211 protein-coding genes, 7 tRNA genes and 2 pseudogenes (2 of these 220 running past the window's edge) are annotated in these 230,686 nt (G+C 38.1%); 96 read left to right on the top strand and 124 right to left on the bottom strand.

Annotated elements, in window-relative coordinates; all coding sequences use genetic code 11:
- From R2Q70_RS08605 to R2Q70_RS08590, 4 genes are all read right to left on the bottom strand, one after another.
- A protein-coding gene (locus R2Q70_RS08605; RefSeq protein WP_316807199.1) for a TIM-barrel domain-containing protein crosses the window boundary here: on the bottom strand, nucleotides 1-3,062 show its 5' portion. It extends 787 nt beyond the left edge of the window; only the first 3,062 of its 3,849 coding nucleotides appear in the window; the start codon lies at nucleotides 3,060-3,062; the stop codon falls past the left edge of the window.
- A gap of 155 nt (nucleotides 3,063-3,217) precedes the next feature.
- Nucleotides 3,218-5,086: a RagB/SusD family nutrient uptake outer membrane protein gene (locus tag R2Q70_RS08600; protein WP_316807198.1), complete on the bottom strand. Its 1,869-nt coding sequence runs from the start codon at nucleotides 5,084-5,086 to the stop codon at nucleotides 3,218-3,220.
- A gap of 17 nt (nucleotides 5,087-5,103) precedes the next feature.
- Nucleotides 5,104-8,244 carry a TonB-dependent receptor gene (locus tag R2Q70_RS08595; protein WP_316807197.1) on the bottom strand — a complete coding sequence of 1,047 codons (3,141 nt, stop codon included), beginning with the start codon at nucleotides 8,242-8,244 and terminating at the stop codon, nucleotides 5,104-5,106.
- A gap of 250 nt (nucleotides 8,245-8,494) precedes the next feature.
- Nucleotides 8,495-9,979 (bottom strand): PLP-dependent aminotransferase family protein, encoded by a 1,485-nt coding sequence (locus R2Q70_RS08590; protein WP_316807196.1) that lies wholly within the window; start codon nucleotides 9,977-9,979, stop codon nucleotides 8,495-8,497.
- Between the two features lie 63 nt (nucleotides 9,980-10,042).
- Here R2Q70_RS08590 and R2Q70_RS08585 point away from each other — a divergent pair, with 63 nt between their 5' ends.
- The 5 genes from R2Q70_RS08585 (at nucleotide 10,043) to R2Q70_RS08565 (ending at nucleotide 14,351) form a co-directional block, all read left to right on the top strand.
- Nucleotides 10,043-11,908, top strand: a complete 1,866-nt coding sequence (locus R2Q70_RS08585; protein ID WP_316807195.1) for a TonB-dependent receptor — start codon at nucleotides 10,043-10,045, stop codon at nucleotides 11,906-11,908.
- 42 nt (nucleotides 11,909-11,950) lie between these two features.
- Entirely contained in the window at nucleotides 11,951-12,748 is a 798-nt protein-coding gene (map, locus tag R2Q70_RS08580; protein WP_010599437.1) for a type I methionyl aminopeptidase, read from the top strand.
- 232 nt (nucleotides 12,749-12,980) lie between these two features.
- Nucleotides 12,981-13,358 (top strand): VOC family protein, encoded by a 378-nt coding sequence (locus R2Q70_RS08575; RefSeq protein ID WP_316807194.1) that lies wholly within the window; start codon nucleotides 12,981-12,983, stop codon nucleotides 13,356-13,358.
- Nucleotides 13,359-13,394: 36 nt separating this feature from the next.
- Nucleotides 13,395-13,835: a VOC family protein gene (locus R2Q70_RS08570; RefSeq protein ID WP_316807193.1), complete on the top strand. Its 441-nt coding sequence runs from the start codon at nucleotides 13,395-13,397 to the stop codon at nucleotides 13,833-13,835.
- A gap of 69 nt (nucleotides 13,836-13,904) precedes the next feature.
- On the top strand, nucleotides 13,905-14,351 hold the full coding sequence (locus R2Q70_RS08565; protein ID WP_316807192.1) for an SRPBCC family protein: 447 nt from the start codon (nucleotides 13,905-13,907) through the stop codon (nucleotides 14,349-14,351).
- A gap of 283 nt (nucleotides 14,352-14,634) precedes the next feature.
- Here R2Q70_RS08565 and R2Q70_RS08560 read toward each other — a convergent pair whose 3' ends face one another.
- From R2Q70_RS08560 to serC, 5 genes are all read right to left on the bottom strand, one after another.
- Entirely contained in the window at nucleotides 14,635-15,633 is a 999-nt protein-coding gene (locus R2Q70_RS08560; protein ID WP_316807191.1) for a formylglycine-generating enzyme family protein, read from the bottom strand.
- Nucleotides 15,634-15,663: 30 nt separating this feature from the next.
- A complete protein-coding gene (locus R2Q70_RS08555) occupies nucleotides 15,664-17,343 on the bottom strand; it encodes a DUF4091 domain-containing protein (protein ID WP_316807190.1) in 1,680 nt (559 codons plus the stop codon).
- 28 nt (nucleotides 17,344-17,371) lie between these two features.
- Nucleotides 17,372-18,910 carry a sulfatase gene (locus tag R2Q70_RS08550; protein WP_316807189.1) on the bottom strand — a complete coding sequence of 513 codons (1,539 nt, stop codon included), beginning with the start codon at nucleotides 18,908-18,910 and terminating at the stop codon, nucleotides 17,372-17,374.
- A gap of 457 nt (nucleotides 18,911-19,367) precedes the next feature.
- Nucleotides 19,368-20,534, bottom strand: coding sequence for a DUF1015 family protein (locus R2Q70_RS08545; RefSeq protein WP_316807188.1), 1,167 nt, complete (start codon nucleotides 20,532-20,534; stop codon nucleotides 19,368-19,370).
- Nucleotides 20,535-20,548: 14 nt separating this feature from the next.
- Complete coding sequence (gene serC, locus R2Q70_RS08540) at nucleotides 20,549-21,649, bottom strand: 3-phosphoserine/phosphohydroxythreonine transaminase (protein ID WP_316807187.1); 1,101 nt, start codon at nucleotides 21,647-21,649, stop codon at nucleotides 20,549-20,551.
- 310 nt (nucleotides 21,650-21,959) lie between these two features.
- On the opposite strand from serC, the gene R2Q70_RS08535 reads away from it, so the two are divergent.
- The gene (locus R2Q70_RS08535) at nucleotides 21,960-22,430 is read left to right on the top strand and encodes an Lrp/AsnC family transcriptional regulator (RefSeq protein ID WP_316807186.1); all 471 of its coding nucleotides are present in this window, start codon (nucleotides 21,960-21,962) and stop codon (nucleotides 22,428-22,430) included.
- Between the two features lie 152 nt (nucleotides 22,431-22,582).
- Here R2Q70_RS08535 and R2Q70_RS08530 read toward each other — a convergent pair whose 3' ends face one another.
- On the bottom strand, nucleotides 22,583-23,836 hold the full coding sequence (locus tag R2Q70_RS08530; protein ID WP_316807185.1) for an NAD(P)/FAD-dependent oxidoreductase: 1,254 nt from the start codon (nucleotides 23,834-23,836) through the stop codon (nucleotides 22,583-22,585).
- Between the two features lie 292 nt (nucleotides 23,837-24,128).
- Here R2Q70_RS08530 and R2Q70_RS08525 point away from each other — a divergent pair, with 292 nt between their 5' ends.
- The 4 genes from R2Q70_RS08525 to R2Q70_RS08510 all read left to right on the top strand — a co-directional run bounded on the left by R2Q70_RS08525 (nucleotide 24,129) and on the right by R2Q70_RS08510 (nucleotide 25,611).
- The gene (locus R2Q70_RS08525) at nucleotides 24,129-24,311 is read left to right on the top strand and encodes a hypothetical protein (RefSeq protein WP_316807184.1); all 183 of its coding nucleotides are present in this window, start codon (nucleotides 24,129-24,131) and stop codon (nucleotides 24,309-24,311) included.
- 85 nt (nucleotides 24,312-24,396) lie between these two features.
- Nucleotides 24,397-24,642, top strand: coding sequence for a DUF3253 domain-containing protein (locus R2Q70_RS08520; RefSeq protein WP_316807183.1), 246 nt, complete (start codon nucleotides 24,397-24,399; stop codon nucleotides 24,640-24,642).
- A 113-nt stretch (nucleotides 24,643-24,755) separates the two neighbouring features.
- Nucleotides 24,756-24,920, top strand: a complete 165-nt coding sequence (locus R2Q70_RS08515) for a hypothetical protein (protein WP_316807182.1) — start codon at nucleotides 24,756-24,758, stop codon at nucleotides 24,918-24,920.
- 1 nt (nucleotide 24,921) lies between these two features.
- Entirely contained in the window at nucleotides 24,922-25,611 is a 690-nt protein-coding gene (locus R2Q70_RS08510) for a type 1 glutamine amidotransferase domain-containing protein (RefSeq protein ID WP_316807181.1), read from the top strand.
- A 140-nt stretch (nucleotides 25,612-25,751) separates the two neighbouring features.
- Here R2Q70_RS08510 and R2Q70_RS08505 read toward each other — a convergent pair whose 3' ends face one another.
- Nucleotides 25,752-26,120, bottom strand: coding sequence for a DoxX family protein (locus tag R2Q70_RS08505; RefSeq protein WP_316807180.1), 369 nt, complete (start codon nucleotides 26,118-26,120; stop codon nucleotides 25,752-25,754).
- A 12-nt stretch (nucleotides 26,121-26,132) separates the two neighbouring features.
- Complete coding sequence (locus R2Q70_RS08500) at nucleotides 26,133-26,579, bottom strand: nuclear transport factor 2 family protein (RefSeq protein WP_316807179.1); 447 nt, start codon at nucleotides 26,577-26,579, stop codon at nucleotides 26,133-26,135.
- Nucleotides 26,580-26,670: 91 nt separating this feature from the next.
- Here R2Q70_RS08500 and R2Q70_RS08495 point away from each other — a divergent pair, with 91 nt between their 5' ends.
- On the top strand, nucleotides 26,671-27,072 hold the full coding sequence (locus tag R2Q70_RS08495) for a helix-turn-helix domain-containing protein (RefSeq protein WP_316807178.1): 402 nt from the start codon (nucleotides 26,671-26,673) through the stop codon (nucleotides 27,070-27,072).
- 39 nt (nucleotides 27,073-27,111) lie between these two features.
- Here the strand turns inward: R2Q70_RS08495 and R2Q70_RS08490 are convergent, their stop codons facing one another.
- On the bottom strand, nucleotides 27,112-28,005 hold the full coding sequence (locus tag R2Q70_RS08490) for a helix-turn-helix domain-containing protein (protein ID WP_316807177.1): 894 nt from the start codon (nucleotides 28,003-28,005) through the stop codon (nucleotides 27,112-27,114).
- Between the two features lie 159 nt (nucleotides 28,006-28,164).
- Here R2Q70_RS08490 and R2Q70_RS08485 point away from each other — a divergent pair, with 159 nt between their 5' ends.
- From R2Q70_RS08485 to R2Q70_RS08460, 6 genes are all read left to right on the top strand, one after another.
- Nucleotides 28,165-28,620: a cupin domain-containing protein gene (locus R2Q70_RS08485; protein ID WP_316807176.1), complete on the top strand. Its 456-nt coding sequence runs from the start codon at nucleotides 28,165-28,167 to the stop codon at nucleotides 28,618-28,620.
- Nucleotides 28,621-28,640: 20 nt separating this feature from the next.
- The gene (locus R2Q70_RS08480) at nucleotides 28,641-29,105 is read left to right on the top strand and encodes a nuclear transport factor 2 family protein (protein ID WP_316807175.1); all 465 of its coding nucleotides are present in this window, start codon (nucleotides 28,641-28,643) and stop codon (nucleotides 29,103-29,105) included.
- Nucleotides 29,106-29,115: 10 nt separating this feature from the next.
- Nucleotides 29,116-30,189 (top strand): alpha/beta fold hydrolase, encoded by a 1,074-nt coding sequence (locus tag R2Q70_RS08475; protein ID WP_316807174.1) that lies wholly within the window; start codon nucleotides 29,116-29,118, stop codon nucleotides 30,187-30,189.
- Nucleotides 30,186-30,905 (top strand): carboxymuconolactone decarboxylase family protein, encoded by a 720-nt coding sequence (locus R2Q70_RS08470; RefSeq protein WP_316807173.1) that lies wholly within the window; start codon nucleotides 30,186-30,188, stop codon nucleotides 30,903-30,905. The genes R2Q70_RS08475 and R2Q70_RS08470 overlap by 4 nt, the downstream gene beginning before the upstream one ends.
- Before the next feature lie 18 nt (nucleotides 30,906-30,923).
- Nucleotides 30,924-31,397: a cupin domain-containing protein gene (locus R2Q70_RS08465; protein WP_316807172.1), complete on the top strand. Its 474-nt coding sequence runs from the start codon at nucleotides 30,924-30,926 to the stop codon at nucleotides 31,395-31,397.
- A gap of 137 nt (nucleotides 31,398-31,534) precedes the next feature.
- Nucleotides 31,535-32,506 carry a DUF4932 domain-containing protein gene (locus tag R2Q70_RS08460; protein WP_316807171.1) on the top strand — a complete coding sequence of 324 codons (972 nt, stop codon included), beginning with the start codon at nucleotides 31,535-31,537 and terminating at the stop codon, nucleotides 32,504-32,506.
- A 132-nt stretch (nucleotides 32,507-32,638) separates the two neighbouring features.
- Here R2Q70_RS08460 and R2Q70_RS08455 read toward each other — a convergent pair whose 3' ends face one another.
- The 33 genes from R2Q70_RS08455 to R2Q70_RS08295 all read right to left on the bottom strand — a co-directional run bounded on the left by R2Q70_RS08455 (nucleotide 32,639) and on the right by R2Q70_RS08295 (nucleotide 63,902).
- Nucleotides 32,639-35,020 carry an outer membrane beta-barrel family protein gene (locus R2Q70_RS08455; protein ID WP_316807170.1) on the bottom strand — a complete coding sequence of 794 codons (2,382 nt, stop codon included), beginning with the start codon at nucleotides 35,018-35,020 and terminating at the stop codon, nucleotides 32,639-32,641.
- A gap of 268 nt (nucleotides 35,021-35,288) precedes the next feature.
- Nucleotides 35,289-35,368: transfer RNA gene (locus tag R2Q70_RS08450), tRNA-Leu, on the bottom strand.
- Nucleotides 35,369-35,448: 80 nt separating this feature from the next.
- Entirely contained in the window at nucleotides 35,449-35,754 is a 306-nt protein-coding gene (locus R2Q70_RS08445; protein WP_316807169.1) for a DUF3817 domain-containing protein, read from the bottom strand.
- A gap of 324 nt (nucleotides 35,755-36,078) precedes the next feature.
- Entirely contained in the window at nucleotides 36,079-36,615 is a 537-nt protein-coding gene (hscB, locus tag R2Q70_RS08440; protein ID WP_316807168.1) for a Fe-S protein assembly co-chaperone HscB, read from the bottom strand.
- An 82-nt stretch (nucleotides 36,616-36,697) separates the two neighbouring features.
- Entirely contained in the window at nucleotides 36,698-38,086 is a 1,389-nt protein-coding gene (gene rseP / locus R2Q70_RS08435) for an RIP metalloprotease RseP (protein WP_316807167.1), read from the bottom strand.
- 29 nt (nucleotides 38,087-38,115) lie between these two features.
- Nucleotides 38,116-39,297 (bottom strand): 1-deoxy-D-xylulose-5-phosphate reductoisomerase, encoded by a 1,182-nt coding sequence (locus tag R2Q70_RS08430; protein WP_410478366.1) that lies wholly within the window; start codon nucleotides 39,295-39,297, stop codon nucleotides 38,116-38,118.
- An 81-nt stretch (nucleotides 39,298-39,378) separates the two neighbouring features.
- A complete protein-coding gene (locus R2Q70_RS08425) occupies nucleotides 39,379-39,756 on the bottom strand; it encodes a four helix bundle protein (protein ID WP_316807166.1) in 378 nt (125 codons plus the stop codon).
- Nucleotides 39,757-39,812: 56 nt separating this feature from the next.
- Nucleotides 39,813-41,312, bottom strand: coding sequence for a GH3 auxin-responsive promoter family protein (locus tag R2Q70_RS08420; RefSeq protein WP_316807165.1), 1,500 nt, complete (start codon nucleotides 41,310-41,312; stop codon nucleotides 39,813-39,815).
- Between the two features lie 47 nt (nucleotides 41,313-41,359).
- Nucleotides 41,360-42,148 carry a hypothetical protein gene (locus tag R2Q70_RS08415; protein ID WP_316807164.1) on the bottom strand — a complete coding sequence of 263 codons (789 nt, stop codon included), beginning with the start codon at nucleotides 42,146-42,148 and terminating at the stop codon, nucleotides 41,360-41,362.
- A 99-nt stretch (nucleotides 42,149-42,247) separates the two neighbouring features.
- Complete coding sequence (locus R2Q70_RS08410; protein WP_316807333.1) at nucleotides 42,248-43,225, bottom strand: glycosyltransferase; 978 nt, start codon at nucleotides 43,223-43,225, stop codon at nucleotides 42,248-42,250.
- A 66-nt stretch (nucleotides 43,226-43,291) separates the two neighbouring features.
- Nucleotides 43,292-44,242, bottom strand: a complete 951-nt coding sequence (locus R2Q70_RS08405) for a glycosyltransferase family 2 protein (protein ID WP_316807163.1) — start codon at nucleotides 44,240-44,242, stop codon at nucleotides 43,292-43,294.
- A 116-nt stretch (nucleotides 44,243-44,358) separates the two neighbouring features.
- Nucleotides 44,359-44,520 (bottom strand): hypothetical protein, encoded by a 162-nt coding sequence (locus tag R2Q70_RS08400; protein ID WP_316807162.1) that lies wholly within the window; start codon nucleotides 44,518-44,520, stop codon nucleotides 44,359-44,361.
- Nucleotides 44,517-45,086, bottom strand: coding sequence for a zeta toxin family protein (locus R2Q70_RS08395; protein WP_316807161.1), 570 nt, complete (start codon nucleotides 45,084-45,086; stop codon nucleotides 44,517-44,519). The genes R2Q70_RS08400 and R2Q70_RS08395 overlap by 4 nt, the downstream gene beginning before the upstream one ends.
- A gap of 83 nt (nucleotides 45,087-45,169) precedes the next feature.
- Nucleotides 45,170-45,739, bottom strand: coding sequence for a DUF4199 domain-containing protein (locus R2Q70_RS08390; RefSeq protein WP_316807160.1), 570 nt, complete (start codon nucleotides 45,737-45,739; stop codon nucleotides 45,170-45,172).
- Nucleotides 45,740-45,749: 10 nt separating this feature from the next.
- Entirely contained in the window at nucleotides 45,750-46,418 is a 669-nt protein-coding gene (locus R2Q70_RS08385) for a hypothetical protein (protein WP_316807159.1), read from the bottom strand.
- A 122-nt stretch (nucleotides 46,419-46,540) separates the two neighbouring features.
- The gene (locus tag R2Q70_RS08380) at nucleotides 46,541-47,797 is read right to left on the bottom strand and encodes a dihydroorotase (protein WP_316807158.1); all 1,257 of its coding nucleotides are present in this window, start codon (nucleotides 47,795-47,797) and stop codon (nucleotides 46,541-46,543) included.
- On the bottom strand, nucleotides 47,794-49,833 hold the full coding sequence (locus R2Q70_RS08375; protein ID WP_316807157.1) for a BatA domain-containing protein: 2,040 nt from the start codon (nucleotides 49,831-49,833) through the stop codon (nucleotides 47,794-47,796). The genes R2Q70_RS08380 and R2Q70_RS08375 overlap by 4 nt, the downstream gene beginning before the upstream one ends.
- A 60-nt stretch (nucleotides 49,834-49,893) precedes the next feature.
- Nucleotides 49,894-50,298 carry a hypothetical protein gene (locus R2Q70_RS08370; RefSeq protein ID WP_316807156.1) on the bottom strand — a complete coding sequence of 135 codons (405 nt, stop codon included), beginning with the start codon at nucleotides 50,296-50,298 and terminating at the stop codon, nucleotides 49,894-49,896.
- 103 nt (nucleotides 50,299-50,401) lie between these two features.
- The gene (locus R2Q70_RS08365) at nucleotides 50,402-51,406 is read right to left on the bottom strand and encodes a TerC family protein (protein ID WP_124913533.1); all 1,005 of its coding nucleotides are present in this window, start codon (nucleotides 51,404-51,406) and stop codon (nucleotides 50,402-50,404) included.
- A gap of 16 nt (nucleotides 51,407-51,422) precedes the next feature.
- Nucleotides 51,423-52,931 carry a serine/threonine-protein kinase gene (locus tag R2Q70_RS08360; protein ID WP_316807155.1) on the bottom strand — a complete coding sequence of 503 codons (1,509 nt, stop codon included), beginning with the start codon at nucleotides 52,929-52,931 and terminating at the stop codon, nucleotides 51,423-51,425.
- A gap of 9 nt (nucleotides 52,932-52,940) precedes the next feature.
- Nucleotides 52,941-54,356 (bottom strand): PP2C family serine/threonine-protein phosphatase, encoded by a 1,416-nt coding sequence (locus R2Q70_RS08355; protein WP_316807154.1) that lies wholly within the window; start codon nucleotides 54,354-54,356, stop codon nucleotides 52,941-52,943.
- A gap of 2 nt (nucleotides 54,357-54,358) precedes the next feature.
- Nucleotides 54,359-55,411 (bottom strand): TerY-C metal binding domain-containing protein, encoded by a 1,053-nt coding sequence (locus tag R2Q70_RS08350; protein WP_010601228.1) that lies wholly within the window; start codon nucleotides 55,409-55,411, stop codon nucleotides 54,359-54,361.
- A gap of 252 nt (nucleotides 55,412-55,663) precedes the next feature.
- Nucleotides 55,664-56,152 carry a hypothetical protein gene (locus R2Q70_RS08345; protein WP_316807153.1) on the bottom strand — a complete coding sequence of 163 codons (489 nt, stop codon included), beginning with the start codon at nucleotides 56,150-56,152 and terminating at the stop codon, nucleotides 55,664-55,666.
- Complete coding sequence (locus R2Q70_RS08340) at nucleotides 56,153-56,788, bottom strand: vWA domain-containing protein (protein ID WP_316807152.1); 636 nt, start codon at nucleotides 56,786-56,788, stop codon at nucleotides 56,153-56,155. It lies immediately after the preceding gene.
- A gap of 9 nt (nucleotides 56,789-56,797) precedes the next feature.
- The gene (locus R2Q70_RS08335) at nucleotides 56,798-57,436 is read right to left on the bottom strand and encodes a vWA domain-containing protein (protein WP_316807151.1); all 639 of its coding nucleotides are present in this window, start codon (nucleotides 57,434-57,436) and stop codon (nucleotides 56,798-56,800) included.
- Nucleotides 57,437-57,442: 6 nt separating this feature from the next.
- On the bottom strand, nucleotides 57,443-57,871 hold the full coding sequence (locus tag R2Q70_RS08330; protein WP_316807150.1) for a hypothetical protein: 429 nt from the start codon (nucleotides 57,869-57,871) through the stop codon (nucleotides 57,443-57,445).
- Nucleotides 57,871-58,530: a TerD family protein gene (locus R2Q70_RS08325; RefSeq protein ID WP_316807149.1), complete on the bottom strand. Its 660-nt coding sequence runs from the start codon at nucleotides 58,528-58,530 to the stop codon at nucleotides 57,871-57,873. The genes R2Q70_RS08330 and R2Q70_RS08325 overlap by 1 nt, the downstream gene beginning before the upstream one ends.
- A gap of 15 nt (nucleotides 58,531-58,545) precedes the next feature.
- On the bottom strand, nucleotides 58,546-59,097 hold the full coding sequence (locus R2Q70_RS08320) for a TerD family protein (protein WP_316807148.1): 552 nt from the start codon (nucleotides 59,095-59,097) through the stop codon (nucleotides 58,546-58,548).
- 42 nt (nucleotides 59,098-59,139) lie between these two features.
- Nucleotides 59,140-59,805 (bottom strand): TerD family protein, encoded by a 666-nt coding sequence (locus R2Q70_RS08315; RefSeq protein ID WP_316807147.1) that lies wholly within the window; start codon nucleotides 59,803-59,805, stop codon nucleotides 59,140-59,142.
- 15 nt (nucleotides 59,806-59,820) lie between these two features.
- Nucleotides 59,821-60,396, bottom strand: coding sequence for a TerD family protein (locus R2Q70_RS08310; protein WP_316807146.1), 576 nt, complete (start codon nucleotides 60,394-60,396; stop codon nucleotides 59,821-59,823).
- 285 nt (nucleotides 60,397-60,681) lie between these two features.
- Entirely contained in the window at nucleotides 60,682-61,251 is a 570-nt protein-coding gene (locus R2Q70_RS08305) for a L,D-transpeptidase family protein (RefSeq protein WP_410478365.1), read from the bottom strand.
- A 39-nt stretch (nucleotides 61,252-61,290) separates the two neighbouring features.
- Nucleotides 61,291-62,232, bottom strand: coding sequence for a hypothetical protein (locus R2Q70_RS08300; RefSeq protein WP_316807145.1), 942 nt, complete (start codon nucleotides 62,230-62,232; stop codon nucleotides 61,291-61,293).
- A 104-nt stretch (nucleotides 62,233-62,336) separates the two neighbouring features.
- Complete coding sequence (locus tag R2Q70_RS08295) at nucleotides 62,337-63,902, bottom strand: L,D-transpeptidase family protein (RefSeq protein WP_316807144.1); 1,566 nt, start codon at nucleotides 63,900-63,902, stop codon at nucleotides 62,337-62,339.
- Between the two features lie 274 nt (nucleotides 63,903-64,176).
- Here R2Q70_RS08295 and hisG point away from each other — a divergent pair, with 274 nt between their 5' ends.
- The 10 genes and pseudogenes from hisG to R2Q70_RS08245 all read left to right on the top strand — a co-directional run bounded on the left by hisG (nucleotide 64,177) and on the right by R2Q70_RS08245 (nucleotide 73,121).
- Entirely contained in the window at nucleotides 64,177-65,028 is an 852-nt protein-coding gene (gene hisG / locus R2Q70_RS08290; protein ID WP_316807143.1) for an ATP phosphoribosyltransferase, read from the top strand.
- Nucleotides 65,029-65,088: 60 nt separating this feature from the next.
- Complete coding sequence (gene hisD / locus R2Q70_RS08285; protein ID WP_316807142.1) at nucleotides 65,089-66,366, top strand: histidinol dehydrogenase; 1,278 nt, start codon at nucleotides 65,089-65,091, stop codon at nucleotides 66,364-66,366.
- A gap of 78 nt (nucleotides 66,367-66,444) precedes the next feature.
- Nucleotides 66,445-67,485 carry a histidinol-phosphate transaminase gene (gene hisC / locus R2Q70_RS08280; RefSeq protein WP_316807141.1) on the top strand — a complete coding sequence of 347 codons (1,041 nt, stop codon included), beginning with the start codon at nucleotides 66,445-66,447 and terminating at the stop codon, nucleotides 67,483-67,485.
- A gap of 3 nt (nucleotides 67,486-67,488) precedes the next feature.
- Nucleotides 67,489-68,622 (top strand): bifunctional histidinol-phosphatase/imidazoleglycerol-phosphate dehydratase HisB, encoded by a 1,134-nt coding sequence (gene hisB / locus R2Q70_RS08275; RefSeq protein WP_316807140.1) that lies wholly within the window; start codon nucleotides 67,489-67,491, stop codon nucleotides 68,620-68,622.
- Between the two features lie 80 nt (nucleotides 68,623-68,702).
- Nucleotides 68,703-69,293, top strand: coding sequence for an imidazole glycerol phosphate synthase subunit HisH (gene hisH, locus R2Q70_RS08270; protein ID WP_316807139.1), 591 nt, complete (start codon nucleotides 68,703-68,705; stop codon nucleotides 69,291-69,293).
- A 36-nt stretch (nucleotides 69,294-69,329) separates the two neighbouring features.
- The gene (gene hisA / locus R2Q70_RS08265) at nucleotides 69,330-70,079 is read left to right on the top strand and encodes a 1-(5-phosphoribosyl)-5-[(5-phosphoribosylamino)methylideneamino]imidazole-4-carboxamide isomerase (RefSeq protein WP_316807138.1); all 750 of its coding nucleotides are present in this window, start codon (nucleotides 69,330-69,332) and stop codon (nucleotides 70,077-70,079) included.
- A gap of 53 nt (nucleotides 70,080-70,132) precedes the next feature.
- Nucleotides 70,133-70,519: pseudogene (locus tag R2Q70_RS08260) on the top strand (endonuclease domain-containing protein); the annotation flags it as partial.
- 9 nt (nucleotides 70,520-70,528) lie between these two features.
- Nucleotides 70,529-71,329, top strand: coding sequence for an imidazole glycerol phosphate synthase subunit HisF (gene hisF, locus R2Q70_RS08255; protein ID WP_316807331.1), 801 nt, complete (start codon nucleotides 70,529-70,531; stop codon nucleotides 71,327-71,329).
- A 229-nt stretch (nucleotides 71,330-71,558) separates the two neighbouring features.
- Nucleotides 71,559-72,146 (top strand): bifunctional phosphoribosyl-AMP cyclohydrolase/phosphoribosyl-ATP diphosphatase HisIE, encoded by a 588-nt coding sequence (hisIE, locus tag R2Q70_RS08250; RefSeq protein WP_316807137.1) that lies wholly within the window; start codon nucleotides 71,559-71,561, stop codon nucleotides 72,144-72,146.
- 75 nt (nucleotides 72,147-72,221) lie between these two features.
- A complete protein-coding gene (locus R2Q70_RS08245) occupies nucleotides 72,222-73,121 on the top strand; it encodes a WD40 repeat domain-containing protein (RefSeq protein WP_316807136.1) in 900 nt (299 codons plus the stop codon).
- A gap of 88 nt (nucleotides 73,122-73,209) precedes the next feature.
- Here R2Q70_RS08245 and R2Q70_RS08240 read toward each other — a convergent pair whose 3' ends face one another.
- Both R2Q70_RS08240 and R2Q70_RS08235 read right to left on the bottom strand, forming a co-directional pair.
- Nucleotides 73,210-79,077 carry an alpha-2-macroglobulin family protein gene (locus tag R2Q70_RS08240; RefSeq protein WP_316807135.1) on the bottom strand — a complete coding sequence of 1,956 codons (5,868 nt, stop codon included), beginning with the start codon at nucleotides 79,075-79,077 and terminating at the stop codon, nucleotides 73,210-73,212.
- A gap of 371 nt (nucleotides 79,078-79,448) precedes the next feature.
- Nucleotides 79,449-80,234 carry a C40 family peptidase gene (locus R2Q70_RS08235; protein WP_316807134.1) on the bottom strand — a complete coding sequence of 262 codons (786 nt, stop codon included), beginning with the start codon at nucleotides 80,232-80,234 and terminating at the stop codon, nucleotides 79,449-79,451.
- Nucleotides 80,235-80,344: 110 nt separating this feature from the next.
- On the opposite strand from R2Q70_RS08235, the gene R2Q70_RS08230 reads away from it, so the two are divergent.
- Together R2Q70_RS08230 and R2Q70_RS08225 are read left to right on the top strand one after the other, a co-directional pair.
- Nucleotides 80,345-80,800 carry a universal stress protein gene (locus tag R2Q70_RS08230; protein ID WP_316807133.1) on the top strand — a complete coding sequence of 152 codons (456 nt, stop codon included), beginning with the start codon at nucleotides 80,345-80,347 and terminating at the stop codon, nucleotides 80,798-80,800.
- Nucleotides 80,801-80,812: 12 nt separating this feature from the next.
- Nucleotides 80,813-82,063 carry a serine hydrolase domain-containing protein gene (locus R2Q70_RS08225; protein ID WP_316807132.1) on the top strand — a complete coding sequence of 417 codons (1,251 nt, stop codon included), beginning with the start codon at nucleotides 80,813-80,815 and terminating at the stop codon, nucleotides 82,061-82,063.
- Nucleotides 82,064-82,157: 94 nt separating this feature from the next.
- Here R2Q70_RS08225 and R2Q70_RS08220 read toward each other — a convergent pair whose 3' ends face one another.
- Entirely contained in the window at nucleotides 82,158-82,508 is a 351-nt protein-coding gene (locus R2Q70_RS08220) for a 4Fe-4S dicluster domain-containing protein (protein ID WP_047797572.1), read from the bottom strand.
- Nucleotides 82,509-82,586: 78 nt separating this feature from the next.
- On the opposite strand from R2Q70_RS08220, the gene R2Q70_RS08215 reads away from it, so the two are divergent.
- From R2Q70_RS08215 to R2Q70_RS08190, 6 genes are all read left to right on the top strand, one after another.
- On the top strand, nucleotides 82,587-83,600 hold the full coding sequence (locus tag R2Q70_RS08215; RefSeq protein ID WP_316807131.1) for an acyl-CoA reductase: 1,014 nt from the start codon (nucleotides 82,587-82,589) through the stop codon (nucleotides 83,598-83,600).
- A gap of 53 nt (nucleotides 83,601-83,653) precedes the next feature.
- A complete protein-coding gene (locus tag R2Q70_RS08210) occupies nucleotides 83,654-83,857 on the top strand; it encodes a fructose-6-phosphate aldolase (protein ID WP_316807330.1) in 204 nt (67 codons plus the stop codon).
- A 1-nt stretch (nucleotide 83,858) separates the two neighbouring features.
- The gene (locus R2Q70_RS08205; protein WP_316807130.1) at nucleotides 83,859-84,542 is read left to right on the top strand and encodes a cell division ATP-binding protein FtsE; all 684 of its coding nucleotides are present in this window, start codon (nucleotides 83,859-83,861) and stop codon (nucleotides 84,540-84,542) included.
- 227 nt (nucleotides 84,543-84,769) lie between these two features.
- Nucleotides 84,770-85,351 (top strand): nucleotide exchange factor GrpE, encoded by a 582-nt coding sequence (locus R2Q70_RS08200; RefSeq protein WP_316807129.1) that lies wholly within the window; start codon nucleotides 84,770-84,772, stop codon nucleotides 85,349-85,351.
- 90 nt (nucleotides 85,352-85,441) lie between these two features.
- Nucleotides 85,442-86,608: a molecular chaperone DnaJ gene (gene dnaJ, locus R2Q70_RS08195; protein WP_316807128.1), complete on the top strand. Its 1,167-nt coding sequence runs from the start codon at nucleotides 85,442-85,444 to the stop codon at nucleotides 86,606-86,608.
- A gap of 159 nt (nucleotides 86,609-86,767) precedes the next feature.
- Complete coding sequence (locus tag R2Q70_RS08190; RefSeq protein WP_316807127.1) at nucleotides 86,768-87,337, top strand: 2'-5' RNA ligase family protein; 570 nt, start codon at nucleotides 86,768-86,770, stop codon at nucleotides 87,335-87,337.
- Nucleotides 87,338-87,339: 2 nt separating this feature from the next.
- Here the strand turns inward: R2Q70_RS08190 and R2Q70_RS08185 are convergent, their stop codons facing one another.
- On the bottom strand, nucleotides 87,340-89,754 hold the full coding sequence (locus R2Q70_RS08185) for a BamA/TamA family outer membrane protein (protein ID WP_316807126.1): 2,415 nt from the start codon (nucleotides 89,752-89,754) through the stop codon (nucleotides 87,340-87,342).
- Between R2Q70_RS08185 and R2Q70_RS08180 the strand changes: the two genes are divergently transcribed.
- The 3 genes from R2Q70_RS08180 to R2Q70_RS08170 all read left to right on the top strand — a co-directional run bounded on the left by R2Q70_RS08180 (nucleotide 89,745) and on the right by R2Q70_RS08170 (nucleotide 90,839).
- Nucleotides 89,745-90,491, top strand: coding sequence for an RNA methyltransferase (locus R2Q70_RS08180; protein WP_316807125.1), 747 nt, complete (start codon nucleotides 89,745-89,747; stop codon nucleotides 90,489-90,491). The genes R2Q70_RS08185 and R2Q70_RS08180 overlap by 10 nt on opposite strands.
- Before the next feature lie 69 nt (nucleotides 90,492-90,560).
- Nucleotides 90,561-90,634, top strand: a tRNA-Cys gene (locus R2Q70_RS08175).
- Nucleotides 90,635-90,668: 34 nt separating this feature from the next.
- Nucleotides 90,669-90,839, top strand: coding sequence for a hypothetical protein (locus tag R2Q70_RS08170; RefSeq protein WP_010602219.1), 171 nt, complete (start codon nucleotides 90,669-90,671; stop codon nucleotides 90,837-90,839).
- Between the two features lie 374 nt (nucleotides 90,840-91,213).
- Here the strand turns inward: R2Q70_RS08170 and xerA are convergent, their stop codons facing one another.
- Nucleotides 91,214-92,038: a site-specific tyrosine recombinase/integron integrase gene (xerA, locus tag R2Q70_RS08165; RefSeq protein WP_316807124.1), complete on the bottom strand. Its 825-nt coding sequence runs from the start codon at nucleotides 92,036-92,038 to the stop codon at nucleotides 91,214-91,216.
- 214 nt (nucleotides 92,039-92,252) lie between these two features.
- Here xerA and R2Q70_RS08160 point away from each other — a divergent pair, with 214 nt between their 5' ends.
- The 14 genes from R2Q70_RS08160 to R2Q70_RS08095 all read left to right on the top strand — a co-directional run bounded on the left by R2Q70_RS08160 (nucleotide 92,253) and on the right by R2Q70_RS08095 (nucleotide 104,122).
- Nucleotides 92,253-92,789: a DUF4303 domain-containing protein gene (locus R2Q70_RS08160; RefSeq protein ID WP_316807123.1), complete on the top strand. Its 537-nt coding sequence runs from the start codon at nucleotides 92,253-92,255 to the stop codon at nucleotides 92,787-92,789.
- Nucleotides 92,790-92,984: 195 nt separating this feature from the next.
- Nucleotides 92,985-93,920: a DUF6892 domain-containing protein gene (locus R2Q70_RS08155; RefSeq protein WP_316807122.1), complete on the top strand. Its 936-nt coding sequence runs from the start codon at nucleotides 92,985-92,987 to the stop codon at nucleotides 93,918-93,920.
- A gap of 209 nt (nucleotides 93,921-94,129) precedes the next feature.
- A complete protein-coding gene (locus R2Q70_RS08150) occupies nucleotides 94,130-94,540 on the top strand; it encodes a DUF4259 domain-containing protein (RefSeq protein WP_316807121.1) in 411 nt (136 codons plus the stop codon).
- Nucleotides 94,541-94,757: 217 nt separating this feature from the next.
- Entirely contained in the window at nucleotides 94,758-95,741 is a 984-nt protein-coding gene (locus R2Q70_RS08145; protein ID WP_316807120.1) for a hypothetical protein, read from the top strand.
- A gap of 209 nt (nucleotides 95,742-95,950) precedes the next feature.
- Complete coding sequence (locus R2Q70_RS08140; protein ID WP_316807119.1) at nucleotides 95,951-96,628, top strand: hypothetical protein; 678 nt, start codon at nucleotides 95,951-95,953, stop codon at nucleotides 96,626-96,628.
- Nucleotides 96,629-96,870: 242 nt separating this feature from the next.
- Nucleotides 96,871-97,497, top strand: a complete 627-nt coding sequence (locus R2Q70_RS08135) for a hypothetical protein (protein WP_316807118.1) — start codon at nucleotides 96,871-96,873, stop codon at nucleotides 97,495-97,497.
- Nucleotides 97,498-97,575: 78 nt separating this feature from the next.
- A complete protein-coding gene (locus R2Q70_RS08130; protein WP_316807117.1) occupies nucleotides 97,576-98,406 on the top strand; it encodes an ankyrin repeat domain-containing protein in 831 nt (276 codons plus the stop codon).
- Between the two features lie 159 nt (nucleotides 98,407-98,565).
- Entirely contained in the window at nucleotides 98,566-99,468 is a 903-nt protein-coding gene (locus tag R2Q70_RS08125; protein WP_316807116.1) for a hypothetical protein, read from the top strand.
- A 145-nt stretch (nucleotides 99,469-99,613) separates the two neighbouring features.
- Complete coding sequence (locus tag R2Q70_RS08120) at nucleotides 99,614-100,630, top strand: leucine-rich repeat domain-containing protein (RefSeq protein ID WP_316807115.1); 1,017 nt, start codon at nucleotides 99,614-99,616, stop codon at nucleotides 100,628-100,630.
- Between the two features lie 167 nt (nucleotides 100,631-100,797).
- Nucleotides 100,798-101,145 (top strand): hypothetical protein, encoded by a 348-nt coding sequence (locus tag R2Q70_RS08115; RefSeq protein WP_316807114.1) that lies wholly within the window; start codon nucleotides 100,798-100,800, stop codon nucleotides 101,143-101,145.
- 505 nt (nucleotides 101,146-101,650) lie between these two features.
- On the top strand, nucleotides 101,651-101,830 hold the full coding sequence (locus R2Q70_RS08110) for a hypothetical protein (RefSeq protein WP_316807113.1): 180 nt from the start codon (nucleotides 101,651-101,653) through the stop codon (nucleotides 101,828-101,830).
- Between the two features lie 184 nt (nucleotides 101,831-102,014).
- Nucleotides 102,015-102,392, top strand: a complete 378-nt coding sequence (locus R2Q70_RS08105; protein ID WP_316807112.1) for an AraC family transcriptional regulator — start codon at nucleotides 102,015-102,017, stop codon at nucleotides 102,390-102,392.
- Nucleotides 102,393-102,479: 87 nt separating this feature from the next.
- Nucleotides 102,480-103,235 (top strand): SDR family oxidoreductase, encoded by a 756-nt coding sequence (locus R2Q70_RS08100; protein WP_316807111.1) that lies wholly within the window; start codon nucleotides 102,480-102,482, stop codon nucleotides 103,233-103,235.
- Nucleotides 103,236-103,732: 497 nt separating this feature from the next.
- A complete protein-coding gene (locus tag R2Q70_RS08095; RefSeq protein ID WP_316807110.1) occupies nucleotides 103,733-104,122 on the top strand; it encodes a DUF1398 domain-containing protein in 390 nt (129 codons plus the stop codon).
- Nucleotides 104,123-104,164: 42 nt separating this feature from the next.
- Here the strand turns inward: R2Q70_RS08095 and R2Q70_RS08090 are convergent, their stop codons facing one another.
- The 4 genes from R2Q70_RS08090 to nudK form a co-directional block, all read right to left on the bottom strand.
- Nucleotides 104,165-105,196, bottom strand: a complete 1,032-nt coding sequence (locus tag R2Q70_RS08090; protein WP_316807109.1) for a quinone-dependent dihydroorotate dehydrogenase — start codon at nucleotides 105,194-105,196, stop codon at nucleotides 104,165-104,167.
- Nucleotides 105,197-105,468: 272 nt separating this feature from the next.
- On the bottom strand, nucleotides 105,469-106,119 hold the full coding sequence (locus tag R2Q70_RS08085; RefSeq protein ID WP_316807108.1) for an NAD(P)-dependent oxidoreductase: 651 nt from the start codon (nucleotides 106,117-106,119) through the stop codon (nucleotides 105,469-105,471).
- Nucleotides 106,120-106,236: 117 nt separating this feature from the next.
- Nucleotides 106,237-106,647, bottom strand: a complete 411-nt coding sequence (locus tag R2Q70_RS08080) for an Rrf2 family transcriptional regulator (RefSeq protein WP_316807107.1) — start codon at nucleotides 106,645-106,647, stop codon at nucleotides 106,237-106,239.
- Between the two features lie 130 nt (nucleotides 106,648-106,777).
- Nucleotides 106,778-107,365 carry a GDP-mannose pyrophosphatase NudK gene (gene nudK / locus R2Q70_RS08075; RefSeq protein WP_316807106.1) on the bottom strand — a complete coding sequence of 196 codons (588 nt, stop codon included), beginning with the start codon at nucleotides 107,363-107,365 and terminating at the stop codon, nucleotides 106,778-106,780.
- A gap of 463 nt (nucleotides 107,366-107,828) precedes the next feature.
- Between nudK and R2Q70_RS08070 the strand changes: the two genes are divergently transcribed.
- Nucleotides 107,829-109,736 carry an ABC-F family ATP-binding cassette domain-containing protein gene (locus tag R2Q70_RS08070; RefSeq protein WP_316807105.1) on the top strand — a complete coding sequence of 636 codons (1,908 nt, stop codon included), beginning with the start codon at nucleotides 107,829-107,831 and terminating at the stop codon, nucleotides 109,734-109,736.
- A gap of 28 nt (nucleotides 109,737-109,764) precedes the next feature.
- On the opposite strand, the gene R2Q70_RS08065 is transcribed toward R2Q70_RS08070, so the two are convergent.
- A complete protein-coding gene (locus R2Q70_RS08065) occupies nucleotides 109,765-109,920 on the bottom strand; it encodes a hypothetical protein (RefSeq protein WP_316807104.1) in 156 nt (51 codons plus the stop codon).
- A 511-nt stretch (nucleotides 109,921-110,431) separates the two neighbouring features.
- On the opposite strand from R2Q70_RS08065, the gene R2Q70_RS08060 reads away from it, so the two are divergent.
- The 5 genes from R2Q70_RS08060 (at nucleotide 110,432) to R2Q70_RS08040 (ending at nucleotide 116,096) form a co-directional block, all read left to right on the top strand.
- On the top strand, nucleotides 110,432-111,706 hold the full coding sequence (locus R2Q70_RS08060; protein WP_316807103.1) for a DUF5103 domain-containing protein: 1,275 nt from the start codon (nucleotides 110,432-110,434) through the stop codon (nucleotides 111,704-111,706).
- A gap of 124 nt (nucleotides 111,707-111,830) precedes the next feature.
- A complete protein-coding gene (locus tag R2Q70_RS08055) occupies nucleotides 111,831-112,796 on the top strand; it encodes a formylglycine-generating enzyme family protein (RefSeq protein ID WP_316807102.1) in 966 nt (321 codons plus the stop codon).
- A 29-nt stretch (nucleotides 112,797-112,825) separates the two neighbouring features.
- Complete coding sequence (locus R2Q70_RS08050; protein ID WP_316807101.1) at nucleotides 112,826-114,145, top strand: Gfo/Idh/MocA family oxidoreductase; 1,320 nt, start codon at nucleotides 112,826-112,828, stop codon at nucleotides 114,143-114,145.
- 6 nt (nucleotides 114,146-114,151) lie between these two features.
- On the top strand, nucleotides 114,152-115,144 hold the full coding sequence (locus R2Q70_RS08045; protein WP_316807100.1) for an FAD:protein FMN transferase: 993 nt from the start codon (nucleotides 114,152-114,154) through the stop codon (nucleotides 115,142-115,144).
- A gap of 25 nt (nucleotides 115,145-115,169) precedes the next feature.
- Complete coding sequence (locus tag R2Q70_RS08040) at nucleotides 115,170-116,096, top strand: hydroxypyruvate isomerase family protein (RefSeq protein WP_316807099.1); 927 nt, start codon at nucleotides 115,170-115,172, stop codon at nucleotides 116,094-116,096.
- 329 nt (nucleotides 116,097-116,425) lie between these two features.
- On the opposite strand, the gene R2Q70_RS08035 is transcribed toward R2Q70_RS08040, so the two are convergent.
- The 3 genes from R2Q70_RS08035 to R2Q70_RS08025 form a co-directional block, all read right to left on the bottom strand.
- The gene (locus R2Q70_RS08035) at nucleotides 116,426-117,916 is read right to left on the bottom strand and encodes an alpha-amylase (RefSeq protein ID WP_316807098.1); all 1,491 of its coding nucleotides are present in this window, start codon (nucleotides 117,914-117,916) and stop codon (nucleotides 116,426-116,428) included.
- A 171-nt stretch (nucleotides 117,917-118,087) separates the two neighbouring features.
- The gene (locus R2Q70_RS08030; RefSeq protein ID WP_316807097.1) at nucleotides 118,088-118,720 is read right to left on the bottom strand and encodes a Uma2 family endonuclease; all 633 of its coding nucleotides are present in this window, start codon (nucleotides 118,718-118,720) and stop codon (nucleotides 118,088-118,090) included.
- A gap of 28 nt (nucleotides 118,721-118,748) precedes the next feature.
- Nucleotides 118,749-120,722: a heavy metal translocating P-type ATPase gene (locus tag R2Q70_RS08025; RefSeq protein WP_410478363.1), complete on the bottom strand. Its 1,974-nt coding sequence runs from the start codon at nucleotides 120,720-120,722 to the stop codon at nucleotides 118,749-118,751.
- A 519-nt stretch (nucleotides 120,723-121,241) separates the two neighbouring features.
- Between R2Q70_RS08025 and R2Q70_RS08020 the strand changes: the two genes are divergently transcribed.
- Together R2Q70_RS08020 and R2Q70_RS08015 are read left to right on the top strand one after the other, a co-directional pair.
- Complete coding sequence (locus R2Q70_RS08020) at nucleotides 121,242-123,278, top strand: M13 family metallopeptidase (protein ID WP_316807096.1); 2,037 nt, start codon at nucleotides 121,242-121,244, stop codon at nucleotides 123,276-123,278.
- A 205-nt stretch (nucleotides 123,279-123,483) separates the two neighbouring features.
- The gene (locus R2Q70_RS08015; RefSeq protein ID WP_316807095.1) at nucleotides 123,484-124,260 is read left to right on the top strand and encodes a DUF2625 family protein; all 777 of its coding nucleotides are present in this window, start codon (nucleotides 123,484-123,486) and stop codon (nucleotides 124,258-124,260) included.
- Nucleotides 124,261-124,295: 35 nt separating this feature from the next.
- Here the strand turns inward: R2Q70_RS08015 and R2Q70_RS08010 are convergent, their stop codons facing one another.
- Nucleotides 124,296-124,634 carry an MmcQ/YjbR family DNA-binding protein gene (locus R2Q70_RS08010; protein WP_316807094.1) on the bottom strand — a complete coding sequence of 113 codons (339 nt, stop codon included), beginning with the start codon at nucleotides 124,632-124,634 and terminating at the stop codon, nucleotides 124,296-124,298.
- 193 nt (nucleotides 124,635-124,827) lie between these two features.
- On the opposite strand from R2Q70_RS08010, the gene mnmD reads away from it, so the two are divergent.
- On the top strand, nucleotides 124,828-125,496 hold the full coding sequence (gene mnmD / locus R2Q70_RS08005) for a tRNA (5-methylaminomethyl-2-thiouridine)(34)-methyltransferase MnmD (RefSeq protein ID WP_316807093.1): 669 nt from the start codon (nucleotides 124,828-124,830) through the stop codon (nucleotides 125,494-125,496).
- Nucleotides 125,497-125,770: 274 nt separating this feature from the next.
- Entirely contained in the window at nucleotides 125,771-126,718 is a 948-nt protein-coding gene (locus R2Q70_RS08000) for an aldo/keto reductase (protein WP_316807092.1), read from the top strand.
- Between the two features lie 51 nt (nucleotides 126,719-126,769).
- On the opposite strand, the gene R2Q70_RS07995 is transcribed toward R2Q70_RS08000, so the two are convergent.
- Nucleotides 126,770-127,285, bottom strand: a complete 516-nt coding sequence (locus R2Q70_RS07995; RefSeq protein WP_316807091.1) for a hypothetical protein — start codon at nucleotides 127,283-127,285, stop codon at nucleotides 126,770-126,772.
- Nucleotides 127,286-127,426: 141 nt separating this feature from the next.
- On the opposite strand from R2Q70_RS07995, the gene R2Q70_RS07990 reads away from it, so the two are divergent.
- From R2Q70_RS07990 to R2Q70_RS07970, 5 genes are read left to right on the top strand one after another with little or no spacing between them, the layout of a single operon-like run.
- A complete protein-coding gene (locus R2Q70_RS07990) occupies nucleotides 127,427-128,536 on the top strand; it encodes an AI-2E family transporter (RefSeq protein ID WP_316807090.1) in 1,110 nt (369 codons plus the stop codon).
- 3 nt (nucleotides 128,537-128,539) lie between these two features.
- On the top strand, nucleotides 128,540-128,836 hold the full coding sequence (locus R2Q70_RS07985; protein ID WP_316807089.1) for a hypothetical protein: 297 nt from the start codon (nucleotides 128,540-128,542) through the stop codon (nucleotides 128,834-128,836).
- Between the two features lie 36 nt (nucleotides 128,837-128,872).
- Entirely contained in the window at nucleotides 128,873-129,322 is a 450-nt protein-coding gene (locus tag R2Q70_RS07980; protein WP_316807088.1) for a hypothetical protein, read from the top strand.
- A 10-nt stretch (nucleotides 129,323-129,332) separates the two neighbouring features.
- Nucleotides 129,333-130,139: a nucleoside triphosphate pyrophosphohydrolase gene (mazG, locus tag R2Q70_RS07975; RefSeq protein ID WP_316807087.1), complete on the top strand. Its 807-nt coding sequence runs from the start codon at nucleotides 129,333-129,335 to the stop codon at nucleotides 130,137-130,139.
- 2 nt (nucleotides 130,140-130,141) lie between these two features.
- Nucleotides 130,142-130,549, top strand: a complete 408-nt coding sequence (locus R2Q70_RS07970) for a hypothetical protein (protein ID WP_316807086.1) — start codon at nucleotides 130,142-130,144, stop codon at nucleotides 130,547-130,549.
- Here the strand turns inward: R2Q70_RS07970 and R2Q70_RS07965 are convergent.
- Nucleotides 130,546-130,920 (bottom strand): YchJ family protein, encoded by a 375-nt coding sequence (locus R2Q70_RS07965; RefSeq protein ID WP_316807085.1) that lies wholly within the window; start codon nucleotides 130,918-130,920, stop codon nucleotides 130,546-130,548. The two genes, R2Q70_RS07970 and R2Q70_RS07965, sit on opposite strands and share 4 nt — an antisense overlap.
- Nucleotides 130,921-130,996: 76 nt before the next feature.
- Here R2Q70_RS07965 and R2Q70_RS07960 point away from each other — a divergent pair, with 76 nt between their 5' ends.
- Together R2Q70_RS07960 and R2Q70_RS07955 are read left to right on the top strand one after the other, a co-directional pair.
- The gene (locus tag R2Q70_RS07960) at nucleotides 130,997-131,803 is read left to right on the top strand and encodes a tRNA pseudouridine synthase A (RefSeq protein ID WP_316807084.1); all 807 of its coding nucleotides are present in this window, start codon (nucleotides 130,997-130,999) and stop codon (nucleotides 131,801-131,803) included.
- 46 nt (nucleotides 131,804-131,849) lie between these two features.
- Nucleotides 131,850-132,260 carry a hypothetical protein gene (locus R2Q70_RS07955; RefSeq protein WP_316807083.1) on the top strand — a complete coding sequence of 137 codons (411 nt, stop codon included), beginning with the start codon at nucleotides 131,850-131,852 and terminating at the stop codon, nucleotides 132,258-132,260.
- A gap of 89 nt (nucleotides 132,261-132,349) precedes the next feature.
- Here R2Q70_RS07955 and gyrB read toward each other — a convergent pair whose 3' ends face one another.
- On the bottom strand, nucleotides 132,350-134,308 hold the full coding sequence (gene gyrB / locus R2Q70_RS07950) for a DNA topoisomerase (ATP-hydrolyzing) subunit B (RefSeq protein WP_316807082.1): 1,959 nt from the start codon (nucleotides 134,306-134,308) through the stop codon (nucleotides 132,350-132,352).
- Nucleotides 134,309-134,888: 580 nt separating this feature from the next.
- Here gyrB and R2Q70_RS07945 point away from each other — a divergent pair.
- Nucleotides 134,889-135,488: an OmpH family outer membrane protein gene (locus tag R2Q70_RS07945; RefSeq protein ID WP_316807081.1), complete on the top strand. Its 600-nt coding sequence runs from the start codon at nucleotides 134,889-134,891 to the stop codon at nucleotides 135,486-135,488.
- A 63-nt stretch (nucleotides 135,489-135,551) separates the two neighbouring features.
- A complete protein-coding gene (locus R2Q70_RS07940) occupies nucleotides 135,552-136,031 on the top strand; it encodes a nucleoside deaminase (protein ID WP_316807080.1) in 480 nt (159 codons plus the stop codon).
- Between the two features lie 40 nt (nucleotides 136,032-136,071).
- Here R2Q70_RS07940 and R2Q70_RS07935 read toward each other — a convergent pair whose 3' ends face one another.
- Nucleotides 136,072-137,991, bottom strand: coding sequence for a redoxin domain-containing protein (locus R2Q70_RS07935; protein ID WP_316807079.1), 1,920 nt, complete (start codon nucleotides 137,989-137,991; stop codon nucleotides 136,072-136,074).
- 107 nt (nucleotides 137,992-138,098) lie between these two features.
- Between R2Q70_RS07935 and R2Q70_RS07930 the strand changes: the two genes are divergently transcribed.
- Complete coding sequence (locus tag R2Q70_RS07930) at nucleotides 138,099-138,869, top strand: EcsC family protein (protein WP_316807078.1); 771 nt, start codon at nucleotides 138,099-138,101, stop codon at nucleotides 138,867-138,869.
- Here the strand turns inward: R2Q70_RS07930 and R2Q70_RS07925 are convergent.
- The gene (locus R2Q70_RS07925) at nucleotides 138,866-139,267 is read right to left on the bottom strand and encodes an RNA-binding S4 domain-containing protein (RefSeq protein WP_316807077.1); all 402 of its coding nucleotides are present in this window, start codon (nucleotides 139,265-139,267) and stop codon (nucleotides 138,866-138,868) included. The genes R2Q70_RS07930 and R2Q70_RS07925 overlap by 4 nt on opposite strands.
- Before the next feature lie 242 nt (nucleotides 139,268-139,509).
- Between R2Q70_RS07925 and R2Q70_RS07920 the strand changes: the two genes are divergently transcribed.
- Both R2Q70_RS07920 and R2Q70_RS07915 read left to right on the top strand, forming a co-directional pair.
- The gene (locus R2Q70_RS07920) at nucleotides 139,510-140,328 is read left to right on the top strand and encodes a 2,3,4,5-tetrahydropyridine-2,6-dicarboxylate N-succinyltransferase (protein ID WP_316807076.1); all 819 of its coding nucleotides are present in this window, start codon (nucleotides 139,510-139,512) and stop codon (nucleotides 140,326-140,328) included.
- 15 nt (nucleotides 140,329-140,343) lie between these two features.
- On the top strand, nucleotides 140,344-141,549 hold the full coding sequence (locus tag R2Q70_RS07915) for a glycosyltransferase family 1 protein (RefSeq protein ID WP_316807075.1): 1,206 nt from the start codon (nucleotides 140,344-140,346) through the stop codon (nucleotides 141,547-141,549).
- Here the strand turns inward: R2Q70_RS07915 and R2Q70_RS07910 are convergent, their stop codons facing one another.
- Together R2Q70_RS07910 and R2Q70_RS07905 are read right to left on the bottom strand one after the other, a co-directional pair.
- On the bottom strand, nucleotides 141,550-142,119 hold the full coding sequence (locus R2Q70_RS07910) for a DUF4136 domain-containing protein (RefSeq protein ID WP_316807074.1): 570 nt from the start codon (nucleotides 142,117-142,119) through the stop codon (nucleotides 141,550-141,552).
- A gap of 178 nt (nucleotides 142,120-142,297) precedes the next feature.
- A complete protein-coding gene (locus R2Q70_RS07905; protein ID WP_316807073.1) occupies nucleotides 142,298-143,059 on the bottom strand; it encodes a GLPGLI family protein in 762 nt (253 codons plus the stop codon).
- 94 nt (nucleotides 143,060-143,153) lie between these two features.
- Between R2Q70_RS07905 and R2Q70_RS07900 the strand changes: the two genes are divergently transcribed.
- From R2Q70_RS07900 to miaA, 4 genes are all read left to right on the top strand, one after another.
- Nucleotides 143,154-143,720, top strand: coding sequence for an L-threonylcarbamoyladenylate synthase (locus R2Q70_RS07900; RefSeq protein ID WP_316807072.1), 567 nt, complete (start codon nucleotides 143,154-143,156; stop codon nucleotides 143,718-143,720).
- Nucleotides 143,721-143,832: 112 nt separating this feature from the next.
- Nucleotides 143,833-145,239 (top strand): CCA tRNA nucleotidyltransferase, encoded by a 1,407-nt coding sequence (locus tag R2Q70_RS07895; RefSeq protein WP_316807071.1) that lies wholly within the window; start codon nucleotides 143,833-143,835, stop codon nucleotides 145,237-145,239.
- A 98-nt stretch (nucleotides 145,240-145,337) separates the two neighbouring features.
- On the top strand, nucleotides 145,338-145,982 hold the full coding sequence (locus tag R2Q70_RS07890) for an IS1096 element passenger TnpR family protein (protein WP_316807070.1): 645 nt from the start codon (nucleotides 145,338-145,340) through the stop codon (nucleotides 145,980-145,982).
- A 76-nt stretch (nucleotides 145,983-146,058) separates the two neighbouring features.
- Nucleotides 146,059-146,964: a tRNA (adenosine(37)-N6)-dimethylallyltransferase MiaA gene (gene miaA, locus R2Q70_RS07885; RefSeq protein WP_316807069.1), complete on the top strand. Its 906-nt coding sequence runs from the start codon at nucleotides 146,059-146,061 to the stop codon at nucleotides 146,962-146,964.
- Nucleotides 146,965-147,013: 49 nt separating this feature from the next.
- On the opposite strand, the gene R2Q70_RS07880 is transcribed toward miaA, so the two are convergent.
- The 21 genes from R2Q70_RS07880 to rpsU all read right to left on the bottom strand — a co-directional run bounded on the left by R2Q70_RS07880 (nucleotide 147,014) and on the right by rpsU (nucleotide 165,639).
- Nucleotides 147,014-148,288, bottom strand: coding sequence for a G-D-S-L family lipolytic protein (locus tag R2Q70_RS07880; RefSeq protein WP_316807068.1), 1,275 nt, complete (start codon nucleotides 148,286-148,288; stop codon nucleotides 147,014-147,016).
- Nucleotides 148,289-148,299: 11 nt separating this feature from the next.
- Nucleotides 148,300-149,526 carry an OmpP1/FadL family transporter gene (locus R2Q70_RS07875; RefSeq protein ID WP_316807067.1) on the bottom strand — a complete coding sequence of 409 codons (1,227 nt, stop codon included), beginning with the start codon at nucleotides 149,524-149,526 and terminating at the stop codon, nucleotides 148,300-148,302.
- 87 nt (nucleotides 149,527-149,613) lie between these two features.
- Complete coding sequence (locus tag R2Q70_RS07870; protein WP_010601099.1) at nucleotides 149,614-149,925, bottom strand: DUF3467 domain-containing protein; 312 nt, start codon at nucleotides 149,923-149,925, stop codon at nucleotides 149,614-149,616.
- Between the two features lie 81 nt (nucleotides 149,926-150,006).
- Nucleotides 150,007-150,252: a hypothetical protein gene (locus tag R2Q70_RS07865; protein WP_316807066.1), complete on the bottom strand. Its 246-nt coding sequence runs from the start codon at nucleotides 150,250-150,252 to the stop codon at nucleotides 150,007-150,009.
- A gap of 91 nt (nucleotides 150,253-150,343) precedes the next feature.
- Nucleotides 150,344-154,630, bottom strand: a complete 4,287-nt coding sequence (gene rpoC, locus R2Q70_RS07860) for a DNA-directed RNA polymerase subunit beta' (RefSeq protein WP_316807065.1) — start codon at nucleotides 154,628-154,630, stop codon at nucleotides 150,344-150,346.
- A 100-nt stretch (nucleotides 154,631-154,730) separates the two neighbouring features.
- Entirely contained in the window at nucleotides 154,731-158,534 is a 3,804-nt protein-coding gene (gene rpoB / locus R2Q70_RS07855) for a DNA-directed RNA polymerase subunit beta (RefSeq protein WP_116169850.1), read from the bottom strand.
- Nucleotides 158,535-158,691: 157 nt separating this feature from the next.
- Nucleotides 158,692-159,069 (bottom strand): 50S ribosomal protein L7/L12, encoded by a 378-nt coding sequence (gene rplL, locus R2Q70_RS07850; protein WP_010601097.1) that lies wholly within the window; start codon nucleotides 159,067-159,069, stop codon nucleotides 158,692-158,694.
- Between the two features lie 66 nt (nucleotides 159,070-159,135).
- Nucleotides 159,136-159,657, bottom strand: a complete 522-nt coding sequence (rplJ, locus tag R2Q70_RS07845; RefSeq protein WP_010601096.1) for a 50S ribosomal protein L10 — start codon at nucleotides 159,655-159,657, stop codon at nucleotides 159,136-159,138.
- A 2-nt stretch (nucleotides 159,658-159,659) separates the two neighbouring features.
- Complete coding sequence (gene rplA / locus R2Q70_RS07840; RefSeq protein ID WP_025143259.1) at nucleotides 159,660-160,358, bottom strand: 50S ribosomal protein L1; 699 nt, start codon at nucleotides 160,356-160,358, stop codon at nucleotides 159,660-159,662.
- Between the two features lie 20 nt (nucleotides 160,359-160,378).
- The gene (gene rplK, locus R2Q70_RS07835; RefSeq protein ID WP_010601094.1) at nucleotides 160,379-160,822 is read right to left on the bottom strand and encodes a 50S ribosomal protein L11; all 444 of its coding nucleotides are present in this window, start codon (nucleotides 160,820-160,822) and stop codon (nucleotides 160,379-160,381) included.
- 234 nt (nucleotides 160,823-161,056) lie between these two features.
- The gene (gene nusG, locus R2Q70_RS07830) at nucleotides 161,057-161,596 is read right to left on the bottom strand and encodes a transcription termination/antitermination protein NusG (RefSeq protein WP_010601093.1); all 540 of its coding nucleotides are present in this window, start codon (nucleotides 161,594-161,596) and stop codon (nucleotides 161,057-161,059) included.
- A 9-nt stretch (nucleotides 161,597-161,605) separates the two neighbouring features.
- Entirely contained in the window at nucleotides 161,606-161,803 is a 198-nt protein-coding gene (secE, locus tag R2Q70_RS07825) for a preprotein translocase subunit SecE (RefSeq protein ID WP_010601092.1), read from the bottom strand.
- 108 nt (nucleotides 161,804-161,911) lie between these two features.
- A tRNA-Trp gene (locus R2Q70_RS07820) sits at nucleotides 161,912-161,982 on the bottom strand.
- Between the two features lie 59 nt (nucleotides 161,983-162,041).
- Complete coding sequence (tuf, locus tag R2Q70_RS07815; RefSeq protein WP_010601091.1) at nucleotides 162,042-163,229, bottom strand: elongation factor Tu; 1,188 nt, start codon at nucleotides 163,227-163,229, stop codon at nucleotides 162,042-162,044.
- A gap of 119 nt (nucleotides 163,230-163,348) precedes the next feature.
- Nucleotides 163,349-163,420, bottom strand: a tRNA-Thr gene (locus tag R2Q70_RS07810).
- 72 nt (nucleotides 163,421-163,492) lie between these two features.
- Nucleotides 163,493-163,568 (bottom strand) — tRNA-Gly (locus tag R2Q70_RS07805).
- 43 nt (nucleotides 163,569-163,611) lie between these two features.
- Nucleotides 163,612-163,697, bottom strand: a tRNA-Tyr gene (locus R2Q70_RS07800).
- 39 nt (nucleotides 163,698-163,736) lie between these two features.
- Nucleotides 163,737-163,809 (bottom strand) — tRNA-Thr (locus tag R2Q70_RS07795).
- Nucleotides 163,810-164,039: 230 nt separating this feature from the next.
- Nucleotides 164,040-164,387 (bottom strand): ribosome hibernation-promoting factor, HPF/YfiA family, encoded by a 348-nt coding sequence (hpf, locus tag R2Q70_RS07790; RefSeq protein WP_010601090.1) that lies wholly within the window; start codon nucleotides 164,385-164,387, stop codon nucleotides 164,040-164,042.
- 14 nt (nucleotides 164,388-164,401) lie between these two features.
- Nucleotides 164,402-165,286: a tyrosine-type recombinase/integrase gene (locus tag R2Q70_RS07785; protein WP_316807064.1), complete on the bottom strand. Its 885-nt coding sequence runs from the start codon at nucleotides 165,284-165,286 to the stop codon at nucleotides 164,402-164,404.
- 158 nt (nucleotides 165,287-165,444) lie between these two features.
- The gene (rpsU, locus tag R2Q70_RS07780) at nucleotides 165,445-165,639 is read right to left on the bottom strand and encodes a 30S ribosomal protein S21 (protein WP_010601088.1); all 195 of its coding nucleotides are present in this window, start codon (nucleotides 165,637-165,639) and stop codon (nucleotides 165,445-165,447) included.
- A gap of 166 nt (nucleotides 165,640-165,805) precedes the next feature.
- On the opposite strand from rpsU, the gene R2Q70_RS07775 reads away from it, so the two are divergent.
- Nucleotides 165,806-166,180, top strand: a complete 375-nt coding sequence (locus tag R2Q70_RS07775; RefSeq protein WP_316807063.1) for a hypothetical protein — start codon at nucleotides 165,806-165,808, stop codon at nucleotides 166,178-166,180.
- A gap of 238 nt (nucleotides 166,181-166,418) precedes the next feature.
- Here the strand turns inward: R2Q70_RS07775 and R2Q70_RS07770 are convergent, their stop codons facing one another.
- Both R2Q70_RS07770 and R2Q70_RS07765 read right to left on the bottom strand, forming a co-directional pair.
- Complete coding sequence (locus tag R2Q70_RS07770) at nucleotides 166,419-167,570, bottom strand: acyl-CoA dehydrogenase family protein (protein ID WP_316807062.1); 1,152 nt, start codon at nucleotides 167,568-167,570, stop codon at nucleotides 166,419-166,421.
- A 276-nt stretch (nucleotides 167,571-167,846) separates the two neighbouring features.
- Complete coding sequence (locus R2Q70_RS07765; protein ID WP_316807061.1) at nucleotides 167,847-168,686, bottom strand: ComEA family DNA-binding protein; 840 nt, start codon at nucleotides 168,684-168,686, stop codon at nucleotides 167,847-167,849.
- A 153-nt stretch (nucleotides 168,687-168,839) separates the two neighbouring features.
- Between R2Q70_RS07765 and R2Q70_RS07760 the strand changes: the two genes are divergently transcribed.
- Nucleotides 168,840-170,591: a lysophospholipid acyltransferase family protein gene (locus R2Q70_RS07760; protein ID WP_316807060.1), complete on the top strand. Its 1,752-nt coding sequence runs from the start codon at nucleotides 168,840-168,842 to the stop codon at nucleotides 170,589-170,591.
- Nucleotides 170,592-170,799: 208 nt separating this feature from the next.
- On the opposite strand, the gene R2Q70_RS07755 is transcribed toward R2Q70_RS07760, so the two are convergent.
- The gene (locus R2Q70_RS07755; protein WP_316807059.1) at nucleotides 170,800-171,321 is read right to left on the bottom strand and encodes a GNAT family N-acetyltransferase; all 522 of its coding nucleotides are present in this window, start codon (nucleotides 171,319-171,321) and stop codon (nucleotides 170,800-170,802) included.
- A gap of 324 nt (nucleotides 171,322-171,645) precedes the next feature.
- On the opposite strand from R2Q70_RS07755, the gene R2Q70_RS07750 reads away from it, so the two are divergent.
- A complete protein-coding gene (locus R2Q70_RS07750) occupies nucleotides 171,646-172,836 on the top strand; it encodes a hypothetical protein (protein ID WP_316807058.1) in 1,191 nt (396 codons plus the stop codon).
- A gap of 126 nt (nucleotides 172,837-172,962) precedes the next feature.
- Nucleotides 172,963-173,238, top strand: coding sequence for a hypothetical protein (locus R2Q70_RS07745; protein WP_316807057.1), 276 nt, complete (start codon nucleotides 172,963-172,965; stop codon nucleotides 173,236-173,238).
- Here R2Q70_RS07745 and R2Q70_RS07740 read toward each other — a convergent pair.
- A complete protein-coding gene (locus R2Q70_RS07740; RefSeq protein ID WP_316807056.1) occupies nucleotides 173,235-173,393 on the bottom strand; it encodes a hypothetical protein in 159 nt (52 codons plus the stop codon). The genes R2Q70_RS07745 and R2Q70_RS07740 overlap by 4 nt on opposite strands.
- 145 nt (nucleotides 173,394-173,538) lie before the next feature.
- Here R2Q70_RS07740 and R2Q70_RS07735 point away from each other — a divergent pair, with 145 nt between their 5' ends.
- The gene (locus tag R2Q70_RS07735; protein WP_316807055.1) at nucleotides 173,539-173,850 is read left to right on the top strand and encodes a hypothetical protein; all 312 of its coding nucleotides are present in this window, start codon (nucleotides 173,539-173,541) and stop codon (nucleotides 173,848-173,850) included.
- Nucleotides 173,851-173,912: 62 nt separating this feature from the next.
- Here the strand turns inward: R2Q70_RS07735 and R2Q70_RS07730 are convergent, their stop codons facing one another.
- The 7 genes from R2Q70_RS07730 to pheT form a co-directional block, all read right to left on the bottom strand.
- A complete protein-coding gene (locus R2Q70_RS07730) occupies nucleotides 173,913-175,112 on the bottom strand; it encodes a hypothetical protein (RefSeq protein ID WP_316807054.1) in 1,200 nt (399 codons plus the stop codon).
- A 101-nt stretch (nucleotides 175,113-175,213) separates the two neighbouring features.
- Nucleotides 175,214-178,030: a TonB-dependent receptor gene (locus R2Q70_RS07725; RefSeq protein ID WP_316807053.1), complete on the bottom strand. Its 2,817-nt coding sequence runs from the start codon at nucleotides 178,028-178,030 to the stop codon at nucleotides 175,214-175,216.
- A 111-nt stretch (nucleotides 178,031-178,141) separates the two neighbouring features.
- Entirely contained in the window at nucleotides 178,142-178,657 is a 516-nt protein-coding gene (locus tag R2Q70_RS07720) for a DUF962 domain-containing protein (RefSeq protein ID WP_316807052.1), read from the bottom strand.
- A gap of 493 nt (nucleotides 178,658-179,150) precedes the next feature.
- Complete coding sequence (gene rny, locus R2Q70_RS07715) at nucleotides 179,151-180,722, bottom strand: ribonuclease Y (RefSeq protein WP_010602424.1); 1,572 nt, start codon at nucleotides 180,720-180,722, stop codon at nucleotides 179,151-179,153.
- 296 nt (nucleotides 180,723-181,018) lie between these two features.
- Entirely contained in the window at nucleotides 181,019-181,309 is a 291-nt protein-coding gene (locus R2Q70_RS07710; protein ID WP_010602423.1) for a cell division protein ZapA, read from the bottom strand.
- Between the two features lie 33 nt (nucleotides 181,310-181,342).
- Entirely contained in the window at nucleotides 181,343-181,633 is a 291-nt protein-coding gene (locus R2Q70_RS07705; protein WP_124913462.1) for a hypothetical protein, read from the bottom strand.
- Nucleotides 181,634-181,664: 31 nt separating this feature from the next.
- Nucleotides 181,665-184,064 carry a phenylalanine--tRNA ligase subunit beta gene (gene pheT / locus R2Q70_RS07700; RefSeq protein WP_316807051.1) on the bottom strand — a complete coding sequence of 800 codons (2,400 nt, stop codon included), beginning with the start codon at nucleotides 184,062-184,064 and terminating at the stop codon, nucleotides 181,665-181,667.
- A 162-nt stretch (nucleotides 184,065-184,226) separates the two neighbouring features.
- Here pheT and R2Q70_RS07695 point away from each other — a divergent pair, with 162 nt between their 5' ends.
- On the top strand, nucleotides 184,227-184,538 hold the full coding sequence (locus R2Q70_RS07695) for a nucleotidyltransferase family protein (protein ID WP_316807050.1): 312 nt from the start codon (nucleotides 184,227-184,229) through the stop codon (nucleotides 184,536-184,538).
- 105 nt (nucleotides 184,539-184,643) lie between these two features.
- Nucleotides 184,644-184,796: a DUF86 domain-containing protein gene (locus R2Q70_RS07690; RefSeq protein WP_316807328.1), complete on the top strand. Its 153-nt coding sequence runs from the start codon at nucleotides 184,644-184,646 to the stop codon at nucleotides 184,794-184,796.
- 170 nt (nucleotides 184,797-184,966) lie between these two features.
- Here the strand turns inward: R2Q70_RS07690 and R2Q70_RS07685 are convergent, their stop codons facing one another.
- The 3 genes from R2Q70_RS07685 to rpsT all read right to left on the bottom strand — a co-directional run bounded on the left by R2Q70_RS07685 (nucleotide 184,967) and on the right by rpsT (nucleotide 186,905).
- On the bottom strand, nucleotides 184,967-185,803 hold the full coding sequence (locus tag R2Q70_RS07685; protein ID WP_316807049.1) for an endonuclease/exonuclease/phosphatase family protein: 837 nt from the start codon (nucleotides 185,801-185,803) through the stop codon (nucleotides 184,967-184,969).
- Nucleotides 185,804-185,876: 73 nt separating this feature from the next.
- Complete coding sequence (gene radC / locus R2Q70_RS07680; RefSeq protein ID WP_316807048.1) at nucleotides 185,877-186,575, bottom strand: RadC family protein; 699 nt, start codon at nucleotides 186,573-186,575, stop codon at nucleotides 185,877-185,879.
- A 75-nt stretch (nucleotides 186,576-186,650) separates the two neighbouring features.
- On the bottom strand, nucleotides 186,651-186,905 hold the full coding sequence (gene rpsT, locus R2Q70_RS07675; RefSeq protein ID WP_010603296.1) for a 30S ribosomal protein S20: 255 nt from the start codon (nucleotides 186,903-186,905) through the stop codon (nucleotides 186,651-186,653).
- Between the two features lie 243 nt (nucleotides 186,906-187,148).
- On the opposite strand from rpsT, the gene purN reads away from it, so the two are divergent.
- Nucleotides 187,149-187,727, top strand: coding sequence for a phosphoribosylglycinamide formyltransferase (gene purN / locus R2Q70_RS07670; protein WP_316807047.1), 579 nt, complete (start codon nucleotides 187,149-187,151; stop codon nucleotides 187,725-187,727).
- A 151-nt stretch (nucleotides 187,728-187,878) separates the two neighbouring features.
- On the opposite strand, the pseudogene R2Q70_RS07665 reads toward purN, so the two are convergent.
- Together R2Q70_RS07665 and R2Q70_RS07660 are read right to left on the bottom strand one after the other, a co-directional pair.
- Nucleotides 187,879-188,208 (bottom strand): annotated as a pseudogene (locus tag R2Q70_RS07665) (OmpA family protein); the annotation flags it as partial.
- Nucleotides 188,148-188,426 (bottom strand): hypothetical protein, encoded by a 279-nt coding sequence (locus tag R2Q70_RS07660; protein WP_316807046.1) that lies wholly within the window; start codon nucleotides 188,424-188,426, stop codon nucleotides 188,148-188,150. The pseudogene R2Q70_RS07665 and the gene R2Q70_RS07660, both read right to left, overlap by 61 nt.
- A gap of 1,043 nt (nucleotides 188,427-189,469) precedes the next feature.
- On the opposite strand from R2Q70_RS07660, the gene R2Q70_RS07655 reads away from it, so the two are divergent.
- From R2Q70_RS07655 to rodA, 7 genes are all read left to right on the top strand, one after another.
- A complete protein-coding gene (locus R2Q70_RS07655) occupies nucleotides 189,470-191,242 on the top strand; it encodes a mechanosensitive ion channel family protein (protein ID WP_316807045.1) in 1,773 nt (590 codons plus the stop codon).
- Nucleotides 191,243-191,422: 180 nt separating this feature from the next.
- Entirely contained in the window at nucleotides 191,423-192,949 is a 1,527-nt protein-coding gene (gene purH, locus R2Q70_RS07650; RefSeq protein ID WP_316807044.1) for a bifunctional phosphoribosylaminoimidazolecarboxamide formyltransferase/IMP cyclohydrolase, read from the top strand.
- Between the two features lie 160 nt (nucleotides 192,950-193,109).
- Nucleotides 193,110-194,132: a rod shape-determining protein gene (locus R2Q70_RS07645; protein ID WP_010601761.1), complete on the top strand. Its 1,023-nt coding sequence runs from the start codon at nucleotides 193,110-193,112 to the stop codon at nucleotides 194,130-194,132.
- Nucleotides 194,133-194,206: 74 nt separating this feature from the next.
- A complete protein-coding gene (mreC, locus tag R2Q70_RS07640) occupies nucleotides 194,207-195,046 on the top strand; it encodes a rod shape-determining protein MreC (protein ID WP_316807043.1) in 840 nt (279 codons plus the stop codon).
- Entirely contained in the window at nucleotides 195,039-195,554 is a 516-nt protein-coding gene (locus tag R2Q70_RS07635) for a rod shape-determining protein MreD (RefSeq protein ID WP_316807042.1), read from the top strand. Before mreC ends, R2Q70_RS07635 begins: the two co-directional genes overlap by 8 nt.
- The gene (gene mrdA / locus R2Q70_RS07630; RefSeq protein WP_316807041.1) at nucleotides 195,554-197,560 is read left to right on the top strand and encodes a penicillin-binding protein 2; all 2,007 of its coding nucleotides are present in this window, start codon (nucleotides 195,554-195,556) and stop codon (nucleotides 197,558-197,560) included. The genes R2Q70_RS07635 and mrdA overlap by 1 nt, the downstream gene beginning before the upstream one ends.
- A 1-nt stretch (nucleotide 197,561) precedes the next feature.
- Nucleotides 197,562-198,827, top strand: a complete 1,266-nt coding sequence (rodA, locus tag R2Q70_RS07625; protein WP_316807040.1) for a rod shape-determining protein RodA — start codon at nucleotides 197,562-197,564, stop codon at nucleotides 198,825-198,827.
- Nucleotides 198,828-200,217: 1,390 nt separating this feature from the next.
- On the opposite strand, the gene R2Q70_RS07620 is transcribed toward rodA, so the two are convergent.
- On the bottom strand, nucleotides 200,218-201,399 hold the full coding sequence (locus R2Q70_RS07620) for a hypothetical protein (protein WP_316807039.1): 1,182 nt from the start codon (nucleotides 201,397-201,399) through the stop codon (nucleotides 200,218-200,220).
- A 123-nt stretch (nucleotides 201,400-201,522) separates the two neighbouring features.
- Between R2Q70_RS07620 and R2Q70_RS07615 the strand changes: the two genes are divergently transcribed.
- Nucleotides 201,523-202,104: a thymidine kinase gene (locus R2Q70_RS07615; protein ID WP_316807038.1), complete on the top strand. Its 582-nt coding sequence runs from the start codon at nucleotides 201,523-201,525 to the stop codon at nucleotides 202,102-202,104.
- Between the two features lie 80 nt (nucleotides 202,105-202,184).
- On the top strand, nucleotides 202,185-202,973 hold the full coding sequence (locus R2Q70_RS07610; protein ID WP_316807037.1) for an SDR family oxidoreductase: 789 nt from the start codon (nucleotides 202,185-202,187) through the stop codon (nucleotides 202,971-202,973).
- Between the two features lie 289 nt (nucleotides 202,974-203,262).
- Here R2Q70_RS07610 and R2Q70_RS07605 read toward each other — a convergent pair whose 3' ends face one another.
- Complete coding sequence (locus R2Q70_RS07605; protein WP_316807036.1) at nucleotides 203,263-206,640, bottom strand: DEAD/DEAH box helicase; 3,378 nt, start codon at nucleotides 206,638-206,640, stop codon at nucleotides 203,263-203,265.
- Nucleotides 206,641-206,853: 213 nt separating this feature from the next.
- Between R2Q70_RS07605 and R2Q70_RS07600 the strand changes: the two genes are divergently transcribed.
- Nucleotides 206,854-207,621, top strand: coding sequence for a DeoR/GlpR family DNA-binding transcription regulator (locus R2Q70_RS07600; RefSeq protein WP_316807035.1), 768 nt, complete (start codon nucleotides 206,854-206,856; stop codon nucleotides 207,619-207,621).
- On the opposite strand, the gene R2Q70_RS07595 is transcribed toward R2Q70_RS07600, so the two are convergent.
- From R2Q70_RS07595 to R2Q70_RS07510, 18 genes are all read right to left on the bottom strand, one after another.
- Complete coding sequence (locus R2Q70_RS07595) at nucleotides 207,618-208,547, bottom strand: endonuclease/exonuclease/phosphatase family protein (RefSeq protein WP_316807034.1); 930 nt, start codon at nucleotides 208,545-208,547, stop codon at nucleotides 207,618-207,620. The genes R2Q70_RS07600 and R2Q70_RS07595 overlap by 4 nt on opposite strands.
- A 4-nt stretch (nucleotides 208,548-208,551) precedes the next feature.
- On the bottom strand, nucleotides 208,552-209,949 hold the full coding sequence (locus R2Q70_RS07590) for an FAD-dependent oxidoreductase (RefSeq protein WP_316807033.1): 1,398 nt from the start codon (nucleotides 209,947-209,949) through the stop codon (nucleotides 208,552-208,554).
- Nucleotides 209,950-209,969: 20 nt separating this feature from the next.
- The gene (locus R2Q70_RS07585) at nucleotides 209,970-211,211 is read right to left on the bottom strand and encodes an MFS transporter (protein WP_316807032.1); all 1,242 of its coding nucleotides are present in this window, start codon (nucleotides 211,209-211,211) and stop codon (nucleotides 209,970-209,972) included.
- 17 nt (nucleotides 211,212-211,228) lie between these two features.
- A complete protein-coding gene (locus R2Q70_RS07580) occupies nucleotides 211,229-212,176 on the bottom strand; it encodes a glycerophosphodiester phosphodiesterase family protein (RefSeq protein WP_316807031.1) in 948 nt (315 codons plus the stop codon).
- A 5-nt stretch (nucleotides 212,177-212,181) separates the two neighbouring features.
- Nucleotides 212,182-212,781, bottom strand: coding sequence for a histidine phosphatase family protein (locus tag R2Q70_RS07575; protein WP_316807030.1), 600 nt, complete (start codon nucleotides 212,779-212,781; stop codon nucleotides 212,182-212,184).
- Nucleotides 212,774-214,225 (bottom strand): FGGY-family carbohydrate kinase, encoded by a 1,452-nt coding sequence (locus R2Q70_RS07570; RefSeq protein ID WP_316807029.1) that lies wholly within the window; start codon nucleotides 214,223-214,225, stop codon nucleotides 212,774-212,776. The genes R2Q70_RS07575 and R2Q70_RS07570 overlap by 8 nt, the downstream gene beginning before the upstream one ends.
- A complete protein-coding gene (locus R2Q70_RS07565) occupies nucleotides 214,225-215,679 on the bottom strand; it encodes an FGGY-family carbohydrate kinase (RefSeq protein WP_316807028.1) in 1,455 nt (484 codons plus the stop codon). Before R2Q70_RS07565 ends, R2Q70_RS07570 begins: the two co-directional genes overlap by 1 nt.
- A 4-nt stretch (nucleotides 215,680-215,683) precedes the next feature.
- A complete protein-coding gene (locus R2Q70_RS07560) occupies nucleotides 215,684-216,661 on the bottom strand; it encodes a 2-hydroxyacid dehydrogenase (protein ID WP_316807027.1) in 978 nt (325 codons plus the stop codon).
- 24 nt (nucleotides 216,662-216,685) lie between these two features.
- Complete coding sequence (locus R2Q70_RS07555) at nucleotides 216,686-217,969, bottom strand: MFS transporter (protein ID WP_316807026.1); 1,284 nt, start codon at nucleotides 217,967-217,969, stop codon at nucleotides 216,686-216,688.
- Between the two features lie 794 nt (nucleotides 217,970-218,763).
- Nucleotides 218,764-219,405 (bottom strand): DUF2461 family protein, encoded by a 642-nt coding sequence (locus R2Q70_RS07550; RefSeq protein WP_316807025.1) that lies wholly within the window; start codon nucleotides 219,403-219,405, stop codon nucleotides 218,764-218,766.
- Between the two features lie 88 nt (nucleotides 219,406-219,493).
- Nucleotides 219,494-219,676 (bottom strand): YtxH domain-containing protein, encoded by a 183-nt coding sequence (locus R2Q70_RS07545; protein WP_316807024.1) that lies wholly within the window; start codon nucleotides 219,674-219,676, stop codon nucleotides 219,494-219,496.
- A 166-nt stretch (nucleotides 219,677-219,842) separates the two neighbouring features.
- A complete protein-coding gene (locus R2Q70_RS07540) occupies nucleotides 219,843-220,874 on the bottom strand; it encodes a GntR family transcriptional regulator (protein ID WP_316807023.1) in 1,032 nt (343 codons plus the stop codon).
- Between the two features lie 160 nt (nucleotides 220,875-221,034).
- Entirely contained in the window at nucleotides 221,035-222,420 is a 1,386-nt protein-coding gene (locus R2Q70_RS07535; protein WP_316807022.1) for an FGGY-family carbohydrate kinase, read from the bottom strand.
- A 14-nt stretch (nucleotides 222,421-222,434) separates the two neighbouring features.
- A complete protein-coding gene (locus tag R2Q70_RS07530) occupies nucleotides 222,435-223,715 on the bottom strand; it encodes a sugar isomerase (RefSeq protein ID WP_307292605.1) in 1,281 nt (426 codons plus the stop codon).
- A 259-nt stretch (nucleotides 223,716-223,974) separates the two neighbouring features.
- A complete protein-coding gene (locus R2Q70_RS07525; RefSeq protein ID WP_316807021.1) occupies nucleotides 223,975-226,095 on the bottom strand; it encodes a bifunctional aldolase/short-chain dehydrogenase in 2,121 nt (706 codons plus the stop codon).
- A 27-nt stretch (nucleotides 226,096-226,122) separates the two neighbouring features.
- Nucleotides 226,123-227,217 (bottom strand): L-rhamnose/proton symporter RhaT, encoded by a 1,095-nt coding sequence (rhaT, locus tag R2Q70_RS07520; protein WP_316807020.1) that lies wholly within the window; start codon nucleotides 227,215-227,217, stop codon nucleotides 226,123-226,125.
- Nucleotides 227,218-227,290: 73 nt separating this feature from the next.
- The gene (locus R2Q70_RS07515) at nucleotides 227,291-230,314 is read right to left on the bottom strand and encodes a glycosyl hydrolase (RefSeq protein WP_316807019.1); all 3,024 of its coding nucleotides are present in this window, start codon (nucleotides 230,312-230,314) and stop codon (nucleotides 227,291-227,293) included.
- Between the two features lie 10 nt (nucleotides 230,315-230,324).
- Nucleotides 230,325-230,686, bottom strand: partial view of a glycoside hydrolase family 78 protein gene (locus R2Q70_RS07510; RefSeq protein ID WP_316807018.1) — the 3' portion only. Its footprint extends 2,380 nt past the window's final position; only the last 362 of its 2,742 coding nucleotides appear in the window; the start codon falls outside the window, past its right edge; it ends in the stop codon at nucleotides 230,325-230,327.

Genomic DNA, 230,686 nt, shown 5'->3' with positions numbered 1-230,686 from the left:
ACGCTGCCTTTCATTAATGTTCCGTTTCCTCCACCCTGACGTGGCAAATAGCTTAATCGATCCAATTTGTTCACCCCCTTTAAATCAATAATCATTTCAAAAGGATCTGATTTTACACCCCATTTCGTATGCCAGATATTTGATTCATCGAAATCAAAAAATTTGGAGATACCTTCTCCACCCTGATTTTCAGCTGTGGTTTTTGCGCTGATACCTTTGATTGCATATTTCAAGGGGTTGGCATTGGTGGTCACATCTAGCATCGTCCAATCCGAATGCCCATCTTTATTCACAGCCCTTAACTTGAGCGTGTATTTCGTTTCCGGAGTGAGACCATCAAATAAAAGTGTGGTATCTTTTATCGTAGAATAAAGCATCTCCTGAAAAAGAATTTCATAATAATCAGCATTCTTAACTTTATCCCATCCTGGTTTAAAACTAAAAGCTGCCCGATTACCCTCGTTAACTTTGAAATTTTGTGGAGCACCAAGCGATCCCTTTGAAACCAAAAGCTGATCATTCTGCTCAGATTTAAATCCTTTAACCTCGAGAACGATATCATTCTTTGAAATATTTGTAGCAGCAAGCTTCAATAAAACAAGTGGATTTTTTATGATTTGAACTTTCTCAAAAGCTGATCCTTTAGTGCTAAATTGGTTTAGATTTGGTTTCTCCTCATAAAAAAACACATTTTCGTTTCTAATAAATTCTTCTTTAGAAAATACTTCAGTTAATTTTATTTTACTTCTTCCAATCTTTGCAGATAAACGCTTTGGCTTTGCTGTTACATTAACATGCACTTCTGTCGTTTTTTCGGAAACAAACCCATCGAAATTACCCCTTGTTGCGTAGATATGAATCATCGCCGCATCTCCATCAACAGTAGATTCAATTAAGGTACTTGTCCCTTTTCCTAATTTATAAGCTTCAGTTGATCCATCATCATCATATTCTAAAAAAGAACTCTTTTCAAAAGGATAAACTTCATAAATACGGGCATTGCTTTTGATCTGCTTAACATTATTGTTTGCTTTAGTTACCGGAATAATGGAACCTGCCTTCACAAAAACTGGCAGTTTCCACAATGGTGCATCGATATTGTTGATCACACGGTCTCCAAGATATTGATTGCCGGAAAAATAGTCGATCCAGATTCCTTTTGGCAGATAAATACCATTTCTGCTGTCATTACCATCCTTATCCATTTTAGTTTCCTGGTAAATCGGCGCCACCAAAAATGCCGAACCATACATAAACTGATACTGGGTAGCAGTGCCATGTGTGTATGCATTGGGATAGGCCAAAAACATTGCCCTGATGATTGGAAGTCCATCTACTGCTTCTTTGGCAATACTATAGCTGTAAGGCAAAAGGGATGATTTCAGTTTCAAATAATTCCGGTTGATGGAGGTAACTGGCTCACCTAAAGCATGCGGGTACTTCTCATTCGAACCCCACCCATCCATGTTCAATTGCATGGGTGTAAAAGTTTTCCATTGAAAATCGCGTGTATTTACCGTTAGATTTTTGCCTCCAAAAATTCCATCCATATCCGAGGTAATATTCGGCTGACCAGAAAGGCCTGAGCCGATATAAGTTGGAATGTGAAATCGGATATATTCCCACAAGCCACCGGTTTGGTCGCCCGACCAAATGGTAGCATAACGTTGTGTACCTGCCCAGCCATCAAGCGAAATGATAAATGGCCGGTCATTGTTTCCATAGTAAGGCATCGTTTTGGCTACATCGGCTACGCCATTTAAACCAAATGAATAGCCGGCACCCACCCAGGCCACATCGGTTTTTAAAACCCTAACGCCAGCATCTCTCACCTCACGAACAATATCGCGTTGCAACAATGGGCTAATCCCTTCTTTTGGATGTAAATCAGACTGTGTCCAGAGACCGATTTCTACGCCTTTCTTCCGGGCATAATCTCCTAAATCTTTTAAATTCTGAACATTCCCTTCCAAACTTTGTGTTTGTCCGTAACCTGCACCGTAGCCATCGTTGGGTAAAATCCATCCGAAGGGCATATCATGTTTTTCGTATCGATCAATCACTGCCCGGGCAGAAAACTGATAATTATTCTTCTCACCATTGAGCGATTCACGAATACCGCCGTTATCTTTCTGGCTTTCTTTATATCTTTTGCCATCCTCAAAGAGAATTCCCTTTTCATCTTCTTTCCAAAAATCGCGGTTGTACGCATTAAGGTGCCCTTCATAGAAACCAAATTTCGGGAGCAAAATCGGGTTTCCGGTAAGTTGATAATAATCATTCAGAAGTTCCTTCGCTCCAGCATCAACCATGATAAACAAATCCAAATAGCTGGTTTCATGAGAAAGATTAACGATACCATTTTCTTTTGAACCAAAGTCGTACTTTCCTTTCGCAAAAGTATACCACATGATTCCATATCCTTTTGTAGACCAATAAAATGGCGTTGGAGAGGCTACACCGCCATCTGTCCAACTGTTCTGATTTTCAATTGAAATTGCCTTCCCTTTATGTGAGAATCTGCCATTTTGAACACCTCCACCATAGAAATATTCATCTGCATGTTCTTTCAAAGCAATGCTTGCCGAATTTTTATCAAGTAAAATCGATGAGCTTTGTTCAAGTACCAGCAAACTGTCTTTTAAGTTTATAACTTTTATCAGATTGCTTTTTTTATCAATCTGAATTTCAATTTTTGAGGTTCTGATATTAATTAGGCCATCTTCATCTTTAAAAAAAAGTTTGGCAATGGCTTTTCTTGGATTTTCAACAAGTATTTCAGCAACAGGTTTTGCTTCAGGACTGCGGATAAAACCCTCCTCTCGATCCTGAAACATTCTAAAGATATTTTCTCCATAGAAATCAATGGTTAAACGTTGTTTATTAGCTAACTGGAGTTCGATGGTGGTTCCATTAATTTGTTTGGCGCTTAATACCTCTCCGGCTGAACAAGTGAGTTTTTGCTGGTCTCCAAAATTTCCAAGCGCAACAGCCATTTCAGTTTGAAGTATAAAAAATAAAGTTGTTGCAATTAAAAGTGTTTTTAGGGATCTTAATTTCATAAAAATTTAAACTTATCATAAAAGTAAGGCGCTCGGGAATAAAAATCGAACGCTATTATTGCGCAAACGGTTGACTATGGAAATTTGTTACAAAAAGAAAGCCGCAGCAATTTAATTGCTACGGCTTACATGTATGTTAGAATTAAATTCGGGGACTAATAACCGTTGTTTCCAAATTCTGATGCATTGGTAATGGCATCTAAAAAGTATTGTGGAATTGGCCTAACCGTATGTTTTTTTGGATCAAAATTAGGTGCGATGATTGGATTGGTTTGCTGAAAATAAGCGGTCGATAAATTTCCCGTTCTTTTCAAATCAATCCAGCGGGTGTGCTCACCAGCCAATTCGCGACCTCTTTCCTTTAAAATATAAGCTACGTTCATTTCAGCTGGTGTTGCCAACATTTCGTTTTCACGGCTTGTGATTGCAGCACGTTTACGGATTACATTTACATAGTTACTGGCTTTCAAAAGATCGTTATTGGCCAAAATAGCAGCTTCGGCGGCAATTAAGTAAACTTCGCCGAAGCGGATAATTGGAATATCACCCAACCAGTTTTGATTAGATTGCGCATACATTTTACCTGAGAATTTTTTAAATGCCGGGAAAATATTAATCAAACTCGGCTCATTCGGAAAGGCAGCTGGCAGCTTATAATTATTCGATGCGTCGAAAAGATCACTTGGATCTGCAACTAAAGCCGGAATTTTCTTTTTATCAGCCACTGGAATGGTCCAGTTTGGTGTAAAAACCGAAAGGCCTACATCATTTGTCATGTTTTTTTCCTCTTCAAAAGTACCGCCTGAAGCCAGAAAATAATCTGGTCCGGTGTAAGCCTGTCTGGTACTTAAAATGGTTTTACCAACAATAGACGGATCTTTTTGATAAGCCGTTGCCAATGCAGCAGTAATTACTTTATCGGCACTTGCATAAAACTTGTAGGTGAAGGTATTTGCAAACCTCGTATCTGGTGTATTTTCTCTCGGATCGAAAATATTGGTTAACAGATATTTTGTTGGCTTGTACTGTTTTGAATTAGACCGGCCGTAAAGCACAGTAGTTTCAATTGTTCCCCATTCTGCACCCCTACCGCCTAAATCTGGCAAATAGTATTGGCGGGTTCTACCTCTGTTAAACCCTTCAGGGTTTAAACCAGAAACATCAATTGCCTGAAGAAAAAGAAATTCGGTATTACTTTTATTGTTTTTCAAATCAAACGCTTTGGCAAAACCAGAACGTGTAGCATCACTTAAGTACAATGCTGCGTTGTATTTTGCCGGGTTGTTAATCAATTCTTCAGCTGTGGTTAGGGCTAATTGCGCATATTGCTCCTTTTCGCCTAAACGTGTACGTTGCAGGTATACTTTTGCGAGCATCGCATAGGCAGCTTTTCGGGCAATGCGACCTCTTAAAGCGCCCTGGGTAATTGGCAATTTTTCGCAGGCAAATTTCAGATCAGAGATAATCACATCATAAATTTCTTTTTCTGTACTTCTTGTTGGCTGTATGTTGTTACCTTCCGTAGCCGCTGATTTTGTAGTGAGGTAAACGGGGCCAAACTGCTCTACCAGATTAAAATAAGCCCAGGCTCTCCAAAAATAAGCTTCAGCAACTTTTGCATCGATGTCGGCCTGTGAGCTGTAACCCTTAACTTTCGAGCTAAATTCAATCGCTGTATTGGCAAGGCCGATCGCAGAGTAACAACCACCCCAAACAGTTTTCAACGTTCCTAAATTTGTATTTAAGGTATTATCATAAGTGGTAATACCGATATCGGAACCAGCATAGTTGATCCACAAATCGGTGCCCATTTCTGATGGACCAATGAAATCTACCTTGCCATAGAAGAAGTAATTATCAACGTAAATGGTATTGATTAATCCCTCCCAACCAGATTTGTTGGTATAGGCAGTTTCTAAGGTAGTTGCTCCAGGATTTACTTCATCAAGGTATTTTTTGCATGAAGTGGTGCTAAGCGAAAACACAACGATTAAGCCTAACGAATATTTATATAATGTTTTCATTTCCTTTTTATTTAAAATTAAAATGAGGCGTTCAAACCAAAAACCATTTGTCTGTACAATGGAAAGCTATCGTTTCCGGCAGTTTCAGGATCAATATTTTTAAGTAGATCGCTTTTGGCAAATACGAAGCTATTGTAAGCGGTGCCGTAGAATCTAATACGGCTAAATCCAGCTTTGCTGCTAATTTTTCCAGGTAAAGTGTATCCCAGGGTGATGTTTTTAACCTTGAAATACGATCCGTCTACAATTGATAAAGCGCTGATGAAAGTATTGCTTAAACTCGTTCCGGTAGTTGGTCTTGGAAAATCGTTCGTAGGGTTTGATGGTGTCCAGTAATTGTAAGTTTCGGGTTGTGCAACTGTATTCCAGTAACCCAATAATTGCGCATTAATGGTTTGTCCGTAACGCATCGTCATAAATACGGTTAAATCAAATCCTTTGTAAGCAAAAGTATTTTGTAAACCCAAACTAAAGTCTGGCGTATTATGCCCAAGAATCATCCGATCGGAAGCTGAATAAGGATGTACACCATTATCACTTACACCAGAAGCATCAGTTCTGGGTACTGTGGCCAATTTAACATCACCAGGTTTTGCACCATATTTCGCCGCTTCAGTTTCCTCTCCCAACTGCCAGATTCCTAATTTTTTATAACCATAAATTACCGTTTGAGGCAATTGACTACCAACAAAAAGGTTATTGGTAATTAAGGCTGTAGCGGCAACTGAATTGCCTAAATCAAGTTTCGTAAGTTCCTCTGTAGCTCTGGTAAAAGTAAATGCCGAATTCCACCTGAAATCTTTGGTATCAATATTTCGGCTGTTGATGGTTAACTCAATACCCTGATTCTTTGTTTCCCCGATATTGGCATAAATAAAATATTGATTTTTCGCATCGTAACCTCCATCTGTTGGTGGTAAATTTCTTGGATATAAAACGCCCTTTGATTTGGTGTGGAAATACTCTCCGGCAAAATCAACCCTTCCGTTAAATAAAGTAAAATCTAAACCTAAGTTGAAATTGTAAGAACGTTCCCAGGTTAAGGCTTCGTTACCTAAAGCACGGTTGGTTGAATACAATGGCAACGCTGTTGAACCGCCTAAAGTAAGTGGAAAATCTCCTGATCTTGAAGCTACCAAAGTACTGTTATTGTAAGCAGGGATGTTTGGATTTCCGGCCACACCATATCCCGCTCTCAACTTAAGATTGGTTACGTAAGCTTTGCTAAACTCCATAAATTTCTCATCGCTAATGCGCCATGCAGCGGAAACCGATGGAAAGGTTGACCATTTATCAATCAGCTGAGAAACGCCATCCCAACGGTTGGAAGCCTGAAAGAGATATTTGCCTTTGTAGCTGTAGTTAATTCTTCCGGCAAACGACATTCTGTTCTGTTGCGTATAACCTGTTGCCTTAGTGGTAGATAATGTGGCTGCTGCCAGGTTATAGAATTGATAATCATCAAATTCAAGTCCGGTACCAAAAATGAAAGAACGTTCTCCTCTTCTATCTTCGAATGAGGTGATACCCGTTACAGTAAATTGATGATCATTGGCAAGGGTTAAATTATAATTGATGATGTTTTCCCACAAATAATTGTAAGCGATATTGTTTTCGTAACTGGCCTCTTTTGCGGTCCTACCTTCTGAAAGAATGTTATAAGATCGCTCATTTGCGAAAGTACCTTGGCGATTAGCAGAAAGTGTTAAACCCAGGTTTGAACGAATGGAAAGATTTTTAACAGGCGTAAATTCTACATAAGGGTTTACGGCCAGGAAAAGGCTTTTTGTATTATTGATGAATACACCGTCAGCATAATTGGCTATCGGACTTACTGCCGAAACACCTGCAAGTGGCAATGCATTTACCGATCCATCCGCATTGTAAGCGGAACCTAAGGGATAAACGCCGAATGCTTTATTGATACGACTATTCGTTTGATCACCATTTCTTAGGTTAACCGTAGTTTGCAATCCGGCTTTAAAGTATTTGTTAAAATTCACGTCAACGCCACCACGAACATTGTAGAATTTAGATTCATCACCCTGATAAATACCCTTTTCCTGAATGTAACCCAAAGACATATAGCCCTGAACTTTTTCTGAACCTCCTCGAATGGAAATGTGATGGTTTTGTTGCGATCCATTACGTAAGGTTTCATCAACCCAATCAATCCATTGGTTATTATTAATTGCTGTAATTCCGGCAGCCGGTACACCTGCATCAGTTAAACTGGCAGGATAGCGGTTATTCGCTGTAAAATATCGTTCATTAATATACGTTAGCCAGGCATCGCCCATTAATGCTTTTGGAAATTCTGCCCGACCATTGGTACCATAATAAGTATCTACATCTACCTGAACCTTGCCCGCTTTTGCTTTCTTGGTGGTAATCATAATTACCCCATTGGCACCTGCTACACCATAAATTGCGGTAGATGAGGCGTCCTTTAACACATCAATCGTTTCAATATCATTGGGATTTAAACTGTTGATATTTCCAATAATCCCATCAATAACATATAAAGGATTTTGTGAAGCGCCAGGAATTGAACCGACGGTAATGGAGCGGTTACCCCTTAGCAAAACGTTTGGCGATTGCCCGGACTGTCCGCTGGTACGCTGAATATCCAAACCGGCAACCCTGCCCTGCAAGGCCTCCATTGGGCTGCTCACCGGATTTAAAGTGATGTCTTCGCTTTTTACACTCGAAACAGCACCAGTTAAATCCTTCTTCTTCACGGTGCCATAACCTACCACCACTACATCCTCTAGGTTGGCGATGTCTTCATTCATTACTACTCTAACCTCGCTTTTTCCATTTACATGAAATTCGGCTGATTTAAAACCAACTAAACTCAAAACCAAGGTTTCATTACCGGTTTCCAGGTTGAGGCTAAACCTTCCATCTGCGTCTGTAGCAACTGCAGCTCCACCACCTTTAACTTTAACAACCACACCAGGAAGTGGACCGCCTTTCGAATCTACTACACTTCCTTTTACCGGAAATACTTTTGTTTGTTTAATTTTCGATAGAGAAGTTAATGGTTTTGGTGATTCCACGGCAAGAGATAAGAGCGGTAGCAATGCTATCCCTCCCGCTAAGCCGAGAACACCAAACGTCTTGAACAGACGATTGTGATGTAAATTTTTGCTCATGGGTTATAATATTGGTTAGGTTTGGTTAAAAATTGATTTAAAAAAACTATAACCGTTGAAAGTACAGTTATAATTTCAATCCAAAAAAAACGCATCATATTTTTTACAAATGAAAATCGTATTCTCTGGTAAATTTTTAGCTAAACAAATCTATAGTAGGATGAGATGTAAAGATTGTAGCATATTTACAATAAACTATATCATATTATCAAGAAATTGATCTTAAAAAACTAACAATAAGTCCTTTACACTAATTCTGAAGTAATAACTCGTTTAACGACGCTGATAAAATAGTTAATGCTTTATCCATTTCTTTCAGATCCATACTTCCAAAACCTAAACGACTGGCGGTTAAATTTTTATTTTGATAAAGAATCGTTTTTGGGAGGAACAATCCATTCTCCATGCATTTCTTACGTAGTTTGATTAAATTAAACTGGCCCAGCCAATTCACCCAAACAGCTAATCCGCGGTGCGGAATGTGAAAGTCTATCTTACCCTTAAATTTTTCTTCCAATAATTTTATAAAGTAGTCCCGGCGTTCTCTATAATTTTTCTTATTTTTTTTAGATAGACGGTGTACCTCTCCTTCCTGAATCCAGTCGGCAAGCACTTGTTCCTTAATTACATCTACTCCTGGAGATAAAATACGCTGATGTTTTTCCAGTTCTTCAATAAAACTTGCTGGCGCTGAAACAAAACCATAACCAAAACCCGATGGTAAAGATTTTGCAAACGATCCAATATAAACCACTACACTGTTTGAATCAATTGCTGCTAAAGGAAGTATGGTATTGTTATCAAAATGAAAATCAAAATCGTAGTCATCCTCAACAATAATAAATCCGAATTGACTGGCCATTTCCAGTATTTCGATTCTGCGTTTAGCACTCAACGCAATTGTTGTAGGGTAATGAAAAACAGAAGTGAGGTAAAGTATCCTGATGGTATTTGTTTCACATATTTTTCTGAGCTGAACCGTATCAATACCATCCTGATCAACAGGAACTGAGATAATTTCAGCACCGCTATCCAGAATACTCATATTGGATTGGTAATAACCCGGCGAGGCAATCACAACTTTATCGCCAGCTGAAATCAATAGCTTTAATACCAGGTATAACCCTATCTCATGATTTGTTGTCGTTAATAAATTTGCCTCGGCAATCTTCAGTCCCCTGGTTACATTCAAATAGTTGGAAAACTGCTTTTTAAAATTTGCACGTGTTTGTTGCTGCACCTGCCCCCACACTTTCTTGTTTTTGTTTCGTTTGAGTTTAGATACATACAAACCGGCCAGCACATCGGTATGTACCAACCTTGCATCTGGCAAGCCATCGTTAAATTGAAGCGGCAGTTCGCTCACTTCAATCGGATCCTCTAGAATTGTAGATCGCTTGAAATTAAAATGGGGAGTAGTTGAAGCACGAGACAAAACTCCTATCTCTTTTTGATGCGCTTGTTTTTGACTAGACAGAATGAAAGTACCTTTACTTGGCGAAATAGCAATAAAACCTTGCGATTCTAAGTCTTGAAAGGCCTTAATCAGCGTATTCCGGTTCACGTTCAACAGTTTGCACAGCATTCGGGTACCTGGAAGCTTTGTACCTTCTGGCAAAAGACCGAGTTGTATCGCTTTAATAAATTCAAATACAATTTGTAGATAAATTGGTGTTGAGGCACTTGAATCAAGTTGAATAAAACTTTTGAAAGGAATTTGAACCGGACTATCCATTATCTTAAAACTGGTATACTTTAGTGGTACGGCAAGATACTACTTTTGCAAAAAAATTAACAAGTGAGAAAATTTTATTTTACCATGATGATGTTTTTGACTGCAAATTTATATGCGCAGCAAAAACAAGATACAGTGATTAAGATTAACGATGTGGTGATTACCGAAAACGGTTTTAAAACACCAATCTCCAAACAAAACAGAAATGTTTACATCATTGATAAGGAAATGATTGCCAAACTGCCTGCCCGCAGCATTCAGGAATTATTGCTATACGCAAACGGGGTTGATTTAAGACAAAGAGGTCCGTTTGGTGCACAGGCCGACATCAGTATTGATGGTGGCAGTTTTGAACAAACCGTGGTACTGTTAAACGGAACCAAAATAATCGATAGCCAAACGGCACATAACATGTTAAACCTGCCAATTCCTGTCAAAGCGATTGAAAGAATTGAAGTGGTACGCGGACCGGCAGCGAGAATATATGGCATTAATAGTTTGACCGGCGCCATCAACATCATTACCAAAAGACCAACTCAATCAGGTGTATTGGTTGATGCGCATGCAGGCTCCAATTTTGAAAAAGACACTGAAGGAACAGGCAAAACCTTTTATAATGGCGGTGTGCAGTTAGGTGGAGTGCTTGCCAAAGAAAAACAGCAACATTCGCTTTTTGGTTCGCATGATCAGAGCAACGGTTATCGCTTCAACACACAATTTGAAAACACCAAATTGCTTTATCAGGGAAATTTTCAGTTTGATGATTCGAATGAACTGAATGCTTCTTTCGGTTATACTAAAAACGAGTTCGGAGCCAACGGATTTTATGCCGCTCCAGGAGATAAAAACTCGATAGAAACCGTACAAACTACCTTGGCTGCTATTCAATCCAAACATATTTTATCAAATCGCTGGACATTATTGCCTCGTTTGAGTTATCGATATAACTTTGATAACTACCGCTACTTTGGCAATGTGAACCCAAATGCCGGGGTAAGTAAACACAGTACAAATTCATTTGCCGCCGAAGTGACCAGCACTTATAAAACCAACGATGGTGAATTAGGCATCGGTGCGGAAATTAGAAGTGAAGACATCAATTCATCAAATATTGGCAATCATCGCCGTGAAAATGCTGGTTTCTATGCCCAATACCGCACAAGCTTTTTCGAGAAACTAAATGTAAATGCTGGAGCTTACCTCAATTATAATTCTTCTTACAAATGGCAAGTTTATCCGGGTATTGATGCAAGTTATGCACTTACAGATGAATTTAAGTTTATCGGAAGCCTCGGAACCAGCCAGCGTATTCCGTCATTTACCGATTTGTACCTCAACCAACGCCCTGGTAACATTGGTAACCCTGACGTGAAGCCAGAAAACGCCTTTCAAAGTGAAATTGGCTTAAAGTTTATTCAAAGAAAACTAACATTCAATGCCAGCTTTTTCTATAGAAGCATAGATAACTTTATCGATTGGACCAGACTGGCTGCTACCGAACCTTTCCAGGCAAACAATGTCGGTTCGATGATTACCCGTGGCATCAGTTTCCGTTCAAATTATAGCATTGACATTAATGACTACTCAAAGTTCAACATCAATTTAGCTTACTCTTATCTCGATTCGAGATTTAAAAATATGACACAGGTATTGGCTTCAAAGTATCAGCTTTCTGCTTTGAAACACCAGGTTACCAATACCCTTGATTTTAAGTACCGCAACTTTTCTGTGTTATTGGCTACCCGGTTTAACCAGCGTATGACCAGTAAATCATACTGGATCAATGATTTCCGATTGAGCCAGTCGATCGATAAATTCACCATTTATGTAGATGCACAGAATATTTTCGATACACAATATTTCGAAATCGGCGCCATTCCGCTTCCTTCGCGTTGGTTCAGTTTGGGTGTAAAGCTTGTAACGCTTTAAATGCACTAAGCAATTAAAAAACTTATTCGTAATTTTGCGGCAATGATTTTCTACAAAACTGACGAACAAGTGGAACTGATGCGAATCAGTGCTCTTTTGGTAAGCGAAACCCTATCTGAAATCGCTAAAATATTACGCCCAGGTTTGGCCACCATAGAAATTGACAAATTGGCCAATGAATTTATTTTAGATCATGGTGCTGTGCCATCTTTCTACAATTATAGTGGTTTCCCTCATCACATCATCACCTCAGTAAATGATGTGGTGGTTCACGGTTTTCCAGGTAAAGAAATATTGAAAGATGGCGATATTATTTCTGTTGATGTAGGTGTGATTAAAAATGAATACCATGGCGATCATGCTTATACGTTTATCATCGGTGAAGCAAGCAAAGAAATTGTTGATTTGGTTAGAACCACTAAAGAATCGCTTTTTGTGGGCATAAATGAAGCTGTGGTTGGTAAACGACTAGGCGATATTGGTTTTGCCATTCAAAATCATAACGAAAAACAAGGCTACGGCGTGGTTCGCGATTTTGTTGGTCATGGCCTCGGTAAAAGCATGCACGAAGATCCGCAGGTGCCTAATTACGGAAAGAGAGGTTCGGGTTTGATGCTTAAAGAAAATCTTGTCTTAGCCATTGAACCGATGATTAACATGGGTAAAAAAGATGTTTATATCGAAAAAGATGGGTGGACGGTAAGAACTAAGGATGGCAAACCTTCGGTTCATTTTGAACATGATGTTTGTGTGAAAAAAGGCAAAGCACTAATTTTATCTGATTATGCACCAATTGAGGCCGCAGAAAAAAGCAATCCAAATTTGAAATCAGATTACTAAGCAGTCGAAACATATAAATTATTAAATCGAAGCGCCAACCAAATAAGTTGGCGCTTTTGTTTTTTAATCCATTTGCAATTATTCACATCGTAGTGTTAGCATGAATAATTTCTAAACCTGAAATCTGCTGCCGCTTATTTGCGCTAAGCCTTACTTGCTTATTCAAACAAAAATTGGAATACAAACACTTATTTGTTAATTTGGCTTTGAAACCAAATCCTTAAAACTATTTATGAGTAATTTAAATTTAGGCGCATTTTGCATGAGCCTTACCGTGAAAGATATTCACGCTTCCAAAGCATTTTACGAAAAACTGGGCTTTGTTGAAACTGGTGGTAACATCAGTCAAAACTGGGTTGTATTGAGAAATGAGGATAAGGTGATTGGCCTTTTTCAGGGCATGTTTGAGAAGAATATGCTAACGTTCAACCCCGGTTGGGATCAACAGGCACAGCCCACAGCAGCATTTACAGATGTTCGTGAAATTGCTAAACAACTCACCGCTAATGGTTTGGAACTAAATGAAACTCCTAAAGGTGAAAGCGGACCGGCGTATATTACCTTAACTGATCCGGATGGCAACCCGGTATTGATCGATCAGCACCGTTAACTTTAACTAAAACCTTAAATCAAACAACAAACAATAATGGCAACAACAAACACTTACTTAAATTTCAATGGAAATTGCGAAGAAGCATTCAATTTCTATAAATCAGTGTTCGGGGGAGAATTCACTTACCTCGGGCGCTTTGGCGATATTCCGGATAGCGATGAGTATAAAGTTCCGGCAGGCGATAAAAACAAAGTAATGCATGTTTCACTACCAACTGGTGCATCCGTTTTAATGGGTAGCGACAATGGTGAACAATATGAATCATCATTTGTAAAAGGCAATAATTTTTCAGTTTCCATCAATGCAGACAGTAAAGAAGAAGCTGATCAACTTTTTAACGGTCTTTCAGCTGGCGGACAAGTAACAATGCCTATGGCCGATACTTTTTGGGGTGCTTATTTCGGGATGTTTACGGATAAATTCGGCATCAATTGGATGGTAAATTACGATGATCCGGCTAAAATGCAGTCTTAAATTTCACAAAGAACAAAGGTTATTTAAGAAATCAGATAACCTTTGTTCATCACCAAAAGATAAATCACAATGACAAAAAATACTGTAAACTTACATCGGGTAATTAAGGCTCCCGTAAACAAAGTATTCAAGGCATTTTCTAATCCGGATGCAATGGCATTTTGGTTACCACCTTATGGTTTTTTGTGCCAGGTGCATCAAATGGACTTTAAATTGGGCGGGAGTTTCAAAATGTCATTCTACAATTTTACCACAGATAAAAGCCACTCATTTGGGGGAAATTATCTCGAAATAAAACCAAACGAAATCTTAAAGTATTCGGATAAATTTGATAATCCACAAATGCCTGATGAAATGATTACCACCATTTGGTTTAAGGAAGTACTTGCTGGAACAGAAATTAACGTCACGCAGGAAGGCATTCCAGCACAAATACCCCTTGAATTTTGTTATCTAGGCTGGCAGGAATCGCTAGAAAAGTTGATAAAACTTGTAGAACCAACCATTAATGAGTAATCGGGCTTACCTGTTAATCATTACTTAGTATTATGATATTACTTTACAATAACAGCAGTTTTCGTTGTCTTCGGAAATACGGTATCTGGTGATCTAGCGATTTTTCCAAAACGGCTCGGAAGCTTTGCACTACAGCAGCTCTTTAAATTAATTTTAGCGGCAGGCACGGCAATATCTTTTTTACCATCCTGCTTACAAGAAAAGGTAAGCAGGATCGCTAACCAAACTAATTCCACTTTGAATCTTTTTTTTATAAAGGCTGCCCGAAGCCTTGTTAAGTTTTTTATCTGATATCCCTTACACATCTAAATCCTAAGTTATTTGATGCACTGTTAATCTCACCCTTTCCCCTGCTTCCCGCCTTGTACCGATTACAATATTCCTCATTACATAAAAACGAACCACCTCTTTGTACCCGTTTTACGGCATTTGGTTCCTGAGGATCATAACTGTCAGCAGGGCCTTTAGGATTTTTTTTCGGGCTGTTCTGATAATACTCCGGTCGGTAGAAATCCGAGCACCACTCCCAAACATTGCCCTCCATATCGTACAAGCCAAATGCATTTGCCTGATAGGATTTGATATTTGCAATACCTTGAGAACCATCCTCTTTCGTATCCTGATTTGGAAAATTTCCCTGAAAAATATTAGCCTGCCATTTCCCCAAAGGTTTTAATTCAGTTCCCCAATAATAAGGTTGTTGGTTTTTACCTGCTCGGGCGGCATACTCCCACTCCGCTTCTGTTGGTAAACGCTTACCTGCCCATTTCGCGTAAGCTTCTGCATCGGTATAACTTACATGAACAACGGGTTGCTGAGCTTCCGCCTTACTATTTGCTCCCAAGGGATTTTTCCAACTCGCACCTTTGATATATTCCCACCATTGTAGTGGGTTTTCCAATGAAACGGGTGCTTGAGATGGAGAGAATACGGCAGAACCTGGAACAAGATCTTCGGCCGGCACTCCTGGAAAATCTTTTGGATTCAGTTCCCGCTCGGCAATGGTTTTGTAACCTGTTGCTTTTACAAAAGTTGCAAATTGTGCATTGGTAACTTCATGTTCGTCCATCCAAAAATCATCAACTTCAACTTCGTGTATGGGTTGGGCGTCGATAAAACTGACATCATTTGAGCCCATCATAAACGACCCGCCTTTTACCAATACCATTTCATTGTTAGTTGCGATATGTTCGGCACGATCAGTTGGCTGTTTATTATTGATGCATGAAAACATCAAACCTGTAACCATACTCAATTGCAAAAGCGATTTTCTCTTAATCATAAAGGGTGTAAATTAGCAAAATAACCTCATTTATTCATTAAGCAGTGCCTTGCCATTAAGCAACATATCTGCTGCCGGCGTGGTTTTTAGGTTAGCAATATCAAATTCAGCCAATATAAGTTTCAATTTATCCAATTTGCCTTTATTTCCTTCTTTCTGCCACTGAGATTTTAAAATCCTTATTTTCTCAAAATCCTGGATTCCCTCAATTAATTTCTCGAAACGAATTGAAGTAATGGCATTCGGATAGACCTGATAAGTATCGCCTGCGGGCCAGGCCGTAAACCTGCTGTCTTTTAATGGATCTTTTGGCCAGCTGTTATAAGCCCATCGCAGGTAGCCAGTATAACCCTTTGAAGCTGCATGCCAGCTAAGCCAAACGTTTTCGGCTGGTGGCGAAAACGTAAACCCATTTGGATACGCTTCGGTGCAACAGGTATAAAAGGTACTTGGCTTACCCGCCAATTTACGTGAAGCCAGTATCGAATCGGGAAAATGGAATCTGGAAGCGATACAATACTCAAAAATATCGCTTTCAATTTCTGAATGATAAGCGCCAGCCAAAGCAATTTTCCAATTGGGATCTACTGATTTTATTAATTTGATGACGGCCTGCATATCTTTCATTGGCCGCTCATCCATAGCAATGGCGGTAATGCCAAACCATCCTTTTGCTTTTAAATGCCTTGTAAAATCGATTAACATTCTAGTCCAAAACTCTTGATAAGCAGGCGTTTCAGGCCCGGCATTTATAATCACATCACTTTGTTGTTTTTCATCGAAATAACTAAAAGATAATTTCCATGGCACCATGCTGTAACAGTTAATCCGCTCTTTAATCCCACAGCTCATCACAAAGCTAACGTATTGATCAAAAAGCCTATAATCGTATTGCCACGTTCCATCTTCCTTTTTTATCCACTTAATCAAACTCGGAAAATCATCATACGTTTGGTGCCCCCATGGTTCGTTGATAATGCTGGTGGTAATGTTTTTTTGCCCCGCTTGTGCCAGCATGGTGTAGTAAGGCCGCATGTGGTTATAGTGCATTGTACTCCATAAAGGCACCTGATGCACTCGGGCAATCGCTGCCGGATGTTGCCATAAATCCAGATCATATTTCCATTTCCCCGGCGGAGGCAATACTTTGTTAATTACTTTTAAAGAAAGATTAAGTGTATATTTCTGACCTGCAACAACAGTAACCTTCGTATAATAATTGTCTGCTTCGGTATTTTCCGGAATGGAAATACTTAACCAAATGGGTTGATATTCATTTTTGCTGATATGCATTGATGAAACCTTAAGGATAGGATCTGTCACCTGCGAGGAGTCGAAATCCTCAGGTTTTCTATAGCCGCAACCTTTTGCAAATTCATCTGTTGTAACATAACCCACATAACCCACTTTAACTGCTCCACTTGCAATTTTGTTGCCTTTTTTTGAAATAAGCTGGCCAACCGTTGTTGTTAAATTACTGATATCAACATTTGCTTTTACAAGCAATTGTAAACTAATTTTCTCTCCTTTCCATGCATTAACCTGTGATTGTTTTGCAAAGGTAACTGAAGGTTCTTTCCCTTTAGTAAAGCGAATATCCGAACTGATAAAACCCACTTGCACAGCAACTGAATCAGATGATTGAGCTAAATATGAGGCATGGCTGCTGATGTTCAGGAATATAAATAGAAAGCTTATTAATAATCGCATGTTGTTTTTTATCTAGGGTGTTCTTCTGTTAGCTTGATTTAGCAGGTATTTTCTGCTGCATTATAGCCTGTGCTTCTACATCGTCATACTGTTTAATGAGGTTTTGCAATTGGGCTTTTAATTTGCCTGTAATTGCTTCAAAACCCTTTTGGCCATATAGATTTTTCACTTCATTTTTATCCTGCTTTAAATCATATAACTCCCAACTTTCTACCCTTTTGTAAAACCTGATAAGTTTATACCGACCTGTGCTGATGCCAAAATGCGGCGAAACAGAATGCGTGGTATTTTCATAATAGTGATAGTACATCGCATCTCTGCCTTTTATATTTTTATTCGTTAACAGCGGAAGAAATGATTTGCCTTGCATATCTGCTGGTACAGATTGACCCGCCGCAGCTAAAACTGTAGGCCCGATATCAAGGTTCATTACCATATTTTGGTTTACTGTACCGGCTTTCACTACACCCGGATACCGCATTACCATTGGTGTACGGAAAGATTCTTCATACATAAACCGTTTATCAAACCACCCATGTTCTCCCATATAAAAACCTTGATCAGAAACATAAATCACAATGGTGTTTTTGCTTAAGTTATGCTGATCTAGGTAATCTAAAGTACGGCCAATGTTTCTATCCAATGAAGCAGCAGTAGCCAGGTAATCTTTCATGTAACGTTGATATTTCCACTCCGTAAGCGCATTGCCACTTAACCCACGTTTTTTATAATCATTAAATATGGGCTGATAATAGGCATCGAACTTTGCTCTTTGAGCAGCATTCATCCTGGTGATGTTACCATCTTGTATTGCACCTTCAAACATTTTTAAATCGTAGCCCAATTGCATGGTTTTTTCAATGCTCATATCCTGTACAGTAGCCGCAGCCCTTCCGGTATAACGATCGTAAAAATTGTGCGGCAACGGGAAAGTCGTGGCGTCAAACCTGCCCATGTCGGCAGTATCAGGTATCCAGGTGCGGTGTGTGTTTTTATGGCCAATAACAATGCAAAAAGGTTTCGAGGCATCTCTTTTATTCAGCCAGTTTTCAGCCGCATCTTCTATTACATTGGCTACATAGCCATCTATCTTTTTTCTACTGCCATCCATCATGATAAAATCCGGATTGTAATAATGCCCCTGTTCAGGCAATACCTGCCAATACGTAAACCCCTGTGGTTGCGTACCTAAATGCCATTTCCCTATCCATGATGTTTGATAACCCGTTTTGGTAAGTTCTTTGATAAATGTGTTTTGCGAACCATTAAACTGTGGATGTTCATTATCCTTGAATCCGTTTTTATGGCTGTATTTGCCAGTGAGGATGACTGCCCGGCTTGGTCCACATATCGAGTTTGTAACGTAGGCTTTTTTAAACAGAACGCCTTCTTTAGCAATACGATCAATATTTGGCGTTTGCATCAGCTTGCTTCCATAAGCACTGATGGTTTGATAAGCATGATCATCGGAAACGATGATTACAATGTTGGGGCGTTGCTGGGCAATAGCAGTTATACAATTAACCATTATACCTAACGTTATGATGAGCAATTGTTTTTTATTCATTGTTGGTTTGATTCTTTCGTATTTAATGATCTCAGTGTAGAAATTAAACGCAGCCAGAATATTTGGCTTTCAGTGATATAATATTCGCAATTGTTGATGTAAAAAAAAAGAATTTTATTGCGCAAACGTTTGATGAATAACAAAATCAATGGTGTTACGTACAATCTTTTAACATTTTATCTTTTTAGATAGCACGTTGATTTATCCATTTAAAAGGTCATTAGTCATAATGCGTCCTTTACATAAGTTGCCAATACAGTTATTGCATCATTTGTTTATGTTTGATATTCGACCGATCAAAGCCAGTGACCAAAATCATCCTGATTGGTTTCTTCAGAAGGTTTTTTACGTGAAAAAATCAACAAACAAAGAACGATTCCAAGCAAAATCACAGCGAGAATATCTCTTGATGCCCAGACAAACACAATTAACAAATTTAGAAATGTGATCATGATGTTTACTTTTTATGGTTTCTTTTCATCATCGACGCTGCATTTAAAATCAATGCATACGGAACCTTAGGCTCAATAAAACTAGATTTTGGCGGAAAAGTCATTCCGGCATCTGCCTGTTCAATCAACTTAAATACACTTAGGCGAAATACTGTAAACAAAATACGTCCATTGGGTGCAGCTGACCTTTCCAGGGTTTTGTCAATGGCTTCAAGCGGGTCGCATATTAGCCGGGGATCTGATTCAGGCGAATGGATTTCTAGAAGTGGTGCAAGCACGTATTGCTGTAAAATATTTACATCAGCCAGCTGCATCATTTCCTGCAAATCATGCTTCAGGTCAAGTTGATACCAATCATCGTTCAGGCACATCCCAAACCTATGAATACGGTCTGGAACATATTTTTTATTGGATGGAACTGATGAGATGACAAATATTTTTTTTAATTGCTCAATGAACGCTTTCGCATCAAAATTGGGTTTAAGATTTACCAACCTGGTAAATGCTGCTATTTTGATGTCGTTTGTACTAACATAAAGCGCCATGATCCGTTGGTTTTCTATGGAATGCAAATTTCTCGCCGCGGCAAGCCTATGGTGTCCATCCCCAACATAAACCTTTGGAATTTCCAGAAACAAATTCTTAATTTCATTCAAATCAGTATGATGTTCAACTTTCCATAGGCGATGCAGTTTTTCTCCCTGGCGATAAGTTGCGATCGCCTCACCCCGGGTAATTCTCGATATAAAATCATTTATCTTTCCATGCGATGGATAAGTAAGTAACACGGGCGCTCCCTCAAGCCCAATACAGCACCGATATTCGGTGAGCCTGGCTGCCCGTTCTTTGAGCGTGTCTTCATGACGAACAATTTGCCCTTCTACAAAATCCTGGACATCCGCCATTGCCCAAATCCCAAACTGACTTCCGCTAATGGACTGCTGTTCGTAAATATAAATTGCTCCTGCTTGCTGATCGACATATTTTTGCGCTTTAACCAGCAAATGAAGTTCATCATCTACAAGTTCGATTTCTCCCGTACCCATTCCCCCTTCACCTCTACCTTCTAATTTGTGTTTCAATTCAGCATGCCCCAAACCAGCGTTTTCTAAAAGATCTGAAAACCAGGCCTGATCAGGCAATAAACTAACAAATTCTTTAATCCTTGCCATAGTTAATACATTATTTAATTTGAGGAAACCAAGGGAACAGCCCTAAGCTTAACTTTTTCGAAATCTCTCATCAATGATACTAAAGCCGTTACACTCTCAATTGGTAATGCGTTGTATAAGGAGACCCTGAACCCGCCAACAGTTCTGTAACCGGTTATCCCAACCATACCTTCTTTTGAAGCAAGTGTTAAAAATTCCTTCTCCGTTTCTACATCCCTGGCCTTAAAAGTTACGTTCATCCGGGAACGGTGATCGTGATGTGCCAGGCCTTCAAACATCGTATTCCGGTCAATTTCCGCATATAACATTTCCGCTTTCCGGATATTAACCTGCTCAATTGCTTCAACCCCGCCCTTATCCTTTAACCACATTAAATTGAGCATTGCTACATAGATGCTATAAACCGGTGGTGTATTAAACATGCTTTTATTGTCCCTGTAGATGCGGTAATCAGACATGGAAGGAACGCTGCATTTCACCGAATCGAGAAAAGCATTTTTAGCAATCACCAGCGTCATTCCTGCCGGGCCAAGGTTTTTCTGCGCCCCGGCGTATATCAAATCGAAATCCTGTACGTTAATGGTTCGCGAAAAAATATCTGAAGACATGTCGCAAACAACAGAAACGCTGGTTTTTGGAAAATTAAATATCTCTGTCCCTTCAATAGTATTATTAGAAGTGAGGTGCAGATAAGCACTGCCATGCGCCATTTCATACGACTGCGGAATGTAGCTGTAATTTTTATTCCTCGAAGAGTCTACGATTTCTACTTCACCGAAAAGTCGAGCTTCTTTTATTGCTTTTTGGGCAAAATAGCCCGTATCCAAATAGCTTGCCCGTCGTTTTCCCTGTAAAAAATTCATGGGGATCATAGAAAACTGAGTACTCGCACCGCCCTGAAGAAAAAGTACAGCATAATTGTCAGGCACATTTAGCAATTCCCTCACCAGTGTCTGGGTTTTGGTAATCACCGCTTCAAAATCCGGACTTCGGTGTGAGATTTCTAAAATGGATAATCCTGAACCATTCCAGTTGGTGACTGCTTTGGCTGCCTCTATTAATACTGACTCAGGAAGAATACACGGCCCTGCACCGAAGTTGTGTACTTTAGACATAAAAATCGATTTTTAAATAGTCATATAAAGTTCAGTATCCTAATACATTACAAAAATTTAGCATTCAAAAAAGATAAAAATTACTTTTTACAAGGCCCTACAGCTACTTAAAATTTCGTTTAAATATTTCTAAATATTTGTTTGCAGAATTTAATTTGGCGATGATTTGAAAAAACCATTGCTTAACGTAAAAAATACACTATGTAAAATTTTTACTTTATTAGATATTGCATTTTTAAGTAAATTAATTAATTTTCGGGCAGATTCAAACTAACTAAAATTAAAAAGTTTTACACTAAGCACCTTTGAGATGATGCAATCAAAAAATCTGGACACAACCGATCGGAATATTTTGAATTTACTACAGCAAGATGGTTTGATGACTTATAAAGAAATAGCGGGCAAAGCAAAAATTAGCATGACAAATGCCGTTGAGCGCATTAAATATCTTCGGGAAGAAGGTTATATCAAAAAAACAGTTGCATTAATTAATACCGAGAAAGTCCGTTCGCTGTTTATTGCTTTCCCACACATACAATTAAAAATCCAATCAGAAGAAACACTTAAAGACTTTCAGGAAAAGATGGCGCAATGCCCTGAAGTGATGGAATGTTACCATCTTACCGGGCACTTCGATTTTATGATCAAAATTGCGCTTCCGGATATGGTAAGTTACAACGAGTTTTTGCGCAATAAAATCGGCATATTACCATACGTAGGAAATATACAAAGCTTTTTAGTGCTATCAGCATCTAAACTCGAAACGGCGTACCAATTGTAGGTGCTCCAATTTTTTCCCTGAGGAAAGGCTTTCATACTTTGATTACCACATCACATTCCAGCTTCATTAACTCCCTAAAGGATCGTATTTACCAAAATCACTCATGTCATTAAAGAAAAAAATAAAGCATTGACTATCAATTCATTAGAAATTTATTGTTTTTTATCCGGTCGGATGATCAATCTCAATGTCGGATCATTCGTGATAAAACTCCATAGCCAGTTAAAAGCCAATTTGGCCTTATTCCGGAAACCCGCGATTGGGATAATGTGAATAAACAACCACACTAACCAGGCAAAAAATCCTTTGAAAAAACCTTTTGGCAAATCGACAACTGCTTTAAATTTCGCAATAATGGCCATCGAACCCTTATCGTTATATTTAAAAGACTCCATTTTATTACCTTGAGCATCAGCCTTCAGGTTTTTACCTAATAAAGCGCCTTGTTGAATGGCAACCTGAGCCAGTTGAGGATGCCCGTTTTGAAATTTTTCGTCGCTAAGCTGTAAACACTGATCGCCAATGGCATAAACATCATCTAATCCGTTTACTTTATTATAAGCGTCTACCATAATCCTTCGCCCCTTTCCAACGGCATCTTTTGGAACTCCTTCTACTGCCCTTGCCATTACACCCGATGCCCAAATTAAAGTTGCAGCTTCAATTTTCGATCCATCAGAAAGCGATACTTCCTTTCCATCATAACCCTGAACCAACCGGTCTAACAAAATCTCTACGCCTAAATTTTTTAACACTTTTATCGCCTCAGTTTGGCTTTTTTGGCTCATGGGCGCAAGCAGTGTTTTCAAGCCATCCACCAGATAAATTTTACCCAATCTGAAATTGGCTTCCGGATAATCCTTTGTTAAAATATTTCTACCCATTTCGGCCATCATTCCGGCAAGCTCTACCCCTGTTGGTCCGCCGCCAGCTATTACGATATTTGAAAGTCTCGTTTTCTCTGCCGCACTTTCAGCACGAACAGCTTTTTCCAGTTGAAGCAGGATGTGGTTACGCATTTCTACAGCATCTTCTATGCTCTTCATCGGCAAGGCATTTTTACTGATCTCTTCATTGCCAAAATAATTGGTTTCAGCACCCATCGCCAACACCAATACATCGTAATCCAGCGAGCCATTGCTGGTCACAATTTTTTTCTCCTGCGGAAGAAGTTCCTGAAATTCTCCCATAAAAAAACGTATGCCTTTTTCCTGGAATAATTTCCGAAACGGATAACTGATATTAGAAGGCTCGATGAAGGCGGTAGCCACCTGATACAACAATGGAGGAAAAAAATGGTAGTTATGCTGATCAACCAGTGTAACCTGATGGGCTGAAGATTTGGAAAGTTTTTTGGCAAGGTTGAGGCCTGCAAATCCGCCGCCTATAATCACAACTTTTTTCATTTTGTTTACTATTGATAAATTTGAAAGATTTAAACTCCTTCTGCTATTTGTTCAGTACATTATCAACCCCTTTCATAAGAGAATGTTTTATCGGTTGATTTATTAATCATAATTCAGACATCGAAATTACTTTTCCAACACAAATTGATTGAATGATTAATATTCAGTACGAAAGAACAGCAGATGATCATCCTACCAGGCGGAAGATTTAGCAACAGATTGATAAATTTCGCTTTTTATAGTAATCAGTTCTATTCTAATTAACTGGCTTGTCTTTTGCTAAACGTTTGCTATGAAAGTAGTAATTGAAGCAACCACCGAAAATTTAAATGATTTGATTAGCGCAATCGAATCCAACTCAAACCTGGCCGATGTAAAAAATCAGCTGGAAACTGCAATAGCGATGCAAGATCATGATCCCTCAAAGGAAGTTCCGAAAGAAGGTGATCATCCAATTATTGATCGCTTTGAGTAATTGAACCAACGGTTTTCAACGATTATCAAGCAGAGTTGAATCCCTTTCCTGTAAAATTCAAAAATTGCATTACTAATTCGACTATATGCATAACAATGCAGCTATATCCGCAAAAATCCTTTCAGTAGCTACCCAACGTGGCACTGAAAAGACTACTTGTCCTTCTGAAATTGCCAGGATGCTGTTCCCTGAAGACTGGCGTGATCACATGGCAGCGGTTGTTGACGCATCTATTGGCTTGCATCATCAGGGAAAGGTGCTGATCACCCAAAAAGGATTACCCATCGATGTCAATCACATCAAAGGGCCTATCCGTATTAAAATCGTATAAGCTAAGAATTACTTAATTTTCTGGCAACTTCAGTCAAATCTGATTATAACTTCATTAGCAATTTCATCGAACCTTTATCAATATCTCATGTTGTGTATCAAAACACACAGGTAATGATAGATCCAAAAGACGAAGACCAAAAAAATCAGGCAGATTCGCAAGAACAGGTGAAAACTTCAACCCAGGAAAATGGTTTTAACGAGAAAGACAGCCATTGGAATTCGCATCAATCAATAGATGAGGAAGGTAATGAACTAAGTGCTGATGATGTAAAATAATATGACTACGAAAAACATTTTGATGGTTTTGACCTCTCATAGTGAGATGGAAAATACCGATAGCAAAACCGGAGTATGGTTGGGAGAATTTACTGATCCGTATTACGAATTTATCGATGCCGGTTATACTGTTACGCTGAGTAGCCCTAAAGGTGGCCGGCCACCGGTTGACCCGATGAGTGAACTTACCGAACACATTACAGGCGCTAACAGAAGGTTTGGAGATGATAAAGTTGCCGAACATGCCTTCTCTCACACCATCCCACTAAATCAGCTCTCTGCCGGTGTTTACGATGCGGTATTTTATCCGGGCGGGCACGGTCCGATCTGGGACCTTGCAAAAGACAACAACAGCGGAATCCTGATATTGGAATTTTTGGATGCAGGTAAACCAGTAGGATTGGTTTGTCATGGTCCCGCAGCGCTACTCAGTGTAGAAAACCAGCGCCCCGGCTGGTTGAAAAGTAAACGTATTTCGGCTTTTAGCAACACTGAAGAAACCCTGGTTGGCCGAAGTGGAAACGTACCTTATTTATTGCAAACCAAATTAGAGGAATTGGGCGCTGAAGTAAAAACAGCATTGATTCCGTTTCTTTCTCATGTTGAAACAGATGGACTTTTGGTAACTGGTCAAAACCCATTGTCAGCCGGCCCTGCCGCAAAAGCATTGATTCAATTGTTACAAGCTTAAGCTTTCAATAGTAAAACGGTAAGCAATGTCGCCCGATGTTTTTGTATTCAAATACATCCCGTACTGAACATTTACTAAAGCACATGTTGAATAGAACTTGCAAATATTAAATTCCTCACCGCAATGCTGCAGTGAGGAATTTAACTGACATTACTACTGCTGATTTGGGAAAATAATTGTCTATCTCGTATGAAAGCTGTTAGCCAAAGTAACATGAGCGGAATTCCAGGGTTTAGCATCGACCCATCATGAGAAAGTTCAGTAGCCATCGCACCGGCATAATAACAAGACAGTAAAATAAATCCGATGCGCAAGGTTTTTGGAAAGAGGAACAAAATAGCAAATGTCATTTCCATTAAACCAAGTATTATAGCCGCGTGAGGTAAGTTAAATTTCACCAAACCATCTACTGACCAGGGAAATCGAATAACCTTCAAAAAACCACTTGATAGGCTGATGACGGTAATCAAGTCCAAAAGAATGTTTCCTATAACTTTTCTCTTTTTCATACCATTTAAATATTATGAAGTAACGGTTAGTGGTCTTGCTTCGATGATAAGAAAATGTCCCACACGCTCTTTAATTAACCATTTGCCATTTTTTAATAGATACTTATCTTCATATCTCACGCTGTAATCGGTGAGAATATCAATTCCTTCAATCTCTCTTACCATTTTTAGTTGAGAAAATGAGATGCCTGTCGCCGTATCTGCAGCAATATCAACCTCGTGCTGCCCGTTCAATGTAAAATAAGTTTTTACCTGAGCTGCATGTAAAAGAAAATCCTGTTCCATCTTTGTCCGCCCGGAAACAGATGATACTACCTGGCCATTCATGAATACGGTGTAAGTAAGATCTTCAGTAAATAAATCCATCATTTCAGCGATTTTCTTTTGATCTCCTAAACTTGCATAAGCATCAATTAATGATCTTAATTCTTCCTTGGCTTTTAAAATTTCTAGTGTCATAATTTTATGTTTTAATCAGAATGAAATTACCGTATATTCGCTAACTATTTATTAGTAGTTACCCAAAGGTTAGCAACTAACTATTTACACCATGAAGAAAAAAGAAGAAAAACAAACTGATAATAAAGCTTTTAGCAATGAATGTCATAAAATATTAATGGCAGTATCAGATGCGCTTTACGTTATTGGCGGAAAATGGAAGCTGATGATTATCATCGCAATGGCAAGAGGGAATAGCAGATTTACTGAGATTCAAAAGCAGGTTACCGGAATTTCAGCACGTGTACTTTCAAGTGAACTGAAGGCTTTGGAAACAAATGGATTTATTGTAAAGAAAGTTGCTGCCGGATACCCTGTATCAATAGAATATGAACTTCTTCCCTACAGCCAAACGCTCGAGGAAGTTGTGGGAGCAATGACCAAATGGGGATTACAACATCGAGAAAAAATTAAACTCGAAAGTGGAAAGCCAGATCAAAGCGAAAAGCAATAGCAAATTTTATACAAGTGAAGATTGGATGCACTGGAGTAACTAATTTATACTCCGATATTCTTTTGGCGTGTGTCCTACCCGCTTTTTAAAAAGCCTGATAAAATGTTGTGGATATTTAAATCCGAGTTCGTAGGCAATTTCACTAACGGTTTTATTGTGATCGAAGATTTTCCTTTTGGCCACATCAATAATTTTGTTCTGAATAAACTCCTGTGCAGACTTACCAGTTTCTTTTTTAATCAGATCACCAAAGTAATTCGCCGATAGATGCATTTCATCAGCACAATAGGCAACCGAGGGCAACCCGATGGTATAAGGCTTCTCGGAGGAGAAATAGCCATTTAAAAAACTTTCAAAGCGCTCCAAAATTCCCTTATTGATATCATCTCTGGTGATAAACTGGCGGTCGTAGAAACGGTCACAATAGTTCAGGAACAATTCAACGTTCGAGGTAATCAGCTTTTTACTGTGTTTATCAATTGGGCGCTTTAATTCATATTCTATTTTATCAAAACAATCAGTAATAATTTTCCGCTCCTGATCTGATAAGTGCAAGGCTTCATTTACAGCATAAGAGAAGAAATTATAATCATCGATAATTTTCCCTAATGGGGTACCATTTAATAAATCGGGATGAAAAACCAGCGCTGTTCCCTGAGGTTGATAATATTCATCTTTATGATCGCCGATAACTTGCCCGGGTGCTAAAAAAATCAAAGTGCCCTGCTCATAGTCGTAGTTATTTAAACCATACCTTAAATCACCGCATTTGATTTGCTTTAAAAAAATTGTATAAAAATCATATTGTAGGCGCCTGAATTGACGGGGAGCCGCGTTTTCCAGGTGCACCACACTCACTAGAGGATGTAAAGTTTCCTGATTATTGAAATCATTATATTCACTTATTTTTTTGAAGTTGATAATTTGTTCCATACGCTCCGTTGCTTATTCAAAAATAAACAATCAAAAGCCTTTTTTTTCATACCATTCACCTAATCAGTAATATTGGTTATAAATACAGGAATTCATCTACCCTAATCGTGAACAGCTATACTGAAATTTGTAACATCACTCACATTAAATATTAAATTTATGAAAAATGTACTTTATCTGTTTCTTTTAATGGTATTGGCCAAAAGTGGTCTGGCTCAGGAAACACCAATATTCCCGAGAGGAGAAATTTCAAAAACGAATAACCATACTGGCGATGTTTGGCTTACTGAATTAAATAAGGCTGATAGTGTAATCGATTGTGCATTGGCTACTGCAACCTTTGCGCCAGGAGCTAAGCTGGATTGGCACATCCACCCGGCCGGGCAGATTTTAATGATTACCGAAGGCACAGGATATTACCAGGAAAAAGGAAAAGACATTCAGGTGGTGCACAAAGGCGATGTAATTAAATGTGTTCCGGGCGTACCACATTGGCATGGAGCTTCGCCTAAAAGTACTTTTACTTACATTGCGGCAAGTACAAACGGTGCAAAAAATAAAACCGTATGGCTGCAACGGGTAAGCAATGCAGAATACAACAGCTTGAAACAATAATCACTTTAACATCTTAACTTATGAAAACTTTAATTTTTGGTTTATTACTGATCGGTTTTGGTCAAATATCATCAGCGCAAACATCGGGCGAAACAGCTAAAATCCCGACCAAAGCGGAGCAGGAAATTTTAACCCTTTCGAAAGAAAAATGGGCCTGGATGGCCGAGAAAAACGTAAGTGCATTGGATAAACTGTTTGATGAACAATCGGTATTTGTGCACATGGGCGGAAGCTGGGGAAAGGACCGTGAAATGAGTGTAATTAAAGGTGGAGGCATCTGGTACAAAAAAGCAGAAGTACATGACGCTTCAGTAAAAATAATCGAAAACACCGCAATACTTTTAAATAGAATTACCTTACTTGCGGTAGTTGGCGGCAATGAGGTGACCAATCCGTTCATTGTAACCGAAGTTTATGTTAAAAAAGGAGGAAGCTGGAAAATGGGCTCACTATCATTCACCAAAGTTAATCAGCCTGGAAAATAGCTGACCAGTTATGAAAAAAACGTTTAAAAATTATTTTAGCACCACATGCCTGTTTATAATGGGTTATACCTCATTGTATGCCCAGAAAAAATTTGACAAAAAACCACTTGTTATTGCCGATCAGGGTGCTTTTTCTACTGGTGGTTCGGTTATAAAAAGCGATGGCTTATTTGATGCACTTAAACCATGGAACGTACCTCAAGGCGGACAAACCAGACATGGAGATCATGCCGACGTGTTTTACCAGATTCCTCAAAAAGCTAAAAAACTTGCAATGGTGTTTCTTCATGGCTATGGCCAAAGCAGGCGAAGCTGGCAAACTACAGCCGATGGAAGGGAAGGATTTTCTGACCTGTTTTTGAGAAAGGGCTATAGTACTTACCTTGTCGATCAACCCGGACGTGGCGCCGCGGGCCAAACCACAAAACCCGCACAAGTTACGGCTGTACCTGACGATCAAACCTGGTACACGCAGTTTCGCATTGGTCTTTACCCAGCATTTAATGCCGGAGTGCAATTCCCTAAGGATAGTTTATCAATGGATAAATTTTTTCGCATGATGACTCCGAATACTGGCAGTGTAGATGAATCGATGGTGGTAAATGCAATGTCGGCGGTTTTTGATCAATCTGGTGATGGAATTTTATTTACACATTCTGCCGGTGGCGCTCCGGGTTGGAAAACAGCAATCAAAAATGAACATGTAAAAGCGATTGTCGCCATTGAACCAGGCGGATTTGCCTTTCCTGAAGGTGAAGTACCCGAAGGAAATAGAGGTGGCAAAGGACTGCCGCTAAACGAATTTATGAAGTTGACCAAAATCCCAATCGTAGTTTATTTCGGCGATTTCATTCCCAAAGCGGATACCAATGCAGCATCATTAAATTTTTGGCGGGGCGTTCTGGCTACTGGAAAACAATGGGCCAAAGTTGTTAATGCACATGGCGGCGATGTAACTATTGTACACTTGCCCGAAATCGGAATTACAGGAAATACACACTTCATCATGTCTGATTTAAACAATAAAGAAGTAGCGGAGTTAATTGCCAAATGGTTGCACGACAAAAAACTGGATCAAAAATGAGAAAATTAATCATCGTAATGTTTTTCGGACTTGGACTAACAGTGTTTAGCCATGCCACTGGAAAACAAGCAGACAATAAAAGCTTAAGCCTTAAGCAACAAAAGCTGGTTATCATTTCCGCCCTAACTGCCAGGGGAGATTTGATCCCACTCAAAAAACAACTTGCCGCAGGGCTCGAGGCGGGCTTAACCGTAAACGAAATTAAGGAAGCACTTGTTCACCTTTACGCTTACTGTGGATTTCCGAGAAGCATCCGCGGATTACAAACATTTATGGTGGTGCTCGAGGAACGCAAAAAACAAGGCATCAAAGAAAACCTGGGTAAACAAGCTACACCCATTAAAGATAAAAGAAACAAATTTGAACGAGGTAAATCGATATTGGAGGCACTTACAGGCACAAAAGATGGAGCCAAAGCAGGTTATGCCATCTTCTCTCCTGAAATAGAAGTGTTTCTGAAAGAACATTTATTTGCCGATATTTTTGAAAGGGATATACTAAGTTTTTCAGACCGGGAACTGATCACCGTATCCGTTTTAAGTAGTATTGGTGGTGTGGAACCTATGCTAAATTCACATTTCGGAATCTGTTTAAATCTGGGCATCACTCTAGAACAGTTGCGTCAGTTTATCACTATCATTGAAACTGAGATAGGTAAAAACGAAGCAGGCAAAGCTAATCTAGTCTTAACAGCGATCGTTAACGGCGAAAAGTAAACAAGTAATAAAAGGTTAATGATGAAACATAAATTTAAAAGCCTCGCAATATTGCTACTGTGTTTTATGGTAGCCTGTAAAGATGGAAAGCAAACAGAAAAAACAGGTGCTTTACTTTTTCCTCAAGGAGACAAAAACACCAATAGCAACTTTAAAGGCGATGTTTGGGTAAAATCGCTGGTAGAACCGGATAGTTTAAATGAAAATGCAGTAGGCAATGTAACTTTTGCTGCCGGAGCAAGAAGTAACTGGCATACACATCCCGCAGGGCAGATTTTACTGGCGACCGAGGGTGTTGGCTATTACCAGGAAAAAGGAAAAGCAAAAATTATATTGCGGAAAGGCGATAGCATAAAATGCCCGCCAAATCTGGCGCATTGGCATGGAGCCAGTCAGGATACAGCATTTGTGCAAATTGCCATCACCGGCAGACAGCACGGCCCAACAAAATGGCTGGAGCCGGTATCGGATGAGGATTACAGAGGTTTGTAATGATGCATTTGCTTTTCCAATTGTAATCAAATAACTTCGGATATATTCAAGCAGAAACTTTTATGTCCAAGTATTTAATCCCTACCCTCTTTTTTTTGTGCTTCAACTTTTCTTTATTTGGCCAAACAGCGTTTAAAGTGAATATCGATCCCAGGTTTGAAGCCATTAGTCTTTTTTACATTTTAACTACCGCTGATACATTGGATGTTAAGCCAACACCATCGACATATTACCGAGATGTAAAGAAATATTTTGCTTCCTGTAAGCTCCACCCGTCACTAGAATGGTACCGGAAGCTAGATAAATGGGACGGCTTTGATGTAGCATCTTTAGGTATCTATCTTTCAGCATATCCTTTTCAGGTAAGTAGAAAAGTAGAAACCAATTACGTTAAATCCGCAGCCCTAGATACCTTTCTTTATCATTTGAATAAATTTTATAACGAATGTAACGTAAAAGATTTCCTAAAGAATAATCAAAGCGAGTACCAACGTATTGTTACACATGCACAGGATACCATACTAAAAAGTAAGATATTAGAAGATGTATCCCATTTTTTTGGCCATCCGCAGAAAGGTGAGTTTGTGATTTATCTAGATTTACTTAATAACCTGGGAAGTAATGCGATTCCCATAACTGACTCTGAATTTAAAGGTAAACGAATAAGCCGGATTGCTTTCCTTTCTGATACATCATCTCACCTAACCGATCAGGATCCGGTTACGTTCAATCCCAACCTGAATGTGGTGGCTCATGAGAGTAGTCATAATTTTGTAGGAGATTTTATACCAAAATATGAGCAGCGACTGTATGCGATTCGAAATTTGTTTCTCACTACAACAACAGGAAAAGTGCTAAAAGAAAGCGAGTGGAAAAACGAACTTGACGAACTCCTTGTCAGGGTTTGCGTGGCAAAGATTCTGGAAAAGCGTGATGGTGAACCTGCTGGCATGGCAGAAATCGCCAACCAGTCAAAACATTTTCGGTTGGCTCAACCACTATATAAGTTTTTTAATCAATATGTTGAAGGTCGTAATCGCTACAAAAAGATTGAACAATTTTACCCCGAACTCATCGCCTATTTAGAAAAGTTAGCAGTAACGCAATAAGCGAAGCAGCCATGCAACGATCGAACCGCTACTTTTATTCGACAGCGATTCTGTTACTTATCAAATCATCAAATGAATGATCTTAAGAATAAAACATATACAATTTTGTATCACCTGATGGTATCCAGAAAATTATTGCTTTGCTCTGCTACGTTCAAGATCATCGATATCACGTGCGCTCCTGTTTGATTTACTGTTCCCGATCTTATACATCACTATTAGCCTAAATTTTCTGTTGTCGTTGTATCGGGAGCCAAATTGCTTGATCCCGTTAACCGTTCCGTTATAATAACGTTGACTTGTTTTAAATAAATCTACTACACCAGCAGTAAATGTTAAATTGCGCTTTAAAAATGCTGCCCTCAAATTTATATCGAGCGCATAATAATCGTCATTTTTATACCAGTTAGATTGATCCGCGAATTGATACCAAAACATAAGATTTGACATTAGCGTCTTCTTTTTATTAAGTATAAAAGTATTGTCTGTAGATAAATAACTACTCAGCCCTTTTAATTCAGATTCTAACAGTATCCCGTTCGAATTAGAATTGTAATGATAGATGCTCAAATGATTTGTACTCTCCCACCATTTTCGGGGAGAAAAACTGATCGTTTCGTTAAGCCCCAACTGTGTTGTTGAACTATAATTTAAATACTGGTTATATTGTACATTACTGTTGCCATCCAAAAAAGTTAGCAAACTGAAACCATTGCGCAAAAAACTCGCATATACATTGGTGGTGAAAATATCTTTAAAGTTATAACCAAGCTCCAGATTATTACTAAATGATGGCTTTAATGATGGATTTCCCTGATCATAAACATTTACCATAGCATATATCTTCGCAGGATTGAGCGCTCCGTAATCTGGCCGGTTGATGCGCCTTCCGTAAGAAAAGGTTAAAGAATGACTTTCAGAAAGTGTATGCTTAAAAAAAACAGTTGGAAATAAAGCTGCATAATTATACTCATCAACTTGATCTTTGGTTGAGGAATGGCCAGAAGTTTGGGTATTTTCCAGTCGCAAACCGAACTGAAACGACCAGTTTGAAAAGGTTTTGTCAGCATTTACATAAAGCGATTGCGTATTTTCGGTGTAGTTAAAAATATTACTACTGGCTAAGTAAAACCCGGCTCCCTCGCTATATAACAGAGAATTGATGCTTTTAATCGAAACAACTTTAGTACCCAACTGCAGGTTTGCGAATTTATAAGGGATTGTCAAGTCGGCCTTTGCCGAAAATATAGTTGTCCCTTCGTTGTTTTCAAAGCCCACAGGTAAATAATTCCTGATTAACGAGCCTGTAGGCCTAGTGCTCTGGTTTATAAAAGATGTAGCATTATCCAAGCTATTCTTGAAATAACTTGCTGATAGTTCCAGTTTTTTACCCAAGGTGTCTAATTTAGATTCCATATATAAATCAACAGACCTGCTGGAAAGCGGAATGCTACTGAAACCAGCATTTTTCATTACTGAATCTATTTTGTTTGGGGGCGTTAAGAAGTTTGCCGTAGATGAGCTGTTGATTTTGTTTTCATTATGGTTCTCGCTGAAGCGAATCCCGAGTGAAGAATTTTTATTTATATCATAATCAATCCGCAGCTCCCCACGAAGTCCCTTTCTTTTTGACAGGTTCTCATCATATTGGTCCCACAAAAGCGACGCATTTTCCAGATTGTTTGATGCAAATGATCGTGACTTGCTAAAGTTTGTACTAAGGGTACTGCTAAGGTGTAATTTTTTTGTATTGTAATTAAGTATGCCGGTAAGCCCGGTATTTAGGTAACTCGCTGAAATTATTCCCGTGTTTATCATCCCGTTAAGGCCGAGCGAAATGTCTTTTTTGACAATCAGATTTATAGTGCCTGAATTTCCTTCAGCTTCATACCGGGCAGATGGATTGGTGATGACCTCAATGGATTTTAATGTACTCGAAGATATTGAACGAAGATAATTCACCAGGTTTTGACCAGAAAGCTGTATAGGCCTATTGTTTACCATAATGCTAACAGCATTTTTTCCGATTAATTGGATACCTTCGTCATTAATCCTCACTCCAGGAGCCTTACTTATCGCATCCATCGCATCTCCGATATCTGACACCAGGCTATTTTCGATGTTAAAAACCACCCGATCTATTTTCCTTTCAATGATTGGCTTTCTTGAAACGATATTTACCTCCTCAAGCTGTTTGGAAATATCTTGTAATACTATGGTTAAAGTTGTGTCCTTTTTCAAAGCGCCAAGCTTCAACGTATCCGAATGGAAACCAATAGAATTGATGATCAGCATTATTGGGGTATTTGGCTTTCCGATAATTATAAATTTACCGAGCTCATCACTTATGGCACTACCCAACAACACCTTGCCATCAATCGCGTATTTTATGATGCCTGCATTAGGGACATTGATGTTTGTATTGTCGACAATTTGACCATATATGTTGATTTGAGATTTGCTTAACAGTGGGATACAAAAAAACAAGAGCAGGATAATTAAGATTTTGGTCATAAAAACGAACAGGGAAATTTGATAATTTAAGTTTAACAGATGTAATGATGCAGAAAGGTGATTTTTCCATAACGGTTGTTTTTTTTAATACAAAACATTTTGAAGAAAATGATAGGAACTATCAAAACCGATGGGCAAATACCATTACAATAGCTGCGTAAACGAGCTTCTGGATATCCATAATCCGAAGTTGTAGCAGAATAGCCTAAATGTATTTTTAGCCTTGAAACGAAAAAGGGATCCTGTAGAGGATCCCTTTAATAAAATGTACCCAGCGCCGGAGTCGAACCGGCACGGTTTCCCACAGGTGTTTGAGACCAGCGCGTCTACCAATTCCGCCAGCTGGGCATGTGTTGGACGGGGTTGCAAATGTAGATAACGAAAGTTAAAATGCAAAAATTATTTTAAAATAATTTGTAATGCATTTATTATATGGAACTTGCGTTTTCAGGACGTTCGTCTTTCAGCCTATGATCAACAATAAAAGGCGCAAATGGCAAAAGTGAAGCAAGAAAAATCAATACTGCTTTGCCGAATTTCCATTTTTGTTCTTGCCAGGATAACACCAGTGTTGCCGCATACAGTACGAATAACAAACCATGCGCCCAGCCTGTGTATTTCACATACATTGGTAAATTTGCGAAATACTTTAGCGGCATGGCAACAAAAAGCAATAACAAATAAGAAATTCCTTCTGCAATGGCTACTTTACGAAATATGGATAGTGAATTCATGAATCTGATTTTTTACCGAAAATAGATCAAAGTGACTGGCTATCAAAAACTAAAAAATGATTTTACAATCAGGTGTTTTGATGAGTAGTTTTTGATTAATCAAGATTGATTAATTGATGTTTTCGCAACATTTGCGATGCCAGTAAGTATTCTCAAAAATGATGGTTAATTTCTAGTTGCTTACTTAAACATGCACACATATACTATTGGTAAGGTGATAATAGCATTCCCATCGGAGTTCCATTGCACCCCTAAAGCATGATGATTGCATTTTGAGTCATGTTTAAAACGCGATCTTGTACTCCCTGTTAAATCGCGAATTAGCTAAGCTTTTGGCAGACGTTCTCTTATTCGGGAAATATATTTTTGGCGATAAAACAGATCTTTGATAACAGGAAATAACTCTTCTGAAGTATCTGGATGTTGATCATGTTGTGCTTGTAATTCCCTTAATTCGTTTTCAAGCTGTTTTTCAATCGAATCAACATCATTTTTTACCTGAAATAGTTTTTGCGCATCGGGTTCGAATTCCAGTTCCATTAAAGCCTCGTTTACATCCATCATCTCCATTAAAAATGATTGCGGAAGCTGGTAACCTTCATCTGTGGCAACAATACCTTTCAGCTCCAATACATATTTTAAGCGTTTATTCGGGTTGCTCAAAGTTTGGTAAGCCTTATTGTTAAGTGTCGATAAATGCAAAACCTCTTCCTGCCGCTCTTCGCTTTCATTGGCATAAAAATCAGGATGAAACTTTTTGCTTAAAGCATAAAATTTAGCTTTGATGGCATTTTGATCTGGGTTGAACTGAACTGGTAATTCGTAAAACTCAAAATAATTAGGTTGTTTCTCTTCGCTCATGAGGGATATCAATTAAAAAGCCGCAGCTGCGAAGATTGAAATAGCCAATCTATGCAGCTGCGGCAATATTATAAATTTGGTTTTACTTACCGAAAGATTTTAGAATATCATTACCAAAAGCAAACACCATTAAACAAATCAAGATCACGAAGCCTACAATTTGCGCTTTCTCCAGCACTTTCTCGCTTACGGGCTTACGTTGTACCATTTCAATTAATAAAAACACTACGTGACCTCCATCTAAGCCCGGAATAGGCAACAAATTCATAAAAGCCAATGCCATCGAAATTAGTCCGGTCAAAGTCCAGAATTTTACCCAATCAAACGTTGATCCGTAAACCTTTGCAATTCCGATCGGACTGCTGATGTTACGGGCACTGAGTTTACCGGTAATCATTTTACCAATACCTTTGGCATTATCTAAAAATGTACTCCAGGCCATTGTTGCACCAATCGGCAACGACTCTGCAAAACCAAATTCAACATGGGCGGTTTCTGGCATTTTAAAATTAGGGGCAATTCCAATCGTTCCTTCTTTGCCCACCAGCACATTAAAATTAATTTCTTTTCCTTTACGCAAGGCATTGATGGTAATCTGTTTGTTTTTGTTCTGCGATACTTCTTCTTTAAACTGATCGAAAAAAGTAACCGGCTTGCCGTTCACCGCCAAAATGCTATCACCAGGTTTTATTCCTGCAGCATAGGCCGGATAAACAGGCTTAACATAAGGTCTTCCAAATATTTTATCAAAGAACGACTGCTGATCAGCCTTTTCATCAGGCGCCAAAACAGTAGCTACACTCGCCATCCGGTAACGAGGAGCAATGAAATTCTCCTTATCGTTTTTTGATAGTTTATTTAAGATCGTATCTGGAACCGGAATATAAAGCGTTTGGTTTCCTCTTAAAATGGTCAATTGAGCACCATCAAACAAAACCTTGCTCGAAATGGCATCCTCAAATTTGATTAATTTACTTCCATTAATGGCCAAAATACGGTCGCCGTTTTTAAGGCCGATATCTTTACCAATATTACCAACTGAGATTCCATCTGTTAATTTTCCATTTACAGTATAATTCTGACCGTATTTAAAAGTAAGCATCCAGAAAATAATGATACCCACAATTACGTTGACGATGATACCGCCAAGCATTACAATTAAACGCTGCCAGGCTGGTTTTGAGCGAAATTCCCAGGGTTGAGCAGGTTGTGCCATTTGCTCGGTATCCATACTCTCATCAATCATTCCGGCAATTTTCACATAACCACCTAATGGTAACCATCCCACACCATATTCAACATCCCCTTTTTTAAAACTAAATAGTTTAAATCCCCAGGCATCAAAGAACAAATAAAACTTTTCCACTTTAATTCCAAATGCCCTGGCTGCCAAGAAATGCCCTAATTCGTGTAATATTACCAATAAAGACAATCCGAGCAACAGCTGCCCCGCCATAATCAATCCATTCATATGCTATTCTAAAATTTTTATGTTAGATGTTAAACTTTACTTTTTGTTACTAATTCGCCGGCTAAGATACGGCTATGTTTGTCAGTTTCTAAATAATCGCTCAATTGTGGTTTTTCAATGAATCTGATTTCTTCCATACATTGCTCAATCACTTGGCTCATTTGCAGGAAACCAATTTTATCATTCAGGAAAGCTTCCACCACTACCTCATTTGCTGCATTTAAAATGCAAGGCATATTTCCACCTTTCCTCAGTGATTGAAAAGCAAGATCCAAATTCCTGAAGGTATTCATATCCGCTTTCTGAAAACTAAAGTTTGGGTAGTCCAGGAAATTAAAACGTTTGAAATTGTTTTTTAGCCTGTCGGGATAATTTAAGGCATACTGAATGGGCAATTTCATATCCGGAACACCCATCTGCGCTTTCATCGATCCATCGGTAAACTGCACAATGGAATGAATAATTGATTGCGGATGAACAATGACATCGATCTGATCTACATCAAGATCAAATAGCCATTTCGCTTCGATCACCTCTAAACCTTTATTCATCAGCGAGGCTGAATCAATCGTGATTTTAGCACCCATCACCCAGTTAGGATGCTTCAACGCCTGCTCCTTTTTTACAGCAGCAAGAAAATTTTTATCCTTTCCTAAAAAAGGTCCGCCAGAAGCCGTAAGGTAAATTTTTTCAATCTCATTTTGCTCCTCTCCAACCAGACACTGAAATATGGCAGAGTGTTCAGAATCTACCGGAAGAATTTTAACCTGATGTTGTCTTGCCAACTCGGTTATATACTCTCCGGCAACCACCAAAGTTTCTTTATTCGCCAGAGCTATGTTTTTACCCGCTTTAATAGCAGCAATAGTTGGCTTTAATCCAACTGAACCCATTAATGCAGTAAGTACGATGTCACTTTGTGGATAAGCGGCAACCTCTGTTAATGCGGCTTCCCCTGCCAAAACCTGTATATCAAAAGACGACAATGCATCTTTTACATATAAATACTGACTTTCATCGCAAATTACAACCGTTTCAGGTTTAAATTCCTTTGCCTGCTGAATGAGCAACTCTGAATTTTTAAGCGCAGATAACACAGAAACCTTGAAAATTGCTGGATTATCCCGAACCACTTCAAGCGCCTGCGTACCAATGCTTCCTGTGGAACCTAAAATTGTAATTACAGATTGTTTTATTGTTGTATTGTTCAATTGTTTTTTTTCATTTATTAAAAAGGAATTGCGTTACTATCAATTGCTTTTTTTCTGGTGTAATTAAAGAATATTTACAAGTTATATCTTTAATCTTTCATTTGTAAATTTTATCAGTTGATGTATTTCCTTTGGTAAAGTTTCCAAAGTTGCGAAAATCTTTACATAGGTTTCTTCATTAATCAATTTTCGAACTTTTGCCTTTTCATTCCAATCGAAACACTCTTTAACTGATCCGAAACTGTAATAATAAAATTTAACTTTGTCTTTTTTATGGTATCGACCAAATCCTTCGGCGATATTAGCTGATATTGAATCAACCGCATTAACAAATTGTTGCCCAATTGTGTATTTCGCAAAGCTATCCCAATTAGATGTTAGCTCCCAAACTAAATTGCTAAGATGAAAGGATTTTTTATAGGCGACGATTTGATTCAATTGCAAGTATTTCTGTTCCATGTTCTACTGTTTTCATGAGCATTAGGGAATCATGCAACAATATAGCAATAAAACAATTAAACAATAAACCTCCCTAACCCATCAGCCAATTTCCTATCATTACTCAACCTTGGCACTTTATTTTGTCCGCCCAATTTCCCTTCGCTCCTCATATAATTCACAAAGGCATCTTTTTGCAAGGTACGAATAACTAAAGGCTGCAGAATATTCCCCTCAATCAGGTCAAAGTAGTAAATATTTTTCTTTTGCAAAGCCTGATCGACCTTTTTGCTAAATGCGACAAGATCCCTTGGTGCTGAAGAAAATTCTACAAACCACTCATGATAAGGAAGTTCGCCATCTTGAGGATTGACCTGTGGTGCAACCGTAAATTCCGTAATTTCTACTTTTTCTTCATTCGCTACAGACAATAAAGCGTGTTCTACTTCCTCTCCAATTACATGTTCGCCGAAAGCCGAAATAAAATGTTTAATACGCCCGGTGACCACGATTTTATATGGATTTTTAGAGACAAATTTAATGGTATCGCCAATGCTGTAACCCCATAAACCTGCATTGGTATTTAAAATCAGTGCATAATTCGTATCCAATTCAATCTCGCCAAGTGATAATCGTGTTGAATTTTCATTGTGGTATTCATCGGCTGGAATAAATTCATAAAATATACCGGCATCAGCCAAAAGCAATAAACCTTTATCTTTCTGACTATCCTGATAGGCGATAAATCCTTCTGATGCGGGATAAGTTTCGATAGCATCGATTTTCTTACCAATACTTTGTTCAATTTTTGCTCTGTACGGCTCGAAATTCACGCCACCGTAAATGAATAGGCTAAAATTTCTAAATATTTCAGAAATCTTCTTCCCGCCGGTTTTTTCAGAAAGTTTATCGAAATACATTTGCACCCAAGGTGGAATACCTGAGATTAACGTCATGTCTTCGTTGATGGTTTCATCAACGATGGCATCAACTTTCTGCTCCCAATCTTCAATAATATTTGTTTCGTAAGACGGCAACCTGTTTTTCTGCAGGTAAGCCGGAACATGATGCGCAACTATACCCGATAAACGACCAACGTTAATACCATTTTTGATGCTTAACACGGGGCTACCTTGCAAAAAGATCATCTTTCCATTTACAAAATCGGCTTTGCCGGTTTCATGAATATAAGTTAAAATAGCGTTTCGAGCAGCTTTAATGTGCTCTGGCATAGATTCTTTAGAAAGTGGGATATATTTTACGCCAGAAGTTGTTCCAGAAGTTTTGGCAAAATAAAGCGGCTTTCCTGTCCAAAGGACATTGGCTTCACCAGCTACCACACGGTCTACATAAGGCTTTAACCCTTCATAATCCTGAACAGGAACATGTTTTTTGAAATCGTTGTAGTTTTTAATTTCCGAAAAATGATGATCTTTCCCGAATGCAGTTTGTTCAGCAGTACGAACAAGAATATTAAGGATTTTATGTTGGGCATCAACGGCATTATTCTTCCATTTATTGATTTGCCAAACTGCAAACGCTGCAAAAGGTTTACTTAACGCTGCTTTTAATCCCATATTTAATTAATTGAATTTTGGATGATTAAATGATAGAATACCTTCCGCTAGACGATATTATGAAGAATATCCGGATGCTCATCTCCCTTGTACTCACCGGCAATTTTACGATAAGCCACCGTTAAAGCTACGCTTGATAAAGGAACAATAATAAATGAGCTCAAAATGTTAACAATGAAAGCCACAAATGGCCAATGCAAGAGATTGAATAATAAATAGATTAAATACCCGCCTCCAAGCACCAATAGCAACAATAATATCTTGGTAAAGTTTCCTTTTGTTATCGCAAGGCTTAATTTAATCGATTCAAACGGAGCAGAATTTCTATCAATAATAAAAAACGGAAAAAAAGAAATGCGCAACCAGGTAATAAATATTGCTATAATTCCGACAGAGATGGCCACATTTTTAACAACATCGATATTAATTCCGGTATAAATAAATGGAAAGGCAACAAGAATTACAACCAGGTAAACCCCAAAAACACATGCCACAAAATATAATGTTGCGATAAGGAAACGGATAATTTGTTGTCTTGTTGGTAAGGTATCTACAATTTTTACATCATTTTCTTCATCATCCATTAAATGAAAGATATATTTAAATAACGATAGGTTGATGGTGAAATATAAAAAGACGAAAATGATGGCCATTACTACACTAAGGATTTTGCTTACATCCTTAATAAAGAAAGCCATTAAACTTGATGCACTTGCGGTGATGAACATTAAAAAACACAGCGTAGCAATAGAAAAATAATGCTTTCTGGTAATGCCCCATGCCTTTTGGATCACGTCGTTGACGGCAAATGTACTTTCTTTTAAATAATTAATCATTTAGTTTTTTTCTAAGTATTTGGTTTGTTAGTTCTTTACACGAGTTCAGCCTTAGCCCCTCTTGTTTAAACCTATTTCCAATTTCCCACTGATCCCTTTCTATTTTCCATTACCTCCGTTAAACACCACTCTTTTAAACAAGTCCTGAATAAATCCTAAACCATAAGCGGTTAGTTGGATGAATGAAGATATAATGCTCAAAAATGCAACTTTTAACGATTTATTTACAGCCCAGGAATGAAAAAATATTAACAAAAAGTAAATCAATACCAGAAAGTTACAAACATAAGCCAATGGTGGGTAGATGAAGTTGCACAATATCGTGAAGCCAATAAACAAGGTAAAGGCCGCAGGAAAAAAGTGAACTAATTTTAACTCTTTAGGGAAATGTTTGTAAATGTTGATTCGTGCCCTTCCAAAAAAATGTAATTGTTTGTAGAACTGGCTAAAACTGGTACGGCGTTTATGATAAACTTTGGCCTCCGGAATGAGTCCGATTTTAAAGCCGGCTTCATGAATCCGGATGCTGTACTCAATATCTTCACCTAGCCTTGTTAAGATGAAGCCACCAACTTTCTCCCAGGCCTGACGGGAAACGCCCATGTTGAAACTACGTGGATGAAACTGCCCGACATGCTTTTTGTTGCCACGAATGCCACCTGTAGTGAAAGGAGAAGTCATCGCATAACTGATTGCTTTTTGAACGGGCGTAAAACTATCATGTGCTGCGTCCGGACCGCCATAAGCATCTAAATGATGTTCATAAAGATAGTTTTTTACGATTTCTAAATAATCTGGCGGTACGAGAATATCTGAATCGAAAATGATGAAATAGTCGCCATTTGCCCGTTTAAAGGCATAATTTCGGGCAAACCCTTGTCCTGCATTTTCTTTGAAATAATATTTAATATCAAGTTGATCCTGATAAGAATCTACGATCGCTTTAGCATCATTTTTTGAACCATCTTCAATAACCAAAACCTCAAACTGTAAATAGGTTTGCTTGGTTAGTGTATACAACAGTTCGTCAATTTCCTGTGGACGATTATAAAGCGGAATTATGATAGAGAAAAACATTTCTTGGAGCTGCAAGCCGAAAGAGTAAAGGTTAAAGCTTTCTGCTTTAAGCTTTAATCTTTAAGCCTATTTTAATTCTTTTTCAATTAAATACTGGTTTCTTTCTGGTGCATTTCGAGATAGTAGCTCAGCGATAAATCCTGCAAGAAACATTTGTGATCCTACAACAATAGCAACTAATGATAAATAGAATAGCGGCTGCTGGGTAACATCGCGATAAGCTAAACCTTTCCAGATCAGCACCTGCTTTTCTACCAGCACATATAGTGACATGATGATACCTAAAAAAAAACTCAACACACCCAGTGAGCCAAAAAAGTGCATTGGCCGTTTACCGAATTTCCCAACAAAAAAGATGGAAAGTAAATCTAAAAACCCGTTAATAAATCTGCTGAAACCAAATTTGGTAGTGCCATATTTTCGGGCTCTGTGCTCTACAACCTGTTCGGCAATTTTATTAAATCCGGCCCATTTTGCAATCACTGGAATGTAACGGTGCATTTCTCCGTAAACTTCAATGGTCTTGATCACATCACTACGGTAAGCCTTTAACCCACAATTGAAATCATTCAATTCAATCCCACTCATTTTGCGGGTGGCAGCGTTAAATAATTTTGTAGGTACGGTTTTGGTAATCGGATCGTAACGTTTCTTTTTCCAGCCAGAGATCAGATCTAGTTTTTCTTCTTTAATGCGACGATAAAGTTCGGGAATTTCATCGGGACTATCCTGTAAATCAGCATCCATAGTAATTACCACATCGCCCTGTGTGGCCTCGAAGCCAACATTTAACGCTGCAGATTTACCATAGTTTCTTCTGAACTTGATACCTTTTATTGCCGAATTTTGTAATCTTAATGATTCGATAACAGCCCAGGATTGATCTGTACTTCCATCATCAACTAAAACAATCTCATAAGTGAAATTATTTTCAACCATCACTTTATCAATCCATGCCGTTAACTCGGGCAGCGATTCATCTTCGTTAAATAAGGGTACTACAACTGATATATCCATTTTTAATATTTAAACCTCGTAGGTTTTAAAAACCTACGAGGTTTGTTCAAAATAAAACGTGCAAATTTCATCAAATTAAATGATAAAACCTGCACGTTCAAAATTTTTGATTTATACTATAATTTTATGTCTTTAGCTTGCACTTTAACAATCTTACCTTGATCAGAGAAGACTAAAAAACCATCGTTTTTTGCCTTATACGCAACTAGCTTTTTGAAAGTCAGATTAAGACCATGTCTGATTTTCTCTCTCATTTCATTATTAATGGTATTATTCATTTTGACATTAGATTAATTTGCTGCCACATATCAATTTCAAAGATAGTGATTTCTTCATTTAGATTTCCTTCTGCAATAAATTGTAATTTACCGTCAGAACCATTAATAATTAACCAGTAATCTGAAACAGAAGTAAATGGCATCAGATTTTCAATACCCTTAAAGTATCTCCTCCTGATTACATCTTCAGGAATATTGTGGCCGCCCTCTGAAACCCTAGCTTTCACCCTTTCTATCGCCAATTCAACATCGTTCAGCCAAAAAAACAATAAAGTAATCTGATAACCCAATTGTTTAGCTTTTGCTATAGTATGGATGTAAGTTTTTGTAGTTAGCGTGGTTTCAATGGCGAAATCCAATTGCTGATGCAGCAAATCGTTAATCCTACTCAACATAATTTTGCCTGCCTGAATAGCTACACTTTCAGGTTTGAAGGGAGATATTCCACGGGCAATCTCATCGGCATTTACAAATTCCTTACAATTTAACATTTCTGGCAATACGGTAAATGAAGCTGTGGTTTTGCCTGCCCCATTGCAACCAGAAATAATGTAAAGATTTGGCATTTAATATTTTGTTCAAAATAAAACGTGCAAATTTCATCAAATTAAATGACAAAACCTGCACGTTCGAAATTTTATAGCACCGATTAACCTTCGTTAGGGAAAGTGTTAAAAGTGGTTGGTTCCTTTTTCTTTAAAATTGCCGCAAGAATCAATGATAAAACTCCATACATCGCCAGAGAGACACCAAAACTGGTAAATGAATTTTTGAATGTTGGCGCAAGTTTTTCTTCCATGTTGCCAGCTTTCTCTAATGCTTCATCAATTTGTTCAGATGCCATTCCAAATTTCTCCATCATTGCCCGCTGAGAATCGCCAATTGCAGCAGCTGCTTTTGAAGGCAAATCCGGATCAATTACCGTCATTAACAACACATTGTACAAAACAGAAACCAGAGCCAAGATTAACGCGATGATTAAATAAGATTTAAAAGCCTCCCCAAATGTCCAAAAACCACCTATTTCCTTTCGAATGGTAATGCCAACAAAAACCAGCAGAACAATGAAAATAATTAGAATAATGAATGGTAAGGCAAAATTAGTGTAAAGCATTACCGGATTAATAAAATGAAGTGTAAGGGATATTACCACCGATACAGCTGCAAGTATGAAACCATACTTTAGAGATAGTTTGGAAATTAGAGCACTCTTGTCCATCGTTTTTAATTTAGTTATTAATTGTTGTAATCAATATATAAGTAGCAGAATCGAACGATTTGTTACTGCTAAACTGAATTATTTCTTTTGTAGTGGTTGCACTTCCCTCTACATCGAGGAAAAACACCATAAAAGGAACAAATAATTCTTGCATCTCTTCACTAATATTTAAGCTCGGAGCCGTTTTACAAATTTCCTCCACACTGCTTTCAGCAAGCTGTTGATTGCTAATCATCTCTTCATAAATCTCAAACTCATCTTGAAATTCGTCATCTTCAACCAGTAAAAACTCCTTTAAGAAATCGCCTAACTCCGGCTCAATATCTTCATCCTTACACTCTTTAATGTATAAGAGCAGGTTCAGAAGTTCTGTTCCCCTATCAATTGTTTCTTCTTCGATGTTTGCCCATTCGTCACTTTCCAGATAATCATCTTCCAGTTTTTGAACATCGCTACTAAAAAAGTTCACCATCAATAAATCGAAGAATACTTCACGCAGTTCTTCAAATTTGGAATGCGAATCAAAAACGGCATCAAATGCAGTTGCTTTATCCAAAAAATTAGCATCAAGTTCAAAAGCAGCAATTAACTCTGTTTCGAAACCATCCACATTTATTGCCGAAACTTCAGCGTATTTATTTAACGAAGCGACAAGCGCTTTTTTTACTCTATTATCCATATTTTAAAATTTGAAGGAGCAAAGATTAAAGAACATTGGCATAATTACAATTCTCTTTATGGTCATTTTTCTTTTCTGCTACTTATTATTGATTTTGTTCTTTGATCTTTAATCCTAGATGATTAACCTTGAAAAATTTGGCTGTTGTTATAAACCAAAGTTACTTTACCGGTAAGTTCGGTCCCTAAAAGCGGATTGTTAGCTGATTTAGATTTGTTGCTCGCTACGTTGTACAACCATTTTTCATTCGGATTGTAAACTGTAAAATTTGCTTCAGCACCTTCTGCTACTACGGGAACATCTAAATCTAGCAATTTACGTGGGTTAATGGCTAACTTCTCTGCGATTAAACTGGTATCCAATCCGGCTTTTAGCAGCAATGGAAGAACAGTTTGTAAAGCAATGATGCCATAATGTGCGATTTCAAACTCCACATTTTTAAATTCTATTTCCTCCGGACGATGTTGCGAAGTAATGGCGTCAATCGTTCCATCTTTTAAACCTGCAATAAGTGCTTTTACATCAGCTTTGCTGCGCAACGGTGGTTTCACTTTGTAATTACTATCAAAATCGGCCAGCAACTCTTCCGTAAAAACCAAGTGATGTGCAGTTACATCACAAGAAACCTGAACACCATCTTTTTTCGCCTTGCGGATTAGTGCTACCGAACCTGCTGTAGAAATATTACTGATGTGGATTTTGGTTTCATTGTATTGCGCTAAAAAAATATCGCGGGCAATATGCATTTCCTCTGCTAGTGCTGGTAAACCTTTCATTCCTAAAAGCACAGAGTTTTTACTTTCGTTAATCTGTGATTTCCCTGCAATGGATTTATTCTCCGGGTAAACCATCAGTAAAGCATCAAAACCTTTTGCATATTGCAGCGCCCTACTCATAAAGCCATCATCCTGCAAAGCCTTATCGCCATCAGAAAACGCCACAGCGCCTGCCTGTTGCATATCAAAAAGTTCGGCAAGTTCTTTGGCTTCCCGGTTTTGACTGATAGCGCCAACGGGATAAACATCAACCAGGTTATTTTTTGCCTTATTGATAATGTACTCCACCTGCGATTTCGACTGAACCACCGGACTGGTTTGCGGCAAAAGCGCTAAACCGGTAAAACCACCGGCTTTTGCCGTTGCTGTTAAAGTCTGAATATCTTCTTTGGTTTCAAAACCAGGGTCGCCGGCTACACAGTTTAGATCGAAAAAACCGGGCGATAGAAATGAACCATGACCATCGAATTCAGTTTCGTTTTTTTCAGCAGATAATTTACCTATGTTTTGAATTTTACCATCAACTACCCTCAAATCGCATTGTTGCTTATTGAAATTACTTTGCGGATCGGCAATGGTTACATTTTTAACTAGGAGATTCATATTGTTTTTTTAGGGTTGTTAAAAAATCGGATGAGCAGGATTTCTGCTGCAATAAAAATCAGCGACAAAATTAGACAAAGTTTCCATAAAGTTTGTCCGATTTTGTTGGCGCCCGACATTAATTTTACCGCATCTTTATCGGCGTCGAATATTTTCAGGTTGCTCTTTCCTGCCAGATTATCTAATTCTGTTTTGCTAAAATAATGCATATCAGATTCTGATCTTCCACTGTTGAAAGCGTAAACAGCCAATAGAGAATCGGATAACTTAAGGTCGTAAAAACCTGCATTCCTGATCTGATCGGCAATATAAATTAAAGTTTTGCCTTCAGCCTGCCTAATTTCTGGAATAGCCTCGAAGCTTTTAGCACTCAACTTTAACGTTTGATTTTTACCCAGGTTAATTTTCTTACCGTCCAAAGCATTATCTTTTCCGAGATGATAATAAAGTGTGCTTTCGTTTCCTGCATTTAGTGCCAAACGGTACATTAATGGCACAAAAACCGGATGTCGGGCTAAATTTCCATCAGCAGTATTTAAGCCAGTAGCAGATAAGTAAACCGCACCGTTACCCACACCATATTTGGCAAAAAAAAGTTTTCTGCCAGGCAGTGTTAAAATATTTTCTTTGTTTGCAGAATTGTTTTCAACGAAAGAGAAATAGCGATTGGCTACGGGCAGATCAAGATTTTTTGGAATTTCCTCAAAAACGGTTTTGAAAATAGGGTTTTGCAAATCAATTTGATCGACTTTGGTTTCCGTTTTATTTAAGCCTTGAATAATGGGCAGTGATAATCCGCTCAAAAAAGCATTATAGGCTTGAATGTCAGCATCCAAATCAGGAAAAATAGCGATCGTGCCTCCAACGTTTAAGTAAGTTTTTAATTGTTGTGCCAAACCACTTGATGGATTTTTCAATCCATTAAGTACAATTAAACCATAATTGCTAAATCCGCTATAGTTAATATTGGATTCTGCATTCTCAGTAAGTTTATAATAAGTATCTGCCGCAAATAAGGCTTTGATGTAATTTCCCGCACTTGCACCGGTAATACTGAGCACCGGCAAGCTTTGATCAACTTTGAAACTAAATGATAATGTATCATCAAAAGTTACCGGAAAATCTTTAATACTCACTACTCCTTTTTGCCAACCTGCGCTAAGCCCGGAAAAGTTCAATGTATCTTTAATCGTTTTCCCAGCTGGAATATTGGCTGAGCTAAGACCTTTTTGTTGATTATTTACACTTAATTTTAAGGGAATATTTTTCGCTTCTTCTTCAGAATAATTTTTTAACTGCACAACCAGTTTTTCACTTGCACCTGGCTGATGATTTGGAGAAAGCATCCAAACACTATCTACAGCCACATTTGGCAGTGTAGCAGCATTTAATTTGAGAAAAGCATATTGAATGTTGGTATTCGTTTCAAGTTTGTTTCCGTTGGAAACATTCCTTTGAAAATCGGAAATGATAAAACTGTATTTATTGGCCGAACCTGTTAATATATTTCCCTGCCGATTTAAGATTTGCTGAAGATTTCTATTGACAGAAGAAATTTTAACATCATCTATCGCTTTCAAAAATTCATCCTCATTTAATAATCGCTGATGCTTCCCCTCAAAATCATTGGTTAAGAGCTGAAAACGGTCGTTCATTCCGAAACCTTTAACCAGTTCTTTCGCCCTTCTTTTCGCTTCATCAAGCAAATTGCCATCTTTATTAATGGCCTCCATACTGTAAGAATTATCAATATAAATGCTTACTGCATTGCTTAAAAATTTGTTTTTCTGCTCAGCAATGGGAATATAAGGTTGGGCAAAAGCCAGTACCAGAAAAATGATTGCCAGGATTCGAGAAAGCAAGATCAGCAGGTTTTTGATTTTTTCTTTTGATGAATTTTGCTGCTCTACTTCTTTCAAAAGCTGAACATTGGAGAAATAAACCTTTTTAAATTTTCGGAAATTAAATAAATGAATGATAACCGGAATTGCAACCGATAATAGTGCGAAAAGAAAGCCCGGATAAAGGAAATTCATTAAAAACCAAAGATAGAAAAATAATGGAAAGCGACGAATTCCAATTGTAATAAACTCGTTCTAATAAGCAAAACCAGGAAACTCAATGTTTACGATTTTCCAGTTTTCATTATACAAAGCAAAATACAATTTAAAGGGGCCGCTTACTATTTTCGACTGTTTTTGGATCACCTCGCGATAGCCCGCAACACCTTCTACAAACCCCATTCCTTTTCCATCGTTTAGCAGTTCGAAATTCACATCGATAATATCGTACCGCCCACCCACATATTCGTCAGATTTACCAAAAATACCTTTCAGCCTGCCTATAACTACATCTTTACTCACAATCTTATTGCCCGGAAGAATGAAAAAATCATTCAGCTCATTAGTAACACTTTTAGATTGCTTAAACCATGAGGTTATAAACCTGATGGCACTATTTACAATATCAGCTTGATGGTTAAATTCTGGAGTTTCCTGCATGGTGTTCTTTCAAAAAAATAATCGATCAGTTTTTAGCTGATCGATTAAAACTTTCCAAAGTTAACTATTCTTTGGCCTTTCTATAAACTCGTTCTGACAATAATTATTCAGCAACTTTCTCCTCTTCCTTTTCAGGAAACATAATCGATAAAATAACCGACAGGATTAATACGCCACCAATTACGATCAATGAATAAACGGAGTCGATATGGAAGAATGGCGCAATAATCATTTTGATACCGATAAATGACAAGATAATGGCCAATCCGTATTTGAGTTTGCTAAATAAATGGATGAAGTTATCTAATAAGAAAAACAAAGCACGTAAGCCTAAAATGGCGAAAATATTCGAGGTATAAAGAATGAATGGATCTTTAGAAATTGCAAATATTGCCGGAATTGAATCGACTGCAAAAAGTAAATCGGTAAATTCTATAACAGCCACCACAACCAACAGTGGCGTAGCTAATTTCACACCGTTTTCAATGGTAAAGAATTTATCACCATCGTATTTATCACTTACCCTAAAAAACTTTCTGACCAATCTCGCACCCCGGGTATTGTTGTAATCCTCATCTTCATCATCGTCATCAGCCGACCAGGATTTAATCCCTGCATAGACAAGAAATAAACCGAAAAGCGTCATGATGATGTTGATATCGTACTTAAATCCGGCAACGCCAAATAAGCTTAGGATTTTATTTAGATAAGTTAATTCGATGAAGAAGGCACCCGAAAAGATAAAAATAGCCCTCAATACCAACGCACCGATAATTCCCCAAAAAAGCACTTTGTGTTTGTTTTCATTGGCTACATCGAAAAATTTAAACACCAAAATAAATACAAACAGGTTATCTACCGAAAGTGCTTTTTCGATCCAATAGGCAGACTGGAATTGTGTGAATTTATCAAAACCAAGTACATAATAAACGGCGCCACTAAAAATCATCGACAGCGAAATCCATACGATTGACCACGTGATGGCTTCTTTATTAGAAATGGTATGGCTTTTTTTGTTGAACAGACCTAAGTCAATGATCAGCATTATAACAACCACAATTGCAAAGCCTGCAATTAAGAGTGGATGATCAAACATGTTATTATTCATTATTAAGAGTTTTGATTTATTTATTTGCAAGCGTTACTAAAATTACTCTTCCACCATCTTCTTTTGAAAGCAAAAGTTTCTTTCCATCGGTTAACTCAACCATTGAGCCGATTGGAATTTCTTTATCTTCAGTTTTATCAACCAAAGATGTTAGTTTTTGATTAACAAATACCCATTTTGTTTCATGAAAAGTAAAATATCCTACCGGAACTTTTTGTTCAGCGGTTAATTTCTCGTTTCGTACCACATTCCTATTCACATGCCATTGAAAAAGATATTGATTATGGTAAACCATCAGGCGATGATTTTCGGGCTTCCAAACCGATGGCTGAAATTGGTAATATAAATCCAATATCGGCAAAGTACCTTTATGACTGGTACCACAAAACGGACATTTCGGAATGGAAGTGTTATCAAAAACGTACCACTTCTGCTCACAGTAGATATTGCTACACTGCTGCATTAAATCAGTTGTTTTAAGCAAAGCAATTTCCCATTCTTCGGCAGTTGGCCGCTGCATAGGGTGATGCAAACCATCAATAAAAGCCTTATCGAACAAAGTTTTTAGATAAGGACCCGTAATCGTGTAAGGGATTTTATTGACATCTGCCCAATAAGTATCCCATTTTGAAACCTGATTCAGCTTTGGTCGGTTTGATAAATCCGTAGGATGCTCGATAAACAAAGCCTTTTCACCCATGCTTAATAAGTCATCTTTCTCCGTATCTAAATCGTGTACTTTCCCGCCTTTTAACGGATGGCGATGAAGCAGATACATGTAAATTAGACAAGCTAAAGCATGCAGATCGGTTAAACGGTTCGGCAATTTCCTTGCGGGATCAGTTTTATCTAAATGTTTGGTGGCAAGCACTTCCGGCGCAATAAAATCGGCGGTACCAATTACTTCGGCTTGAAAAATACCGGGAACAACCAAACCATCTAAATCGATCATACAGGCGGAGCCGCTTGAAGGATCGATTAGTACGTTATTGTAAGATAAATCGGAATGGGAAAGGCCCATTTGATGCATTTTTTTTACTCCTCTGGCCAGGTTAACCCCAATTTGAAAATAGTTCAGCCACCTGCCAAGTTCCGTTTGATCTAAACTTAAAGGAAACTGCCGGTTTCGAAATTTAGCGGCTGCAAACCACTTTCCGTTTTTTTCCTCTCCCTTAATTAAATCACTTGATGAATAACCTTTAGAGAAAAAAAATTTCGAATGATAAATGGGAACAATGATTCCGACTTTATTATTGGTTTCAACAATATCTGTTGGCCAGCGATAAATTTCATCGAGGTAATATTTTCCTGCCTCTTTATTTTCAATTTGATGAAGATATTTCGTTACGATTTTCGTTAGCCTTTCTTTTTGATTAAAGTCTTGCTTTTCTTTGAAAATCGCAACAACATACTTTCGATCGGGACTAAAATAAACATCTTTAGCGGTTCCACTTTTAGGGTCGCCATTGTCTACATATTGATAGGAATTACCCGTTAAAGAAGATTTTACTGTGATTATTGACATCGTTTTGTGCTAAAAGATTACCGCTAAAGTTCTATCATCATGGTTGCCAGGGCTCCAAAAATCCATCCAGGCTGATAACTGATTGGCAATTTCCACGTTGGAAGACTCGAAGGAAACCGCAGCCTGATCTTCATTGTTTCCTTTTAAATCATCAATAAAAGCTCTCCAGTTTTCCAATTTTTCGAGGTTGGCTTCTACAACAAATTTTGCATCATAAATGCCATCAGTCATGAGCATAAGATAAGAGAAATCTTCGATTAATGTGAAGCCAAATCTAGAGGAGAATTTTTCGCTGTTGAAAATTTCGGGCATGGTAATAAACCGCGTTCCACCACCAAATTCGCCAACATCCAACCAATTCATCAGCTTAACTTCTGTTAAATCTTTGTTTAACAAACCTATCGGGCAATCGCCAACCCCAAATGTTAATACGGCATAGCCGAAATCATATTTTTTAAACAACGCAAAAATCAGTGTGCTGTGAAAATCCTTTAATGGATTTTCGGTTTTCGTTGCGAACTGCTCAATTTTTTGATGTGCAAACTGGGCCGCCTTTGATAGGTTGTTGTAGACAAAATGACTTATTTTTTTGGAAGTATCGATGTCGGTTTTTTGGTGGTGATCAGCTATAAGCTCATCAAATACGGTAAAGCTTTCCTTATTTAGGTTTTCAGCAAAATATTCGATCACAGCATGGCAGGCAATTTTAGAGCCTTGCCGTGCTAATTTCGCACTGCCGGCGCCATCTGCTACGCAAACTACGCTCCACCCATTATCCTCAAAGTGATTGAAGGCGTAATCATCTTCTCTAAATGAGCCGACATTGGCATGGCTTCTTCCACGTTTGGATGAAACAACGATGTGTTTATCTCCCAATGGCTGAAAATCTGATGTTTGATCTTCTTTCCAAAAATTTTCTCTTTTCCACTCCGCGTCTTTTCCTTCGTCGCTCGGAATGTTTTTCCAAAGTGATTTAGGATTGGCATTAATCACCAGCGAAAGTGTTTTAACGTGTGGCTCAATGTCATCTTCTTCACCCAAAACATTAAATTTCATTTTGATTTTGAAATCACCGCTTTGGCTGGGGTCGCCTTCAATCGTTTTTGATTCGAAGTTGAAGCTTAAGCCATACTGTTCTAGATTATCAAACTCCACAGAAATCAGATCTTCCAAATCTAAAGTAGCATGATACGCTTTACCAACAGTAGCATTTGGAATAACCATTTGCTTTGTCAAAACATCTTCAATTTTATTTTTCAACAGCCACTTATCCATCATAATCTTTTGCTTTTCTTTTATCAGTTTTACGGCCTCAACGTTAAATTCTTCGTTTGCAAATCGCTCAAAAAGAAGTTGCCTGCGGGAGGAAACTTCAATGTTTTTGCTTTTAAGCAAATTTTCCAGGTATTGTTTGGTTTCAAACATGCTTAACCTTGTGCTCTTCCAACATCAAAGCCACCTTCTCCATAACCGTAACTTCCAAAATTACCGCACCATGGACAAGTACTCATGGGTTCATTTCCGATACAATGGATCTTTTGACAAACACAGACCGCCAAACCGAACTGGTTGCCACAACAAGGACAGGCGGGCGCACCAATCAGTTCTTCGCTATTTACTTTTTGCTGTATGCCATTTTCATCGCAAAATTCATAGTACGATTGATCAACCTGAAAACCACCAACCAAACGATAAGCCTGTGTTTGCAGATTCAGCCCTTCAAAACCCGATTCGTTCATCACCTTTCGGTATTTCATTAAATAGGGTCGTTTAGTGTTTTGACATTTTGCCGCTAATACTACATAGTTATTGTCGATATATTGTGTATTCGCCGGTGCTTTGGAAATATCGATTTTGGTAATTGTATCTCCGTCTAGCTTAGCCAGTTCAAAGCCTGATTCATTGTTTTCAACACTGATGCTGCTGGTTTTAATGGAATCAGTTACCCATTTAAAGAATTTGTTATAATCTTCAGTTGTGGCATTTTTAAACTGAAGCACATTTTCTGTCAATTCAGATAGCACCCGTGTGTCCGTACTGTCGCCAAAAGAAATGGCCACCATATTTGCTGTACGTTGCCAGTTTTGTTTCCATTCGGCAATCGCTGTTTTGGTATCATCCGTTGGAACGCCATCAGTAAACAAAAACACGATTGGTTTCCAGTCGCCCTTTTGCTCCATGGTGGTTTTAACAATATCTTTCCGCATCTGGAACATCAAGTGTCCTAAACCTTTACTCAGTGATGTACCGCCACCAATTGGGAATTTTGGCGGGTAAAAACTCACCACTTCCTGTAACGGCACCAAGGTTTTGGCTTGTCCGGCAAAAACAATAATCGAAATCCAAACGGTTTCAATGGCGTAGGGATCGGTTTTGATGGCTTTAATAATGGTTGCCATCCCCTCTTCTACCTGCTGGATTTGATCTCCAACCATTGATTCGGAAATATCTATTAAAAAGTAAATGGGTAATCTTCTCATATTAAAAATAGTTGTTCAATAGCAATAGCACGATCAGTAAGATAATCTGTGTCATATCAACTGCCAAGCCTTGCCCTACTTGAAACGGTTTAATTAATGTTTTAAGGAAATGAAGAACAGGTTGAAAAATGCTTTGAAACAGGTTGAAAGCACTTTTGTATTTGTTATTTAGTTTATCTTGATGTGGCAACAGTTTTGAATAAAGGAATAATCCCACAATCAAAATATTCGATAAAATTTTAAAGGCTAAAATCATTTAGAGATGGCATTACGAATTTCACCTGCGATATCTTTATAGCGTTCTACTACCCTTTCATTGTAACTGGAGCAGCCATAAATCATTACATTTTGAGTATCTGCCAAATAATTTACCGAGAAATAGGTGGTAACATGGTTACTAAATTCTTTCATTTCACCATTTTTACCTTTCTTATCGAACACATCTAAAAACTGAACTTTTAAGTTAAGGCAATTGCCTTTCAATCTGGTTGCCTGCAGGGTAAACCTGGGTTGATTTACATTTATTAAATCGAAAGCCAAATGATTAATATTAAAATTTGACAACCTGAAAGTTTCGTAACAGTTCACAACCGCATCTAAAGTGCCCTCTTGAAAAGGATCTGTCGGGTCGAAACTGTGTTGTTCATCAGCATGATCATGATTTGTTTCTTCGCCAGAAGCCATTTTTACAATAAAGCCAATAATGGTTATTGCAATACTGATTACGCTGAGTACATCCATTTATATTACCATTGTAATTTCACTTGGCGGCGGTGGCAATGCTACGCTTTCTCCGGTTCCCTGGCTTTTGTTACCCTGCTCAATGGTTTCTGAAACCCACTTAAAGAATTGTTTTAAAGTCGTACTATCGGCTGTATCCAAATGCACCACATCGGGTGTGAGCTCTTTTAAAAGGGCATCGTTAGCCGAATGACCAGCTGCACAGCCAACAATAGCGCCGAAGTTTAATGATTGAATTTTGGGTATCATCTCCCGATAGAACTGTAAATCACTTGGTTTGCCATCAGTAAATAGAAACAGTAATGGCTTCCAATCGCCTTTTTGATGAGCATTTCCTTTGATAACATCGTTTTGAACCTTCTCATACAACATGTGTAATGCCTGGCCAGTATGTGTTGGGCCACTTTGCGGGCAGGTAATTTCCGGAAGTTGAAAAGATGCCAGTTCAGTTAACGAAACGATTTCATTCACTTCCCGATCAAAAGTGATCATCGAAATCCACAAAGAATCTAATGCCTGCGCATCGGCCCTCAAAGTATTGATCATTCCACTTAATGCATTGTTCAATGCCTGGATGGGTTCGCCATACATTGATCCCGACGTATCGATTAAAAAGTAAACAGGTAATCTTCTCATAAAATTCGATTAAACAACAATATTCAATTCAGATGGTGGCGGAGGAAGTTCCTTTAATAAACTTATTTCCTTCCCTGCATCTTCAACTTTTGTTGAGCTAACACCAATTGATGCGGTAACCCATTGGAAAAACTTACCAATGCTAGCCGAATCTGCGGTATCTAAACTTACTACATTTTCAGTAATTTGCTTCAAAACAGTAGTATCAGCACCAGAACCTGCTGCACAGGCTACGGTAAAGGCTACCTTTTGTTTCTTAAACTCGGCCAGACCAGGCAACCAATCATCAGTAGGCACGCCATCGGTCATGATAAAAACCAATGGCTTCCAATCGCCTTTTTGCTCCGTTGTGGTTTTAGCTACCTCATTTTCAATCCTGTTCGCAACCAATTTTAAAGCTTCGCCCAATGCAGTTACGCCCGTGGCCCTTAAATCTACCATTTGGAATGATGCCAAATCGGTTAGGGGAATAATTTGCTGTGCAGCGCTATCAAAAGTAATTACGCTCAAAAAAGCAGTTTCAATGGCCTGCGGATTTTGCCTCAACGAGCTGATCATTACCTGAACCCCATTTTTAACAGCCTCTATAGGCTCTCCACTCATCGAGCCTGAAGTATCCAGCACAAGGTATACGGGTAATCTTCTCATAGTTTTTTATTGAGGGATGTTGTAAGTATTTGCAGTTTCATTGTTATTCGGAACGTTGTAAGTGCTGCCGCCATTATTTTGCCCGGGGATGTTGTAGCCAGTACCCGTTCCATAGGTTGGATCATTTTGGTTAATGTGCGATAAAATTTCGGCCGTGTAATCCTTTCCGCCTTTTAATATGGTAGCAATGTTCCCAATGGTGTAAACTGGTCCCCACGGAATTCCCCACCAACCTAAAAACAAGTTGGTAAATAAAAGCCCTAAACCTGGAGTGATTCTGCTTTTTCCCGGATGGATAAAATGAAAATCGGATGGATTATTAAATGTCATCACCACTACAGAAATGCAATACTTATACATTACAAATTTTCCGCCTTGCGCCACTAAACTTCTGATTTGATCGCCAGATAAGCCTTCGATATTTTTAATATTCATTACAAGTAAGATTTAATGATTAAGTGAATGGTTTGACCTAAAAAAGTATCAGGTGTCGGATCGCCAATCGCATCAAACTTCCACTCGTCGTTCCGTTTGTAAAGCTTGCCCAAAATTAATGCTTTCTTGCCTGCATAACTTGATTCTGCCGATACATTATAAGAGGCAAATACTTCTTTTACCTGGGTTGGCGTACCTTCATACATTCTGATTTTTGAGTATGGGATTTGCGAGAAATCCTCTTTGCCGACATTATTTAGGAAAAAGAAAATTTTCGAAATCTTCGGATCTATTTTAGATAGATCAACGGTAATAATTTCATTATCTAAACCATCATCACCCCCGGAATCACCTTGCAAATCATCACCAGTGTGCCTTAATGCACCATCTAAAGAAACAAGCTTGCCTTTTGGCAAACCAAATTGCTGTAGGAAATCGATGTTGTAAAGCGGCGAATAAATGTGATCGCATAAATTATTGTTTTCATCAATTAAAATACAGCTTAAATCTAAATCGACACTTTGTTTATTGGTTGATAAACCCAGAAATCCTTTAGTTTCAATTGCGCCCCAGTTCACGCCGACACAGAAACTGGTTAATTTCGCTCCAGTTTCCTTACGCAGATCAATTTTTTGTCCTTTTGATAAATTAATAGCCATTTGTTAGTCCAATTTTTAGTTATACTTATTTAGGAAAAATTCGAGCCCATCTTTCATACCTGCACCAACTGCTTCAAATTTCCATTCATTATTTCGTTTGTAAATTCTTCCAAATTCTACCGCTGTTTCAATTGAAAAATCTTCCTCCAGCTCATACTTTAAGATTTCGGTTTTATTCCCATCAAATATTCTGATGTAAGAGTTTCTAATCTGTCCGAAGTTTTGTCTCCTGTTTTCCGCATCGTGGATGGTTACCACAATACAGATTTCAGCTGCATCTGAACCAATTCTAGATAGATCCACCTTGATTTGTTCGTCATCTCCATCTCCATCGCCTGTTAAATTGTCACCTGTGTGTTCAACTGCACCATCAGGTGTTTTTAAATTGTTGTAAAACACAAAATGTGCATCAGAAATTAATCGCTTATTTTCACCTAAAACGAATATCGAAGTATCTAAATCGAAACTACTTCCTGTTGATGAACTGTTGGTATCCCAACCCAGTCCTACTGTAAATTGTGGCGCACAAATCGCCTCTCGCTGTCCTTTTTGCAGGTTAATTGCCATATTTGGTTATTTGATGTATTTATATTTAAAGCCTCTATGGGTTTAATTGACATATTTTTTCAAAACCTCCAAAAAACTATCTGTTTGATGCGGTTCGCCAATGGCCCTGAATTTCCAGCCTCCGTCTTTTCGGTAGGCCTCGGCAAATACCATTGTACACATCCCATTTAGGGCTGCATCGCCAGAAAGGCTGTATCTGGTAATTTCTTTTCCCTTTGCATCAACAGCTCTGATGAATGCGTTTTCGACCATACTAAAATGTTGATTATTTTGCCTGCCCTGATAGATCGACACCACGAAAACTATTTTCTGGTAGATGGCATCCAGTGAATCGAGTTTTACAATAATCTGTTCATCATCTCCATCGCCTGCGCCAGTTCTATTATCACCGGTAAGCCAAATGTTGCCCGATGGATGTCTCATCGAATTAAAAAAAATTACATCGCCTTCAAATAAGCCTATCTGGCGACCATTTTGATTAACGGTTCTTCCAAGATTCAGGATTTTATCATTGCCATCTAGCAAGAATGCAATGGCATCTAAATCAAACTCTTCTTCTTTGGCGCCAAAAAGTTTACCAAAGAAACCAGTATCTTTCTGGCGAACATCCCAGCCTAAGCCCATGGTTACTCTCGATAAATCGAAATCCTCGCCTTTATCATTTTTACGAAGATCAATGGTTTGACCTTTAACTAAATTTATAGCCATACAGAACGTTTCGCTTTACTTTATGATTTGACCTTTAAAATACTTGGATAAAAAGAAAGATAAATCTTCACGATAACCAATACCTGAAGCTTCAAATTTCCACTGTCCGTCACGTTTATACAAGCGGCCAAACTCAACCCCTGTTTCTATAGAAAAATCTTCGCCCAATTCATATTTCGCCACTTCTTCACCAGTGCTATCGTCAACAATGCGGATGTAGGAATTTCTTACCTGGCCATAATTTTGTTTACGGGTAACCGCATCATGGATGGTAACCACAAAAAGAATTTCCTGAATACTGCCATCAACTTTTGAGAGGTCAACCTGGATGCTTTCATCATCGCCAGTAGCACTGTTTCCGCCAGTCGGGTCATCGCCAGTATGGTGTAAAGCCTGGTCTGGAGAATCGGTATTCCCGTAAAACACAAAGTATTCTTCTGCCGGAATGAGGCGATTTCCATCAATCATAAAAGCCGACGCATCCAGGTCAAAATCAAAGCCAGTTCCCTCGTTCGGATCCCAGCCTAAACCCACCGTGATTTTCGATAACCCAATATTAATTTTTTGTCCTTTTTGTAAATTAATTGCCATTGTTAATGTAAGTTTTGTTTATTTAAAAATGAGATGTAACACACCAGTGCCGCATTGAAAAATGCAACGAGATGCGAAAAAAGAGCCTTTTTAATGAATAAAGCAGCTAGCAATTTTCTAAATAATAGGGATAGGATTGGTTACAGCGACGTAGGTTGAGCGTTAATTTTTATGTCCTGTACCGTGATTTATAAGTTTTAATGTTTAATAACAAATATATTATTTTGTATGCCAATTCCAAATTTAAGCCAGTTAAATTCCCCTTACATTTTTATAACATTTAAGTTATAATCTGAATTTCTTCATGGCTATCCAAAGTTTTTCATCCATTTTGTAAATATCAGGGCGGTATTCAATTTTATTATTTTGCGACCACGCGGTAAAATAGGTGATGAGAATTGGTGTTTCAGCTTTCGGGCTAAATTTTACCGGAACTAAATCTTTTTGAGGCAGCTGACCTTTAATACTGGAAACAGGTTTGCCTGCATAATTTTTTAAAGGCTTTAGTCCCAACTCCTTTCGTACCAAATCATATTTTACCGTATCAACAACTAATAGTTCTGCAAGTTTTAACGGGTTTTCTACCCTGATACAACCATGGCTTATCGCCCGGTTCTTCAATTTAAATCCTTGCTTAAAGTTGGTATCATGTAGGTAAACACTACTGCTGTTTGGAAAAATGAATTTAAGTCGCCCTAAAGAATTATCATCGCTTGGCTGCTGCACAAATAAGAAAGGGAAATTACTTCTATTGTATTTGTACCACCTGATGGTAGAAGGGTTTTCAATCTTTTTATTTTTATAATATACCGCAATATTTTTGCGCTTTAGATAACTCGAACTTCTTTTGATCATCGTATACACTTCCGTCTGGGCGATACTTTCAGGAATATTTCAAACTGGATTTGTGTATAACCTTTTAATGTTGCTAAACAACATTGGAGTTTCTCTGTTTTCAGGTCTATCTTTTATATCACCCGTTTTTTCAAACACCTTATACTGCGCATCGTAATCTAAATCCCTGGGCCCTCCTACACAAACTTTCATAGCCGTTAGGGTATCTTTGCCGTCGAAAAAAACCAACTTAAAATCAGGAATATTAACTTGTATAAACTGCTTGCCAACATCAGGAAGCACCCATCTCAAACGCTCCATATTAATTAGCAGCACCTTTTTTATCGAATCATTTTTAGAACTCAGAAACCTTTGTTGCAAAACTTTGTATTGAGAAGACTTACCTTGTAAGCTGGAAAGCGTATCGACAAGATTGACAGCATTTAGCAGATTTGGTATAAAAAGGCTATCTGCCCGCTTCACGTCGATGAAATATCTGGCAAAGATTTCTTTCGGATTTATGGCACCGTATTTCAGATAACTCGCATATCGAACTAAAGCATCGGCTGACAGAATTTCCAATCTCGAAATTATTGGATAACTTTCTTTAACCGTGCTGAACTCATTCTGTCTTAGCTTGTTAATCAGCTGTTCAATTTCATAAGTGTGAAATATTTTTGGGTTAAAGCCATGATCGCCGCTTGTTTTAAGAAAGTTCAATAGGGTATCAACAGCATTATTGACTAAATACTTATTGAGAAGTATTGGCTGATTACCAGTAGCGGCATAATGCGCTTTAAGTTTATGGATGTTTATGTATTTGGCAGACAAGTTTTTTATTTCCGTTGTGAAAACTGAATCAAATTCAAGGGAATCAAATGCTAAATACTGCTCATTGTGCAAACTTTCAGTCAATAGTTCACCAGTTGAAGGTTTAGGCTTATGGGCAATAAAAAAATAGATTAAAACAGCAGGAAAAAAGAAGGCAATAAAAGTTTTCAAAATATAAATCCACTAACAAAAACACAAATCAATTTGGGATGTATACGGCATTAAAAAGTTAGAATATAGCAGGGAAACCAAATTCTAACTGGCATTAATAACAATTATCTAAATTTTTTCAAGGCTGTCCATAGTTTCTCATCCATTTGATAAACGTCAGGACGATATTCGATTTTACCATTTTGGGCCCAGGCAGTAATATAAGTGATAATCAGCGGAACTGCTTTTTTAGGGCCGAACCAGGCAGGTTTTAATTGAAATGATTTTGTAGTATCGGCTTTTGCAGCCAGACGTTTTTTGTACCATTTATTGTGGGTACTATCTACCGGTGGCAAATCAACTTCAGCCCTTAATTTATCGTAGGTATAGCTATCGCCAACCAGTTTCTCAGCAAATTCAAGTGGTTTTTCAACCCGCACACAACCATGACTAATTGCCCGGTTACTTAGATTAAAACCATTTTTGTTATTGGTATCATGAAGATAAATGCTCGAACCATTGTCAAAAATAAACTTAAATTTCCCCAGTGCATTACCGCCTCCGGACCCTTGTTTAAATTTGAATGGCAGCTTATCTCTCGAATATCTACTCCAGTTTATGGTATCTGGCTCTCCAATTAATTTATCTTTATAGTAAACGTTGATGTTACTGTTGGATAGATAATACCGATCCTTTCTCGCCATCCAGTAGATCTCACTTTGAGCAATACTTACCGGAATATTCCAAACCGGATTTGCCTGTATAGAGTTGATTTTACTGAACAACATTGGGGTTTCATGGTTTTTTGGTTTATCATCCAAATTACCTGATTTTGCAAAAGCTTTCAACTTTTCTTCGTACCCACTCTCACGTTTTCCCCCTACGCAAACCTTCATCGAAATTACCGTATCCTGCTTATCGAACCAGGTGAGTTTAAAATCAGGGATATTTACCTGTACAAAGTTGCTACCGGTTTCAGGCATAGCCCAGCGGAAACGCTCCATGTTTAGCAGTAAAATACGCTTTTCGTCGGCATTACTGGCTGCCAAATATGCTGATTGTAAAGCCTTGTACTGGGCTGATTTTGGCTGTGCGTTTCTAAGTTCTTCTACGAGGCTTTCAGACCCTAAAAGTTTAATCATACCCACACTATCCGGACGCTTCACTTTGATATAATAACGAGAGAAAATATTACGCGGATTAACCACCCCGAATTTTAAATAATTATTGTAATTCAAATAGGCATTTGCCGATAATAACTCAAGCTTCGCAATAATTGGGTAACTGTTTTCGACCTTTTTAATTTCATTAGCAGAGAGTTCAGTCAATAAAGTTTTTATTTCATCAACCCTGAAAATTTTAGGATTAAAACCATGAATGGTACTATTGTTGAGGAATTCCACAAGGGAATCTAATTCCCCATTAATGTAGAATTTGGTAACCATTTTTGGCTCATTACTATTCGCTGCGTAAAAAGACTTAATCGTTTTTGGATTAATAAAAGATTCTGATAAACTATCCAGGGTTTTTACAAAAACACTGTCGTATGCAATGGTATCAAAATCTTTATAAACCTTATTTTTGAAATGTTCAGCAAGCACTTTCCCAATCTCAGGTGGCTGTTTAAACCATCCACAGGCAGAAATGAATAAAATACCAAGTATAATTAGAAAGCGAAAGTTTTTCAACACGTAAATATTTATTGTAAAAATGGAGCTATAGCAATTTAAAAAACCAATTAAGACAAATTAAGTGCCATTATTTTTTGATTTCCCATTTCAAACACTATATTTGCCAGCGCTAATCAGCTAAAGCATTGATATTGGCAGAAATAAATATATGAAATTAACTTTGAACCATCACTTACATTTGCATCATCGCCGATAGGCGATATGATATGTTTGTTTTGTACTTCAAAACTTTTTTTCCGTAGAATAATTTCTTGCACACTCTATATTCAATACTTTGAAAACACTAAAAATTGCTATCCAGAAATCGGGTAGGTTAAACGAAAAATCCGTAGAAATATTAAAAAATTGTGGTCTTTCTTTCGAAAACTATAAGAGTTCTTTAATATCAACTGTTCAAAATTTTCCATTAGAAATTCTCTTTCTTCGTGATGATGATATCCCTGAATACGTTCAGGATGGCATTGCCGATTTAGGAATTGTTGGTGAAAATGTAATCACCGAAACCAAAGCAAATGTTGAATATTTACAACGCCTTGGCTTTGGAAAATGTACTCTAAAAATCGCAGTTCAATCGGGCAGCGAAATCCAAAAATTAGAAGATTTAAACGGCAAAGCAATTGCCACTTCTTACCCCGTAATTCTCGAAAAATTCTTAACAGAAAAGGGAATTAAATCAGACATCAGAACGATCTCAGGTTCGGTAGAAATCGGACCAGGTTTAGGTTTAAGTGATGCTATTTTTGACATCGTTTCTACAGGCGGAACTTTGAAAAGTAATGGACTAAAACCGTTCGCCGATGTAATGAATTCTGAAGCGGTTTTGATTGGAAATAAATCGATAGTTGATAACCCAGAAGTTGCAGAATTACTACAAAGAATCCGCTCGGTTTTAAGTGCAAAATCGAATAAGTACGTGGTACTAAATGTTTCAAAAGATAACCTGCAAAAAGTTGTCGATTTGTTACCAGGTGTTAAAAGTCCGACAGTAGTTCCGTTGTTTGAACCGAACTGGGTTGCCGTACATTCTGTAATTGCCGAGGAAGATTTTTGGGATAAAATTAACAGCTTAAAAGCTGCAGGTGCCGAAGGTATTTTAGTGATGCCAATTGAGAAAATCATTACCTAAAAACAAGCCAAAAAAGTATAAATTCATGTTAACTATTAGTTAATTTTAAATTATAACATATTGAAAGTCTATAATTATACAGATTTATCTCAATCAAAAATTGAAGAACTGTGTTCGCGACAAATTGAAGACGATAAACTGGTTGAAGAGCGGGTTGCAGACATCATCAAAACGGTAAAAAATGATGGTGATCAAGCATTGTTTAATTTTGCAAAAGCATTTGACAAAGTAACGTTAGAAAAACTTTATTTAGATGCTGAGGAATTAAAGCGCATTGCATCCACTATTCCTGCTGATGCAAAAAGAGCCATCGAAACTGCTTATCAGAACATCAAAGCATTTCACCAATCTCAATTAAAAACTGAAGATAGAGTAGAAACGATGCCAGGCGTGGTTTGCTGGCGGGAATCGAGAGCGATTGAAAAGGTTGGCCTGTATATTCCCGGTGGAACTGCAGTTTTACCAAGCACATTTTTAATGTTAGCTACACCTGCAATTATTGCAGGTTGTAAAGAGATAGTAGTTTGCTCGCCACCACAAAGTGATGGAAAAACCAATTGCTATTTAGCTTACTGTGCTGTCCTTTTAGGCATTGAAAAAATCTACCTGATTGGAGGTGCGCAGGCTATTGCCGCAATGGCTTTCGGAACTGAAACCGTACCACAGGTTTACAAGATATTTGGCCCAGGCAATCGCTATGTTACTACTGCCAAAACAATGGTTCAAAATAAGGTTGCGATTGATATGCCAGCTGGTCCCTCGGAGGTTTTAGTTATTGCTGACAAGACTGCCAACCCGTCATTTGTTGCTGCAGATTTACTTGCGCAGGCAGAACACGGAACTGATAGTCAGGCAATTTTAGTTTCTACCTCAAAAGAAATAATAGAACAAACAATTTTAGAAATTCAAAATCAGCTAGATATACTTCCAAGAAAGGAAATTGCGGCAAAAGCTATAGATAATTCTTACGCAATTCTGGTTGATAATTTAACAGTTGGAATGGATTTTTCAAACGAATATGCGCCTGAACACTTAATTTTAGCTACAGAAAGATTCGAAAACCTTATTCCATTGATAATCAATGCAGGTTCAGTATTTTTGGGAAACTTTACTCCAGAAAGTGCAGGAGATTATGCCTCAGGAACAAACCATACTCTACCTACAAGTGGCTTTGCCAAAGCGTATTCAGGTGTTTCAACTGATGCTTTCCTTAAGAAAATTACATTTCAACATTTATCATCCAATGGATTAAAAAATATTGGAGCTACTGTTGAAACGCTTTCAGCAGCTGAAGGACTGGAAGCACATAAGAATGCAATAACGATAAGATTAAAATAGTTTGCTGGTTTTTTGGTTGATGGTTGTTTCGATACAAACCAAATAACTAAAAAACCAAAACCTAAACAACCACTAAAAATGGACATTAACGATTTAGTTAGAGAAAATATAAAGAACCTTAAACCATACTCTACCGCCAGAGATGAGTTTAAAGGTCAGGCATCGGTATTTTTAGATGCGAATGAAAACAGCTACGGCTCTCCCCTACCTGCAAACTATAACCGATATCCGGATCCTTTGCAATTGGATTTAAAGGACGCCATAAGCAAAATTAAAGGTGTGCCGATTGAAAACACTTTCTTAGGAAACGGTAGCGATGAAGCAATTGATCTATTGTACCGTGCTTTCTGTAACCCTGGAAAAGACAATGTTATTGTATTGCCACCCACCTATGGAATGTATGAAGTTTCTGCTAATATCAATGATGTGGAAATTCGCAAAGTAAGCTTGCTTCCGAACTTCCAGTTAGATCTTGAAAAAATCGCAGAAACGATTGATAAAAACACGAAAATAATTTTCATTTGCTCACCAAATAATCCGACAGGAAATTCGATAAATCGCGAAGATATTGAAACGATTTTGACCAACTTTAAAGGTATCGTTGTAGTGGATGAAGCGTACATCAATTATGCTCGTCAAAAGACATTTATTCAGGAGTTAACCGAGTACGGAAACCTCGTTGTTTTGCAAACTTTTTCGAAGGCTTGGGGGCTTGCAGCTTTGCGTTTGGGAATGGCATTTTCTTCGCGAAAAGTGATCGATGTTTTGAACAAAATTAAGCCACCTTACAACATCAATCAGGCGACTCAGGATTTAGCTTTCGAAGCAATAAAAAACATCGCTCAAGTGAACGATTGGATCAGGGAATCTGTTGCCGAGAGACAGCGACTTTCAATCGAATTAAATGCACTAAATATTGTAACAAAAGTTTATCCGTCGGATGCGAATTTTATCTTAGCGGAAGTAACGGACGCGACTAAAATTTATGATAGTTTAGTTGATGAAGGAATCATCGTTCGCGACCGCTCGAAAGTTATTTTGTGCGAGGGTTGTTTGAGAATTACCGTTGGCACTAAAGAGGAAAATGATAAACTGTTAACCATTCTGAAAAATTTTTAAAAGATGAAAAAGGTATTATTTATAGATAGAGACGGAACGTTAAACATTGAACCAGATGATGAACAGGTAGACAGTTTTGCAAAGCTGAAGTTTTATCCTCGTTCGCTTTATTACCTTTCGAAGATTGCAAGCGAAATGGATTACGAATTGGTGATGGTTACGAATCAGGATGGATTGGGCACATTATCAAATCCTGAAGAAAATTTTTGGCCGATTCACAATTTCATGCTGGATACTTTTGCAGGTGAAGGTGTAAACTTTAGTGAAATTGTTATCGACAGAACTTTTGCCAAAGACAATGCCCCTACCCGCAAACCTGGCACCGCATTATTGACAAAATATTTTAGCGAAGACTACGATTTGAAAAATTCGTACGTTATTGGCGACAGATTAAACGACGTAGTGTTGGCAAAAAATTTGGGAGCAAAAGCAATTTTTCTTCGTCAGAATGATGCATTGGGTTCTACCGAGGCTTTAGACAAACATGAAACTTTGTTGGATATCATCATCCTGGAAACGCAGAAATGGGAAGATATTTACAATCTGTTAAAAGCCGGAAGTAGAAAAATTAACCATGTGCGTAAGACAAATGAAACCGACATTACCATTAATTTGGATTTAGATGGTACTGGAAAAGCTAAAATTGAAACGGGCTTAAACTTTTTCGACCACATGCTTGACCAAATTGCCAGACATGGAAGTGTAGATTTGGATGTTATTGCTAAAGGCGATTTACATATTGATGAACACCACACCATTGAAGATACAGGAATAGCGCTTGGCGAAGCTTTTGCAAAAGGATTAGGAAATAAACTCGGCATTGAACGTTATGGCTTTTGTTTGCCAATGGATGATTGTTTGGCACAGGTGGCTATAGATTTTGGCGGCAGAAACTGGATTGTTTGGGATGCTGAATTCAAACGCGAAAAAGTTGGCGACATGCCTACAGAGATGTTTTACCACTTCTTTAAATCGTTTAGCGATGCTGCAAAGTGCAATTTGAACATTAAAGCCGAAGGCGATAACGAACATCACAAAATTGAAGCTATATTTAAAGCTTTTGCGAAAGCAATTAAAATGGCAATAAAGCGTGATGCAGAAAAAATGGTTTTGCCGAGTACGAAAGGGCTTTTGTAAATAAAGAACAAGGATTAATGAGCAAAGAACAAAGACCTATAGTCTTTATTGCTTGTTCCATCCTCTTTAATCAAAAAAATATGATTGGAATAGTAAATTACGGAGCTGGCAATATTTTCTCTTTAACCGCTGCGTTGGAACGTTTAAACCTGCAATATGGCATGGTGAATACCCAAAGCGACTTGGAAAAATACACGCATATTATTATACCCGGGGTTGGCCATGCAGGTGCGGCAATGGAAAAACTAAAGCATACCGGATTAATTGGAGCAATAAAAGCATTAGAAAAACCTGTTTTAGGTATTTGTGTGGGCATGCAATTGATTACAGAACATTCGGAAGAGGGCGATGCGGCATTGTTGGATATCGTTCCGGTAAAAACTAAAAAATTCGATAAGTCGCTGAATATCAAAATCCCACACATGGGATGGAATGCGGTTGAACATAAAAACAATTCGTTATTTAAGGGTGTTGAAGATAATGCACAATTTTACTTCGTTCATTCGTACTTTATTGAATATAACCCTACTTTTGACATCGCTTCTGCCAATTATGGATTAAAATTCTCGGCAGCAGTACAAAAAGACAACTTTTACGGCGTTCAGTTCCATCCCGAAAAATCGGGCAAAGCTGGCGAACAGATATTAAAGAATTTTTCAAACCTGGGTTGAAATTTAACTTTCAACCTTTAACTTATAACTCGAGAAATGTACATTATTCCTGCTATTGATATTTTGGATGGAAAAGTGGTTCGCCTGCGTGAAGGTGATTACAACCAAAAAACTGAGTACGATGTTTCTATTGCGGATATGATAGAAAAATACCGTTCAAACGGAACAGATTTCATTCATATTATTGATTTGAACGGCGCAAAAGGCGATTTTAGCAATCAGAAATCACTGTTCGAAATCATAAAGAAAACTGAAATGAAAGTGCAGTACGGCGGCGGAATCCGTACGATTGAGCAGGTAACGAACCTACTTGATGCCGGAATTCACCGGGTGATTGTGGGTACACAGGCGATTACCAATCCAGATTTTTTACAACAATTAAGTGAGGCTTTCGCAAAAAAAGATAATTACGCAAACCGTATAGTTATTGCCATTGATGTTTTAGATGAAGTGATAAAATATTCGGGTTGGATGGAAAGTTCGCCAATTAAATTAATGGACTACGTGGATAAATGCCTGGCACTTGGTTTCTTTCGTTTCTTGTGCACCGATATAAGTAAGGACGGGAAATTGGGGGGTGCAGCTGTTGAATTGTACAAAAAACTATTGGAGCATTCTCCGATGATTAAGTTGATTGCATCAGGCGGTGTAAGCTCAATGGATGACATTTATGAGTTAGCAAAATACCCGATTAGAAGTGTGGTGGTTGGAAAAGCGATTTACGAAGATAGAATTACCATTGAGCAGATTAAAGAGTGGAATTTGAAGATGTTAAGTTCGATATAACCCCCAAGCCCCCTAAAGGGGGAGTTAATAGCAAGGTGGAAAAGAATAATTAAATGACTTATATTCTTGATGATGATTTTGATTTTTTGAGGGTTAACCAACCAAAAATATTTTATGGTGCATCGAATATTATTTTTGAAAATGCAAAAGCATTAAAAAATAGGTTAACTGATGCTGAGCGCTTACTTTGGGAGCAAATAAATGAAAAGAAGTTAGGAGTTAAATTCAGACGGCAACATCCTATATCATTTTTCATCGCTGATTTCTATTGCCATGAGAAGAAACTAATCATCGAATTAGATGGCAGTATTCACAATGTAAAAGAGGTTTTAGAAAATGATTTACAAAGGCAGGCTGCAATTGAAGCTTTTGAAATAAAGGTTATCAGATTCAAAAACGAAGAAATTTATAAAAACTTAAACAAAGTTTTGGAAAAAATAAAGGAAGCCATGCAGGCTGAGCAATTCGCAGTTCCCCCTTTAGGGGGCGGAGGGGGTTTGAGCAAAAGAATAATCCCCTGCCTTGACGTAAAAGACGGTCGCACCGTAAAAGGTGTAAACTTTGTTGATTTACGCGACGCTGGCGATCCGGTTGAATTAGCGGCACAATATGCGCAACAAGGTGCAGATGAGCTGGTATTTTTAGACATTACCGCAACTCACGAACGTCGTAAAACGATGATTGAGATGGTTAAATCGGTAGCCCGCCAGCTTAATATTCCATTTACCATAGGTGGTGGCATTACCGAGCTTGCCGATGCAGAAGCATTATTAAACGCTGGCGCAGATAAAATCAGCATCAATTCGGCGGCTGTTCGTAATCCTAAACTCATTGAAGGGTTAGCCAAGGCCTTTGGGGTACAATTTGTGGTTTTAGCCGTCGATACTAAATTTGTGGATGGCAAAAATAGGGTTCACTTAAACGGTGGCAGATTAATTACCGAACTGGAAACCGAAACTTGGATTAAACAAGCAGAAGATTTCGGTGCAGGAGAAATTCTCCTCACTTCAATGGACCATGACGGTACTAAGGCGGGTTTCGACTGTGGTTTGCTAAACAAAGTAAATCAAATGATTAACATCCCAATCATTGCTTCAGGTGGTGCAGGTAGTATGGAACATTTTACAGAGGTTTTCCAGAAAGCAAATGTTGATGCAGCACTTGCAGCATCCGTATTTCATTACGGCGAAATTCTGATACCTGATTTAAAGCAAGAATTGAGAAGCAAAGGCATTCCTGTTAGGATATAAATTAAGTTCGGAGTCGCGAGTATTAAGTCGTGAGTCCATAACATACACTCTTCATTGCGAGACACGACATACTTAAATGATAAATAAGTCGGTCGTCATGCTGAATTTATTTCAGCATCTTTTTCAAATTGATAGACCCTGAAATGAATTCAGGGTGACGAATTGGCCAGATGAGTTGCATTATTAAAGAGCTTAATTGTATTTGCAATGACGAAATCAAATAAAAACAATGAATATAGATTTTAATAAAAGTGATGGTTTGGTTCCTGTAGTAATCCAAGATGAACAAACATTAGAGGTTTTAATGTTGGGGTACATGAACGCAGAAGCATTAGAAAAAACACAAGCTGAAGGCAAAGTAACTTTCTATTCTCGTTCTAAAAACCGTTTATGGACCAAGGGCGAAGAAAGTGGTAATTTTCTTTTTGTGAAATCTATTCACATTGATTGTGACAACGACACCATACTGATTAAAGCAAATCCTGTCGGACCAACTTGCCATACCGGCAGCCGCAGCTGTTTTAAAACAGAGTATAATCAAAACTTTATTTTTCAGTTGGAAAATATCATTACCGATAGATATGAAAACCCTGTTGAGGGTTCTTATATCAATAAAATGCGCAATAAAGGTTTAAATAAAATTGCGCAGAAAGTTGGTGAAGAAGGTGTAGAAACCGTAATTGCTGCACTTGCTGAAAGCGAAGAAGAGTTAATAGGCGAAGCAGCGGATTTGCTTTTTCACTTAACGTTTTTATTAAAGGAGAAAGGATTATCTATTAAAGACATTGCTAAGAAATTAGAAAGTAGACATAAATAAAGTTTAAAGGCTTAAGGTTGAGAGAATGCGATTTGCAAATCCTTTCCAACCTTTCAACCTTCCAACGTTTTAAAAATGCTAAAACACCTCAAAACCCTTTCTGGTCATCAAAACCCTGTTTACGCTTTAGCTAATTCAAATAATGATAATACGTTTTTTAGCGCTGGAAATGATAAAGGCGTTGTAGAATGGTCGTTGGAAACGATGGCTTTTGTAAAGGTTAAAATGCCTGTGCAGAGCTCTGTTTATTATTTGCATTACTACAACAAGCAACTTTTTGTTGGCGAAAGAAGCGGAGCTTTTAGTGTTTACGATTTCCAAGAGGAAAAAGTAGTCGCCAGAATTAATGCACATACCAAACCCATTTTCAATATTCAGACGGTTAAAAGTAAAAATGAGCTGATTACCACAGGCGAAGATGGAACTGTAGCAGTTTGGTCACTGAACGGTTTTACCGAAATTTATCGCTTTCAGGCGGCTTATGATACGGTTCGGGCAATTGCCATTTCTCCCGATGAAACTGAAATTGCATTCGGTTGTAAAGACCATTTAATTAAAATCTACAACCTTTCAGATTATAGCATCAAGCAAAATCTAGACAGTCACACTTTACCCGTAACTTCTCTCGCGTATCATCCCGAAGGAAAATATTTAATTTCCGGTAGCCGAGATGCGCAATTAAAAATATGGAATTTGCCGAATTATGAACTGCTGCAAACTATCCCTGCGCACATGTTTACCGTTTACGATATTGCTTTTCATCCAACCCTACCCTATTTTGCAACAAGCAGTCAGGATAAAAGCATCAAAATCTGGGATGCAGAAAACTTTAAACTATACAAAATTTTAAGTCTGGAGAAGGCTGGAATTGGGCACACACATTCTATCAATAAAATCATTTGGAGCAAAGATGGAAAATACCTGATTTCTACTGGAGATGACAGGCAGGTGATGATTTGGGAGATGGAGAGTTAATCTCCGATTATAATCATTGCGAGGTTTGAAACAATTCAAAAGAGATTGCTTCGTACCTCGCAATGACGGAATAAAGAATAACCATATCTTAATTGATCCCTACCTTTTTCATCCCCTCTCTACCATAAAAAACAGGAAAATACATCATTTCTGCTTTCGCAGGATTTAACACATAGTTTCCACTATATCGAGGCATTAAATCAATGGTAAAAGTGTATTTGCCTTGTTTTAATTTGGTGCAGAAAATAGATGTTTTGTTTTTAAAATACTCTCGGTGGGTTTCTACACCCCAAAAATTCTGCACTTTGTTTTCGTAACTGCAACCAGCCGGGATCGGAATTTCAATCATCACATAATCTGCATCAGCCTTTACATCAACTTCTACTTTTAAGGTAGCCAACGTACCAGCTTTAAGCGTATTTAAAGCATTTCCTTTTTGTAAAAGTGAGGTACGTACTATAAAATCCTTTTCTACCTTTTGAGGATTGACATTTTGAAATTGCTGGTATGCCGTAAAATAAACCGCCGAATTACCCTTCTTTTCCACCTTTAAATCAGTCGGACTATCAATTATCGTATCAAATGGAAATTGAGTAATCACCTGACTGTTAACTTTAAGGGAGACAGGTTCTCTTTTCTCATTTGTAGTAATGAAAGCGGGCAAAATAGTTTCTAAAATTAATGCAGACTCGTAGGTGTTTCTCCACTGCCCATCTTTACGTTGTTCTAAAAAGTACATGGCAATCTTTTGTAATTCGTTTTCATGGCCACCAGCGTTTTTCAAAATTCTGTAAGCCATTAGCGTATTCTGAATGCTGTTATCCCAAAAACGAATGCTTTCCTCTCCCCAATAAATGCTACCAAACATGGTTTGCTTTTTAAGTTTGGCTAAAAGGCTTAAATCTATTTTCAAACCTACCATTTGTCTCAACTCCATCATTTCTAATGTAGCGAAAGTAGAAAGCTTGGTTTCTCTCTGTTTCAAAGCTAAAACCGCTGGCGATAAACCCTCATCACGTTTCTTTTCCTTTTCTTCGAATGCCAGCACCCAATCTTTAATGTAATTTTTGCCATCAATTAAATGCAAAAGTTTAATTACTTGTATATCGTTATAATTGGGTTCATCGGTTAATTTATTAACAAGATAACGCTGTAAAACTGCTTTGTTTAAATCGATCGTATAACCTTCTTTTTCTGCCTGCAATAAGGCTTCCACAACATGTAAACTGATCCACATTTGTTCTTCGCTGTTTTGCCACCAACCCCAGGTGCCTTGTGGTTTTCTGTTTTGCTGTAGTTTTTTAAGGATGAAAGCGATATCCTTTTCGTGGGTAAATTGCTGGTCCAGATATTTGCGAACTTTTTTCTCGAGCAACAGCGATTTCAGTTTAGAAGCCAGTTGTTCGTTGCACAAGTACTCGTAATTGCGAAGTTTTGTCATCTCATCCAACAAAGTTGGAAATATCGATGCCTCTGCCCTAAGCGTTATTTTACCCAAGTTTTCATCAAATGCGTAATGAACAGTAGTATCTCTTAGCAAAGCGGAGAAATAGCCTTTAGTTTCTTTCACGCCAGCTTCAAATACCGGAATTTTTCTGCGCTCGCCATCAAAATAGCCGTTATCTTGCGTTAAGGTATATTCAAAGTTCAAACTGTCTTTCGATGTAACCGAAATTCCAAGGGTATCTATTAATGAGTTTTTAAACATTACTGTTCCATTCCTGAGCGCTTTTCCGTTGTAAGAAAACTTACGAATGCCAGTTTCTTCCAATGGCGAGTAATTCATCAGTTTTCCAATCACATTCATGCTATCGCCAACTACGGCAAAAAGTGGCGAAACAAAATTGGCACTCAGCGATTTAAAAGATTTAATGCTTCCTTCGGTATAACCAGTTTGTTTATTGCCGTTCATCGCCATTACCCGGGTGGTCCACCTGGTAATATCATCCGGAAATTTCACGGTGAACTTAGCCACACCGTTTTCATCGGTAATTAATTTAGGTTGCCAAAAGCCTTCATCATTAAAATTTGTGCGTATGGTTTGCTGTTGTGCAGCCACTTCCCCGGCAACATTGGTGGCTAAATTACCTGCTTTGCTTTTTACGATAATTACTCCGTTAACGGCCTGCGCACCATAAATTGCTGTGGCACTGGCATCTTTTAATATGGTTACATCTTTTACTAAATCCTTATTCAAACTACTAATATCACCATCAAAAGGAACTCCATCTAAAATAATTAAGGGTTTTTTGTTGGCAGATAGTGTTGATGAACCTCTTAGGGAGATTACTGAAACATCCTCAAGTGCTAAGCCCGCAGATCTGCCTTGCAATGCATAATCCAGTTCATTGGAGTGGATCGACATTGTAGAACTCGCAGTCATATTTTGTTTTCTTACGGCGCCATAACCTACCACTTCCACACCTTTCAAATTATTATCAATTGTATCGAGCAAAATATCTCCAACTGAGCCACTTAAAATATTTACAACCTGGTCATAAAACCTTCTGGCAGATATTTTTAACAATCCTTTTTCAGGTGTTTTAAGACTAAATAAGCCCTTAGCATCGCTTATGGTCTTTTCATCCAAACCTACAACCTGTACAACAATACCTGCAACAGGTTTATTGGTTAAGCTTGATAAAATTCTTCCATGAACCTTGTTTTTCAATTCATTTTTATCGAACCTGTAGGTGTTAAAAAATTCCTGTTGCTTTTCTGAAATAGGCTGGCGACCAACACTTGGTACAGCCTTAATCATACTATCTAATTTCTGGCTAAATACATCAGCTTCTGATATTTTAAAACTGCTCCATTTGTAATAGTTTGCGCCGTTTGCTTTCACTACGATGCTATCTGCGATAAAATAACGGTTGTCTTTCAACAAAAACATTAATTTATAAGCACCACTTTCGTAAACATCGGTATTGATGTCGCCTTTGTAAATGCGTAAAAAATTGGCTTGGTTAGGTTTAAAAGCGATGACATTTTTGATGTATGGAAGATGATTGATAAAAGCGGTGTCAATATCGTACCTCAATTTACCTGTAGATTTTAAACCCAGGTAATCAATATCCAACAGCTGCGTGGTGCGACTCCTCAAATCCATAAAATCTAACCAAATTTTATCAATTTCATTTTTCTTTAGAGCATACTCATTGGCGATGTTTGTATTTCCATTTCCTGAATAAGCAGATAACTTTGTATTGAATGCATATTTTGTAGCATTTGATTTCTGCTTGATTAAACCTGGCTCGAATGTGTAAGTGTAACCAGCTTCTTTAGTAAAGTTTTGATGCCACTTCTCGTTGTCAAAATTCAATAGATTTTCCCTAATTGGCCCAACTAAAAGTTCTTTTTCGGTTCGGTTATTGGGGTTGATTAATAAACGGGTATTTGAAGTAACAGCAGAAACAGTTGCTTTTTGCAGGCTGAAATTATTGACTACCTTAATCATGTACCTGTCCAATTCCTCGCTTTCCGCCTCAGTAAGTATTGTCGGTTTACTCACAGTTACCAGCTTATTCGTGGTATCGGCCAAAATGCTTAAAATGTTTTTCTTACCAGCGGTGATATTGTAACTAACTGTTATTAATTTATCCGCTGTGCGTATTTTAAATTGATGGATACCTGGTTTTACTACGAAAGAATAACGCTGTAATTGTTGTGCCTGATTAAAGAACACAGGTGTATTATCAATGTAAACAATGTTGGCAGGTAGAATGGCACCATCTAAAACCACGAAAGGTGCTACTTGTGTGGTGGTATCATTAGTAGTTTCTATTACGGTATAAATTGGCTGGGGATGCATAAACCTGAAGTATTCTATGGTATCCAGCCCTAAACTCTTGCTCCATTTTGTCCAGGTAAGTTGGTCTAACTTTGCGCTAACACTCCCATAAGCTTCATCGGCCTCTACTTTCACATTATTAATCTTTCGGATAGAATATTTTCGACCCAAATAAGGTAACCTCACATTAGGAACGTCTTTAAATTTTGAAGTAAATGCTTGTGCCGTAACATCCGTTTCAGGAACTGGCTTATGGTTAATATCCGTGACCTGCACCAGCATATTAACTTTTTGCCCAGGATAAACCATATCGGGCGCCACCAGTTTTAAGTTGAGTTGGTAAGGATTATAAAAAGCACTCACTTCGCTGTTTTCCTCATCTCCATCCCAGAAATAGTTGATGCGGATATGACTAGCTTTGCGACTATCATTCTTAATTAAAGTGTCTAACTGATTTGTATAACCTCTCAAAAACACTTTGTTATCTGCAAAAATAGTATACCAGAAAGGCACTTTATGCTCATTTATAACCACCACACGTAAACTGTCTTTATTTTGCATGGCGTTAATTTGCAATTCAGGGTTTAGTTTTGTGATATCAATTGTAGCGGTATCTTTTGCAGTTTCAATCTCGATATATTCTGCTCGATAGTCAATTTTTGTAAGGTATGGCAAGGTGATGTTTTGCGAACTGATCACTACATCATCCGCGGTATAACTTATCATTTTAGCCAACTGTGTTTCGCTTTTATTGTTTACCAAATAAGAAATCGCCAAACTGTCTTTTCTAAATTCATGCTTGATTTCAACTGCTTTAACATTATTTTTTTTATTCTTCCAATCCGTATAGGTTAAAGATTTTGAAGCTGTCCTTACTTCGTTATTGCTATTTAGAAACTTGGCTTCCAGGTTAAAATTGAGGCTGGCTCTTGGGAAAATATCTGCGGGTAAAACGAGCTTTGTTTCACCTATAGGGTCTAAAGTGATATTCTTTTGCCAAAGGGTATCGGGCACAAAAACTTTTTTATCTGTGTAATAATTTACGTGGTTGGTGGTTAACGTGATTTCAACCCTGCCATCTGGCACGGCAAGTTCGTTTTCATCGGTTGCTTTAAAATAAACGGTAATTAAACTGTCTTTTGTTTGCTCGTTTCTATCGGTTCGAAGTGCAAAATCAAGCGATTTTAATTCATAATCTTCGTAACGGAAATTATTACTAATTCGAAATGCTTTTTTTGTCTTTTTAGATTTTTCTTCCAAATTCACCTCATAATTCCGATCAAGCTTTAAGTTTAAACTATCTGCAAGCACAAAGCTGTATTCGTAACCTCCATTCTTATAGGGCTTTATGGTTGCTAAATGCTTACTTGCGCCATCCACTTCCAACATAACTTTCGCTGGCCTGTTTTTTAGGTTTCCACCTTTGGCATTAATTACAAACGCTTTAAACTTTACCGTGTCTAATGGCTTGTAAATTGGTTTGCTAAAAACCATATAACCTGCGTACAATGGTTTAACACGATTTTTCTTTTTAAATATGGTTTTAAAAGGTTGCCAAAAATATTTTACAGGAAAAGAGTAAGCGATCTTTTTAAAAAAAGACCAGTCCTCCCGATCATCGCCATAGTAATTATTGTCATCAACATCGTACTTAAAAAAATTGCTTACGCCTTCGTGCACTACTTTAATAATGCCATCCTCTTTTAATCTGCCTTTTTCTTTCCCGTAAGCGCTTCTATATAATTTAGCTTTTTCATCATATCTGGTAACTTTTTTACCATCAACTTCTACACCTGCGTTTGAGACCAGATTGCCTTTCAGATCTAAGATATAGAACTGAAAATCTTTCTGATTATTGATGAACTGCAATGATACATTATTCTCAGATTCAAGAGATGAATTTAAAAAACCTCCACTTGCATTTACAAACAGATAGTTGCCAAAGGGTAAATCCTTTTTTTTATATTCCCGGTAATAATCTGAACTGATTAAACTGTGATAAAAATTTTCGTTGACCTTTTTATCTTTCAGCACGCTTAAAACTTCAGCATCGGTAATTTTATAAACAAACGTAGCCACACTGGTCTGTTTACTTCTAGAAAGTTTATTTTGAGCGAGAACATTAACGGCGCAAGCCAGGAACAAAATAAGTAAGCGTAATTTCATAAGCAATTAATTTATAGGAGGATGTTTTAAGGATTGAGTTTCCACAAAACATAAGGAGGATATCCAAATATCTTATTTTGGACCTAAAAATCTGATTGCTTTTATTATTCGCTAAACAAGCATTTACATCCGATAGCATTCAATTATTTTTTGATTGTTACCTTAAAATCCTTGAGCTAAAATTTGTACGTAATGCTAATGAAATGGCAAAAGCCATAAGATGTGAAAATGATGAGCGATTCGCTCTGGTTTCTACAGAAAATTTTGCTTGATAAATCCATATGGGTTTAATCATAGACACAGTAGTTACCTTTTTTTAACTTCAATAAGGAATTTGCCTTAAGTATAACCTGATAAAGGGTTTCCCGCCGTTATTCCACAAAACGTTTAATTATCCTCAATTTATGGCTGTAAATACCCAGCTCTCTATTAAAAATCCCCTGATCATCAATCGGGTCTATTTTAACCTTTGCCGATGAATGGATAATTTCATTGGGGCTTAACATAATGCCTACGTGGGTAATTTTACCTTCTGCATTATCAAAAAAAGCAACGTCGCCAGGTTTAACTTCCGATAAAAAACCTACCAATTCACCCTGTTCGGCCTGTTGCGAGGCATCTCTGTTCAGTTTAATATTCAGCATTTTAAAAACAGTTTGAACAAAGCCTGAACAATCTAAGCCAAACAAATGCCTTCCACCCCACAGGTAAGGCGTGTTTTGGAAAAATTTTGCTGTCGATTCAATATCTGATTTGAAATCTGCTGTCGTTTTATCGTATGGATCGAAACCCAACTTAAATTTCTCAGCACCGGCAAAACAATATCCGTCTGCCACATAGGGCAGGTTACTCGCCGGACTTAAATGATAAACGCTGCCATCCTCAGCTGTGAGCACGTTGTTAAAACTTAAGGGAGCCAGTAATTTTTGATCATGCATTTCGATAAATTGTGCCTGAGAAATAGCAGCAAGCTGTCGGAAATCCATCCAACCTTCATAACCGTCGTAGCCATTTCTCACCAGCCACCATCGGTCATTTTTACTTACAATTTCCACGTGTTCACCAAATAATAATTGCGAAACAATTTCTGCCCGATCTGATGGTTCAGCCCTTAAAGGTGCTACTGCTATTCTGCAAATACCGTATTGATTTTCCATTTAGATATGTATGTAAAAGATTTAGTAAAACTAACAAATTCCATTCATTGCCTAACATTTTGCCTTCAAAATTGTTATTTTTATGATGTTCACATTTAAATCTGCTCGTTATGAATTTTAAAAAAATATTAATTGCTGTTGATAACAGTACCTGTTCAGAGAAAGCGGCAAAAGCTGGTTACGACATGGCTGAGAAATTTGGAGCTGAAGTGGCATTGGTGAATATAATTGAGCCCGTGCCAGCGAATGTAAATCCAGATTTAACCCTGGCTCCGGTGTTTTTAGAAACTTACGACAATAGTGAAGAAAACAGTCATATCCTGCTCAAGGAAATGGAAATGAAATTTGGCAACGGAACAAAAACAACCTACCTGAGCGTTGTTGACACCGCAGCACATGGAATTATACAACAATCTGATGAGTGGGGTTCTGATTTAATCGTGATTGGTACTTATGGAAGAACCGGTTTATATCACTTTTTAATGGGAAGTGTTGCCGAACACGTGGCCCGAAAATCAGCTTGTCCGGTGTTAATTATTCCAAACAAAAGTGAAATTGATTTATAAATCTGTTTATAGATGAAAAAAATAATCTATGCCTCGCTCCTATTTGTTATATCAATTCATTCCCACTTTCTATTTGCGCAAACGAAAGCGACGCAAGTTTCAGCTGTTGAGTTAGCAAAAATTGATAATTTATTCAGGCAATACCTTGCAAAAGGTTGGATAAAAGGCATTACTGCAAACGTGGCTGTAGATGGAAAAACAGTGTATAATAAAGCTTTTGGGAATAATTTAAACAGGCCCTTTAAAACAAATGATATTTTAAGAATTGCATCGCAAACAAAGGCGGTAACCTGCGTTGCAGTGATGATTTTATTTGATGAGGGAAAATTTCAACTGGATGATCCGATTTCTAAATACATTCCGGCGTTCAAAAACCCGAAGGTATTGGATCAGTTTAATCCTGCAGATTCCAGCTACACCACTAAACCTGCAAACCATGAGGTTACCATCCGCGAATTATTGACTCATACCTCGGGTTTAGGTTATGCGCAAATCGGTTCGCCCGATATGAATGCGATTTACGAAAAGGCAGGTATTGAAGCGGGTTTTGTGCCACATAAAAAATTATTGGAAACAGAAATAAATAAATTAGGCAAACTGCCTTTGGCTACCCAGCCGGGCGAAAGATGGCAGTACAGCTTAAGTATCGACGTTTTGGGCAGACTTGTAGAAGTAACATCGGGTTTAACTTTGAACGACTTTTTCAAACAGCGAATTTTCCAGCCATTGGGTATGAACGATACCTATTTTGCATTGCCGAAAGCAAAACAAAATCGGTTAGCAACGGTGTACACCGAAGATCCAAAATCGAAACTTATTAAGCCCTGGAAAGATGGTGCATTTCCGGGTGTAACCATAAATTATCCCATCAATAACAATGGATATTTTGCTGGTGGCGCCGGATTAGTTTCTACTTCAAAAGATTATGGCATCTTTTTACAAATGCTGTTAAACGGTGGAACTTATAACGGAAAACGTATTCTATCTGAAAAAAGTGTAGCGATGATGACCACGAATCAAATTGGAAAAATTCCATTCACAGATAATACCTTTGGTTTAGGTTTTGAAGTAGTTACCGAAAAAGGAAGTAAAAAATTCGGGCAAAGTGTTGGTTCCTATAGTTGGGGAGGATTTTTTGGCTCTAATTATTGGGTCGACCCAAAAAAGAAAATTGTAGCTCAAATTTATGTTCAGCAGTGGCCATTTTCGCATGGTGAAATAGCCAATAAGTTTAAACAGATTATTTACCAGGCAGTAAAATAGGCAAACAAAAAAGGTTCTAATTTTCATTAGAACCTTTTTACGTATAATTTTTTTAGTCTTTTAACGCTTAACCTACAACTTGTAACTTAATAAGTTATCCTTCCTGGTGCAACCAGGCTTTTTTAGCTAATAATTCCTCTTCAGTTTCACGAATGTCTTCGTCATCTACGCAACAATCTACCGGGCAAACTGCCGCACATTGAGGTTCATCATGAAAGCCTTTACACTCTGTACATTTATCTGAAACGATGTAATATACTTCGTCAGAAACTGCCTCTTGAGTAGCATCAGCCTCTATTTGTTGGTTACCAAAATCGATAACGCCCTCTAAATTTGTTCCGTCAGAAAAACGCCATGCAGTTCCGGCATCGTAAATTGCGTTGTTAGGGCATTCAGGTTCGCAGGCCCCACAATTTATACACTCATCTGTTATTTTAATCGCCATGTCTTCGTCTAATTCTTTTGCTTAGTTTACCTTTGCGCTGCAAATATAAGATATAATCAATTAATAATAATTCTAAATATGTCAGCATTAACTCAGGAAAAAGCAATAAATGCCTTTAAGGTATTAGGCGTTAAGCTTAGCAACCCTACTGATATACTAGGAAATGCGATTTACAGCGCACAAAGTGGTAATGCCTGGTTTACGGAAGATAACATAAAAAAATCAATGCTGTCTTTCTCTGAGATGTTAAACAGTGAAGATATTGATCATTGGTTTAAAAATATCGAATTTACTTCATCAGCAAAAAAAGTCGGTTTAATTTTGGCAGGCAACATTCCGATGGTTGGTTTCCACGATGTACTTTGTGTTTTGGCAACCGGAAATATAGCGTTAATCAAACTTTCGTCATCAGACGATCAATTGATCAAAGCCGTAATCGCAGAGCTGATAAATATAGAACCGGCATTTTCAGAAAAAATAGAATATGTTGAAAGGCTGAAGGATTTTGATGCTGTAATTGCTACCGGAACCAACAATTCATCCAGATATTTTGATTATTATTTCAGTAAAGTACCGAATATCATCAGAAAGAATAGGAATAGCATTGCCGTTTTGGATGGAACAGAAACAAAAGTAGATATTGAAAATTTAGGACATGATATTTTTGATTATTTCGGTTTAGGCTGTAGAAACGTTTCAAAATTATACTTCCCGAAAGGATATGATATTGCCAATTTTTACGAAGGAATAGCACCTTTCCAGCCAATTATCAATCATTTCAAATACAATAACAACTACGATTATAATAAATCGATCTATCTGGTAAATGCAGCAAAACATTTTGATAACGGTTTTTTACTACTTAAAGAAGATGAGCATTTAACATCTCCCCTGGCTGTTCTTTTTTACGAGGAGTATGAAAACCTTCAGCTTTTAAACGAAAAATTACAACTTCAGGCAGAAAACATACAGTGTATTGTAAGCAAAGCAAAGCTTGACCTAAACAGTTTTGAATTTGGACAAAGCCAACACCCGAAACTTTGGGATTATGCCGACAACGTAAATACCGTTGCATTTTTGAATCAATTATAGGCTTTCATCTTTTGCCTTTCAGCTTTCAGCATAAATAGCTATTTTTGGACACAATGTATATCGTTAAAGTTAAAGGCATCGCCAAAATTCCAGATTACGTACAGTTGAGAGATGAAAAATTCACACTTTTGGCTTATTTTCGGGTTGACAGGCCTGACAAATCTCTGGAAAAACTGGGCTTGGGTGATAAACAGGATTACATTATGGAAATGGTTAAAGATTTGCCTTTTGGGCAGATAGCGAAATTAGAAATATAAAATGGCAGGACACGCAGTAATTCATTTAAGCAATGTTGATGTATTTCAACAAAAACACTTAGTACTTTCAAACGTAAATTTACACATCGAAAGAGACGAATTTATCTTTTTAATCGGTCAGACAGGTTCGGGAAAAAGTAGCTTATTGAAAATTTTATACGGCGATTTACATATTGGTAATGGAGAAGGCAATATCGCAGGTTTCGATTTAAAAAACCTGAAAGAAAGTCAGGTACCGTTTTTACGCCGCAAATTGGGTGTGGTATTTCAAGATTTCCAGTTATTAACTGACAGAACCATTGAGAAAAACCTCGAGTTTGTATTGAAAGCAACAGGCTGGAACGACCAAAAACTAATCAACGAGCGGATTAAAGATGTTTTGGATAAAGTTGGTTTACGCTCAAAAATCAAGAAAATGCCTCATGAAATTTCTGGTGGCGAGCAGCAGCGTATCGTAATTGCAAGGGCGCTGTTAAACGATCCGGAAATTATTCTGGCAGATGAGCCTACCGGAAACTTAGACCCGGAAACCTCAGAGGAAATTGTTACCTTATTAAAGCAAATTAGCCAGGCAGGTACCGCAGTATTAATGGCTACGCATGATTATCATATCATCCGCACTTTCCCTTCACGCATCATTAAATGTGAAAATGGCGCAGTGCTTGAAGGCGCACAAATAGCTTAAGGGATTTGAGATTATCGATTTACGATTTTAGATTTTTACAACCTAAAATCGTAAATCGATAGCATTTACACCTACATCACCCACTGCCAAATTCGTTAATCGTAAATCATCAGTCACCTTACTGCTGTCAATCTGTTCAGATAACTTGAAATAAATCTGCCAGCTTGGCTGATTTCCGTTTATGGCAACATAGTTGAGATTAACACAAAAAAATTCAGCCTAGTATTATGTTTAATAAGAAGAAAAACAACGATAAAGAAGAAAATATAATGAATCCTGAAAATACATCAGACAACGCTGCTGAAAATGTAGAGAATACTGATGCAGCTGCAAATGAGACCGAACAAGCTCCTGAGTTATCTGCTGAAGAAAAATTACAAACAGAAGTTCAACAGCTTAATGATAAATATTTAAGATTATATGCTGAGTTTGATAACTATAAACGCCGTACCCAAAAAGAACGCGTAGAGTTACTGCAAACTGCGGGTAAAGATGTAATCGTTTCCTTACTACCTGTTTTAGATGACTTTGATCGTGCTTTAAAAGCAATGGAAACCGCAGCTGATGTGGCTCCTGTTAAAGAAGGTATTCTTTTGGTGAGTACCAAACTGAAAAATACCCTTGCTCAAAAAGGTTTGAAGGATGTAGAAAGCATTAATCAGCCATTTGATACTGATTTCCATGAAGCCATTACTAACATCCCGGCGCCTAGCGATGATTTGAAGGGAAAAGTTATTGATGAGGTAGAAAAAGGCTATACATTAAATGATAATGTAATTCGCTTTGCTAAAGTTGTAGTTGGAGCGTAAATTAATTATTGAATTTTGAATATTGAATTAGAGAATGTATAAATCATTCGATCATCCACACATTCAAAATTCAATCATTTTATAAAGAAGATGAGTAAAAGAGATTATTACGACGTATTGGGCGTTAGCAAGGGTTCTGCTGCTGATGAGATTAAAAAAGCTTATCGCAAGATGGCAATTAAGTACCATCCGGATAAAAACCCTGGAGATAAAGCAGCGGAAGATAAATTTAAAGAAGCGGCTGAGGCTTACGAGGTATTAAGCAGCCCCGAGAAAAAACAACGCTACGATCAGTTTGGGCATGCCGGTGTTGGCAGCAGTGCTTCTGGCGGCTACGGCGGCGGCAATATGAACATGGATGATATCTTCAGCAACTTTGGAGATATTTTTGGCGGTCATAACCCTTTCGAAAGCTTTTTTGGCGGAGGTGGCGGCGGCGGCCAGCAACGTGGCGGACGCCGTGTGGCTAAAGGCTCTAACTTACGCATCAAAGTTAAGTTAACACTCGAAGAAATTGCCCACGGTGCAGAGAAAAAAATTAAGGTTAATAAACTAATTGTTTGTAAAACCTGCGATGGTTCTGGCGCTAAAGATAAATCATCAGTAAGTACTTGTGGTACCTGCGGTGGCAGCGGACAGGTGCGCAGGGTAACCAATACCATTTTAGGGCAAATGCAAACTGCATCTACCTGCCCTACCTGTAACGGTAGCGGACAACAAATTACAGCAAAATGTAATGTTTGCCATGGCGATGGTGTAGTTCGTGGAGAAGAAACCATTACCATTAACATTCCTGCTGGTGTAAGCGAAGGCATGCAGTTAAGCATGAGTGGAAAAGGAAATGCAGCACCAAACGGTGGTATACCAGGCGATTTAATTATTTTAATTGAAGAAACGCCACATGAAACTTTAAAACGCGAAGGAAATAACATCGTATATGATTTGCATTTGAGTTTTGTTGATGCGGCCTTAGGCATGAGCATTGAAGTACCAACCATTGATGGTAAAGCTAAAATCAAAATCGAACCGGGAACACAAAGCGGAAAATTACTTCGTTTAAAAGGAAAAGGTTTACCTGAAGTAAATTCTTATCACAGAGGTGATGAAATTATTCACATCAACATCTGGACACCTAAAGCTTTAAGCAGCGATGAACGTGACGCCTTAGAGAAACTACGTGAATCTCCTAACTTTAAACCTCAACCCGGTAAAAACGATAAGAGCTTCTTCGAAAGAATGAAGGAATATTTTGAGTAAATAAATTTTCAATATAATTTAAAACCGATGGCTTTCGCCATCGGTTTTTTTATGTCCGGCCATTTTTTTGTGGCATCAATTTATTGAAATGTTGTGATTAAAGCGAGTTTTATTTCGAAACACAGTCGCTGCTTACTAAATATTTTAGTAATTTTAGAAATGGAAAATTTGTTTTTAGTTTGTTTAATACCTCCAGCTGATCTCATAGCAGAGATTGATGAAATCAGGAAGTTTATATCCGAGAAATTTAACGTTCACCAGTCACTCAAGCGCCCCGTACACATCACACTATACGAACCGGTAAAATTAAACTCAAAAACACAGGAAGAAAAATTTTTCAAGGCACTCGAAGAAGCAGCTTATTTAAACCCATTCGACCAGACCTTAATGAATTTTGGGTCGTTTCCGGAACATACCTTTTATCTTAATGCGATGCAAAATGAAGGCATTATGAATTTGAAGTTGCAAATTGATAAAGAACTTAAACCGCTGGGTTTGATGGAAAGCAACCGGCCTAAATTTACACCACACCTGACACTTGCTTTTAGGGATGTGCAACCGCAGGTATGCAGGGCAATTATTGCCGCATTTAAAGACCGAAAGTTCAAACGTTCATTTACCGTAAATGGATTTTCAGTGTATAAACATGATGGCAAGAAATGGCATCCGTTTAAGCAGATTTTGTTCAAATCGCCAGATGAAAAACCTCAGCCCTTATCGCTTTTTTAAACTTAGAAAGGCATTCCGATACCAAAATTATACTGAACAAACCGATAAGTATCTGGAGCGTGGGTTGCGTTATATTGATTTTTAAAGTCTCTTCCGCCAGAAAATAATTTGCTGATTACCCATTGTTCATCGCCAGAAAACTGCGGATCTTTTAATTTTAAACCAACATCAAATCGGAAAACAAAGTACTGAACATCATAACGCAAGCCAAAGCCTGTGCCCACAGCAACCTGACTGGCCAACTTGCTAAGCTTAAATACCGTTAATTCATCTAATTCAGACACTTGCTGGCTGATTGATTCGCCCATACGCACATTCCAAATGTTTCCGGCATCTACAAACGCTGCTCCTTTTAAAGTTGCGCCAAAAAACTTTTTTGCCAGCGTAAAACGGTATTCAAAGTTGGTTTCCAATCGCATTGTACCTAACTGATCTAATCCAAAAAAAGCTTTCCGCAAGGCATCGGTACGTATAACTTCTCTATTATAGTTACCCGGGCCCACTGTTCGGGCTTGCCAGGCACGCAATCCATTAGATCCACCTGCAAAAAACTGCTTCTCGAAAGGAATGCCGGTACGAATTGAATTTCCATACGAATAGGCCACACCTGTATTTAAACGGGCAATAAACTGTCTTTCACCACCTAAATGCTTGTACCATCTTAAATCCAGCTCTGGTCTTACATATTGATTAAAGGGTAAGCCCAATATTCTGGCGGGATTATCCGCTGCCGGATCGCTTTTTGAACCGCCAATTTTTGATATGCCCTGCAACAGGTTCCCGGCGATATCAATATTTGCTCTTAAATAAACAAAAGTTCTCAGCTGGTTAAGTTTATCAGCATTTAACGTATAACTGTATTTCATGCCTAATGTTAAGTCTTTGCGATCTAACAGCGTGGCATAATACAAGTTATTTGAAACGGTAGCAGAATCTACCCCATCTTCTAAAGTTCCTAAACGATATTCAAAATTCAGCGGGGTAAATGAATGAACTTTTGATTTCGTTTCAAACCAATCATAAGTAACTGAGTTAATGAACACCCGGCGCACGGATACATCCTTTTGCAGCGCATAGATATAACTCGAAGAGAAAGTGGTGTGCGGCATCCCATTTCCACCTAAAATTGGTTTGTAAAACGGAATTAATAATCTTGGCACTGATATACTTGCACTGATTGAAAAATCCCGTTGATAAATATCCCTAAACGGTTTAGCGTTGTTCCCAATTCTCGATTGCAAACCGCCCTTTAGCTGCAATTCAAAACGCTCTGCACCCCTAAATAAGTTGTTGTTGGTATAGGTATTACTTAAGTTGAAACCAATGGTACCGCCGTTAAAAGGCACCTCACCTTCTACCCTATTGCTCATTACCTTTTGCGGGGTAAGTAAAATGATCGGATTAATTTTGTTGCCCGTGCTGTCTCGGTTGAAGTAATCAATTTTAACGTTTTTAAACACATTCAATTCATAAAGGCGATCATAAGTCAGGTTTTCGTTTCTAATATCATAAAGCTCTCCTTGCTTTAAAAAATCGTAACGAAGAATTGGATTTCGCCTATATCTTTTTGACAGATCAGTAAATGATACACCTCGGGTAGTATCTCTGCTTACGTAGTTGCGCAGCGAATCGGGAAAACCATCCGGACTTGGGGCAATAATCATGTAGGTAGTACCGATATTGTATTGTTTATGAGGCCCCGAAGGCGGATTAGTAATGTTTAACCTCAAATCTACTTTTTGCGGCTGTGCTGTTTCAATAACATCGAAATTCACATATGGGCGTAGGAAGTAAAAATAGCCGTTCTCTTTCATCACCCTGTAAATTTGCTCCCTTTCGTATGTTAACGAGTCTACATCATACCGCATGCCCGGATGCAAACGGGTAAAAGTGTTTTTTGTACTATCGTACACTCTTTTTACACTTTGGCTGAAAATAGAATCGGTAAGTTTACCCACATTCGATACCTTGCCCTGCGTGGCTACGAAATCAATCTGTGCTTTTTTATTTGCCACCGTAATATCGGCAGTAACCTTTGCATCAAAATAGCCTTTGCCGGTTAAAAACTTCTGAATCTGATTGCGGGAAATTTCTACCAACGCACTATCTAAAATTGCCGGTGGTGTACCGAAAGGTTTTATGTTGCTGGTTTTATACCTTCCATCTTTGGTATTGAATAAATTATAAAGTGGCACATTGATACTAAAGGCCGATGGCGGGCGAATATCTTTCTGAACGTAATTGTAAGCCTGCTCTTCAAATTCTGTATCAACACTATCAATGGTTACCTTCTTCACAATGGCCTGATAGTCGGGAATATATTTTGTAGAAGAACAGCCCTGAATTAAAACAATAATAAATAGTAATATTGCAGTGCTTTTCAGTTTAATATTTATTAAGTATTGGTATGCTTTCAAAGTCTCAGATTAGTTTTATAAAGTCATTACATCAAAAAAAATATCGTAAAGCGCATGGCTTATTTCTGGTTGAAGGTATAAAATCCATCAAAGAATTTTTTCAATCAAATTATAAAATCCATAGCATATTTCACAACAGCGAGCAATCCAATTTGTTACCCAAATTGCCTGCAAATATAAACTTATTTGAAGTAAACAACGTTGAGTTAGGCAAGATTAGTACTTTACAAACGCCGCAAGGTTTCCTGGCCGTGGTACATCTTCCAAAAACCGAAAAAATTAACGAAAATGTTTTGAAAAATCAGTTTACCTTAGTGCTTGATGGTGTTCAGGACCCAGGTAATTTGGGTACCATTATCCGTACGGCTGACTGGTTCGGGTTCAAAAACATCATTTGTTCGGAAGATACTGTTGAAGCTTTTAACCCTAAAACGGTGCAGGCCACAATGGGTTCACTGGCGAGAGTAGCAATACATTATGAAAATCTAACCTCTTTTTTAGAAAGAAACAGTTTACCTGTTTTTGGCGCCCTGCTTGATGGTGAATCAATTTACGAAACCAGCTGGGGTAAGGAAGGATTGATTATTTTAGGGAATGAGGGACAAGGAATTTCGGAAGAAGTAATTAAAAAGATAGATAAACCCGTAACTATTCCCAGATTTGGCGAAGCAGAATCGTTAAACGTTGCGGTGAGTGCGGCGATTTTTTGCGCTGAATTAGTGAGAGTTAAAAATTAAGCAGATAATAATTGAGATATTATTTGCGCACTAATTAATAATTGCTATTTTTGCAACCTTGAATTTCAAGGTCGAGTGGCCGAGTGGCTAGGCAGAGGTCTGCAAAACCTTCTACAGCGGTTCGAATCCGCTCTCGACCTCCATTTGTACAAATAAAATAATTAAAAGGTTATTACCATGGCAGTTACCAGATTAAAAAGAAAAGACAGAAGAAATAAAAATACAGCGCACCAAGAGGTAGCATTTTTAAAAAGAGCAACTAACATCGAATTAGGAAGTCGCTCTGCACAACCTAAAAACGATCAATTGGCTAAAAACAATGCTGTTTTAGCTGGTTTAGCGAAATAGTTTTTAGGGTATCTTCTTAAAAATTTAAAGCATCCTTCTGATCAAAGGATGCTTTTTTTATGCCTGATATTTTGATAAATTGGATGGAAAAAAGATGCCCATGCATCGTCATAAAAATCAGCGAAGCCGAACAAAACCCGTTCGAAAAAGGTAAAATTGCCACCGGTTGTATTTAATTCCGGGAAGCCCGATGGCCATGGATGATGAAATGCAAACCCACACGAATGGTTATTCATCCTTCGGTATTTCAACACAAGGGGAAGCAATATCTTAAGGAAAGCTGAAAACCCGTGGAAACCATCCATGCCAAAAATTGTAAATCCAGGCTCATCCGATATGCACTATGGCCATGGCGTAAAAGAAAATATTAATTCCTAAAAATCTAAAGGACTTAAAACTTTACTTTTGGCTACATCGGTAACATGCGTATAAATTTGTGTGGTGGTTAAGCTGTTATGCCCCAAAAGTTTCTGAATATAACGGATATCCGTTCCGTTTTCTAATAAATGAGTGGCAAAGCTATGCCTTAACATGTGTGGCGAAACAACTTTATTTAGATTAGCCAAACCCGCAGCCTGTTGCAATATACTTTGCACACTTCTGGGCGAATATTGTACTTGCGATTGCCCCTCGAACAAATAAATTTTAGGCAAATGGATTTTAAAATATTCGCTAAGCAGCGGAAGCAAAGATTTTGGCAGCATCACTTGCCGGTCTTTTTTCCCTTTTGCCTGCCTGATTGTAATCACTTCGTTTTTTGAATCCACATCCTCAATTTTCAGGTTAATCAATTCGCTTAAGCGAAGGCCACAACCATATAAGGTGCTTAAAATTGCCTTATGTTTTAAATTGGTAACCGCCGATAATATTCTTTTAACCTCCTCCTTGTTGAGGTATTTTGGCAAGGTGTGTGCGGTACGTTTGGGAAACAAATGATCAATTTGCAACACCCTGCTGAAAACCATTTTATAAAACAACTTTAAACTGCCAATAAGTTGTTTTTGATATGCGGCCGAGATGTTTTTTTCGCGAATAATTTTGCCGAGATAACTTTCAATAATTTGTTCATTAATCTCGGTGATCGGGAATTGGTTGTTCTCTTTAAAAAAAACAGCCAAAGCTGCCGTATACGATTTGATGGTAGACTGCCCATAACGGGCGATTTCCATTTTCTGCCTGAAAATTTCTGAGTATTTCACATTTAAATCTTTTGGTAAACATTCGTAAATCCAAAAGAATGCAATGCATAACAATAGCGATAAAGTGCTGAATTTAAATAGAATAATTCATTTAAAAAAAAAACATCAAATTGGATTTACGAATGTTCTTTAGTTTGGATTTGCGCAATGCGTAAATTTAGATGTTAGCCGTCAGTTTATCCAACCAACACGCTGAAAACAAACTTTGACAAATATGAAAAATAACTTTGATTATACTTTTTTTGAACAATCACTATCTCAAGCGACAAAAAAAATAATTCAAAAATTAGTCAAAAAATATGGAGAAAAAAATTTGAGAGCATTTTGTCTTTATTCTGACGAAGATGCAGGAAGCTCAGTTTTTAGTTTTGACACATACAAAAATTATGAAGAACAAACTTCTGAAAATGACGAAAGCGAAGCTGACTATTACAAATGGTATTTTGGAGAATGGTTAGATGACGATACGCTATCAAATGACCTTAATCAAATAAGCGAAACACTATTTGGAGCGGAATATGGAAAAACAACAGAAGACTTTGTAAAACATAAATATAAGATTTACGAAATATTTGTTTCAGTACTCTCCAATTTAAAAAGCGAAGAAGTCTTCAAAGAATTTAATAATGACTTTGTTCTTGCATTTGGTATTTCTGACTTTGAAAATAAAGAACTTGAATTAAATTGGATGAAAAAACTAAATAGTGAAAAAGTTTTTAATGAATTTAAAGCTTACAGAGAAACATTTTAAAAGAGGAAAAAAACCGAACGGCTAACAAGGGTTTTGCAATAGTGGGGCGAAACTGCAAAGTTCAACGGTAGTTCTTCGGTTCAACTTTTGTACAAAATTGAAGATTTGTGCTTCGATTGCCCCACCATCGCAAAGCCCCGAAACGTTGTGTGCAATTTTACAGAGCCACTAACCAAAGACACAAACAAAGAAAAAATGGGAATATTCGACAAACTATTTGGAAGTAAAATAGAAAACCAAAAACTTATCGAAATTGACTTTACTAAAAACGGAATTGTTTTAAACGGACGAAATAACCAATTGCCAGTAAAAATTTCAATTTTAAACGAAATTTTTGGAGAACCAGAAGAGGTTAAAACCGAAACCAATGTTCTTTATATTTGGCAGGACAAGGGAATAAGAGGATTTTCAAAAGACAAAGAAAATATTTTTGAAGTAGATATTCAACTTATACAACTTGGTCAAAATCAATTTTTTCCACAACAACCGTTTTTAGGCAGTTTAAAAATTGAAGGAACCGATTACAAGAACTTCGTAAAAGTATCGCAAAATGATTATCTTTTTAAAGAGTATAAAATTGGAAATTCAGAAATTCAAGTCAGATTGACAAAAGAAGAACCGAAATTAATTCGCTCAATTTCAATTGACATACAAGAAGAGGAAGAAGAGTTAACTCAAAAAGAGGATTATAAACTCAAAAAAATATCGGGAGAAAAAATCGAATTTAAGGATTTCAACTTCAAACTTGCAATTATCGAAGAGCTGATGTATAATAAAGAGCTTTTAAAACCAAAATTCGATGTTTATGAATTTGCAGAAATAACAAAAATTAAGGGATTTAGCGCTACAGAAGGTGGTTATGAACCAATCCCAGAAGTTGTCGAATATTTCAAAGAGTTAGAAATTGACAAAAAATTCGCGGAACAAGTAACTGAAATTTACCAAGATGGCGGAAATGAAATTTATATGAATGTTACACCACAATGGGACGGAGAAGACGATGTATTTAACATTCAATCCTTTGAAGACATTAAACACTTTCCTAACTTAAAGAAAATGACTTTATTTGAAACCGACAGTAAAGTTATCGAAGAACTTAAATCAAAAGGAATTGAGATAAAACCTCTATAAAAAACTGCACACAACAAGGGTTTTGCAATAGTGGGGCGAAACTGCAAAGTTCAACGGTAGTTCTTCGGTTGAGCTTTTGTGCAAAATTGAAGATTTGTGCTTCGATTGCCCCACCATCGCAAAGCCCCGAAACGTTAGCGGTAAGTTTATACCGACCGCAATCTGACAAAAGACGAAACAATAAATATTAACTTAAAAAACACAAATTTATGGGAGCTTGGGGACACGGAATATTTGACGACGACACAGCATATGATTATGTTGATGAAATTGACAACTCTGATAATCCGAAAGAAATTTTCAAAGACGCTTTTGAGACTGCTATTAATGCTGAATATTTAGAATATGATGACTGTCACGCAGTTACAGTTTCAGCATCATATATTGACAGCATTCTTAACGGAACAAAACCAAGAGTGGACGCAGAGGACGAAAATTTCTTCCAATTTGTAGAAAAAAACAAACATTTAGACTTAACGGACTTAAAGCCCAATGCTGTAAAAGCATTAGAAAAAGTTATTAGTGACAGCTCTGAACTAAATGAACTTTGGACAGACAATGAAGAACTTTACCCAAAATGGAAAGGAAATATCGAAGAATTGATAGAACGATTGAAATAAAACCTACCGCCAACAAAGGTTTTGCAATAGTGGGGCGAATCCCGAAGGGTCGAGACAAGATCTGCAAAGTTCAATCCCGTATATACGGGATTCTTCGGTTCAACTTTTGTGCAAAATTGAAGATTTCCCGATGTAAAATCGGGACAAGTTGTGCTTCGATTGCCCCACCATCGCAAAGCCCCGAAACGTTAGCAGAGATTATAAAAACCAACACCGAATGATGACAATAACAGATATAATCAATTTAATAGGCTTAAAAAGTACCGACAAAGAACTACTTCAATGGTTTGGAAAAAGCGAACTCAAAAATCCGCCGAAGACAATCAATGCAAACCAAGGCTCTAAATCAATTGACGATAAGCTGAATGAATTGTCATATTATTTTTATTTCGACATAACTAATGACAAATTCTACCCACCTAAAAGCTCAAAAAATGACAATTACACATTTGATTGTTATCTAAAAAGTGTTGCGGTTTTTGAACGAAATAAGAAAGGAAATACTGACAAGCCTAATGGATTTTGGGGAAATCATATCAATCCCAATAGTATTTATGACGAATGCTGTAAGTATTTTAACATAGAAATTAATCAAACCGACAACCACACTTTTTTTAGTAAATCAATCAATGAAATTGTTGAAATAAAAGTTTGGATGACACCAAACTCAGAAAAAGTAAAAAGCATTTATTTAGGTGTAAAAGAAGAAGTGGAAATTATATCTTTTTACGATTTTAAAGAAAATAATGAACATAATACTGTAAAGCAAGCTTACTTGCTCATTGTGAAATGGCTTTTTGACAATCACTTTTTGCAGTTGCCAGAAGAAATTTATGCCAAAGGATTAAGTTTTGATATTCACGAAATCAGAACTTTTGTTTCCAACAATTTACTTAACCATATTTGGGACAATCAATTAGATTTGGTTAAAGAACCCGATTTATACAAATTTTTATTCGGTATGAACAGCAATAGTAATATTGAGTTAATGAACGAAGAAAAAATGAATGTATATGTTCGAAATTTATTTTTACAAGAAGCTGGAGTTTGGGAAGAGCATCAACGGATTTATAACGATGCTTATGATACAGAGAAACTTCTTAATCTTGAAAAATCAACATTTCTAAACGAAGAACAAAGGCGAACTTTTGTAAATACATTGACCAATTTATATAATCACTATAAGACGCATAAAAAATAACCTCTGCTAACAAGGGTTTTGCAATAATGGGGCGAATCCCGAAGGGTCGGGACAAGATCTGCAAAGTTCAATCCCGTATATACGGTAGTTCTTCGATTCAACTTTTGTGCAAAATTGAAGATTTGTGCTTCGATTGCCCCACCATCGCAAAGCCCCGAAACGTTAGCGATCATTCTATAAGACCGACACAACGAAAAGAAATTTAACCTATGACAACAGAAGAAATACGTGAAAAATTAAATTCAAAAAAATCTGCTGACAGAAGACGTGGAGCAAAAGAAATTGGAAAATTGAAACTTGTAGAATTTGGAGAGGAACTTTATGAAAAATATCTAATCGAAAGGTTAGATAAACGGACTTGGGAAACCCAATGTGAAATGATAAAAGCTTTGGGAAGTATTGACTTCAAAGAAGCATTTGGTGAAATCGAACAAATTGTGCGGACTAATATACCACACGATATGATAACTATTGTGGCAGGAACAACATATGTGCAACTAAAACGAAAATCAATAAATGACGGAAGTCCTGTTTTAGAATTATTAGAATTTGGAAGTGTTTCTGTAATTCACGGAGCACTGTTGGCTCTTGCAATTGACCAAATGAAACCTAACGAAAATGAAGTGAAAAAAATACTATCGTTTTGCAAAGACATCAATAAACATAAAGACCGAATTGGACACGAATATGGACTTGTCGACAGCAGAAAATATTTAGCTATTGCTTGTGCAAATTGGGACATTGCACTTACAAGCGATTTTTTAAATCATTGTATCGACACTGCTTCTAACATTAGTAGCTTTGGAAAACCAGTAATAAATCAAAGTCTTATTGAGGTATGCCAGAACTCATTGAAAGGAAAATTTAGTAAAGCTTACTTACCATAAAAATCAAAATGGAAAAAGAACGAACCGCTAACAAGGGTTTTGCATTAGTGGGGCGAATCCCGAAGGGTCGGGACAAGATCTGCAAAGTTCAATCCCGTATATACGGGATTCTTCGGTTCAACTTTTGTGCAAAATTGAAGATTTCCCGATGTAAAATCGGGACAAGTTGTGCTTCGATTGCCCCACCATCGCAAAGCCCCGAAACGTTAGCGGCAAGCTTGCACACAGACCGAAATTGACCAATGAACTATAATACACAACATCAGAATTTTATTCTTATTTCCTCATTAACCTTAGTTGACCTTTTGTCAACTGACAAACTTTTGCTTCAAATAGTAGAAGTTCTGACGCCATTGATAACACCGATAAAAGGGGTTCATAGTGTATCGGGACAACAATTTGACAAGGGAGAAATAAAATTGGGACGACTTTCTTGGAAACAAGAAGTTTTTCAAAATCTCATAAGTAACTATGAAAACAGTAAAGACAAGGATAATTTCAAATTCACATTTTTATCTTGCTATTTCCCTAATTTGACAACTTGTAATAAAGCTAATGAAACCCCAAAAATCACTCTGATGTTTGACAGGCCTTACGGTGACAAACTTTTGTTTGGTAGTGGTTTTTTTATAAGTTTTAGACAAGACTATTTTTACGAACTTGGAGAAAAAACGGTGCTTGAGACAGTGAATAACATTTCAGAATTAATGAAACCAATTCTTAAACTGACTGCACAAAGAGCTTATGCAAAGAAAACATTGGGAGGATGGAATGACAGTTTACAAGATTTGTTTCCATCAACTGTGGTTAAACAAACAAAAGGTACATTGACAATAAACAAAGAATTTCAAAATTGGCAAGAGTTCTGACCAACGAAGCCTATCGCTAACAAGGGTTTTGCGATATGCTAACCAACACCAGTAAAAAATGAAACTGCAGAATAACAGATGAAAAAAACATTTACAATTTTAATAGCTTCTCTAGCTTTACTGTCTTGTCAAAACAAAGCACAAGAGGCGACTCAAGTATCAAATAAGATAGCCGAAAAGCAAGAACTAGCCCAAACACAAAATATACAGGACACTATAAAAATCCCAAAACCCACAGATGAAATTATAGGTGAGTTCTACAAAGCTATTTTTGATAATGATAGTATAAAAGTAAGGCAAATGTTGGAAACTGTATTTCCTGCAAACTATGAACCTAAAAATAAGATACCACCGCTGCAAGCATTAATTTGGTCATCAGAGAATTTATATCTAACCAAACTATTTGTAGAAGGTGGAGCAAAAATCAACAATAAGGAAAATCCATTAACCATTGTTGCATCTGAGTATGGTAGATTGGAAATATTGAAGTACCTGATAGAAAAAGGTTGTGATATTAAAAACAATAAAGCTTTCAATACTGCAGGTTTTCATAAGTTTTACGATGGTGCAAAATTTTTATTGCTAAATGGTGCAAATCAGGAAAAAGGTGATGTGAGGGGGAAAATTTGGCTTTTTGAACAAGCCGTAATCAAATCTGACTATGAAGTACTTAATAAACTAAACCTCACAAATGAAGAACTTAACAACAACAATTGTGATGGAGAAACAGCATTAATTATCGCAGTAAAACAAAATAATTTTCAGATGGTAAAATATCTATTAAGCAAAAATGTAAACAAAAATAAACCTGAAACTTTTGACTGCGGAGATAATGTGAATTACGGAAAAACACCAATTCAAATTGCAAAAAAAGCTAATTATCAAGAAATCATATCCTTACTTAAATAAATCATCTAAAAACATAATACGCATAACAAGGGTTCAGACATGCTAAGCTCGCTTTGGATCGGTTACCTCCGGCCTAACCACGTCCAAAATTACCGCATTACCGTAAAGCCCCGAAACGTTAGCGGCAACTTTAAAAAAAGCACAACAACAAAAAAATATATGGAATACATTTCAACGTCAGCGCTTGCAAACGAACTCGACATTAAATCAGCCGACCTGTTTGACAAACTGAAAACACTTGGTTGGATTGAAAGAAAAAATGACAAGTGGGTTTTAACAGAATTTGGAAAGCAAAAAGGCGGACAAACAAGAAACAACCCGAACTTTGGAGAGTTTGTTGTTTGGCCTGAAAACATATCACTTTACGGTGTAGAGCAAACAGATAAACCAAAACTTCTTAACGCGACAGCAATTGGTAAGCATTTCGACATTTCTTCACAACGATTGAATTTGATATTATCGGAATTTGGTTGGATAGAAAAAGACGTTGCTGGTTGGAAAATAACTAAACTTGGTAAAACTGTAGGAGGCAGACAATTTGAACACGAAACTTCAGGAGGTTCTTACGTTTTGTGGCCTGACAATATTCTTCAAAACAAAAGTTTAGTAGGAGTTTTCAATATTACCGCAACAGAAAAAGAAGCACCGAAGCAAGTTTCTACTACACCACAACAGCAAACACAAACACCTTTGGCAACATCAAATAATTTTAGAGAAAAATTTGAAGCAAAACACAGGACGAAAGACGGACATTTTGTGCGTTCAAAAGCAGAAGTTATAATTGACAACACACTCTATGACTATGGCTTAGTTCACGCATATGAAAAGAAAGTTCCTATTGACGAAGAATTGTACACGGACTTTTATTTGCCGAACGGAAAGGTTTATATTGAGTTTTGGGGTATGGAAAACGACCCAAAATATCTTGAACGAAAAAAAATAAAGTTGGAAATTTATAAGAAGTACGACTTAAAATTAATTGAACTGGACGAAAGCGACATTTCAAATCTTGACGACCACTTGCCGAAAAAACTTTTGAAATATGGCATCAAGGTTTACTGACATTAGAAAGGAAAAAGCCTTAAGCTCGGGTTTGGCAAAGTGGCAGTTCAGTGCTAAGTAGACACATATTTGAAGAAAAATTCGCCACTACGCCAATCTCTGCTCATTCAATATCATCATAGGAACCTTTAACCAAATAAAAAAAATGAAAACAGTTATTGTATTTTTTACCATACTAACGTTTTTTCAAGGTTGTTTGGGGCAATCTAGAAATAAAAAAAAGGAAGCCAAAACAGCTGATATTGGATTTGCTGTAGTAGATGATCAGGCCGCATTTTCTAATTCCGACCAGTCGGTTACGATGTCTGTTGCGCCAAAAAACCTAAACGGTTTCACAGTTTACAAAAACATCGCCGAAGCGATAAAATCTCCGAAAGATGTTCGTGTTTTAGATTTGTCTTCTCAATCATTAACCAGCATTCCCGAAGAAATTAAAACTTTAACTAACCTAAAATCTCTGGATTTATCATTTAATAACATTAAAAATATTCCTGATTGGTTATCAGATACGGACAGCTTAATCGCGTTAGATCTGCAGTCGAACGAATTATCTTCCATTCCATTATCGTTTTTAAAACTGAAAAATTTAACCCACCTTAATGTAGGAATGAATAAGCTTGCTGATCTTCCGAACGACATCGGAAACCTCAGTAACCTTGTTGTGTTTCAATGTACCAATAATAAGCTCAAACAACTTCCAAATTCGATTGGGAATTTGAAAAACCTATACCATCTGGAAATTTATAGCAACGAACTGAACGCCTTACCAGAAAGCATCGGAAATTGTACAGGTTTAGTAAATCTGAATTTTTCTTACAATAAGCTTTCTACACTTCCCTCAAGCCTTGGCAACCTGAAAAAATTAACCTGGCTTTATTTTGATGAGAATTTTATTGCTGTTTTACCCAATAGTTTAACCGGATTAACAAACCTGACCTATCTGGGCCTTAGCAAAAATAAAGTAAAAACATTGCCAGGAGATTTTGGCAATTTGAAAAATTTGCACGGCTTTGCCATGAACTACAATAAACTTACCACTTTACCAATGTCATTTTATAATATGAAATCATTAGTTGATATTCATTTAGAAAACAACGAGCTAAGTGTTGAAACTAAAAATAAGTTGCAGAAGAAGTTTAACCAAATACCACTTTATTTGTAAATTAAAGACTTGGCCTGGTAACCTTCGGTGAGGAATTTCGGTTTGCAATTTGGGGCGAATACTGCAAGGCTTGTGGTAAAATGCGACTAAACAATAAAACCGAAAAGCTTTGGAGCAGATCATCTGGTGATAAAAGGAAATATAAAATATTAAACTGAATGAATGTATTGTTAAAAATTGCAGGAGTACTTTTGCTTGTTACTGGTTTTGTTTTTACAATCAAACCTCAGCTTGTAAGTTACATCCCCGAATCAATTACTGCTTATCAAATGATTGAAAAAAGAGTGATGTGGGGGATTTTGATCGGTTTGGGAATACTTGGCATTTTCAATCATCAGATTGACTCGTTGAAGGCCGGTATATTTGCATTTTTAGCGGCTTTAACTTTAGGAATAATCATCGCCAGAATAATTGGTTTGTTGATGGATGGTTTCTACCTCAAACAATTACTTTGGTTTGGGATTGAAATTCTCTTACTTGTATTTTTTGCAATACTGTATTCGAAACAGAAATAATGATAAAAGGAAATCGCTAACATCGTTACGCTGCAATTTTAGTCAAAGGCTATTAAACTTTCGTGTTAAAAACTGCCGCCTGCTGCAAGCCCTTAAACGTTAGTGAAATTTGACAGAGAAATAAATGATTAAAAACTATAACTACAAGATTAAGCGCAGGCCCTTTCCTCACGCACTATTAAAGACGTTTGAAGGGGCGCTTTTAAGCACCATCGAATTTACAGAAACGGAAGTTTCTGAGCGGAGGAATTGGATGTTCCCAGAGATCTATTCATTTTCGGCAACTTTTTAAAGCAGCAACTATCAATTAATTCGTACCACTGAAAGCGAGAAAGTTATTTATAAACTGACAAAAGACAGTGAATTTATCGGAGAAATACCAGATGACATATTTAATTCACTTAGCGCCAATTGCACCATCACAAATGAAAAAGATCAACCTGAAAACAAAAATTTGATTATTTCGGGACATGTCAGGGCTTGGTCGAAGAAGATTTCTTTGCGTATGTACGACGATACAAAATTGCTGTTTAACATTCACGATCGCATTTTCGGAGGATGGAAACTTGAAAGTTCAATACAGGAGACTGAAAATAATTTCCCTGTGCTGATGATGATGTTTATTTCTGTTTTTACTGTTGCCAGGCCGGCTTTGCTTTTGATGAGAATGAGCGCTAAAGGATAAATGAAACTGCTGCCCACAGTGATTTGATATTACAGGTAATAAAAATTAAACTCATGTTTTTGGTTAAAATGATCTTAATGAAGGTTAGGCTGCATGATCTGAATTTCCGCCCAAAACGCGAAGCCATTCAACATTACGAGCATTTTAGCACAACCCCCTTCAGCCACAACAGACACAAAAACTAATGACCGATACGAAGCCAAACAACATAAAAAGAAGTGCAGAAATTACAGCAGCATACTTCACCTTCCTCGACCAACATATTGAAGATGTGGTAAATGGACAAGTATTAGATTTTCTGGAACTTAACCAGATTGCACAAGCTTTACACATTTCACACTCGCACCTTTCTGACACTTTGCAGCAAGAAACCGGACACCATCCTTGCCATTTCTACGACCGCAAAATTTTAAACAAAGCCAAATCACTTCTAACCGATACAAATTTATCAATTGCTGAAATTGCAAAAAAGCTTACTTACGACCCCTCTAACTTCGGTAAATTTTTTAAAAAATTTGCCGGACAAACCGCCGGCGATTTTCGTCGGCAGCATAAAAAATAGGGCACATAAAAAATATCCGAAAAGTTCACCACGAAATTAACCATACACTTCTTGACCTTTGCAGCATAAATTTTAAATATTCATAAAATGTCGAGAAACGATTTAAACGGAAAAGTAGTGTTAATTGCCGGTGGTGCAAAAAATTTGGGCGGACTTTTAAGTAAAAGTGTAGCCGCAAAAGGTGCTAAAGTGGTTATTCATTACAACAGCGATAAAACAAAAGCAGAAGCTGACCAAACTTTGGCAGAAATTAAAAATAATGGTGGCGAAGCCATTTTAGTGCAGGCCGATTTAACCAACATTACCAACATCACAAACCTGTTTGCAACAGCAAAAGAAGCATTTGGTGGCGTAGATGTAGCCATTAACACCGTGGGTATGGTGCTTAAAAAACCATTTGGCGAAACCACGGAACAAGAGTACGACACCATGATGGACGTAAATGCCAAACAAGCTTATTTCTTTTTGCAGGAAGCTGGCAAATACCTAAACGATAACGGCAAAATTTGCACCATTGTAACCTCATTGCTGGCAGCGTTTACGGGTTATTATTCTACCTATGCAGGTGCGAAAGCGCCGGTAGAACACTTTACCAGAGCGGCTTCTAAAGAATTTGGAGCTCGTGGAATTTCTGTAACAGCAGTTGCACCCGGACCAATGGATACTCCATTTTTTTACGGTCAGGAAAGTGAAGAAGCCGTTGCCTACCATAAATCGGCATCCGCTCTGGGTGGATTGACCAAAATTGAAGATATTGCACCATTGGTAGAATTTTTAGTTACCGATGGCTGGTGGATTACAGGCCAAACCATTTTTGCGAATGGCGGCTACACCACGCGATAAATTTAAAATTCATAAATGTTGCAAAAGGCAAAAAACAATCGTTATTTGCCTTTTGCTATATAATGGGCTGTCCATGAGGAAAATCAGTTCAACTAATGCCACAATTTTGATATAGCTGGTTTTATCGCTTCCCGGATAGATAATAATACTCACAAAAAGTAGCAATGTTTGAGCCTGCTGCCAGAAAAAAAATATAATGGCGGAATTGCAGAGCAACAACTTTCCAAAGCGCAGACGATTAAACAACAGCATTGGTACCAGATGAATATCAGTGCGACGCTTCTCCTAATTGTTTTTGATATTTCAAACGACTAAAAAAAGATCAAATAGGCCATGGAGAAGCAAGGTAAGATCTGCAAAATTTTGTACTTTCGCCATCTTCTTGGTTTAGATTCTTTTAGCATAGCAGCATACGAATTGATGAAGAAATTCCAAATCTTCCCCATTGTAAAATAGCAGTTCCTTAATGATGTATAAAAATCATTAATTATTAAACAATGTTTACAGTAAAACAAATTGCCTTTGCGCACAGCAAGGTTAAATCAGGCGCCGATTTTCCCTCATACATTAAGGAAATTAAGGAATTAGGCGTACAATCTTATGAAGTTTGGGTTAAAAATGGCCAAACAAAATATTTTGGAGCGGATGATTTTAGTACGAAATCAAGTTCAAAGTATGACGAGCTCATCATCGCAGACCATTGCAATACAGAAAAGTTCAAGGTTTATTTAAAGTCGCACCAAAACGGTGAAACCAATTATTTAGAATTCTGCAGGCATTGCGCTGAAACCGGAATAGAAAAGTGGTTTGTATCATTAGATACGATGATTTGTACTTATTTTGATCAGGCTGGACAAGAGGTTTTAGTGGAAAGAATTCCTGGATAAAATCTAATTTTTAGAAAGCTGGAGAATTCATCTTCAGCTTTGCTATTTAACTAAAGATTTGCAAATCGATTTAATCAACCCAGGACCTTCATAAATAAAGCCGGTATATAATTGGACCAGACTTGCTCCGGCGGCTAATTTTTCCTGTGCATCTTTGGCAGAATGGATTCCGCCCACACCTATAATCGGGAAAGCTTGATTTGATTTTTCTGAAAGATATTTGATCACTTCTGTAGAACGTTCTTTCACAGGTTTACCACTTAAGCCGCCCATTTCACCAGCCAATATTTTTTCAGTAGCCAAATTTTCTCTACTGATGGTTGTGTTGGTTGCGATGATGCCTGCAATTTTTGTTTCTGCTACAATTTCGATAATATCATCTAACTGTGCATCGGTTAAATCGGGCGCAATTTTTAATAATATGGGGCGGGAAATATCATTTTTACGGTTACGTTGCTGCAAGGTATTCAGGATGTTTTTCAAAGGCTCCTTTTCTTGTAACTCACGTAATCCAGGTGTGTTTGGGGAACTTACATTCACCACGAAATAATCTACCACATCAAATAACCGATCAAAACATTTGATGTAATCGCTTACGGCATCTTCGTTAGGCGTGGCTTTGTTTTTACCAATGTTTCCACCCACAACAATATCAGGATGTTTGTCTTTCAGCATACGCAGTCGCTCGGCCATTACATCAACACCTTTATTGTTGAAACCCATTCGGTTAATTAGGGCTTCATCGTTCGGTAAGCGGAACATGCGGGGCTTATCATTTCCAGGCTGTGGCATTGGGGTAACCGTTCCAACTTCGATAAAGCCAAAACCGAGGTTACTTAAAGATTCCACGTATTCGCCATTTTTATCAAAACCTGCAGCGAGCCCAACAGGATTGCGAAATTTTATTCCAAAAACTTCTCGTTCCAAGCCTTTGATGTGAAAATCAAAGCTGCTGCGAATAATGGTTTTACCTAAAGGAAACTTGTCATTAAACCATTTTAACCGTTTCACAACGAAATAATGTACGTTTTCAGGGTCAAATTTGAAAAATATTGGTTTAATAAGGCGATACATGCCACGAAGATAAATAAAATATGGAAAATAATGGAAGATGGAAAATGTGAAAGGGTAAATGGAAGACGGATGATGGAGAATGGAAAATGGAGAATGGAAAATGGATGATGGAAAATGGATGATGGATAATGGATAATGGAAAAACCCACCGCCTAAATTGTATCCCTCATGATATCTCCTACAAAGCCATCATCCGCTTTACCTCTACCATCATAAATCCCATCTTCCATCTTACCTTTACCATCTTCCATCTTTCCCATCTTCCATCCAAACTAATATGCTGCCGTAAACTGCTCTTGGTGGTGCGCATTATTTTCCAGTTCATCAGCCAGAACAATAGATAAATCTTCTACCGATAAAATTGAACGACCTTCTTCATTAAAAACCGGAGAAGTTTTACCCAAACGATATTTACCTGTACGGCCGATGGTGATACCTGGGTGCATTTCAATTGCAGGACTAAAAAATAACCAATCCAGCTCTTTTTCTTCTTTCAACTTGTTGAAGTAATCTCTCACAGCTGATGCCCCCGGATAAATTTCTTTCGGAAACTGTGGTCCATCAACCAGTTGGTTTCCGTCAATTTGCAAAGTACCGGCACCACCAATAAAAATATAACGTTTCACACCCGATGCTTTAACCGCTTTTTGAATGGCTTCTGCACCTGCAAACGTATCGTTATATAAATTTGGGTTAGTCCAACCTGCGTTAAAAGCGCTAATCACCGCATCAGCACCCTTTAAAGCTTCTGCCAATTTATCGGTATCTAAAACATCAACCGCCACTTTGCTTACTTTCTCATCTGTATTTTCAATTTTATCCGTATCGCGGGCAATTGCAATTACCTCATTACCACGACTTACCAACTCGTTTAAAAGGGCTTTACCTACAAAGCCAGATGCGCCTATTAATGCTACTTTCATATTTTTTAATTTTAAGTGTTGAATATTTAATTATTGAATTTTGAATGAGTGAATTATTGAATGAGAGTATTCTAAATTATTGTAATATATTTTATTACAGTTTTGAATAAAAAATTTTTATTTGAATTTTAGGGCAAAATCTGCCAAAGTTTGATTCGATAAATTTTCGATTAAAGCTTTTTCAGCATCATTATAAAGTGTATTCAAATGCTTGTTTATTTGTTTTCCAATCGGGCATTTTGGGTTCGGTTCGTTTTTACTTTGCCCTAAAATATTGCTGTTGTTAACGGCTTTGTAAACCGCTCCCAAATTAATATTCGATGCGTTTTTTGCCAAAAAAGAACCACCGCCCTTCCCCTCTTTGCTATCCACAAAACCATGCTTCCGCAAATTCATTATTTCTTTACGAACCAGCACAGGATTAATATTAATGCTCCCAGCCAGATATTCAGAACTCACCAGTGTACCTTTTGCTTCATCAAGCAAGGTAAGTATATGTAAGGAAATCGAAAATCTGCTGTTATTCATTCTGTAATATTTTTTATTACAGTACAAATGTAAGGACTTTTATTTAACATCAAAATATTTTATGATTTTTTCGACGAATTGTTAGTCGTTTGAATAAGAAGAATAATTAAAGCAGCAGATATATTTTGAATTATAAGTTTACAAACCCATTGATTTGCGCATATTGCAAAAGCATAATGGTTTTGCCATCTTTAATTTCGCCGGTTTTAATCATTTCCAAAGCATTTTTAAAGGGCAATTCTAATACTTCAATGTTCTCTTGCTCTTCGTGATGACCGCCACCTTCGCTCACTTTCATATCTTTTGAATATTCGGCAGTAAAAAAATAAAGGATTTCGGTTACAGAACCAGGCGACATATAAGCTTCAAAAACCTTCTGAACATCCTTAATTTTATAGCCGGTTTCTTCTTCTGTCTCACGTTTAATAGCGGTTTCAGGATTATCTTTATCTAACAAGCCGGCACAGGTTTCGATTAACATACCGCCTGCATTGCCATTGAGGTAAGTAGGCAACCGAAACTGACGCGTAAGAATTACGGTTTGATTTTCTTTGTTGTAAAGCAGAATGGTTGCACCGTTGCCCCTATCATAAGCTTCGCGATTTTGGGTTTCTACGGTACCATCTTTCTTTGTGTATTCAAATGTAATTTTATTTAAGGTATACCAATTATCTGAAAGGATTTCTGTGCTTAAAATTTTAATGTTTTCGTTGTTCATTCGTGATTAGCTTTAAATTCAAATGTATTAATTTTTTAACCGTTGACTGAAGTCAACGGCAATGAAGTGCGTTGTGATAAAACAGGTTGGTAATGCTATCGTTATTAAATCTCATTGCCGCCGTGCTTTAGCAGACGGATTTTAGTTTGCACTCTGGCCGTTTTGCAACCGCCACTACAAGGCACAATTTTTTGTGTATAAACCTGATAGCAGCGAAAATACTTTTAAAATTGCAGCAACCTTGAATGTGCCGTTGTTCTGAGGAACGAAGAACCTGCCATGGATGAAACAGATTCTTCGTTCCTCAGAATGACAGAAGTTTTTAAAAGATTGTAGCGAATAGCAGGAACAAACTTTAACAAAACCTGCTGCCATTGCTTTCCAAATATTAAAAAACCGAACATTTGCCTATTTCGCTTTCAGAAAGGAATTAGCTTTTAAAATTCGTACTTTTGCAGCCGAAATGATTTCAATAAATAATTTAACATTCCTCATTGGCTCAAGAGCCTTATACGACGAAGCGAACTGGCACATTAAACCGGGCGATAGAGCTGGCCTAATTGGCGCTAACGGAACGGGAAAATCGACACTTTTAAAGATAATTGTAGGCGAATATGCGCCAACTTCGGGTACGGTTTCGATGTCGAAAGACTTGAAAATTGGCTATTTGAACCAGGATTTACTTTCTTACGAATCGCATCATAGCATTTTGCATGTGGCCATGGAGGCTTTTGAGCGCCAAAACCAACTGCATGATGAGATTGAGGAATTGCTTAAAAAAATAGAAACGGATTACAGTGAAGAGGTTTTATATAAGTTAAGCGATAAACAGCAGGAATTTGAGGCGCTGGATGGTTATAATATCGAATACAGAGCCAACGAAATTTTAGCAGGTTTAGGTTTTAGCACCGCAGACCAGCACCGTCCGCTGAATACTTTTTCTGGAGGTTGGCGTATGCGGGTAATGCTGGCAAAAATTCTTTTGCAAACGCCTGATATTTTGCTGCTGGATGAGCCGACCAACCACATGGATTTACCCTCTATTAAATGGCTGGAAAATTATTTACAGAGTTTTGAAGGCGCCATAGTCATCGTTTCTCACGATAGGTATTTCTTAGATAAAATTGTAAACAGAACGGTTGAATCGCGTAAAGGAAAATTAACGGTTTATGCCGGAAATTATAGCTTTTATGTAGAAGAAAAGGCCTTACGTGGCGAAATTCAGAAAGGTGAATTTAAAAATCAGCAGGCAAAAATTAAACAGGAAGAGCGTTTAATTGAGCGTTTTAAAGCGAAAGCATCGAAAGCAAAAATGGCGCAATCGCGGATGAAAGCTTTAGATAAAATGGAGCGTATTGATGATGTTGATGACGATAACCCGACGGTAAATTTCAGCTTTAAGTTTACCAAACCATCTGGCCGACATGTGGTTCGTATTGAACATGCAACGAAGCATTACCCAAATGTTCATATTTTGGAAGATGCAGAGGCAGTGATAGAAAAAGGCGATAAAATTGCATTGATTGGAGCGAACGGTAAGGGTAAATCGACCTTATTGAGGATGATTGCCGGAACTGAAAAATTTGAGGGTTTTTGCGAAACGGGTCATAATGTTACCACTACTTTCTTTGCGCAGCACCAGCTGGAATCTTTACACCTCGACAATGCTATTTTAGAGGAACTGCAAGCCTTTGCGCCGAAACATACGGATACCGAATTGCGTAGTATTTTAGGCTGTTTCCTGTTTACGGGTGATGATGTTTTCAAAAAAATCAAGGTATTATCCGGAGGAGAAAAATCTCGTGTGGCTTTGGCAAAATCTTTAACAACAGATTCGAACTTCCTGATTCTGGATGAGCCGACCAACCACCTGGATATTCAATCGGTTAATATTTTGATTCAGGCGCTACAACAATTTGAGGGAACTTTTATTGCGGTTTCTCACGATAGGTATTTCTTAGATAATGTGGCCAATAAAATCTGGTTCATTGAAGGCGAAAAGATTAAACAATACCCTGGAACGTATGCAGAATACGAGGAATGGAACAGTAAACGCGAAATTCCGGTTGCTAAACCGATTCCGGTTAAAATGCCTGAGAAAGTAAAAGAGGCTCCAAAACCTACTACACCGAATGCTGCAAATCAGTTAAAAAAACTGAATGATGAGCTGAAGAAAATCGAAACGTCGATTACAGAACAGGAAGCAACGGTAAAAAATATTGAGGCAGAATTAGCTGATGAAAATGTTTACAGCAAAGCTGATAAACTGGCCGAAGCGAACAAGCGATATCTGGCTGCGAAACAGGATTTAGATAATAGCCAGGCTAAATGGGAAACCTTAGCTGGAGAAATTATGGAACTGGAAGGTTAATCTTTTCCGTCATTGCGAAGCCGATTCTTCAGCGGCTGTGGCAATCTTGTAACATCGAAGCCGCAGATTTTTCTGCGGCTTTTTCTTTTGCCACGGAAACACGGAAGACACGGAAATAAGATTGAAGAATATTTTTTAATTGGTCCATGGAGACACGAACCATGGCTTGAATCTTTTCCGTCATTGCGAAGCCGATTCTTCATCGGCTTTCTTTTGCCACGGAAGCACGGAAGACACGGAAATAAGATTGAAGAATATGTTTTAATTGGTTCGTGGAAACACGAAGCAAGGCTTGAATCTTTTCCGTCATTGCGAAGCCGATACTTCATCGGCTGTGGCAATCTCATAACATTGAAGCCGCAGATTTTTCTGCGGCTTTTTCTTTTGCCACGGAAACACGGAAGACACGGAAATAAGATTGAAAAATATTTTTTAATTGGTCCGTGGAGACACGAACCATGGCTTGAATCTTTTCCGTCATTGCGAAGCCGATTCTTCAGCGGCTTTCTTTTGCCACGGAAACACGGAAGACACGGAAATAAGATTGAAGAATATTTTTAATTGGTTCGTGGAGACACGAACCATGGCTTGAAAAATTCCGTGTAAATCCGTGTTTCCGTGGCAATATTTTATTTTCAATTTACTTCCTCGGCGGCAAATCTTTCAAAATTGGCTAATACTCTGTACTTTTAGCCATGCAAAAACTAATCGCAATACTTTTATTTTTCATCCCCACACTGCTCTTTGCGCAAACCAATAGTTTCACTTACGAAAACAAAATTTATCAGCCGAACATAAAAACAGTACTTTGCTACAATACCAGCCGCGAGCAAAGTTTGCCGGTTATCCAGCTAAATTCAGCAGAAACAATTACATTCTCATTTGATGACTTATTGGGTGGAACGAAAAATTACTGGTATTCAATTGAGCATTGCACCTCAGAATGGCAACCTTCAAGAATATCAACCATCGATTATTTGGGTAGTTTTAATGATGACCGTATGATTAATTACCGTTACTCATCAAACACCACCAGAAAATATACCCATTACGAACAAACTTTCCCAAATAGTCAAATTCAGCCAAAAATTGGCGGAAACTATCTTTTAAAAATTTATCTGGATGGAGATAAAAATCAGCCCGTAATTTCACAACGTTTTTATATTGTGGATAACCAGGTGGCGGTTAGCGCTGAAATTACCAATTCAATGCAGGTTGCTGATCGAAACTCAAAACAGAAAGTAAATTTTACCATCAATCATTCTATACCCATCCCTAACCCTTATCAGGATTTGAAAGCAGTTGTGATGCAAAACTTCAACTCTAACACCGCAAAAGTAAATACACGCCCGTTTTTTGTTCGGCCGAACCAGTTGGTTTATAATGATTTAACAACAAACGATTTTTGGGGAGACAATGAGTTTAGAAAATTCGATACGCGAAGTTTGCGTTATAAAGCAGACAATGTGAAAGATATTTATCGCGACAGTGAATCGGTGAACGTGATGCTTTTTCAGGATGTACCGAGAAATACCGGCGCATTTGCCAATCAATTTGATGAAAATGGAAACTTTTTTATCAAAAATACTGATGGAAGAGATGACAGAACTGAAGCTGAATATATGGGTGTGCTGTTTACGCTTAATGCACCCGCACCAGGCAAAAACGGCGATGCTTATGTAGTAGGTCGGTTTAACAATTATACGTTAGGCAAGGATAACAAACTGCTATATGATGCCAGCAGGAAACAATTTTATGCAAACATCATGCTGAAGCAAGGCTTGTATGATTACGAATATGCATGGTATGATCGCGACACGAAAACCTTGGAGACATTTCCTTTTGAAGGTTCGTTTTTCCAGACAGAAAATACCTATCAAATTTTTGTGTATTATCGTCGCCCGGGCGCTCGTTGGGAAACCCTGGTTGGCTATGCAAACATCAGCAATCGGATTAACGACAGGCGGTAGAATAATTATTAACCATCCCCTTATTGTTACATAAATTTTCTCGAATTTGATAGCGGTTATTTACTTTAGTAATCAGATTATTAAGTAACCGAAATGCTCTAAAAGAGTATGCTAACCATTTATTATGTTCAAGAAAGTTTTTGCTGCTGCATTAATTCTACTTATCTACGGGCAAAATTTCGCTCAAAACCCGCTTAAATCCTATACTCAAAATATCGATGGCACAAAACTTAGCTTTGACATGCAGGCTATCCCCGCGGGAAAATTTCAGATGGGGAACAAGGCAGGCAAAACAGATGAACAACCCATACATGAAGTAAAACTTGATGCTTTTTGGATTGGAAAATACGAAGTAACCTGGAATATTTTTGAACCATTTTTATACCGTGATTTTGAAAAGCAGGCAAGTGTAACAGCTATTCCCGCAGAAGTAGATGCAGTAACCCGGCCCACAAAACCCTACCTTGATATGACTTTTGGAATGGGAAAAGAAAATCAACCCGCTGTGGCCATGACACAGTATAATGCCATTCAATTTTGCAAATGGCTGTATGTACGAACAGGCGTTTTCTATCGCTTACCCACCGAAGCCGAATGGGAATATGCCTGCAGGGCAGGCAGCCATACCAATTACTCTTTTGGGGATGCAGCAACAACGTTAAAAGATTACGCCTGGTATGCAGACAATAGCGACAATAAAACTCATCAGGTTGGTCAGAAAAAACCCAATGCATGGGGTTTGTATGACATGCATGGCAATGTGAGTGAGTGGACATACGATCAATATATCCTCGATTTTTATCAACTGGGAAGAGATAAAATTTCAGAAAACCCGGTTGCCATTCCAGAGAAACTTTATCCAAACACGGTGCGTGGCGGCTCTTTTGATGAAACGCCGGAAAATTTAACCTCATCAGCCAGGCTGCCTTCTGATCCATCATGGAAACAGTTAGATCCACAAATACCTAAAAGCAATTGGTGGTTTCCCGAAGCCCCATTTGTGGGCATGCGCCTGGTTCGGCCAGCTAAAACACCAGGTAAAGCCGAAATTGAAGCCTACTACAACAAACAACCTATTAAAGATTTATAACTAAACCGATCTAAACCCATACTTCAGAAATGAAAAACGAACCAAACACACAAGAAAGACGAGATTTTTTGAAAGCCTCTGCCCTATTGGCGGGAGGAGCGATGTTAAGCAGCATCCCACTTACAGGTGCCTATGCATCAGGCAATGATACCATAAAAATTGCCTTAATTGGTTGCGGAGATAGAGGAACCGGCGCAGCTTTTCAGGCGTTAAGTACAAAATTCAACATTAAACTAGTGGCCATGGCAGATGCTTTTCAAGATCGCCTGGATAGCAGTTTCCAATCGCTAAACACAAAATTTGCAGCAAAAATGGATGTTCCGAAAGAGCGCCAGTTTGTAGGTTTTGATGCTTACCTAAAAGCTATCCCATTGGCTGATGTTGTGCTGTTGGTAACGCCTCCAGGTTTCAGACCCATCCATTTTGAAGAAGCCATTAAACAAGGTAAACATGTTTTCATGGAAAAACCTGTTGCCGTTGATGCGCCAGGCATTAGAAAAGTTTTGGCCGCAGCCGAAATTGCAAAAAGTAAAAAACTTAATGTCGTAGTGGGTTTACAGCGACGTTATCAGGCCAATTACCGCGAAGCGATGAAGCGTGTTCAGGAAGGTGCCATTGGTGATATCGTATCCGGCCAGGTTTACTGGAACAGTGGCGGCGTTTGGGTACGGCCACGAACGGCCAACCAAACCGAAATGGAATATCAAATGCGCAACTGGTATTATTTTAACTGGCTGTGTGGCGATCATATTGTAGAACAACATGTTCATAACATTGATATTGCCAACTGGATTAAGGGCACCCACCCGATTTCCGTTCAGGGAACCGGAAGCAGGGCCTGGAGAACCGGAAAAGATTATGGGGAAATTTATGATAACCATGCGGTAGAATTAACCTACGCCGATGGATCAGTAATCTACAGTCAGTGTAAACATTTCGAAGGTGTTCCAAACCGTGTTGATGAAACTTTCCAGGGTACAAAAGGTAAAATTTACTTATCTGCTGGCAACCAGGCCAAACTTTGGGATTGGAAAGGCAATGTAATTTATAATCATAACACAAAGGGAAACGCCAACCCTTACCAAACTGAGCATGATGAACTTTTCGATGCCATTTCAAAAGGCGAATACAAATTTGACAACGCAGAATATGGCGCACACAGTACCCTGACTGGTATTATTGGTCGCTATGCCACCTATTCCGGACAAACCATAAAATGGGATGAGGCATTGGCTGCGAACAATAGTTTGATGCCAGAGCGCTTCGCCTGGGATGCCAATCCGCAATTGATGCCGGATGCAAACGGACTTTATCCGATTGCGATGCCTGGAAAAACTAAAGTTTTGTAAGTGAACATGATGGTTAAAACCTGGTTTCTTTGTCTGCCTTTCATTTTCAGCTTTTTTCTATTAAACGATCAAAAGCAGTATAAAATCCATGGATTTGCACAGGGAACCGATTATACCATCATATACTACGCAACTGATAGTGTGATTACCAAAAATAGTATCGATAGTTTGCTTGGTAAAATTGATCAATCGATGTCGTTGTACAAAAAAAACTCGCTTATCAGCCAGTTCAATTCTGCAGAACATGAGATAGAAACGGATTTGTTTCTAAATGATGTTTTAAAAAGAAGCTTCGAAATCAATGAAGATACAAAGGGCATTTTCGATATCACGGTTGCGCCTTTAGTTCAAGCCTGGGGTTTCGGCCCGATAGAGAATAACATAGTTCCTAGTGATCAAAAAATAAAATCGATATTGACGTGCGTTGGAATGAAAAATCTGAAGCTGGATAATGGCAAACTAACGAAAACTAAACCTTGTGTTCAAATCGATTTAAATGGAATTGCCCAGGGGTACAGCGTAGATTTAATAGCAGCATACCTGACCAAAAAAGGTATTATAAGTTATGTAGCGGAGTTAGGCGGTGAGATTAGGATATCTGGTCCAAAACCAGATGGAACGCCAATGAAGATCGGCATTGAAGGCCCTGACCAGGATGGAATTCCGGTAATCAGACACATTGCGGTACTTAACAGCGGAGCAATTACCACTTCAGGTAACTACAGGAAGTATCATCAAAACGGAAACAAAAAGTTTTCTCACCTGATTGATACCAAAACAGGTTATCCTATTGAAAATGAAATGATCAGCGTAACTGTTTATGCCAAAAATGCAATCACCGCAGATGGTTATGACAACGCTTTAATGGGTATGCATTTAACGGAGGCCTTAAGTTTTGTAGCCAAACGAAAAGATTTGGAAGCCTATTTTGTTTATCATAAAAAAGATGGTTCTGTTGCAGATACTTTATCAAGCGGATTTAAGAAATTAATAAATTAAGCTGTACACGTAATTAAGCCAACAAATGAAAAGAAGTGAATTTATAAAAAACAGCCTGCTCACTGCATCTGCAATAGCCTCGGGGATTGGTATCACCGATTCTTTCGCAGCTGAAAAAGCTGGCGGCAAAATGGCTGACAAGCCTTTTAACATGGATTACGCCCCACACCAGGGCATGTTTGCGAACCATGCCGGAAAAAATTTCCTCGATCAGATCCAATTCATGTATGATAAAGGTTTTCGTTCTATTGAGGATAATGGATTTTTGGGCAGATCAGTTGATGAGCAGGAAAAGATTGGCAATTTATTAGCTAAACTTGGCATGCGGATGGGAGTTTTCGTGGTTGACGGAGGAGATAACTGGAAAACATCGTTAACAACCGGAAAAAAAGAGTTTAAAGATAAATTTGTAGAAACCTGTAAAAAGTCAGTCGAGGCGGCAAAGCGATGTAATGCCAAATGGTTAACCGTTGTACCCGGGTTTTATGAAAGGAATTTACCTTACGGAAATCAGTTTGCAAACGTAATTGATGCGATGCGGGCAGGTGCCGAAATTTTTGAACCGCATGGATTAATTATGGTTCTGGAAACTTTGAGTGATACGCCCGAACTTTTCCTCCAAAAAACGAATGAAACTTATGCAGTTTGCAAGGCGGTAAAAAGTCCGTCATGCAAAATTCTTTACGATATCTACCACATGCAATGCACCGAGGGCGACTTAATTAAAACCATTGATCGCTGTTGGGATGAAATTGCCTATGTTCAAATCGGAGACAATCCTGGAAGAAAGGAACCAACAACCGGAGAAATCAACTACAAAAACATATTTAAGCACTTACACCGTAAAGGTTACAAAGGTGTAATGGGCATGGAACACGGAAATTCAAAACCAGATAAAGCTGGTGAATTAGCTGTTATTCAAGCTTACCGACAGGAAGATAATTTCTTGTAATTTTTCGAACTCGAGATTGCAAATCCCGACCAATATTCACGACATTTCGAAGGTCGGGATTACAAATCCCGACCAACAATCGATTATAAATCCCAACCAACATTCATCAAAGTGTTAGTCGGGATTTGTAATCCCGACTGTTGAACTACGGATTTGTAATCCGCTATTAAACAAATTTAATGTTAGTCGGGTGTTAGTCGGGATTTGTAATCCCGACTGCTGAACTACGGATTTGTAATCCTACCGTTAGTCGGGATTTGTAATCCCGACTGTTGAACTACGGATTTTCAATCCGCTATCAAACCAAACTAAATCGCAGCGATTAAAAATTAATCGTTTTTCAAAACCCAAACGGAAACACTCCCCGCATCACAATGAAATTCTGCCCAGCCATTTTCATCGATGACAACCTCCTGTTCTCTATGACCTAAAGCATCTACAAAAGTTTTTCCAGCGAAATTTTGTCCGACTTCCATCTTTTTAAATCCTTCATCGCCTGTACTTAGTAATACAGCAATTCCGCTATTTTCATGTTCCTCATCTCCTGCCCTGGTCCAACCTACACAATTTGAATGATCGAAATAATCGCGTTGTTCTCCATAAGAAAGGTTAGCCCTAACTTTGCTCATCGTTTCCAAACCTGGCAAAATCGCTAAATCAATATGTGTATCTTCTCCCTCTGGATTTTTATCATCGTAAATTCCACCATATAAATCTGGGAAGAACAGGCATGGAATTCCTTGCTCTCTTAATAAGATAATGGAATAAGCTATAGGTCTGAACCAAAATTCTACATAACTTTCTAAAGCCTGTAGCGGCTGAGAATCATGATTATCAACAAAGGTAACTGCCAATTCTGGCGAAATAGAAATCAAGGTATTGTCGAAAATGGTACGCATGTCAAATCCATTCCCATCTTTACTGGCGAGGAAGAAATTATGGTGAAGCAGCGAATCGAAAATTTGAGTTTTGCCCTCCATCAACCTGAGATATTCTTCCTGAGATTCGGTATTTTCGACATTCCAGTCTTCAGCAACAATAAAAAACTTACGCTGATATTTCTCTTCCAAATGATCAATCCACTCTTTGATAAAATCAGGATTGATGTGTTTAACTGCATCTAGCCTGAATCCATTGATATTGGTGGTTTCTACCAGCCATTCTCCCCAATATTTAAGTTCCTCAACCACAGCACGGTTTCGGTAATCGATATCGCTAAACATGAGGTAGTCGTAGTTGCCGAGTTCAGTTGAAGGAACCTCTTCAAAACCTTCGCCCACGTGATTTTGGATAGAATAAATGGCTGTTTCTTTTAAATCTTCGGCCCAGTCAACACCACTAAAACATTGATGATCCCAAATAAAAGTTGAATATTTACCTGCCCTGTTCGGGAAGGTGAATTTAGTCCAGGCTTCAATTTCGAAAACATCACTTGTAAATTCGTTCCTGTTATCAGGATTTACTGTTCTAACTGGCACTTTTTCCAGCTCATCGCCACCAGCTTTATGGTTAAAAACAATGTCGGCCAAAGCAGAAATTCCCTGATCTTGCAAAGCTTTTATGGCGTCCATATATTCCTGCTTTGTACCGTAGCGTGTATTAACACTTCCCTTTTGGTCAAATTCGCCTAAATCGAACAAATCGTAAACATCGTACCCAACTGAATAACCACCAGTGCTCGCTTTATAAGCAGGCGGCAACCACACTCCCGTTACTCCAATTTCATTAAGATGCGCAGCCTCTTGTGCTACTTTAGTCCATAAATTTTGTTCTTCGTTATAATACCAATGGAAATATTGTATAATCGTCTGATTTTGCATTAATCTAAATTTTAAGTTAAGATAACATGGATTTAGATTAATTGTTTTATTGGAATTCTTCCTCCAGGGCGCCAAGTATTACTTTCCGAAAATAGGATAGGTAAAAGTTCAAAAAAGATTTTTGGCTGAGAAAATAGCTTTGCGAAATATTGGTGTGGGTAATGCTAAACTTTAATCTAAATCTGCAAAAACATCATCCAATAGCAATTCGAAGCCAGGCAAAACAGATGAGGTGATTGTTTCACTTAAGGTAAATATTTTTGATGGCTGAAATTTGCCCAGATCATTTAAGGTGTAAATTAAAATACTTTGATCGCTTTGACTTACCACCCAATATTCCTTTACGCCAAACTCTTCGTAAACCTGATATTTATGTAGTAATTCCATTTTGGTATTTCCGGGTGATAAAATTTCCACAACAATATCCGGAGCACCGACACAGCCACGAAAATCAAGTTTGCTTTTATCGCAGATAACGCAAATATCAGGTTGTAGCACCGTAAACACATCTTTATCTTCTTTACTTTCTTTTGGAAAACGAACATCGAAAGGTGCACAATAAACTCTACAAGGTTGTTTTTTAAGAAAATTTATTAACGGATTTGAAATGTTTCGGGAAATTTCTTGATGAATTCTTGAGGGTGCAGGACTCATCTTAAAGATTTTCCCTTTAATCAATTCAACCCGGTCATCAAAAAGCCAATTTAAATAGTTTGCGTAGCTGTAAGTTAAAGATGCATCAATATCATTAAATTCCCGAACAGGTTCATTCTTTAAGATAGGATATGGAATCGGATCAGCCATAACCAAATATACTAAAATCTATAGTAAGTTAGAACTTCATTTTTTGAATTCTAACAGCATTCAAGATAGCCAGCAATGCCACACCAACATCTGCAAAAACAGCTTCCCACATGGTTGCCAAACCTCCGGCACCCAAAATTAACACCAGTGCTTTTACAGCGAAAGCCAGCACGATATTTTGTATCACAACATTTTTTGTAGCCTTGCCAATTTTAATTGCTGTAGCAATTTTTGAAGGTTGGTCAGTTTGAATCACAACATCTGCGGTTTCAATGGCTGCATCGCTACCCATTGCGCCCATTGCCATGCCAATATCGCTAATGGCCAATACCGGCGTATCATTAATACCATCACCAACAAAAGCAACTACCCTGGTTTTATCCTGTTTTAGCTCTTCTAACTTTGCCACTTTATCTTCTGGTAGTAAATCGCCGAAGTATGTAGTTAAGCCTAGAACGCCAGCAACTTTTTTAACAATGGATGTTTTATCTCCACTCAACATTACCACCTGTTTTACACCATTGGCATGCAGTTGTTTAATCGCCTCCGCAGCATCTTCTTTTATTTCATCAGCAATTAAAACGTAACCAGCGTATTGACCGTCAACGGCAACCACAACAATACTTTCTTCAATTGTTGCAATTTCAGGATCAAAGCTGATGTTAAATTTTTCGAGAAGCTTCACATTACCAGCAAGAACAGCCTTACCTTTTACTGTTCCCTTCAGCCCCATTCCCGCTATTTCTTCAATATTTTCTGCAGGATGAATTTCATTTTCACCAGTATATTCTACAATTGCTTTTGCAATTGGATGCGTAGATTTAGCTTCAACAGCGGCCAGCAGACTCAACAATTCTTCCTGATTGATCTTACTTTCTACTTTTTGAACCTTAAAAACACCTTTGGTGAGTGTTCCGGTTTTATCCATTACAACGGTATTCAGTTTGGTAATTAAATCTAAAAAGTTGGAGCCCTTAAATAAAATTCCATGCGCAGATGCTGCACCTATTCCACCGAAATAGCCTAGCGGAATCGAAATCACCAAGGCACAGGGGCAGGAAATCACCAGAAAAACCAATGAACGATATAGCCAGGTTTGAAAATGATAATCGCTGCCCAAAACTACGATTGGTAAGGTTACTAAGGCAAGTGCCAAAAAGAAAACAATTGGTGTATAAACCTTCGCAAATTTTCGGATAAATAGTTCAGTTTTGGCTTTCCTGGTCGTGGCATTTTGAACCATTTCAAGGATGCGAGACAATGCACTATCGGCAAAAGCTTTGGTGACTTGTATTTCGATAACTTTATCCAGATTCAGCATTCCAGCTAAAACATTTTCGCCTTTATTGATACTTTTTGGTTTGCTTTCACCAGTAAGCGCCGAGGTATTAAAGCTGCTTTTCTCAGAAAGCATTTCGCCATCCAACGGAACCTTTTCACCTGCTTTAATTTGAATGGTTTCACCAATTTCAACTTTGTCGGGATTGACACTTTCATACTTGCCATTGCGAAGCACGTGAGCAACTTCGGCTCGAACATCAAGCAGTGCAGAAATGTTTCTTTTGGCCCGGTTTACTGCCGCCATCTGAAACAATTCGCCTATGGTATAAAAAAGCATTACGGTTACACCTTCGGGATATTCGCCTATGGCAAAGGCTCCGATGGTAGCAATTGACATTAATGAGAACTCCGTAAAAAAGTCTTTCGCTTTAAATGTTTCCCAAACTTCTTTTAAAACGGGAATACCCACTGGCAAATAAGCCACGATGTACCAATATGGCCTGATGATTTTAAAAGCTTCTAACTTAAAAATATTATCGAAGGCAATGCCAATGAGCAGCATAGCCAAAGTAACTATTGCAGGTAAATAGGTTTTAAGTGATGATGGATCTCCACCATGTTCATGGTCATGCTCATCGCCATTTTCGTGGCTATGGTCATGCTGGTGTTGGTGTGCCTTGCTGGTGCAACAGCTATCTTCTTTATGGTGTGGATGATTCATTTATTTATTTTTTGAAAAGCGCTATATTGCTTTTCGGTTTATTTTTCCTGCTACCATTTCTTCCAGTTTAACATCGCGATAACTTTGTCGGGTCAGGTAGCTAAAATAGGTGTACTGCTTTAAGTTAAATAAACCCGATTGACGCGAAAACCAAAAGCTTTTTCTGCTTTTGTTGTAGCAAAAAGCGGGACTTAAAATGCGATGAAGTGCTAAACTCTCATTTGCAAAGCTTATAAAAACATTAGCCTTTTACCAAAATTAACGCTTTATTCTGAATCATTCTTAATAATCAAAATTTTTACAAGCACACAATAAAAGATGTTAAAAAATGTTAATACTGTAATAAGATTCAAAAACCATGAAATCCTTAAAATTCCATTTCTCGCCTGCCGAATTCATCAGACGCCTCGGTTTAGCAAAAATTTACTACTGGTTTAACAAGTAATATTCTTAATATATTGTTCCAGTATTAATTAGTATTTCATAAATTTCGCTGTTATAACTAACTTAATTAAGCGAATGAAATACCAAAATTTGAAAAGATACTTTGCGGCACTGGGTATAGTCGCTGCTGGCTTTTCTGCAAATGCACAAACCACCAAAAAATTTATCGACCCTGCAAACATGGATTTATCCGTTAAGCCTGGCGATGATTTCTATACCTATGCAAGTGGCACATGGGTAAAAAACAATCCTGTTCCGGCAAAAGAAACACGCTGGGGTTCATTCAACGAACTTCGTGATTTCAATATCAACGCGGTAAAATCGCTTGTGGAAGAAGCTGCTGCTGATAAATCTGCACCGGCAGGATCAGTAAAACGCCGTGTTGGCGATTTCTTCGCCGCAGCAATGGATACTGTTGCCATCGAAAAATTAGGCTACACGCCAATTAAAGCTGACTTAGAAAAAATTAAGCAAATTAAAGATGTTCAGGGCGTTTTAGATCAGGTTGCTTACATGCGTGTGAGTGGCATTGGTAGCCCAATGTTCGGCCTTGGTGTTGGTCAGGATCGTAAAAACGTTAACAAATACATGGTTAACATTGGCCAGGGTGGTACTACTTTGCCAGATCGTGATTATTATTTGAAAGATGATGCCCGCAGTGTCAAAATCCGTGAAGCTTACGATACTTACATTACTACCTTATTTTCTTTAACAGGAAGTACGCCGGAAGAAGCAAAACAGAAGGCTGCAACAGTTTTCAAAATTGAAAAACAGTTTGCCGAAGCACAAATGAGCCGTTTGGAAATGCGTGATCCTTATGCAACTTATAATAAATTAACAGTTACAGAACTGAACAGCAAAACACCGGGAATAAACTGGTCAACTTATTTAACCAAGTTTAAAATTAAAGGGCAAGATACGTTATTGGTATCATCGCCGAAATTTATGACTAGCCTTGATGGCATGTTAAAATCGGTTTCTGTTGCTGATTGGAAAACTTACCTAACATGGAACGTATTAAAAAGTTCTGCAGGCAGTTTGAGCTCGCCGTTTGTTAAAGCAAGTTTCGCATTTACACAGGCACAAACCGGTCAAAAAGTGCAAACGCCTCGCTGGCAGCGCATGTCATCATTAACTGATGGCACCATTGGCGAGTTATTAGGTCAGCTTTATGTGGCTAAATATTTCAAACCTGAAGCAAAGGCCCGTATGGACGCCATGATTGTGAACTTACGTAAAGCATTCGAAATCAGGATTAAAGGTTTGGAATGGATGAGTGATGAAACCAAGAAAAAAGCGCTTGAAAAACTTGCAGCTTTCGAACCAAAGGTAGGTTACACCACCAAATGGGAAACTTATACTGGTTTAAACATCAACAGAGCTACTTACTTTCAAAACCTTCGTAACGCCAGCGTTTGGGGTTACAATGAAAACGTAAACAGATTGGGTAAACCAGTTGACCGCACCCGTTTCGGTATGACGCCGCCAACGGTAAATGCTTCTTATAGCCCAACAATGAATTCAATTACCTTCCCTGCCGGAATTTTACAATTTCCATTCTTTGATCCAAATGCGGATGATGCTTTGAATTATGGCGGTATTGGCGCAGTAATTGGTCATGAAATGAGCCATGGTTTTGATGATAGCGGAAGCCAGTATGATGCCAAAGGAAACCTAAAAAACTGGTGGACTGCTGAAGACCGCAAAAAATTTGAAGAAAAAACCAAAGCTCTAGGTGAGCAATTTGATGCATATACAGTATTAGATACCGTTCATGTTATCGGTAAATTAACAATGGGCGAAAACATCGGCGATTTAGGTGGTTTGAATGCAGCATACACCGCTTTCAAAATGACTAAACAAGGTCAAAGCAATGAGAAAATTGACGGTTTTACACCAGATCAACGTTTCTTCTTAGCCTGGGCACAAGTTTGGAGAGGCAATATTTTACCAGAAAGTGCTGCTCAGTTGATTAAAACCGACCCACACTCGCCTGGACCATACCGTACCATTGGTGCACCAGTAAATATGGATGCATGGTACAATGCATTTGATGTAAAACCTGGTGATAAATTGTACAAAAAACCAGAAGACAGAATTAGAATGTGGTAGTTTTAAGGTTAAGATTTTAAGGTTTAGGGTGAAGGGGTTTCATAAATCCATTAACACCTCAAAAGTTTTCATCCCAGAGAGGAACATCAAACCTATAATGCAAACGTCCCGATTATTCGGGACGTTTTTTGCGTTGAATTAATGACCGTCAATTCTGAAATTCCTAATTATCATTCTATCTTTGAGAAATTTAAGTTCCCTTCGCATGAATTCTATCGCCAAATCATTCTTTATCATAGCCTTGTCGTTTACCTCCTTATCCGGCTTCGCTCAGAATAACTTAATAAGTTTAGATGCGCTGATTAACAAGACCGATCCGGCCTGGCCTTTGGTAAAAAAATGGATCGAGTCTGCTAAAAATAAAGTAGAAGTTTTACCCGTTGATTCGGCGAAGGCAAAGGAAACTTTATATAACGCCCAGGTATCTACTTACGCAACTTTAGGCTCAGTAATTTATAATACTGGTGGTATTATGGTTGATAATGGCTGGATCAGGATTTTAGGATCAGGTAGCGAGCGGTTAAGCAGAGATGTTGCCAGCTGGAACAAGGAGAAAACAATAAAAGAATATGGCGACAAAATTCCTTATTTGTTAATCGCTGACGATGCCATTGGTGGCTTTTTCGCCATTAATTATGGTGGCTTGGGACCAGATGTAAAAAATGTTTACTATCTCGAACCGAACACTTTAACCTGGCAACCGCTTGGTGCAGGCTACGGAGAGTTTTTAGTTTTTTGTTTTGATAGCGATCTTAATAAATTTTACAAAGGTTTACGCTGGAGCAGCTGGGATCAGTTTATTGCAAATCTGGATGGCACTAAAACTTACAGTTTCCGCCCCTATTTATGGCAAAAAGATACTGATATAGAAAAAAGCAGCAGAAAGCTGGTTGGTATAGAGGAAATGTACCGTTTCAACATTTTAAAATCCAAAGAGCTTAATGCCGATGCAGGCATAAAAAAAGATGATTCAAAACAGTAAATGAACGGATTCGGCGGAATGAAACTGAATGAAAGTTAGGCGTATTTAGCTTGGGTTTTCTTTGGTAGCTTGGCTAAAACCAATGCTCTCGATTCTGCCACTCTTGCTTTTAACTCTTTATCGTTTAAAACATCAAGATTTTCAACCTGAATCCATTGCCGTTTGGCCAAATGATACGCCTGGGCAATTCCATCCCTGGCAGTTAATGCGTCGAAATCATCCGGATTACATTTGATAGAAAAGCTGCTTCCAGTATCAACATCTGCAATAACAAAGATTTTTTCCGCTATCATAAAACATAGGTGATCCCATTTCATGCCCTCAGTTGTGCCCGGCAGACTTAAACAATATTCTCTGAAAGATTCGATATCCATTTAGGGTTTAGGGTTTAGGGTTTAGGGTTTAGGGTTTAGGGTTTAGGGTTTAGGGTTTAGGGTTTAGGGTTTAGGGTAAACAATGCCGAATTTCACTATGTTTGCAAAATTGTAATTCTAAACGAAAGTAGTAATTCTCACAAGAATCTTGAAATCTCATCATCTTATTAATCCTGATCAAACTCCTTTGCAAATGAATATTATTACCCCAACTGCCGACGGTTCAAATACACTCTACAATGAAACCATTGGCGAACACTATCATAGCAAACATGGTGCTTTACAAGAAAGCAAACATGTTTTTATTGATGCAGGTTTAAAGTTTGCTTCGGCAGGAAAGTCAGATATTTCGATTTTGGAGGTTGGTTTTGGCACAGGCTTAAATTTTATATTAAGTTTCGAATATTGTACTCAAAATAACATCAAACTGGATTATACCAGTATTGAAGCCTATCCTTTAACGCTTGATGTAATTAACCAAACCGGTTATGCAGCATATGTTGCTCCTGAAATCTGGAATGACTTTACAACAAATTATGACCAGGCTTTAATAAAACCTCAAAATATATCTTCGTTATGCACTTTAGAAATTCCTCACACTACATTGGCAGCATTCAATGCTGATAAGAAGTTCGATGTGATTTATTATGATGCTTTTTCGGTGCAACATCAACCCGAAATGTGGAGCGATGAAATGATAACGCATGCTTGCAGTTTCTTAAAGCCGGGAGGCACTTTTGTTACCTATGCCATAACCGGAAAACTTAAACGTGCTGTGAAAGCAAATGGTTTTACCATTGAAAAGTTATCCGGAGCACCTGGAAAAAGAGAAATGTTAAGAGCAGTGAAAGCACTGGATTAATAGCTAAAGGAATTTTTATGAACGCCATGGCTGGAAAACTTACATAGTAGCCAGCACCGGTGTATTTAAACCTGGGTGTAGCGGCACCCTTTTAACTATAATCTTGAGCTTCAGCGAAAGATAGTTAAAAGGTATAGCGAAACACGGGCCTGATGCAAAAATGGAACGGTGAGTTGCTTTCCAAGCTTTTTAAATTATTTCTGACAAAAAACAGACTGCCTAAAGAAAACCAGGCTTTGCTTTGTATTGTTAAACCATGAATAAATTGCATATCATGGAAAAACGAATTTTAGGTAAAACAGATTTAAATATTGCGCCCATTGTATTTGGAGGAAACGTTTTCGGCTGGACAATTGACGAACAAAAATCATTTGAAATATTAGACCACTTTATTGGAAGCGGTTTCAATTTTATAGATACTGCCGATGTTTATTCGCGTTGGGTGCAGGGAAACAAAGGTGGCGAATCGGAAACCATTATTGGTAACTGGCTGAAAAATAACAACAAGCGTCAGGAAGTTGTTATTGCAACCAAAGTTGGTTCAGACATGGGAAGTGGTAAATCATTGCGAAAAGATTATATCATTAATGCTGTTGAGCACTCATTATCACGTTTACAAACCGATTACATCGATTTATATTTTTCGCATTTTGATGATGAAACAACGCCTGTTGAAGAAACTCTAAGTGCTTACGAAACTTTGATTAAAGATGGCAAAATCAGATGGATTGGTGCTTCAAACTTTTCGGCAGATCGATTGAAAGAATCGTTATTGGCTTCGGTAAACCATAATTTACCGCGATACGATGTTTATCAACCAGGCTATAATTTGTTTGACCGTGAGGAGTTTGAAAGAGATCACGAAAAAATTTGTCTGGAACATGGTTTAGGCGTAATTACCTACTATTCTTTAGCCAGTGGCTTTTTAACCGGAAAATACCGCAGCGATGATGATTTAAAGAAAAGTCAGCGAGGTGGTGGCGTGAAGAAGTTTTTAACAGAGAGAGGTTTTAAGATTTTGAAAGCTTTGGATGAAGTGGCGGCTAAACACCAGGTAGAGCAAGCTTCGGTAGCATTAGCATGGTTAATTTACCACCCATCCATTACGGCCCCCATTGCCAGTGTAACTGATTTAACCCAGTTAAAATCATTTACCGAGGCTGCCAATTTAAAACTGACCGCCGAAGATATTTCACTTTTAGATAAAGCTAGTATCTATTAAAAATCATCCATTATATTTAAATGCCCGATTAATAAAACAATTAATCGGGCTTTACGGATCGCCAGTAGTTTTACTCTCCTTATCTGCTATAAATATCATATATTTTGTTGGTCTGCCCCTATTATCTTCAACTGAAAGAATTTTTACTTCTATACTATTCTTTCTATAGGTATTCTTTGAAATGGTTAGATTTAAATTTTTCTCTGAACTACTTTTATAGCGTTCAAAATTCATCTTATTTTGTAACTGATTCTCCATTAAAAAGACTTCTTGTTTAGATGTGGGATAGAGCAATATTCTAACAATTTTTTTCTTTTCTATCGCAAACCATAATCGCTCATTATTTTTCGTATACTCGAACTCTTTTAATTCCTGTTCAGGCGCATCAGAAACCAATTTTTCTGAAATTTTCCATTCGTTATTTTTAAAGTAAATGGAAGCTTTTTTCAAAGATTGTGATTGGTATAGTTTAATCACATCCAACAATAGTGGCATAGATTTCTCTTGACTATGAGATTGAAAAGCATGAATAAAACCTAAAACTAATAGCAGTAAAATAGAACGCATTTTATGAATCTGGAAATAAAAATTATAACATTTCAACAAAATATGAAATATAAATTCATTTAGAAATAATCCATTATATTTAAATGCCCGATTAATAAAACAATTAATCGGGCATTTTGTATTAAACAGGATTAAAATGCCATGAGAGAAAAACTGACCTTCCTACCCAAGTTAGCACTTGTACTTTTTTGTTTAATTAGCCTAACTTACATCGCAATTTTAGGTCAAACCTTACTGGCCCCGCTCCTCTTTTCCTTTTTGATGGCGATTTTATTGCTCCCGGTTGGTAATTTTCTAGAGCAGCGATTCAGATTCAAACGAAGCCTATCTACTATTGTAGCCGTAATATTAATGATTGCAGTAATTGGCGGCATTATCTATTTCTTTGGAAATCAATTGAGCGATTTATGGGCAGATTGGCCACTTTTGAAGGAAAAGGCAAATGTTTCTTACCATGAATTACAGCAATGGATCTCAAAAACCTTTCATGTAAATTCTGAAAAACAACTCGCTTATTTAAACGATAGCACCGAAAAAGCCTTGGCTACCAGTGCAGCCATTGTAGCCACTACATTGGCAACATTGTCGTCAACCTTGTTATTTTTAGGATTCACATTGTTGTTTACATTCTTTATTTTAAATTATAGAAGGGTACTCTTTACCTTTTTAACTTCGGTTTTTAAAGAAGAGCACAAAGAGAAAGTAACTGAAATTGTTAGTCAAATTCAGTATATCATAAAAAAATACATCATCGGTTTATTTTTGCAAATGTTAATTGTAACGGTTTTAATGATTGCCGTTTTAAGTTTACTTGGTGTTAAATATGCTGTTCTATTAGGATTAGTAGCAGGAATTTTTAACGTAGTTCCGTATCTGGGAATATTTTTCGCCTTATTGGTAAGTTGCTTAATCACTTTTGCAACAGCTGGTGCTGGAAAGGTATTGCTGGTTTTGATTGCCTTTATTGGTGTCCACGCGATAGATGGAAATATCCTGATGCCGCTTGTAGTGGGTTCTAAAGTTAAAATAAATGCCTTGTTTGCTTTTATTGGTATTGTAGTTGGCGAAATGATTTGGGGTATTTCGGGTATGTTTTTATGTATCCCTTACCTGGCCATGCTGAAAATTATTTTTGATCGTGTGGATACGCTAAAACCGTGGGGCATTTTAATGGGCGAAGAACACAAACCCGAGAAAAAGAAACGTGTTTACCGCATCACAAAAAAGATTAAATTAGAGGAAAAAGATTAATTGATGCCTGAAAATAGGTCGCCTCATATTTTAAGTACATCTGCCAATTTGCTTGGGATATGTTTCATCGTACTCACTTCTTTGAAAAAACTAAACCTGGTAGATGATTCCTTAATCGATGAATTTGCCGTTGCAGCGGTGATGTGTTTTATGACAAGTTGCATCTTATCTTTCATCTCCATGCGAAGAGAAAGAAATGAAAGCCAGAAGCTGGAGAAAATTGCTGATTTTGTGTTTTTATCAGGATTGATCATTCTTTTTGTAGCTACAATTTTAATTGCTTTCAACCTGATCTCGTAATGTTATCGTCAGGCTTAAGTAGGTTATATCAGATTTATGAAACCCTTATTCGTTTTACTCATTGTTTATGTGGCATTGTTGGCTTTCGGTAGCCATAGCACATTTGATAAAGGAAACATATTTGCCGGTAACATTGCCATGAGCGTGATGTTGCTCTTTACAGCCATTGGCCACTTTAAGTTTAAAACTTCAATGGCGGCAATGATTCCACTATTCATACCTAAAAAAGTAGAAATTGTAATCCTTACGGGTATTCTTGAGATTCTTTTTGCTTTAGGCTTAGCTTTTGAACATACACGTTATTACACCGGCATTGCACTGATTGTATTCCTTTTATTCATTCTACCTGCAAACATTTATGCCGCAAAACATAAAATCAATTACGAAGATTTATATAAACCTGGCCCGGGTTTAAAATATTTGTGGTTCAGAATTCCTTTTCAGCTTTTCTTAATGGCTTGGGTTTGGTACTTTAGCGTTCGATAAATACTACAATATGCCTAATAACCCAATTCCTGCAACTGCCAATAATCCTGCTGATGCCTTCAACCGCCTGCTTACTGTTTTAGATACCTTGCGTACGCAATGCCCATGGGATAAAAAGCAAACAATGGAAACCTTAAGACACCTCACCATTGAAGAAACTTATGAATTAAGCGACGCGATTTTAGAAGGTGATTTAAATGAAATAAAAAAGGAATTAGGCGATGTAATGATGCACCTGGTTTTTTATTCGAGGATTGCTTCAGAAACCAATGATTTTGATATTGTTGATGTACTGAATGGCGTTTGCGATAAATTAGTCAACCGTCACCCACATATTTACGGGGATGTTGAGGTGCAAAATGAGGAAGATGTGAAACGTAACTGGGAACAGATAAAGTTAAGAGAGGGCAATAAATCTGTTTTGGCTGGAGTTCCGGCTTCTTTACCGGCATTGGTAAAAGCATCACGCATTCAGGAAAAAGCCCGCGGTGTTGGTTTTGATTGGGAAGATAAAAGTCAGGTTTGGGAAAAGGTAGAGGAAGAATTACAAGAGTTTAAAGCAGAATTTAATGTTGCAGATCACAGCGCTATTGATGTAGAAAAAGCAGAGTCGGAGTTTGGCGATGTACTTTTCTCTTTGATCAATTATGCAAGGTTCATCAATATCAATCCTGAAAATGCGCTGGAAAAAACAAATAAAAAGTTCATCAAACGTTTTCAGTACCTGGAAAGCAAGGCCCAGGAGAACGGGAAAGCTTTAGCAGATATGACCCTGGGTGAAATGGATATTTACTGGAACGAGGCGAAAAAATTATAAACATGGCTACTACAGAAAACGAAAATCAGCTTCCGAAAAACTTAAAAAACATTATTACTTTCAATGTTACCGCCACAAATTCTGTTGATGGCGGAATTATCCCCTGGGTAAATATTGGCAAGGCCAATGAGGATATATTAAATTTATTAGATGCCGATGAAATTGTAATTCCTGAACATGAAATCACCGTTTCAATTGATCATCCTTTAGCCACACCAACCTCATTTAATTTATACTCATCTATTGGATTTTCAAGAAAGCTGTTACTGATAGAAATCAGGGAGAAATTTTTAGCCTTATCGCAAATAGCTGACGAATCATTTGATATTTCTGGTTTGGATTTAGTTGCGCTAGATGTGTATCAAACTAATGCGGGTAAAATAGAAATCATTTTGGATATCGATTTTTAATAGAAAACCCCATCAACATAATACCATTTTCCATCTTCGAGTTTGAAATTCGATTTTTCGTGCAACACCTCTGTTTGGAATTTTTTATTTAGATAATAGGCCTTGAATTCTACCTGATCAAAAAACGTGGAAATAATTTCGAGTTTAAGCCACCTGGTATTTTTTGCACTCATCAAATAAGCTTCTTTAGCATTCCCTTTGCGTTTGCTTGCATGTGTGGTTTCAAACAGATAAGCTGCATCTGCCATTACAAATGCCGAATACCTCGAACGCATCAAGGTTTCAGCAGTTGGCGCAATACTCGCTTTTAAATGGTATGGTTGACAACAACGCTCATAAGGCAATCCGGTTCCGCAGGGACAAATCATCATTCTATTTTCAGGTATCAACAAAATTAGGATTAAATATTTGCTCTGCTAAAATTTCCGTAAAATTGCAGCTAAAACCATGAGATATTTCTTTCACATCGCCTATCAGGGGCAACACTATAATGGATGGCAAAAGCAGCCAGGTGCGATTAGTGTGCAGGAAGTTATCGAGAAAGCACTATTCAAAATTTTCAAAAGCAACATTCCGATAGTTGGATGTGGAAGAACGGATGCCCATGTCCATGCCAGTCAGTTTTTTTTTCATGCAGATATTGAAGTAAAATTTGACTTCGATTTACTTTACCGGTTAAATAAAACTTTACCGCAAAACATTGCCATTTTTGATATCATTGAAATGGATGGATTGCCTCATGCCCGCTTCGATGCAGTTCAGCGCAAGTATGATTATTTCCTGCATACCTACAAAGATCCGTTTCTGGCCAATCAAAGTTCGTTTTATTTAGAAACCGAATTCAATCTGAATAATATGAAAAAGGCTGTTGATCTTTTACCAAAATATAAAGATTACAGGGCTTTTTGCACACAGCCAAACAAATACGAACATACAATTTGTAATGTAATGGAAGCCGATCTATTTATAAATGCAAAAGCCGACAGGATACGTTTTCATATCGCGAGCAATCGTTTTTTAAGTAAAATGATCCGAATTTTAATGGGAAAACTGATCAAAATTGGGCAAGGCGAATTGTCGCTGGATGAATTTGAAAATCTATTGATCAGCTTAGAAACGCCTCGAACTTTAGATCCAGCTCACCCAACAGGTCTTTATCTCTCGAAGGTAACTTACCCTTATCTAAATTTAGAACCGAGAACCGAGTTTTTAACGGCAACTCAAGGAACAGATTGGTTTTCGGTGAAGGTGTAGCGCTTTGAACCTGAGTTTCGTTTTACGATTAAACAATTACATAATTATGAAACTATTCGCCTACATTATTTTTGCAGCCTTATTGGGCATTCTTGGCTGTAAAAAGAAACATCTTGAAAACGATTCGAATATTGAATTCGCATTGAATCAATCCAAAACAATTAATGATGCCACCTTTACAGTTTCCAATATTACCGATAACCGTTGTCCAATAAATGCTGACTGCATTACGGCTGGTAAAGCCGAGGCCTATTTAACTGTAAAATTAAAAGGAGAAACAAAAGATTTAACTTTATGTATTGGTGGCGATTGTAACCGATCTGGCGTATCAGACCAACAAACTTTCACTATTGCGAGCACCAATTATAAGATAAAACTACTTGAAGTAAGTCCGTACAACAATTTTGAAAAGGCTGTAGTGAAAAAGACAGTAAAGTTGCAGATCGTTAAAATGTAATTGCACATTGTCATAGAAAACAAAAAACCTCTTCAAGTTACAACTCGAAGAGGTTCTATATTAGATTTTTGCCTTAAGCTTCAGCTCAATTAAGCATCAATTTTTGCATATTTTGCGTTACGTTCAATAAATTCTCTACGTGGAGCAACTTCATCACCCATTAACATTGAGAAAGTATGGTCGCATTCTGCTGCGCTTTCTATGGTTGCTTGCAATAACGTACGGGTAGCAGGATTTAAGGTTGTATCCCAAAGCTGCTCGGCGTTCATCTCACCCAAACCTTTATAACGTTGAATGTGTACGCTATCTTCTTTACCGGCTCCTTTTAAACGTTGTACAGCAGCATCGCGTTGTACATCGTTCCAGCAGTATTCAAACTCTTTACCTTTTTTAACCTGATAAAGTGGTGGCGATGCGATATAAACATAACCTGCTTCGATTAAAGCCCTCATGTAACGGTAGAAAAATGTTAAAATCAAAGTCGTAATGTGTGAACCATCAATATCAGCATCCGTCATGATTACGATTTTGTGATAACGAAGTTTAGTCATGTTCAAAGCCTTATCATCTTCCGGTGTACCAATGCTTACGCCAATAGCGGTAAACATGTTTTTAATCTCATCATTTTCGTAGATTTTGTGCTCCATCGCTTTCTCCACATTCAAAATTTTACCTTTCAAAGGTAAAATCGCTTGAATATTTCTATCGCGACCTTGTTTGGCGGTACCACCCGCCGAGTCACCCTCTACTAAATAAATTTCACATTTTTCAGGATCACTGTCAGAGCAATCGGCAAGTTTACCTGGCAAACCAGATCCACCCATTACACTTTTGCGCTGAACCATCTCGCGAGCTTTACGAGCCGCAGCACGGGCAGTAGCCGCCAAAATTACCTTATTGATAATCATCCTGGCCTCTTTCGGATTTTCTTCCAGGTAAATACCCAAAGCCTCTCCTACGGCAACGTCAACTGCACCCATTACCTCACTGTTACCCAGTTTGGTCTTGGTTTGTCCTTCAAATTGCGGCTCCTGAACCTTTACTGAAACCACTGCAGTTAAACCTTCTCTAAAGTCATCACCAGTGATTTCCATTTTCAGGTTTTTTAACAAGCCCGATTTATCAGCATAAGCTTTTAAAGTACGTGTTAAACCTCTACGGAAACCAGCAATGTGTGTTCCACCTTCGTGGGTATTGATGTTGTTTACGTATGAGTGAACATTTTCCGAATAACTATCATTGTATTGGAAAGCCAATTCAACCGGAATACCGTTTTTGATTCCTTCGATATACACGGGATCAGGAAGGAAAGATGCTCTCGTTCCATCTAAAAACTTCACAAATTCTCTTAAACCGCCTTCTGAGTGAAATACTTCAGATAGAAATGATCCATCTTCCAACACTTCACGTTCATCAGTTAGTGTTAACGTAATGCCCTTATTCAGGAAAGCTAATTCACGCAAACGACTTGCTAATGTATCGTATTTATATTCAGTTGTTTGTGTAAAAATGGTAGCATCTGGACTGAAAGTTACAATGGTACCACGTTTATCAGTAACACCGGTTTCCTTAACATCGTATAATGGTTTACCAATGTTGTATTCCTGCATCCAGATTTTACCTTCACGGTGAACCTCTGCCTTTAAATGTGTAGATAAGGCATTTACGCAACTTACCCCCACACCGTGTAAACCACCAGAAACCTTATAGGTATCTTTATCAAATTTACCACCTGCGTGTAAAACCGTCATTACGATTTCAAGCGCTGATTTATTTTCTTTTTTATTGATACCGGTTGGAATACCACGACCGTTATCTTCTACTCTTATTGAGTTTCCTTCTAAAATCCTAACATCAATCGTATCTGCATGACCAGCTAAGGCCTCATCAATTGAGTTATCTACAACTTCGTATACCAAATGGTGTAAACCTTTAACACCAGTATCACCTATATACATCGAAGGGCGCTTACGCACCGCTTCTAAACCTTCTAAAACCTGTATATTATCTGCCGAATAATTTGACTTTAAATCTTGTTCTTCGCTCATATATTAATTAAAAACTATAAGTATCAAAAATACGGAAATTTTGGCACATACACTAATATGTGGATAAGTTTTGACCTGTTAATAGATTGACGAATAGTTGTCTTTAAGTTGTTTAAATGAGGTTTGAAATGCAAAATCTGCATTTTAATTATGGCTGCTATCAAGGCTGCGTCACGGCAGGATGCAGCGGACATAATTGTATTTTCGCCCAATGCTTTCATCTACAAAACATCCCATCGGGACGTTTCCTCGGTATAAAAAAACGTGTTTTTTTCGTTTCGTTCCGTAAGAACGTTTGATGGTTTGCACCATGCAACTGCAAATTTAAGCACCGGCTGAGCCATTTAAACCCGATATAAGCGAACACGGAGCAAGCAGCTTTTTCAGCTGTTTGTGTAGTAAAGCGGTTAGCGGGAGTAACTGTTAACATAAATTACTGCATTTGCTTTTCAAATAATATTTGGCAATTAAACTTCGTTATGGAAACGGTAAACGATTATTATTGAAAAGTTTATGCTTTAAAACTATTATTGCATACTTAATTATCATTTTTATCTTTGCTAAAATTTATTAAACAATAATGGAAAGAAGAACCTTTAAAACCTTTGGTTTATTTGCTACAGCTGCATTAATTACAGCTTTTTCTGCATGCCAAAACAAAGAAGCTAAAACAACTGAGACTAAAAAAACAGATAGCACTACCGCAACAGTAGCACCTAGCGAGAAAATTGTATATGTAAATTCAGATTCATTACTTACGAAATATGAATATTTCAAAGATTTGAAAGTGAAATTTGAAGGCAAAACCAAAAATGCTCAGGCAGATATGCAAGCTAAAGGTCAGGCTTTCCAAAGAGAATTGGCTCAATATCAACAATCGGCACAAACTTTATCAGCCGATCAACGTAAATCTACAGAAGAGCGTTTAGGACGTAAGCAACAAGAATTACAAGCTTACCAACAAAATGCTGGTGCGGCTTTACAAAATGAGCAGGCAGCTGAAAACGAAAAACTTTACGATAAAGTGGCTGACTATTTGAAAGGTTATGCGAAGGAAAAAGGTTATAAAATGGTATTAACTTACTCTAAAGGCAATAGCGCAATTTTATTTGCTGATGAAACTTTAGATGTAACTTCTGAAGTGATTAAAGGCTTAAATGCGCAATACACTAAAAAATAATCAAATAAAAACTTTAAAGAAATGCTCCGATAATCGGGGCATTTTTTTTGCTTAAATTTTAGCATGGAGAATACACAACACGAAAAATTTATGAGAATGGCCATTGCGCTATCTGTACAAAACGTTACGGAAAGCATAGGCGGACCATTTGGGGCAGTTATTGTAAAAGACGGGGAATTTATTGCAGGTTCTGCAAATAAAGTAACCTCAACAAATGACCCCACCGCCCATGCAGAGGTTTCGGCAATTAGATTAGCCTGCCAGGAATTAAATACGTTTGATTTAAGTGGTTGCGTAGTTTACACCAGCTGCGAGCCCTGCCCGATGTGTTTAGGCGCAATTTACTGGTCGAGAATTGAAACCATTTATTATGCCAACACCAAAGTTGATGCTGAAAATATTGGCTTTAGCGATAAATTTATTTATGATGAATTGGATAAGCCTATGGATAAACGTTCCTTACCTGTGGTACAAATGATGCGTGATGAAGCAATGGAAGCGTTTTCGTTATGGGGTGATTCGGCTATGAGAATAGATTATTAGAAAATGGGTTCAGTAAGGAATACACTGAACCCATTTTTTATTATTTACTGGTTTCTTTCGGTAATAACAAACCAACCATTGAATCAATTTCTTTTACTACACCATCATCCGAACCAGAAAAACCAATGGCTTTAAATCTAATATTTCCATCGCCATCAATGATAAATTTGGTTGGAATGCCCTCTACTTTATAAGCACTTACAATATCAAATTTTGATGGATCTTTAGTGTTTTTAGTATCATACAAAACATTAAAATTCAGTTTTTTCTCCGCAACAAAATCAGTCACAACTTTTTCTCTGTTTTCTTCGTTTTGCCATGTGTTAACAAACAAAAACACCACATTTGGATTAGTTGAATATTTGGCAAGCGCCTTCTGCATACCTGGGAAAGAAGCAACACAAGGCCCGCACCAGGTTGCCCAGTAATCTAAAATAACCACTTTACCTTTGAAATCCGACAGGCTAACCTTCTCTCCTTTTAAGTTAACAAGTGAAAACGCAGGCGCAGGAATGTTAATCATCTTTTTTGTCCATTCTGCTTTAGCTTTTTCTAAAGCCTCTTTCTCTAAATTTGAAGCATATGTTTCATAGGTGCCTGGTTTTTTTAATTTCGTGTAGAGCATTTTAAATTCGCGTTTTAATGAATCGCTTGCTTTGCCATCCTTAAATAGTTTTTCTGCTTCCACATAAGCCTTTTCATCTTGTCCGTTTTTTATCAGGTAAGTCACTAAACGACCAGATCCATCAGGAGAAGGGCCTGATAACTCAATAGCCTTTTCCTGTAGCGACAAAGCTTCTTTAAAATTGCCTTGATGGTATTGCAACAAAGCATAAGTGTCAGCATACATGCCCCAGGTTCTATCCAAGGTTTTCAAATAATCTTCTTTTGTATTATAAGAAGCTGGTTTTTGATCGTTTTTTGCTTGTTCAACCAATGCTAATGATTCTTTTGAAAGTTTCGTAGCAAGTTCGATGTTTTCTTTCTTCTCTGCTGATGGCCATGCAAATGAATTATAAAGCCCCGCTCTTGAAAGTTTGCTGTCAATTTTATTGGCATAAAGCTCAAACTTTTCATAGTTTTTAGCCTTACTTGCGGCAGAGGCAAGAATGTTATACACCGAATTTATTTTATTCTGATCCGCTTTCTTGGTCAGGTCAAATTTATATTTCGCAATCAATTCATTTGCTTTTTGCTCCTGCAGGTTAAAATCTTTTGTGGCGTAAAGGCTGTTCATATCCTGGCCATAGGCATAGTTACCAGCTGGAAATTTTTTTAAGGTAATGGCTTTAACTGAATCTGCCTGCGGCTTTTGCTTTAGCAGGGTATAAAGTGAAGTTGTAGCAACCAAATCTTCTTCCTTAGGATCTTTAATGTTTGCCAAATTTTTAATCGTCTCATTAATCAGTTTTGTACCTACCTCTTTATCGGCCTTGTACTCCATCGACAAATAAGAAGAAAGATTTTTCTTTTTCAATTCAGGTTTTAATGCAAATGCTTGTTTATAAAGAGATGCTGATTTTTCAGGATCAAGCGTTAATCCCAAATAGTAATTACCTGCCAATCCATAAAGAAATGCTTCGTTGATGTAGGTCTCAGGAGAAATTTTCCCCGCTTTAGTGTACCGAATGATATAGCCTTCTGGCGCTTCATCTTTTTGATCGCCGGAAGAGAAAGCAAGTCCAACCAATGTAGTACTGTCAGATGTAGTGATCTCCCCTTTGTATAATTCCCCATCCTTTACCAACTCTATCTTTGCAGCCTTTGGATTGGCCGAGGAAAAAAAAGTATAACTTGAACACTTTATGTCGGTTAGGTTTTGCAAATTGGTTCCTTTTGGCTGGTAAGTAAATGTGACTTTACCGCCGGCGGCTGGTTTTTCGGGAGAGAATTTTACCCCTTGAGCCTTCACAACTGCTGCAAAAATTATTAATAAAAAAAGAAGTTTTAATGTTTTCATAATGAAAGATTTAAATGAGAATTTAAGATAACTAAATATATAGTTTATATTTCAAAATATCAATATCTATTAAAATTTTAAGGAACAATTTTTGAAGGATATGCGGTATGACTTACGAGCAAAAAATTACTAACGATGTAGACTTCTGGAAATTTAAAATTTTACAGAAACCATCGCTTTTTAACCAGGTTACTAATACTGTTCAGAAGAAAATAAATAGCTACATACCCGAAAAGGTGCATAACGCCATCACTACAGCGATAAAGCAAATGGTTAAAGCAGTACTTTTTGGCTCTACATTTACCACCTCCAAACCGATACTCGATTTAACTTTAATGCATCGCGAAGCATTAATTAAACAAAAGATTGAAAATTATAAAAAAACAGGTGCTGCCGAAGGTGGCATAACGGGTGCTGGCGGTTTTTTAATGAGCCTGGCCGATTTTCCTTTATTACTAGGCATTAAAATGAAAATGCTTTTTGATATTGCAGCAGTTTACGGCTATGATGTTAAGGATTACAGAGAACGCTTGTTTATCCTCCATATATTTCAACTGGCGTTTTCGAGTAAAGAAGAAAGCAAAAGCATTTTTGTCAAAATGCAAGATTGGGATAATCAAGCACATCAGTTGCCAACCAATATCGATGAATTTGACTGGCTAACCTTTCAACAACAATATCGCGATTATATTGATTTGGCGAAACTGGCTCAAATGCTACCTTTTGTTGGCGCAGCCGTGGGTGCCGTAGCCAATTACAAATTGATTGATAAGCTTGGCAAAACAGCCATGATGAGCTACAGAATGCGTTATTTCAATGTACAATATGGAGTGATTAGCGCTGAAAAAATTGAAAACCGACAACTGAGAATCGATTAATCTTCATCATCAAACATACCACTGATCAGATCGTCGGTTTCTCGCCTGTCTTTTTTAGTTGGCCGTCCGCTGCCGCGATCACGTTTCAAACTCGGTGCATGGAAGGCAGATTTAAAAGCATGTGTTTCTTCAACTGGTGTTAAATCTTTGTATTTCGTAAGCGCTGTTGGTGAATCAGTTCTGTTGTAGGAAAACTCCACCACTTCAATCACTTTTTTTTCAATTCCTTTTGATACCTGGTAAACATCACCAATCTTAACAATTGCAGATGGCTTAATATTCTGGCCCTTCAATTTTACCCTACCCGCTTTACAGGCATCGGTAGCCAAACTTCTGGTTTTAAACAACCTAATTGCCCATAAATATTTATCTATCCTAAGTTTCTCTGCTTCTGCCATAATTTGTTTTTTGGTTGATTCGGTTTTTGTTAGTTAGATGAAACTAAATTCGAAACACTAAAACGTTAAAATCTACACCACAAAGTTAAGGAACCATAATTTAATAAACCAATCATCTGGATAAGCATCGAATTTATACCGTGACACATATGCAAAAAGCAAACAATTAAAAAGCAAAAAACAAAACAACTCAACTCAAAACCAAAAAAATTGAGTTATTTTGCGTAAAATTTAAAAACATCATGTATTCAGATTTAAAGAAATTAATTGAAGCCGCTTGGGAAGATAGAACCCTTTTACAGTACAGTAACTATTGCGAAGCCATTGAAACCGTAATTTTAGGGTTAGATAAAGGTGAAATTCGCGTTGCTGAACCTGTTTTAAACTCTTGGGGCATTAATGAATGGGTAAAAAAAGCGGTTATTTTATATTTCCCGATTCGTGAGATGAAGGAGATTAAAAGCGGGCCGTTTGTTTATCATGATAAAATGGATTTGAAAACAGATTACAAAGCAACAGGTGTTCGTGTGGTACCAATGGCAAGTGCTCGTTACGGCTCATTCTTAGCCAAAGGCGTGATCATGATGCCATCGTACGTAAACATAGGTGCTTATGTTGATGAAGGTACAATGGTTGACACCTGGGCTACCGTAGGTTCATGCGCTCAAATTGGAAAACGTGTGCACCTTAGTGGCGGCGTAGGTATTGGTGGTGTATTAGAGCCTGTTCAGGCAGCACCGGTAATTATTGAAGATGATTGTTTCTTAGGTTCGAGAGCAATTGTAGTTGAAGGTGTAAAATTAGAAAAAGAAGTGGTTTTAGGTGCCAATGTTGTTTTAACAGCATCAACTAAAATTATTGATGTTACTGGCCCTACGCCGGTTGAATATAAAGGTGTGGTTCCGGCACGTTCTGTTGTTATTCCAGGAAGTTATACAAAATCATTCCCGGCAGGAGATTACCAGGTTCCTTGTGCTTTAATTATCGGCAAACGTAAAGAAAGCACAGATAAAAAAACTTCCCTTAACGATGCGTTAAGAGAAAATAATGTAGCTGTTTAAGCTTAAAGCCAAGAGGTGAAAGTTGAAAGTGAAAAACAAATTCAAAAAGCCGAAAGACTAAAGCTTGATCAATCGAGCTTTAGTCTTTCGGCTTTAAGCTTTCCGCTTCGCATCGGTTACGATGGTAAGCGGGCGGCTAATAATTTAACTGGTTTAGGAAATTATAGCCGTTCGCTAATTGAACACCTCGCCGAGCAGTACCCCGAAAATCAATACTTTGTTTACTCCCCAAAACTTAAATCGGCAAAACAAATTGATAATTTCTTCAAAAAAGACAATATAGAGCTGAAGTTACCAAACGATACACATTTTCTTTGGCGAACGCTAAATGTTGTAAAAGATTTATTAAGAGATAACGTTCAGATTTTTCATGGCTTAAGTCATGAAATTCCGTTTTATATTGAGCATACGCCGATAAAATCTGTTGTAACGATTCACGATTTAATTTTTCTTCGTTTTCCTGAATACTATAAATTTATCGACAGAAAACTTTACGAGTGGAAAAGCAAATCTGCTTGTAAAAGAGCAGATAGAATTATCGCAATTAGCGAAAAAACGAAACAGGATATTGTTGAATTTTATGGCATCAATCAAGATAAAATTGAAGTGATTTACCAAAGTTGTGACGACAGCTTCAAAACCACTTTTCCTGAATCTACACTAAACAATATTAGGGCTACTTACGCCCTCCCCGAAAATTACATTTTAAACGTTGGTACCATCGAGTCGCGTAAAAATTTAAAACTGATCGTGAAGGCGTTAAAACAGGTAAATCCTGATTATAAATTAGTTGTAATTGGTAAACAAACCAGCTATTTTAAAGAAGTGGAACAAGAGATTGAACTTTTGGGTTTAAAAGATCGGATCGTTTTTTTGAAAGATATTCCATTTGCCGATTTACCAGGCATCTACCAAATGGCCAGTGTTTTCGTATATCCATCCTTTTATGAGGGTTTTGGCATCCCAATTATTGAGGCATTATACAGCAACGTACCTGTGGTAGCTGCAACAGGATCATGTTTAGAAGAAGCCGGCGGACCAAATAGTATTTATGTTTCACCAACCGATGCTGATCAGCTGGCGGCATCAATCAATAGCATCCTGGCTAATCCTCCTTTACAAACTGAAATGAAAGCAAAAGGGCTGGAATTCGTTCAGAAATTCAACAGCCCTTTAGTTACGCAGCAATTAATGAATTGCTATCAAAAAGTTTTAGCTTAATTATTTAGCAGCAATTGCATTTGGTGGATATTGCGCCAAAATCTCTCTCACACCAGTATATAATCTTTCTTCTCTTTTATTTAGATTGTCGAGATTAAAGCCTGATCCTCTTCCATGCCAGAATAATATTTTCTTTGCCGGATCTAAGAAGTCGATGATAATTGTACCTTCGATATATTGGTTTACGTAGCTTGGTCCACCTCCCCAGAATGGAGAGCCCCAGCCACCACGCCAGCCCCAGCCGCCGCCCCAACCCCATCCACCGTAATAGGCAGGGCCATAAACGTCAGTTTTTTCTCTGGCAACCACAACTAAATTAACCAATAAATCTGGTTTGTCAGCTTTAACAAATCCTTTAGCGTTCATTTCAGCTTCTACTGCAGCCATCAATCTACGCTTGTCTAAATTATTAAGCTTTACCCTGGCAATACCCTTATCATAAAAATTATAGGTTTTGTAGGTGCTAAAATCTACGTTTTTATCGTAGTCAGATGCGGTCCGAAGACTGGAACATCCGGATAATGCCAGTACAACTGTAAATAGCATTAATAATGTTTTAAATGTTTTCATTTGTGCGTTGTTTTATTTGAATAACCTGTAATAAATATACTGAATTTGTATGTTAAAATTTACTACATGCGATAATTTTACAATTTTATTGTTATGTAAAAAACGAATTAAATTTGAATTAGTTTTACGATATAGCGCTTTGGTTTAGCTTATTACAAAATTTAACATTTGAAGGAAATTAGTATAGCTCTTTCAGGGGTGCCACAAAATGTTTCATACTGCTCGAACCCATTAAAGTATGATCTACTTTGCCGTTATCTTGCTCTGCATCTTGTTTAACCGTTTTCCAAAGGCTGATGAAATCCTGGTGTGTCATCATTTGATCATCTACGTATGCATCTGGAACTTTAAGTTTGGCTGCAAAGTCTTCAGTGAATTCAAAACCAGTCAGGGTGTATTTAAATGAGCCACTCGCATCGGCTATCTCATAAATTATTCCAGGTAAGCCACCAAATTTCCAGGGCCCGCTTTGTATGTCATGATCATACTTAAACCACGCAAAATAATTTCTGCCCCTGAAAAAAGTTTCAGCTTTTACGCATAATACATCATTAATACTTTTAGTTTCTTTTGATATTTTCCACCTAAAATTATTTAATGAGTCGATAACCAATACCGGTGCTTTCATCCAAATACTTTCGGCATAAATTAAACTTTTGCTAGCAGGATTCTTTAAAAGAAATGGAATTTTATTCTTGTTTCCTGGTAGATAAATATTCTTCGTTACAGAAGATCCATTGTAAATTGTAGTATCATTCATCTTTTGCCGGACGATAGGAAACTCTATTGACCTACCCTTGTCATAATATTGATCGAAGAAACTTGTAGCTGTTCTTCCAGCTAAATTCTGAGTGTAACTGAAATGAAGTATAACTTTTTTCTGCGCAAAGGTTAGCACAGAAAATATAAGCAATAAAAGGAGAGAAATGATGTTTTTCATATGATTTAGACGTTCTGATAAAAATAAGTATTGTGTAGATCAAAATTTGAAGATTAACAACATTTAACATTTTAATAAATAATAACTTTGTAACATGCTTAAAGATGAAATTAATAAAGCCTTAGAAGTGATCAAAAATGGTGGCGTGATCTTGTATCCTACAGATACCATCTGGGGATTAGGCTGTGATGCCACAAATGCAGCAGCAGTTGATAAGTTACTAAAGATTAAAAACAGACCCGCCGAAAAAAGCCTGATTGTACTGTTAGATGTTGACAGTAAACTTCAAAGTTATGTTAAAGAAATTCCTGAAGTTGCTTATGATTTAATTGAATATGCTGAAAACCCACTAACAATTATTTTTTCAGATGCTAAAAATCTTGCCGACAATGTGATTAATGCTGATGGAAGCGTTGGTATTAGAATTGTTAAACACGATTTCTGTACACCATTAATTCAACGTTTCAGGAAGCCCATAGTTTCTACTTCGGCAAACCTAAGCGGTAAACCGTCACCAAAATTCTTTGATGATATTGATCCCGAAATCTTGGATGCTGTTGATTATGTGGTGGATTTTGAGCAGGAAAACCGCAATATCAAAAAACCATCAACCATTATGAAGCTTACACCTAGTGGCCAGTTTGAATTTATTCGTAAGTAAATTTTAGTACTTTTGTATAACTAACTAAACTAGTTGTCACGCTGAAATTATTTAGCGCTCTATTAAAATTGCTAATTCCGAACTATTCGGGAGGTTTGACGACTCCAAAACTATGCAACAACATCTTCAACATTCCATATTTAAAACACTATCATCTATTGCTGATCAGAATAAAAATGAAGCCTATGTAATTGGTGGCTTTGTACGGGATTTATTTCTCAATCGGCCATCAAAAGATATTGATGTTGTAGTGGTTGGCAGCGGAATTGATTATGCGGAAGCTGTGGGAAGGAAGCTAAATACAAGGGTTGCCGTATTCAAAAATTTCGGCACCGCCAATATTAAGTTTCAGGATCTGGAAGTAGAATTTGTTGGCGCAAGGAAAGAGTCTTACCGTTCTGATTCCCGCAAACCAATTGTAGAAGATGGAACGTTACAAGACGACCAGCTACGCAGAGATTTTACCATTAATGCTTTGGCACTTAATTTAAATGCTAAACATTTCGGAGAATTGTTAGATCCTTTTGAGGGGGTTAAAGATTTAGAGAACAAATTAATCCGAACTCCGCTTGACCCGGAAATCACATTTTCTGATGATCCTTTACGCATGATGCGGGCTATCCGCTTTGCTTCGCAACTAAATTTCAACATAGATCCTGCAGCTTTACAAGCCATAAAAGCTCAAAAAAAACGCATCAGTATTGTTTCTAAAGAGCGCATTACCGATGAAATGAATAAAATCATTTTATCTCCAGTTCCGTCAGTAGGTTTTAAACACTTATTTGATACTGGTTTGCTTGAAATTATCTTTCCTCAAATGGCTCAACTCTATGGTGTTGATATCATCAAAGGAAAAGGACATAAAGACAATTTTTACCACACACTGGAGGTTTTAGATAATATTTGTGCGGTTACAGATGATTTGTGGTTGCGCTGGGCGGCAATTTTACATGATATCGCTAAGCCTGCTACCAAACGTTTTGAAGAGGGTCATGGATGGACTTTCCACGGCCATGAAGACCGCGGGGCGAGAATGGTTCCCAAAATCTTCGCTCAGCTCAAACTTCCTTTAAACGAAAAGATGAAATTTGTTCAGAAACTGGTTCAACTACATCTCCGTCCTATTGTACTGGCACAGGAAACTGTAACAGACTCGGCAGTACGCAGATTACTTTTTGATGCCGGCGAGGAAATCGAAAGTTTAATGATGCTTTGCAATGCCGATGTAACCACCAAAAATGAATATAAAAAAACCAAGTACCGACGCAACTTTGAGCTGGTTAAGCAAAAATTAAGGGATGTTGAAGAGCGTGATAAAATCCGCAACTGGCAACCCCCTATTTCCGGCAACGATATTATGGAAACTTTTGGCCTGGATGCGGGTAAAGAGGTTGGTTTAATTAAAAATGCAATCCGCGAAGCGATACTGGAGGGCGAGATCAAAAACGATTATGATGAGGCGTTTCATTTTATGCTAAATCAGGCAAAACAAATGGGTTTAAATCCTGTTAATAAATAATTTAATTGCCCATCCATCAAATAAAGCCAGCCTTTTGTACAATTTGATGTTTGAGGTAATACAAATTAACTTTATTTTTACGGTTCCAAAATACACTAATGGCTATTTATAAATTTAGAATTACTTTCGAAGATTTTGATGATGTTGTGAGAGAGATCGACATTAAATCAAACCAAACATTTGAAGACCTGCATAAGGCCATTCACAAATCTACAGGTTATAACGCTGAAAAATCTTCATCATTCTATGTAAGTACCGACAATTGGCTAAAGGGTGATGAAATTGCCTATCTACCTAGCGAGCGAAAAAAAGATAGAGTGGTATTAATGGAGAACTCTAAATTAAGTGGCTTTATTGAAGATCCGCATCAAAAATTTTACTACATCTATAATTTTGAAAGACCATATGATTTCCATGTAGAATTGGTAAAAATTGTGCTTGATCCTGATCCAAACATTGAATATCCTTTTTTGGCTAAAAGTACCGGTGAGGCTCCAAAAATTATGGAAAAGAATAGTCCTACTTCAGTTGATCCACGTGGCGACATCGCTTCTGCCAGCGAATTCGATTTTCTAAATGAAATGAATTTCGTACCAGAAGATACCGATGAATTAGAGGCCATGGGCGAAATGGGTATCAATGAAAAAGAAAGTGACGATGAAGATGAAAGCGAAGAGGACGAATTCGGAGATGAATTTTCTGATAACGATGGTTACGATGATGACCAAAAAGATGATTATTAGTTTATAACTCGATAATAAAAGACTATAGAAGCTGTCAGAATTTTAAATTTGACAGCTTTTATTTTATACACACCACATGCCAAACACAAAAACCTTAATCGCTATTGTTGGTCCTACTGCTATTGGGAAAACGGCATTGGCTATACAATTGGCTCGACATTTTAATACTGAAATTCTTTCTGCCGATTCACGCCAGTTTTTTAAAGAAATGGAAATTGGTACCGCAAAACCAAATGCCGAAGAATTAGCTGCCGCAACTCATCACTTCATCAATTCTCACGCGGTAACACAGCTTTTTAGCACAGGTGATTTTGAAGTAGAAGCGTTGGAAAAGTTAGCACAGATTTTTGAGCATAATAATTTGGCAATCCTGGTGGGTGGGTCTGGGCTGTATGTTAATGCCTTACTAAATGGTCTTGATGAAATGCCAGAAATTGATCTCTCTATACGAGAAAAACTGAATAAACAATTTGAAGAAGCTGGTTTAGAAAGTATTCAACAAGATTTGGCCAGGCTCGATCCTGAATATTTTGCAAAAGTTGATCAGCAAAATCCCCAGAGAATGATAAGGGGTTTAGAAGTTGTGTTATCAACTGGCCAAAAACTTTCATCAATGCTCTCTGCAACAAAAAAAGTAAGACCATTCAAAGTCATAAAAATTGGTTTGAACACTGATCGGGCAGTGTTATATGATCGAATTAATAAAAGAGTTGATCAAATGATCAGTGACGGATTGGTGGAAGAAGTAAAGTCGCTTGAAAAATTCAAAGAACTGAATGCTTTGAAAACGGTTGGATACAGTGAGATTTTTGATTATTTAGATGGCTTAATCCCATTAGAGCAGGCAATTTCAGCAATTAAACAAAATACCCGTCGTTTTGCGAAGAGACAACTGACATGGTTCAGGCGTGATGAGGAAATCACGTGGTTTGAACCAGCGGATGATAAAAAGATCATCAATTTTATTAAAAATCAGTTATAAAAAAAGGGATTCACAATTATGAATCCCTTTTTTATGGCTTTATTTCTGACTATTTATCCGGAAATTTAACACCTCTATATTTTGTGATATCAATTGTTGGTATCGTAGATGCGTATTTACCATTTATCGCATCGATAAAAACATTAGCGATTACCGCATTTCCACGAGGCGTTAAATGCACACCATCCAGAGAAAAAGCACCACCAGTTATAAATGATGAATTGATATTAATGCCTTGAATTGCAACGCCGGCCTTTACTAAATTCAGATAAGTATAAGTATCAGCAATTGCCAAACCTTTACTGTTTGCCAACGATTTAATTGTACTATTATAACTGTTTACGTAGTCTTTTACTCTGATTACTTCATCTTTATCAAGTACCCAGTTATTTGCTATCGGATTTCTCGGATCCAAACCATAAGGAATTGTACCGGTTCCGAATAAGCCAGCCGATTGAAAAGGCAAACGAATTAAATCCTCACTTGTTGCTGCCCTTACACCAGTTGTCGTTTGAATGAATACCGCAACCGCCGCCGGATTGATGGCTTTTGCCGCTGCTAATAACGCTGGAACGGTTACGGTATTGAAGTAAGGAACAGCAGTAACATCAGGAATTGTACCTACTACACCTTTTTGACCACCGGCCGTTAAAGCATTTACAAGATTAGAAAATAACATCGAGAAAGTTGCCTTATCAGTAAGCACATTTGTAGCATCTGTAGTTACACCACCATTAGTTGCCCAGCCTAATGCATCGTTATTACCTAACCACAAAGAGAAAAACGTATGATTTCTACCTTGTATAAACTGAAAATAAGTAGTCGTACCTACCTGGCTATCCGTAATCAAACGTTCCATATACATATTTGCGGCGCTGTATGGTGCAGCGAAGGCTAAATCGACACGCATTCCGGGAATACCAAGGTTCTGTATCTCTCCTGAATATTTTGCTAAGTGTGTAGCATCCCGATAGGCTAAATTTGTAGTAACGTTTGATAAAGTCGGACTGCCATTCATCAAAGCAGAAAGGTTTAAATATCCCGATCCGTTTGCCTGCGCATCGGAGAAAAAAGGAGAAGTAAATGTTCCCCCTCCCACTGACGCCATTTGAGCAGCCAGCAAGTTAGGGTAAGCTACCTTTTGTCCTTCAAGGTATAACCCGCCATCGGCAAAACCTGCTGTTAACGAATTACCAACCGAAATATATTTACCAAAATTTGCCTGACCAGCGCTGGTGCCCGCAGGGGTATCAATTTCTGGTTTACAAGATGCTGCAAAAAGTAAAACGGCAGCAAAAAAGCTGTTTAATATATATTTTTTCATGTAAATTTCTCCTACCATTTATAAGTTAATGAAAGCCCAGGAGCATAAACCAAAGTTTTAAATGTTCCATCCAAACCCGTTTCAATATTTTTTTGCTTACGCGATTTAACATCTTCGAAGAAAAAGGACGCATTTACTTCAAAGCGACTGGTTGGTGCATATCCTACACCAGCACTTAAAATATAACGGTCTGCATCGGGTGCTTCAGGAGTTACATAACCATCTTGAACAGGAGAAAATGCATATCCAATCCCAGCTCTAAGTGCTAATTTCTCTGATGCTTTATGATTGACCCCTAATTTAAACGAAGATCCATCTCGATAATTGCGGGCAGACCTTGTATCGGCCAGAACTGGTGTATTTACAGCATAATCAAATGCCAATTCTTCATAAACTCTCCATTGTACCCAACTGGCATCAAATGCTAAAGTTGTACTTTGCGAAAGTGGAATGCCTATACCTAAAGTTGTTGTAGAAGGTAAAGGTAATTCAGCGTTGAATGTATTGCCTGCAGGAAATGAAGATCTTAGTGATTCAGGAACATCAAATGTTGCCGTTCCATCATTTAATTTAGTCACCACTTTTGATTTGTGTACAACGGCAAAAGTGATGTTACTTAGTGTGTTAATATATAAACCAGCGTTCCAGCCATAACCACTACCCGTTCCTTCTAAAGTAGCATGTCCTGATCGGCCGTCGGGATAATTTACTGGAAGAGCACGTTGTAAGTTAACATCTCCATGATTGTAAACAAACCCTGCACCAATACCAATACGGTCGGTGATTTTAACGCTCAAAGTAGGTTGAAAATAGATAGCTTTTAAGTTAAGGGATGTTAAAGCGTACCTGCCAGACCACTCATTTCCCCAATCAACCAAACCACCAAAGGGTGTATAAACCCCTAAACCTAATTTCCACTTGTTTGATTTTGGACCCCAAACTGCATAAGCCTCAAAAGGCGGAGCGATTTTATTCTTAACGTTCTCAGTAATATTTGATCCGCTTTGTTGAAAAGCTGACTTGAAAAGAAGTGGATTTACACCTGCAGAAATAGAATTTTTCTCCAGAAAAGATACCGCACCTGGATTGAAAAATACTGATGCTTCGTCTAACGCCAATGCCGATCCGGCTCCCGCCATTCCAATTTGCTTTTGCCCCTGTAAATTAACCTGGAAACCCTGCCCCAATACCCATAAAGGAGCAGAAAGTAATACGCTCAATAAAAGTTTTTTCATCATTATAAATGGTTATAGCACAAACGCTTACTATGCTAACATAGTAGGCAAAAATTTGTTTTTAAGAATTATTGTATAAGGTTGAAAAAATTATGCCTGAGCCGTTGGCCCACCAAAACCCATTGGAAAAGGGGGCTCCTCTTGTGTTTTAATTCTGCCGTTCACTGCTTCAAACTTTTGAATGTTATCATCTAAAGCTGTTAACAGGCGCTTGGCATGTTCTGGGGTTAAGATAATTCTCGATTTTACTTTGGCTTTGGGGATTCCAGGCATCACACGGATAAAATCTAATACAAATTCAGTATTTGAATGCGTGATGATAGCAAGGTTCGAAAAAATCCCTTCAGCGATTTCTTCTGATAGCTCTATATTTAATTGGTTTTCGTTTTGTTGTTCTTCCATAATAGCTCAAAAATAAAAAAATCCGCTGCTTAATGGCGGAATTAAATGTAATATTTAGTCGAAGTTAATGTTCTTATTAAGCTATTTTTTAATAAACATCAAAATAATACCAACTGTAACTGCTATCTGCCCAATCCAAAAAATAAACATCCACTTTATGATATCTGCTTTTGAATTTGCTAAATCCTCTTTGGTGGCTAACACTTCACGTTTATTCTCGTATTCAGCTTTTACTTCGGTTTTTACAAAAGAAACCAATTCCTCTGCTTCTTGTTCGCCAAGTTTAGCCTTTAAGATCTGGAAAAGTTGTATCTCGGTAACACTCATGCACTTATTTTTATATAAAACTACAAAATCTATTCCAAACAAAAAAGTCCCCCAGTATTAATGGGGGACTAGCTTAAAATGTATCTAAATTTTATGCTTCTACTTCTTCTTGTTTCGAAGCTAATAATTTATCGTACTCTTCCTGAGAACCAACAATGATTCTTTCGTAACCACGTACACCAGTTCCTGACGGAATTAAGTGACCAACGATCACATTTTCTTTCAAGCCTAACATGTTATCGCGTTTACCTGCAATTGCTGCTTCATTTAATACTTTCGTAGTTTCCTGGAACGAAGCCGCAGAAATGAACGATTTAGTACCTAATGATGCACGTGTAATACCTTGTAAGATAGAACTTGCAGTTGCTGGTCTTGCATCTCTAACCGTGATTTGTTTCAAATCTTTACGTTTCAATTGAGAATTTTCATCTCTTAATCTACGTAACGAAACAATTTGACCTGGTTTTAAATCAGTTGAGTCGCCTGCGTCTTCCACAACTTTTTTGTCGTACATCGCATCGTTCTCTTCTGCAAAATCCCAACGGTCTACAGCGTTGTTTTCTAAGAAAATGGTATCACCTGGATCCTCGATGTGAACTTTCTGCATCATCTGGTGAACAATTACCTCGAAGTGTTTATCATTAATTTTCACACCTTGCAAACGGTAAACCTCTTGAATACCATTTACTAAGTACTCTTGAACCGCTGCCGGACCTTTAATTGATAAAATATCTGCCGGAGAAATTGAACCATCTGATAAAGGCATACCCGCTTTCACAAAGTCATTATCCTGTACAAGGATGTGTTTAGACAATGGAACAAGATATTTTTTAACTTCACCATCTTTCGATTCGATAGTAATTTCACGGTTACCACGTTTAACACCACCTAAAGTTACCACACCATCAATCTCAGTTACTACAGCTGGGTTTGAAGGATTACGTGCTTCGAATAACTCCGTTACACGAGGTAAACCACCTGTAATATCTCGGGTTTTACCAGTTGCACGAGGAATTTTAGCGATAATCTGACCAGTTTGAATAGTTTCACCTTCATCAACTGAAACGTGAGCGCCTACCGGAATGTTATAACCTTTGATAAATTCACCTTTCTTGTCAACGATTTGAACTGAAGGGTTTTTAGTTTTATCACGTGTATCGATAATTACTTTTTCACGGTGACCAGTTTGCTCATCTGATTCTTCACGGAAGGTAACACCTTCAATAATTGCATCAAATTGCGCTTTACCGGCAAATTCTGAAAGAATAACCGCGTTGTATGGATCCCATGAACAAATTTTATCTCCTTTTGATAACTTATCACCTTCTTTAACGAATAAGAAAGCACCATAAGGGATGTTATTCGTCACGATCACTCTACCTGTACCTGGTTCAACAATTTTGAACTCACCTGAACGGCCCAATACCACTTGTACGGTACCATCTTCAGTTTGCGTATCAACAGTACGGATATTTTCGAATTCGATTACACCATCAAACTTAGCTACGATATTTGATTCTGCAGCAATGTTCGATGCCGTACCACCCACGTGGAAAGTACGAAGTGTTAACTGTGTACCCGGCTCACCAATCGATTGTGCAGCAATAACACCAACTGCCTCACCTCGCTGAACACGTTTACCAGATGCCAAGTTACGACCATAACATAATGCACAAACACCACGTTTAGATTCGCAGGTTAATACTGAACGAATTTCAATACCTTCTAAAGGTGATTCTTCGATCAATTTGGCAACTTCTTCGTTGATATCTTCGCCAGCACCTACTAATAATGTGTTATCCAAAGGATTGTAAACATCATGTAGTGAAGTACGACCTAAAATTCTATCAAATAATGGTTCAACGATATCTTCCTGATCTTTCAAGGCAGTAGTATACATACCTCTTAAAGTACCACAGTCATTATCGTTAACAATCATATCCTGCGCAACATCATGTAAACGACGAGTTAAGTAACCCGCATCCGCCGTTTTTAACGCCGTATCCGCCAAACCTTTACGAGCACCGTGAGTAGAGATAAAGTACTCTAATACGGATAAACCTTCTTTAAAGTTTGATAAGATCGGGTTTTCAATGATATCACCACCTGAACCTGATTTTTGAGGTTTCGCCATCAAACCACGCATTCCGCAAAGCTGACGAATCTGCTCCTTAGAACCACGTGCACCTGAATCAAGCATCATGTAAACTGAGTTAAAACCTTGGTTATCTGACGATAACTGAGTCATAACGAAAGTAGTTAACCTGTTGTTGATACGGGTCCAGATATCGATAATCTGGTTGTAACGTTCGTTGTTGGTAATGAAACCCATGTTATAGTTGTTTCTCACCTCTTCAACTTCAGCAGCTGCCTGCTCTAATAAAGTATGTTTCTCTACCGGAATGTTTACGTCTTGTAAGTTGAACGATAAACCTCCCTGGAATGCCATTTTGAAACCTAATTCTTTGATATCATCTAAGAATTGAGAAGCACGAGCCATACCAGTCATTTTAACTACCTCACCGATAATATCTCTTAACGATTTTTTAGTTAACAATTCATTGATATAACCAACTTCTTCAGGTACCAACTGGTTAAATAATACTCTACCAACAGTAGTTTCTGTTAATTTATTAACGATAGAACCATCGTTTTGCTTAACATTTACCCTTACTTTAATGAAAGCATGAAGATCTAATTCTTTCTCATTGTAAGCGATAATTACTTCCTCTGGAGAATAGAAATTAGAATCCTGACCTTTTACCACTCTGGTTTCATCTGTTCTACGGCCTTTAGTAATGTAATAAAGACCCAAAACCATATCCTGAGAAGGTACTGTAATTGGCGTACCGTTTGCAGGGTTCAAAATGTTATGTGCTGCCAACATTAATACCTGGGCTTCCAAAATTGCTGCATTACCTAACGGTAAGTGGACAGCCATCTGGTCACCATCAAAATCGGCGTTGAATGCAGTACAAACCAATGGGTGTAACTGAATCGCTTTTCCTTCAATTAATTTTGGCTGGAAAGCCTGAATACCTAATCTGTGTAATGTAGGTGCACGGTTTAACAATACCGGGTGACCTTTCAATACATTTTCCAAGATATCCCAAACTAATGGATCTTTTCTATCAACGATTTTCTTAGCAGATTTAACTGTTTTTACTACACCACGCTCAATCATCTTGCGGATAATGAACGGTTTGTAAAGCTCAGCAGCCATATCTTTAGGAATACCGCACTCGTGTAATTTAAGGCTAGGCCCTACAACAATTACCGAACGAGCTGAATAATCCACACGTTTACCTAATAAATTCTGACGGAAACGACCTTGTTTACCTTTCAAAATATCTGAAAGTGATTTCAAAGCCCTGTTACCTTCAGTTTTAACCGCGTTAACTTTACGTGAGTTATCGAATAACGAATCTACAGCTTCCTGTAACATACGTTTCTCGTTACGCAAAATTACCTCTGGTGCTTTAATCTCGATCAAACGTTTTAAACGGTTGTTACGGATAATTACACGACGGTATAAATCATTTAAATCTGAAGTAGCGAAACGGCCACCTTCTAATGGAACTAAAGGACGTAATTCTGGTGGAATAACCGGAACGATTTTAACAATCATCCACTCAGGGCGATTCTCAATACGTGTATTAGCACCACGGAAAGCTTCAACAACCTGTAGACGTTTTAAAGCCTCATTTTTACGTTGTTGAGAAGTTTCATTAGCAGCCTGGTGACGTAGATCGTAAGATAAAGTATCTAAATCAATACGTTTCAATAAATCTTCTAATGCTTCAGCACCCATTTTGGCGATGAATTTGTTAGGATCTTTATCGTCTAAGTATTGGTTTTCTTTAGGTAATTTATCTAAGATATCTAAATATTCTTCCTCTGTTAAGAAGTCCATATAATTGATACCTTCTTCAGCCATTAAGCCTGATTGGATAACTACGTAACGCTCGTAATAGATAATTAAATCTAATTTTTTAGTAGGTAAACCTAATAAATAACCGATTTTGTTTGGTAACGAACGGAAATACCAGATATGCGCAACCGGAACCACCAAAGCGATGTGTCCCATACGTTCTCTACGTACTTTTTTCTCAGTTACCTCAACACCACAACGATCACAAACGATTCCTTTATAACGGATACGTTTATATTTACCGCAATGACATTCGTAATCTTTTACCGGACCAAAAATACGCTCGCAAAACAAACCATCACGTTCTGGTTTGTAAGTACGGTAGTTAATGGTTTCCGGTTTCAACACCTCACCGCTTGAACGCTCCAAAATAATTTCCGGAGACGATAAGCTAATCGTGATTGATGTGAAATTGCTTTTTAATTTATTATCCTTTTTGTAAGACATACTTCTTTAAGGTTAAAGCTTAAAGCTCAAAGCTCAAAGCTCAAAGACTAGGCGGTTAAGCTTTCATCTTTTTGCTTTCAGCTTTTAGCTTTTTGCTTAGTTAATCTAACGTAATATCTAAACCTAAACCGCGTAACTCATGTACCAATACGTTAAACGATTCTGGAACACCTGGAGTTGGTAGGTTTTCACCTTTAACAATGGCTTCGTAAGTTTTGGCTCTTCCGATAACATCATCCGATTTAACGGTTAATATCTCCTGAAGAATATTAGCAGCACCGAATGCCTCTAATGCCCAAACCTCCATCTCACCAAAACGCTGACCACCGAACTGGGCTTTACCACCCAATGGCTGTTGTGTAATCAATGAGTATGGTCCAATTGAACGGGCGTGCATCTTATCATCAACCATGTGACCTAGTTTCAACATGTAGATAATACCTACAGTTGTAGTCTGATCGAAACGCTCACCAGTTAAACCATTGTATAAGTAAGTTTTTCCTGAAGCTGGAACACCGGCTTTAGCAATCCACTCTTCAACCTCATCATGCGTAGCACCATCAAAAATCGGAGTAGCGAATTTCACACCCAATTCTTTACCAGCCCATGCCAATACGGTTTCGTAGATCTGACCAAGGTTCATACGTGAAGGTACACCCAGTGGGTTCAACACGATATCAACCGGGCTACCATCAGCTAAGAAAGGCATATCTTCATCACGTACAATACGTGCAACAATACCTTTGTTACCGTGGCGACCCGCCATTTTATCACCTACTTTTAATTTACGTTTTTTAGCAACATAAACTTTTGCCATTTGTACAATTCCCGATGGAAGCTCATCACCTACACTAATGGCGAATTTATCGCGTTTGTAAGCTCCAAGTTCTTCGTTAACACGGATACCGTAGTTGTGAAGCAACATTTTAATCATCTCGTTTTTGTCATCATCAGTAGTCCATTTGTTAGGGCTGATATGCGCAAATTCAAGATCTGCTAAAATTTTCTGAGTGAATTTAGCACCTTTAGCAACCAATAATTCTTTGTAAATGTTAAATACACCTTGAGATGTTTTTCCGTTTACAATTGTGAATAATTTATCTACTAATTCTGCTTTTAATTTCTCAGTGATATTGTTATATCCTTTGTCTAATTTCTCAATCGCCGATTTCTCTTCAGCTTTTGTAGTTTTCTTAGCACGGCTGAATAACTTCGTATCAATTACTACACCCTGGATAGAAGGAGGGGTTTTCAAAGACGCATCTTTAACATCACCTGCTTTATCACCAAAGATTGCACGTAGTAATTTCTCTTCCGGTGATGGATCAGACTCTCCTTTTGGAGTAATCTTACCAATTAAAATATCACCTTCTTTTACATCAGCACCAATACGGATAATACCGTTTTCATCAAGGTCTTTAGTAGCCTCTTCAGAAACGTTCGGGATATCTGGTGTTAATTCCTCTTCTCCACGTTTAGTATCACGTACTTCTAATTCAAACTCTTCAATATGCAATGAAGTGAAAACGTCATCACGAACAATACGCTCGTTGATTACAATCGCATCCTCAAAGTTGAAACCTTGCCAAGGCATGAATGCCACTTTCAGGTTTCTACCTAATGCTAACTCACCATTTTCAGTTGCATAACCTTCGCAAAGCACCTGACCTTTAGTAACTTTCTGACCTTTCTTAACAATTGGTTTTAAGTTAATACAAGTATTCTGGTTGGTTTTTTTGAACTTAATTAAACGGTAAGTTTTGCTATCACCTTCAAATGAAACCAAACGATCATCTTCGTTACGCTCATATTTAATAGTGATTTCGTTAGCATCTACATACTCAACAACACCGTTACCTTCAGCGTTGATCAAAGTTCTTGAGTCACGGGCAACGCGACCTTCTAAACCTGTACCAACAATTGGTGCTTCAGGACGTAACAATGGCACGGCCTGACGTTGCATGTTCGATCCCATCAAAGCCCTGTTCGCATCATCATGTTCTAAGAACGGAATTAACGAAGCAGCAATTGACGTAATCTGGTTAGGGGCAACGTCCATCAAGTCTAATTTCTCAGGCTCGATAATCGGGAAGTCACCTTCATAACGTGCTTTTACGCGTGGTGTAATGAAGTTACCTTTATCGTCATATTCTGCATTAGCCTGCGCAATGGTTTTACCATCTTCATCTTCAGCAGATAAATAAATAACATCTGAATCAACAACAACCTTACCATCTTCTACACGTTTGTATGGTGTTTCGATGAAACCTAAATTATTGATTTTTGCATGCACACAAAGTGATGAAATCAAACCAATATTTGGTCCCTCAGGTGTTTCAATAGTACATAAACGACCGTAGTGAGTGTAGTGAACGTCACGTACCTCAAAACCAGCCCGTTCACGTGATAAACCACCTGGACCTAAAGCTGATAAACGGCGTTTGTGCGTAATCTCTGCCAATGGATTTGTTTGATCCATGAACTGAGATAACTGGTTTGTACCAAAGAATGAGTTAATTACTGATGATAACGTACGGGCGTTAATCAAATCAGTTGGTGTAAACACCTCGTTATCGCGAATGTTCATACGCTCACGGATGGTTCTAGCCATACGGGCTAAACCAACACCAAATTGTGCGTACAACTGCTCACCTACCGTACGTACACGACGGTTCGATAAGTGGTCAATATCATCCACCTCTTCTTTAGAGTTGATCAATTTGATCAGATATTTAACAATAGCAATAATATCTGCCTTTGTTAAAACTTTTACCTCATCAGGAGTATTCATTTTCAATTTACGGTTGATGCGGTAACGACCAACATCTCCTAAATCGTAACGTTTATCTGAGAAGAATAAACGATCAATGATACCACGAGCAGTTTCCTCATCAGGTGGTTCTGCGTTACGCAAAGCACGATAGATGTTTTCAACAGCTTCTTTCTCTGAGTTAGAGGTATCTTTTTGTAATGTATTATAAATAATGGTATAATCTGCCTGACTAGCGCCATCCTCTTTCGATAAAATGATGCTTTTCACGCCAGCTTCGATAACCATATCAATGTGTTCGTCTTCTAAAACGGTTTCTCTTTCAAGAATCACTTCATTACGGTCGATAGAAACTACTTCACCTGTATCTTCATCTACAAAATCTTCAACCCATTTCTTTAAAACTCTTGCCGCTAGTTTACGACCGATATATTTCTTTAAACCCGATTTACTAACTTTTACTTCGTCAGCAAGATCAAAAAGTTCTAAGATGTCTTTATCAGAATCGTAACCGATAGCACGTAATAAAGTGGTAACCGGGAATTTTTTCTTACGATCGATGTAAGCATACATCACGTTGTTCACGTCAGTAGCAAACTCGATCCATGAGCCTTTGAAAGGAATAACACGGGCAGAATACAATTTGGTTCCGTTGGTGTGACGGCTTTGGCCGAAGAACACCCCTGGAGAACGGTGTAATTGCGAAACGATAACACGTTCTGCACCGTTAATTACAAATGTACCTTTTGGTGTCATATACGGGATGGTACCTAAATACACATCCTGAATAATGGTTTCAAAATCTTCATGTTCAACATCGTTACAAGAAAGCTTAAGCTTTGCTTTTAATGGAACATTGTAGGTTAATCCACGCTCAATACACTCATGTATATCGTAACGTGGCGGATCAACAAAATAATCAAGAAACTCTAATACGAAGATATTTCTCGAATCTGTTATTGGAAAGTTTTCAGCAAACACTTTAAACAAACCTTCGCTAGAGCGATCGTCTGATGTGGTATCTATCTGGAAAAATTCTCTGAATGATTGCAATTGCACATCCAGAAAATCCGGATAGTCTATAATGTGCTTACTAGTTGCAAAATTTACTCTTTGTTCGACTGTCTTTGCCAATGGACTAAAAGATTTTAGTTTAAGAATAAACTATTTGTTTGGTTCGGATTTCAAACATGCTCATTAACCAAACAAAATGAGATGTTTATAAACAGGTAAAGACACCAACATTTTCAGTCGGTGTCTAATACATTTTTAGCTTAGCTAAATTAAGTGATTACTTAATTTCAACTACTGCTCCAGCTTCTTCTAATTGTTTTTTAAGAGCTTCTGCTTCGTCTTTAGCAACACCAGCTTTTAATTCTTTTGGTGCACCGTCAACTAAGTCTTTAGCTTCTTTCAAACCTAAACCAGTTAAGTCTTTAACAAGTTTTACAACTGCTAATTTCTGACCACCAGCTTCTTTTAAGATTACATCAAAAGATGTTTTTTCTGCAGCAGCAGCAGGTGCATCACCACCAGCAGCAGGACCAGCAACTACAGCAGCAGCTGCAGGCTCAATACCATACTCATCTTTTAAGATTTGAGCTAATTCATTAACTTCTTTTACTGTTAAGTTTACCAATTGCTCAGCAAACGCTTTTAAATCTGCCATTTTATTAAGATTTTAAAAATTTACGTGTGTAATAATTTTGTTTAATTTGCGAACTTAAGGTGTTCGTTAACCTTCTCTTTCTTGAAGAGTTTTAACAATTCCTGCAATTTTGCTACCGCCTGATTGAAGCGCAGATAGAACATTTTTAGCTGGTGATTGTAATAATCCAATGATATCGCCAATAAGCTCTTCTCTCGATTTTAAGCTTACTAAGTTATTCAATTGGTCATCGCCAACGTATACTGATGAATCTATGTATGCCGCTTTAAGCACAGGTTTATCAGAAGTTTTTCTCAAAGTTTTGATCAACTTAGCCGGAGCGTTTGCTGTTTTTGAGAATAATAATGATGATGAACCTTTAAGCGCTTCGTATATCTCAGAAGCATCGCCGTCTAATCCTTCAATCGCTTTGCGGATTAAAGAGTTTTTAGCAACCTTCATTACGATATCACCTTCGAAACATTTGCGGCGGATGTTATTGATCTGCTCAACAGAAAGGCTAGAAGTATCAGCAATATAGAAATTGCCAAACTCTTGCATTTGTCCTTGTAGTTCTAAAACTACTTCGTTTTTTTCTTCTCTGTTCATGATTAAATCCCCGCTACTGATTTAGTTTCAATTGCAATTCCAGGACTCATTGTAGAAGACACGTGAATGCTTTTAAAATAAGTTCCTTTTGCAGCAGATGGTTTTAATTTTGAAATTACTTGAATAATCTCAAGTGCATTTTCATAAATTTTGTCTGCTGGGAATGATACTTTTCCTATCGAGGCGTGTATGATACCCGTTTTGTCTACTTTAAAATCGATCTTACCTGCTTTAACCTCAGTTACAGCTTTACCAACTTCGTTAGTTACTGTACCTGATTTTGGGTTAGGCATTAAGTTCCTTGGACCTAAAACACGGCCCAATTTACCTACCTTAGCCATACAAGCTGGTGTAGTGATAATAATGTCTACATCGGTCCAACCACCTTCAATTTTAGCAACATACTCGTCTAAACCAACGAAGTCTGCGCCAGCTGCTTTTGCTTCTTCTTCCTTATCAGGAGTTACTAAAGCTAAAACACGTACAGTTTTACCTGTACCGTGTGGTAAAGTAGCAATACCACGTACCATTTGATTGGCTTTACGCGGATCTACTCCTAAAGATACATCAATATCAACCGATGCATCAAATTTAGTAGTAGTGATTTCTTTTACCAAAGCAGCAGCATCCTTCAAAGTATAAGCTTTACCAGCTTCTATTTTAGCATGTGCCTTTTTTTGATTTTTAGTTAATTTCGCCACTGTTGTAAACTGTTTTTTAATTAATTGTTCCAGGGTGCGTCACCAGAAACGGTGATTCCCATACTGCGTGCTGTTCCAGCAACCATACTCATTGCAGATTCGATTGTAAATGCATTTAAATCAGGCATTTTATCTTCAGCAATAACTTTAATTTGGTCCCAGGTCACCGACCCAACTTTTTTACGGTTAGGCTCAGCAGAACCACTCTGTAATTTAGTAGCATCTTTTAACTGGATAGCTACCGGAGGGGTTTTGATGATGAAATCGAATGACTTATCAGCATAAACAGTAATTACAACTGGCAATACTTTACCTGCTTTATCTTGGGTACGAGCGTTGTACTGTTTGCAAAACTCCATAATGTTCACCCCTTTAGCACCTAATGCAGGTCCTACTGGTGGCGATGGATTTGCCGCTCCGCCTTTGATCTGTAATTTGATCATTGCACTGACTTCTTTTGCCATTTTGTGTTTTTTGTTTATTTAAAACTCAATGTTAAATATTGGAAGCATGTAACATTTATTTTCCTTACCGCTCCTATAAAGCTTAAAGGACTGCAAAGATATGGATAATGTTGCAGTACTACAATAGATTAGTGAAAATATTTTAATATTATTAAGATAATTAAATACCTTAAACAAAAAAGCTTTCCCTTTTGAGGAAAGCTTTTATATATCTTAAAAAAATCGTAAATCTGATTACTCTTTTTCTACCTGCATGTAGTTAAGTTCCAATGGTGTTTTACGACCGAAAATCTTAACCATTACTTTTAGTTTTTTCTTCTCTTCGTTTACCTCTTCGATAATGCCTGAGAAACCGTTGAAAGGTCCGTCCATTACTTTAATGTTTTCACCAACATAATAAGGAACGTTCATTGTTTCGCCTTGCTCGCTCATTTCATCAACCACACCTAAAATGCGGTTTACTTCTGCCTGGCGCATTGGAATTGGATTGCCAGCTTTATCACCAAGGAAACCAATTACACTATTAATTCCTTTAATGATGTGCTCTAACTCTCCGTCTAATGTAGCTTCGATTAAAACATAACCAGGATAAAAGTTACGCTCTTTGGCAATTTTTTTACCGTCTTTCATCTGGTAGTATTTTTCCATCGGTATTAAAACCTGTGGAACCAAATGAGAGAAACCTAAACGGCTGATCTCAGCATCAATGTATTGTTTTACTTTCTTTTCTTTACCGCTAACCGCCCTTACAACGTACCACTTTAGATCGCTCATTAGTAAATATTAATTAGAAAGTGATTTATAAAAAGTATCTAACACAAATGTAGAACCTTTATCCATTGCAAAAATAACCAATGCAATAATTAAAGAAGCTACTAAAACAAGAATCGCAGAGCTTTGCAACTCTCCCCAAGTAGGCCATGTAACCTTACTTGTCATTTCATCGTATGATTCTTTTATAAACTCAACTACTTTAGCCATATCAAATTATTGAATGTGTGAATGAGTAAATGAGTGAATGATATTATTCGAAAGCTTAGTTTCAAATTCAATCATTCACTCATTCTGGAACTCAATCATTATGTTAAGCACGGGAACAAGGATTCGAACCCTGATCAAAGGTTTTGGAGACCTCTATTCTACCGTTGAACTATTCCCGTGGATAAAATTAGCTAATCAGCCTAGGCCAATTAGCTAATTTTTATGTTATAGCTTAAAATTAAGCTAAGATTTCAGTTACCTGACCAGCACCTACTGTTCTACCACCTTCACGGATAGCGAAACGTAGACCTTTTTCCATTGCAATCGCGTTAATTAATTTAACAGTGATTGTAACGTTATCACCTGGCATTACCATTTCAGTTCCTTCAGCTAGTGAGATCTCACCAGTTACGTCTGTAGTACGGAAATAGAATTGAGGACGATATTTGTTGAAGAATGGAGTGTGACGACCACCTTCTGCTTTTGATAATACATAGATCTCAGCTTTGAAATCAGTGTGAGGAGTTACTGAACCTGGTTTACAGATTACCATACCACGACGGATATCAGTTTTCTCAATACCACGTAACAATAAACCTACGTTATCACCAGCTTCACCGTAATCTAAAATTTTACGGAACATCTCAACACCAGTTACTGTAGATTTTAAGTTCTCAGCACCCATACCTAAGATCTCAACTGGATCTCCAGAGTTGATTACACCACGCTCAATACGACCTGTAGCAACAGTACCACGACCAGTGATTGAGAATACGTCTTCAACAGGCATTAAGAAAGGAAGATCAGTTAAACGTGGAGGAATTGGAATGTAGCTATCAACAGCATCCATTAATTCCATGATTTTACCAACCCATTTAGCATCACCGTTTAATCCACCTAATGCAGAACCTTGGATTACTGGAATATCATCACCTGGGAATTCGTAGAAAGATAATAATTCACGAACTTCCATTTCAACTAGTTCTAATAATTCTGGATCATCAACCATATCCACTTTATTCATGAATACAACTAATGAAGGTACACCAACCTGACGAGCCAATAAGATGTGCTCTCTAGTTTGTGGCATTGGACCATCAGTAGCAGCAACAACGATAATTGCACCGTCCATTTGAGCAGCACCAGTAACCATGTTTTTCACGTAATCCGCGTGACCTGGACAGTCAACGTGTGCATAGTGACGGTTAGCTGTTGAATACTCAACGTGAGCTGTATTGATAGTAATACCTCTTTCTTTTTCCTCTGGAGCAGAGTCAATTGAATCGAATGAACGTGCCTCAGTTAAACCAGCATCAGCCAAAACTTTTGTAATAGCTGCTGTTAAAGTTGTTTTACCGTGATCGACGTGACCGATTGTACCGATGTTTAAGTGCGGTTTACTGCGGTCAAATTTTTCTTTTGCCATTTTATTTATAACTAATTAGTAGGTTAACTTTTTATTATTTTTATTTTTTGTTATTTCAACACAAAAAACCTTGTCTCTTCTGTGTATTTAACAGATTTAACAAAGCTTTATTATACCTGAGCCAAAGATGGGACTTGAACCCACGACCTCTTCCTTACCAAGGAAGTGCTCTACCGCTGAGCTACTTCGGCTTTTCAGTTAACAGTTTTCAGTTGCCAGTTAAGAGTAACTGTAATTGTTAATTGCGAACTGCTCAACTTTATTGGAGCGGAAGACGAGGTTCGAACTCGCGACCTATAGCTTGGAAGGCTATCGCTCTACCAACTGAGCTACTTCCGCTTTTAAATTAGCTAATTATCAAATTAGTGAATTAGCCGATTATTGGTGGGGAGAGAAGGATTCGAACCTTCGAAATCTTGCGATAACAGAGTTACAGTCTGTCCCATTTGGCCGCTCTGGAATCTCCCCATCTTTTATCTTAAAACGCTAACACTTTAAAATAAAAAGAGCCTCCTATCGGAATCGAACCAATGACCTACTGATTACAAGTCAGTTGCTCTACCAGCTGAGCTAAGGAGGCTTTTAATTTTGTGCAATGATACGAAAAATCTTCATTTTTCATACTATTAACGTGTTTTTTAAAAACTTTTATCTTTTAAAAGAACTAACCTTTTCTTCCTGGCGTAACGCCCTTTCCGAAAGGGAATGCAAATATACACACTTATATTTCACTTCAAAATAAATTTGAAAAAAAATAGCGAACATTTTTTGTTCGCTATCCCTTTATTTATGTTTTAAATTAATATTCACTTAATAATCAGACGCTTCGCTTTCACTTAAAATTGCTTTGTGTTCGCTTAATTTTGCACGAGTTTTTTCTTTATGCTTGGTGATTTGTTTTCTTAACGACTCAATTGCCAAATCTGTCGCCTCTTCAAATGATTTACATTGTTCTTTAGCGAAGAGTGTTCCACCCGGCACAATGAGTTTGATCTCACTAATTTTATTGGCTTCATCCTCTACGTTCTCTAATTTTAAATACACTTCACCACTTATAATCTGGTCAAAAAACTGATCTAGCTTATTTGCCTTCTTCTGTATAAAGTCTAACAACTTACTGTCTGCACTGAAGTGGATTGATTGAACTCCGATTTTCATTTTTCCTCCTTTTTTTACGCCTTTGGATGGGCTTGTTTATAAATTGTTTTTAATCTTTCGATTGAATTGTGGGTATAAACCTGGGTTGCCGCTAAACTGGCATGACCCAAAAGTTCTTTAATGGCATTTAAATCTGCGCCTGCATTTAACAGGGAAGTCGCATAACTGTGCCGCAATACGTGGGGGCTTTTTTTGTCATTGGTTGATATGTGGTTTAGGTATAAGGTTACAATACGGTATATTAACTTCGGATACGCCGGTTTACCTGTATTGGTAACGATTAAGTTAAGCAAATTGTTATTAAAATTCTGCAACTTTTTTTGTTCAATATAGCTACTCACCTGATTGATAAGCTGTTTATTTATTGGGATGATTCGCTCCTTATTCCTCTTACCCAAAACTTTAATTGTTCCTGAATAGGTATCAACATCGGTATCCTTTAATTGGATAAGTTCGGCTAAACGCATACCGGTACCAAAAAGCAATTCAACCACCAGATGGTCGCGGGTTGAAGCAAAACTATTATCAAAGTATTGCTCAGAATCTAACAAATCATCCATCTGTTGCGAATCGACAAATACAGGCAGTCGTTTGGGAATTTTGGGCGCCTTAATTAATACAGTAGGATTGTGTTCCACCTTTTCTTCCCGCAATAAAAACTTATAAAGGCTTCTTAAAGCTGATATTTTTCTGTTGATGGAATTTTCTGATGTTTCTTGCTCCATCAAATCGACCATGTAGCTTCTGATGTGCGTATGTTTAATTTCCGGGAAACTGATTTCGAAAGTACTATTGATATATTCTTCAAACTGAGTTAAGTCCGTTTGATAAGAGGTTACGGTATGCGGAGAATAGCGCTTCTCGTGAGTTAAATAGGTAATAAAGCTTTTTAGCAACATTCAATATCTCCTTACTCGGTATAAATATGAAGTTACAAATTGTTTTGATATAAAGAAATCATTAATTAATTGTTTACTGTAAAGATTTCGATAGGGCTTAAAACAAAAAAGTCCCGATCTAAAGATCGAGACTTCAATAATAACTATATCGTGAACAACTATGAAGTTGTATCTTGATTCATATTCTGAATGTAAACAGCATGTTTAATTTCAGTACGACGAGCAACGGATTTTTTCTCGTATGCTTGGCGACTACGTAGTTCTCTCAATACACCAGTTTTTTCAAACTTTTTCTTGAAACGTTTAAGGGCTTTATCTAATGATTCGCCGTCTTTAATGTTGATAATGATCATAACGCTGAAATACCTCCTCTCGTGGTTTTTAAATTTCCCATGTTATCGGGGCTGCAAATGTAAGCAAATAATTGAAAATGAGAAAGATTTTTAAAAAGATTTTTTGTGCTTTGCGATAATTGATTTATTACATTCTTTAACTACTTTTAATGATACATTATAATATATGACAACAAGTAAAAAAGTTATTTCAATAGTCGCTGTTTTAGTGATTCTTTTGTTAGCAGTATTTTGCTACTACCGTTACTTCTTCGTTTTTGGTGAAGGCGTAAAAGCAGGCGAACTAAACTATGTAGTAAAGAAAGGATACATTTTTAAAACTTACGAGGGCAAAATTATCCAAAGTGGAATTAGATCGCGAACAACAGGCACTGTACAAAGCAACGAATTTGAGTTCTCAATCTCTAATAAAGATATTGCTGAAAAGATGATGGCCAATAGTGGCAAGTTTTACGAATTACATTATAAAGAATACAAAAATCCTTTGCCCTGGCGGGGGTTTAGTGTTTATGTTGTAGATAGCATCCTGACGGCGAAGTAACGTTGGCAGGTTGTTCATGGGCTATTGTCCATAGTCTATAGTCCATAGTTCATAGTCCATAGTCCATAGTCCATAGTCCATAGTCCATAGTAGAAAACTTATATCGTGGACATGGGTTTTAAAATTTTATTTAAAAAAAATCCGGATGCATTAAGCCATCCGGATTACTCATAAAATATATTTGGTTTGTTGTTTCTGATTAAATTCCGCTTTAACCTTTCGGTTTTCAGCTTTTAGCTTAATTTAATATTTCTCTAGCGATTACAATCTTCTGGATTTCCGAAGTCCCCTCTCCTATTGTACATAACTTACTGTCGCGATAAAATTTCTCTACCGGAAAATCTTTGGTATAACCATAACCTCCGAATATTTGCACGGCCTCTGTGGCTACTTTTACCGAAACCTCCGAAGCAAAATATTTCGCCATTGCCGATTCCTTCGTCATAGGTAAATGCCTGTTCTTTAAATCGGCAGCCTGACGAATCAGTAACTCTGCCGCTTCAATTTCGGTAGCCATATCAGCCAGTTTAAAACTGATGGCCTGAAAACTCGAAATAGGCTGACCAAACTGCTGGCGTTGTTTTGAATATGAAACCGCAGCATCAAAAGCACCTTTCGCAATGCCCAACGCCAAAGCCGCAATTGAAATCCGACCGCCATCTAAAACTTTCATGGCTTGTTTAAATCCTTCGCCAACATTGCCTAGTAAATTAGCTTTTGGAACACGGCAGTTATCAAAAATCATTTCAGTAGTTTCTGATGCCCGCATGCCTAGCTTATTTTCTTTTTTACCTGCTGAAAATCCCGGTGTTCCACGTTCTACCACGATGGCAGAAATTCCTTTTGAACTTCCCTGCTCACCCGTTCTCACCATCACCACCGCGATGTCTCCACTTTTACCGTGGGTAATCCAGTTTTTTGCGCCGTTTATAATGTAATCGTCGCCATCTTCAACTGCAGTTGTCATCATTCTTAATGCATCAGAACCCGTATTGGCTTCGGTTAAACCCCATGCACCGATCCATTCGGCAGATGCTAATTTTGGCAACCATCTTTGTTTCTGCTCTTCGTTTGCAAAAGCCAAAATGTGGCCGGTGCATAATGAATTGTGCGCTGCTAACGATAATCCTATTGAGCCGCAAACTCTCGCTACTTCAACAATTACGTCAACATATTCCTGATAACCTAATCCTGAACCGCCATATTCTTCAGGTACCAAAACACCCATCAAACCCAATTCGCCCAGCTGCTTAAATAATGCCACAGGAAAGTGCTGTGCCTCATCCCATTCCATTATATTCGGGCGAATGTTCCTTTCAGCAAAATCGCGAACCATCGCCTTTACACTTTGCTGAGTCTCCGTTTCGGAAAAATTAAAGCTTACGCTCATAGTTTATATTTAGTTGATTCAGGCAATTATAAACAAATATTTCATAGTTCATTCACAATAAATATTTGCAGAATTACAGAATGAAATGGTATTTGGTTCAATAAGTTATTCGGTTAATTTTAAAGCTCCATATAGTCTCAAAAAAATCGCTCCATATTTTTTTTAATTATTTAGCAAAGATCTTATTGGCTGCGTAAATCAGACAAAATAAAATGTGTGGTGGGCATTGAAAGATTTTGGCAAAAAAACACCAATTAAACCTTTAAGGCTTGGTAATTAAAAAGAAATATAAGGTGTAATCTTTTCTATCACTTGATCATTAAGAATTAAGACTTTTTTTAAGTCAGCCGGCGATGTATAATTTCCATGCTGCTTTCTGTATTGAATGATGGCATTGATTTGTTTATACGATAGATACGGATTGCCTTTCAAATCGTTAAACTGGGCAGAATTAATGTTAACTACTCTTAAAACTATTCTACTCAAAGTAACCTGATCTTTAATTTCATTATATCTTGAAGAATCCAAACCATATACTTCCATAAGTTGCTCTTTTTTGTAAAAACCTCCCAGGCGTTCCCTGTATCTCAAAATTCGATTGGCAAAAGTTCCACCAACTCCTTTAATTTCATCTAGCTGCGCAGAATCGGCTGTGTTGATATCAACCATAACGGCAGGTTTTTTCACATATTCTTTCTTCTCATAAACCAGGTCTCTGTCTTTAAAATTGTCAGGCTGATTTGCTATCCTGACATAGGGATAAAGTTTTTTGTACATTTCCGGCGAAATGGTGTACATCCGCTCCAAATCCTCCGCTTTGTAAAACTTCCCTCCTTTACGAGTATAATTTATAATAGACTGAGCCTGCTTAGCTGATAAGCCTAATTTTCGCCATCCATCGGCGTTTAATACGTTAGGATCGAAGATGAAAAGGGTAGCAACTTTCCTTGGTTCTGTATTTTCATTCCTATCTCTGGTATAATAAAAAGTTTGCTGTTCGGTGATTTCAAGTTTTTGAATCTTCGCGAGCAAATTGGGATCATCTTTTTCTATCCTAAGGAAATGACCATATATTATAGGTATGGCTTTTAGCAGAACAATAATAACTATAAGCATTAGTAAACCATTAAATTCACCTTTGCTAAAGCCAAAATGTTTATTAAGCCAAATTCTCATGTGCGATATGACGTGTGTATTATAAATATAAATCTTATTTTTGGGATTGCAAAGCTCGCGGGTTTTGGCTATCAACAATCTAAGAATTACTATATGAAGATCATAACTACCTCTGAGTTTGCGAAAGCGACCAAGATAGATAAACTTGGTGTGCCGGGTTTAGCAGGCTTGATGATGGAGATCATGAAACTGAATGACATTAACGACGTTTTCGCTCAAAACCAACACTTTAAAGGCTTAGAGTTTGTAGATAAAATATTGGAAACCATAGGTGTTTCTATCGAATTTGATGATGATGATTTAAAAAGCATTCCAAAAACAGGCCCTTTTATTGCCATAGCCAATCATCCTTATGGCGGTGTTGAAGGTTTGGCATTGGTTAAATTATTGTGCACCGTTCGCCCTGATGCAAAGGTGATGGTTAATTTCATTTTGAAAAAAATCCCCAATCTGGATGAATTTTTCGTAGCTGTAAATCCATTCGAAAATGTTCAACATTCATCGAGCATCAGTGGTTTAAAAACAACTTTTGATTTATTAAGAAACGGAACGCCGATTGGAATTTTTCCTGCTGGTGAAGTATCTACCTTCAAATTAGATGCACAACAGGTTACCGACAGGATGTGGCATCCGGTGGTGGGTAAACTGATAGCAAAAGCAAAAGTTCCTGTGGTTCCTATTTATTTCCACGGAAATAATGGTGTGCTCTTCAATATTTTAAGTTTTATTCACCCTACTTTACGCACAGCAAAACTTCCTTCAGAGTTTTTAAATAAGCAAGGTTTAACCATTAAAGTTAGAATCGGTAAGGCTATTGCACCATCAGAGGTTTCGCATATGAACAGCAGTAATAAGCTGATGGACTTTTTACGGGCACGCACCTATGCACTAGGTGTAGGTTTAGATGAGGAGAAAAGATTATTTAATCCGCTGAAGCTGTTTAAGATTAAGAAAAAGCCTGCAGAAGTTATTGAAGAAACTTCGAGGGTCCTGATCAAAGGTGAAGTAGAAACATTGGAAGACTTTAAAGTTTGGACAGAAAAAAATTATGAAGTTTATATTGTTCCGACACTTAAGATACCAAATATTTTAAGAGAAATTGGTCGTTTGAGAGAAATCACTTTCCGCGAAGTGGGCGAAGGAACCAACAAAAAAATCGATCTGGACAATTACGATATTTATTACAACCACCTTTTTATTTGGGATAAAGAACTTGAAAACATTGTGGGCGCTTATCGCATTGGTAAAGGCGATGAGATTTTAGAAAGCATGGGGCGACGCGGCTTTTACCTCTCTGAACTTTTTAAAATGAAGGATCAATTTTACCCAATGCTTAGGCAAGGGATAGAATTGGGCAGATCATGGATTAGAAAAGAATACCAGGGAAAACCACTTCCGTTATTTTTATTATGGAAAGGTATCTTAAAATACCTCATTGATAATCCGCAGTACCGCTATATGTTTGGTCCGGTAAGTATTAGCAACAGTTTTTCGAAATTTAGTAAAGCACTGATTGTAGATTACATTACCAAAAATCATTTCGACTATGAAATGGCCAAGTATGTAAAACCAAGAAATAAATTCAAAGCCGATTTGTTACCAATTTCTACCGACACTTTGGTAGATAGCAGCGAATCGTTTAAAGATTTAGACAGTATTATTGGCGACATTGAAAACTCGCATATCAAAATTCCTGTGTTGTTAAGGCAGTATATGAACCTGAATGCAAAGATCATATCATTTAATATCGATCCGAAATTTTCTGATTGTTTAGATGGTTTCTTGGTGGTAGACACACATAATATTCCGCCAGAAATGTTAGAAAAACTTGGCAAAAATTTATAGCTTTTAAATAAAAATACCCAGACATCCATCTGGGTATTTTTGTTATCAACTAACCTAAACTTTATAAATACTAACCAAATATTTATAGCGCAAATATGAGGTTACAGTATTAAGAATAAATTAACTAATCATTATAAAATCTATAAAAAACTCTTGTTATTTACTTTTGATTTCTGAAACCAAATCACAAAATTATTGCTAAAAGTACTTATACTAATAATTTTCGCATCAAAATATCCGTTTGCTCCTCTTCGCCCATTTTGAAGCTGTGTTTACTAAAAGGCACAAAACCATTTTTCTCGTAAAATCGAATCGCTTTAGGATTCTCTTCCCACACGCCCAGCCACATTGATTTTTTCTGATGTTGGATGGCCACATTTATAGCCTGATCATAGAGTAACTGTCCTACTTTTTTACCATGATAATCGGCCTTTACATATATGCGCTCAATCTCCAACGATTCATTTTCCTGAAGCTCTGTCTGGGCACCGTTCATATTCACCTTGAGGTAACCAATTGGCATGTGATCATCCCAGGCTATAAAAAATAATGAGTTAGAATTAGCTAATTCAGATTTTACTTTTTCAGTGCTGAAACTTGATTGCAGATATTGCTGCATTACTTCTTCAGTATTGCTTGCTGCAAAGGTTTCAAAAAAAGTTTCTTTACCAACTTCTTGTATTGTTTTAAAATCGGTTATAGTAGCGGGGAAAATTTTTATTAGCATCATTCAATTAATTTTAATTCAGCGCAGATTTAATTTAAACAAAAAAAGGTTACAACAATCGCTGTTGTAACCTTTATCTAAATTAACGCTCTCAATCTTTATGATTGTGATGCAAGGCTCTCACCCCTTGCGTTGGCAAAAGTAAGACTTTGAATTTAATTTCCAAATTTAAATTTAGGTTATTTCACTTTTCTTAACGATACAATACAAATGATGTTAAATTAATGTAAAGCAACAAACCGATTCTTCACATAAAGAAATTGTTGATTTTAGGTTAATATGATGTAAATTTAAAGTTACCAAATCGTTTGCGTTGATGAGCCTGCTATGAAAATATTATTCAAAAGCTTTTTATTTGCCAGTTTGATACTTCTGAACATGAAGGTAACGGCGCAGCAACATGCTTTTGAATTCTACGAAAGCACATTTAATTTCGAGGTTGATCCTTCATTAAATATCACAGTGAACTCGGTACCATCAAAAGCTGAAGCCATAAAATTTTACGAATCGATTGCTTCGAAGGATACTAAAGAACTTATTCAATCACTTCAGAATTATCAGCAAAAATATCAGCTAAACGATTGGGTTTATTATCAACTCATCCGAAAAACCGCTGAAGAGATCAGTCCGAAGGCAGAAAATTATTTCCGTTACACGCTTTACAAATGGTTTTTACTAAGTAAATGCGGATATGACGCCAAAATCGCCATCGGTAACGAACAAGTGATTTTTTACATCAGGAATGATGAAGATATCAGTGATGTTCCGTTTTTTATGATCGACAAGCAAAAGTATATGTGTTTGAATTATCACGATTATGGAAAGCTTTTCCAACAAAGTGTTTACATCCCGCTTAAAATCAAAATACCCGAGGCTATAAATTCTTTTTCGTACAAAGTAACGCGGATGCCTGATTTCAAGCCTGAAAATTATGAAGAGAAAGATGTTCAGTTTAGTTACAGGCAAAAAGTTTATCATTTCAGGCTGAAGGTTAATCAGGAAATTCAATCATTGTTTAAAAATTATCCGGTGGTTGATTATGCCAGCTACTTTAACATTCCATTGAGCAGGGAAACCTATGGCTCCTTAATTCCAATTTTAAAGGAAAACATTAAAAAAATGGATCAGAAGAAAGGTGTTGATTATTTAATGCGCTTTACCCGTTATGCATTTCTTTATGAAGACGATGGGTTAAATTTCGGAAAAGAAAAACGCTTATCGCCTGAGCAAACTTTATTAAATAAATATAGCGATTGTGATGACAGGGCAGCTTTATTTTTCTTCTTGGTTAAGGAAATATATAATTTACCAATGATTGCCCTGCTCTATCCCACCCATTTGACGATGGCCGTTCAGTTTGATAAGCCAGTTGGAAATTTCATCGTTTACAAAGACAGGAAATACTCTTTCTGTGAACCCACTCCCCAAACACAGGATTTAAAAATCGGGCAAATTTCAACTGACTTAAAAGACAAGCCGTACGAAATTGTTTACGCTTATGAACCCATTAAGCGCTGATCATTCGCAAAATCTGATATTAAGCAAATATTAACAAAATGTAATGTTATTGCTAAGGAAGTAAAACTGTTGGTCTTTTGAGGTATTTTCGATTTCGATTATCAGTTGTAATCTAAAAACAATCCTATGTCAGCAGTAATTTATAATGTGATTAAAGAATTTTTTGTTGAGATCCATGGCTATCCGGTTAAGGCAAGGATTCTTTCACCAATTAATGATGAGAATAGTTTCAAGTTTCAGATTAGCTTATATTTCAAAAGTAAGCACAATGCTGATGAAAGCGAGCCAGCCTCTACTTTTACTTCTTATGCCAATGCAGAAAGACATTTGCTGGCTTACCTGGAAGCTTTCCAAAACACACTGGATTTGGGTGGCGAGGTAGCTGAAGGCAGTAAGTTTTAGAGGCTTTCTTTATCATCTTTCTCTGGTGGAAGTTCAGCATCAATTACCTCCTCTTCAAATTTCTTTTTGTCTTTCTGATTTCTTTTGATCAGAAAAGCAATAAGTAAAACAACAAGTACCACTATTACAATTACAACTGGCAGATTTATACCCATGATTTTCTTCTTTTAGTAATCATCAATAACTATAAATATAAGCCTAAATATTCTTGATGTTAACCCGTAAATGCTTGCTTAACATAATCATAATATTAATTTAACTTCTTGAAATTCTATCTTTGGGAAAATCCCCAAGAGTTAAATGAAAAAGAATAAATCCAGGTCGAAATCTGAATCGACAAGCAAAAAATTACGTAAAGAACTAGAGTCGAAATTAGCCCTTGCATTTAACGAAGTTGTAAGCCAGTACGGCAAAACAAAGAAAGCAGATAAAGTGATCGAGAAATTTGCAAAACAACTTTCGAAGAAAATCAATATTGCTAATCCAAGTGATTCTATCACACCCTTTATTAAGGAAGAGGAAATCGAATTGTTACCAGAAACTCCTGAGCAAGCAGTAAGCAAAAAGGCAACTGGAAAGAAAATTAAAGCAGATAAAAAAGAAACCGCATAAAAAAAAGGGCCAGAAAATTAATTTTCTGGCCCTTTTAATATTAGTTAAACGCTTTATTTATCTTATAAGTTAGCTAACAAATCAACGCCATCAACCGTAGCCCATTTGCCTTTAGCTAATGAAGCACCTGTTGCAGTTGTAGAAGCCGACCAGTTTGCACCAAAGCTAGCTGCATTTACAGTGAAAGTATTTGCACCTGAAATGAAGAGATTTGGAGAATTGGTAACCTTAACATTTGTTAGTTTGATTTTACCTGTTAAAACCTGGTTGTTGTAAGTTAATAAATCTAAGATTTGAACAACACCACCATTAAATGCTGTAGGAGTTGTCTGGCTTCCATAACCATCAATAACAATATTACTGAAATCGCCATTACCATTAGCTTTAAATTGAATGGCATCTAACTGAATTTCACCTTGTGATTCTGTTGTTGTACCTGCAGCTCTTTTTAAAGTGATATTGGTAACTTTTGGCCAGAAAGCATTGTTATTACTTTTAGCTTCAACTTCCATTCCGTAGTTACCTAAACCTGTTTGATAAGCAAACCAGTTTGTGTTATCCTGGCCTCTCCAGCTATCTTGCCAATCGAATGAATCATCAGCATTACCATAAGAAATTAAGTTTTTAGCACTTACTGTACCACCGTAAAACTCAAATCCGTCGTCGTTACCTCTGTAAGAAACTAAATTCTCTAAAGTAGTTCCGCTACCAACCGCATAAAAAGAAAAACCATTATGCTCTTTGTTGTTTGTGGTAATTACCTGACCAGCATATTCAACTCTTACATATTTTAATGAACCACTGCTATGAGCAGCATTTGTACCGCCATATTCCTGATTTAAACCATCTTCTGATCTTGAAGTTGTAGTTCCTCCACTTGCAATAATTGGCGCATCACCATACATGATAATACCAGCCCAAGAACCTGCAATTTTAGATTTCTCTGTAAGCACGATTGGCTCATCTGCTGTTCCGTTAGCGATTAAAGTACCGCCTTTTAAAACTACTAATCCGTCTTCTCCGTCTGTTTTATCGGCAGTGAAGGTAGATCCTTTTTCAATTGTTAAAGTAACACCTGGTTGAATTTTCACCAATCCTTTTAAGGTATAGTTTCCAAACGCTAAAGTTCTGTTAGCAGTAATATCACCTGTAATTTCACCTACTACAGGCTCTTTAGTTGGCGGTAAAAAATCATCATCGTCATCAGAGCATCCTGTAAAAATCGTAGCTGAGATCGCAACTGCGTAAAGTAATTTTTTCATGTTAATATGTTTTATAATGCAAAGTTAAAGTTCGAATGTTTTGAACAGGTTAACCCAGCTTTAAGCTTATGTCAACCTATTATTAAGTTAATATTATCAGCTTAAAAAGTGTAGCCTAAACCTAGTGATACCCCAACGCCTCTTTTGTAATCCTTCACTGTTAAATCGTTCTCGAAAACGTTTATTTTGCTATCACCACCCAGTTCAATTTGGTAAGTTGGATTTAGGATATTTTCTACCCCGAATTTTAAATCCCACTTTGTTGCGATTTTATTATTCCAGATAAAATCGAGTTTACCGAATGGTTTTTCATAATAGCTATCTAAACCATTTGTTCCAACGGCATAAATACGTTCACCATAAATATTGTAAGCCAGGGTCATGGTACTTTTCCATTTCTTAGTAAAATCACTTTCGTGTTTGATATCGGCATTGATTAACCATGGAGAAGCACCCTGAAGTTTACGTGTTAATTTATTTCCCAGCGATTTTATCTCAGAAGCATTTCTCAAAGGATCAATTGTTGCCTTCGTAACCATTAATGAAGTATTGAAACCAAATGAGAAGTTAGAAAGCGCTTCGTTAATTCTGCTTAACTGCAATAACAATTCTATTTCAGCACCATACAAAGTTGCTTTTTTTGAGTTATCGTAAGTGATCACTAAACCACCGCTTCCTGCCGATTGCAGAAACAATCTTTCGATAGGGTTTTGAATGTATTTAGCGAAGCCAGTGATTGCAAACATCTCCTTATTTGTAGGGAAGAACTCATATTTAAGATCAAGATTATAGTTCTTGCTATTTGAGATATTAGGGTTACCATTCTCGATTGTTGCATCTGGATTAACAAATTCAAGCGGATAAGCTTCCATAACCACAGGCTTGGTTAATGTTTTCGATGCTGACAAACGGAAGTTTGCCTTTTCCGTAATGGCGTATTTTATGTTCGCTGCCGGAAGTACATCAAAATTGTTTTTGGTAATTTTTCTAAACGGATCCGCAAAACTTCCAGATTCTCTATAGCGACTGATTCGTTGCGATTGCTCAAATCTTGTTCCAACATTGGCCTGCAGCTTTTCATTTAGATTTAATGCTAAATCAAGATAACCAGCATTAACACCCTCCTGCATTTTTGATCTGTAAGTGGCATTCGTTCCTTCGCGGTAAGTAAAGCCACCATTTGAAATCTGCCCACCTAATATGCCATCAGGTTGATTGGTTGGAAATACAGCTGAGTTAGAGGCTAGATTCTGAGATACCAGGAACCTGAAATCAGATTGGATTTTGTTGAATGATCCATTATAACCTGCCGAAAGCTTGTGCGCCTTTGTTAAGTCGCTGTTTCCAAATTTCCAGCTATATTCTAACATTCCTGAAGCAAAGAAATCACCATTAAAATCCATGTATTGCCTTACTATACTGTTGCCAGAATAACTCAACGCAGTGGTATTGGCATCAATTTGCGAACCCTTAAAAGATTTCCTATCTGGCAGTTGATATTGCGTTTTTGAATAAGAAACTCCTGCTTTAACACTGTGTTTGTCGTCTGCAGTAAGTTTGTAATTCGCAAACAATTGTCCAGTGAAGAAATCGGTTTTCTGCAATTGATTTAATCTAATGAATGCGTTGTTAACGGTTGCCTGACTGTTTGTGTAGCCCAACTGATCTTGAATAAGGTTTTCAGTTCCTTTTAGATAAAAAGCATTCAAATTCAAACTTAATCTCGGACTTGCATAGTTTAATGCGCCCAAAACGGATGAGTTTGTAGAAAATCTGTAACTTCTGGTATATAAATTATTATCGTAAATACCTTGGGCAGTATTGAAAAAACGATCTACACCTTCTCTAACCTGGAAATTGTTATCGGTATTTAACGAGAATAAATATTGAAACGAACGGCCGTTATCCAGGTTTATTTTTTGCGTATGAAGAATACCTACATTTGTATTTAAAGGAGCATTTCCTTCATCAACATTAAATCCTGAACCAAACTGCGTGCCGGCCTCACTTGCCGACATGGTATATGCAGAAGGAACTTTACCAAAAGATTTTGGTAACTCGCGTTCTTTACCTGAAAACCCTAAGTAATCGCTAAATGACATGGCATCATCAGCCCTTAAGAACTTTTTGAAAGTGCTGTTAGATATAAAACTCGTTCCAATATTAATTTTTGTAACAGGTTTTTCTCCTTTAGCCGTTACAATATTGAAAGTACCTCCGGCAAAATCACCATATAAACTTGAATTAAAAGTTTTATAAGTTTCAAGAACAGACACGATGTCTGTAGGGAAAAGATCAAGCGGAATTATTTTTTTAAAAGGATTATTAGATGGAACAGCCAAACCGTTGATCAATAAGTTATTGTAACGATCTTCTAAACCACGTACAAACAAGCCCCTGCCATCTACTTTAGTAATACCTGTAATTTTGGTTAAACCTTCTTCTACATCACTTACACCTTTCCTAGAAAGCTCTTGGATACCAATACCTTGCTTAATTTCTATGGCATTTTTCTGCATAGATAACAAGGCAGTTTCACTTTCTTTCCCGGCAACACCTCTTACCTGAACATCACCCAGCGTTTGAGAATTAGACTCATCCAATACGATGTTTACGGCGGTATTACCACCACCTTTAACTTCTACGCCTGGAAGTTCTTTTGTGGTATAACCTACGTAAGATGCTTCGATAATGTGTTTTCCATCTGCGAGCGCTGCGATGGTATATTTTCCATCCGGCCCGGTTGATGTTCCCTTAGTGGTACCTTTGATTCTAACCGTTACCCCTATTAAGGTTTCGCCGGTTTTTTTATCGGTTACCGTTCCAGAAATTTTACCGGTTTGTGCATAGGCTGCTATGCTTAGAAACGAAATCAGCATGACTAATGCCGACTTTTTTAAAATTGTGATTAAGTCCAATTTGCCTGTGTTTTATTTTAGGCAAAGCTATTACCACAATGTTAGCTGTATGTTAGATGTTAATTAAGCTTTGTTTAGCTAAAGGTTAATTTAATGTTAGCTACTTTCTGATTAGTACCTGATACCTGTTTTCTTGCAGATGAAGTGCAATAACCAGATTGGCCCGATTAACAGAAACTTAACATCATCTAAAAACGAGGGCTTTTTACCTTCAATTTTATGCCCGATAAATTGACCCACCCAGGCGGCTACAAATATGGCGGCATAAATGGCATAAGCGGTTCCGCTACCTAAACCAACAGCTTGTTCAATTTTAACAATAATATAACTCATCAGGCCCACTACCCAAATCATCAGAAAAAATAATACAGGAGATAACGTAAAATAATAGTATAAACTAAAAGCCAGAAGAAATGACGCCCAGTTAAAAAAGCCGTTATAGCTACCTAAGAAACCGATATGAGGAAATGGAATTTGCCAAACTAAACCCAATAAACTGAATACGATTAACGGAACACAAATACAGTGGACTAATTTGTTGGTCGGATTTTGATGGCTCTCGGCATACTTGTCAAAAAGTACATCAACAGTGCGTTTTGGTTCAATTTGGATAGTTGGCTTGCTCATGATGTAAAATTATAAAAAAATGTTGGAGATACCGTTATCATAGGCATATCGTCATTGCGAGGTACGACGCAATCTATGTTGCAAATTATATTGCATGATACCTCGTTGTTGTGTCCTAGATATACCGCCATGTCAACCGCAGCGCAGACCGGAAACTTTGGGAGATTAAATCTTTGAACGTTTACAACTTAAAAGATTGCTCCGCTACGGTCGAAATAACGATGAGTATAGGCGTGATGCCGATTAAAGTGTAGCTAAGCTTAGAAATATTTGAACTTTTACATCTTTAAAGATTTCTCCGCTACGGTCGAAATGACGATGAGCAGCTATTCAAATAATCTTAATTTTCAGAAAAAACCTTAAACAAAAAAAGCGATGGAAACTTTCCATCGCTTGATATTTCTTTTATTAAACCGATCGTCATGCTGAATTCAGTTCAGCATCTTTTCTGCTATAAGATCCTGAAACAACAAGTTCAGGATGACGATTTTATCTATTTTGCAAATGCTACCGAACGTGTTTCACGAATTACCGTCACTTTAATTTGACCAGGATAAGTCATTTCTGTTTGAATTCGTGTAGAAATATCTGCAGCTAATAATTCGGCTTGTGCATCGGTAATTCTTTCGCTTTCTACAATTACACGTAATTCTCTACCTGCCTGGATTGCAAAAGTTTTTTCCACACCTGGATAAGATAATGCCAGTTCCTCAAGATCCTTCAAACGCTTGATATAACTTTCCACCACTTCTCTTCTCGCTCCCGGACGGGCGCCAGAAATGGCATCACAAGCCTGAACAATTGGCGAAATCATTGAGGTCATTTCAATTTCATCGTGGTGGGCACCAATGGCATTACAAATTTCAGGATGTTCCTTATATTTTTCTGCCAGTTGCATACCTAAAATTGCGTGAGGCAATTCAGGGTTATCATCAGGCACTTTACCTATATCGTGTAATAAACCAGCACGTTTAGCCATCTTCGCATTTAAGCCTAATTCAGCAGCCATGGTTGCACAAAAGTTGGCTACCTCACGTGAGTGATGCAAAAGATTTTGACCGTAAGATGAGCGGTAACGCATACGTCCTACCATACGAATTAGCTCGGGGTGTAAGCCGTGAATGCCTAAATCAATTACCGTACGCTCACCAATTTCTACAATCTCATCCTCGATTTGCTTTTTGGTTTTAGCAACAATTTCTTCAATACGGGCAGGGTGAATACGTCCATCTGTTACTAAACGGTGCAAAGCCAAACGGGCAATCTCTCTTCTTACCGGATCAAATCCAGATAGAATGATTGCCTCAGGGGTATCATCTACAATAATCTCGATACCGGTAGCGGCTTCCAAAGCACGGATATTTCTACCCTCTCTACCAATTACGCGACCTTTAATTTCATCACTCTCGATATGAAAAATAGAAACCGAGTTCTCAATAGCGGCCTCTGTAGCTGTACGTTGAATTGTTTGAATAACTACTTTTTTAGCTTCTTTGCTTGCCGTTAATTTCGCCTCATCCACAATATCTTTCACCTGCATCATGGCTTGCGTACGAGCCTCTTGCTTTAAGTTTTCTACCAATTGCTCTTTAGCTTCTTCAGCCGATAAACCAGCGATGGTTTCCAATTGTTTCAGGTGCTGATTTTTTAATACTTCAACTTCTTCCTGTTTCTTAACAGCCAATTCGGTTTGCTTTTCTAGGTTACCTTTTTGCTTATCAAGCTCCTGTTCTTTTTTATTGAAGTTTTCCATACGCTGATTTACCGACTGCTCTTTCTGCTTAATGGTATTTTCGCGTTGGTTAATGGTATTGTTTTTAGCATTTACTTCCTGTTCATGCTCTGCTTTCAATTGTAAAAACTTTTCTTTGGCTTCTAAAAGCTTGTTCTTTTTTAAGATTTCTGCGTTGTTCTCCGCATCTTTTAAAATCTTTTTAACCTTGTTCTGCGCAGCAACCTCCTGCCCTTTTAACAAGTTGCGCAGTAGGAACCTGCCCACCGCTATACCGATACCTAAGCCTGCTATTAGGGCAAATATGTATCCTAGAATTTCCGTTATCTCCATTTTGTTTTTTAAGTAAAAAAAAACCGCAGCTAATTTTTTTAAGTCTCGTCATTTTAAACCTCAACTAAGCATAATTGGGATTTAAGCCATTTTCAGGTGCCATAGCAGATGAAATACGCCCTCTTAACCCCATAGATATTGAAGTGTTAAGTTTTATAAATTTGAAACTCAAAAAACTAGCCGCGGCTATGTTTTTATGCTAATTTAGAGCACCGTCGTTCTGAATTTATTTCAGAATCTTATCATTAAGCTCTCTGAAACAAGTTCAGAGTGACGAATTGCCCAAAGAACGAACCTTATTTTTTAAAGAAACCGTTGAGTAAAACATCCAATTCTTCAACTTTATCGGCAACGGCAGTATCCTGGTTTTGTACTTTATTTTCCGTCCTCAATACGGCGGTTGCGTAATGCAAAACTGCCATAGAAAGAAGATCCTGCTTATCTCTAACCGCATAATTATCTTGATAATCTTTTATGCGCTCATTGATCATTTTAGCCGCCCGTCTCACAATTTCTTCCTCTTCCGTATTCACCTTTAATGGATATATACGGTCGGAAATGGTTATTTTAATCGAGATTTCTCCCATTTGTTAGCTTAGTTTCTGATTTCTTCGCATTATTTATTTTTTAAGTAATGCGATACTCTTATCAATCTCCCGCACAAAATCGTTAATTTTTTGCTTAATGTCAAGCGACTTTTCACTTGTTCCTTCAATACTTTTGGCCAGTTTTGTTACCCTTAGTTTTTCTTCAAGGTCTGCAGTTTTGGCTTTTGAGGTATCAACGGCAACTTTTAACGACTGATTTTCAAGCTTTAATAAATCATTTTCTTCCTGTAAAGCGTTACATAACTCAATTAATCGAGCTGTTTTTTCTAGTACTTTATCTAATTGATCTGCAACAGAAGTCATGAATTTATTTCTAAAAATACGAATTTATATTTTATTTCCTAATTTCTGCACCCGCTTGCTGGGTTAAATTGGCAATTAACTTCTGCATCGTATTTTCAATCTGCTTATCTGTAAGGGTTTGCTCCTCATCCTGCAGAATAAAATTCAGGGCGTAAGATTTTTTCCCTTCCGGCAATTTATCACCTACGTAAACGTCGAAAACGCCAACCTCTTTAATGAGTTTTTTATCCGTTTTGAAAGCAATACCTTTTAACGTATCGAACGTTACGGCCTGATCAATCAACAACGACAAATCTCTGCGTACCTGCGGATACTTAGAAATTTCTTTATTAACGATTTTGTTTTTCTTTACAATATCAAGAATTCCGGCCCAGTCAAAATCTGCGTAGAAAACTTCGGCATTCACATCTGCCACTTTTCGATCGGCTTTACTTGCCGCACCAAAACTCACCAGGGTTTTATCTCCACGGAAGTATTTTATGCCATAGGCGAAGTTTTCGTCATCCAAACTATCGGTTTGATAACCCGAAATGCCTAAACGGGAAATGATGGCGTCAACAGCTGATTTCAAATTATAGAAAGAAGCTGCTTTTGAATTTTGATTCCATTGCTCACTTTGTTTTGCACCAGAGATTAATAATAACAATCTCGGACGTTCAACATACTTCTCATTAATTAAATGATAAGTTTTACCGAACTCATAAAACTTCACGTCAGCGTTTTTACGGTTCTGGTTGTAAGCTACGCTTTCCAGAGCCGGCATCAAGAGGTTTTGACGCATCACATTCAAATCACTACTTAAGGGATTCAGCACAAATACGGCCTCATCCAGATTTTTTGAATAAGCTGATTTGGTTAAAGAGTTACACATTATTTCTGCATAACCGTTTGCTGATAAAAGATCGGCAATTGTGTTGTGTGTATTTTCTTTCTCTGGCTTTACGCTATAAGAAAGTGATGCATTTACTTTAGCTGGGATTTCAACATTATTATAACCATAAATACGCAACACCTCTTCGGTGATATCGCATTCGCGGGTTACATCTACTTTAAAAGAAGGAACCCTCAATGCCAGCGTATCATCAGAAGTACTGGTAGCCGTAATGCCTAAAGCCGTGATGATGTGCTTAATTTCCGTAGATGGAATATTTGCGCCAATCAACTTATTAATGTTGGTATAACTCACTTCAAATTCAAACGGGCGGATATGGCTTGGATAAATATCAGAAACCGAAGATGAAATTTCGCCTCCGGCCAGTTCTTTGATTAATAATGCCGCGTATTTCAAAGCAGTAACCGTAATCTCAGGATCTGTTCCACGCTCAAAACGGAAAGATGCATCAGTTTTCAGTCCGTGTCTTTTTGATGTTTTACGTACAGAAACTGAATTGAAATAAGCGCTCTCCAGGAAAATATTTTTGGTTTCGCTGTCAACACCAGATGTTTTACCACCGAAAACACCCGCAATACACATCGGCGCTTCAGTACTGCAAATCATTAAATCATCGACATCTAATTTGCGTTCAACATCATCAAGTGTTACAAAAGGTGTTCCTCCTTCTACTTTCTTAACGATTACTTTTCCACCGGCAATTTTATCAGCATCAAAGGCATGAAGCGGCTGACCTAAACCATGCAACACATAGTTGGTAATATCCACCACATTATTAATCGGGCGAAGACCAATCACCTTTAATTTATCTTTTAACCAATCTGGAGATTCGCTAACCGTAACACCAGAAATGGTAACACTGCTGTAACGTGGGCACGCTGCTGTATCTTCTACGTCAACCGGAATCACCAAACTTTCGTTATCAGTTTTAAAAGCTGATAAATCTGGCATTTCATATTCACTTCTAAAATAAGCTGCTAAATCTCTTGCAACACCTAAATGCGAAGCAGCATCAGCCCGATTTGGGGTTAAACCAATTTCAAAAACAAAATCATCCTCCATTTTAAAATGGTCTTTAGCACGAATCCCGATTTCGGTATCCTCAGCTAAAATCATGATTCCATCATGAGATTTACCTAAACCAATTTCATCTTCTGCACAAATCATCCCCTGAGAAACTTCTCCCCTGATTTTCGATTCCTTTATCTTAAAAGGCTCGCCTTCTAGCGGATAAACAGTTGTTCCAACAGGAGCAACAACTACTTTTTGCCCTGCTGCAACATTTGGTGCACCGCAAACAATCTGGAGATTTTCTTTTCCGCCAATGCTTACCGTAGTTACACGCAAACGATCGGCATTAGGGTGTTGAATACAGGTTAAAACCTCGCCAATAACCAGGCCCTCCAATCCGCCTAAAACAGGCTGAACCTGATCTACACTTTCTACCTCCAAACCAACATTAGTCAGGATTAAGGAAAGCTCTTGTGGCGTTTTATCTATTTGAACGAATTGTTTTAACCAGTTATATGATATTTTCATTTATTGAGATTTGAGATTCGAGCCATGAGATTTGAGATATATCATGCCTAAAATAGCTGTTCAAGAATTATAAAACGCAAAGATAATATTTAAAGATGAAACGTTTTAAAAATCGGAAACATTGAATGATTTATAATTTACTTATTAAGACTATATTTGTTTATGGCTATCAAGGTAAATACGAAAGCAATTCTATTCAGTCAATTGCAAATGAATGCTGAAAAAATTAAATCTTTCGGCGTGAGTAAGTTAGGTGTTTTTGGCTCCTTCACAACAAATAAGGTGAAGAATGATAGCGACATCGATTTTCTTGTTGAATTTGATCCCACTAAAAAAAGCTTCGATAATTTTATTGAGTTGTCTTTTTACTTGGAAGAACTGCTCAATCGCAAAGTTGAAATCGTAACCCCACAATCTTTAAGCAAACATATAGGTCCGCATATTTTAAAACAAACTCAATATGTTAGCATCTAATCATGAACTGATTAAACACATATTAGATGAAATCAATTTCATTCTCCAACGACATATTCAAAAAGTAAAGAGCAAGCTACCCTTGACCCGGTTCTTTCCAGAGCACTGATCAGGAGTCTTGAGATTATTGGAGAAGCCAGTTCAAAATTAGATGAAGAGTTCCGATCGCTACATCCACACATTGAATGGCGGAAAATTACGAATACGAGAAATAAACTCATCCATGAATATTTTGGTGTTGATTATGATATTGTTTGAGATATTATAATCAATAAACTTCCAAACCTTAAAGTATTTTTGGAAGAAATTATTTTTTAAACATCACTAAATCTTTCTAGAAAGTTTATCTCCAAAATCATTTTTCTACTCAATCTAATGAGGTATGAAGAAGAAAAATCTGCGATGATTGCCGAAATCAGCGGGAGAAACTAAAACCATAACCTGGCAAAAACAGGCAAATGATCAGATGGATATTTTTTATCCTTACTATCAGATAACACTGCAAACTTCTGCACTTTAAAACCTTTGTTTACAAAAATATAATCGATTCGATTTTTTAAATCGCTATTGAAATCAAATGCGTTAAATGTTCCATTCGGGCCATACGCTGGCTCCAGGGTTATCTCTTTTGCATCAATTAAAAATGATTTTATGGTTGCGATGGCTTCGGTTTCGGGTGTAACATTTAGGTCGCCGGTAAAAACCACAGGTAGTTTGGGCGCTATCTCCTGTATTTTTTGTTTAATTAGTTTTGCCGATTCAATCCTGGCTTTTACGCCAACATGATCGTAATGTGTATTGAATACCAGGAATTCTTTTTTATTGGAATTATCGTAAAGCCGCACCCAGCTGCAAACGCGGTTTAATGCAGCATCCCAACCTTTAGATGGTACATTGGGTGTTTCTGAAAGCCAAAATGTGCCACCATCTTTTTTAGTGAATCTATCTTTATCAAAGTATACTGCAGAAAATTCACCTTTGCGTTTTCCATCTTCACGGCCAACACCTACCACATCAAAATTCGAATTTTCTAATAAGGCATCAAACTGTTCCGGTAAGGCTTCCTGCACACAAAGAATATCAGCATCGTGGAATTTAACCAAAGCTTTCACATTATCTTTTCGGTTTGGCCAGGCATTTACACCATCAGAAGCGACATTTAAACGAATGTTATAAGTGATGATATTTATTGGAAATCCTTTTTTCTGCGCAAAAGAAAGCGATACAAAAAACATCGAAAGGAATAGTAATTTAATGGTTTTCATTGTAAATGCTAAAATTAATAATATGCGATGATACAAAATTTAGTGTTAATCCCATTTTATGATTAAGTATCTTTTAAATTACATCTTCATCCTTGTAACTATAGTAGTTATTATTGCCGAAAATCAAATGATCAACCACGTAAAGTCCTAACATTATCCCTGAGGCGACCAAATCTCTTGTAAGTTTGTTATCACTTTCACTTGGTTTTAAATTTCCTGATGGATGATTGTGCGCCAGGACTATACTTGCTGCATTGTTTTCCAGGGCCACTTTGAATATAATTTTTGGATCGGCAACTGTTCCGGCCTGACCACCTTTGCTAATTAAATGCTTACCAATTATATGATTGGACCGGTTAAGCAACAAAATCCAGAATTCCTCATGATTAAGATCAGCAAAAGTATGCTGCAGATAACGATGAACATCGCTGGAAGCAGTAACCTGTGTAAGCTGCTCTTCATGAGTCTCCTTTCGGCGCAAGCCAAGTTCAAGAGCAGCAACAATAGCTATGGCTTTGGCTTCACCAATACCTTTGAATTTAGAAAGGTCCTGAATGGATGCCCTCCCAAGTTTTGTTAGGTTATTTTGGTAAAATGCCAAAATGCGCTTACTTAAATCAACAGCGGTTTCATTTCTATTTCCCGAGCCAATTAAAATGGCGATCAATTCAGCATCAGTTAAATGCCTGCGACCGTGTTGTAAAAGCTTTTCTCTGGGGCGATCTTCTTCAGCCCACAGTTTTATGCCCAATTTTTGATCGTATTCTTCCATAATTTTTTACGCAAAAAAAAGGCATCCCAACTTTCGGTTGGGATGCCTTTTACTAATATCGTAAAAAAAGTTAGCTTATGCTAAACCGTTAACGAATTTCGTTAATTTCGATTTATTGTTAGCTGCTTTATTTTTGTGGATAATATTCTTTTTAGCTAAACGATCTAACATAGAGATTACTTTAGGCAATAAATCTGAAGCAGATTTTTTATCTTCTGCAGCACGTAATCTCTTAATGAAAGTACGGGTAGTTTTTGCCTGATATCTGTTACGTAAACGTTTTGTAGCGTTTGCTCTAATTCTTTTTAATGAAGATTTATGATTTGCCATTTCTATTTAGCCTTTTATTTTTCTTTAATCGTTTCCTATAATTCGGGTTGCAAATATAGAGTTAATGTTTTTAAATTACAAAAGAATTTAACTTTTTTATTCACTAAAATATCTGATCCGTTTCGAGACGCAAAAATACATTTAATTTATTCATTAATAACACATTTACATCACTGAATAAAAATTTAGTTCTTTAGAGAAAACATGCGTAAAAATACTATTTTTGGGCAAAACCATTTTTGAGTGAAAAAACGAATAGCCATTTTCGCATCCGGTTCCGGTTCCAATGCCCAAAAGCTAATGGAACATTTTAAGCGCAGTAACGATACCGAAATTGCTTTGGTATTAACCAATAACGCCGATGCTTACGTACTTCAAAGAGCAGATAATTTCGAAATTCCGAGTCACATTTTCGACAAACATGAGTTTTATAAAACAGAAGAAATTATCGACCTCCTTAAAAATTTAGACATCGACTTTATCGTACTTGCGGGTTTTCTGTGGCTAATTCCGCAAAATTTGATTGCAGCATACCCTGGAAGAATCATAAATATCCACCCTGCAATTCTGCCAAAATTTGGTGGCAAAGGCATGTATGGCGATCATGTACACAACGCCGTTATTGAGGCCGGCGAAACCGAAGGTGGAATAACCATTCACTATGTGGATGAAAATTACGACGAAGGTGAATACATATACCAGGCCCGATACAAAATCGATAAGGGTGATAACCTGGAAATGATCAAATTTAAGGGCCAGCAGCTGGAGCATTTACATTACCCACGAATTGTTGAAACACTGGTGAAGAAAATTAAAAAATAATACATTATTCTTTCAACCAATCCGTTATTCCGAATACGGCCGGTTTTTATTGACTGAGCAGATAGATAGTAAAAAGCACTTTCTTTAGATAAAAAAATAGCCCGTTCATCATCACGGGCTATTTTTTTTATTGATATTCCTTCTTTAAGATTTACTGTTTCGTAATCGTAAATTCGGTTCTTCTGTTTAGCTGATGATCTGCTACGCTACAGCTCACTCCGTTCGAGCAGCCATTAACCAATCTGCTTTCGCCATAACCTTTAGCGGTAATCCGGCTTTTATCAATTCCTTTGCCGATAATGTATTGAACAGCAGCATTTGCCCTCCGTTGTGATAACGATTGATTGTATTGATCATTACCACGGCTATCAGTATGCGAGCCTAGCTCAATCCAGATGGTTGGATTTTCCTTCATGATCGTTACCAGTTTATCAAGTTCAATTGCAGCATCCGGCCTGATGTTAGACTTATCAAAATCATACCCGCAGTAGCGACGCTACCACTTGCTAAACTCCAGGTAGTGGTATTCTGTAAATTTACACGTGGAAACAATAAACCTTTATTGTTACTCTCAAGCTCCAGAATGGAAGCTTTATTAATTTCTGTAGGATTCTCACCAATCTTTACCTGAGCTTTTGCAAACTGTGCAGCAGCTACAAAAGCAACAACCAGTAGTGTTTTTGTAGAAAATTGTTTCATACTAATATGTAATTCTAAGTGTTAACTATGATGAACCACCTGAATCTGTAGAGAAAAAGGGGGTATATTCGAACCCAGACTTTCAAAAGGTATTCCACAAGCGCTTGTTAGCTGAAAATGAAAAAATGCCATACCTGTTTTTTGAGCAGCTGGATGAAATCTGTTGCACAGAACCTCCCTTAATTGTATCATTAATGGTACAATTTGGCCGATTTTTAGCAAGAACTGCCCAGAGGTTTACAAATTGTTTTTTTTTTAAAATAAAATATCTCATCTTCAAGACATTACCAACGACAGCAATTTTCTGCGAAAAATAATCCCCAACAAGAGTCAAATATTCCCCACTTTGGGAGCAGAGATGCGTTAAACAATAAGGTTTCATGGCTTTATCTTCGTACTGCCAGACAAAAAAATTTTGGGAGCTGTTACATGGTTTGAAATCAACCGAAGTTGGCTGAGCTTGCCCCTGCTGTGCCTAAAGAAAAATAAAAGATATATGATGCCGCTTTCTATTAAAACTTAAAATCTAAACACCTGCCCATGTATGATGAATAATTGGATGTTCCAAGCTAACTTTACATGATTACCGTGTTAATGAAAAAAATGGCCTGTAGTTTACGAAATGGTTTTTTTTCAAAACAAAACAATTCATCCTCAAGGCATTATCAGCCGCGGCAATTTTCCTGCGAAAAATAATCCACAACAAGGGTCAAATATTCCCCACTTCGAAAACCAAAAATGAATTAAACAATAAGTTTTCGCAGGTTTTGCGGCTTTATCTTCTTATTGCCTGACAAACAACTCTTAGTAGCTGTTGCATGTTTTGAAATCAACCGAAGTTGGTTGGGCTTGCCCCTGCTGTGCCAAAAAAAATCGCAATTTTCCTTGGCACTTCGCTGCAAACATTTTCACTAATATAATGGAGGTGCATTGCAAAAAAATTGGTCTGGTCATGTGGGCTGAAACAATTACCATTACCTTTGTTGTTGTGAAATAATCTGACAAAGGGATTTACCGAGAACAATACTAACACCTAAAATCAAATGAGATATAAAAAGCTGATCTTCCTTTTCTTTTTAACAGGCTCAATAGGCTTTAACTTGTTGGCGCAGCAAATAACAGACACGGTAACTAAAGAAAGTTTAGCCATTAACGAGGTTAAACTCATCAAAGATCAGCAACAAAAGCAAATAGACTCACTGGTAAAAATTCAACTGGAAGCGCAACTCAAAAATGCGGTTGGCGATAAATCTAAAACCCGTGAGCTTGAAGAAAAGCTTCGGAAAATTGCCATTAATGATTCGCTCAGAAATATAGCACAGGCAGAAGAAATTAAGAAACTTAAAGTTCATGCCCAGGGCTATCCCGTGGTACTGAACCATGATACCTTATTTAGTATATATACCAGAACCGGGTCTTTCAGTGCCCGTGAAAGGGCATCGGGTATTGCAAAAAAAATCAACAGCCTTTATGAGGATGCCTTTTATGCGGCAGATTCGTTACAAATAAAATCCTCTACAGATAATTTCGATATCGTTTATAAAAACCAGGAAATTATCATGACGATCTCAAACCTGGATGGCTTATGGTTTGGTAAAACAAATGCGAAACTGGCGGCAGAATACCTGATCACGATTAAGCGCTCCATACAGAGCGAAAGAGAATCGCATAGCCTGGTAAACTGGGCGAAAAGAATTGGATTGGTAATTTTGATTCTCATCCTACTCATCATCATGGTGGCGCTAATTAATTGGGTGTTTAAACAAAGTCAGCATTACATCAGTACCCATACACAAAAGCTCAAAGCCGGTTTAAAACTTGGTTCCATTAAAGTTATCCCCGCTAAAGACCTTGAACTCATTTTTCTAAAAATAAACAGTGCGGTAAGATTACTTGTAACCCTCATCTTAATTTACTTATCATTGCCACTGCTTTTTAGCGTTTTCCCGGAAACAGAAAGCTGGACAAGCACCTTATTAAACTGGATTTTAGGTCCTTTAAAAATTGCTTTAAATGGTATTGTAACTTATTTACCGAACCTATTTACCATTTTAGTAATCTACTTTATCTTTAAGTTTACGCTAAGAGCAATCCGGTATTTTTTCAATGAAGTTAAACGAAGTAACATACAAATCAACGGTTTCCATCCTGAGTGGTCAGTTCCAACTTTCAACATTTTAAGATTTATTCTTTATGCCTTTATGCTGGTCATCATTTTCCCCTATTTACCGGGGTCAGGTTCAGCTGCATTTCAAGGGGTTTCTGTTTTCCTGGGCATATTAATCTCTCTGGGTTCATCAAGTGCCATCACCAATATCGTAGCTGGATTGGTAATTACTTATATGCGTCCGTTTCGCATAGGCGACAGGGTAAAAATTGGTGAGGTAACCGGCGATATTATTGAAAAGACAATGCTCGTTACCCGCATCAGAACCATCAAAAATGAAGATGTGACCGTCCCAAATTCAATGGTACTTTCCAGCAGCACAGTGAACTACTCTAGTCAGGCCAAAACCAACGGACTGATTATACATTACGAGGTGACGCTTGGTTATGATGTTCCCTGGCAAAAAGCCTATGAAATGCTAATTAATGCAGCGTTAAAAACCGACTTCATCATACCAGCGCCTAAACCATTTGTACTGCAGACAAAACTTAACGACTTCTACGTTTCCTACCAAATTAATGCCTATACACATGAAGCAGGTAAGCAAGCCTTAATTTATAGCAGCCTTTTAGAGCATATTCAAGACGAACTTAATGCTGCAGGTATCGAGCTTTTATCTCCAAACTATAATGTCATCAGGAAGGAATAATGCATTGCGCTTTGTTTAATTTATGGCTTGGTTTGCGAAATAAACTAAAATTATTTGCTTTGACTTAAAGAGAGATTGCTTAGATAACCTATCAAAATAACATAATCAATTTTTACCTGCTTAACATACCAAAAAAACAATCCTGTTTTACTACCTTTGCGGCTCAAAATTTACAGTAGAATGAGTCAACCCATTAAAATCAAAAACGCTTTAATTTCAGTATATTATAAAGATGGTTTAGCACCATTGGTAAAATTGTTAGCCGCTCAAGGTGTGCACTTATTTTCTACCGGTGGAACTGAACAGTTCATTAAAGATTTAAATCTGCCGGTTACGGCTGTTGAAGATTTAACGGGTTACCCTTCTATATTAGGTGGTCGCGTAAAAACATTGCACCCAAAAGTTTTTGGTGGCATTTTAAATCGCAGAGCGCTGGCTGGCGATCAGGAACAAATTGCAGCATACGAAATACCAGAAATTGATTTGGTTATTGTGGATTTGTATCCTTTTGAAGAAACCGTAAAAGCAGGCGGAACTGCAGAAGAAATTATCGAGAAAATTGATATTGGTGGCATTTCATTAATTCGTGCCGCTGCGAAAAACTTCAACGATGTAGTCATCATCGCATCTAAAAACGACTACCCTACCCTACAAGCTCAGTTAGAAGCGCAAAATGGAGCAACCACATTGGCACAACGTAAAGCCTTTGCCAAAACGGCCTTCCATACTTCTTCGCATTACGATACGGCAATCTTTAACTATTTTAATCAGGAAGAACCGCTTGATGTTTTTAAACAGAGTGTAACGGAAGCGAAAACGTTGCGTTATGGCGAAAACCCTCACCAGGGTGCGGTATTTTATGGCGATTTAGATGCCATGTTTACCAAACTAAACGGAAAAGAACTTTCATACAATAATTTGGTTGATGTTGATGCTGCTGTGGCATTAATTGATGAATTTGAAGACCCGACATTTGCCATTTTAAAACATACAAACGCTTGTGGCATTGCTTCACGCCCTACTGTTACGCAAGCCTGGATTGATGCTTTGGCTTGTGACCCGGTTTCGGCTTTTGGTGGTGTATTGATTACCAATGTTGAAGTTGATTTAGCAACTGCTGAAGAAATTAACAACCTGTTTTTCGAGGTTCTAATTGCGCCGTCTTATCAACCTGAAGCGGTTGAATTATTCAGCAAAAAGAAAAATCGTGTAATTTTGCAACGCAATAACGTTGAGTTGAGCAAAAAACAATTTAAAACTTTATTAAACGGTGTAATTGAGCAGGATAAAGATTTAATTATTGAAGGTCCTGAGCAAATGACAACAGTGACGGATAAAGCACCAACTGCACAGGAATTAAAAGACTTGCATTTCGCGAATAAAATTGTGAAACACACCAAATCAAACACGATTGTTCTGGTAAAGAACGATGTGCTGATTGCAAGTGGTGTTGGCCAAACTTCGAGGGTTGACGCACTAAGACAGGCGATTGAAAAAGCGGCATCTTTTGGTTTTAGCGTTGAAGGAGCTGCAATGGCATCTGATGCCTTTTTCCCTTTCCCTGATTGCGTGGAAATTGCGGCTGATGCTGGCATTACTGCTGTTTTGCAGCCAGGCGGATCAATTAAAGATGCTGATTCGGTTTCAAAAGCAAATGAAAAAGGAATTGCAATGGTAACTACCGGCGTAAGACATTTTAAACACTAGTTTAGTTGTTTAGATGGTTAGTTATTTGGTGTTTGGATAACTAGAACTAAAAAACCAAATAACTAAAAAACCAACAATCTAATCTACAGAACAATAAAAAACCTATTTTTACATTAGGAATAGTATAGATTTAACAAATTAAAGAAAATATAACTCATACATGGGATTATTCAATTGGTTTACGCAGGAAGTTGCCATCGATTTAGGCACTGCGAATACCCTGATTATACATAATGATAAAGTAGTTGTAGATGAGCCATCTATTGTTGCTTTTGATCGTACTACAAATAAAGTTATCGCTATAGGTCGTCAGGCGATGCAAATGGAGGGTAAAACCCACGATAATATTAAAACCGTTCGCCCATTAAAAGATGGTGTAATTGCCGATTTCAATGCCGCAGAGGCGATGATAAAAGGCATGATCCGCATGTTAAACGGTGGTAAAGGTTGGATGTTCCCATCTTTACGTATGGTAATTTGTATTCCTTCGGGTATTACAGAAGTTGAAAAACGTGCCGTACGAGATTCAGCTGAAATTGCCGGAGCTAAAGAAGTTTACTTGATTCATGAACCTATGGCCGCTGCTGTTGGTATTGGAATCGACGTGGAAGAACCGATGGGTAACATGATTATCGATATCGGTGGTGGTACTACGGAAATTGCCGTTATTGCCTTATCTGGTATTGTTTGTGATCAATCTATCCGCGTTGCGGGAGATAACTTCGACTCTGATATCGTAAATTATATCCGCCGCCAGCATAACATTATGATTGGCGACCGTACAGCTGAGAAAATTAAAATTGAAGTGGGTGCCGCTTTACCTGAATTACAGGATGCACCAGCTGATTTCGCGGTTCAAGGTCGTGATTTAATGACTGGCGTTCCGAAACAAATCACCGTTTCATACACAGAAATTGCACACTGTTTAGATAAATCGATCTCTAAAATTGAAGAAGCAATTTTAAAAGCATTGGAAATCACTCCTCCTGAATTATCAGCAGATATTTATCAAACCGGCATTTATTTAACCGGTGGTGGTGCCTTGTTGAGAGGTTTGGATAAACGTGTTGCGGCAAAAACCAAATTACCGGTTCATGTGGCTGAAGATCCGCTTCGTGCAGTTGTTCGCGGAACAGGCATCGCCCTTAAAAACATTGGTGGCTATAAATTTTTAATGCAATAAATCATGTTGTACGTTGTAAGTTATAAGTTTTAAGTCTTGTAACTTACAACGTAATACTTATAACCTATCACTAAATGCGTAACCTTTGGATTTTCATCAGCAGATACAACGCATTTTTCCTGTTTATCATTTTTTTTATCATTGGAATTTATCTTACGGTAAAAAATAATGCTTATCAGCGCAGTGTTACCCTAAATTCTTCTAATGAAATTGTGGGTACGGCTTATGAAAGACTGAATGTTTTTAAAAGGTATCTCAATCTGGGAATGGTAAATGATAGTTTGGCGGCGGAAAATGCCAGACTCAAAACCAGGCTCCTGAGTTTGACAACCGTTGATACCTCAAAGGATGTTAAAGTAATTGATACCCTGACTAACCAGCAGTACACCTATCTCGCGGCCAAAGTTGTTAAAAATTCAATCACGCTCCGCAATAATGTCATGACGATTAATAAAGGGAGTTTAGATGGAATTAAAGCCGGGATGGCTGTAATTGCACCTCAACGCGGTATTGTTGGCCTGGTACGCGATGTTTCTGAACATTTGGCCACCATACAATCGCTCCTGCATAAAGATACCCGCATTAGTGTATCATTGAAAAAAAATAATGCCTTGGGCTCGCTGGTTTGGGGTGATGGGAATTTTGATATCAGGAAAGCTTTAATTAAAGAGGTACCCAATCACATTAAAATGAATGTGGGTGATTCGATTGTAACATCGGGATTTGGTTCATTTCCTGCAGGCATTTTAGTGGGTAGAATCATCAAACCCAAAGTGGCCACTAACGATAATTTCCTATCTGGCGAATTAAATTTATTTACCGATTTTAGCACGTTACAATATGTTTACGTGGTAAAAGACAAAAGAGCCGAAGAACAAAAGGCTTTAGAAAGTTTGATTAAACCAAATGAATAGCAGAATAATAATTGTAAATATCATCAGGTGGGTGTTGCTGCTTTTTGTTCAGGTGTTCCTGCTCAAAAACATGGGTTTCTATGATCTATCTACCCCTTTTATTTACGTTCTTTTCTTGTTATTACTTCCCTTCGGGATTCCTAATATCTTGTTATACGCTTTAGCTTTTGCCACCGGATTAACACTAGATGCGTTTTACGATACCATGGGTGTTCATGCCACGGCTTGTGTGGTTTTGGCATTCGTTCGAATTTCTTTTATTTCCATAAGTTTAAACAGAGACGCAATTGATGACCCTGAACCTTCGTTAAGTTATATGGGTTTCCAATGGTTTTCGTTATATGCTTTTCTTTGTGTCATCGCACACCACCTGGTGCTGTTCTTTTTAGAAACATTTAAGGTAACTGAAATTGGTTATACCTTAATGAGATGCGGCTTAAGTTGTATCTTTACACTGCTTATTATTTTATTGGTAGAGTTTATATTCTATAAAAGAACGTCCCGCTAATGGATCAATTATTTAACCGAAAATATATCGTTCAAGGATTATTTATTGTAATCGCCCTGATTTTACTCGGAAAGCTATTTTATATCCAGATTGCAAGTGATAAATACTTCCTTTCTGCTGAAAGTAATGTACTGCGTAAAATCTACAAGTACCCCGCCCGCGGTGCTATTCTTGATCGAAACGGAAAAGTGATTGTACAAAACGAACCTGTTTACGATTTAATGGTTACGCCCAATGAGGTAAAAGAGTTTGATACTTTAGGCCTTGCCCAGGCATTGGAAATTTCCATTCAGGATGTGCGCAAGAATTTAAGAAAGGCCAGAGGAAAATCTACTTACCAATCTACCCCGTTTTTAAAACAGATTTCGGTACAAAGTTATGCCCGTTTACAAGAAATCCTTTACCGTTTCCCGGGATTTAGAACGCAGGACCGGACCATCAGGCATTATCCTGATAGTGTTGGTGGTGCGCTTTTCGGCTATGTAAAAGAGGTTGACAGCGCTGATATTGCCAAATCGGAAGGTTTCTACCGGCCAGGCGATTATAAAGGAAAAAGCGGTTTGGAATATTCTTATGAGCAAACTTTAAGGGGAGAAAAAGGCGTAATCAACACCGTTTACGACGCTCATAATACACCTCAGGGCAGTTACGCCGATGGAAAATATGATGTAAACGCAGTTTCGGGCGAACGATTGATTTCAGGCATCGACATGAGGATTCAGAAGCTTGGCGAGGAGCTGATGAAAAATAAAGTTGGTGCTATCGTGGCCATTGAACCTGCAACGGGCGAAATACTTTCATTCATTAGTAGCCCAGGTTACGATCCCAACCTCCTGGTAGGAAGAGATCAGGGAAACAATTATATGAAATTTATTGTGGGTAACCCCTATCGTCCTTCATTGGTTCGTCCAATTATGGGTTATTATCCTCCAGGTTCCTCTTTTAAACCCGTTGATGCATTGGTTGGTCTTCAGGAAGGAGTAATCGATCCTAACACCACTTTCTTCTGTCCGCATTATTACCAGGCCGGAAACAGAAAAATAAAATGCGAACACTTTGATGGTTCTATTTCTTTGCGGAGAGGCATCGCCCGATCATGCAATACCTATTTTTGTTATGTTTTTCAGAAACTGATTACCAAAAATGGCATGAAAAATCAGCGTAAAACTTATCAGGAGTGGCGTGATAAAATTGCAAAATTTGGCTTCGGAGAAAAACTGGATATTGATATGCCTTATGAGAGAAAGGGATATTTTTATCCGGCAGATCACTATGATAAAATTTATGGTAAACGTTGGGGATATACCAACGTAATTTCTCAAGCCATTGGTCAGGGAGAGATTACGGCTACGCCGTTGCAAATGGCAAACGCTATGGCCGTTATTGCCAACCGTGGCTATTATATCAAGCCTCATTTAATCAGAGCCATGGGCGATAAGATTAAAAAGGAATATGTAGATAAAAATTATGTTGGCGTTGATGTTAAACACTTTGAGCCTGTAATTGACGGTATGCAGGATGCTGTTAACACCAGTTGGGGAACTGCAATTTTATCAAGAATACCTGATGTGGTGCTTTGTGGTAAAACGGGAACGGTTCAAAATCCACATGGCAAAAACCACTCGGTTTTTATTGGTTTTGCACCACGAGATAATCCTAAAATAGCCATTGCAGTGATTGTAGAAAACGCTGGATTTGGAAGTACTTATGCGGCACCGATTGCCAGTTACATGATTGAGAAATATTTAAAAGGTACCGTAACGGGTTCGAGAGCTGCACAGGTAGAATGGATGAAAAACCAAAATCTTTTACCAGTTTTGAAAGATAAAACCAAGCCGGTGAAAGTGATGACTAAGGCAGATAGTTTATTGATCAAAAAAGCGGATTCAACAAAAAAGGTTAAAGATAGCATTCAGATCAGGGCAGCGACAATTAAACAAAGTGTTGCAATAAAGCCCAAACAAAGCAAAACAGTAATTACCGAAAAGCCTGCGAGCGAAAAATAAGATGCAACAACAACAGGGAAATCGTTTCTTTTTTAATGTAGATTGGATTACAGTATTGATCTACATTGCCCTCTGTGCCATTGGTTTCACCAATATTTACGCATCCATTTACAATCCTGATAAGGCAGGCGTTTTCGATTTCAGCAGCAGCTACGGCAAACAGTTGATCTACATTATCTCAGGTTTAATACTAGGATTATCCATTTTATTGTTTGATGGCAGGCTCTTCAATGTCTTCTCCCCTTTTATTTATGGAGGAACCTTGGTATTGCTGCTGGCGGTATTAGTAATTGGTAATAAAGTCGCAGGTAATCAGGCCTGGATTGCTATTGGATCTTTTAAACTGCAACCTGCAGAATTTGCAAAGTTTGGAACGGCGCTACTTCTGGCCAGATATGTGGGAAGTTTCAATCCGAAGTTCAGGGATTTCAAATCTATTGCCATTGCCGCATTAATTGTTTTGGCTCCTTTGGTGCTCATTATGCTTCAGCCAGATACCGGTTCTGCATTGGTTTTCCTGGCCTTTATGTTTCCTTTGTATCGCGAAGGACTATCAGGTTATTTCCTTTTAATATTTTTAGGGATGATTGTACTATTCGTAGCAGATTTTTTAGTCCCTACGTGGATATTGATCACCATCATTACGGCTATTGCCGGACTCTTCATTTACAATAACCGCAGAAAGCAAAAAATCATTTTCTCTACCATCCTGGTTACGGTTTTCGCCATCGGTTACCTTTTTCTGATTAAAGTGGCCTACGAAAAGGTTCTGGCTCCGCACCAACGTAGCAGGATTGAATTGATGCTTGGCCTAAAAACAGATAATAAGGGTGCGGGGTACAATGTCATTCAATCGCAAATTGCCATTGGCTCCGGACAAATAACAGGCCGCGGATTTTTAGAAGGAACACAGACCAAATACGGTTATGTTCCGGAACAAAGCACCGATTTTATATTTTCCACTATTGGCGAAGAATGGGGTTTTGTAGGCTGTACCATCGTTATTGCCCTGTACATATTTTTACTGCTGCGTATCATCAACCTGGCTGAAAGGCAGCGGTCGACATTTTCAAGGGTTTATGGCTATAGCGTAGCCTGTATCCTTTTCTTCCACGTTTTCATCAATATCGGCATGACCATTGGCATCATTCCGGTAATTGGTATTCCACTTCCACTGATTAGTTATGGAGGTTCATCTCTTTGGAGCTTTACGATATTACTTTTTATTTTCCTCAAACTGGATTCGAACCGGATGGGATTCTTTTAAGGAGCAAGGATAAAGGAGCAAGGAATAAAGATTAAGGAGCAAAGAACAAGGAATAAAGAGCAAAAACCTGCAAGTTCATTTGCAACCTTGGTTAGTCGAGATTTGTAATCTCGACTTTTTACTAACTGTGGATTTAAAATCCACAAACCAAATGACAGGATTACAAATCCCGACTAACCGCATTTTGATTCAACGAATGAGATTACCACAGCTGATGAAGGATCAGCTTCGCAATGACGAATTTGGATAAGTTAAGTGCGCCTTGGTTAGTTGAGATTTGCAATCTCGACTTCACTAACTGTGGATTTAAAATCCACAACTCACATGACGGGATTACAAATCCCGACTAACCGAAATAAGGAATAAAGATCAAGGAGCAAAGAGCAATGACTTGTTAGTTGATATTTGCAGCCGTGGCTAGCCGAGATTTGCAATCTCGACTTTCCTAACTGTGGATTTAAAATCCACAAACCATATGACGGGATTACAAATCCCGACTAACCGAAATAAGGAATAAAGATCAAGGAGCAAAGAGCAATGACTTGTTAGTTGATATTTGCAGCCGTGGCTAGCCGAGATTTGTAATCTCGACTTTTTACTAACTGTGGATTTAAAATCCACAACTCACATGACGGGATTACAAATCCCGACTAACCGGAATAAAGATCAAGGAGCAAAGAGCAATGACTTGTTAGTTGATATTTGCAGCCGTGGCTAGCCGAGATTTGTAATCTCGACTTTTTACTAACTGTGGATTTAAAATCCACAACTCCGCTAGTCGAGATTTGTAATCTCGACTTTCCTAACTGTGGATTTAAAATCCACAACTCACAGGACGGGATTACAAATCCCGACTAACCGAAGAATTAGCCTCGCAATGACGAATTTCGCTTTGTTGGTGCGCCTGTTAGTCGAGATTTGCAATCTCGACTTTACTAACTGTGGATTTTAAATCCACTACTTACATGACGGGATTACAAATCCCAACTAACCAAATTTTTAATTAAACGAGAGATTGCCACAGCAAATGAAGGAGCAGCTTCGCAATGACGAATTTGGCTGGTGTTGATGCGTCCGCTAGTCGAGATTTGTAATCTCGACTTTTACTAACTGTGGATTTAAAATCCACAACTCACATGACGGGATTACAAATCCCGACTAACCGAAATAAGGAATAAAGATCAAGGAGCAAAGAGCAATGACTTGTTAGTTGATATTTGCAGCCGTGGCTAGTCGAGATTTGCAATCTCGACTTTACTAACTGTGGATTTAAAATCCACAACTCACATGACGGGATTACAAATCCCGACTAACCGAAGCTTTATTTTTATGATCCCAGACTTATAACCTATAACTTATAACCTATAACTCATAATCTATAACTTACAACCTAAATCCTAAACCTTCTATTCAGCAATTCATAAAACTGATCAACAGTTGATTGTTTACTTGCCCAATCATTTTTAACGGCATAATTGCTTTGTAAAAAACTATCTGCCGCCTCAAAACTGTTCATCTTATTAACAATATCGATCGCTTCCGAATAAGCCAGGTTATAACCTTTAAACAAATCTTTGATAAATAATAATTTTTCATTCAGGCTAATGCCCTGCTTTAAATCAGCTATTGGGGCTTTTGCAGGTTCTTCACCTTGCGCATGTGTTTTAGCCAATAAATCATTCAGGCTAGGTGTAGGTGAGGAAGAAATAGGCTGAACAGGTGGCCTAACCGGAACGGCTTCAGGTGTAAAAATAGGTTTTTCCTGAACAACAGGCGGCGAGATAATTGGCTCATCCATTTCTACATCTCTAAGTGCTTCAATTGGTTTGGCAGGAACAGGTGCTTCCAAAGCAATTTCTTCTTTTTTTGTTTCTTCAACAGCAATTGGCTGTTCGTCATGAGGAATTAAAAAAGGTTCAGGACCAATCTCATCATCTTCTGCTGCAGATACCTCATCTTCAAGTGGTGAATGTTCTGCTACTTTTTCATGAATAATTTTTTTCTGCGCCAGCACCTCTTCTTCATCTTTACTTAAAGGCCTGTCGAATATTTCTTCTACCGATTTGTCTTCGTAATCAAACTTATCATCGATACTATGATTACCCAATACAAACTCAAAACTGTGATCGTCCTGATCTGGTTTAAAAAAGTCTTTGTCTGATATTTTTTCGGCAGTAGCTTCCTGTATTTCCTCATCATCCTCAACTTCGTGCTCCTGTTTCACATCAACACGCTCCTCCGCCTCTTCGGCAGTAACTACCTCTTCCAACTCCGCCGGATCGAAACACTCCTCAGCTTCTTTGTATCCTTTCGCAGCTTCCATCTCATCTGCCAAACTGATCGGCTCTTCAGCGACTAAGGCGGCTGCCTGAGGTTGTGCAGTTTCTTTTGCACTGCTACTTAATTTCTGGACGATACGAACATGATCAGCTAAAAAATCGGCATTTGCTAAAAAAAGCTCTACTTCTAAATCATTTAATTGCTGAGGATTTTGAGCCAGAAACTGATACTGCTCATTTAATTCTCCTAATATATTGCCTACTTTTTTGAAGATATCTTGTTGGTTCATCATAGATAGATAACGAATTTTTGGTTGATTTATGTTGGTAACTATGTGTTCAAAAATAACACATAATTATGATATTTGTTCGGTTTAAAAATCAAAGAAAACACATCAGAATATAAAAACTCGGACATGTTATTTAGCGAACAAAATTTTAGAAGAAGGGGCGAATTTTCAGGAAGTATAGAAGTGGTTTGCGGATCTATGTTTTCTGGTAAAACCGAAGAACTCATCCGAAGGCTAAAAAGAGCTCAAATTGCCAAGCTAAATGTAGAGATTTTTAAACCCCGAACTGATACCCGATATCATGAATCTGCTGTGGTATCGCATGATTTAAATTCCATTAACTCGACCCCTGTTGATAGTGCTTCGGCTATTTTGTTATTAGGTACCAATACCCAGGTTGTAGGTATTGACGAGGCTCAGTTTTTTGACAACGAATTACCTGATGTTTGCAATAAACTGGCTATGAGAGGAATTCGTGTAATTGTTGCCGGACTTGATATGGATTTTACAGGAAAGCCATTTGGTCCGATGCCAGCACTAATGGCTATTGCCGAGCATGTAACCAAAGTAAATGCAGTTTGTGTTTGCTGTGGCAATCCTGCACTTTTCAGTTATCGAACGGTAGCGGATGAAAATACGGTTCTGTTGGGTGAAAAAGAGAGCTATGAACCTCGTTGCCGGGCTTGTTATAACATCGGCAAAGGGTAATTTCCGGTTAATTGATCAAACTACTTAATGACTCAATTGTTGAATGCAAACTGAAATTATTAACTAATAGCTGAACTTTATTGAAAACGATTTCCATTTTAGGTTGCGGTTGGTTTGGGCTCGCTTTCGCAAAGAAGCTGGTTGAGTTAGGATACGATGTTAAAGGATCGAGCACTTCTCCGGAAAAACTAAGCTTGTTAGCTGATGAAAAAATAAAACCTTATCTGGTAAATTTTACTTCCGAGCAGATTATTGCAGACGCTGAATTTTTCGAAACCGATGCGCTTTTCATCTGTATTCCACCCAAAAGAAATTCTACAGAATTAAACAGTTATCCGCAAAAGATTAAAGCAATTTTAACGGCTTCTGAACATAAAGCCAATCAGGTAATTCTGATCAGTTCTACAAGTGTTTATGGGGATGAAAACCAGATCGTAAATGAGGCTAGCGCTACCCTTCCCGACACTGATTCGGGTAAAATGGTTTTAGCTGCAGAAGATATTTTAAAAGAAAGTTTGCCGCAGCATTTTACCATTATCCGCTTCGCGGGATTAATTGGCCCAAATAGAAACCCAGGGAGATTTTTTGCGGGGAAAACTGATGTTCCAAACGGCCTTGCTCCGGTTAATCTTATTCATCAAACTGATGCAGTTGGTATTGCTACGGCAATTTTAGCAAAGCAAGCCTTCGGAAGGGTTTATAATGCCTGCTCACCTGATCATCCATCCAAAGAAGTATTCTATACCGCAGCAGCTAATGCGACCGGCTTGATTGAACCTAAATTTATAGCGGAAAAAACAAATTGGAAGGTTGTAGAAAGTTTGAATGTTCCTGAGTTTTTGGGTTACGATTTTCAGGTTGCCCTTTAGTTTTAAATCTCTTATTCAGAGCGCAGCGAAGATTCCTCAACCTAAAATCATCCGCCTACTAGCTGCAACACCTGATATAAAATTCGTAAGCTATTAAAATTGGATGCTTTGAACTAACAGATTCGTCACTGCGCTCAGAATGACAAACCGCTAATTTAACTAAGCGCCCACGCTCGTTTCTAACGAGCGTGAAAATAGCATTGCGTATTTACGCAATATTCGTCAGCGATGAAACCACTAAGCTATTATGCGCTCGTTAGCAACGAGCGCAAGCAATTCAGCAATCAGCTTAACTCAATAAGCCGAGCAATTCCTTTTTATTTAATCCCTTGAAAAAACTACCATCACTTTGTATCAGGTTATTAACCAAATCCTTTTTTGTGGCCTGCAGTTTCATAATCTTTTCTTCGATGGTGTCGGGACAAATTAATCGTACCGCCATCACGTTTTTTTGCTGACCAATCCGGTAAGCCCGATCGATGGCCTGGTTTTCTACTGCTGGATTCCACCAGGGATCAACGATATAGACATAGTCGGCCTGGGTTAAATTCAAACCAGTGCCGCCGGCTTTCAAACTAATCAGGAAAACAGGAATATCATCGTTCTGCTGAAAGGATTGAACAACCTCTTCCCTATTTTTTGTCTGACCAGTTAGATACGCATAGTTGATTCCTCGTTTTTCAAGCTGCTTTTTAAGCAAATCAAGCATCGTTACAAATTGCGAGAAAACCAGAATTTTGTGCTTGCCAGCTTTACTTTCGATTTGCTCGAGTAGCACCTCAACCTTCGAAGATGCCTGCAGGTACGACTTTCCATCGGCTAACAAAGCCGCAGAGTTACAAATCTGCCTCAGCTGCGTAATACTTTTAAGCACATGCATGGAACTTTTAGGCAATTCATCTTCCGATTTATTCAAAATAAAATCCTGAATTTCTTTTTTATTCGCTTCGTAAACTTCCCGCTGCGCTTCCCCCATTTCACAGTATAAGATGATTTCCGTTTTATCCGGAAGTTCTTTTGCGACCTGTTCCTTAGTTCTCCTCAAAATAAAAGGCCTGATTTTTTGTTGCAGTTCTTCTGATCTCCTTTTATCCTTAAACTGATCGATGGGTGTAGAATATAAATCAGCAAACTGCTGTTTACTGCCAAACAAACCCGGACAAGCGAAAGATAATTGTCCATACAAATCGAATGTGCTGTTTTCAATAGGAGTTCCGGTCAATACCACTTTATTTCGCGATTGCAACATCCTCGCGGCTTTATAACGCTGTGATTCAGGATTCTTGATATTTTGCGATTCATCCAGAAAAATGTAATTAAACCTGTAATCTTTCAAGAAACGAATATCAGAAAGCAATGTTCCGTAGGAGGTTAAAATGATCTCGTAGCGGTCGAAACTATCCGTCGTTTTCGTTCGCTCATTGCCGTAAATGGTTTTAATTTTTATCGATGGGGCAAATTTTTCTACCTCGGTCTTCCAGTTGAAAATTAAAGATGCAGGCACAACAACTAAATTAGTATTATGCGCTACTTTATGTCTTTGATATAAGATGAAAGCCAGAATCTGAATGGTTTTACCTAATCCCATGTCATCTGCCAGGCAAGAACCGAAATTAAAATCATCTAAAAAGTTAAGCCAGTTTAGTCCATCTTTTTGATAATGGCGCAAGGTAGCCAGCAAAGTTTTTGGTACCTCAACCTCCTGTATGGCATCTGTACTTTGAAACTTCTGCTTGTATGATATAAGTTCATTTTTAACTTCCCCATCCAGCAATGCATCTTCATAAAGATCATTAATGGTGGCGAACTTTATTTTCGGCGTTAAAATACTTTCTTCCGTAACCTCACCGGCATTAAAATAATCGGTGAATTTTTGCAGCCAGTTTTCAGGTAGAATCCCTTGCGTTCCATCATCGAGGGTAACGAATTTGCTTTTGTTCCGGATAGATTTATGCAGGTGCTTTAACGCCACTTGTTGCTTTCCAAACTTCACTTTGACTTTGGTTTCAAACCAGTCTGTACCACTCAAAACCTCAATGTTAATACTGGCCTTATGCTGATTTAGCTTATTGTTTTTGAGCTGGTTGAAACCCAGAATATGAATACCCTTGTTTCTCCAGTTTTCGAAAGCATCTAAAAACCAACTTTCCTCCAAAAACCTTTTACGGTGCAGGTAATAAGAATCATTGGTTTCCTGTTCGTAGAAAAACGGATGTTGTTTCAAAACGTTCCCAACAAACTGGAGTTCCGCTTTTTCGTCTCGGTAAACGGTAAATACATTGCCTAATTTATCCTGCGCCTGAATTTGCTTTTTGGAAAGCACCGGAATTTCCTGGTTACCATATCGCATCACAGGCGTTATCAAAATGAAGTCTTCTGATTCAGAAAGATAAATGAGTTGCTCATTCTCCAGATCAAAACCTTTCTCCTCGATCTGGCTCTTTGTAGCAGGCTTGAGGTAAGAATAATCGACCTGAATGCTGCCTTCTAAGGGAATTAAAATCGACTTTTGAAATTCAGGATATTTCGATTGGTGTAAAATTAACCGGTTACTTTGTTTCTTAAAAAACCCGATTACCCGAAGCAAATCGAGCCTTGGAATTAAATAGAGCTGATCTTTAAGTTGAATAAAATATTGATGAACGAGCATTAAACTATCCAACTCATAAGGTTTTTCTGCAATCATCAATCTGCCGGTGATCTCATAGAAGTCGTCCTTTTGGTTCACGCTCAGCCGTAAATCCGGATCTAAGAAATGAACTTTTACCGGCGATATGGTAGCTGCCTGAACAGTTGCGGATTGTTTGGTACTTTGAAGATAAATTGGAATGTTTAAAGGATTTTTAACTACTGCTTTCAGTGCATCAATTTCTGCCTCACGCTGTTCATCGTTAAAATTTTGTCCAAAAGCGGCAATACCACCGTAAAATTTCAAAGCCTGATGATCTTCAGTCTGAAACATTAGTTCCGTAGCACTTACAAGCTTTAATGGATTTTTCACCTTCCCACTCTTAGTGGTATCTGCTTGAAAAAGTTCAAGCGTAAGGTGATTGTAATAGCGATGCTGACCAATGACTAAAATTAACTTACTGGTATCATGACTCACCTTTTTCTGAAGATTGCCTGGCAAAAGCATTTGCTGTAAATGTTGCTGGGCTTCTTTATTAAAGGATTGCAAGGCCTCTATTTTCGGTTTAATTTCCAATTGCCCGTTTGTGTAGCTCAGATTAAAAAGTGAATCAAGATTGCTTTCCTTTTCTAACCCATAGTCCAGCGCAATCTTGGCTAGTTTCTGCCGCCTAAGGTGCGCATCAAAGAAAATCCGCAAATCATCTCTTTGCAAAATATTATACAGTACCTGCGCCTGATGTTCGCAAAGTTTCACCTTCGAGGTTTCACACCTACAGGAAAGCCGCACTGAATTTTCATTTTGCTGTAGCTGAACGATTGGAAAAAGAATGGCAGATTCGTGGTGACTAAAAGCGCCAAAATCGATTTCCAGCTGTTCAGGATAGATATTATAGAAACCTTTTTCGCTGGTGTGAATTTGACCGTTTAAATGCCTGAGAATGAAAACTGCATTCAGGTCTTTCAGATTAAAATCATGCAATATGTAATCGTATGGATTTATACCTGGTCCCTTCTGGCTTTCTGCTCCTTCGTTCATTTAAATCAAAATTATTAAGCCATAAAAATACATGTCAAAAAGCACAATGGTAGCAGCGGATTTATTTTTTTACCAACAGCCGCAACTGGAGGTTAATTTAATGTAAACACATTGAAAGGTAATTTAACTAAATATAATTTCAGATCATCAAATTTTAAATTATGTTTGCCATATAAATTGATTAAATTAAGCTCATAACCAGATAGATTTTCTATGAAGAACATCACCGACAGACACGAATTTATCCTTAAAAAATTAAAAGAAGATGGAAAAGTAAGCATCATTGAGCTTACCGATTTAATGGAAGTATCTGGGGTAACGATTAGAAAAGACTTGAAGTTACTGGAAGACAAAAATCTTTTATTCCGGACCCGTGGTGGAGGATCAATTAGTAATCCATACGCCAATGAGCGCAGCATTAACGAAAAAGCATTTATCAATTCTGATGAAAAACAGAAGATTGCAAAGGCGGCACTTGCTTTAATCGAAAAGAGCGACTCCATTAGCATTGGTTCTGGTACAACGGTTTTTGAGCTGGCCAGGTGTTTATATCCGAATCAACACTTAACCGTTATTACTCCTGCCCTAAAAGTAGGCTTAGAATTAAGCAACCGACCAAATGTAGAAGTACTACAACTCGGCGGATTAATCAGGTCGAACTCTTCATCAGTTGCGGGTTCTTATGCAGAACGTGTATTGAGTGAAATATCTTGCGGTGTGCTTTTTTTAGGCGTGGATGGGATCGATCTTGATTTCGGATTTTCCATCACCAACCTGGCGGAGGCAACCCTAAATCAAAAGATGATTGAAACTGCCCAAACTGTGGTCATCATGGCTGATAGCAGCAAGTTTGATAAACGCGGACTAGGAAAAGTCTGCGGATTTGAGCAGGTTCATTACATCGTTACTGATAGCGCAGTTTCAGAATTTGTGGTTAATCAAATTGAAGAAAAGGGCGTAAAAGTTATCATCGCAGATTAAGTTAAACTCACTTCGGCACTTACAAAGAAATGGTCACTTGGAAAAATACCATTGATTTGATCTTTTATAATCTTCGCCGATAAGGTTTTGATTTTCCCACGGGTAAAAATGAAATCTATTTTGCCGGTGTTTTTAGTTTTTGCATATTCTTCGCCGATAAAATTGTGGGCCGTTAGTCCGGGTTCAGCATTACCGTGTATCGCTAAATAAGTTTCGTTCCAGCCCCCATCAGTAATAATTTTAAATACCGGGTTTTTAGCATCCACATTAAAATCGCCAATAAGCAGTTGTGGAAAATCTTTCTGGTATTGATTGCTTTCTTTTACAATCAATTCACCCTGCTTATTCCTGGCTTCCTGCGATTTATGATCAAGATGAGTAGAAATTACCCTAAATTCCTTTCCTGATTTTTTATCCAGCAGGCGAACCCAGTTGGCGTGCCTTGCCCGGGCTGTGCCCCAGGCTAAACTGCCACCAATTTCCGGCGTTTCAGATAACCAATAGCAACCGGCAGAAATCATACTGTATCTTTTCTTTGAAAAAACGACCAGATTCTTTGCGATTCCGTTATAGGTGTCTTTGTTGATATCCATTTCAGGTCCATCGAAGCCGAAAGCAAAATAATCAGGCATCGCTTTTTGAATATCTTCGGCCTGTATCCGTAACACTTCCTGCAAACCAATAATATCTGGTTTTTGCGCTTTGATAATCTTGATACAGATTTCTTTCCTTGCCTTCCATCCTCGCCCTAAGGCATCATCTTCGGGCAATGCCACCCTGATGTTGCAGCCTAAAATGCGATGAATGTCTTCAAATTTTTGATTTGAAGCATACTGACTGATTGCCCCTGCCTGCTTCCCGATAACTGAAGCAGATAATGCAATTCCAAGTCCCTTAACAAAATTTCTTCTAGAAAATTCAGACATATTTTTAAGATTGAGCCATTTCCATTGAATTGAGATAGGCACCTTTTTCGATGAGTTCTCTACGTAACAGGTCAACATCCAGTTGAGACGGTAACACATTTTGGCGAACCGCCAGTTTAGCGGCTCTTCCCGCAGCCTCGCCCATTGCCATACATGGTGCCATTACCCTAATGGCCGACATCGCTTCATGAGTGGTTGAAATGCATCTTCCCGCAACAATCAGGTTTTCGACTTTTTCGGGAATCAGAGAACGGTATGGGATGTCGTAACAATCGCCGCACCATTCCAAAGTACAACCACCTCCCTGTGGATGATGTAAATCCAACGGATAACTGGCTACAGCAATTGAATCATCAAATCTTGCACAGCTTAAAACATCTTGTGCCGTCATCACATATTTGCCAACAATTCTTCGGGTTTCCCTGATGCCGATAAATGGGGCCATTTTGGTAAAATAAGCGTTTTCGAATCCAGGAACATAGTTGATCAGGTATTTCTGGATGTCATGAATTTGCCGGCGTCCTTCTGCTTCACCAAAGGAAAGGCTTGCAGGATCAGTTCCATCTACACCGTTCACACGTGTCATATTCACCCAGATCTCTCCCTCTCTTAAACCGGTGATTACGATTGTTCTTTCTGTTGGCAATTTCAAACCATCTTCCTGCGCTTTTTGAATGAGCGAACGAAGTCCGACCACAATGAATTGATTATTCTGCCCGAAATATTCATTCGGAATAAAATCAGTAAGATAAGTTCTCGGCTCTTCTGAAATGCTCAAGCGCAATTTCTCCGTATCAACGCCACCGAGCGCAAACATGAGCGTTGGAGGTTGAACACCACCTTGTTCATTTCCCTGCTCACACTCCACACCCGATCTGAAAGCTACATCAGCATCACCCGTACAATCGATAATGGTTTTGGCAAGAATCACTTCCCGCCCTGATTTGCTTTCAACGATGATACCCTTTAGCTGATTTCCTTCTTTAATTACCCCTGCGCAAAAGGCATAGAGCAATACATCAACACCACTTTCCAAAAGCATTTCCAGCCCTACATTTTTCACTGCCTCTGGCTCTACCAAAGTAAGGCTCATGTGCAAAGGGCAAGGCCGGTGTTCGCTGGATGCATTTTTTTCTTTTAATCTATCGATGAATTTCTGCGGCAGGCCTTTGATAATCTGGTTTCCTTTCTGGCCCAAAAAGCCAAGGATTGGAAGTCCGATGGTCATGTTACCGCCGACAAAACTTCTGCTTTCAATCAGCATTACTTTTAAGCCATCATCTGCAGCAGCCTGTGCCGCGATAAGGCCAGATGGTCCACCACCAACTACCAAAACATCAACATTTGCCCGGATCGGTAATTCCTTAGCGGGTTCTGTAACTGTTAAAATCTTATTTTCCATATCAATAAATAAAAAATCTGTTAAATCAATTTTGGCTTTTCAGGCCGAATCATGGTCCACAATATGATTACCCCAATCGGGTGAAGAAATGCCATTACAATGAAAATTTGTTCGGCACCAATTTTTCCCATCCACTGCCCCACAAAATAGTTGAACAACACCGCTCCGCAGGCGCCAAAGCCGCCCGCAATGCCCAGCACACTGGCCACATTCCGCGTAGGAAATGCTTCTGCAACCACAACGCTAATGGTGAAGAGCCAGCTTAAGCATGCAATCGCTACCGTGCTAAAAATTAATAAGGTAGAAAATGCACTGGGCAGATAAGGTGTTAAAATGCAGAATGGCGCAAGGGCGGCCACACAGCTTAGCATAATTTTCCTAGCTTGAAGTGGTTTTTTGCCTTTTCTCACCATATAATCAGACCAGGCAGAAGTTCCGATGGCACCTAAATCGGCCACTAAAAATGGAATCCATCCGTATAATCCCATCTCTTTTAAGCTAAGTCCAGATTGTTCCTGAAGATAACCTGGCAGCCAGAACAGGCAAAAATACCAAACCGGATCGGTAACAAAACGGATAAGTAAAACACCCCACAAACTTCTTGTACCCCAAAGTTTTGACCATTTAAAACCTGCATCTTCATTAATAGAAGTGCTGCCAGTGGATTCTGCCAAAATATGAGCTGGTGGTTCACGGTAAACGAAAAACCAAAGTGCGGCGATGATGAGCCCAACAACACCAGCTACGATAAAAACCGTATGCCAGTTGTAGGTGATGGCGAGCCATGCCACCAGCGGCGGTGCAATGATCGCTCCGATGGAACTTCCTGCCACGCAAAGACTGTTGGCCGTTGCCCGGAGTTTTCCAGGGAACCAAATGGTAACCACTCTCAGTTGCGCCGGAAAATTGGTCGGCTCTGCCATGCCGAGCATGCCACGAAAAAAGGTGAACTGCCCAACGCTACGCGAAATGCCGCCGCCAATACAGGCCACCGACCATCCAATAATACCGAAAAACATGGTGAGTTTCGCTCCAAAACGATCGACCAGCCATCCGGTTACCGGATACATTAAGGCATAACAAATGGTAAAAATATTCAGGATGAAAGCATAACCATCATCACCTAATTCAAATTCCTTTTTAATGACAGGCTTCAGTATTGATACAATCTGCCTGTCGAAATAATTGAAAACAATGGCCAGGAATATCACTGAAATGATAAACCAACGTCTACGTTCGGGTTTTGCAAGTACTGAAGCCATTTATAAGTAGATCTTTTTTATTTGCCTTTCGGAAGATTCAACTTTCCGAAGAATTTAGCTTTAGGGTTATCTTTTGGAAGCAAGTTTTTTATGGCTGAAGCTACTTCGATAGGTAAGTCAGATTCTAGAATATCGGCCCCCTGTTCAAAGGTTTCTCTATAATTTTTTGCTCTGTCTGCTGTGTCAGTAAGTTTATCGTATGTTGGTGCGGCAGAAATCATACACATAACGCCACGGGCATGGAGCATGTCGAAAAGTTCCTTATTTTCAGGTTTATTGGTTGGGCCAATGTATGCGATCATGCTTTTCCACGGAATCCCCACCGCTTCATATTCCTGCAATGCTTTTTTAGTTTTCACAAAGGCAGAAAACATTCGGTTAGGATTTTGATCATAATAAAATTTAGCATGCTTGGCGTCGTGAACGGTAATCATGATAACTTTATTTGGGTTTTCTTTTAAAATCCGTTCCTGCATTTCCAGCGGCACATCCTTGCGGTCGAGGTTTACCACTGTCTTGCCAGCGCTCCAGTCAATTACTTCCTTTAGCGTTGGAATTTTGTATTCCGTTACATGTCCTTCAGGGTCTTTCAATCTGAACTTCTGGAGTTCAGCAAAAGTATAATCAGATACTTTGCCTGTTCCTGTCGTTGTTCGCTCCAGGGTGGCATCATGCATTAAAACCATTACGCTGTCTTTTGTTAACCGGGGATCGATCTCAAAAAAAGCCGGAGTATATTTCAATGTATTTTCGAAAGTGGCAATACAATTTTCAGGAAAACCTTTTACTGTTCCTCCTCTATGTCCGCTGATAATTGGCGTAGTTTTTCCGGTGTATTTAAAAAACTGCTGGAGCTCGGCTACATTTTTAATTTTTAGCGTGTTGATGTTTGCTTGCGCAAAGGCACCAGGTAGACAAGAAAAAAATCCCAGCGAAAAAACAATTCCTTTTAAGTTAAGCTTCATTGGTTTTATAATTTACTGTTTAGCAGTTTTAAAGTCATTACACCATTTTCATCAAATTCTATTTCGGTTAATGATGAATTTTGTTGGGCCAGCTGGCGATAGTTTTTAAGTGGCATCCCAAGTTTACTGGCCATAAATAACCGGTTAATGCCATTATGCCCCACCACCATAATGGTTTGGTTTTGATGTTTGCCAATCATTTCACCGAAAAAACTTGCAACCCTGCTTACAATTTCTGCTCCCGATTCTCCGGTTTCCCCTGCCCTGTTTGTTTCAGGATCGTTCATCCAGTTATCCCATGGTTTTGCGTTCTCTGCAATAAATTCTTCTTTGGTTTTACCCTCCCAGTTACCGAAATCAACCTCAATTAACCGTTCATCAATAAAAATATCCCTCTCGCCCGAAGCAATCTCTGCAGTTCGTTTTGCTCTAAAAAGCGGGGAAGAATAAACCGCATCAATTTTGGTATCACGCAGCTGCTCGAAAACAAATTTTGCCTGCCGCAAGCCTTTTGTGGTCAGTTCAATATCTGTTCTGCCACAATAACGATTGCCATCCGCATTGTAGGCCGTTTCTCCGTGCCTTAATAAATATACCTTAAGCATAAATTTCTTCTTGTTTGATAAATCCTCTTTTCACTAATTCTCTCAAAAATTCCTGATAATAAATATCGTATTGGTTTGCCAGTTCTGTTTCTGGTAAAAATTCTTTTTCCACAATGGTAAGCGCAGTAGCAGCCTGGATAATATCATCATAATACACTGCCGATGCGGCCAAAATTGCGGCTCCGACTGCGCCGGAAACATGTTTCATTTTGATGATTGGGCAGCGCATTACATTTGCCCTGATCCGAAGCCAAACGTCGCTTTTACTTCCGCCCCCGGCAGTATAAATGCTGTTAATTTTTTCTCCTGATAAATGACCAATCAGTTCAAAAGCATATCTTTCCAGGTAGGCCACGCCCTCCATACTGGCAGTAAATTTTTCTTCTGTTGATAGATCTCCATCCTCAAAGCCATAAGCATTTGGCGCCATGATTGGAAAACGCTCTCCTTTTTGTATTAAAGGATAAGAAATTTTTCCAGTCGGAATAAGTTTCGCCGCAGCATCATTTAGCATTTTCAAGTCATTGCCAAATTTTGCAGAAACCCAGTCGGCACCGGTGTTACTTGCGCCGCCCGGCATCCAGTAACCGGCTGGATGACGATGAGAATAAATCCGTCCCTCGCTATCGATGATTTCTTTTTTGGTAACGCCTTTGATTACCATTGTGGTACCAATTGTGGTATTCCAATCGCCAGGTTTCATGGCACCAGAAGCAATCTGCGAGGCGCAGCCATCAGTAATTCCGGCCGTAACCGCTACCTTTAAAGGCAAACCCAATTGCCCTGCTAATGCAACATCAATGGTTCCAATTACAGTACCAGAAGGCACAACTTTTGCTAGCCATTCCTTTTTAATCCCCAGTTCAGTTGAAATATAATCCGGCCAATAATAGTCGCCAACATCATATCCTGATTTAAAGGCATTGGTGTAATCCGTAATACCAAATTCACCACTTAATTTACCTGTGATGTAATCAGCTGCATGAACCCATTGGTGAATTTTTTTTGCTTTTTCAGGATAAGTTTGCATGAACCAAAGCATTTTTGCAAGCCCGCTGGATGAATTGAAACCAGTAAAACCTTTATTGTGATACTTGAGCGCAGTAGCGGTACAAATCTCTCCCTGAGCGGCCGATCGCTTATCGCTGTACATAATGGCCTGATGCAGTGGCTGATGATTTTCATCCAACGGAATCACTGTTCCGGAAGTGGAAGTTACGGAAATCGAAAGGATTTTTGTTCGATCGATTTGTACGCTCAAAAGCAATTTCTTTAATGATGATAAACACGATTGCCACCATGCTTCCGGCGACTGCTCTTCCCTTGACCCCTCATTGATGGGAAATACTTCTTCCTCTTCGCCAATCAACTCTCCCTGCGCAGAAAGTAAAACAACTCTTGCTCCCTGCGTTCCGATATCAATGCCTAAAAAATATGCTTCCATTAGTGCGATAGTAGGTCTCTAAAAGATGAACGTGTTTTTTTCCAGTCCGCCAGGTTCTTCTCATCGGTAGCAGATTTTTCCGGATAAATGGTTTCCATAATGGTGAGTTGAGGCTGCGTTTTCCCCAAAGCGTCATTACAAATCAAAACTCCACCCACTACAGAAGACTGGCGGTAACTGTCGCAAATGATAATTTTCTTGCCGAGTAAGTTGGCAATAAACTGGCGGAGCGTTTTGCTTTGCACACCGCCACCGCAGGCCCAGATGTAATCATGCTCATGCGCACTAACTTCGCAAAGACTATCATAATTGCCCTTGATGCTACAGGCGATATCCCAAAGTGTTGCCCAAACAAAACTTGCTCTGCTTAGTTCGTGTGAAACGGGTGCATCGAATAAAAATCCTCCACGGGTGAGCGGCGATTTTTCATCCGCCAAAAGTGAACCCAAAGAGGCCACACAACTAAAACAGCCCAGGGCTTCTAATTCCTGTTCAATTACTTCGTAGTCTTCATTCGGATAAAAAACTTCTTTTAACCGTTGATAATTTAGACCGGTTACCCCTGCATTGGCCTCCAGCATAAAATTGTGCGCATCAATATGCCTTCCTGTCCAGGTTCGCTCCTGCGCATCAAGCGCATAAGCCCCGGTAATTTTTATTATCGGCGTTGTCGTTCCTGAAACAATTACTACATCGTTTTCAGCAGGCTGCGTACTTCTTACGGCAAGCTGCGTATCCGCTCCGCCCACAATCACTACCGCCTGATCATTAACGTTGAAATATTCGGCTACATCATTTTTGATTTTCCCTAATATGGTACCAGAATCAGTCAATGGTGCTAAAGTTGCGATATTTAAATCGAAAATGGCGCAAAGCGATTCACTCCAGCTTTTCTCTGCCACATCATAAAGCAGCGTTTCTGATGCCTGCGAATGTTCGTAATGCAATACACCGGAGAACATAAATTCCACCCAATCACTAATGCTCATGAAAGTTTGGTAAGCCTCCCAGATATCTTTTCTTTTGTTTCGGATGCCTACTAATTTTAGGGCCGAAAATAGTGAAGTGGGGTAACGTCCTGTTAGGTTATAAACGGCAGATTTATCACTGATGATACCTTCCCACTCGCGACCTCTGTGATCGATATTGGGCAGTCCGATTAAGGCTTTACCTTCAGCGTCGACCAATACGATTCCCTCCCGCTGGCTGGTAGCTGTGATGGCCACCACCTGGTAAGATGCGGCATGCATCAAGACTTTTTGAGCCAAACGATGGACTTGTTGCCACAATACCGATGGCTCGAAATATAAAGCTTCAGGATAAGCAGAGTCTTTATGGTAAATTAAATTCTCTCTTTCAATATCGATTATTTCGCCATTAGGCTTGGCCAGGGCAACGCGAACGTTGCCCGTACCAATATCAACAACCAAGTAAACTTCTTCTTTTATTGCCATTATGCTAATTTTTAACCTGATGATCCACCAACTTACTTTCTCTTAACCAAGTTAACAATTTGGCATTCAGAATATCTACGTGATGATCTTCTACCTCATGAGTGGCTCCAGCAGTATGCGGCGTAGCCAAAACTTTCGGAGAGTGGATCAACAGATAATCTTTTTCATCAGGCGGCTCGTGGTCAAAAACATCTAAAACCGCTCCTCTGATTTTATCGTTTTGTATGGCATCGAGCAGCGCATCGCGGTCAACCACGCTTGCCCGGGCCGTATTTACAAAAATAGCCTCTTGTTTCATTCTGGATATTAAGTTACTGTTAATCATTCCAACAGTATGGCTGTTTACAGGTAAATGTATTGATACAATGTCGCTGCTTTCAAAAATATCTTCGAGTGTAGTTTTGCGGTAAAGCGGATCAAATTCATCCAGAAATGGATCATAGAACTGAATATTGCATGGAAAACATTTCAAAATCTCTGCAATTCGTTGCCCTACTGCACCAAAGCCAACCATTCCAATCGTTTTCCCCGCCAGTTCATTTCCTTTAAACTGAAGATACGATGTATGCGCACCTGCTTCCCAGTTTTCGCCGCTAAGCCATTGCCAGCTTGGGATGGTCATGCGCAAAAGATTGATGACATTGGCCACAAACATTTCGGCAACAGCCTGCGCATTTCTGGCGGGTGTATGAAACACCGGAATACCATGTTTTTCGGCGGTATGCAGCGCTACATTTGATGGCGTTCCCCTGCAAACACCTATGAATTGCAGATTTGGATAACTGTCAATTACTTTTTCTGTTACATGATCATGTTCAGTAATCAATGCATCGGCTTTACTTTCGCCTAGTAGCATAATCAATTCAGACTCATTAAAAGAGCGGCCCTGATCTTTCCAGGTTTTGTAAATCACTTCTCCAAAATTTTTCTCCAATATTTCTCGTCCCTGATCATTATACGGAGCGGTAACTAAAATCCTCATCTATATATGTGTTATTTTTATCAATTAATTTGTAACTATTGCCTGTAACTCCGGCTCGCTCACCTGAGCAGTTTTGGCATTTAAGGGTAAGGTGATGAACCTGGTTAATACTGCACTTAGAAAATACATTCCTGCTAAAATCCAGACTACTCCTTCATTACCAATGGAGCCGATGAACATCCAGACAATTAGTGGCCCTACGAAAACAGCCAGCCCAGCACCCAGGTTAAGGATAGACATTGCTGCGCCTTTATCTTTTTTTACCAACGATGGAACCAGTGCCGAAAGCGGAACATAACCCGCCAACATCGCTCCCCACAATACACCACAAAACATGATCATCCAGAAACTACTGCCAAAAAGCACAGGCGAATAAAAGAATAACAACGTGGTAATGCCACATCCAAAACCGCCAAACCACATGATGGTATTTCTCCAGCCCAGTTTATCGCCAACGAAACCAAAAATTAAATTAAAGGCGATGTTGGCAATAAAAATTGTTCCCCATATTTGTACCCATTCGGTTGTGCTGAAACCATGTGTAGCCATATAAGTAGGCAGAAAAACCGGAAAAGCAAATTGCGCCGTGGTATTGATGATGCGCACAATTCCTCCAATAAGCACCTTTGGTTCTTCGACAACCACTGTTAGGCCTTTCATTAATTCTTCCGATTTATTTACTGTTGTTGAATCAGATTTGAACTTATCTTTAACCAAGACCAGAGCGAAAAAAGCACCAACTAAAACCCAGAAAATTGAGCTCCAAAGGGTACTTAAATAGCCAAGGTTTTGAATGGCCCAGCTGGAATAGTAAGCGCCGAAAACATTTAATCCACCGGTAAAAACAAACCAGAACCAACCCACGGCGGTGCCCAGTTTTTTCTGCGGACTTCTATAGGTAATCCAAACTAAAAATGAATAAGCAAAGAACGGATAACCAAATCCACGGATGGCATAGGTTAATAACATGATGACATAATCCAGTTTAGGTACGCCATAACCTACAAAACCGGCGGTTCCTAATATGTAAAGGATCAACCCCATCAACATCGTTTTTTTCGGTCCATAACTTTCTACCAACACGCCCGAAAACCAGGATGAGATGGCAATGGTTACGCCGTAAGCCGTAAATAGCGAAGCAGATTGCTGAATGCTCATTCCACGACCGATTAAATAAGGACTCAACCAACTGCCTTCCAGCCCATCGCCCATCATAAAAATTAAAATACCGAGGTAACCCCAGGCCAGGTTTTTAGGAATTCCTACCCGATTGAGCAGTGAATTCTGTGAATCAATTTGTACACTCATAATTTGGTTAGTAAGGTTGATTTACTGATGTTCGGTTAGCCACATCAGTTTATAAGCAATTGGTTTAGATTTAAAAACCTTTTATCAAATTAACTAAATTAAAGTTTATAAAACAAAATAAAAGTAAAAAGAAATGTTATGAAACTATTAACTTATTGTAATCATGTCATAGTACGACATTAGCAGAAGCAATAATGCAAATCAAATAAGTGTTGTGGATATAGATAAATCATTTGTACATCAGTGACGGATGATAGTCATCATTAGAAGAGCAGGGGGTAAAGTTTATTTGTGAGCGGCTTGATTACATTTAAAACCTTAAGTAATACGAGAATTTAAGGCTTTTGTATGCAACAGATTTTTCTTCTCCACCATAAAAAGTATTCCAATTTGGTTTAGCTATTGATTTTGTAACAGCCTTATTATAAATTAGATCATCACTAACTAAAACTAACCAAATGGAAAAATACAATTTAATTGCAGGGTGTTTTATGCTTGTAAGTAGCTTTGGTCTGCTTGTTTTTCTTTGCCGCCCAAATAGAGAAGAAGCAGAATAAGCAATTGAGCCGGGTAGCGTTTATCCGGCTCAGAAATGAGTAGCGTAAAAAAAAACATACGCTAGAATAATGAGCTGGATTTAAACAATCTCGCTGCTCAGGTGTTGATTCATTATGGCATTTAAAGCAGCAATAATTGTAGGGATAACCATTGGATTGGTTTCATTTTTTGGAATTCGAAAAATCATTAGCGATCATCAGCTTCCAGAGGGAAGATAAAAAGACATCTTTCAATCGTTAGCGAAGCCCAAGCCCTTTTCGAAAAAACTCGACAAATGGTATGGCCAACTCGAAAGATGTCAGGATATCCGCGATCAGATGACTTTTTTTCTTATACAAATCTACCGGGCACCTGAGCTCATAAAATGGTAATTTGATATAATTTTCTCCGATAACTCCGGTTTGATAACCTTTGGGTAAAACACCGGCCTGGACATCGTTTAACATAAAACCAGCTGAATAAGCTTCGGTTAGGGCTTTTTGCAGTAAATCAAAGTTTTTAATGATAAAACTTCTGATTACCTGAAGTCCAAACACATCTGGTTCAAAAAGTACACTGATATAACTTCCTTCAGGATTAATGTGAAGCCGGTAAACAGGTTCGTTTCCACCATTCAATAACGGACTGATGGACAAATTAAAAAAAGTATGATAAGGAGGTTTCTTCTTGGGCTTAATAACAACCAGGGTTGATATAAACCTATTTACATCTATTTCGCTGTCTAGCGCTGAATCCAGGAGCGATAATTGTTCCAGAATTAAATAAGTCAAGTCAGAAACTTCGGTTTTAGCCTGTTCATACGCCCCGATATGATCCAAAAACCATCCCGGGTCATTGTTATCCTTTAACTCCGTTAAAAACTTAAGCGTTTTGTCCATTAAAATCAGATGGAGTTACAGATGATGAGGAGCTTAAATTGTTTCAATTTGATGAGTCTTGGCTAATCATTTTTTTTAAGAAATATCACTATACCTGCGGCATTTTGCCGGCTTTCAAATCTTGAGATACCTCTTTTGCCTTGTCGATATAGGAAGGAAGCTGCTCCTTGATTTTGTCAAAGTTTGATGTTCCCAATACATCTTTTTTGGTAAGATATTTTATACCTTCGAATATTGCGATGCCGATAATGGCGTTTTTTATAAATCCCATAGCTGGTTGTTTATACATTGAACACCCGTTTGCCTGATTTAGTTTTAGAATAGATGAGCAATAATAACAACACTACAGCTGAAGCATAATGAACGCCTTTAGCATGAATTAAATTGAAAGAAGCTGCCCACGGAATTACTTACTTCGTAATAAACTAACAATCGGATTATAGCGACTTGCGGAGATTAAGGTAAAATGGCACCTCAATTTTTTCAGTCTTACCATTTAACACAAACTCTGCAGCCTGGGTGCCCAGCCGATGAAAATCAGTAGAAATGGTGGTGATGCCATCAAGAATAAATCGCTTTAAAGGAGTTTCATTGTAAGAAATTAAACCCACGTCTTTTCCAATTTTAAGTTTGAGAACAATCAGCCGCTCGATTAAAGTTACCAAATCATCTTCCATCAGGTTGATGAAAACTTCGCCGGAATTTATCTCCTCTTCCTTAATGTTGTGGATTACTTTGTGATTAAAAGCATACTGCTGACAGAAGCGGTAAAAACCAGTTAAAATCTCCTGTGGCACATAACTCTGTTTAGGAAAAATGATTTTTATGGTGTGATATTTAGATAGCTGTTCCAATGCCTGCTCTAAAGCTGCATAAATATCCTGGGCAAAGTTTTCGTAAGCTGCAGCAAAATTGCCGGTAATGCCAGATAACAACTTATCCAAAATAACCAGTTTTTCCTTCGGGATGGTATTGATTACCTCGTGAGCATTTTCGCCACCCTCCAGGAAATGAGGAATAATCACGAAATGCGTATAATCATCAATTTTAGAGGTGATCATCTTTTTAAAAAATACAAAATCATTGTTGTAAATATAAAAATCGATCGCAGCGCTTTCCCCAATCGCTTTAATGAATGAATCGTAAATGATTTTTTTGTGCGTACTCAGCTTGTTAAAAAGCAGGCATACCTTCAATTTTCTTGAAAAATCGGTGTTGATGATGAAATAACCTTTGCCCGGAACCGAATCGACCACGCCAAGTTTACGAAGGTTACGATAGCCTTTTTCGGCAGTGTCGCGAGACATTTCCAGACTAAAACTTAACTCATTTATAGAAGGGAGCAAACTCCCTTTCTTCAACTTACCGGATTCAATACCGCTTAAAATGGCATTGGTAAGCTGTTTATACTTAGGTGTTGATGAATATTCATCAATCTGGATGTGGGAAATTACGTCGTCTGCTTTCAAAATGATTCACGTGGAGATTCGAATATAAGAAAAATCTCTGTTTCAGCAGTGAAAAACAAGATACAGCGGTCGAAAAAAATCCTGAAAAACAAACCGCGGATGTTTAGTTCATCAATTGATTGACGTAAAACATCCGCGGTAAAGCTTATTGAATTGTATTTTAAGATTCGATTGTTCGCTGGATAGCCGAATAATATTTCAGTTGAATCATATCCGTTGGTGCGGGATTTTCATTCCAGGCATCATTAATAGCCAACGCGGTTCCAATAGAAGTAGCCTGTGATACCGAAGAAGCATACACCTCGATATCGGGAATAGAAGTTGCTAACAAGTGCATGTAAATTGCATTTTTACCGAATCCACCATCTACAAAAACCCTTTTTACGCCGGCATTTAAAACCAGGTTTAAAGAATAAATCTGTTGTTTAACCAAATCAAATATTAACTGATGATACGCTTCCTCGGCAGTTTGAAATAAATTCAGATCACGCTCAGGAAAGGCAGAAACAGCCGAAAATTCAGTTTGTGGAATTAAGTTTTCTGGCACTTTGTTCGCCAGTTTCAAAATCATGGAAGGATTGAACTTTAGGTGCTTGAACAGATAAGCCGCCCGGTCAAAGTGTTCTGCAATGCGTTTGAGCTGTATTTCATGCTCATAACCAGCAAAAATCCTTGAAGCTTTAATCGGTTTGCCTTTGTAGTGCATGTAACACAAACAATCCTGCTTTAATTCTTCCTTGGTTAACGGTTCCTGGTTAAATGGATTTAAACTAATACACCAGGTTCCGGTTGAAATGAGGATAAAAGGTGTGTTAAAGTTTGCCAGATAAGGAATCAATGCCGCGGAACTGTCGTGAAGCCCCACGCCTACCTGGAAAGTCGCACCATTAAACTCCGTTTTCAAGCTGGAGTCTGCCGGAGTAAATTCCCCAAATTTTTCATCAATTTTTTCTGATGTTACCCAGTTGTGGTATTCATTTTTGTTGAAATCCCAAAGCTGTGTATGGCAACCAATACTGGTAATATCAGCAATAGCTTTTCCGGTGATGAGATAACTCAGGTACTGCGGCAAGTGTAAAGCCCATTTTACTTTATCAAAAACAGCAGGTTTTTCATGCTTTAAGCGATAAAGCTGCATGCCGGAATTTAAGCTTCCTAAAATTGGTGAGGCTGTTTCTAAAGAGATTTTTTCCTCACCACCATATTTTGCATAAAACTCCTGCTTCAGCGCTTCCGGATATTCTTTAAGATAATTATAAAGCGGTGTCAAAGGTTCGCCCTTTTCATCAAGATAAACAAAACTAGCCCCGTAAGTTGAGAAATTAATCGCTTTAATATCAAACTCTTTCATCTGCAAAACCTGTTGCAATGAATCATAAACGGATGATTTAAGGCTTTCCAGATTTTCACATGGTTCGCCGTCTTCATCTACCGTTTCTACGAAACGAGCCGAACGTTCGTAAACGATCTGATAATTTTCATCAATTAAAAAAAGCTTTTTGTTCGTTTTCCCAACGTCAAATATTGCAATAACCGGTTTTGGCATTTCTCTCGCTCCTATTATAAACCTGTAGCTACAGTATTTCCTCTGTGATCAACTAAATTACTTCTTACGGCTAAATCGCGGTATAAGCCAATTGGCGATAAGGCAGCACCTGCTCTTAATCTTGCCTCGGCAACCAATGCCCTTAAATCAGTGCGGAAAGTATTTTGCAAAATTTCCTGTGCCCCAGCCACATCATTATTATCCTGAGCAGCATTAAGTGCTTTACGATCAACCAGTAAAGCTTGTGCATAAGCGATCATAATTGCTTCTACTGATTGCAATAAATCTTCCAATGGATCTTTCACATTGTGAGATGCATCAATCATCCAACCTAAATCTTTAGCGTGATTCATCCCTTTGGCATCCATTCCCTCAACCAGTTCATTGAAAATCAGGAATAACTGGTAAGGCTTGATACTTCCAGCCGTTAAATCATCATCACCATATTTAGAATCGTTGAAGTGGAATCCACCCAATTTTCCTTCCATTAACAGTAAAGCTACAATTTGCTCGATATTGGCATTGGGCAAATGGTGACCTAAATCAACCAAAGTATAAGCTTGTTTACCTAATTTGCTGGCATAAAGTAACGATTGGCCCCAATCGCCAACTGTTGTTGAATAGAAATTCGGTTCAAAAGCTTTATATTCCACGAACATTTTCCAATCGCTTGGTAAAGCAGCATAAATTTCTTCTAAACTTTCTAAAGTATTTTCAAAAGCCTTACGGAAATTTAACTGACCCGGGAAGCAAGATCCATCGGCTAACCAAACGGTTAAGGCATCAGAACCTAATGCAATGCCATGTTTAATTACTTCGATGTTATGCTCAATGGCTTGCTTACGCACCGCTTTATTTACGTTTTGTAAAGAGCCGAATTTATAGCTATGTGCTGAACCTGCCTGATCCTGAAAGGTGTTTGAGTTCATGGCGTCGAACTTTAAACCGTAGCTTGAAGCCAAAGATTTTAAGCTTTCTGCATTTTGTGGAATATCCCATGGAATATGAAGCGAGATTGCACCACTTGCACCGTTTAAGGCATGCAGTAAACCCACATCTTCAATTTTTTCTTCTATGGTACGCGGCTCTCCACCGGTGATGGCAAAACGCCCGAAACGTGTTCCTCCTGTACCTAAAGCCCAAGATGGAATCGCAATTTGAAAATCAACCAGTTTTTGGATTACACTTTCTAAATCAACATGCGACCAATCTTCTTTTAAAAAATTAAGCTTGCGTTGATGAGCGGTTAACAGGGAGTCGTTATGTTTTTCAATTTGGTTCTGCTCGATATTCATGAGAATACTTGGTTTGTTAGGTTAATAAATAAAACGAAAATTCGCCTCGTTGTAATCATCGCAAAACGATGAAAATTATTTAAAGTCATTTCCAGTCTGTGGCAAGCCACAGACCGAGAGAACAACTTACTAAAACTAAATTTAACTTCGGTTTGTGAGGACACAAACCGGGAAAACATTTATGGTCACTGCTGAATGCGGCTACCTCTAATTAAATCAGGAGATTACTTCGTACCTCGCAATGACGGACATAAAAATATTATCTTGCGAATGCCATGGCTACGCCGCCATCAACATTTAGCATATTTCCAGTCGATTTGCTTAACAAACCACCAACAAAGGCAAAACATGCATTTGCAATATCATCTGGTAAAATAATCTGGTTCAATAAAGTACGTTTTGCATAATAAGCAGGCAGTTCGGCAACGGTAATGCCATAAGCTTTCGCCCGGCCTTCCGCCCATCCACCAGCCCAGATATTGCTGTCGCTGATTACTGCATCCGGATTTACCACATTTACACGAATATTATCGGCACCCAGTTCAGCAGCATTTAATCTGCTTAAGTGAAGTTGTGCAGCTTTCGCACTGCCATAACCTGCATTATTTGGTCCGCTAACCAGTGAATTCTTACTTACAATGTTAATGATATCGCCACCGATATCCTGCTTTTGCATCGTTTTTGTTGCAGCCTGGGTAATGAAGAACTGGCCTTTAACCAAAACATCATACAATAAATCCCAATCTTTCTCAGTATGATCGCCAATGGTTTTTGAAATTGATAAACCAGCGTTGTTTACGATGATATCTACACCACCGAAAGCCAATGCCGCAGCATCAAAAGCACCATCAATATCTTCCTGAGAAGTTACATTCAATACTGCAGTAGCGTATGAATCTTTGCCAAATTGTTTTTCAAAGTCAGCGCCAGCTTCAGCCAAACGCTCCGCATTCATATCGTTTAATATGACCACGCCACCTTCAGCAACAAACTTTTTAGCAATGGCTTTCCCAATACCACCAGCGCTACCAGTAATCAAAGCGATTTTTCCGGTAAGTGGTTTTGGTTTAGGCATGCGTTGTAATTTTGCTTCTTCTAACAACCAGTATTCGATGTTGAAAGCTTCCTGGTGCGGCAAAGAAGTATATTCTGAAATCGCTTCAGCACCTTTCATTACATTGATGGCATTGATATAAAATTCAGCTGCCACTCTTGCCGTTTGTTTATCTTTCGAAAAAGTGAACATACCAATTCCAGGATATAAAATCACCACTGGATTTGTATCACGAATAGCCGGACTATTATCGTGCTTGCAATTTTCGTAGTAATCAGTATACATGGCTCTGTAAGCCTCGAAAGCTGGCAGCAAGGTTTCTTTTATCGCTTTTGTATCAGATAAATCAGCGTCTGCTTTCAAATCTAAAACCAAAGGACTGATTTTAGTTCTTAAAAAGTGATCAGGACAGCTGGTTCCCATCGGAGCCAAACGAGAAAGATCATTAGAGTTAGTGAATTCTAAAACACGGGCATCATCAGTAAAATGACCAATCATGTGTTGTTTAGAAGAACATAAACCACGTAAAATCGGCGCTAAAGTAGCGGCTTGTTTTTTACGGCTTGCTGCCTCAGCACTTTCAATTTTTTGTCCGCCGAAAACCGGACCTTTTTTACCGTAATTCTGTGCTAAATATTCAGAACAGATTTCGATTACATCAAGGGTATTTAAATAACTTTCGTATGCAGTATCGCCCCAGGTGAACAAACCATGAGAACCCAACATGATTCCACGAATACCTGGATTTTCATCCAAACATTTTTTCAATGTTAAGCCCAGTTCGAAACCTGGTTTTTTCCATTCTACCCATCCAATGGTTCCACCGAAGAGTTCTTCAGTGATTTTTTTTCCATCTTTTGCTGCCGCGATTGCAATTGCTGCATCAGGGTGTAAATGATCGATGTGTGCGAAAGGTAAAAATCCGTGTAGTGGTGTATCAATTGATGGTGCTTTCGAACTCAAATCGAAAATGCAGTGATTGAACAATTCAACCATTTCATCTTCATGTTCTACACCACGGTAAATATTTTTTAAGCTGCGTAAACGATCTACATAAAGTGCTGCCAAACCGCTTTTTTTCAAGGTACCCAAATCTCCTCCTGATCCTTTCACCCACATTACCTCTGTTTCAGATCCGGTTAAAGGATCTTTTTCTAATAACTTGCATGAAGTGTTTCCACCACCATAATTGGTTAGGCGTAAATCGGCGCCAAGTAAATTAGAGCGATAAATTAACAATGCAACTTCATCTCCAGCTAGCTTTGCGGCTTCCTCTTCATTCCACAAATAGCTTACATGCTTATAATTTTTCGTTTCGATTGACATTATAGTATTTTGATTTTTTTATATGATTTAACCTTTAAGTGAATTACCGTAACCCACGATTAATACGGATGCGATGATGGTTAGAATACCAACCAATACGGTAATTAATGTTTTTCTGGAAACGCCTTTCCATTCTTTCAAAACCAGCCCCCAAACGTTGGCAATTAAGATGATGAAGGCCATGTGCAAGATCCATGAACTGGCGCCGTTACCCATTTTGCTCTCTCCCATTCCATAGAAGAAGAATTGAAGAAACCAGGTTGTTCCGGCTAATGCCGAAAAGATATAGTTTTTTAAAAGTGGCGTTTTCTTATTGGTATAGTCGCCGAATGTTTTGTTTCTGGCGTTTAAGATCATACACCAGATAAAGTTGGTGGTTAATCCTCCCCATAATACGATGATATAAGTTACATTGTTCGAAAAAAGGAAATTTCCGGTTTCAGCTGGATTTGCTGCCTTCCAGATGGAATTTGCAGCATCGGCCATTGGCTTACCGGCTTCGATACCGAAGTTAAAACAGGCACTTAATACCCCTGAAACAATTCCAACAAATAAGCCTAAACCAAATTTAAACTCGGTTTTAACCTCTAATCCATGTGGATCGGTAACACCCGTGTTGATTTCTTTTTCTTTCATCATCCCGGCTTTACCGCAAATGATAATACCCAGCACACAAACCAGAAGTCCCAGCATCACCATGCGCCCCCAGTCGGTATTTAAAAACATGGTAAAGGTATCTTTGCCTTCCTGCGGAAAAACATCGAAATAAATGGATGGCAGGATGGAACCCAAAACCATACAAAGGCCCAGGATAATGCTGCTGCCCAATGATACCCCTAAATAGCGAACACCCAAACCGTAAGTTAAACCTCCAATACCCCAAAGAATACCGAAAAAGTAGGTTATGGTTAGGATTTGACCGCTGGTTGAGGAAATTATATCAGTAAAATTCGGAATGGTTAAATAGGCTGCTAAAGGCGGAACAATTAACCAGGAGAAAATGCCGCCAACAATCCAGTAACTCTCCCAAGCCCAACCTTTTACCTTTTTATATGGAATGTAGAAACTGCCCGACGCGAACCCGCCGATGAAGTGAAAAATTACGCCTAAAAATGCCTGCATGCTCTGATGATTAAAATATTTGGTTGGTCTAAAATAAAGATAGCCCAATGCTTAACTGTTATGAACTGTTATGTTACTCACTCATGATTTGAACTGGCCCAAGCAAACCCGAAGGCAACAATGGATCAGTCTTTTTGAATACGATATTGGTGTTGGTTAAACGCTTTTCTTTGGGCAATGCAGCATCTCCAATCAGTCTGTTTGGCCATTGATTAATGATCTCAATTTCCAGCATATTATCACCAGACTTCAAACTATCGCCAATATCTACCCGCCACGGACTGGTCCATATTGTACCTAAATTTTTACCATTTAAGTTTACGGAGGCAATATTTTTAACTGTTCCCAAATCTAAAAAAACACGTTTTCCATGGGTTGATAAATTGTAATTGAAATTTTTACGATATACCGCTTTACCGGAATAAAATTTGATTCCTTCCTCGCTGTGTTTGCTCCAGTCAATCAGCTCATCAAAAATAATTTTGCTCGGTCCTCCCCATTTCGGATCGAAGTTTACTTCCCATGCGCCTGTTAACATTTGCTTTTGAGTAAATACTGGAAACAGGCGCTTATTGGTAACAGTTTGGCCTGCCTTCGCCTTTGGAAACACAACAAAGTAAGACTGAAACCGGGCAAACTGAAGATCGATGATGATCCGGTTTCCACTCTTTTTAAATGGAACAGTTTTAATGATTTCTCCGGTAACCGCATCCCAAAGCTGAGGTTGCCCGTTTATCCTGAAAGTACAGCTTGAGCTAACCTCATGATCCAAGCGATTGGTGATGAAATAAATATCTTCACTGGCGGTTTTCCGGTGGATAAAGTCTATGAAATTCTCCTTTCCCGAACATTCAAAATCGGGAAGTATGCCGTCGTTAAGCAGCACATTACGAACATTTTCATTGTAAAAAACCCGGCCACTGCCAAAATGATTGAGTTTGATTGATTTTCCATTGGCTTTGCCCCAAAGTAAATTTGCTTTAGTTTTGATATACTGGTCACATGCAGGATAACCGCCCAGGCCTGGCGACTTGTTGGGTTTAGGGCCAATGATCGTTGCTCCGGCCTTGACCAATTCTTCAAGTTTTGCAATTACCTTTTCAGGCATGCGTTGATCATCTGCAAGCACCAGCACCAGGTAACGCATACCATCTGGTAGCACAATAAATTTATCTTTAACGGCTAAACGGGTCAGTAAAACTTCTTCATTGCAAACATCGTAATCATAACCTTTGCCCAGGCTCGGTGGCACATGTTTGGGTAATACAATGTTTGGTGCCGCATCGCCATTGTAAAAAAGCACATCAGCCACAAATCTACCGGCCCTGAGCAAATGCTGGCACCTTGAAATGTAGGTAAGAAAGGCTGAAGATTTTTCCCACCAGGTAACATTAGGATTGAAATGCGTTCCGGCTCCGTATTCAAATCCCGGCAAACCGTCTTCTGGTCGGGAGGCCGTGGTGGTGTGAATGACTACGCGATTGATTCCTTCACAAAAAGCCCGGTCTAAAGCTTGTTTTAAATGCTCAGGCGCATCTTTCCAATGTCTGAAAGAGGTAAATGATTCAGCCGAAGCGGTTTTTCTGCCGTAAATATGAGCGGCAGAAGCTACCATTTTAGTCACCTTGTTTTGCCCGTACTCTAGCCTTGACACGCCATAAGGCTGATCATCATCCAAACCACCGGGCTCGTCATGTTTGGCACCTAACCAAAATTCACCCATCGGCTGATCGCTCCTACCCAGGTTTTTTAAAGCATCCATACACATCGTTCCTGAGCGGCTTGGACCTGCAGATTCATTTTGAACCTTCAAACCATTTTCATGGCACAATTCTGCAAATCTTTTATAGTGCCCGTTCGCCATACAATCGGCTACCGTTTTGCGGTAGTCATGCAAAAAACGATCGGAAATTTCGGCGCTCCCAATAATAAAACCAGCCAGAACAGGAAAATAGGGTTGCGGGTCATAGCCACAAAAGGCTTTGAACTTATCAATAATTTTGGGTGTCCAGTTTGGAAAGCCATCCTCAAAACTATCATCGCAGAAATATTTTAGCGCCTTAGAATTTGCTTTTGCGTTTTCTTCTAAAAGTACTTTCCCCAGGTTTTCAAACTGAATCTCCACTCCTCTGCTGTCCAGCCAGTCAATAGATAATCCATCGGCTTCAGGCTGGGCAATCATGAGTTTCGATCCAGTCATCCTATGCCCGGTACGAACGAGGGTCCAATCACCTGCTGGCACTTCCCAATTCAAAGTTCCGTCTATACCGACTTTGTCCGTTAAATTAATTACCTGCTTAACATCAACTGGCTGATCACCAAGCTGATTTTCCCAGGCAAAAAGTGTTGGTCCCATTACATCGTTTGCCTTGGCAAAATTGCTAGAATCCTTTCGATTTGTTTTTGCTGAAAAAACGGCCTGCCGGGAACCTGATATTTTGGCTTGATCGCCATTTGGATTTAAAATGGCAACAATTGAAGTATCCTGATAGTCGAGTTGATCCAGAGGGAGATCGATATAATCTTTGTAACCTGGCGGATTAAAAACATGTTTATAGCCATCTCTTCCACCCGGAAGCGGCAGTTTTCCTGAGAAATTTTGAGGCCCTTTTAAATTTAAGGTTGATTGCAAAAACCACCGGCCTGCATTTTCAGGTTTAATCCAGGGTCCGCCCATGCACCAGCCCGAACTTAGGTTTACGCCCACTTCGATACCCAAACGATCGGCTTCTTTGAGCGCATGGCGATAAAGTGCCTTCCATCCTGAGGATAAAAATTTTTCTCCTTGCGGATAGGGAACGCCACCCAAACCGCCAGCAGAGTTCACAAGTAAGACATTTCCAATTCCCTTATCTTTAAACTCTTCCAAATCGCGGGTGATACTTGCCTTATTAACCAATCCGTTAAACCACCACCAGTAGCCACCTGCCCGGGTTTCATCCGGAGGTGATAAAAAAGCATTTTCAAGTGCTGTTAAATTATCTGACGCAGGATCAAAATTCAATAACTCAGCGGCGTTTACTGAACTTAAAATGGCAATATTGGCAGCAGTTAAACTGCCTAGCTGAATAAATTTACGTCGGTCGATCGGTTTCATCAAAAAGAAATTAGCGGCTTATTTTATCAAGGGTATATTCAAAATGGTATGTGCCAGATCCAAGCTCAAAGGACTTGTTTTTAGATGGTGATTTAATCTTTTTAAGATAATTCAATCCATCTGCTTCTTTTCCTCCTTCTATAATGACTGCATTTTCTGATGCAGGTAGCATTACGGTTGCCGTGGTATTTGCTGGAATGCTGACATCCAGAATAAACTTATCGCCATCGGTTTTCCAAGCGGATGAAATTTCGCCGTATAAACTTTCAAATTTTGCTGTAGCGTGTTTAAAATCGCCACCTGGTTGTGGCGCAATCACAATTTTTTTATATCCCGGACTTTTCGGATCGATGTTGATTCCGGCTACGGTTT

It is taken from the genome of Pedobacter agri (assembly GCF_032678665.1).
Taxonomy (GTDB): domain Bacteria; phylum Bacteroidota; class Bacteroidia; order Sphingobacteriales; family Sphingobacteriaceae; genus Pedobacter; species Pedobacter agri_A.
Note: the sequence above shows the minus strand (reverse complement) of the source record. Positions and strands in the feature narration are given on the sequence as shown.

What these genes read in the sequence shown, in the direction of transcription:
- R2Q70_RS08600 (WP_316807198.1), bottom strand. Translation starts at nt 5,086, where the DNA reads ATGAAAACATTATATAAATATTCGTTAGGCTTAATCGTTGTGTTTTCG.
- R2Q70_RS08595 (WP_316807197.1), bottom strand. Translation starts at nt 8,244, where the DNA reads ATGAGCAAAAATTTACATCACAATCGTCTGTTCAAGACGTTTGGTGTT.
- R2Q70_RS08590 (WP_316807196.1), bottom strand. Translation starts at nt 9,979, where the DNA reads ATGGATAGTCCGGTTCAAATTCCTTTCAAAAGTTTTATTCAACTTGAT.
- map (WP_010599437.1), top strand. Translation starts at nt 11,951, where the DNA reads ATGATTTTCTACAAAACTGACGAACAAGTGGAACTGATGCGAATCAGT.
- R2Q70_RS08575 (WP_316807194.1), top strand. Translation starts at nt 12,981, where the DNA reads ATGAGTAATTTAAATTTAGGCGCATTTTGCATGAGCCTTACCGTGAAA.
- R2Q70_RS08570 (WP_316807193.1), top strand. Translation starts at nt 13,395, where the DNA reads ATGGCAACAACAAACACTTACTTAAATTTCAATGGAAATTGCGAAGAA.
- R2Q70_RS08565 (WP_316807192.1), top strand. Translation starts at nt 13,905, where the DNA reads ATGACAAAAAATACTGTAAACTTACATCGGGTAATTAAGGCTCCCGTA.
- R2Q70_RS08560 (WP_316807191.1), bottom strand. Translation starts at nt 15,633, where the DNA reads ATGATTAAGAGAAAATCGCTTTTGCAATTGAGTATGGTTACAGGTTTG.
- R2Q70_RS08555 (WP_316807190.1), bottom strand. Translation starts at nt 17,343, where the DNA reads ATGCGATTATTAATAAGCTTTCTATTTATATTCCTGAACATCAGCAGC.
- R2Q70_RS08550 (WP_316807189.1), bottom strand. Translation starts at nt 18,910, where the DNA reads ATGAATAAAAAACAATTGCTCATCATAACGTTAGGTATAATGGTTAAT.
- R2Q70_RS08545 (WP_316807188.1), bottom strand. Translation starts at nt 20,534, where the DNA reads ATGGCAAGGATTAAAGAATTTGTTAGTTTATTGCCTGATCAGGCCTGG.
- serC (WP_316807187.1), bottom strand. Translation starts at nt 21,649, where the DNA reads ATGTCTAAAGTACACAACTTCGGTGCAGGGCCGTGTATTCTTCCTGAG.
- R2Q70_RS08535 (WP_316807186.1), top strand. Translation starts at nt 21,960, where the DNA reads ATGATGCAATCAAAAAATCTGGACACAACCGATCGGAATATTTTGAAT.
- R2Q70_RS08530 (WP_316807185.1), bottom strand. Translation starts at nt 23,836, where the DNA reads ATGAAAAAAGTTGTGATTATAGGCGGCGGATTTGCAGGCCTCAACCTT.
- R2Q70_RS08525 (WP_316807184.1), top strand. Translation starts at nt 24,129, where the DNA reads ATGAAAGTAGTAATTGAAGCAACCACCGAAAATTTAAATGATTTGATT.
- R2Q70_RS08520 (WP_316807183.1), top strand. Translation starts at nt 24,397, where the DNA reads ATGCATAACAATGCAGCTATATCCGCAAAAATCCTTTCAGTAGCTACC.
- R2Q70_RS08515 (WP_316807182.1), top strand. Translation starts at nt 24,756, where the DNA reads ATGATAGATCCAAAAGACGAAGACCAAAAAAATCAGGCAGATTCGCAA.
- R2Q70_RS08510 (WP_316807181.1), top strand. Translation starts at nt 24,922, where the DNA reads ATGACTACGAAAAACATTTTGATGGTTTTGACCTCTCATAGTGAGATG.
- R2Q70_RS08505 (WP_316807180.1), bottom strand. Translation starts at nt 26,120, where the DNA reads ATGAAAAAGAGAAAAGTTATAGGAAACATTCTTTTGGACTTGATTACC.
- R2Q70_RS08500 (WP_316807179.1), bottom strand. Translation starts at nt 26,579, where the DNA reads ATGACACTAGAAATTTTAAAAGCCAAGGAAGAATTAAGATCATTAATT.
- R2Q70_RS08495 (WP_316807178.1), top strand. Translation starts at nt 26,671, where the DNA reads ATGAAGAAAAAAGAAGAAAAACAAACTGATAATAAAGCTTTTAGCAAT.
- R2Q70_RS08490 (WP_316807177.1), bottom strand. Translation starts at nt 28,005, where the DNA reads ATGGAACAAATTATCAACTTCAAAAAAATAAGTGAATATAATGATTTC.
- R2Q70_RS08485 (WP_316807176.1), top strand. Translation starts at nt 28,165, where the DNA reads ATGAAAAATGTACTTTATCTGTTTCTTTTAATGGTATTGGCCAAAAGT.
- R2Q70_RS08480 (WP_316807175.1), top strand. Translation starts at nt 28,641, where the DNA reads ATGAAAACTTTAATTTTTGGTTTATTACTGATCGGTTTTGGTCAAATA.
- R2Q70_RS08475 (WP_316807174.1), top strand. Translation starts at nt 29,116, where the DNA reads ATGAAAAAAACGTTTAAAAATTATTTTAGCACCACATGCCTGTTTATA.
- R2Q70_RS08470 (WP_316807173.1), top strand. Translation starts at nt 30,186, where the DNA reads ATGAGAAAATTAATCATCGTAATGTTTTTCGGACTTGGACTAACAGTG.
- R2Q70_RS08465 (WP_316807172.1), top strand. Translation starts at nt 30,924, where the DNA reads ATGATGAAACATAAATTTAAAAGCCTCGCAATATTGCTACTGTGTTTT.
- R2Q70_RS08455 (WP_316807170.1), bottom strand. Translation starts at nt 35,020, where the DNA reads ATGACCAAAATCTTAATTATCCTGCTCTTGTTTTTTTGTATCCCACTG.
- R2Q70_RS08445 (WP_316807169.1), bottom strand. Translation starts at nt 35,754, where the DNA reads ATGAATTCACTATCCATATTTCGTAAAGTAGCCATTGCAGAAGGAATT.
- hscB (WP_316807168.1), bottom strand. Translation starts at nt 36,615, where the DNA reads ATGAGCGAAGAGAAACAACCTAATTATTTTGAGTTTTACGAATTACCA.
- rseP (WP_316807167.1), bottom strand. Translation starts at nt 38,086, where the DNA reads ATGAATGGATTGATTATGGCGGGGCAGCTGTTGCTCGGATTGTCTTTA.
- R2Q70_RS08425 (WP_316807166.1), bottom strand. Translation starts at nt 39,756, where the DNA reads ATGGAACAGAAATACTTGCAATTGAATCAAATCGTCGCCTATAAAAAA.
- R2Q70_RS08420 (WP_316807165.1), bottom strand. Translation starts at nt 41,312, where the DNA reads ATGGGATTAAAAGCAGCGTTAAGTAAACCTTTTGCAGCGTTTGCAGTT.
- R2Q70_RS08415 (WP_316807164.1), bottom strand. Translation starts at nt 42,148, where the DNA reads ATGATTAATTATTTAAAAGAAAGTACATTTGCCGTCAACGACGTGATC.
- R2Q70_RS08410 (WP_316807333.1), bottom strand. Translation starts at nt 43,225, where the DNA reads ATGTTTTTCTCTATCATAATTCCGCTTTATAATCGTCCACAGGAAATT.
- R2Q70_RS08405 (WP_316807163.1), bottom strand. Translation starts at nt 44,242, where the DNA reads ATGGATATATCAGTTGTAGTACCCTTATTTAACGAAGATGAATCGCTG.
- R2Q70_RS08400 (WP_316807162.1), bottom strand. Translation starts at nt 44,520, where the DNA reads ATGAATAATACCATTAATAATGAAATGAGAGAGAAAATCAGACATGGT.
- R2Q70_RS08395 (WP_316807161.1), bottom strand. Translation starts at nt 45,086, where the DNA reads ATGCCAAATCTTTACATTATTTCTGGTTGCAATGGGGCAGGCAAAACC.
- R2Q70_RS08390 (WP_316807160.1), bottom strand. Translation starts at nt 45,739, where the DNA reads ATGGACAAGAGTGCTCTAATTTCCAAACTATCTCTAAAGTATGGTTTC.
- R2Q70_RS08385 (WP_316807159.1), bottom strand. Translation starts at nt 46,418, where the DNA reads ATGGATAATAGAGTAAAAAAAGCGCTTGTCGCTTCGTTAAATAAATAC.
- R2Q70_RS08380 (WP_316807158.1), bottom strand. Translation starts at nt 47,797, where the DNA reads ATGAATCTCCTAGTTAAAAATGTAACCATTGCCGATCCGCAAAGTAAT.
- R2Q70_RS08375 (WP_316807157.1), bottom strand. Translation starts at nt 49,833, where the DNA reads ATGAATTTCCTTTATCCGGGCTTTCTTTTCGCACTATTATCGGTTGCA.
- R2Q70_RS08370 (WP_316807156.1), bottom strand. Translation starts at nt 50,298, where the DNA reads ATGCAGGAAACTCCAGAATTTAACCATCAAGCTGATATTGTAAATAGT.
- R2Q70_RS08365 (WP_124913533.1), bottom strand. Translation starts at nt 51,406, where the DNA reads ATGAATAATAACATGTTTGATCATCCACTCTTAATTGCAGGCTTTGCA.
- R2Q70_RS08360 (WP_316807155.1), bottom strand. Translation starts at nt 52,931, where the DNA reads ATGTCAATAATCACAGTAAAATCTTCTTTAACGGGTAATTCCTATCAA.
- R2Q70_RS08355 (WP_316807154.1), bottom strand. Translation starts at nt 54,356, where the DNA reads ATGTTTGAAACCAAACAATACCTGGAAAATTTGCTTAAAAGCAAAAAC.
- R2Q70_RS08350 (WP_010601228.1), bottom strand. Translation starts at nt 55,411, where the DNA reads ATGAGAAGATTACCCATTTACTTTTTAATAGATATTTCCGAATCAATG.
- R2Q70_RS08345 (WP_316807153.1), bottom strand. Translation starts at nt 56,152, where the DNA reads ATGGATGTACTCAGCGTAATCAGTATTGCAATAACCATTATTGGCTTT.
- R2Q70_RS08340 (WP_316807152.1), bottom strand. Translation starts at nt 56,788, where the DNA reads ATGAGAAGATTACCTGTTTACTTTTTAATCGATACGTCGGGATCAATG.
- R2Q70_RS08335 (WP_316807151.1), bottom strand. Translation starts at nt 57,436, where the DNA reads ATGAGAAGATTACCCGTATACCTTGTGCTGGATACTTCAGGCTCGATG.
- R2Q70_RS08330 (WP_316807150.1), bottom strand. Translation starts at nt 57,871, where the DNA reads ATGAATATTAAAAATATCGAAGGCTTATCTGGCGATCAAATCAGAAGT.
- R2Q70_RS08325 (WP_316807149.1), bottom strand. Translation starts at nt 58,530, where the DNA reads ATGGCTATTAATTTATCAAAAGGACAAAAAATTGATCTGCGTAAGGAA.
- R2Q70_RS08320 (WP_316807148.1), bottom strand. Translation starts at nt 59,097, where the DNA reads ATGGCAATTAACCTGCAAAAAGGACAGCGAGAGGCGATTTGTGCGCCA.
- R2Q70_RS08315 (WP_316807147.1), bottom strand. Translation starts at nt 59,805, where the DNA reads ATGGCTATAAATTTAGTTAAAGGTCAAACCATTGATCTTCGTAAAAAT.
- R2Q70_RS08310 (WP_316807146.1), bottom strand. Translation starts at nt 60,396, where the DNA reads ATGGCAATTAATTTACAAAAAGGACAAAAAATTAATATTGGGTTATCG.
- R2Q70_RS08305 (WP_410478365.1), bottom strand. Translation starts at nt 61,251, where the DNA reads ATGATCAAAAGAAGTTCGAGTTATCTAAAGCGCAAAAATATTGCGGTA.
- hisC (WP_316807141.1), top strand. Translation starts at nt 66,445, where the DNA reads ATGGACATTAACGATTTAGTTAGAGAAAATATAAAGAACCTTAAACCA.
- hisB (WP_316807140.1), top strand. Translation starts at nt 67,489, where the DNA reads ATGAAAAAGGTATTATTTATAGATAGAGACGGAACGTTAAACATTGAA.
- hisH (WP_316807139.1), top strand. Translation starts at nt 68,703, where the DNA reads ATGATTGGAATAGTAAATTACGGAGCTGGCAATATTTTCTCTTTAACC.
- hisA (WP_316807138.1), top strand. Translation starts at nt 69,330, where the DNA reads ATGTACATTATTCCTGCTATTGATATTTTGGATGGAAAAGTGGTTCGC.
- hisF (WP_316807331.1), top strand. Translation starts at nt 70,529, where the DNA reads ATGCAGGCTGAGCAATTCGCAGTTCCCCCTTTAGGGGGCGGAGGGGGT.
- hisIE (WP_316807137.1), top strand. Translation starts at nt 71,559, where the DNA reads ATGAATATAGATTTTAATAAAAGTGATGGTTTGGTTCCTGTAGTAATC.
- R2Q70_RS08245 (WP_316807136.1), top strand. Translation starts at nt 72,222, where the DNA reads ATGCTAAAACACCTCAAAACCCTTTCTGGTCATCAAAACCCTGTTTAC.
- R2Q70_RS08240 (WP_316807135.1), bottom strand. Translation starts at nt 79,077, where the DNA reads ATGAAATTACGCTTACTTATTTTGTTCCTGGCTTGCGCCGTTAATGTT.
- R2Q70_RS08235 (WP_316807134.1), bottom strand. Translation starts at nt 80,234, where the DNA reads ATGGAAAATCAATACGGTATTTGCAGAATAGCAGTAGCACCTTTAAGG.
- R2Q70_RS08230 (WP_316807133.1), top strand. Translation starts at nt 80,345, where the DNA reads ATGAATTTTAAAAAAATATTAATTGCTGTTGATAACAGTACCTGTTCA.
- R2Q70_RS08225 (WP_316807132.1), top strand. Translation starts at nt 80,813, where the DNA reads ATGAAAAAAATAATCTATGCCTCGCTCCTATTTGTTATATCAATTCAT.
- R2Q70_RS08220 (WP_047797572.1), bottom strand. Translation starts at nt 82,508, where the DNA reads ATGGCGATTAAAATAACAGATGAGTGTATAAATTGTGGGGCCTGCGAA.
- R2Q70_RS08215 (WP_316807131.1), top strand. Translation starts at nt 82,587, where the DNA reads ATGTCAGCATTAACTCAGGAAAAAGCAATAAATGCCTTTAAGGTATTA.
- R2Q70_RS08210 (WP_316807330.1), top strand. Translation starts at nt 83,654, where the DNA reads ATGTATATCGTTAAAGTTAAAGGCATCGCCAAAATTCCAGATTACGTA.
- R2Q70_RS08205 (WP_316807130.1), top strand. Translation starts at nt 83,859, where the DNA reads ATGGCAGGACACGCAGTAATTCATTTAAGCAATGTTGATGTATTTCAA.
- R2Q70_RS08200 (WP_316807129.1), top strand. Translation starts at nt 84,770, where the DNA reads ATGTTTAATAAGAAGAAAAACAACGATAAAGAAGAAAATATAATGAAT.
- dnaJ (WP_316807128.1), top strand. Translation starts at nt 85,442, where the DNA reads ATGAGTAAAAGAGATTATTACGACGTATTGGGCGTTAGCAAGGGTTCT.
- R2Q70_RS08190 (WP_316807127.1), top strand. Translation starts at nt 86,768, where the DNA reads ATGGAAAATTTGTTTTTAGTTTGTTTAATACCTCCAGCTGATCTCATA.
- R2Q70_RS08180 (WP_316807125.1), top strand. Translation starts at nt 89,745, where the DNA reads ATGCTTTCAAAGTCTCAGATTAGTTTTATAAAGTCATTACATCAAAAA.
- R2Q70_RS08170 (WP_010602219.1), top strand. Translation starts at nt 90,669, where the DNA reads ATGGCAGTTACCAGATTAAAAAGAAAAGACAGAAGAAATAAAAATACA.
- R2Q70_RS08160 (WP_316807123.1), top strand. Translation starts at nt 92,253, where the DNA reads ATGAAAAATAACTTTGATTATACTTTTTTTGAACAATCACTATCTCAA.
- R2Q70_RS08155 (WP_316807122.1), top strand. Translation starts at nt 92,985, where the DNA reads ATGGGAATATTCGACAAACTATTTGGAAGTAAAATAGAAAACCAAAAA.
- R2Q70_RS08150 (WP_316807121.1), top strand. Translation starts at nt 94,130, where the DNA reads ATGGGAGCTTGGGGACACGGAATATTTGACGACGACACAGCATATGAT.
- R2Q70_RS08145 (WP_316807120.1), top strand. Translation starts at nt 94,758, where the DNA reads ATGATGACAATAACAGATATAATCAATTTAATAGGCTTAAAAAGTACC.
- R2Q70_RS08140 (WP_316807119.1), top strand. Translation starts at nt 95,951, where the DNA reads ATGACAACAGAAGAAATACGTGAAAAATTAAATTCAAAAAAATCTGCT.
- R2Q70_RS08135 (WP_316807118.1), top strand. Translation starts at nt 96,871, where the DNA reads ATGAACTATAATACACAACATCAGAATTTTATTCTTATTTCCTCATTA.
- R2Q70_RS08130 (WP_316807117.1), top strand. Translation starts at nt 97,576, where the DNA reads ATGAAAAAAACATTTACAATTTTAATAGCTTCTCTAGCTTTACTGTCT.
- R2Q70_RS08125 (WP_316807116.1), top strand. Translation starts at nt 98,566, where the DNA reads ATGGAATACATTTCAACGTCAGCGCTTGCAAACGAACTCGACATTAAA.
- R2Q70_RS08120 (WP_316807115.1), top strand. Translation starts at nt 99,614, where the DNA reads ATGAAAACAGTTATTGTATTTTTTACCATACTAACGTTTTTTCAAGGT.
- R2Q70_RS08110 (WP_316807113.1), top strand. Translation starts at nt 101,651, where the DNA reads ATGTACGACGATACAAAATTGCTGTTTAACATTCACGATCGCATTTTC.
- R2Q70_RS08105 (WP_316807112.1), top strand. Translation starts at nt 102,015, where the DNA reads ATGACCGATACGAAGCCAAACAACATAAAAAGAAGTGCAGAAATTACA.
- R2Q70_RS08100 (WP_316807111.1), top strand. Translation starts at nt 102,480, where the DNA reads ATGTCGAGAAACGATTTAAACGGAAAAGTAGTGTTAATTGCCGGTGGT.
- R2Q70_RS08095 (WP_316807110.1), top strand. Translation starts at nt 103,733, where the DNA reads ATGTTTACAGTAAAACAAATTGCCTTTGCGCACAGCAAGGTTAAATCA.
- R2Q70_RS08090 (WP_316807109.1), bottom strand. Translation starts at nt 105,196, where the DNA reads ATGTATCGCCTTATTAAACCAATATTTTTCAAATTTGACCCTGAAAAC.
- R2Q70_RS08085 (WP_316807108.1), bottom strand. Translation starts at nt 106,119, where the DNA reads ATGAAAGTAGCATTAATAGGCGCATCTGGCTTTGTAGGTAAAGCCCTT.
- R2Q70_RS08080 (WP_316807107.1), bottom strand. Translation starts at nt 106,647, where the DNA reads ATGAATAACAGCAGATTTTCGATTTCCTTACATATACTTACCTTGCTT.
- nudK (WP_316807106.1), bottom strand. Translation starts at nt 107,365, where the DNA reads ATGAACAACGAAAACATTAAAATTTTAAGCACAGAAATCCTTTCAGAT.
- R2Q70_RS08070 (WP_316807105.1), top strand. Translation starts at nt 107,829, where the DNA reads ATGATTTCAATAAATAATTTAACATTCCTCATTGGCTCAAGAGCCTTA.
- R2Q70_RS08065 (WP_316807104.1), bottom strand. Translation starts at nt 109,920, where the DNA reads ATGACGGAAAAGATTCAAGCCATGGTTCGTGTCTCCATGGACCAATTA.
- R2Q70_RS08060 (WP_316807103.1), top strand. Translation starts at nt 110,432, where the DNA reads ATGCAAAAACTAATCGCAATACTTTTATTTTTCATCCCCACACTGCTC.
- R2Q70_RS08055 (WP_316807102.1), top strand. Translation starts at nt 111,831, where the DNA reads ATGTTCAAGAAAGTTTTTGCTGCTGCATTAATTCTACTTATCTACGGG.
- R2Q70_RS08050 (WP_316807101.1), top strand. Translation starts at nt 112,826, where the DNA reads ATGAAAAACGAACCAAACACACAAGAAAGACGAGATTTTTTGAAAGCC.
- R2Q70_RS08045 (WP_316807100.1), top strand. Translation starts at nt 114,152, where the DNA reads ATGATGGTTAAAACCTGGTTTCTTTGTCTGCCTTTCATTTTCAGCTTT.
- R2Q70_RS08040 (WP_316807099.1), top strand. Translation starts at nt 115,170, where the DNA reads ATGAAAAGAAGTGAATTTATAAAAAACAGCCTGCTCACTGCATCTGCA.
- R2Q70_RS08035 (WP_316807098.1), bottom strand. Translation starts at nt 117,916, where the DNA reads ATGCAAAATCAGACGATTATACAATATTTCCATTGGTATTATAACGAA.
- R2Q70_RS08030 (WP_316807097.1), bottom strand. Translation starts at nt 118,720, where the DNA reads ATGGCTGATCCGATTCCATATCCTATCTTAAAGAATGAACCTGTTCGG.
- R2Q70_RS08025 (WP_410478363.1), bottom strand. Translation starts at nt 120,722, where the DNA reads ATGAATCATCCACACCATAAAGAAGATAGCTGTTGCACCAGCAAGGCA.
- R2Q70_RS08020 (WP_316807096.1), top strand. Translation starts at nt 121,242, where the DNA reads ATGAAATACCAAAATTTGAAAAGATACTTTGCGGCACTGGGTATAGTC.
- R2Q70_RS08015 (WP_316807095.1), top strand. Translation starts at nt 123,484, where the DNA reads ATGAATTCTATCGCCAAATCATTCTTTATCATAGCCTTGTCGTTTACC.
- R2Q70_RS08010 (WP_316807094.1), bottom strand. Translation starts at nt 124,634, where the DNA reads ATGGATATCGAATCTTTCAGAGAATATTGTTTAAGTCTGCCGGGCACA.
- mnmD (WP_316807093.1), top strand. Translation starts at nt 124,828, where the DNA reads ATGAATATTATTACCCCAACTGCCGACGGTTCAAATACACTCTACAAT.
- R2Q70_RS08000 (WP_316807092.1), top strand. Translation starts at nt 125,771, where the DNA reads ATGGAAAAACGAATTTTAGGTAAAACAGATTTAAATATTGCGCCCATT.
- R2Q70_RS07995 (WP_316807091.1), bottom strand. Translation starts at nt 127,285, where the DNA reads ATGCGTTCTATTTTACTGCTATTAGTTTTAGGTTTTATTCATGCTTTT.
- R2Q70_RS07990 (WP_316807090.1), top strand. Translation starts at nt 127,427, where the DNA reads ATGAGAGAAAAACTGACCTTCCTACCCAAGTTAGCACTTGTACTTTTT.
- R2Q70_RS07985 (WP_316807089.1), top strand. Translation starts at nt 128,540, where the DNA reads ATGCCTGAAAATAGGTCGCCTCATATTTTAAGTACATCTGCCAATTTG.
- R2Q70_RS07980 (WP_316807088.1), top strand. Translation starts at nt 128,873, where the DNA reads ATGAAACCCTTATTCGTTTTACTCATTGTTTATGTGGCATTGTTGGCT.
- mazG (WP_316807087.1), top strand. Translation starts at nt 129,333, where the DNA reads ATGCCTAATAACCCAATTCCTGCAACTGCCAATAATCCTGCTGATGCC.
- R2Q70_RS07970 (WP_316807086.1), top strand. Translation starts at nt 130,142, where the DNA reads ATGGCTACTACAGAAAACGAAAATCAGCTTCCGAAAAACTTAAAAAAC.
- R2Q70_RS07965 (WP_316807085.1), bottom strand. Translation starts at nt 130,920, where the DNA reads ATGATGATTTGTCCCTGCGGAACCGGATTGCCTTATGAGCGTTGTTGT.
- R2Q70_RS07960 (WP_316807084.1), top strand. Translation starts at nt 130,997, where the DNA reads ATGAGATATTTCTTTCACATCGCCTATCAGGGGCAACACTATAATGGA.
- R2Q70_RS07955 (WP_316807083.1), top strand. Translation starts at nt 131,850, where the DNA reads ATGAAACTATTCGCCTACATTATTTTTGCAGCCTTATTGGGCATTCTT.
- gyrB (WP_316807082.1), bottom strand. Translation starts at nt 134,308, where the DNA reads ATGAGCGAAGAACAAGATTTAAAGTCAAATTATTCGGCAGATAATATA.
- R2Q70_RS07945 (WP_316807081.1), top strand. Translation starts at nt 134,889, where the DNA reads ATGGAAAGAAGAACCTTTAAAACCTTTGGTTTATTTGCTACAGCTGCA.
- R2Q70_RS07940 (WP_316807080.1), top strand. Translation starts at nt 135,552, where the DNA reads ATGGAGAATACACAACACGAAAAATTTATGAGAATGGCCATTGCGCTA.
- R2Q70_RS07935 (WP_316807079.1), bottom strand. Translation starts at nt 137,991, where the DNA reads ATGAAAACATTAAAACTTCTTTTTTTATTAATAATTTTTGCAGCAGTT.
- R2Q70_RS07930 (WP_316807078.1), top strand. Translation starts at nt 138,099, where the DNA reads ATGACTTACGAGCAAAAAATTACTAACGATGTAGACTTCTGGAAATTT.
- R2Q70_RS07925 (WP_316807077.1), bottom strand. Translation starts at nt 139,267, where the DNA reads ATGGCAGAAGCAGAGAAACTTAGGATAGATAAATATTTATGGGCAATT.
- R2Q70_RS07920 (WP_316807076.1), top strand. Translation starts at nt 139,510, where the DNA reads ATGTATTCAGATTTAAAGAAATTAATTGAAGCCGCTTGGGAAGATAGA.
- R2Q70_RS07910 (WP_316807074.1), bottom strand. Translation starts at nt 142,119, where the DNA reads ATGAAAACATTTAAAACATTATTAATGCTATTTACAGTTGTACTGGCA.
- R2Q70_RS07905 (WP_316807073.1), bottom strand. Translation starts at nt 143,059, where the DNA reads ATGAAAAACATCATTTCTCTCCTTTTATTGCTTATATTTTCTGTGCTA.
- R2Q70_RS07900 (WP_316807072.1), top strand. Translation starts at nt 143,154, where the DNA reads ATGCTTAAAGATGAAATTAATAAAGCCTTAGAAGTGATCAAAAATGGT.
- R2Q70_RS07895 (WP_316807071.1), top strand. Translation starts at nt 143,833, where the DNA reads ATGCAACAACATCTTCAACATTCCATATTTAAAACACTATCATCTATT.
- R2Q70_RS07890 (WP_316807070.1), top strand. Translation starts at nt 145,338, where the DNA reads ATGGCTATTTATAAATTTAGAATTACTTTCGAAGATTTTGATGATGTT.
- miaA (WP_316807069.1), top strand. Translation starts at nt 146,059, where the DNA reads ATGCCAAACACAAAAACCTTAATCGCTATTGTTGGTCCTACTGCTATT.
- R2Q70_RS07880 (WP_316807068.1), bottom strand. Translation starts at nt 148,288, where the DNA reads ATGAAAAAATATATATTAAACAGCTTTTTTGCTGCCGTTTTACTTTTT.
- R2Q70_RS07875 (WP_316807067.1), bottom strand. Translation starts at nt 149,526, where the DNA reads ATGATGAAAAAACTTTTATTGAGCGTATTACTTTCTGCTCCTTTATGG.
- R2Q70_RS07870 (WP_010601099.1), bottom strand. Translation starts at nt 149,925, where the DNA reads ATGGAAGAACAACAAAACGAAAACCAATTAAATATAGAGCTATCAGAA.
- R2Q70_RS07865 (WP_316807066.1), bottom strand. Translation starts at nt 150,252, where the DNA reads ATGAGTGTTACCGAGATACAACTTTTCCAGATCTTAAAGGCTAAACTT.
- rpoC (WP_316807065.1), bottom strand. Translation starts at nt 154,630, where the DNA reads ATGTCTTACAAAAAGGATAATAAATTAAAAAGCAATTTCACATCAATC.
- rplL (WP_010601097.1), bottom strand. Translation starts at nt 159,069, where the DNA reads ATGGCAGATTTAAAAGCGTTTGCTGAGCAATTGGTAAACTTAACAGTA.
- rplJ (WP_010601096.1), bottom strand. Translation starts at nt 159,657, where the DNA reads ATGAACAGAGAAGAAAAAAACGAAGTAGTTTTAGAACTACAAGGACAA.
- rplK (WP_010601094.1), bottom strand. Translation starts at nt 160,822, where the DNA reads ATGGCAAAAGAAGTCAGTGCAATGATCAAATTACAGATCAAAGGCGGA.
- nusG (WP_010601093.1), bottom strand. Translation starts at nt 161,596, where the DNA reads ATGAGCGATCTAAAGTGGTACGTTGTAAGGGCGGTTAGCGGTAAAGAA.
- secE (WP_010601092.1), bottom strand. Translation starts at nt 161,803, where the DNA reads ATGGCTAAAGTAGTTGAGTTTATAAAAGAATCATACGATGAAATGACA.
- tuf (WP_010601091.1), bottom strand. Translation starts at nt 163,229, where the DNA reads ATGGCAAAAGAAAAATTTGACCGCAGTAAACCGCACTTAAACATCGGT.
- hpf (WP_010601090.1), bottom strand. Translation starts at nt 164,387, where the DNA reads ATGAAAATCGGAGTTCAATCAATCCACTTCAGTGCAGACAGTAAGTTG.
- R2Q70_RS07785 (WP_316807064.1), bottom strand. Translation starts at nt 165,286, where the DNA reads ATGTTGCTAAAAAGCTTTATTACCTATTTAACTCACGAGAAGCGCTAT.
- rpsU (WP_010601088.1), bottom strand. Translation starts at nt 165,639, where the DNA reads ATGATCATTATCAACATTAAAGACGGCGAATCATTAGATAAAGCCCTT.
- R2Q70_RS07775 (WP_316807063.1), top strand. Translation starts at nt 165,806, where the DNA reads ATGACAACAAGTAAAAAAGTTATTTCAATAGTCGCTGTTTTAGTGATT.
- R2Q70_RS07770 (WP_316807062.1), bottom strand. Translation starts at nt 167,570, where the DNA reads ATGAGCGTAAGCTTTAATTTTTCCGAAACGGAGACTCAGCAAAGTGTA.
- R2Q70_RS07765 (WP_316807061.1), bottom strand. Translation starts at nt 168,686, where the DNA reads ATGCTTATAGTTATTATTGTTCTGCTAAAAGCCATACCTATAATATAT.
- R2Q70_RS07760 (WP_316807060.1), top strand. Translation starts at nt 168,840, where the DNA reads ATGAAGATCATAACTACCTCTGAGTTTGCGAAAGCGACCAAGATAGAT.
- R2Q70_RS07755 (WP_316807059.1), bottom strand. Translation starts at nt 171,321, where the DNA reads ATGATGCTAATAAAAATTTTCCCCGCTACTATAACCGATTTTAAAACA.
- R2Q70_RS07750 (WP_316807058.1), top strand. Translation starts at nt 171,646, where the DNA reads ATGAAAATATTATTCAAAAGCTTTTTATTTGCCAGTTTGATACTTCTG.
- R2Q70_RS07745 (WP_316807057.1), top strand. Translation starts at nt 172,963, where the DNA reads ATGTCAGCAGTAATTTATAATGTGATTAAAGAATTTTTTGTTGAGATC.
- R2Q70_RS07740 (WP_316807056.1), bottom strand. Translation starts at nt 173,393, where the DNA reads ATGGGTATAAATCTGCCAGTTGTAATTGTAATAGTGGTACTTGTTGTT.
- R2Q70_RS07735 (WP_316807055.1), top strand. Translation starts at nt 173,539, where the DNA reads ATGAAAAAGAATAAATCCAGGTCGAAATCTGAATCGACAAGCAAAAAA.
- R2Q70_RS07730 (WP_316807054.1), bottom strand. Translation starts at nt 175,112, where the DNA reads ATGAAAAAATTACTTTACGCAGTTGCGATCTCAGCTACGATTTTTACA.
- R2Q70_RS07720 (WP_316807052.1), bottom strand. Translation starts at nt 178,657, where the DNA reads ATGAGCAAGCCAACTATCCAAATTGAACCAAAACGCACTGTTGATGTA.
- rny (WP_010602424.1), bottom strand. Translation starts at nt 180,722, where the DNA reads ATGGAGATAACGGAAATTCTAGGATACATATTTGCCCTAATAGCAGGC.
- R2Q70_RS07710 (WP_010602423.1), bottom strand. Translation starts at nt 181,309, where the DNA reads ATGGGAGAAATCTCGATTAAAATAACCATTTCCGACCGTATATATCCA.
- R2Q70_RS07705 (WP_124913462.1), bottom strand. Translation starts at nt 181,633, where the DNA reads ATGACTTCTGTTGCAGATCAATTAGATAAAGTACTAGAAAAAACAGCT.
- pheT (WP_316807051.1), bottom strand. Translation starts at nt 184,064, where the DNA reads ATGAAAATATCATATAACTGGTTAAAACAATTCGTTCAAATAGATAAA.
- R2Q70_RS07695 (WP_316807050.1), top strand. Translation starts at nt 184,227, where the DNA reads ATGGCTATCAAGGTAAATACGAAAGCAATTCTATTCAGTCAATTGCAA.
- R2Q70_RS07685 (WP_316807049.1), bottom strand. Translation starts at nt 185,803, where the DNA reads ATGAAAACCATTAAATTACTATTCCTTTCGATGTTTTTTGTATCGCTT.
- radC (WP_316807048.1), bottom strand. Translation starts at nt 186,575, where the DNA reads ATGGAAGAATACGATCAAAAATTGGGCATAAAACTGTGGGCTGAAGAA.
- rpsT (WP_010603296.1), bottom strand. Translation starts at nt 186,905, where the DNA reads ATGGCAAATCATAAATCTTCATTAAAAAGAATTAGAGCAAACGCTACA.
- R2Q70_RS07660 (WP_316807046.1), bottom strand. Translation starts at nt 188,426, where the DNA reads ATGAAACAATTTTCTACAAAAACACTACTGGTTGTTGCTTTTGTAGCT.
- R2Q70_RS07655 (WP_316807045.1), top strand. Translation starts at nt 189,470, where the DNA reads ATGAGATATAAAAAGCTGATCTTCCTTTTCTTTTTAACAGGCTCAATA.
- purH (WP_316807044.1), top strand. Translation starts at nt 191,423, where the DNA reads ATGAGTCAACCCATTAAAATCAAAAACGCTTTAATTTCAGTATATTAT.
- R2Q70_RS07645 (WP_010601761.1), top strand. Translation starts at nt 193,110, where the DNA reads ATGGGATTATTCAATTGGTTTACGCAGGAAGTTGCCATCGATTTAGGC.
- mreC (WP_316807043.1), top strand. Translation starts at nt 194,207, where the DNA reads ATGCGTAACCTTTGGATTTTCATCAGCAGATACAACGCATTTTTCCTG.
- R2Q70_RS07635 (WP_316807042.1), top strand. Translation starts at nt 195,039, where the DNA reads ATGAATAGCAGAATAATAATTGTAAATATCATCAGGTGGGTGTTGCTG.
- mrdA (WP_316807041.1), top strand. Translation starts at nt 195,554, where the DNA reads ATGGATCAATTATTTAACCGAAAATATATCGTTCAAGGATTATTTATT.
- rodA (WP_316807040.1), top strand. Translation starts at nt 197,562, where the DNA reads ATGCAACAACAACAGGGAAATCGTTTCTTTTTTAATGTAGATTGGATT.
- R2Q70_RS07620 (WP_316807039.1), bottom strand. Translation starts at nt 201,399, where the DNA reads ATGATGAACCAACAAGATATCTTCAAAAAAGTAGGCAATATATTAGGA.
- R2Q70_RS07615 (WP_316807038.1), top strand. Translation starts at nt 201,523, where the DNA reads ATGTTATTTAGCGAACAAAATTTTAGAAGAAGGGGCGAATTTTCAGGA.
- R2Q70_RS07605 (WP_316807036.1), bottom strand. Translation starts at nt 206,640, where the DNA reads ATGAACGAAGGAGCAGAAAGCCAGAAGGGACCAGGTATAAATCCATAC.
- R2Q70_RS07600 (WP_316807035.1), top strand. Translation starts at nt 206,854, where the DNA reads ATGAAGAACATCACCGACAGACACGAATTTATCCTTAAAAAATTAAAA.
- R2Q70_RS07595 (WP_316807034.1), bottom strand. Translation starts at nt 208,547, where the DNA reads ATGTCTGAATTTTCTAGAAGAAATTTTGTTAAGGGACTTGGAATTGCA.
- R2Q70_RS07590 (WP_316807033.1), bottom strand. Translation starts at nt 209,949, where the DNA reads ATGGAAAATAAGATTTTAACAGTTACAGAACCCGCTAAGGAATTACCG.
- R2Q70_RS07585 (WP_316807032.1), bottom strand. Translation starts at nt 211,211, where the DNA reads ATGGCTTCAGTACTTGCAAAACCCGAACGTAGACGTTGGTTTATCATT.
- R2Q70_RS07580 (WP_316807031.1), bottom strand. Translation starts at nt 212,176, where the DNA reads ATGAAGCTTAACTTAAAAGGAATTGTTTTTTCGCTGGGATTTTTTTCT.
- R2Q70_RS07575 (WP_316807030.1), bottom strand. Translation starts at nt 212,781, where the DNA reads ATGCTTAAGGTATATTTATTAAGGCACGGAGAAACGGCCTACAATGCG.
- R2Q70_RS07570 (WP_316807029.1), bottom strand. Translation starts at nt 214,225, where the DNA reads ATGGAAGCATATTTTTTAGGCATTGATATCGGAACGCAGGGAGCAAGA.
- R2Q70_RS07565 (WP_316807028.1), bottom strand. Translation starts at nt 215,679, where the DNA reads ATGGCAATAAAAGAAGAAGTTTACTTGGTTGTTGATATTGGTACGGGC.
- R2Q70_RS07560 (WP_316807027.1), bottom strand. Translation starts at nt 216,661, where the DNA reads ATGAGGATTTTAGTTACCGCTCCGTATAATGATCAGGGACGAGAAATA.
- R2Q70_RS07555 (WP_316807026.1), bottom strand. Translation starts at nt 217,969, where the DNA reads ATGAGTGTACAAATTGATTCACAGAATTCACTGCTCAATCGGGTAGGA.
- R2Q70_RS07550 (WP_316807025.1), bottom strand. Translation starts at nt 219,405, where the DNA reads ATGGACAAAACGCTTAAGTTTTTAACGGAGTTAAAGGATAACAATGAC.
- R2Q70_RS07545 (WP_316807024.1), bottom strand. Translation starts at nt 219,676, where the DNA reads ATGGGATTTATAAAAAACGCCATTATCGGCATCGCAATATTCGAAGGT.
- R2Q70_RS07535 (WP_316807022.1), bottom strand. Translation starts at nt 222,420, where the DNA reads ATGCCAAAACCGGTTATTGCAATATTTGACGTTGGGAAAACGAACAAA.
- R2Q70_RS07530 (WP_307292605.1), bottom strand. Translation starts at nt 223,715, where the DNA reads ATGAATATCGAGCAGAACCAAATTGAAAAACATAACGACTCCCTGTTA.
- R2Q70_RS07525 (WP_316807021.1), bottom strand. Translation starts at nt 226,095, where the DNA reads ATGTCAATCGAAACGAAAAATTATAAGCATGTAAGCTATTTGTGGAAT.
- rhaT (WP_316807020.1), bottom strand. Translation starts at nt 227,217, where the DNA reads ATGCAGGCATTTTTAGGCGTAATTTTTCACTTCATCGGCGGGTTCGCG.
- R2Q70_RS07515 (WP_316807019.1), bottom strand. Translation starts at nt 230,314, where the DNA reads ATGAAACCGATCGACCGACGTAAATTTATTCAGCTAGGCAGTTTAACT.